The following is a 227,352-nucleotide window of genomic DNA, read 5'->3' as shown; positions in this document are numbered from 1 at the left end:
CCGACGCGGCCGACGCCGTGCAGGGCGCATGGCTCCGGCTCGTGGAGAACGCGGGCGCGATCCGCGACCCCGAACGGATCGGCGCGTGGCTCGTCACCACGACCCGCCACGAGGCGGCCCGGCTCAGCCGCAGGGCACGCGGGGAGGTGGTCTCCGACCTGGACGTGCCGGACACGGCGCTGCCCGACCCGACGGCCGCGGTGGTGGACGCCGAATTCGGCAGGCAGGTGTGGCGCAGGCTCGACCTGCTCGGTGAGCCGTGCCGGTCGCTCATCCGCCTCTACGTGCTCCACCCCGAGGCGCGGTACGCCCAGATAGCGGTCCGTCTCAACCTGCCGGTGGGCAGCATCGGCCCCACCCGGGCCCGCTGCATGGCCCGCCTGCGCGCTCTCGTGGAGGAGGAAGCCCGTTGAGGGAGGAATACCTGCTGGCGGCCCTGCGCATGGGAGCGGGCGCCGATCCGGTGCCGGAAGGCGTGTCGGCCGCCGCCCGGGCGGTCTTCGGCCTGCGGGTGCCCGGAGGCGTGCCCGCCGGGCCGGTCGACCTCCCCGTGCCGCCGGGAGCCCGCTCCTCCCCCGAGGCCGGGGCGGCGCAGGCCGGCGTCCGACGCTTCAGCGCGAACGACCTGGTCATCGACGTCGAGACGGCCGTCACCGGCGGGCGCATGGAGGTGGCGGGTCAGGTGACCCCCGTCCCCGGGCCGGACACCAGGATCGAGGTGCGGACACCGCACATCGCCAAGGTCCGCGTGCCCTCCGGCAGTGGCCACTTCGCGGTGGCCGGCCTGCCGCCCGGGTGGGTCAGCGTCGTCTGCCACCGGCCCGGCCATCCTCCCGTCTTCACCCGCTGGATCCACGTGCACCCATGACTTCTTCCGGAGACCAGCTGGACGTGGACCTGCTCGACAGGGCCGAGGCCGCCGTGCGGCTCTCCGCGACCGACCCTCGGCTCGCCCTCGGGGAGGCGAGAGCCGTACTGGACCTGGCCACCGGCGCGTACGGCGAGGCGGCGTCGGTGGCGCTGCGCGCGGCGGCGCTGGCGGCTCGCGAGCTGGGCGACCTCGAACTCGCCGGAGAGCGGCTGGAGGAGGCGATCGCGGCGGGGCGGGGGTTCCCGCGCCGGGTGGCGCAGGCCAGGATGTCGCTCGTCACGGTCAGGGCCCAGCTCGGCGACCCCGAGGGCGGGTTACGCCTCGCCGACCTCGCCGAGCGGGATCTCGCGGGAGCGGACCTCGCGAGGCTCGGCGTGCAGCGGTCGGTCGCCCTGATCCTGCTGGGACGGCACGAGGAGGCCATACGGCACTGCGACCGGGCGATCGGCCTGCTGGACGACGATCCCCGGTTCCGGGCGGGCGGGCTGCTGAACCGCGGCCTCGCCCACACCTACCTCGATCAGTACGGCGAGGCCGAGGCCGACCTGGCCGAGTGCGCCCGGGTCGCGAGGTCGGCCGGCCTGGATCACGTCGCGATGCTGGCGGAGGGCAACCTGCCGTTCGTGGCCGCCCGGCGCGGCGACATCGCCGCCGCCTTCGCGCGCTACCGCGCGGCCGAGGCCACGCTGTTCGGCTTCCCCGAACGGCTCGCCGTGATGCGCACGGACTTCGCCGAGGCGCTGGTGGCCGCGCGACTGCCCGGTGAGGCGCGCACGCTGCTCGAACAGGCCGTCCCCGAACTGGTGGCGGCCGGGGCGCAGGCGGCGCTCCCCGGCGCGCGGCTGCTGCTCGCCCAGGCCGCGCTCCTCGCCGGGGACGCCCCGCTGGCCGAGACGACGGCGCGCACGGCGCTAGCGGAGCTGGACGCGCAGGGCAGGACGGCCTGGCTGCCCCTCGCCAGGGAGGTGGTCCTGCGCGCCCGCCTCGCGGAGACCCCCGCCCCGCCGGCCGCGCACGCACGGGACGCGGCGGCGGAGGCCCAGGCCGGCGGCAGCCGGAACGCGGCGGGGGCCGAGAGTCTGGTCACCGACCTCGTCGCCTGCGCCGACGACCTCGCGGCGTGCGGCTGGCCCGGAGCCTCGGCGGCGCTGCGGCTCACCGCCGCGGCGGCGGCCGTACGGCTGGGCGCGATCACGACCGCCCGCCCGCAGCTCGATCGCGTCGCCGCCACCGCCACCCGCCCGCTCGTACGCTGGCACGCGGTGGCGATACGGCACCGGTTGGACGGAGACCTCGATCGGGCCCTGGCGGCCACGGCACGGGGCATCGAGGCCGTGCACGCCCCGGGCGGCGACGCCGGTCCACGCGACCGCGACGTGGCGTGGGACGCGGAACTTCGGGTGCACGCGGCGCGGCCGGCCGAGGATCTCGCCGCGTTCGGCCTGGAGATCGCCCTCGACCGGGCCCGGCGGACGGGGGACGCGCGGACGGTGCTCGAATGGGCCGAGCGATGGCGGGCGGTCGTGCGCGGCGCCGCGGCTCCCACGTCGGTGCTCCACTGTGTCCTGCCCGCCGGGGCCGGGCTCCTCGTGGAGCTCGTGCGGCGCGGCGACGACCTGTTCGCCGTCACAGCCGGGTCAGAGGGATGCGCGCTGCGGGCCCTCGGCTCCTATCAGGCGGCGGTGGAGGCGACCGTGCGGATCCGGTACGGCCTGCGCCGCCGCGCTCTGCTTGACACCCTGCTCGACACCCTGCGCGATGCCCCGAGTGACGCGGGCGATCTTCCCGGGGTGGTGGACGAGGGGACCGCCCGCGAGCTGTCCGCGCTCGACCGCGCTCTCCTGTCCGGTCCCGGCACCCTCACGTCAGCGGGGAGCCGGCCCGGCGGGCCGGTGACGGTCGTGCCCACCGGAGCGTTGTGCACGCTGCCCTGGCCGCTGCTTCCCTCGCTGCGCGGCCGGCCGGTGTCGGTGGCGGCCGACGCCGCCGCGTGGCTCGCCCCGCGCCCGGGCCCGGCCGGCGTCCCCCTGGTGCTGTCGCTCGCGGGACCGGGGCTCGACCATGCCGCGGCCGAGGCCGACATGGTCGCCACCGCGCACGCGCGGGCGCGGCGCGTCGGCGCCACCAGGGCGGAGGCGCTCCGCGCACTTGAGCGGGCCGACGTGCTCCACGTCGCGGCCCATGGGATGTTCAGTCCGCGCGGGCCCATGCTGTCGCAGATCACGCTCGACGACGGGCCGCTCATGGCCTACGACCTGCTGACCGCGCGGCGGATCCCCCGTCTCGTCGTGCTGTCGGCCTGCGACGCCGGGATGGCACACGCCCCGGTGGACGGCGCGGCGCTGGGCCTCGCCGGGGCCTTCCTCGACAGCGCCGCCCGCAACGGGGACGCCGCGTGCGTGGTGGCCGGTGTGGTGCCGGTGCGCGACGACGAGGCGCTGACGCTCATGACGCTCTTCCACACGCTGCTGGCAGAGGGCCGCTCCCCCGCCGAGGCGCTGGCCCAGGCGTCCGAGAAGACGGCCGTGCCGGGCTTCGTCTGCTTCGGCGCCGGCGACGAGCCCCTCGTCGCCCGCTGACGCGCCGCACCCTCACCGACGGCGATGCCTGACGCGCTCCGCGTCCCGGTCAGGAGGCGCCCACGGTCGCGCCACCACGCACCCCGTCAGCCGGTCGCGACCGGCCTGCCGGGATCGGCGACCCAGTTGGACCACGAGCCGACGTACAGGGCGGCCGGCAGCCCGGCGATCTCCAGTGCGAGCACCTCGTGGGCGGCCGTGACCCCCGACCCGCAGTACGCGCCGACGGGCACGCCCTCGACCGCCCCGAGGCTGTTGAAGCGCTCGCGGAGGAACTCCCTCTTATGGAATCGCCCGCCGGGCTCGACGTTCCCGGTGGTCGGGGCGCTGACCGCACCCGGGATGTGCCCGGCGACCGGGTCGATCGGCTCCACCTCACCCCGGTAGCGCTCAGCCGCCCTGGCGTCGAGCAGCACGCCGTCGGACGCCAGCGCGGCGGCCTGATCGGCGTCGAGCACCGGCATCCCGCCCGGCCGCGCGGTGAAGTCGCCCGGCGGGACGGGACTCTCGTCCTTGGTCACCGGGAGCCCGGCCCGGGTCCAGGCCCGCAGCCCGCCGTCGAGCACGCGCACGTCGCCGTGGCCGAAGTAGCGCAGCGCCCACCAGGCCCTGGCCGCCGCCGTCGAGTCGGCCTCGTCGTAGACGACCACCGGCCGGCCCTCGGACACCCCGAGGCGGCGCATCGCCTCCTGGAACACCTCCGGCGCGGGCAGCGGATGCCGTCCGGCGGGCCCGGCGGGGGCGGCGAGATCGGCGTTGAGGTCGCAGAAGACCGCGCCGGGGATGTGGCCCTCGCGGTACGCCTCGACGCCGGGCGGTCCGCCCAGCCGCCAGCGGACGTCGAGGATCGCGGCGTCGCCGATCGCGGCGAGCTCCTCAGGAGTGATCAGCGGGCTCATGCCATCCCCTCGCCTTTAAATCCCTGTGGACGGTGCCGCAGCCATTGTGTCAAGCCGGCGGGGCTCCACGCGCCTCAGGACGCGGTCGCGGCGAGCAGGTTGAGGATCTCGGCGGTGGTGCCGGTTTCGCCGAGGCGCGGGAAGATCTTCTCGACGCTGTGGTGGTGGGCCTCGGGGGCGAGGTCGGTCATGGCGTCGGTCGCCAGGGTGACGTGGTAGCCGTGCTCGTGGGCGGCGCGGGCGGTGGACTCGACGCCGATGCTCGTGGCCACCCCGGTCAGCACGATCTGGGTGACGCGCCGGCGGCGCAGGTGCAGGTCGAGGTCGGTGCCGTAGAACGCCGACCAGTTGCGCTTGGTGACGACGATGTCTCCCGGATGTCCGGCCAGGTCGTCGGCGATCTCGTCCCAGCCGTCCGGCCAGGCGCGCCCGGGGCGTGACAGGTCGGTGCGTCCCGGGACGGCGTCGGAGCCGTCGGCCGCGGCGGTGACGCGGACGAGGACGACCGGCAGGTCGCGCGCACGGAAGGCCTCGGCCAGCCGGACCGTCCGGGCGAGCACGTCCGCGGCGGAGTACGGGCTGCCGGGGACGGCCAGCACACCCTTCTGCAGGTCGACGACGACGAGCGCGGTCCTGGGGTCGAGCGTGGTCACGGGCATGGAAATCTCCCTTTTCGACGTGTGGACAGAGGGTGGTCAGGTGCGGCCGACGCGGCGGAGCGACCGGTCGGCGAGGATGCCGAGCAGCAACAGGACCGAGACGCCCAACAGGAGCAGGCTCAGGTGGTGCAGCCCGAGCGTGGTGGCGCCGTGCCGGTAGAACGCCGCGTCGGCGGCCGAGGCGCTCAGCGCGCCGAGATATCCGAATGTGCGCAGCAGCCCGGCCGAGGAGCCCATGCGGGCCGGATCGGCCTGCGCGTACAGCGCGTTCTGGTTGGCCAGCCCGTTGAGGCCCTGTGCGACGCCGACGAACGCGCCGATCAGCGCCAGCAGCCACATCGGGCTGCCGGAGCCGGCCGCCAGTAGCACGGCGCAACCGGCGATCTGCGCCGCGGCGCCCGCGACGAGCTTGCCGCGCACCTCGGCGCGGCGGCCGGTGAGGGCGGTCACGGCGATGGCCATCGCCGACATGGGCAGGAGCAGCAGCCCGGCGGCCGAGGGGGTGAGCGACCGGCCGTCCTGCAGCCATTGGGGGAACCCGTACATGAAGGCGTAGGAGGTCGTGTAGGCCAGCCACTGCCTGCCGTACGTGGCCAGCAACGGCAGGTTGCCGCCCAGCACCCGCAGGTCGAGGAACGGCTGCGCCACCCGCAGTTCCCTTACGGCGAAGCAGGTCCCGGTGATCGCGACGATCACCAGCAGCCACCAGAGCCCCCACGCCGGGTTCATCAGGAACGTCATGAACGCCGTGAGCGTGCCGGCGAACAGCGCCATGCCGATCACGTCCAGTGCCCCGCCAGGCCGGGCGGCCGCGGAGGAGGTCGTGGCGCGGCGGGGCAGTCGCCGCGCACCGAGGACGAGGCAGGCGGCCGAGAGCGGCACGTTGACGGCGAAGATGAGATGCCAGCCGCCCGCTCCGATGAGCAGACCGCCCAGGGTCGGCCCGACGACCACGATGACCTGGTTGGAGATCGACAGCGCCGCCAGGATTCCGCTGGGACTTCGCATGCCGGTGCGGTCGGCCTCGGCCCGCAGCAGGAACATCGAGGCGGGGTAGGCGGCGGAGGTGCCGATCCCGAGCAGGACCCGGGACACGATCAGGACGCCCAGGCTGGGCGCCAGCACGCCCAGCAGCCCGGCGACGCCGACCAGCGCCGTGCCGGTCAGGTACAGCGGCCGTGGGCCGAAGGTGTCCACCAGCCGTCCGATGACCGGCTGCCCGACCGCGGTGGCCAGGTAGAGCCCCGTCACCAGCCACGCGGTGTGCGCGGGCGAGGCGTGGAACCAGCGGCCGATCGGGACGAGCGCCACCGCCAGCATCGAGGAGTTGATCGGGTTCAGGATCGAGCCCAGGATCATCGGGGCGATCAGCCGGCGGTCGAAGCCGCCGGCGTCCGATCGGCGCCCGGCCCGGGAGGCGGCCGGAACCCGGGTCATGCCTGGACCTTGATCATGACTGGGCCACGGCGTCCAGCAGCGCCATCGCCTCGATGATCGTGCGCAGCTGTGCTTCGGTGCAGTGTTCCTGCAGCGCCCGTGCCAGCCAGGCCTCGCGCGCCCTCCGGTCGTCGAGGCGGCGCTCGCGCCCCAGCTCGGTCAGTGTGACGAGCTGACGCCGGCCGTCCTCGGGATCGCGGTGGCGTTCCACCAGCCCGGCCCGTTCCAGCGCCTGGACGATCGCCGCCATGGACTGCGGCCTGACCCGCTCGGCCGCGGCCAGCTCACTGGCCGACGCCGGGCCGTGCTTGGCCAGCCGCACCAGCACGGAGACCTGGCCGGAGCTGAGGTCTCCCTCCGCGTCCAGCTCTCTCAGCCTGCGGACGAGCCGGCTGACCGCCACCCAGGCGTCGCCGGCCGCCTGCGCCGCCGCCTCCGAGACCGCATCGCTCATGGCGCACCCCCAAAAAGACAGTTCAGACTGTACACCCAAAACTGAGCAGTCTAGGCTGTCGATCAGAAGGCAGGCGGATCAGCGGCGGATCTCCCAGAAGCGTCAACGGCAGATACGCAGAAGCGTCAGCGGCAGATCGGCAGGCGCGTCAGCGATGAATCCGTACGAGCGGGACGTTCTGCTCGGCGGGGGTCAGCGAGCCGTGATAGCCGATCATGGACGACTCCACCGGCTCCACGGCCGAGGCCACGATCACGCACTCGCCGTACGGCACGGCCACCACGTCGCCGACGCGGCCGAGCCACTCGCGGCGGACGCGGCGGCCGAACCAGCCCGAGGAGACGGCCTCCTCGCGGGTGACCACCCAGGCCCGCCCGCGCAGGGCCTCCCGCCAGGTCTCCAGCACCGCGGAAGCCGCGCCGGGAGAGGTGTAGACGTGGCGGGCGCGGGCCTCGCCGCCCAGCATGAGCACGCCCTCCCGCAGGTCGGGGCGGCGGTCCACGTCCACCTTGTCGGCCGCGTTGATCATGCCGTGGTCGGCCGTGACGTACAGGACCGCACCCGGCGGCAGCGCCCCGGCGATGCGCTCGGCCATGCGGTCCACGACGGCGAGCTGTTCGAGCCATTCACCGCTGCCCCACCCGCTGAAGTGCCCCGCGCGGTCGACCTCGCCGTAGTAGACGGTGACGAACCTGGTCTCGCGCAGCGCCTGCCGCACGGACTCGACGCGCTCGCCGGGGCTCTCGGCCGCCCGATAGCGCATGCCCCGGTAGACGGCGCGGGTCAGTCCTGTGCCGTCGAACGAGGCGGGCGCCACGTAGACGGGCTCGATCCCCGCCGCCGCCATGCGTTCGTAGACGGTCGGCGCGGGCTGCCACACGTCCGGGTCGATCGACAGGCCGGGGGCGGTCCAGCGCAGGCAGTTGAACAGCCGCCCCTCCCCCGGGACGGCCATCTGGATGCCGACCATGCCGTGCTCCCCGGGCGGGGCGCCGGTGCCCAGGGTGGCCAGGCTGGTCGGGGTCGAGGAGGGGAAGCCGGCCGTGAGCGTCCCCCGCAGATGGGCCGACAGGAACGGCGCGGCGCCGGGGTGTGCGGCTAGGAGCTCGGCCCCGAGGCCGTCCACGAGGAACAGGCACACCCGCGGGGCCGGTTCCAGCGCCAGCGTGTTGTCGGCCGCCAGCCCGAGGGAGGCGAGCAGTGAGCCCGGCAGATCGGCCAGCGAGGCCGTGCCGTACGCGGGCACGTACGGCACGGGCACGGGCGGCACGGGCACGGGCGGCACGGGCACGTACGGCACGGGCGCGGACGGCGACGCCACGGGCGGCTCCCCGGGCAGAGCTCCCGAGGGCTGGTGGTCGATCACGTCACCTCCCGGCGGCTCGAGGGGGGACGGTCAGGCCGTCGCCGCCTTGGCGGTGGCCTCCGACAGCGCCTTCGCGAACGCCAGCACGTGGGTGACGGCCTCGGGACCGTCGGCCGCCTCGCTGACCCGCAGGGACAGGTCGTCGGCCGTGATCGCGCCGGTGTAGCCGTGGTCGGCCTCGCAGTTCTCGTCGCCGCAGGTCGCCGGTTCGAGATCGACGTGGGAGATCGCGCCCCACCCGATCGTCAGCGTGACCTCCGTCGGGGGGACGCCCGGCGCGTACGACGCGGGGTCGGGCACGACCCTGGTCACGGCGACCGACTGGATGCGGCTGAGCCTCACCGCCTCGGTGGTGGTGGAGGCGTGAGAGGCGGGCATGCCCTCGGCGGGCGGGTGCTCGTCGGTGTGGCAGACCAGCAGCCGGGTCGGCGAAAGGACCAGGACCGTGACGTGCCTGCGCACCTCCATCGCCGGGTCGAACGTGGCCTCGTGATGCACGACGTACGCAGTGACCGGCTCGTTGCCGAGCGCGGAGTCGACGGCGTCGGCCACCAGATCCGGGTAGTAGCCGCTGCGATCTATGGCCTCGCGCAAGCCCGCGGCGGAGACTCGGGTTTCCCTCATGGGTCCATCCTGCCCTGTAAGGGACACCTGTTTCACACCCCGACGGGACGGGTTTTCCGCCCACGGCGTGACGCAGGCCCGATCAGCTCAGACGGCACCGATCAGCTCAGGCGGCGGGGCCCGACGTCGGGACGCAACGCGTTGACGGGCCGCAGGACGGCCCGCGCGCCGAGCACGGCCACTCCCGACGCGCCCGCCAGGACCTGGTCGAGGTCCATCCTGGCGACCTCGGGCAGGGCGTCGGCCAGCAGCCCCACCCGCACCAGCAGTTCCTCCAGCGCCTCCACGGCCACCGCCTGGTAGCCGTACTCGCCGAACAGCAGCGGCGCGGCGCGGACCGATCGCACCAGCCCCGCCGCGTCCTCGGCGGTGAGCGGCGCGAGGCGGTAGGCCTGGTCGCCCAGCAGCCGGGCGGTGACCTCGCCGAGGCCGAACGTGACGACCCCGCCGAAGTAGCGGTCCTGGGTCACGCCGACGACGGTGGGCACCGAGGGCTGCGGCGCCATGCGCTGCACCGCGAGCGGCGTGCCGGGCCCGAGGAGCGCGGCGAGGTCGGCGTACGCCTGCCGGACCCCGGCGGGCTCGCTGAGGCCGATGCGGACGGTGCCGGCGCGGCGCGCGTCCTCCGGGTCGGCCGACTTGACCACCACGGGCCAGCCGATCCGCTCGGCGGCGGCGACGGCCTCCTCGGCGTCGGCGGCGACGTGCGCCGGCCACACCTCGATGCCGTAGCAGGCCAGCAGCGCGGTCGCGTCGATCTCCCGCTCCTCGCCGTCCGCCCCCTCACCGGCCGCCCCCTCACCAACCAGGGCGGCGGCGACGATCTCACGCGCCGCGGCGGTGTCGATCCCCTCGACGGACGCGACCGTGCCCGGCGGCTGCCTGCGCCAGTGGGCGTACCGCACGACGTGGGCCAGCGCGCGGACCGCCTCCTCAGGGGCGGGGTACGACGGGATCGACCCGCGCTGAGGGGAGTCGTCGCCGGGGCCGCCCGCCACGCGCAGCTCGGCCGGCATGCCCAGCTCGCCCTGGAAGGTGGCCAGCACCGGCTTGCCCGACTCCCGCGCGACCTCCAGCAGCGCCTCGGCCACCTCACGGCAGTCGCCGGGGATCGGCGGCATGTAGATCGCGACGGCGGCGTCCACCTCGGGCAGGACGCTCCGCAGGGCCTCGGCGAACTCGGCCGCGCCGGCGCGGGCGCCGAGGTTCACCGGGAGGCTCGGCTGCAGGCCGGCGCCGGCGCACGCCTCCTCCGCGAGCAGCGTGAGCGCGTCGGAGTTGCCGACCACGCCCACCCGCGGCCCGGCCGGCAGCGGCTGGTGCGCCAGGAGCTGTGCGACGTCGAAGAGCTGGACCAGGTCGTCCACCCGGATGACCCCGGCCTGCGCGAACAGCGAGCTCAGCGCGGTGTCGGGCAGCGCGAGCACGGGCGCGCGGTGCCCGCCGGGGACGCCCCGCGACTTGACCACCACGATCGGCTTGGACCGCGAGATCCGCCGGGCCAGCCGGGTGAACTTGCGCGGGTTCCCGATGGACTCCAGGTAGAGCAGGATCACGTCGGTCGCCGGGTCCTCCTCCCAGTATTGGAGGAGGTCGTTGCCGGACACGTCGGCCCGGTTGCCGGCCGAGACGAACGTCGAGATGCCCATGCCGCGCTGCGCCACCCGCTGCAGCAGCGCGGTGCCGAGCGCGCCCGACTGGCTGAAGAACCCGACCCTCCCCCGCCCCGGCAGGGTCGCCGCGAGCGTCGCGTTGAGCCGTACGGCGGGGTCGGTGTTGGCGATGCCCAGGCAGTTGGGCCCCACCACCCGGATGCCGTACGCCCGGGCGATGCGGACCAGCTCCTCCTGGCGGGCGCGGCCCTCGGGCCCGGTCTCGCCGAATCCGGAGGAGACCACGACCAGGCCCTTCACGCCCTTCTCCGCGCACTCCTCGACCAGTTCGAGCACGCCCTCGGCGGGGACGGCCAGGACGGCGAGGTCCACCTCGCCGTCGATGGCCGACACGCTGCGGTAGGCCCGCACGCCGGCCACGGCCCGTACGTGCCGGTGGACGGGGTAGACGGGGCCGGTGAAGTCGGCGGCGAGCAGGTTGCGCAGGACCGTCTGGCCGATGCCGCCCGGTTCGCGGCTCGCCCCGATCACCGCGACCGACTCCGGCGTCAGCAGGCGGGCGATCGAGCGCGCCTCGGCGCGGTGCTCGCGGGCGAGCCGGACCTCCAGCGCGGTCTCGGTGCTGGACAGGTCGAGCGTCATGCGCACGACGCCGTCCTCGAACTGGCTCTGCGCCGTGTAGCCGGCCTGGCGGAACAGCCCCATCATCCGGTGGTTGCCCGGCAGCACGTCCGCGATGAACGTCTTGATCCCGCGCTCGCGCGCGGCGGCCCGCAGGTGCTCCATCAGCACCGAGGCCACGCCCCTGCCCTGGTGGGCGTCCTCCACCAGGAAGGCCACCTCGGCGTGGTCGCGCGGCTGCACCCGGTCGTACCGTACGACCGCGACCATCTCGGTGCCGATCGTGGCGATGAGTGCGACCCGGTTGTCGTAGTCGACGTTGGTGAACCAGACCACGTCCTTGTCGGTCAGCCGCGGCCGCGGCCCGAAGTACCGGAAGTAGATGGACTCCGCGGACAGGCGCGAATAGAACGAGCGCAGCATGTCGGCGTCGTCCGGCCTGATCGGGCGGACGTGGGCGGTGCCGCCGTCGGACAGCACGACGTCCGCCTCCCAGTGGGCGGGGTACTGAGGGTGCACGCAATCGAGGCTAGCGGTGTCCGGCTTGGCCTGTATTGAGACATTCCTTACGACTGGAGGGCCCGCTTTCTGGATCCGCTTATAGGGGATCTACCAGCCCTGACGTGGCAAGTTGGGCAACGCTTGTGCATCGACTGTGCCCGTCTGTCCGCTCTCCACCCCACGACGCCCCTGGAAGCTGTTAGGTTTCTGGACGTCAGCCTCACAGCACGGAGAGGACGCCGCCCCTCCTAGGGCATGGCTCACCTCCACAAGCAGTTGGCAAGGTGGTGACATCATGACGCGGGTCGTCGTGGTGGGCGATCTCATGACGGACGCGGTCGCCCGCGCGAAGTTCCCTCTTGCTAGGGCGAGCGACACCCCGGCCGTCGTGACCATGCACGGTGGCGGCTCCGGCGCCAACATCGCCTCCTGGCTGGCCGTGGAGGGCTCGGAGGTCGCCTTCATCGGCCGCCGCGGCGCCGACATCACCGGCCGCAACCGCGACATGGAGCTCATGGGGTACGGCGTGGACGCCCGGCTCGTCATGGACCCCGAGCGGCCGACCGGCACCTGCGTCGTGCTCGTCACCCACAAGGGCGAGCGGACCATGCTGTCCGACCCCGGCGCCAACGCCGCGCTGTCCCCCGAGGACCTGCCGCGCGACCTGTTCAGCACCGGCGGCCACCTGCACATGTCGGGCTACACGCTGATCAACGAGGGGTCGCGCGACGCCGGCATCGCCGCGCTCGACATGGCCCGGCGCGCCGGCATGTCGATCTCCGTGGACTGCGCCTCCTCCGCCCCGCTGGAGCGGACCGGCGCCGAGCCGTTCCTCGAGTGGACCGACGGCGCGAAGCTGCTGTTCGCCAACGCCGACCAGGCCAAGGTGCTCACCGGCAGGGACGACGCCGCCGCGGCCGCCAAGGTGCTGACCGCCTGGTTCCCGCAGGTCGTGATCAAGCTCAACGCCGAGGGCTCGCTCTGGTACTCCAACAGCCGTCCCGAACCGGTCCGGGCGCCCGCCGAGGTCGTCGACCGGGTGGTGGACGGCACCGGCGCCGGTGACGCCTTCGCCGCCGGTTTCCTGCCCGTCTGGCTGGACGGCAAGCCGGCCGCCGAGGCGCTGGCGGCGGGCAACGCCCTCGCCGCCAAGTGCATCTCCAACCTCGGCGCCCGCCCCCGCCTCTGACCCGGATTCCAGAACGGCCCGCTCAGAACGGGCCGGTTCAGAACGAGCTTCGCGCGAGCACGACCGGCTGCGCGGGCCGCAGGCGCAGCAGCGGCACGAAGGCCAGCAGGAGCAGCGCCGCTGCCAGCGGGATCAGGTCCTTGCTCGCGAGCGGAAGCACGGCCTGCACGAGCACCAGCGCCGGGCTCCACCAGGGCACCCGCCGCCCCGCGGCGAGCCGGGCCACCAGCGCGACCATGCCGGCGTAGAACAGCAACGGCACGACGGTGTACACGACCGGCTCGACCCCCGGGATCGCCTTGACCGCGTCGAAGCGGGGCCCCATCGCGTCGTGGTCGGCGGACAGGAGGCCGACCACGATGTCGATCGTGAACTGCGCGGCCAGCGCCAGCGCCCCGGCGAGGCCGGCGGCGTACCCCGCCGTGGCCGTCACGCCGCCGCCGGCCATCGTCCGGAGCCGCGCGAAAATCCGCACGAAGAGGATCAACGCGGCCAGGAAGAACAGGTGGCCCACGGTCCAGGCCAGGCCGGGCCCCCGGCTGCCGTCGAATCCGTCGACGATCCGGGCGACGCCGTACGCGCCGACCAGGGCCGGAGCCGCAACAAGTGATCTCATGGCGACAAGTTTGGCGACCACGCGCGGCCCCGGGATGGGGTGATCACCCTGACCTCACCCTGATCCGTCCCGGAGCCCGGCCTCGGCTCGCCGCCCCGGTGTGTCAGGGCCGGTGTGTCAGGGCCCGTGTGTCAGGGCCCGTGTGTCGGGGCCGTGTGTCGGGGCCGGTGTGTCAGGGGCGCGCCGGTTCGCCCCTGGGCCGGGCTCGGGAGGTGGTCAGCTGGTGACGGCCAGGGCCAAGGGCAGCACGGCGGGCGCCCCCGCGTGACGGACCTGGGCGGCGGCCAGCGCCATCGTCCACCCGCTGTCCACGCGGTCGTCCACCAGCAGCACCGGCCCGCCCGCCGCCGCGATCCTCGCGGCGACGTCACGCGGCATCGCGAGCGTTCCCCGGATGGCCGTGACCCGCTGGGCGCTGTTGTGCCTGGCGGCGGGCGGCCCGTCGCGATAACCGAGCGCCCCGAGATACTCCAGCCGGCCGACCTGGGCGAGCCGCTCGGCGAGCGACCCGACCAGCGCCGGCCGCGTGCCCGACGGCACCGCGACCACCGCGACCGGCCGCCGCTCCCACCCCCATGACTTCAGCACCTCGACCACGGCCGCGAACACGTCGTCGGGCACCGGCCCGTCCCCCGCCGCGAACAGTTCGCGCAGCCGGGTGCCCCAGCCGATGTCGGTCAGGCGGCCGAGCGCGCGGCCCGGCTCGGCGGACAGCTCCGGCTTGATCCGCCCCTTGAGGTCCGGCAGGCCGGTGGGCCACTGGCGGCGCGGCTCGATCTCGACACCGGGACGCGCGAGCCGCTGCTGGGCGGCCCGGACGGCCTCGTCCGGCACCTCGGCGGAACGGTGGGCGCCGGTGCAGTTGTCACACCTGCCACACGGCGTCGCCGAATCGTCGTCGAGGTGGCGGCGCAGGTACTGCTCCCGGCATTCGGTGGTCGCGATGTACCCGAGCATGGCCTCCTGCTCCGCCCGGCGCTCGGCGGCCACCCGGGCGTAGCGCTCGGTGTCGTAGCTCCACGGCTCGCCGGTGGCCTCCCAGCCGCCCTTGACCCGGCGTACGGCGCCGTCCACGTCGAGGACCTTGAGCATCATCTCCAGCCGGCTCCGGCTGAGGTCGACCCTCGTCTCCAGTGCGGCGGTGGACAGCACTCCCCCCTCGGACAGCGCCTCCAGCGTCGCCCTGACCACGCCCTCCGGCGGGAAGGCGAGTGAGGCGAAGTAGGCCCAGATCTCCCGGTCTTCGGGGCCGGGCAGCAGGATGACCTCGGCCCGCTCCACGCCGCGCCCGGCCCGGCCCACCTGCTGGTAGTACGCCACGGGCGAGGCGGGCGCGCCCACGTGGATGACGAAGCCCAGGTCGGGCTTGTCGAAGCCCATCCCCAGCGCCGAGGTCGCCACCAGCGCCTTGACCCGGTTGCCGAGCAGGTCCTCCTCGGCCGCCAGCCGGTCGGCCGGCTCGGTCTGCCCGGTGTACGCGGCGACGGTGTGGCCCTGCTCGCGCAGGTACGCGGCGATCTCCTGGGCCGCGGCCACGGTCAGCGTGTAGACGATGCCGGAGCCCGGCAGCTCGTGCAGCGTCCTGGCCAGCCAGGCGAACCGCTGGTCCGCGCCGCCCAGCCGTACGACGCTCAGGTGGAGGCTCTCCCGCTCCAGGGGGCCGCGCAGGACGAACACCTCGCCGCCGGGCAGTTCGTCCCACTCCTGCGTGACGGCGAGCTGCTCGGCGACGTCGCGGGTGACCCGGGCGTTCGCCGTGGCCGTCGTGGCCAGCACGGGGATGCCCGGCGGCAGCTCGGCCAGCAGGGTGCGGAGCCTGCGGTAGTCGGGCCGGAAGTCGTGGCCCCAGTCGGAGATGCAGTGGGCCTCGTCGATCACCAGGAGACCCGCGCTGCCGGCCAGCTCGGGCAGCACGTTGTCGCGGAAGTCGGGGTTGTTCAGCCGCTCGGGACTGACCAGCAGCACGTCGACCGCGCCCTCGGCGACCTGGCCGTAGACCTTCTCCCACTCCTCGGGGTTGGCCGAGTTGATCGTCTCGGCGTGGATGCCCGCCCGCTCGGCCGCGGCGATCTGGTTGCGCATCAGCGCCAGGAGCGGGGAGACGATGACCGTGGGCCCCTCGCCGAGCTCGCGCAGCAGCGCGGTCGCGATGAAGTAGACGGCCGACTTCCCCCAGCCGGTGCGCTGCACGACCAGCGCCCGCCTGCGGTCCATGACCAGGGCCTTGATGGCGGCCCACTGGTCGTCGCGCAGCCGCGCCTGATCGCCGGCGAGCGCCCGCAGCCGGGCCTCCGCCTCTTCCCGCAGCATCACCTCTTCTTCGCTCACCCGCCCATTGGTACCAGGTCCGGCCGACCGTTTCCGCCGCGACCGCGAAGCGGCCGGACCGACCCGGGCGGGCGTCGTGGTTGGATGAATCCCGCTATGGACGTGACCACCTGGTATCTCGAACAGACCAGCCCCGCCGACCTGCGGCCGGGACGGCCGCCCGCGCTCCCCGCGCAGGTCGTCCGCGCCGAGGTCCCCAGCCCGGAGTTCAGCCGCTTCCTCTACACGGCCGTGGGCGGCGACTGGCAGTGGACCAACCGGCTGCCGTGGACCTGGAAGCAGTGGAAGGACTGGCTCGACCGGCCGGGCGTCGAGACCTGGGTGGCCTGGGTGCGCGGCACCCCCGCCGGGTACGCCGAACTGGTTGCCCAGGACGGCGGCACGGTCGAGATCGTCAACTTCGGGCTGCTGCCGTACGCGATCGGGCAGGGCCTCGGCGGGTGGCTGCTGGGCGAGGCCGCGGCCCGCGCCTGGGACCTCGCCGAGCGCTGGCCGGGGCGGGAGGCCACCCGGCGGGTCTGGGTGCACACCTGCTCTCTCGACGGACCGGCCGCGCTCGCCAACTACAAGGCCCGGGGTTTCCGGATCTACGACGAGAAACTGAACATGCCGGGCGACGAGGACGAGGGCGAGACGCCCGGTCCCTGGCCCGGCGCCGGCCCCCGCGACTGACCGTTCCGGGGCCGCAAGTGCTGTCCTGCCGGGGAAGCCGGGACGGCGGGCGCGGGCCCGGCAGTATGGTGGTGAGTCGCGAACAGGGTGAACTCTCGGCAGAATGTTCGATGTCCACCACTGATGTCCACCATCAACGTTCGCCCTCCCCGGTCCCGACGGCCGGGGTCCGGCTCCTCGACACGCAGGAAACCACGACATGGCCCGACGCACGACGACACCCCCGCCGGACGAGGACTTCGAGGAGCGGATCGTCGACATCGACGTGTCCGCGGAGATGCGGACGAGCTTCCTTGAGTACGCCTACTCGGTGATCTACCAGCGCGCGCTGCCCGACGCGCGCGACGGACTCAAGCCCGTCCAGCGCCGCATCCTCTACTCCATGAGCGAGATGGGCCTGCGGCCCGACCGCGGGCACGTCAAGTCCTCCCGCGTCGTCGGCGAGGTGATGGGCAAGCTCCACCCGCACGGCGACTCGGCCATCTACGACGCGCTCGTACGGCTCGCGCAGCCGTTCTCGATGCGCCTGCCGCTGGTGGACGGGCACGGCAACTTCGGCTCTCCCGACGACCTGCCCGCCGCGATGCGGTACACCGAGGCCCGCCTCGCCCCGGCCGCCATGCTCATGGTGCAGTCGATCGACGAGGACACCGTCGACTTCAAGCCCAACTACGACGGCCAGGAGACCGAGCCGTCGGTCGTGCCGTCGGCGTTCCCCAACCTGCTGGTCAACGGCGCCTCCGGCATCGCGGTCGGCATGGCCACCAACATGGCCCCGCACAACCTCGGCGAGGTCATCGCGGCGGCCCGCTACCTGATCAGGAAGCCGGACGCGACGCTCGACGAGCTCATGCGCTTCGTCCCCGGCCCCGACCTGCCGACCGGCGGCACGATCATCGGCCTGAACGGCGTCAGGGACGCGTACGAGACCGGCCGCGGCACCTTCAAGATGCGGGCCAAGGCGACGATCGAGCAGGCCACGCCGCGCCGCAAGGGCATCGTCGTCACCGAGCTGCCGTTCAACGTGGGCCCCGAGCGGGTGGTCACCAAGATCAAAGAGCTGGTGAACGCGAAGAAGCTCACCGGCATCGCCGACCTCAAGGACCTGACCGACCGGCACAAGGGCCTGCGCCTGGTCATCGAGGTCAAGAACGGCTTCAACCCCGAGGCCGTGCTGGAGGAGCTCTACCGGCTGACGCCGATGGAGGAGACCTTCGGCATCAACAACGTCGCCCTCGTCGACGGTCAGCCGCGCACGCTCGGCCTGCGCGAGCTGCTGTCGGTCTACGTGGACCACCGGCTCGACGTCGTGCGCAGGCGCTCGGCGTACCGGCTGCGCAAGCGCGAGGAGCGGCTGCACCTCGTCGACGGCCTCATCATCGCGCTGCTCAACATCGACCGGGTCATCCAGGTCATCCGGAACTCGGACGACACGGCGCAGGCCCGCGCGCGGCTCATGGAGACCTTCGAGCTGAGCGAGACCCAGGCGAACTACATCCTCGACACCCCGCTGCGCCGTCTCACCCGCTACGACAAGCTGGAGCTCGACCGGGAGAAGGAGCAGCTCCAGGCCGACATCGCCGAGCTGAACGAGATCCTCGGCTCGGAGGACCGGCTGCGCAAGGTCGTGTCGTCCGAACTGGCCGAGGTGGCCAAGACGTACGGCACGCCGCGCCGCACGGTCCTGCTCGAGTCGTCGGAGGCCGCCAGGGCCGCCGTCGTGCCGCTGGAGGTGGCCGACGATCCCTGCCTGGTGATGCTGTCGTCCACCGGCCTGCTCGCCCGTACGACCGACGCCTCGCCGATCTCCGGCGAGGGCGACCGTGTGGCGCACGACGTGCTGGTCTCGGTGGTCCGCTCGACCGTGCGCGGCGAGGTGGGCGTGGTGACTTCCACAGGCCGGTTGATCCGCGTCTCGGTGCTCGACCTGCCCGCGCTGCCGCCCTCGGCCAACCCGCCCTCACTGGCGGGCGGGCATCCGGTGTCGGAGTACGTCGCCCTCGAACCGGACGAGAAGGTCGTCGGGCTGGGCTCGCTCGACCCCGACGGGCCGGGGCTCGCGATCGGCACCAGCCAGGGCGTGGTCAAGCGGGTCGTGCCCGAATATCCCGTCAACCGCGACGAGTTCGAGGTGATCGGACTGCGGGACGGCGACGTGGTGGTCGGCGCCGTCGAGCTGACCTCCGTCGACCACGACCTCGTGTTCATCACCAGCGACGCGCAACTCCTGCGCTTCCCCGCCTCCGTCGTACGGCCCCAGGGACGCCCGGCGGGCGGCATGGCCGGTGTGCGCCTCGACGGCGACGCGAAGGTGGTCTTCTTCGGCGTGGTCGATCCCACGCGGGAGGCGCGTGTGGTGACGATCGCCGGGTCCTCCACCGCCCTGCCCGGCACGCAGATGGGCGCGGGCAAGATCTCCGACTACGCCGACTTCCCGCCGAAGGGACGCGCGACCGGTGGCGTGCGCGCCCAGCGCTTCCTGAAGGGCGAGGACGTCCTGCTGCACGCCTACGCCGGCCCGGCGCCGGTCAAGGCGGTCTCCTCGACCGGCAAGCCGGTGCCGCTGCCCGAGGAGCTCGGCCGCCGCGACGGCTCGGGTGTGCGCCTCGTGCACGCCATCGCCGCGATCGGCGGCGCGCTCGGCGCGGACGGCGACGAGGAGGCCGCCACGACGGAGGGCGGCATGGCCACCACGGGCGACACCGGAGGCGAAGAGCCGCCCATGTGACACGCGGCGAAGAGCCACCCCGCCGAACCAGGCGGCGCGGAGCCGGTCTCGTAGCTCCGCGCCGCCGCCCCTGCGCCTGCTCGTGGCGTTCAGGTGGCGGCGGGGCCCCCGTGGAATGAGGAGTGGAACGAGGAGCGGTACGCCTGCGGTGTGGTCCCCACGACCCGCTTGAACCGCTCCCTGAACGCGGTCGGCGACCCGAAACCGGCCTGTGCGGCGATGCGCTCGATGCCGTGGTCGGTGTTCTCCAGCAGATACTGCGCCCGCCGGACCCGGGCGCGCAGCAGCCACTGCAGCGGCGTGGTGCCGGTCTGCTGCCGGAAGCGCCTGCTGAACGTCCGCTCGCTCATCCCGCCGCGGGCCGCCATCTCCCGCAGGGTGAGGTCGCGGCCGAGGTTGTCCTCGATCCACGCCAGCACCGGCTCCAGCAGCGAACCGCTTGGCACCGGCGGGTGCTCGTGGACGATGAACTGGGCCTGACCGCCCTCCCGCTCCAGCGGCATCACCGACAGGCGGGCGGCGTCGGCCGCGACGGCCGAGCCGTGGTCGCGCCGGATCATGTGCAGGCACAGGTCGAGGCCGGCGGCCGCGCCCGCTGAGGTGAGCACCTGCCCGTTGTCGACGTAGAGCACGTCCGGCCGCACGTCCACCAGCGGGAACCGCCGGGCCAGCGCGGGCGCCGCCGCCCAGTGCGTGGTCGCCCGCAGACCGTCCAGCAGCCCGGCCGCCGCGAGCGTGAACGCGCCCACGCAGATCGAGGCGAGGCGGGTGCCCCGCGCGGCCGCGTCGCGCAGTGCCTCCAGCGCCTCGGGCGGGGGCGGCCCCGCCCGCTCCGAGCAGCCGGGCACGACGACCGTGTCGGCCTCCGCCAGCGCGTCCACGCCGTACGGCACGCGCAGGGCGAACGCCTCGGTCTCCACTTCGGGGGCGGGCCCGCACACCCGCACGCGGTAGGGGCGCCGGCCGTCCGGCAGGCGGGTGCGCCCGAACACCTCGATGGGGGTCGCCAGATCGAACGGCACGACATGGTCCAGCGCCAGGATCGCCACGGTGTGCACGATCGCCACGATAGACGGAATCCCGCCAGCGACGAATCCAGCGCAGATCCACGAAGCCCCAGGTGACAGCTGCTGGCGAGAATCCGTTGGTCTTTGTCGTTCCCGCCTCTGGGATCAGCCTCGGCCGCACTCCTACGGTTGGTGACCGCACCGCCGACGACAAGGAGAGATGCCGATGCTGGCCCAGTTCGTGCTGTTCGACGGGTTCGATCCCCTGGACGTTCTCGCGCCGTACGAGGTCCTGACGGCGGCCGCGATGTTCACGCGGACCTCGCTCACAGCCACGCTCGTCACGGCGGAGGGACCCCGTGAGGTGGCCGGCGGCGTTCCGGGTGTGTCGCTGCGGGCCACGGCGCGGCTGGACCCGGCCCGCGCCGACCTGGTCGTCCTTCCCGGAGCGGCCGGGGACGTGCGCGAGGAGGAGGGCCTCACCGAGGAGGAGCGCCAGGGGACGGTCACCGCGCGGCTCGGCCGCGCTCTCGCGACCGGCCTGCCCGGGCTCATGGGCGAGGCGCTCGGGCGGGAGGGCGTCACCGTCGCCACCGTCTGCGGGGGTTCGCTGATCCTGGCGATGGCGGGGCTGATCCCGGGTCGTCACGTGACCGGTCACCACATGGGCCTGGACACGCTGAGCGCCTTCGGGGCGGTCGCGGTGGACGCGCGGGTCGTCGACGACGGCGACCTGGTGAGCGGCGCCGGGGTCACCTCGGGCCTCGACCTCGGTCTCTACCTGGTGGAGCGTGAGTTCGGGCCGCACGTCGCACGCGACGTGGAGCGGCTGTTCGCCCATGAACGGCGCGGCGTCGTCTGGCGCGAGCGCCGCCCGTCCGCGCCTGCCGCCCGCTGATCGGGGAGCGTGCACGATGACCAAGTTCTTCCTGGCCGTTCACGTCCTCGCCGCGATCCTCGCGGTCGGCCCTGTCGCCGTGGCGGCGAGCATGTTCCCGTCTGCCGCACGTCGCGTGCCGGATCGGGGCGCGGCGGATCGGGGCGCGGCGGGCCGGGGCACCGGGGCCGGCGGCGTGGCCACGCTCCGCGTGCTGCATCGCATCTGCCGCGTCTACGCCGTCGCGGGCCTGGCCGTACCGGTTTTCGGGTTCGCCACGGCGAGCGGCCTCGGCGTGCTGCGCGACGCGTGGGTGATCGCGTCCATCCTGCTCACCGCCGCGGCGGCCGCGATCCTCGCCCTGGCGGTCCTGCCGCGTCAGGACGCCGTCCTCGCCCGGCTCACCGCCGGGGACTCCACGCCCGCCGACGCCGGCGACGGAGTGGCGCGGCTCGCCATGCTGACCGGTGTCTTCAACCTGCTGTGGGCGGCCGTCACGGTGCTGATGATCGTCCGCCCCGGCTCGACCACGGGAGTCTGACCATGTCACGCCCTTATTCCGCCCTGCGCGTCGCCGCCGCCGTCGAACTGGGGTCCCTGGCCGTCCTCCTGGTCAACCTGGCCACGGTGCACCTACCGCCCGTCTCCTCGTTCGTCGGCCCCCTGCACGGCTGCGCGTACCTGGTCGTCGTCGTGGCCGCCGCCCGCGACGCCGGGTGCGACCCGAGCAGCAAGGCGCTGGCCTGGCTGCCGGGAATCGGCGGCCTTCTCGTCCTGCGGCGCCTCGCACGCACGCCGCGGGAGAAGGCCGCCGCCGGCTCTTGAGCCGAGGCGCCGGCTCACTCGGTGACCAGGCAGAACGGGTGCCCGGCCGGGTCGAGGAAGACCGTCCAGCCGCTTCCCTCACCGGGCTGGTGCTCGTGCCTGACGGCTCCCAGTGCGAGCACCTGGTTCTCCGCCTCGGCCATGTCGTCCACGGTCAGGTCGAGGTGGAACTGCTGCGGGTGCTCGGCGGACGGCCAGGCCGGGGGCACGTATTCGGGGACCCGCTGGAAGGCGATACGGGTCTGGTCGTCGGCGAGCGTGACCCAGTCCTCCTCCTCAGAGGCGACCTTCCAGCCGAGCAGCCCGGCGTAGAAGTCCGCCAGGGCCTTGGGTTCCGGACAGTCGAGCACGACCGAGTGCATGCGCGCGACACCGCTCATGGTGATCTCTCTCCCTCAGATTTCAACACCAGTGAAGACTTTATACCGGTGTCGCATGCGATGGCCATCCGCCAGGAGTGCGCAAAAGCCTGCCCCCCGCGATGACCGGCTGGAGGGCATCGGGCAACATCTGTGACATGACCGGAGCTTTCGACGATCTGCTGGACGCCAACGAGAAGTACGCGAGCACTTTCACCCACTCCGGCCTCAGTGGCCGCGCGGCGCGTGGGCTCGCGGTGGTGACGTGCATGGACTCCCGCATCGACCCGCTCGGGCTGCTCGGCCTGACCGCGGGCGACGCGAAGATCCTGCGCAACGCGGGCGCGCGGGTGACCGACGACGTCCTGCGGACCCTCGTCCTCGCCGTCTACCTGCTCGGCGTCGACCGCGTGCTGGTGATGCCGCACACCGACTGCCGAATGTCCAAGTCGACCGACGAGGACGTGCACAACCTCATCGCCGCCGACTTCGGCGTCGACACCCGCAGCCTCGAGTTCCAGACCGTCCCCGACCAGCGCGCCGCGCTGCGGCACGACATCACCCGCATCAAGTCCAGCCCCTACCTGCCCGACGACCTCGTCGTGGGCGGCGCGCTGTACGACGTGCACACGGGACGGCTCCAGCCCGTCGAGCTCTGACCCCACCCCCCGTACGGCAGGCCGCCCGGCCTGCCGTACGGGGCCGGCGGGGCGCCTTCTCCGGACCACGGGCCATCCCGGAACCGGGGCACCCGGCTGCTACGTTGTCGTGCCGACGACACGTGAGCTTTTCCCCGGTACCGCAACCGGTCCCGAGGCGCCCCCCAAGGAGCCCGTATGCCCAGCCGCACTCCCTCCGCCTCCGGCGGCACCTCGCGCCGGTCCTTCCGCCGCGTCGCCATCCTGGTGATCCTCGCGCTCATCGTCGTCGGGGCGCCGACCCTGCTCGGCGCGTTCAGCGGGTTCGAGCGCACCAGCGGCGGCGAGGCGGCGGTCGTCCGCGACGGCGGCCCGCTCGACGACAACAAGGTCCGCCAGGTCATCGACCCCGGCTCCGGGGTGACCTGGATCGGCTGGTGGTCCCAGATGCACCGCTACCCCGCCCAGCAGCGGTTCTACACGATCACCTCCGACGCCGGACACGGCGAGAGGTCCGGTGTCGACGTCGTCAACGTGCCGAGCGGCGACGGCGTCAACATGGGCATCGAGGGCACGCTCTACTTCGGCCTCAACCTCGACCACCAGACGCTGAAGTCGTTCGACGACAAGTTCGGCACCCGCAAGTTCCGCAGCACCAACGGCGGGACCTACTACCCCTGGGAGGGCGACGAGGGCTGGTCCGCCTTCCTCGACCAGATCATCCGGCCGGTGATCGACAACGACCTGCGCACCCAGATCAACAACTTCCGATGCGCGCAACTGGTCTCCTCCTGCGCGCTCGTGCAGAACAACAGCGGCGGCCAGCAGACCGGGGGCGTGCCGCAGCAGGGCAACAACGCGAACATCGCCAAGATCCAGGACGCGGTGAACACGAGCCTGGCCGAGGACCTCAAGTCGACCCTCGGCGCCGACTATCTCACCGGCATCCACTTCAACCTCTCGCGGGTGACCCTGCCCAACGAGGTCCAGGAGGCGGTCAACCAGGCGCAGGCCGCGTTCGCGAAGGTCACCGAGGCGCAGGCGAAGGTCGCCCAGGCGCGCGCGGAGGCGGATGCCAACAAGGCCCGGCAGGACGGCTACAACAAGTGCCCCACGTGCGCGGAGATCGAGAAGCTGAAGGCCCTGCCCCAGGGCATCACGGTGTACGCGCCGGGCAATACTGGAGGCGTCGCTCTGCCCACCAAGTAGGGAGCCGGGACCCCGATGCGCCTGCTCGCCCTTCCGGTGACGCTCATCGTCATCGCCGTGCTCGTGTATCTGCTCGTGACGCTCACACGCGGCGGGAAGCCCGCGTCCCGGCGAGAGGCGGCCGGCTCACCCCGCTGGGAGACCGACACCGTCATGGAGAACGGGTGGACCCTGATCGTCGTACGCAAGGTCGCTCCCGGCCCCAACGGGCCGGTGGAGCTGACCAGGCAGACGGTCAGGGCCATCCGCGACGACGACCCGGACTGGGACGAACGCTACCGGGAGGGCATGCTGGAGGCCCGCAACCGGGTCAGCACCCTGGAGATCGAGTCCGGCTGACCCCGACCAGATTCGAGGGCAGTTCGAATTCGATTTCGTGGCGAATCGGAATGCCGTCGAGGCCGATCTCGGGAATCGACGGCTTGAGCTCACGCGACCGAGCGACGGCGTCGCGGTGCACGGCGACGAGGTCGAAGCCGTACCGCTGATAGAAGCGCAGCGCCCGCAGGTTGTCGTTCGTCGTCACCAGCCATAGCCGAACGGCGCCTGCGGCGCGGGCCGCTCCGGCCACGGCGTCGACGAGGGCGGTGCCCGCTCCGGCGCCTTCGCGTACGGAGTCGAGCGTGACGAGTTCGCACTCCCGGCCGGCGATCCTGTAGGTGGCGACGCCGGCGCGTTCCCCGCCGAGCAGCGCGACGAATCCGGGCAGCGCCGTCGTGTCGTGGGCGACGCCTCGGCTGACCGATACGACCCCTCCCCACCTCTCGGTGAACAGCTCCCGCACCCAGGTGACGTCCTCGGCGGTGAGCTGCCGCACGGTCACACGGCTCTTCTGGTCGTGGCCAAGAGATGACATGGGTCCATGGTCACAGATGACGGCCTGACACCGTCAGGTCACGGACGGTCATAAGGGGCACCCTTCCCTGGGGAGGAGGTGCGGACGCGTGCCCCGATTCCTCCCAGGCCGGGCTCGCGACGATGAGCCGGTGCCCGGCGGGCACCGATCAGGCGTCGATGTGGTCGCGGTCCACCTCGGCGGCGCTGCCGATGATGAACTCGCGGCGCGGGCCCACGTCGCTGCCCATGAGGAGGTTGAAGATGTGCTCGGCATCCTCCACGTCCTCGATCCGCACGCGGCGCAGGACGCGGTGGCGGGGGTCCATGGTCGTCTCGGCGAGCTGGTCGGCGTCCATCTCACCAAGGCCCTTGTAACGCTGCACGGGGTCCTTCCAGCGCTTGCCGCGCCGCTCCAGGTCGCGAAGGACCTTGTGCAGCTCGGCGTCGCTGTAGGTGTAGATGTACTTGTCCTGGCCACGCCCGGGGTTGGTGACCTCGATGCGGTGCAGCGGCGGCACCGCGGCGAACACCCGCCCGGCCTCGACCATCGGCTTCATGTAGCGGTGGAAGAGCGTGAGCAGCAGGCAGCGGATGTGCGCGCCGTCCACGTCCGCGTCGGCCATCAAGATGATCTTGCCGTAGCGGGCCGACTCGATGTCGAACGAGCGGCCCGACCCGGCGCCGACCACCTGGATGATCGCGGCGCACTCGGTGTTCTTGAGCATGTCGGCGACCGACGCCTTCTGCACGTTCAGGATCTTGCCCCGGATCGGCAGCAGAGCCTGGAACTCCGAGTCGCGGGCGAGCTTGGCCGTGCCCAGCGCGGAGTCGCCCTCGACGATGAACAGCTCGCTGCGGTCGACGTCGTCGCTGCGGCAGTCGACCAGCTTGGCGGGCAGCGCCGAGTTCTCCAGGGCGGACTTGCGCCGCTGGTTGTCACGGTGCTCACGGGCGGCGATGCGGGCCTTGGCCGCGGCGACGACCTTCTCCAGCACCGCGCGCAGCTGCTGCTTCTGCCCTCGCTTGGGGGTGGCGAACAACGCCTTCAGCTCGCGGGCGACCACGTGGGCGACGATGCGGCTGGCCGCGGAGGTGCCGAGCACCTCCTTGGTCTGTCCCTCGAACTGCGGCTCGGGCACCCGCACGGTGACGACCGCGGTCAGCCCTTCGAGGATGTCCTCCTTGGTCACCGGCTCGTCGCCGTTCTTCAGCAGCCGGGTCTCCCTGAGCTGCTCGTTGACCGTGCGGACCAGCGCCCGCTCGAACCCCGCGACGTGGGTGCCGCCCTTCGGCGTGGCGATCACGTTCACGAACGAGCGTACGGTCGTCTCGTAGCCCTTCCCCCAGCGGATCGCGACGTCGACGGTGAGCTCCCGCTCCACTTCGGTCGGCGTCATGTGCCCCTGCTCGTCGAGCACGGGGACCGTCTCGTGGAAGTGGCCCTCGCCCTGCAGCCGCAGCACGTCGCAGACGGCCTCGTCCCGGGACAGGAACTCGGTGAACTCGCTGATGCCGCCGTCGAAGCGGAACGTCTCCTCGACCGGCTCCTCGCCGCGGACGTCGCGCACCACGAGCGTGAGCCCCGGCACCAGGAAGGCCGTCTGGCGCAGCCGCACGTGGATCTCGTCGAGCGAGACCTCCGCCTCGGGCAGGAAGATCTGCCGGTCGGCCCAGAAGCGCACGCGGGTGCCGGCGGTGTTGCGCGGGGCCGGGCCGCCGTCGCGCAGACCGGACTTCTTGCGGAACTTGGCCGTCGGGCCGTCGCCGTCGAACACGCCGGGCACGCCCCGGCGGAAGCTGATCTGGTGGACCTTGCCGTCGCGGTCGACCTCCACGTCGACACGGGAGGACAGCGCGTTGACCACCGAGGCGCCGACGCCGTGCAGGCCGCCGGAGGCGCCGTAGGAGCCGCCGCCGAACTTGCCGCCCGCGTGGAGCTTCGTGTAGACGAGCTCGACGCCGGCCAGGCCGCTCTTGGGCTCGATGTCGACGGGAATGCCGCGCCCGTTGTCACGCACCTCGATCGAGCCGTCCGCGTGCAGCTCGACCTCGATCCGCGTGCAGTAGCCTCCGAGCGCCTCGTCGACCGCGTTGTCCACGATCTCCCACAGGCAGTGCATGAGGCCGCGCGTGTCCGTGGAGCCGATGTACATCCCTGGGCGCTTGCGGACGGCCTCCAGGCCTTCCAGCACAGAGAGATGACGGGCGGTGTACCCCGTCTCCGCGCGAACCGCAGTCACACCCAACTCCTACTTATCAATCGAACACGCGTACGCAGCTTAACGCCACTCAATGTTTGTACGCGCACAAGCTTGCCAGGCGCAGCACAATGACCGGCACTTTCGCTGTGATCCCCGTCACTTTCCCGATCATTCTGCTCTGGGCGTAGTCGGAGCATGATTGGGAAGGCCCGTATCCGGTTAGATGTTGTCCCAAGTGACTGACGCCAACGTCCCCACAGCGTGGGGCGACCCGAAAGGCGATACGTGACTGGAGCTCTCGCCCCCATCAAGCCGCTGACGGCCCTGGACCGGTGCGACCGGTGCGGTGCTCAGGCCTACATCCGCGCGACCCTGCCCGTGGGTGGGGAGTTGCTGTTCTGCGCCCACCACGGGCGTCAGCACGTGACTGTGCTGCGCGACAAAGGTGCTGAGATCCAGGACGAGTCAGCCCGACTCAGTGAATCCCCCGCGATCGCCCCTGACGGCGAGCGCTGACCCCATAGACGGCGTGCCGGAGCGTCAGACGATGATGTCGGCTCCGCGCGCCGTCGCCATATAAGCCATCGACCCGGGCCGCCCGCCCGGCGCGACCGCCGTTCCCCGCTTCCCCCGGGGTCCGCGGCGGACGGCGCCGGCGGGTCAGGACCGCACCCGGTAGTGGTAGCGGCCGGCGACGGTGAATCCCTCACGCTCGTAGAGCGCGCGGGCGCCGGTGTTGGCCTCCGTCACCACCAGGTACGCGCCGTCGGCGCCACACCGCCGCCCCCAGGCGAGCAGGGTGCGCAGCACGGCCGCGCCCAGCCCGCGCCGCCTGGCGTGCGGCTCGACTGCCATGCAGTAGACGCCGAGCCATCGCCCCTGCGGCACGCCCCTTCCGACCGCGCCCTCCTCGAGGAGGACGTACCCGGCGGGCACCCCGCCGAGGATGCGCTCACCCCACGTCCGCGCCGGAACCTCCCCGGCGTCGCGGTGGCGCCCGCCGTCCACGCTCCACCAGGTGCGCAGCCACCGTTCTGACGGCCTGTCCTCCACCGCCGCGTCGGCGGCAGGCTCATCGCCGGTGAGCGGCCTGGTCATCACCAAAGTGGGATCCACGAGCCGGTAGCCCCGGCGGCCGAGTTCGTCGTCGAGCCCGGGCGAGGCGCCCATGCCGACCGAGAACACGCAGGGCTGCCCGATGCCCGCGTAGAAGCGCTCGGCCCGGTCGACCGCCTCCGGCAGGTTCGCGCACTGTCCCAGCGGCAGCACCGAGTTGGCCCGTTTCGTCACGCCGCCCGCGTGCCGGTAGACCCAGCCGCCGTCCTCGGCCCGTCCCGGCGCCGGCCATGCCGCATCGACCAGCAGGTCGAACTGTGCGTTTTCCTCGTTCACCCGCCGCAGCCTAGTTGACCTGCGCTGCTCGGGTTCAGATCATGCGTCCGGGGCAGTGGAGGGCTTTCGATTCCTCGGGCCCCCTCGAAGGAGCGGCGGTGCTAGGCCGGGGCGTAGCCGAGCACGTGCTCGCGGAGCAGGACGCCCACCTCGGGGTCGTCCCGCTCGAACGCCTCCACGAGAGGTTCGTGGTCGGCGGCGTTCTCGTGCGGACGCATCCGGAACAGGCGGATCGACAGGTGGGTCCACACCTCGATGCCGAGCGACTCCCACACCGACAGCAGCACCTCGTTGCCCGAGGCTTTCACGATCTCCCGGTGGAAGGCGACGCCGTGCCGCACCTGATCGTGCAGGGCACCGGCCGCCGCCGCCTCGCGCAGACGGCCGAGGTGCGTACGCAACGCCTCCACGGAGGGCCTGCCCAGCCGGACGGCCGTCTCCTCCAGCCCCGCCCGCACCTGGTACACCTCGCGGAGATCGCTCCGGGTGAGCCTGCGGATCCGCGCGCCCTTGTTGGGCGCGGACTCGATGAGCCTGAGCGCCTCCAGCTCGCGCAGCGCCTCACGCACCGGAGCCTGGCTGACGCCCAGCTCGGCCGCCATCCGCCGCTCGACGAGACGGTCGCCGGGCTTCCATCGGCCGTCCGTCAGGCCGTCGAGCACGGTTTGCCGGATCTGGTCGCGAAGCGGCGACCGCACGACGGGTTCCACGAGACCGATGATAAGGCCGGACGGCACACATCCGATGATCGATCATAGGGTGTTTAATGAATCCATGGACGTAGACCTGGACCCGCAGGAGACCGCCGAATGGCTCGAATCCCTCGAGGCGGTCCGCCGTGCAGCCGGCCCCGAACGGGCCGACTACCTGCTGAAGCGGCTGGCCACCACCACCCGCTACATCAACACCGTCCCGGCCTCCGAGGAGCCCGTCTACCCGGGTGACCTGGAGGTGGAGGAACGCATCGCCGCGTACGACCGGTGGAACGCCGCAGCGATGATCACGAGGGGAAGCCGGCTGGGCCTCGGCGGCCACCTGGCGACCTACGCCTCGGCCGCCTGGCTGTACGAGGTGGGCTTCAACCACTTCTTCCACGCCGGCCACGACCAGGTCTACTTCCAGGGCCACGCCTCCCCGGGCATCTACGCCCGGGCCTTCCTTGAGGGCAGGCTGAGCGAAGCCCAGCTCGACCTGTTCAGGCGCGAGCCCGAGGGCGGGCTGCCGTCATACCCGCATCCGCGGTCCATGCCGGGCTTCTGGCAGTTCCCCACCGTCTCCATGGGTCTCGGCCCGCTCAACGCGATCTACCAGGCCAGGTTCAACCGCTACCTGCACAATCGCGGCATCAAGGACACCTCGCACAGCCACGTATGGGCCTTCCTCGGCGACGGCGAGATGGACGAGCCGGAGTCCACGGCCGCCCTCACCCTCGCCGCCCGCGAGGGGCTCGACAACCTCACCTTTGTGATCAACTGCAACCTGCAGCGGCTCGACGGGCCGGTGCGGGGCAACACCCGTATCGTCCAGGAGCTCGAGAGCGTCTTCAGGGGCGCGGGCTGGCACGTCGTCAAGGCGCTGTGGGGCCGGGAGTGGGACGGGCTGCTCGGCTCGGACGAACTGGTGGCCCGGCTGGGCGAGGTGCCGGACGGGCAGTTCCAGACGTTCGCCGCCTCGACGGGCGCCTATATCAGGGAGCGGCTGTTCCAGGGACTGGACGTGCCCTGCTCGGACGACGACCTGCGGCGCATCGTCGGCGGGTCCCGGGCGGGCCACGAGCCGCGGAAGGTGTACGCGGCCTACCGCAGGGCCCTGGACAACCGTGGCGCGCCCACCGTGATCCTCGTGCAGACGGTGAAGGGCTGGACCCTCGGTGCGGGGATCGAGGCGCGCAACGCCAACCACCAGATGAAGAAGCTCACCCAGGACGAGTTCCGCGCGCTGCGCGACCGGCTCGGCCTGCCGGTGCCGGACGAGGCGCTCGACGGCGACCTGCCGCCATACCTGCATCCCGGGCCGGACTCGCCGGAGGCGCGGTACGCCGCCGAGCGGCGCCGCGAGCTGGGCGGGCCCGTTCCCCGCCGCACGGTCTCCCATGCCCCCCTGCCGGCCCCGGGCGAGGCGCCGTTCCGGGCCCTGGAGAAGGGCTCGAAGCAGCCCGTGGCCACGACGATGGCCTTCGTCCGCCTGGTCAAGGACCTGATGAAGGAGCCGGAGACGGGACGCCGCTGGGTGCCGATCGTGCCTGACGAGGCCAGGACGTTCGGCATGGAGTCGCTGTTCCCCACCGCCAAGATCTACTCGCCGCTGGGCCAGCGCTACGAGTCCGTCGACAGGGACCTGCTGTTGTCGTACAAGGAGGCGGCCGACGGGCAGATCCTGCTGGAAGGCATCACCGAGGCCGGGTCGATGGCGTCGTTCACGGCCGCGGCCTCCAGCTACGCCACCCACGGCGAAGCCATGATCCCCTTCTACATCTTCTACTCGATGTTCGGCTGGCAGCGCACCGGCGACCAGATGTGGGCACTGGCCGACCAGCTCGGCCGCGGGTTCCTCGTCGGCGCCACCGCCGGCCGGACCACGATGACCGGGGAGGGCCTGCAGCACGCGGACGGTCACTCGCAGCTCCTCGCCTCGGCCAACCCGGCGTGCCTGGCCTACGATCCCGCCTTCGCCTACGAGGTGGGGACGATCGTGCGTGACGGGCTCCGGCGCATGTACGGCCCCGGCGGCGAGGACGTGTTCTACTACCTGACCGTCTACAACGAGCCGCTGCCCCAGCCCCCGATGCCCGAGGGCGTCGAGGAGGGCATCCTCCGGGGGATCTACCGCTATGCCGCCGGTGGCGGCCAGGCCCACCTGCTGGCCAGCGGCACCGCGATCCACTGGGCGCTGGAGGCGCAGCGACTGCTCCGGGAGGAGTACGGCCTGGGCGTCGACGTGTGGTCGGTCACCTCCTGGAGCGAGCTGCGCCGCGACGCCATGACCACCACGGGCGTGCCGTACGTCCGGCAGGCCCTGGCCGGGACCGCGGGACCGGTGATCGCGGTCAGCGACTGGATGCGCGCGGTGCCGGACCAGATCAGCCCGTGGATCGACCGGCCGTGGACCTCGCTCGGCACCGACGGGTTCGGGCTGTCGGGCACCCGCGAGGCGGTCCGCAGGCACTTCGGCGTCGATCCCCGCTCGATCGCGGAGGCCGTGCTCAAGGCGGTGGAGACCGGCCGGGACTGAGCGACACGCCGCGTCGACGACCATCGCGCAGCGCCCCGATCGGGGGAAACTCTCCGGTCGGGGCGCAGTAGGCTGCGGAACCGTGCTCATCCTGCTTCCGCCCTCGGAGGGGAAGGCCGAGCGGGGCACCTCCGTCGTCCGCCGGCTCGGCTTCCCCGAACTCGCCTCCCCGCGCGAGAAGGTCCTCGACGCCCTCGTCTCGCTCTGCCACACGCCCGAGGCGCGCGACGTGCTCGGCCTGTCGGAGGGGCAGACCGGCGAGATCGAGCGCAACCTGGCGCTCCCCACGGCGCGCACGCTGCCCGTCGCCGCCCTCTACACGGGCGTGCTGTACGACAACCTGAGCCTCGCCACCCTCTCCCCCGAGGCCCGGCGGCGGGCCGACCGGAGGATCGTCGTGTTCTCGGCGCTGTGGGGCCTGCTGCGCCCGTCCGACCGCGTGCCGCCCTACCGGCTGTCCATGGGCGTACGGCTGCCGCCGATGGGCGGCCTGGCCGCGTTCTGGCGGCCGTCGATCAGCGCGGTGCTCGACGCGACGAAGGGGCTCGTGGTGGACATGCGGTCGGCGACGTACGCCGCCGCCTGGCAGCCCGGCGAACGCGGCGTGGCCGTACGGGTGCTGCGGGAGGCCGCCGGGAAGCGGACCGTCGTCAGCCACATGGCGAAGGCCACCCGGGGCGTGGTGGCCCGCGCGCTCGTCGAGACCCCCGACCGGCCCCGTACGGCCAGGGATCTGGCCGACCTGCTGACCGGCCTGGGACATCGGGTGGAACTGGCGGCCCCGGCCGGGCGGGGAAAGCCGCGGACCCTCGATGTGATCGTGGACGAGTGAGTCAGAGATTCAGCCGGGCGCAGGCCCGGCGGTACTGCTGCGCCGGATCGCCGAGATGCGACCAGGGCAGCCGGCTGAAGCGGCCGCCCGTCCTGGCGAGGTGCCCGCGCGCCGGACGCCGGAGGTCGGACAGGTAGAAGGCGGCGCCGAAGACGTTGTGCGCCTCGACCGAGCGCGGGTGCGCCCCGCCGATGCGCCGCTCCGCCCAGTGGGCGGCGGCCGAGACGATCTCGCGCTGCGCCTCGAAGGAGAACCAGCCGCCCCGGGACATGGGGGTGCGCCCCGCGGCGACGATCTCGAAGTGGGCCAGCGGCACGAGTGCCGGGAGCGGGCTGCCCTCCGGGGCGTGCGCGGCGGCCGAGCGGGCGAAGCCGAGCATCTCCTGGGCGGTGCCGCCCCAGCCGGGCGACAGGGTGATCAGGCGGGCCAGCGCCCCCGAATACAGCGTCGGCCACCGGCGGGAGCATTCGTACCAGACCGCGTCCTTGTCGGCGCGCGGCCGGTCCAGCCCGATGGCCAGCCACATCAGGCACTCCCACGGCACCGGGTCGACCGGCGCGAGCCCCGCCGCCGCCAGCAGCGGCTGCCTGGCCTGTTCCATCGCCGACCGGTAGGCGTGCAGCCGGTCCGCCTGCACCGCCCTGGCCCGCACGTCGGGCCTCAGCTCCCAGGCCTCCTCCAGGCGGGCCCGGCCGAGCCACAGCCACAGATCGGGATTGCCCTGGTCGTGAGCGAGCAGCGCCTCGATCGACCGGCTCGCCCCGATGACGGCCCGCGACAGCGCCTCCGCCCGCAGCGACCGCGCCTCCGGGTCGCCCCGGCTGTCCGCGAGGACGGCCGCCGCCGGTCTGAGGTCACCCCGGGAGGCGGCCTCGACCGCCTCGTCGAGCATGGTGTCCGCCCACGGGCGGTCCGGGATCACTCGTGGCCCCCGAGCACGCGCCCGATCCACTTCGATCACTCCCATGAGGCGCGAGCCTAGGAGCGTCAACGTGCCCGTGGCGCTACCACGAGGTTACGGGGGCGTAAACGTCATCGTCCCCCGGCCGTGATGCGTGGCCGAGGGACGATCGACTCGTGCGTCAGTCCAGGTAGTCGCGCAGCACCTGCGAACGGGAGGGGTGGCGCAGCTTCGACATGGTCTTGGACTCGATCTGGCGGATCCGCTCGCGGGTCACGCCGTAGACCTTCCCGATCTCGTCGAGGGTCTTCGGCTGCCCGTCGGTGAGGCCGAACCGCATCGACACCACGCCCGCCTCCCGCTCCGACAGCGTGTCGAGAACGGAGTGCAGCTGCTCCTGCAGCAGCGTGAAGCTGACGGCGTCGGCCGGGACGATGGCCTCGGAGTCCTCGATGAGGTCACCGAACTCGCTGTCGCCCTCCTCGCCCAGCGGGGTGTGCAGAGAGATCGGCTCGCGGCCGTACTTCTGCACCTCGATGACCTTCTCGGGGGTCATGTCGAGCTCGCGGGCCAGCTCCTCCGGCGTGGGCTCGCGGCCGAGGTCCTGCAGCATCTGCCGCTGGACGCGAGCCAGCTTGTTGATCACCTCGACCATGTGGACCGGGATGCGGATGGTCCGCGCCTGGTCGGCCATGGCCCGGGTGATCGCCTGCCGGATCCACCAGGTGGCGTACGTGGAGAACTTGTAGCCCTTGGTGTAGTCGAACTTCTCGACCGCACGGATCAGGCCCAGGTTGCCCTCCTGGATCAGGTCCAGGAACAGCATGCCGCGGCCGGTGTACCTCTTGGCCAGCGAGACCACGAGGCGGAGGTTGGCCTCCAGCAGGTGGTTCTTGGCGCGGTGGCCGTCCTCGGCGATCCACTCCAGCTCGGCGCGGACGTCGACGGGCAGGCCGTCGGCCTCCTGGGCGAGCTGCTCCTCGGCGAACAGGCCGGCCTCGATCCGCTTGGCGAGCTCGACCTCCTGCTCGGCGTTGAGGAGCGGCACCTTGCCGATCTGCTTGAGGTAGTCCTTCACCGGGTCGGCGGTGGCGCCGGCCGCCGCGACCTGGGCGACGGGCGCGTCGTCATCGTCGTCGGTGAGGATCAGCACCTCATCCTCGGACTGGACGAGCGCCTCGGCCTTGGGCTCTTCGCCGTCGGCCTCTCCCTCGGTCTCGGTTTCGGATTCTTCGGTCTCCACCTCGGCGTCGATCTCGACGTCCTCGACCTCGATGTCGAAGTCCTCGATGTCGACGTCACCTTCGAGGTCGATGTCCTCGTCGTCCTCGGCGATGTCGGCGGACTTCGGCTTGGAGTCGGCCTTGGCCGCCTTGCCCTCGGGACCCGTGGTGGGGGCCTCCGGCTTGGCGGGTGCGGCCTTCTTCGGCGGAGCGGGCTTGGCCGGAGCCTTGGCGGCGGCCGGCTTGGCGGCGGGCGGCGCGGGCTTGGCCGGAGCGGGCTTCTTCGGCGCCGGCTTGGCAGCCGGCGCGGAGTCGGTCACCACGGCGGTCACGGTCTCCGGCTGCGACTCCTTGGCCGCTGCGGATTTGGTGGTCTTCTTGACGGGCGCGGTGGTGCGGCGCTTGGCTTGACCTCGAGAACGCTTGGGAGCCGCGGAGTCGGCGGCCGTCACCACGACGGTCACACCCTCCTTGCTGAGGCTGCGCAGGAATCCAGCGGCTTGCGACATCGGGATGTCCGCTTCCTCGAAGGCCTTGCGGACATCCTCGGACTCGAGGAAACCCTGCGAGCGCCCACGCTCGAGGAGCTGCTGAATCACTGGCTCGTTCAGCTCCGACGGCTTCGAGCGAGTCGAACTTGCAGGCGACACGAACACCTCTCGAACGAACGCATGGCGAGAATGGACCCAGGTGCTTCTTCTTTTCCGGTGGTGAGGTCGCGCGGACCGCGACATGCCATTGTGGCACGCCACGGTACGTGATACGGCCGCGTCCCGCCGGTTGCCCCTCCACCCTAGGCCGACCGAGACACTAGTGCGTACGGAAGGAGGTCACTGATACCCGAAAGCAACCGTTATGACTGTTTCATTCAGTCACTCTTCGTGGCCGGTGGAACGTGGACCGCGAGTACCGTTACGTCATCGTCCTGTTCATACCCGGACAGCATGTGGTCCACCAGGAAATCGAGCAGCATATTCGGGCTGTTCAGGACCTCCGGGGGCGCTTCGGCCACGACGGACGAAAGCTCCCTGAGCCCGGCGTCCAGCCCGCGCTTGCGGTTCTCCACCAGACCGTCCGAGTACAGAACGGCGGTGTGACCCGGCGGCACGCAGAACCTGAACTGCTTGCGGCTCGTGGCCCAGCCGAGCGGTGTGCCCGGCTCGGTCTCGTGCAGCAGCCCGACGCCCTGCGGCGAGACCAGCAGCGGCGGCGGGTGACCGGCCAGGGCCAGCGTGCCCTCCCCGGTCCCGGGCTCGACGACCATGTACGCCAGGGTGGTGACCTGCTCCTCCTCCTCGGTCGCCTCGAAGACGCGGTCGAGCCCCGTCAGCACCGCGGCCGGGGGCGGATTGGTCAGCGCGAGGGCCCGCATGGCGTTGCGGATCCGGCCCATGCCGGCGGCGGCCTTGACGCCCTTGCCCATGACGTCGCCCACCACGGCCGCCACCCGGCCGTCCTGCAGGACGAACGCGTCGTACCAGTCGCCGCCCACCTGCACGTGACGTGAGCCGGAGCGGAAGCGGTAGGCGAGGGTCAGGCCCCGCACCACCGGCAGGCGTTCGGGCAGCAGGCTGCGCTGCAGCGTCTCGGCCGTCTTGTGCTCGCGCTCGAACAGCGTGGCCCGCCCGGCCGCCAGCAGCGGCAGGCCCACCCAGGCCCGCTCGTCCGTCTGCGCGAGGAAGCCGGAGATCTGCGCCTCGTCGGCGCCGGCGTCCACGAGCTGGGCCCGCAGGCTGTCGGGCGACTCGGCGAAGAGCGGGCGGCGGCTGTTGACCGCCATCGTCATCACGTTGGGTTGCGCGAGGTCGATCTCCTCGCCCCGGGTGTCCGGGGTGCCGCCGCTGCTGATCAGCTTGAGCGTCGCCCGGTCGAGGTCGAGCAGGGCCACGGACGAGTGGTCGGCGGCGAGGGCCGTACGGCCGACGTCGATGATGACCTGCACCACCTGCTCGACGGTGAGCGCCTCGGCGAGCTGGGCGGTCGCGCCCTGGAGACGGGCGGTGCGCAGCGCGGCGGCGCCGAGCTGGTCGGTGAGGCGGCCGCGCATCTCCTCGGCCTCGCGCTGCGGCGTGACGTCGGTGTTCGCCCCGACCCACTCCACCACGCGGCCGTGCCTGATGATCGGCACGGCCCGGACCTCGAAGTGCCGGTAGCCGCTGGCCCGGGTGCGCACCCGGTAGCTCCACTCGAACATCGTCCGGCCGCGCAGCGCCTCGCGCCACGCCTCCTCGGTGCCGGGACGGTCGTCGGGGTGCACCGCGTCCAGCCAGCCGTGCGCGAGGTACTCCTCCAGGCCCTGGCCGGTGATGGCCCGCCACTGGGGTGCGTCCTCGGCCACCGAGCCGCTGGGCGAGCTGATCCACACGAGCTGCTGCTGCGACTCCACCAGCGATCGGTAGCGTTCCTCGCTGCGCTCCAGCATCTCCTCGTTCAGCTGCCGCTCGGTCACGTCCACCCCGAACAGCGCGGTCCCGACGACGCCGTCGTCGTCGCGCATCGGGAAGAAGGACACCGTCCAGTGGCGGCTGTCGCCGTTCTCGGCGCGGGTCCTGATCCGCTGGTCGGTGACCGGCAGCGCCTCGTCGGCGATCCGGCGCAGCGCCGCCTCGATCAGGGTGGTCAGGTCGGCCGGCAGCAGCTCGGCCGGTTGGCGGTCAAGATGCAGCTCGACAGGATGGCCGGTCAGCTCGGTAAAGGTGGAGTTGACCCGGACGAAACGCCCATCCGGGTTGAAAAACGCGAAGGCAAACGGCGCCTCCGACATCAGGCCTCTGAAGAGGTCGGAGTCTGATATGTCCAAACCGGGCTCCCGGGGCCGGGGCACGGAGGTTTCGGCGCTCATGGTCGGCACCTCCGTCGCGTGCCAGCGTCTCCCACGAGGCACATCTCCATAACTGTGATTGGTAGCGCAGATCTGCCCTACATCATGGGCGATCGGCATGCGCGGACGGAAGCCCCGCCCGCCATGCGGTCAACGCATCCTGTCAAAAGACCGGCGTCTCGCGCAGGAGGATCCGGCCTACTTCTTGGCCGCCCGCTTCGCTTCCTGCTTGGTCGCGCGAACCAGTTGCAGGCTCTCGGCGTCCACGACGTCGGCCACCGACCGGTGCACCCCCTCCTCGCCGTACGGCCCGGCCGCCTCACGCCAGCCGTCCGGGCGCACACCGCACTGCTTGCCCAGCAGGGCCAGGAAGATCTGGGCCTTCTGCCGGCCGAATCCGGGGAGGGCCAGCAGCCGGCGCAGCAGCTCGGCGCCGTCGCGGACATCCTTCCACACCTTCTCGGCCGAGCCATCGTAATGCGCGACGAGATAGGTCGCGAGCGCCTGGACGCGGGCCGCCATCGCCTTGGGATAGCGGTGGACGGCGGGCGCCGCCGCGAGCAGGGCCGCGAACTGGTCAGGATCATAGGAGGCGATCTCACGCGCGTCCAGGTCGCGGCCGAGCCGGTCGGCGATCGTACGGGGCCCCGCGAAGGCCCGCTCGAGCGGCACCTGTTGGTCGAGCAGCATGCCGATGAGCAGTGCGAGGGGGCTGCGGCCGAGCAGCTCGTCGGCCTCGGAATCCTGGGCGAGCCGGATGCGCATGGGGTCAGCTTCCCACGCGGCAGCCCGCGAAGGGTTGACACCGCCGGGGAAAGAGGTGAAATAAGGGGCGGCAGGTCCCCATTCAGCGAGGAATGCAGTCCATGCCCATACTCGCAACACGAATCAGTGGCGGCCCATCACCGGAGCCGGGTCTTCGTGAACCGGTGGAAATCGTGACCCGCCGGCTGGCCGCGGAATTCCTGACCGTCCCCCTGTCCGCAGTCGCCCGCTGCGTCGCCGACGCCTGGGCCTGCGGCGAGCACCTGGGGCTCGACGTCACTCCGGAGATCGTCGAGCGGGTCGCCCGGGAGCGCCTCCTGGGTATGGTGAACTCGGCGCCGCCTTCCCGGAGGTGACGCGCCGTACGGCGGTCGCCCGGCGGTCGCCCCGGCCCGTACCCGTACGGCGGGGAAGGCTGGAGCGGCAGATAACGGGGAAGTCACCGGGCCGTGTTCCTGATGCCCTTCGCGGCGGGAATGCGAGAAGGTGGTCACCGTGAGCGAGCGGAGCGAGATCTCGTGAGTCGCCGGCGCCGACGTGACCCCCGGGAGACCCGGCCGCCGGACGACGTGTTCGCGGAGATGCTGCTGGCGGCCAGGGAGCTGCTCGCCGTGCGCAGCCCGCTCGACGCCGAGCTCATGGTCTCCGACATGCTCGGCGCGTGGTGGGGCAGGCGGCTGCGTGGCGGCGACGTCGAGCAGATCCTCGGCGAGGGCCTGGTGGACTACGCGGCCAAGGCCGGCACGCCGGCCGCGCTCACCCTGCTCATCTCCGTCGCCTACCTCGGCACCGCCCGCCAGGCGGCCAAGGCGGAGGGCGCGGCGCTCGCGCTGATGGAGTCGGACGTCGCCCGGCCCCGCTGGGCGGACCGCGTCGGCGCCGTCAAGCCGACCGGCTGCTACGTCTCCAGGGACGTGTACGGCGACCAGGACACCGTGGTGTGCACGTTCGCCTACAACGGCGAGGACAGGCACGCGCTGGTCGTGGTCGTCGACTACAACATGGGCGGCATGGCCCGCGACGCCTGGGTGTCGTCGCAGGTCGACAAGCTGCTGGAGCAGGCCAGGCTGGAGGCCGCGGGCAACGCGCTGCTGCGGTTCGAGGAGCTGGAGCCGCAGCAGGCGCGGGCGCTGCTCGAATTCGCGATGAAGGCGGCCCGGGCCGCCGCGCACGGCCGTACGGGCCCGAAGCTGGTGAGCGACAGCTACAGCGCCTACCACGCGTTCGCGCGGGCGCGCGTCAAGGCGCTGCCGCCCGGGCGGATGCGGCCCGCTCCCGCGCATACCGAGGCCCCCTACAGCCGCGACCGCCGCGCGATGCTGGCGGCCGAGTTCCTCGCCTCGGACGCGGCGGAGAACCTGTCGGACCCCTCGGCCGCGTCCCGGTGCGCCGACCACATCATCGACTACGGCTGCGACCAGGACTTCGGCCGGCCGATGCGGGTGAGCCCGACCAAGTGCGAGACTTTCCTGCTCGACTGGCTGCCGCGCAAGGTCCTGCTCACCCCGGCGGAGCAGGACGCGATGCCGCACGTGCTGTCGGCGTGGGTTCGTTTCGCCGGCCCCCGGATCGGGCTGCCCGACGAGGGCGTGCGGGCGACGCTCGACGCGGTCTGGGAGGCGACGGCCCGCTTCACCGAGGCGTATCGGGACCCGGCCACCTTCGGGCTGGACCGCTCTCTCGTGGAACGGCTGCTGCCCGACGGCGACCTGTCCGCGCTGGCCCGGCGCGCGTTCGCGTTCCCCCTGCTGCAGGGCATGCGCGGCTCGACCAACCTCGACCTGCTGAACCCGGCGGACGAGGCCGACCGGCGCATCCTGCTGGAGATCGACCACGCCGACGAGCTCGGCCGTACGGACCTGGAGGAGCACCTCGCCTGGCACGAGGAGATCGCGAGCCGGTTGTGGGTCGGCGACCCGCCGCAGCTGTGGGAGGCCGCCCAGCGCCTGATCGACCTGGGGCACGACCGCCACGACGTGCTGCACGTCCTCATCGAGATCGCCGAGCGGATCGGCGACCATCCGGACGAGCTGGCCGCCGCCCTGGACGACATCGCCGACATCCCGGACGAACCTCCCACCTGACGCCGGGAACTCCTCCCCCTGCGGCAGGATGGGCACGGCGGCGCCGCTGATCATCCGCTGCACCTGCGCGGCGCCGGTCCGGACCGGCTCGCCGGCGGCGGCCCGCCGGCGGCCGTTCAGGAGGCGTAGCCGATGTCCTCATACCTGAGGTCGAAGAACCCGTTGGCCCCGATGTTGGTCAGCGCGGACCGCACGGCCACGCCCTGCGGGCACTGGTAGAGCGGCAGCACGTTGACCTTCTTCCACACCAGCCGGTCGGCCTCGTTCAGCAGACCGGGCACCTTGTCGGGGTCGAGCGTGCTGCCGGCGCGGTACATGGCCTCGTCGATCTGCTTGCTCCCGCTGCGCCCGAGGTTGGAGTACCACTCGATGTCGTCGCCCCGGCCGCCGCTCTCGCCGTCCGCGTAGATGTCGAAGGCGCTCGACACCGGGAACGGCGTGCTCGGATAGGCGAAGGCGGTGATGTCGAAGTCGCCGGGGATGAGGTGCTTGCCGAAGAAGTCGTCGAAGGACACCTTTCGCACGTCGACCCGGATGCCCACGCGCTCGAGCATCTGCCGGGCGACGTCGGCCTCGACGCCGCTCATGACGATGCCGTCGGGGACGACGAAGCGCAGCGTGAGCGGTTTGCCGTTCTTCACGCGGGTCTTGCCCGACAGCTTCCACCCCGCCTGGTCGAGCAGCCGCCCGGCGCGCTTCGGGTCGTACCCGCCGAGCTCCCCGGCGTTGGCGTGGTAGCCGTACTGGCTGTTCATGAGGAAGTGGTTGTCCAGCGTCACGGTCGGCCAGCCGAGGCCCTTGAGGTCCACCTGCATGAGACCGCGGCGGTCGAGCGCCGCCGCGACGGCCTCGCGCACCCGCGCGTCGGCCAGGACCGGGCTCTCCCCGTTGAGAGTGAGCTGCCGATACTGGGTGCCCGCGGCCTGCCGGACCACGGCGTCCCAGGCCTCCCTGACCCTCGCGTAGTCGTCGGGGGACGGGCCCACCTCGAAGACGTCCACATCTCCCTTGGTGAACGCGTGGACCATCTGGTCGGGACGCACGGTCCGGAACTCGATGGTGTCCAGCTTGGCCCGGTTGCCCCACCAGGCGGGGTTGCGAGTGAGCGTGACCGTCCTGCCCTTGACGTCGAGGCGCTCCACGCGGAACGGTCCCGCGGTCACCGGGATGCGGTTGATCCAGTCGGCGTTGAACGCCGCCGCGGTCGCGTCGGTGGTGCTGGGATACAGCGGCGTGAACAGGGACTGCCACTCGTTGAACGGCTGGGCGAGGGTGACCACCACCTCGCGGTCGCTCGCCCCCCTGGCCACGCTCTGGATGTTCTCGTACGCGATGGTCGAGTCGACCCGGTAGTCCCGGTCGCGGCCGCTCATGGCCTTCCACTGCGTGGCGAAGTCCGTCCAGGTGATCGGCCTGCCGTCCGACCACTTCGCCTTGGGGTTGATGGAGTAGGTGATGACCTGCCGGGGGGAGGTCGCGGTGATCCTGGCGTTGGTCACGTAGTCGGTGTCGAGGGTCAGCCGCCCCCGCTCGTCGGACCGGAACGTGCGGGGCATCAGCGCGTCTGTGACCGCCTTGACGGCGGTGCTGTCGCCGTCGACGTGGTTGCGGTTCCACTGTGTCGGGAAGTCGGTGAGCCCCCACCGGAGCGTGCCGCCGTCCTTGACCTTGTCGCGGGCCAGCGGGTTGATGTCGTACGCCTTGACCGGGGAGGGGGCGAGCCCGCTGTCCGGTTCACCCGGCCCCCGCTGCACGCCGCAGGCACCGGCGGCCCACAGAGCGGCCAGTGTGGCCAGGGCAACCGGCCATCGTGCTCTCACGTGCTTCTCCGATCCTCCAGCTACCATCCGCAGTCGATTAGTAGCAGGAAGTGACGGCCTGCGGCCATCGGGACACGCGTCCGGGGGGTTTCCTACGACATCAGGACAACTCGTCTACCGCGCTGCGGACGTCCTCGCTGATGATCGTCGTCAGCTCGGCGGCGTTCGCCGACCCCTGCTCGGCGAGCCGGACGTCGCGCCGCAGCGCCGCCCGCTCGTACAGCGACCGCGCGAAGCGGCCGTTGCCCAGCCCGTCGATGAGCCTCTCGCGGCAGACCCAGTCGAAGACGTCGGCGAGATCGCGGGCGGCGGAGGCGTCGAACCTGTCGCCGCTCCCGGCGGCCAGCAGCTGCGCGATCTCGGTCAGCTCCGACGGCCTGTAGGAGGGGAACGACACGCGCTGATTGAACCGGGAGGCCAGGCCGGGGTTGGTCGCCAGGAACGCGTCCATCTCGCGCTCGTAGCCGGCCAGGATGATGACCACGCGGTCGCGGTCGTCCTCGGCGCGCTTCAGCAGGGTCTGCACCGCCTCGGCCCCGAAGGCGTCGCCCCCCGAGTAGCCGGTGTTGACCAGGCCGTAGGCCTCGTCGATGAACAGCACCCCGCCGAGCGCCCGGTCGACCAGCTCGTTCGTCTTGATCGCGGTGGCGCCGAGGTGCTGGCCGACCAGGTCGGCCCGCGACGCCTCGACCACGTCGGGCCGGGCCAGCAGGCCCAGCGCGGAGAAGATCCGGCCGAGGATGCGCGCGACGGTCGTCTTGCCGGTGCCCGGAGGGCCGACGAACACGAAGTGCCGCATCTGCGACTGGACCGGCAGGCCCTGCTCCTGGCGCATCCTGGCCACCTTGAGCTGGGCGGTGATCGCGTGGACCTGCCGCTTGACCGGCTCGAGTCCGGCCATCCTGTCGAGGTCCGCGAGCGCCTCGTCCAGGGTCGGGGTGACCTGGTAGCCGCGGTATCGCGCGGTGATCTCGTTGAACGCCTTGGTCACGTCGTCGGCGGTGATGGTGACCAGGTCCTCGCCGCGCGGCGCCCCGCCCGCGCTCACCACGCGGACGTCGCGGGCCTGCGCCGCGGCCTCGGCGAGGCTGCGGGCGAAGCGGGCGTTGCCGAGGTCGTCGACGAGCCCGCGGCGCTCCACGTCCTCGAACAGCCGGCGCAGCACGGGACGGGCCTCGGGGGCGAGCAGGTCTCCCCGGCGCTGCTGCAGCGCCTCGGTGATCTCCAGCAGTTCCGCGGGGCTGTAGCTGGGGAAGCGCACCCGGGTGGCGAAGCGGCTCGACAGCCCCGGGTTGGACGCCAGGAAGTCGTTCGTCTCCCGCTCGTAGCCGGCCAGGATGACGATGAGCCGGTCACGGTCGTCCTCGGCCCGCTTGAGCAGCGTCTGCACGGCCTCCGCGCCGAACCGGTCGGGCTGGCCGTCGCCCGAGTTGATGAGGCTGTAGGCCTCGTCCACGAACAGGACGCCGCCGAGCGCGCGGTCGATCAGCTCGTTGGTCTTGATCGCCGTGGCCCCCAGGTACTCCCCCACGAGGTCGGCCCGCTGCGCCTCGACCACGAACGGCGTCTCCAGCAGCCCGAACGCGTAGAAGATCTTGGCGAGTGACCTGGCGACGCTGGTCTTGCCGGTTCCGGGAGGGCCGACGAACACGAAGTGGCGCATCGGCCGCTCGTTGGCGTAGCCCGCCTCCCTGCGCAGCCGGGCCGCCTCGATCGACGCGGCGATGGCGCGCACCTGTTCCTTGACCGGTTCGAGGCCGATCATGGACTCCAACTCCGCGAGCGCCTGCTCGACCGTGATGGGCGGCGGAGCGCCGGTCTCGGCCGTGGCGGGCTGGTGGCTGCCCGCCCTGGCGCGCACCTGCACCTGGGTCTCCGCGCCCGCCGCCTCCCGCTCCGCCTCCGCACGCACCTTCCTGGCCAGCACCAGGCGGAAGAGGAGCAGCGCGGCGGCGACGCCGTACGCGCCCCACAGGGCGGCGGACGGCGACAGCGGCGACAGCGACAGCGCGACGACCCCGGCGGGCGCGAGGGACATCAGCGTCGTCAGCCACGGCGGGACCCACCGGATCAGGTGTGCCGCGCCGCCGGTCAGCGCGCCCAGCAGCATCAGCAGGCCGGGCACGATCGACTGCCCGCCGAACACGCCCATGAACAGCGGCAGCAGCAGACCCCACCCGGCGAGCACGAGCACGGTCGCGGCGGCGCGCGGATAGCTGAGCGCCAGCGCGAGGAAGCACAGTGCCAGGAACGTGTAGATGAACGTGGGCGCCAGCGACCAGTTGAGCGCCGCGGCCACTCCCATGGTGGCGACGAGCAGCACCACGAACAGCGCGCGTCGCGCGAATGGCGGAAGTTGGAAATAGCGGAAACGCACCTGTTCGAACAGATCACGTGCCGCAGTCCGGCTTAAGAGGCTCGCCGCCCGTGCCCTGTCGGAGTCCCGCATCGACGCCTCCCCGCTTCGACCCCGGTTATACCGCACGTGCGAACGGAATGGGTGGACCCATGCGGCGCGGTGGACGACGCACGTCGCCGGAACGGGTCGCCCGCCCGAGTTGCGCGGTTCGCGGCTACCGGGTGCGGGCCTGGTGGCGTCCGGGGTACTCGCGCATCAGAACCTGCCGCGGCGTGACCCGCAGCACGTCGTCGTCCGGCACGGCGACGCCCCGTACCTCTGCCCAGAATCGCGGATCTCCCACGAAGAGGACCACGCGCGGATCGCGCCGCACCGCGTCCCACGCCTCGTCGCCGGCGATGAGGCGGAACTCGCCCGCCGGGGTCACCGAGGTCACGGCGCTCACCGCGAGCGCGCGCGGGCCGTCCGCCCCGGTGCAGGCGAGGACCACGTTCCTGGAGTAGGCCGCGGCGTGCCGCACCTCCTCGCTGAGACCGGCCGAGGGGGTCAGGTCGCCGGGGATCCGCGTGCCGCGCGACTCGGACGGCACGAGTGAGGCGCGCCACGGGCCCGGCCCGCCGCGCCACCAGGCCCGTGTGGCGCGCACCGCGAAGGCCGCCGCCCCGAGCGCCAGCGCGCCCCAGGCACAGCGCCACAGGGCCACGACGGCGGGGTCCGGCCCCGCGAGGGCCCACGCCGCACCCGCGCCGGCGGCGCAGAGGGCCGCGACGGCCGGAGCGGCGAGCGCCGCGGCGAGCCACCGGTCGCGCGACCGTGGCGCGCCCGTCGTCCGCACCCGCAGCAGCCCCGCCGGGACCGCCAGGCACGCGACGGCGGCGAGGGGCGCGCCGGTCAGGAAGGGCACCAGCATGAGCGCCGCGGCCGCCTGCCACGCGCGGGCCGCGACGATCCAGAACGCGACGGCGATGTCGCGCGTCGCCGCCCGGTCGGCCGCCGCGATCCTGTCCCGATCGGCGGCGCCCGGACCGGACGGCACGGGCGGCACGGGCGGCACGGGCAGCGCGGCGGCGAACCGCCTCAGCGCGGCGACCGGGCGTCCCCTCCACGTCTCGGCCAGGAGCCTGAAGGCGAGCGCCGCGGCGGGGTTCAGGAGCACCAGCCCGGTCGCCCCCGCCCAGACCTCGCCCACCTCCTGCAGCGAACCCGGCCTCGGCTCCGGCAGCGTGGCCAGCCCCGCCACGTACGCCGCCGGGGTGAGCAGCCCGAGCGCGACCGACATGCCGAGCCGCAGGTCGCGCCGGAGCATGCCGGGAACGTAGGCCCAGGCGCCCACGCGCGCGGCCTGCCGGACGCAGACCACGAGGACGGCCGCGAGCGCCAGCGCGCCGCCGATCCGCGCCTCCTCGTGCATGCCGGGGAGCTGCCGGTGCGTGCCGGGGAGAAGGCCCAGGCCGGGCAGCACGACGGCCGCGCAGATCCCGGCCGTCGCGACCGCGAGGATCACGCGCACCTGCCGCGACCAGGTCTCAAGGGCGCGCCGCGCCCGGCCGGTGTCGCGCGGGTCGGCCTCCCATGCGGGGTCGTGGTGATCACGCGGCCGCTGCCAGCGCAGCAGCGTGAGGCCGAGGTTCACCCACGCCGCCGGGTGGTCCCGGCGCCTGCGCAGCGCCGCGCCGTACGCCCGGGCCGCCCCGTCGTGGTCGCCGCGCAGCAGCGCGAGGTCGCCGCACAGCACGTGCGGGTCGGGCTCGTCGGGGGCGAACCGGACGGCACGCCGGGCCTCCGCCCACGCCTCCCGCCACCGTCCGGGGATCCGCCGCAGCGCGCTCGCGAGCCGCAGCCGCGCCGCCCAGGAGCCGGGCGCGAGCCGTACGGCCTCCCGCGCCGCAGCGACCGCCTCGGTGTCGCGGCCGAGACGCTCCAGGGCCGCGCCGGCCAGGCGATGCCCCCATTCGTCCTGCGGATCGCAGCCGATCGCCTGGCGCGCCGCTTCCAGCGCCGCCTCCGGCTGGTCGTGCGACAGCCGGGCCACCGCGACGGCGCACCAGGCGCGGGGGTCGGCGCGGTCGAGCGGGGGCGGCACCGGGGACGCATCACATCCGTCGATATCGCTCCCCACGACCGCATGATCCGTTGGGTTCGGCCGCTTGCCTAGACGCGGGATATATACCTATGGCTCTCTAGAGAGGCGGATTGCTCCACTTGATCACCTGCGGTGATACGGATCCGGCGATTTGTTCCCGACATCACCGGAAGGGCTGAGAGATCCGCTTCTCATGGCCTAAGCTGCCACGCATGTTCCAGCGGGCCGGGATTTTGGGGCAGGAGCACTGAACGGACGATGATCATGGTTTCGGTCGAGTCCGTCACCGTCCGTGCCGCAGGTGCCCTGCGGGAGCACCGCGCGAGCCGGTGGTCGGTGCTCGTGCTCCTGTGTTTCAGCCTGCTCCTCATCGCGGTCGACGCGACCGTGCTGCACATCGCCGTCCCGGCGCTCACCGCGGCCCTGGAGCCGTCGTCCGTGCAGCTCCTGTGGATCATCGACAGCTACTCGCTGGTCGTCGCGCCGCTGCTGGTGACGTTCGGCACGCTGGGCGACAGGTATGGCAGGCGGCCCTTCGTGCTGGGCGGCTACGTGGTGTTCGGCCTGGCCTCGCTGTCGGCCGCGTTCGCCGCGACCCCGCTCGCGCTCATCGTCTCGCGGGCCTTCCTCGGCGTCGGCGGCGCGATGATCATGCCGGCGACGCTCTCGATCATCCGGCAGGTGTTCACCGACCGGCGCGAGCGGGCGATCGCGCTCGGCGTGTGGAGCGCCGTCGCCGCCGCGGGAGCGGCCGTCGGGCCGCTGATCGGCGGGGTTCTCGTCGAGCACCTGTGGTGGGGCGCGGTCTTCCTCATCAACGTGCCGCTGCTGCTGGTCGCGTTGCCGCTCGCCGTACGGATCCTGCCGGCGTCGCCTCGGCGGGCCGACCATCCGTGGGACGCGCTGAGCGCGGCGCTGTCCACCCTGGGCATTCTGGCCGTCGCGTTCGGGCTGAAGGAGGCGGGGTCGGGGCACACCTTGGGCCGCGGGCTCTCGCTGGCCGTGCTCCTGGCCGGCGTCGCGCTGCTCGTCTGGTTCGTGCGGCGGCAGCGGCGGCTGCCGTTCCCCCTGCTCGACATCGGGCTGTTCGCCCAGCGCGGCTTCGCGACCGGCGTCGGCTGCGTGTTGCTGGCCATCTTCGCGCTGGTCGGGCTGGAGCTCATGCTGGCGCAGTATCTCCAGCTCGTGCTGGGGCTGTCTCCCCTGGAGGCCGCCGTGCGGATGCTGCCGCTCATGGTCGCGGCCATCGCGGGCGGCCTGGCCGCCGCGCACGTGCTGGGGCGCGTCGGGCTGCGCGCGACGGTCGGCGGCGGCCTCGCCCTGACCGCGCTGTCCCTCACCCCGGTGCTGACCTGGGGCACCGAGCAGCATCCGGTGATGCTGGCGGTCTGCTTCGTGGGAATCGGCTTCGGCGTCGAGGTCGCCCTGCTGGCGGCGTCTGACACGATCATGGCCACCGTGCCGGAGTCGCGGGCCGGCGGCGCGGCCGCGATCGAGGAGACGGCCTACGAGCTGGGGGCGGGCCTCGGCATCGCCGTCCTCGGGACGATCACCACGATCGTGTACGCCCCCTCCCTCACGACCGTCCCGGGGATCCCGGCCGGGCTCATGGCGCAGGCGCGTGAGTCCCTGGCCGCGGCCGCGCACGTTGCCGACGAGACCGGCGCGACCGGAGCCGCGCTGCTGGACGCCGCCCGCGCGGCCTTCGTCACCGCCCTGCATTCCACCATCGTCGTGAGCGTGGCGCTGCTCGCGCTCACCGCGCTGGCCGTGGCCCTGCTGCTCCCCCGCCACGTTCCCACCCCCGCGAGCGCCGACGCCGAGGAGTCCGGCGGCGTACGGACCTGAGCCGGCCGCACGCATGACGGCGGCGCAGGCGGGGAAGTGTCCGGGCAAGTCACCCCCCACCCAGAGTGAGAAGCCGTGAAGAGAACCCTGCACGACTTAGCCTCGCTGGCCGCCCGCATGGGCGTCGGCGGGATCTTCTTCGCCAACGGCTGGCAGAAGCTCGAAGCCGGCCTCAACGCCACCGCCGACCAGTTCACCGCGCTCCAGGCTCCGCTGCCCCACGTGTGGGCGCCGGTGACCATGCTGACCGAGCTGGTGGGCGGCGCGCTGCTGATCGCGGGCCTCGCCGTGCCGGTCGTCGGGCTGCTGCTGTTCGCCGAGGCCCTCGCGGTGTTCGTGGTCACGGCCGGGGACAGCGGCCTGCCGCTCACCGGAGGCGACATCGAACTGATCGTGGCCCTCGGGGCCGCCTCCGTGCTGCTGGCCGTCACCGGCGCGGGCCGGATCTCGGTCGACCACATGGTGGTCATCAAACGGCGCGAGGCCGAGGCGGCCGGGGAGTTCGCGGCCGAGGCGGAGGCCGACGCGGTCATCGCGGCGCTGCGCCCGCCACGGCCAGGCGAACCGGGCGCGGGCGAATCCCCGGCCAGGCCCGCCCCGCCCGGGCCCGCTTCCGGCGAACGGCAGCCCACGCCCGCCCCCTCCACCGGGTCGTCCGGATCGCCGGAGCCGCCCCCGGCGGACGGCGCGAGTGCGGGCTCCACCGCCGCCGGGACGGCCGCGGAGCGGCCCGGCGACGAGGCTCCGGCGACGACCACGGTACGCAAGGCCGCGCCCCGGCAGCGGCGTACGCGGCGGGAGGACGACACGACCACGGAGAGCCGGGCCGAGGCGCCCCCGGCCCGCTGAGCGGGGAACCACGCCGTACGGGCCAGGCGTGCGAGCCAGGCCACGCGAGCCAGGCCACGCGGGTCGGGCTCAGGCCGCGGCGTCGGTCTCGGCGGGGACGGCGGGCGGTGGAGCGGTACGCCCCGCGCGGCGCCGGGGGACCATCCCCTGGATCACGGCGATGCCCAGCAGCACCACCAGCGCTCCGGCGGGCTGGTTCCAGGTCAGGTGCTCGCCGAGGAAGACCACGCCGGAGGCGGCGGCGAACACCGGGATCAGGTAGGTCACGGCCGATCCGGTCGTCACCCCGACCTGCCTCTGGATCCCGTACAGCAGCAGGTAGGCGATGCCGGTGCCGAACGCGCCGAGGGCGACGATGCTGCCCCAGACCGTGAGCGGGGCGTCGAGCTCGACCAGGCTCACCCCGGCGAGCGGCGTGATCACCGCGAGTTCGGCCGTACCGGCGACCAGTTGCGCGGCCGCCAGCACGATGGGCTCCTCCCCGCGCGGGATGATGAACCTGCCCATGTACGCCCCGCCGACGCCGTAGCAGGCGGCCGCGCCGAAGCAGGCCAGGCTGCCGACGGCCTCGCCGCCGGAGATCGGCTGCCACACGCCCAGCACCACCATGACCCCGGCGAAGCCGAGGCCGAGCCCGGTCGCCCTGGTGGCCGTCGCCTTCTCGCTGCGCAGCAGCAGCGCGAAGAGCAGCGTGCACAGCGGCGTCGTGGCGTTCCAGATCGCCGCGAGGACCGAGGAGACGTGCTGCTCGCCGTACCCGAAGAGGGTGAACGGCACCGTGGTCAGCACGATCGAGGCGACCGCGAAGTGGCCCCACAGGCGGGGGTCGCGGGGCAGCCGGCGGCCGGTCGCGAGCACGGCGACGAGCAGGGTCAGCGCGCCGACGGCCATCCGGCCGAAGGAGATCTGGAGTGGATGGAGGCTCCCGAGCGCCACCTTGATGAAGAAGAAGCTGTTTCCCCAGATGAGCGCCAACAGGATGAAAGACGGGAGCCACCGTCGCATACGCGTATTCCCTCCGATTTTGTGCCGGTAAGGAGCGTAGTGCGGCGTGGCACCTTAGCGGGAGCGGTTTTCCGACCTGGAGGTCAGGGCTCCCGGGAGAGCGGCAGGCGCAGGAGGAAGCGCGCGCCGCGCGGGCTGTCCATGATCGTCAGGGTGCCGCCGTGACTCTCGGCGATCTGCCGGGCGATGGGCAGGCCCAGGCCCGCGCCCCCGATGTTCCTGCTTCGGGCCGTGTCGAGCCGGGTGAACCGCTGGAAGACGTGCTCCCGCTGGTCACGCGCGATCCCCGCGCCGTCGTCGAGCACTTCGAGCACGGCCAGACCGGAACGGAACCGGGGGTCGCCGTCGGGCGGGTCCTCGCGCCGCACCTCCAGCCGTACGGTGGTGGCGGCGTGCCTCTCGGCGTTGTCGAGCAGGTTGGTGACCAGGCGGCCCAGCCGGATGCGGTCCCCTCGGACGACCACACCGGGAGTCAGCTGCGAGACGACCCTCCTGACCGGGCGGCGGGTGTCCAGCTCCGCGGCCACGAGCCGGCCGAGGTCCAGCGGCTCGCGCTCGCAGGGCGCGCCCGCGTCGAGACGAGCCAGCGTCAGCAGGTCGGCGGCGATCGCCTGGAGCCGTTCGAGGCTCTTCAGCACGGCGGGCCCGATCTCCCGCAGGTCGGACTCCTGCGGGGCGAGCAGCGCGTCCTCCACCTGCGCGCGGATCGCGGTGATAGGGCTGCGCAGCTCGTGGGACGCGTCGGAGGTGAAGCGCCGTTGCTGTTCGAGCGTCTCCTCCAGCCGGTCCAGTGTGTAGTTGACACTCTGCGCGAGGTCGTGGATCTCCCCCTTGGCCTCGGGGACCGGCACCCGCCGCCCGAGGTCCGAAACGTTGATCTCGTCGAGCTCGGCCGTGATGGCCCGCACCGGCACGAGCGCCCGCTTCACGCTGCGCCGGGTGCCGTACGCGACGGCGGCCGTGACGAGCGCCGATCCCACGGCCAGACCGGCCACCAGGGCCGGCGGCGGATCGAACGCCTGGACCGGCGCGGCGCTGTAGACGGTCCAGTCTCCGTCGTCGCGGTAGACCTGCTGCGCGACCACGATGTGACACCCGTCCGCGCCGAAGACGCCGCCGCAGACCTCCCGCGTGGCCTTGCGGGTCGGCGCCTGAGGACGGAAGGTCGCCATGGCCGGCTTTCCGGCCATGGCCGGCGTCGCCGCACGCACCCTGCCCTGCGGGTCCACCACCTGGACGGACCGGTCTCGCCCGCCGGGGGGCAGCACGCTCCCCGCCTGTCCGTGGTCCACGAGGTAGGCGACCCGGCCGCCGTCCGCCGTCGCCTCTCGCAGGAGGTTCTCCCGGGCCGCCGCGTGCAGCGACCACACCAGGACGACCGAGAACGCGGCACACAGCAGGGCGACCACCGTGCCGGTGAACAGCGCGATGCGACTCCTGACCGACCAACGATCCCCGAAACCCACGTGATCGCCCACCTACGACGTGGTCCTACTGACCGTGCGTAAGAAATCTACTCTTCAGGGCGTTATTAACCGGTAACGGGACAAGCTGGACGAGATGGTCCTGTCGGGCCGAAATACCGACACGCGCAACACGATCGGCAAGCAGGTAAAGGAGCCTTCCGGACGGCCCTCCCGGATGGTGGGATATGAGGTATGAACGCCGCCGGACCACTGCCGGTAATCGACGTCGCCGCCCTCACCGGCCCCGGGACCGGCCCCGGAGCAGGCCGGGAGCGCGCCGAGGTCGCGCGCCGGATCAAGGCCGCCTGCCTGGACAGCGGTTTCTTCTACATCAGCGGCCACGGGGTGCCCGAGGCTCTGATCGCGGAGCTGAAGGACGCCGCGGCGCGCTTCTTCCGGTTGCCCGAGGAGCACAAGTCGCGTATCTCCATGGACCGGAGCGGGCGGGCCTGGCGCGGATATTTCCCCGTGGGCGGCGAGCTCACCTCCGGCCGGCCCGACCTCAAGGAGGGCCTCTATTTCGGCGCCGAGCTCGGCCACGACGATCCCCGGCCGCTGCACGGGCGCAACCTCTTCCCCGAGGAGGTGCCCGAACTGCGCCGGGCCGTGCCGGCGTACATGGACGCCCTCACCCACGTGGGGCAGGCGGTCATGCGGGGCGTGGCGCTGAGCCTGGGGCTCGACGAGGACTACTTCGCCGCCGGCTACACGGCCACGCCCACGACCCTGTTCCGGATCTTCCACTATCCGCCCCCGCCGCACGCCGATCCGGACGAGTGGGGGGTCGGCGAGCACACCGACTACGGCCTGCTGACTCTGCTGCTCCAGGACGACAATCCCGGCCTCCAGGTGCACACCGCCCGCGGCTGGATCGAGGCGCCGCCCATCCCGGGCACGCTGGTCTGCAACATCGGCGACATGCTCGACAAGCTGACCGGCGGCCTGTATCGGTCGACCCCGCACCGCGTGCGCAACGCCACGGGCCGCGGCAGGCTGTCCTTCCCCTTCTTCTTCGACCCCGGCTGGGACTGCGAGGTGCCGCCGCTGCCCTCCCTGCCCGCCCGCGAGGGGGGCCGCGCCCGCTGGGACGGCCTGGACCTGCGGGCCTTCACCGGCACGTACGGCGACTATCTGACCGCGAAGGTCGCCAAGGTGTTCCCGGGACTCGGCGGCCGGGTGCTGCCGCCGACCTCCGGAGCACGTGAAAACGTGTAATCAAGAAAGCAGTGCAACCGGCACAATATTCGCCATGCATCTCCCCCGCTGGTTCGCCGAGCGCGTCGAACCGACCGCTCCGGACGCCGAGTTACGCGTCTCCACGATCGAGCTCTTCTTCGACCTCGTCTTCGTCTTCACGATCACGCAGCTCACGTCGCTGCTGGTGGGCGATTTCACCCGCCAGGACGAAGATGGGTTCGCCGGCCAGGGCACCGTGCAGGCGATCCTGATCTTCGGTCTGCTCTGGTGGATGTACTCCGGCTACGCCTGGCTCACCAACACCGTGCCGCCGGAGCGCGCGGCCCGGCGGGTGCTGATCCTGTGCGGCATGGCCGGATTCCTGATCATGGCCCTGGCCATCCCGCGCACCTTCTCGGGCAGCGGCGTGGCGTTCGCCGTCGGCTACCTCGTCATCGTGCTCGTCCACGGCGGGCTCTACCTGCAGGCGACGGCCGCGATCGCGCGGGTCGTGCCGTTCAACCTGGCCGCGACCGCGCTCGTCTTCGCCGCCGCCTTCGCCGACCCGCCGTGGAACTACGCGCTGTGGACGGCGGCCCTCGTGCTGATCTGGATGAGCCCGATCTTCATCGGGCAGAAGGGCTTCCCCCTGCACCCGGCGCACATCGTCGAGCGGCACGGCCTGCTGGTGATCATCGTGCTGGGCGAGTCGATCGTGGCGATCGGCATCGGGGCGACCGACGGTCACCCGGGGGCGGCGTTGATCGTCGCGGCCCTGCTGGGCCTCGCCCTCACTGCGTCGCTGTGGTGGGTGTACTTCGGACGCGGCGAGAGCGGGCCCGAGCACGCGCTGATGCGGGCCGAGGTCGTCCAGCGGACGCGGCTCATCCTGGGCGCGTACTTCTACGCCCACATCCCGATCCTGCTCGGGGTCGTCGCGACGGCGGCCGGGATCAAGAAGGCCGTCGGCCACGACCATCTCGGCCTCGGCCCCGCCGTCGCGCTGGCCGGGGGAACCGCGCTGTTCCTGCTCGGCGACCTGTGGTTCCGCCGGGTGCTCGGGCCGGGACGGACCGCCGTGCGGGTCGCCGCGGCGCTGCTGGCCGCGGCGACCGTCCCGATCGGCCTGTGGTCGTCGGCCGCCCACCTCGGCGCGCTGGTCGTCCTGCTGGTCGTGATGATCTGCGTGGAAACCGTCCTGTAGGGGCGGGGCTGCCCCAGTCCACTCAGTCCGCTCAGTCCGCCAGGCCGTTCCCGGCGATCACCTCGCGATACCAGCGGGCGCTGTCGCGCGGCGTGCGCTCCAGCGTGTCGTAGTCGACGCGGACGAGCCCGAACCGCTTGTGGTAGCCCCGGGCCCACTCGAAGTTGTCCATCAGCGACCACACGAAGTAGCCGCGCAGGTCGGCGCCCCGGTCCATGGCCGACCGGGCGGCGCGGAAGTGGGCGTCGAGATAGGAGATCCGGCCGGGGTCGGACACCCCGTCGGGAACGGCGGCCCCGTTCTCCGTGATCATCAAGGGCGTGCCGGGGTAGTCGCGCGCCAGCCGTACGAGCAGGTCCTCAAGCCCGGCCGGGTTGATCTCCCAGTCCATCTCGGTGACCTCGCCGTGCGGGTCCTCCCAGGCGATGCCCTCGCTGCCGGGATACTCCGGATGGCCCTCGGACGAGGGGTCGGCGACGACCCGGTTGACCGTGTAGTAGTTGACGCCGAGCACGTCGATCGGCTGCGCGATCGTCGGCAGGTCGTCCAGGTTGACCTTGGTGAAACGTTCCAGGTGGGCGAGGACGTCCGCGGGGTACTCGCCACGCAGCACGGGGTCGAGGAAGAGCCGGTTCGCCAGCCCGTCGATCAGGCGGGCCGGCTCGGGGTCGCCGAGGATCGGCGTCAGGTTCAGCGTCAGCGAGACGGACTCCGCGCCCCCCGCCCGCAGCGCCTGCACGGCCAGGCCGTGCCCGAGCATCAGGTGGTGGGCGGCGGTGAACGCGGCGGCCGGGTCGGTCACCCCGGGCGCGTGCCGGCCCGATCCGTGCCCGACGAACGCCGACACCCAGGGCTCGTTGAGCGTCGTCCAGACGCTGACGCGGTCGCCCAGGCGCCGGTGCACGGCGGCGGCGTAGTCGGCGAACCGGAAGGCCGTCTCACGGTTGGTCCAGCCGCCCGTGTCCTGCAGCGTCTGCGGGAGGTCCCAGTGGTAGAGCGTCGCGACGGGCGTGATGCCCTTGGCGAGCAGGGCGTCGACGAGCCGGTCGTAGAAGCTCAGGTCGGCGAGGCGCGGCCAGGCCACCGAGAACCGGTAGGCCTTCAGCCCCAGCCACGCCATGATCTCGACGTCCTCGAGATAGCGGTTGTAGTGGTCGCAGGCCACGTCGCCGGTGTGGCCGTCGGCGACCATGCCGGGGGTGTGGGAGAAGGTGTCCCAGATCGAGGGGACGCGGCCGTCGGTGTGGACCGCTCCCTCGATCTGGTACGACGCGGTCGCGGCCCCCCACAGGAAGCCGTCGGGAAATGAGATCATCGTGAACTTTCGCGAATCGTCAGCCGAGGTTCGAGGAGCGTCGACTCCGGGACGGCCTGGCCCTCCAGCTTGGCCATGAGCAGCCGGACCGCCTGCCTGCCGACGTCCTCGGCGGGAATGAGCACGGAGGTCAGCGCGGGGCTGGCCCGTTCGGCGATGTCGTCCGGGCAGATCGCCACCACCGAGACGTCCTCGGGCACCCGCCTGCCGAGGATCCGCAACGCCCCCAGCACGTGGCCGGCGGCCGCCTCGTTGTGCACGACGAGCCCGGACAGCTCCGGCCGCTCGTCGAGCAGCAGCTTCACGGCGGCGTGGACCTCGTCGAACGACTCCTCGCAGGGCCGCGCGTCGGCCTCGAGCCCGTGCCGCCGGGCCGCCTCGACGTAACCCGCCATCGTGCGCTCGGCGAACCCCGTGCCGCGCTCGTAGACCACGCGCGGCGCGCCCAGCAGCGCGATCTCGCGATGCCCGAGATCGGCCAGGTGGTCGGCGCACAGCGCCCCGGCGCGGGCGAAGTCGAGGTCGACGCAGGTCAGCCCTTCGGGGTCGGCCGGGAAACCGATCAGCACGCTCGGCTCGGCGAGCTTGCGCAGCAGCGGCACCCGGGGGTCGTGGATCTCCACGTCCATCAGCAGCAGCCCGTCGACCAGCGCGCTGGCCGCCACCCGGTGCAGCCCGTCCGCCCCCTCGTCGGCCGTCATGAGCAGCACGTCGTGGTCGTACTGGCGGGCCGTGGTGACGACCGAGGTCGCGAACTGCATGAGGACCGGCAGGTTCATGCCGGCCCGCAGCGGCAGCACCAGCGCGATGACCTTCGCACGCTTGCTCGCCAGGGCGCGGGCGCCGGCGTTGGGGTGGTAACCGAGGACCCGCACGCTGTCCAGGACCCGCTGCCGGGTGGTCGCCGATATCGCCCGCTTGCCGCTCAGCACGTACGAGACCGTGGAGACGGCGACCCCCGCGTGCTTGGCGACGTCGGCGATCGTCACGGTCCTCACGGGCAGAACCCCAACGCGCTCACCGTGACCCCCTCGCTCTCGTACACCACATAAAGATCGCGCACTCCGGCGGCTCCCGCCAGAGGAGTGCTCACCTCGACGAAATCGTGCCTGGTCGCCGTGGGCGGGACGCTGACCGCGCCCGCGACCTCGCCGGTCAGGGGGTCGTCGAGCCGCAGCGTGACCACCCCTCCCTCGTCGCTCGACACCGCCAGGACGCACGCCGACAGGCCCCCATCGGCGATATCCCCGCCGAAATCCCCTCCGCCGAAAGCACAGTCGCGGAAGGCGATCCACGCCCCCGGTCCCGTGGAGCGGACCGCGTCGCCGGAGTCGAGAGCGGCGTCGCACAGCACCACACCGTCGTACTCGTCGTGATCGGCCGCGTCCAGTGGCCCCGAGGTCAGATCGCGCGGCGGGATGCGCTCGCCCCGCACCCGGAACGGCACGCACAGCCGGATGTCCCCCGCCGAGGCGCCCACCTGCGCCTTGTGCGCGGCCTCCTCGACCACGAACCTGCCGCGCGTCACGTCCCAGAAGGCCAGGTCGCCGACCGGCACGTCCACCGACACCGTGCGGCTCTCGCCCGGCGCGAGCCGCACCTTGACGAAACCGCGCAACTGGCGCAGCGGCTGCTTGACCCGGGAGCGCCGCTGGTGGGTGTAGAACTGCACGACCTCCTCCCCCTCGCGCTCACCCGCGTTCGTCACGGTCACCCGGACGGTCAGCGTGTCGTCCTCGGCGAGGTCGGCCGACGACAGCTCCAGATCGGAGTAGGCGAAGCGGGTGTAGCTCAGGCCGTGCCCGAACGGATAGAGCGGCCGGCCGCGATAGTAGAGGTAGGTGGCGTCGGAGGCGATGATGTCGTAGTCGAGCAGGTCGGGCAGCTCGGCGGCCGAGCGGTACCACGTCTGGGTGAGGCGGCCGCCCGGGTCGTCGTCGCCGAGCAGCACGCCGGCGAGCGCGTGGCCGTACTCCTGGCCGCCGTGGGCCGACCAGACGATCGCGGGCAGGTGCTCCTGCGCCCAGGTCACCGCGAACGGGTAGCCGCTGGAGACCACGAGCACGGTGGCCGGGTTGGCCGCGTGGACAGCCTTCAGCAGGGCCTCCTGCCGCTCGGGCAGCGCCAGCGTCGTGCGGTCCTCGGTCTCGCGGCCGTTCACCAGCGGGTGGTCGCCGAGCACGACGATCGCGACGTCCGCGCGGGCCGCCGCCTCCGCGGCGCGGGCCGCGCCGCTCTCGACCGGCTCCACGGACAGCACGGACGCGGCGTCGGGGTCGTCGGTCGTGCGCACGACGCCGTCGGCCACGGTGACGTAGCGGCCGGAGGAGATGTTGCGCAGCACCACGCCCCTCGGCCGCTCCTCGATCCGGAAGGTCTGGCGCACCTCCCAGCCGTTCGGCCCGGGCTGGTCGTTGGCCAGCACGCCGTCCTCGCCCGCCGACACGTGCCGCCCGTTCGCGCAGGACCGGAACGCGAACGCGCCGCCGCCCCAGTCGAACACGTCGAAGCAGGAGCGTTCGCTCCCCACGTACAGCGGACCGCCGGCGGGGTCGGCGGACGCGCCGACGTACCCGCCCTCGGTGCGCAGCGCCACCCGGTCGGCGCCCTCGCAGTAGACGGTCTCGCACCGCTCGGCGAGCCCCGCCAGGGCCGTGACCTGGTAGGGCAGCGTGCCGCTGTACCAGTCCTCGAACAACGCGTCGGCCAGCGGGCCGATCACCGCGACCGTGCGCGGGGCGGCCAGCGGAAGCAGGCCGTCGTTCTTCAGCAGGGTGATCGACTGGCGGGCCGCCTCCCGCGCGAGCCGCTGGTGCTCGGGGCTGTTGACGACGTCGTGGGTGATGTCGTCGTACGGCGTGGCGGGGTCGAACTCGCCGAGCCGCACCCGGATCGACAGCGCGTGCCGGGCGGCGGCGTCGATGTCGGCCTCGGTCAGCAGGCCGCGGTCGAGCGCGGTCCTGACGTGGCCCAGGGTGGCGGCGGTGTCCGCGTCGTCCTGTGTGAAGCTGTCCAGTCCGGCCTTGATCGCGTGCGCGTACGCCTCGGGCAGGTCCTTGTGGTAGCCCTGCAGCCCGGCGAGGTTTCCCGGCGCGTACGCGTCGCTGACCACGAGGATGTCGTCGGGCGCCCACGTGCGCAGGTGGCTGCCGATCAGCGGCGACAGGTGGGCCGGACGGCCGTTGACGAGGTTGTACGACGGCATGACGGCCACCGCGGCCCCCGACTCGACAGCCGGCCGGAACGCCTTGAGCTCGTATTCGTGCAGCACCCGCGGCGGCAGCCCGCTGGAGGTCACGCACCGGTCGGTCTCGTTGTTGTAGCCGAGGAAATGCTTCAGCGTGGGCGCCGTCTTCAGCACGGCGTGGCCGCCGCGCAGGCCGCGGGCGTAGGCCGTGCCCATCACCCCGGTCAGCCAGGGGTCCTCGGAGTAGCCCTCCTCGTTGCGGCCCCAGCGCGGGTCGCGCAGCGGGTTGACCACCGGCGCCCAGACGTTGCGGCCCACGCTCTGCGGATCCTTGTGGTGGAAGGCCATGACCTCGTCGCCTGTCGCCTCCCCCACCTGGCGGACCAGGTCCGGGTTCCAGGTGCTGGCCAGGCCGACGGCCTGGGGGAACACGGTGGCGGGGCCATGCCAGGCCAGGCCGTGCAGGGCCTCGGTGCCGGTGCGGAAGACCCGCAGGCCGAGCCGTTCCACCGGCGCCTGGTACTGGTGCAGCAGGCCGATCTTCTCGTCGAGTGTGAGCCTGCCGAGCAGGTCGTCCACCCGTTCGGCGGGAGACAGCGCGGGGTTCCGGAATGCCGGGTCCTGGTCGTGTCTCGCCGGTTCGTTCATCTGGAGACTCACCCTTCGCGTCGAAGCGCTTCGATGACCTGCCGAAAAAGACGCCCATGAGGGCGTCGCGAGGATCCGCATGTTCGGTTGGAGAAGCGCCGCTGTCGAAGCGCTTCGAAAGCGTTACCGCAAGTTTCTGGCGTGTAAATCCGGGCTTATCCGGAAGAGTGCCCTCATCCTCGGCTCAGGTCAAGACCCTCGCCGGTTTCACCTCGATGTCACATCGAGGCCCACTCCGGCCGTACGCCGGCCGTACGCGAAGGCGGGCGCGGGGCCGGGAGTCCCGGCCGGTCCGCGCCCGCCCTTCCTGCCGATGCCGGGAGCCTCCGGTCAGCCGACGATCTGCAGCAGCGCCTGCTGCCTGGCCGCGCCGGGCTCGGTCAGGCGCTGCACCTGCCTGCCGTTCTTGTCGAGCACGACCAAGGTGTTGGCGGTGCGTCCGGCGACCCGGACGACCAGGCGGCCGTCCCGCAGGTAGAAGGCGCCGATGAGGGAGCCCTTCACCGGGATGGCGACCTTCTTGCCGGTGGCGACGTCGACCACGGCCGGGCGGAAGCCCCCCGGCCAGGAGCCGTCGCCCCCCGGCGCGTTCCTCGACAGCGGCGCCACGACGACCTTCGTGCCGTCGGGCGACAGGCTCTGCACGTGGTTGGCCAGGCCGACGCCCTTGACCTTGATCGCCTTGCCGGTGCTCACGTCGAGGCGGTAGACGCCCTCGGTCGTCCCGGCGTACCCGGCGAGGTAGCGGCCGTCGGCCGACCAGGCGAGGTGGCAGACCCCGAGGGTCGTGCCCGCCTTCCTGCGGCCCTTCCCGTCCGCGCCGACGACCGAGACGGACCCGGCGTCGGAGTCGCCCTTCGCCACGTACGCCACCTGCCCGGAGTCGGGCGACCAGACCGGGGTGAGGCACGGCGCTCCGGCCCCGGCGCCCTTGGCCGCGGTCGTGACCGTGCGGCCGTCCCCGACCCGCACGTACCCGGCGCCGGTGATCCAGGCGAGCTTCCTGCCGTCCGGGGACGCGGAGAACTGGCCCGTCATCGGCATGGCGCCCAGCTTCGTGAAGCCCTTGCCGGGCTCGTAACGGCTGACCGGGTAACCCTTGCCGTACGACAGGTAGACGGCGACCCCGGTGAGGGGCTTCGGCGCGGCGGAGGCCCCGGCCGGAGCGGCGGCGGCCGCGGGGGCGGCCAATGCGGCCGTAAGCGCGGCGGAGAGCGCGGCGGCGGACAGCAGGCGAGTGTTCATCATGTTCCAATTCGTCGACAGTGCGTTGTTCGACGCCTCGCACCCCGGCCGGGTTCGCAGCAATTCGATATCGGTACGCCTGACGCCGGGAACGGCGCGCCGGGCGCATGGGCCGGCCCCGCGCCACAGCCCGGCCGTTCCGGACGGCGGTTCCGGACGGCGACGGGATGAGGGGGTCAGCGCTGCGCGGGCAGGCGGCCGGAGTCGACCGAGTCGAGCACCCGCGCGGCGGCCCCGAGCGCGGCCGCGCCGTATCCGAGCGTGGACACCTCAAGCCGGCAGCCTCCCCCGCCGGGGGCGAGCACCCTGCCGTACATCTCCTCCTCCGCGCACGCGACGAGCCAGGGCGCCAGCGGCACGTAGTAGCCCCCGAGGATCACGACCTCCGGGTTGAGCATGTTGGCCACGGCGGCCATTCCCCTGCCGAGGTGGCGTCCCACGTCCTCCAGGAGCGTGAGGACGTCCCGCTCGCCGTTGCGGGCGCGCCGTACGACCTCGTCGATCTCGAGTTCGAGCTCGGACGGCGAGGCGTCGGGCGCCGTGTGGGCGAGGATCGCGCCGACCCCGGCCACGGCCTCCAGGCAGCCGCGCCGGCCGCACCGGCAGGTGGGCCCGGCGGGATCGAGCTCGATGTGGCCGATCTCGCCGCTGTAGCCCTGCCCGCCCCGCCTGAGCCGGCCGTCCATGACGATGCCCGCGCCCACGCCGACCTCGCCGGTTACGTAAACGAGGTTGGCGGCGTTGCGGTGGGGCCCGAACCGGTGCTCCGCCAGGGCGGCGAGGTTGGCGTCGTTGTCCACGAGCACGGGGAAACCGGGGTCGCGCAGCGCCTTGGTGAGGTCGCCCGCCAGGTCCGCGTCGCGCCAGCCCAGGTTGGGGGCGACCCGCACGGTCCCGTTGACGTCGACCAGACCGGGCACGGCCACGGTCAGGCCGAGCACCTGCCGGGCCTCCTTGGTCATCCGGCTCACGACCCGCCGGGCGAGCGCCGCCATGGCGACGACCGCCTGGCCCGCGCTCGAGGCCCCGCCGGGGAAGGACCGCCGCCAGTTCAGGAGCTCCTCGCCCTTGAGGTCCACCGCGACCGCCGTGATGTAGTCGACGTTGACCTCGATGCCGATCGCGGCGTACGGCGAGCCGTCCAGGACGAGCATGGTGGCGGGCCGGCCGACGCGGTGCTCGGTCAGGCCGGTCTCGCGCAGCAGGCTCCGGTCGATGAGGTCGGCGACCAGGCTGGACACCGTGGCCTTGTTGAGGCCCGTCGAGGCGGCGATGTCGGCACGTGAGCAGGGCGCGTTCTCCCGGACGAACCGCAGCACGACGGCGAGGTTGGTCGCCCGTACGTCGGTGAAGTCGGCCGGCTGTGGCCCGTTGTGCGATGTGATCAATGTCCGCCCCGTTCCCGCTCGGGCTCATCATGCCGCAATTGCGAGCAATTTGACACGACAACGGCGGCCGGAATCGTGGCACGCACGGACGCGCGGACAGCGCCGCGCCCGGCTTGGCACCGGCCACCGGTCCCAGCGCCTCCCGGGTAACCTGGTGGCACTCGCTCCTCCGACATTTGTTTGGCTAAGGAACTAACTAAAAGACTACCGTGCAGCGTCATGCGAATCCAGGGGCAAGCACCCGGGCGAGATGAGCGGGGCGCCGGCGGACCTTCGGCCGGCACGGGAAGTCCACACGCCGCACGTCCGGACGCCCGAACGCCCGGACGCCCGGACGCCCGGACGCCGCAAGCAAACCCCGGAGCAAGCGGAGTGCAAACGGGAATCAACCGCCACAGGCGAGTCTGGGCACTGTGAAGAGGGACATGTCGCATTACCTCGGCGAGTTGCTCGTGTGGGAGATCGAGGACTATCTCCGCGCCCGCTCGGCCCGGCCGCAGCGGGCGCGGGTGGCCCGCATCCGGGTGCCCGACCGGCCGGCGGCCGAGATGGTCGCCGCCGACCTGGAGGCGGGCGGCAGTTTCTACGCCGCTGCGAGGCGTGCCATGGCGCTGGGCATGACCCTGCCGGACGACCTGTTCGGCGTGGTGACCAGGGACGAGCACCCCGAGGTGTTCGAGGCCGTGCCGGGCACCACGCTGCCGCCGAAGCGCGAGGGCGAGGGATTCCTCATCATCCGCCTGGTCGCGTTCGAGTCCTGACGTGCAGCATGAGGGCCTCCCGCGGGTGTGGATCCCGCTCGGAGGCCCTCACGACCGTCAAGGTGACCCGCTCTAGCGGGCGACGGCGCCCGTGACCTCTCTGTCGACAATCCTTGTCGCACCGGATTCCCGGGCGCAGTGCGCGCAGCAGAACCAGCGGCCGTCGAACTCGGAGCCGTGGCCCACGATGCGGCACCCGCAGTGCTCGCACACAGGCGCCATCCGGCTGATAGCGCACTCGAAGCTGTCGAAGACGTGCACCGCCCCCTGGGTGTGCACCTCGAAGGCCATGTCGTAATCGTTGCCGCAGACCTCACAGGTAGCCATGGTTTCCCCCCGTCGACTCGCGGTCGAGGGGGGAAATACCCGCGCAAACCTGCACGAACACCGGCTCACAGGGCGCCGAGTAGGGACTTGGCCACGGACTTGGCCCCGGTGGCCGCCTCCTTGGGGTCCATGAGCACGGAGTCGGGCGCGTTGATCGGCGTGTTCTCCGGGCGGTCGCTGCCGGACAGCAGCACCCATATGACGTTCTTGCCGTCCAGCGCGTAGATCTCGTACCGGTTGCCCTGGGCCGTGTCGGTGCGCTGCCGGATCGCCTGGCCGAACGCCTCCTGCCCGAAGCCGGTCAGCTTCTCGACCTTGCCCCACCGGATGCCGCCGATCTCGCTGCTCGCCGTGAACTTGGTCTTCGAGCGCTGGTCGATGAGGTAGTAACGGGCGGATTCCGCGTCCCAGAAGGTGTGGACGGCGATGCGCAGGTTCCGCCACCGGACCTTGCCACCGCCGAGCGGCAGCTTGTCGTTCCACCACTGGCACTGGGTGACGTTCGAGTGGCCCTCCTTGCTCCGCACCGCCGCGCCCTCGGTCTCCGGCACCAGGGTGGCTGCCAGCGTCTTGAGGCTCACGCAGGCCCGGGGCAGGGGGATCCGGGTGGGCGAGGGCGAAGGCGACGGGCTCGGCTTGGGGCGCGCGTGATACGGCAGCGGCTGCCCGGCCCGCCAGGCGGTCACCGACTTCGCGAGCTGCCCGAGCAGGCCCTTCACCTCCCGCAGGGCGTTCTCCTCGGTGATCGACTGCGTGCTCTCCGTCGACAGGAGGTCGGCCTCCTTCTTCTTCTGGCTCGCCTCGAACTTCACCTGGAAGACCACGTCGCCCACCCGGCCCACTCCCTGGCCGAAGGAGTACCAGTACTGCTTCCCCTCCCGCGTCCATTGGTACTGCGCGGCCGCCGTGTCTCCGATGCCCTGGTACTCCTGGGCCGCCGAGTAGTAGTGCTCCTTGTCCGAGTGGGTCGCGCCGTACTTGTACTGGCTGAGCTCACCCTTGTACTGGATCTTCGCCGCCTCCACGGCCGTGGTCGTCCCGAGCGCCTCGTACTTGGACACGTTGACCGTGATCTCGCGGCTGCGGGTGACGTCCTTGTACGAGATGTTCCGGTTGGCCCAGCGGCACTGCCACCGGACGTAGCTCACGAGGGTGTCGCCGCGGTTGTCGTCGGTCGAGGAGTCGATCTCAGCCCGCGGCACGAGACGCTCGGCCTCGTCCGGGTCGAGCATCGAGCACACGTCGACGGTCGCCGCCACCGGCGCGGCCGACGCCGACTTCTTGGCCGCCGTCGCCGCCGTCGCCGTCGGACTCGCCTTGCTGGACGCTCCCGTCTGGCGCACCGTCATGAACGCGAACGTCCCCCCTGCCACCACCAGCACAGCGACGACCGCCACCACCGGCAGCACCCACCCCCGCCGCGCCGGGGCGGAGGGCTGGGTCGGCATCTGCCACAGCTCGGGCGGAGGCGGCGTGGCCGCCTGCCAGCCCTGTCCCTGCGGTCCGGACGGCGGGCCGCCCTGCCCTCCCTGGGATGGATAGGGATAGGGATTCGACTGAGGCGACTGCGGCGGCGGCCCGGCCGGAGGCCCCGGCTGCGGCCGGCCCTGGCCACCCGGCACGCCGGGATACCCCCCGGGCTGCGGGCCGCCGGCGTGCGCGGCACCCGGATACGCGCCGGGCTGCGGCTGCGGCCCGGGGTACGGGCCCGGCTGGGGGGCGGGATACGCACCCGGCTGCGCCTGCGGCTGTGACCCTGGCTGGGGACCGGGGTAGGCGCCCGGGGCGGAGTACGCGCCCGGCTGTGGACCGGGGTACGCGCCGGGCTGCGGCTGCGGCCCTGGCGGGGAACCGGGGTACGGACCCGGCTGGGAGGCCGGGTACGCGCCCGGCTGCGGCTGCGACCCGGGCTGGGGACCGGAGTACGGACCCGGCTGGGGACCGGCGGGATACACGCCCGGCTGCGGGCCGGGTTGGGAACCGGGCGGCGGGCCGTACGAGGGCGGGTAGGGCGGAGCTCCCGGGTGGGGGTGGCCCTGCGGCGGGTACGGCGGCATGCCCTGCCGGAGGCGGTCGTCCGGGGGAGGCGTCTCGCCGGGCTCGACGGGCTCGACGGGGGCGTCGTCACCGCTGGTCATTGGGTCTCCTACAGATGCAGAGCGGGAGGTCACCCGAGCCCGATGCCGACGAGTTCGGCGGCGCGCTCGGCCGTGCGCCGGTCGGCCGGGGTGACCGAGGGGTCACCGGCGCGCCGGTAGGCGACCTCGACGATGAGATTGCTGAGGCGGAACCAGACCGTGGCCCCGGTGGTCCCGGCGGGGTCGGAGGAGTCACAGGTGAAGGCCTCGTCGGCGATCCCGGGCCGGTCGCGCGCGGCGGCGCCCCGCGCGGCCCGCTCCGCCGCGAGGTCGTGGGAGGCCGCCGCCTCCCCCTCCCCCTCGGCCGGCAACCGGTAGGCGACCGTGATGGTCCCGTCGTGGCCGGTGGTGTGCTCCTTCCACTCGCATCGCCCCTCGGCTGCGGGTTCCCCGCGCGGCGTGGCACCGAGGAGGTCATGGATCTGCGCCTTGGTCAGGCTGCGGCAGGCGTCGGGGACGGCGGCGAACCGCCCCGAGCCGCCCTGTTTCCCGGACACGAGAAGCCAGGCGCCCAGGCCGGCCGCGAGGCCGACCACGACCACCAGGGCCGCCACGGCGACGAAGCGCCACATGCCGGCGGGCCGGTCCGCGGGGGCGGGGGCGGGGGGCGCGGCGGCGGCCCGCAGTGCCTGCCGTACGACGTCGGGCGGCGGACGCCGCGCCGGATCCTTGTCGAGCAGGGCGAGCACGATCCACGCGAGCACCCGCGAGGCCCGGGTCATCGGCCGGGGCTCGTGGAGAAGGACGGCGGCGACGAGCGCGGCGGCCATGCTCCGGTGGAAGGGCGGCTCCCCCTCGACGGCGGTGTAGAGCGTGGCCCCGAGGGACCACAGGTCGGAGGGCGGGCCGTCCGGCTCGTCGCGAAACCGTTCGGGAGCCATGTAGTTGGGCGAGCCCGCCGAGCTCTGCCAGGAGTGCCCGGCGCCGCCCAGCGGCGCGGCGATCCCGAAGTCGGTGAGCAGGGCGCGGCCGTCCGGCCCGATGAGGACGTTGGCCGGTTTGACGTCGCGGTGCAGGATGCCCCGGGCGTGGGCCGCCTCAAGCGCGTCGAGCACGGCCAGCCCGATCTCTGCCACGCGCTCGGAGGCGAGCGGCCCGTCCTCTCGGATGATCTTGTCGAGGGAGCGGCCCGGCACCAAGTCCATGACGATCCACGGCTGCCCGGCGTGCCCGACGACGTCGTGGACCGTCACGATGGACGGGTGGGTGAGCCGTCCGGCCGCCCGGGCCTCGTCGACGGCTCTGCCGAGGAAGTCGGCGCGCTGCCGGTCGTCCAGGTCGGGCGGGACGTGTAGCTGCTTGATCGCCACCTCCCGGCGCAGCAGCTCGTCGTGGGCGCGCCAGACCGTGCCGCCGCCGCCCTCGCCGAGCGGTTCGGCGAGGCGGTACCGTCCGGCGAGCAGGTCCACGGCTAGGCCAGCCCCCTCAGGCCCTCGGCCGCCGACGCCGCCGCCGCGATCGCCCGGTCCCGCAGGACGGCCGGCGAGCTCACGCCGAGATCGGCGTACTGGAGCCGGACGACGAGGTCGCCGAGCCTGAAGTACACATAGGCGGCCTGTGCCCTGCCCTCGGGCGTGGTGAGGTCGACGGCGAACGCCTCGTCGGCCACGTCCGGCGTCTCCCGTCCGGCCGTCTCGATGGCCTGGGTCCTCCGGTCGAGGCCGATCTCGTACCAGAGCCAGCTCGCGTCACTCGGCCCCGACCCGTACTGCCTGCGCAGTCCTTCCATGAGCGTGGTCGCCGAGGCCGTGTCGAGCCCCCACGGCTCGGGGGTGTCGGAGTCGGTCTCGGCGCTCAGCTCGACGCCGCTGCCCTTCACGGTCCACTGGCAGGTCGTCTTCCCCGGCCGGCCCTGCGCCGATGCGCCCACGATCCGCCGCACCTCCTCGGCCGGCAGCGCCCGGCACAGGTCCACGGCGCTGTCGAAGGTGGGCGAGACCCGGTGTACGGGGTCCTGGAGCGGCTCGCCCGCCCTGCCGGAGAACACGACCGCCGCCACGGCGACCGCGACGCCCACCACGGCGGCGGCCCCGGCCGCGTACCACCACCGGGGACGCCGCTTCGGCGACTCGATCCGCAGCCCGTGCCGGAGATCAAGGTCCGGAGTGCCGCCGTCGGCCACCTGCCGTAGCAGCGTGAGCGTGGTCGCCGCGTCGGGGCGGGCGGCCGGATCGCGCGCCATCATCCACGTCAGCACCGGGCCGAGCGGTCCCGCGAGCACCGGCGGACGGGGAGCCTGGGTGAGGGTCGCCCGGATCACCTCCGAACGCGAGCCCTGGTAGGGGGCGGCGCCCTCGACGGCCGTGTAGAGGGTGGCGGCCAGCGACCACAGGTCGGCGGCCGGGCCGCCGGGATCGCCCGCGAGCCGTTCCGGCGCGATGAAGCCCGGTGAGCCGACCATCAGGCCGGCCTCCGTGATCGACGCCTGGTCGGCGGGGCGGGCGATGCCGAAGTCGGTGAGAAGCACCCGGCCGTCCGCGGAGAGGAAGACGTTGCCCGGCTTCACGTCCCGGTGCTGCACACCCCCGGCGTGCGTGGCCGACAGCGCGTCGAGCAGGCGGGCGCCGAGGTCCGCCACCTGCCGGTACGGGAGCGGCCCGTACGCGACGATCTGCCGGGCGAGATCGTGGCCGTGCAACAGCTCCATGACGATCCACGGCCTGCCGTCCTGGAGGAGCACGTCGTGGAGGGCGACGATCCCGGGATGCCGGACGCGCGCGGTGACCTCCGCCTCGCGCATGACCCTGGCGATCAGTTCGGCCCGCTCGCGCTCGCCGAGGCCGTCCGGAAGGCGGAGTTCCTTGATCGCCACCTCGCGGTCGAGTACGGAGTCTCTGGCCAGCCACACCGTGCCCATGCCACCGGAGCCCAGCGGGCGCAGCAGGTGGTATCGCGAGGCCAGCGTCCCCCTCAACGATTCGGCCATATCGGGGAGAATAGCGAAAGCGTGATCGATACGCCCGCCGCAGGCGGAACCAGCCTCACCCCCCGGGCTCATCGTGGCGGCCGTGTTCGCGATCGCGCCGCCGGTGCTTCCCTGATCCACGGCGTCAGAGGTCACGGCGCGGATCTTCCACGGCTGGGGAGCGGGCATGGCGTGGTGAACGCGCGGCCGTCGGGCGATTACCTCACGCGTCATCGTCTCCGTGACCCGTCCGCGGCATGCTTGAGCCAAGAGGAGGACCCACCCAACACCCGCGCACCGCATTCGACCCGGGAGAGACCATGACCGCCTACGCCATCGCCCAGCTCCGCGACGTCAACGTGGGAGCGGACATCGTGGAATACCTGCGGCGCATCGACGCCACGCTGGAGCCGTTCGGCGGCCGTTTCATCATCCACGGCGGCGAGCCCGAGGTGCTGGAGGGCGCCTGGACGCACACCCTCATCGTCATCGAGTTCCCCGACCTCGACAGGGCCAGGGCCTGGTATCGGTCGCCCGCCTATCAGGAGATCCTGCCGCTGCGCACGCGCAACTCCTCCGGTGAGGCCGTGCTCATCCAGGGGGTGGACGAGGACCACAAGGCGACGGACGTGCTGGCGCCCGGCTGACCACCCGCGCGCGGACGCCCCGCGCAGATGCACGGGGCGTCCGTTGTTCCCGTAGGGGAGCCTCAGCTCAGGGCGAGGTCCTTGATCCGGACGTCGCCGGTGAAGACCAGGTAGACGTCCTTCACGCCGTTCGCGCCGGACACGGGAGCGGTCGCGGTGGCCCAGTTGTAGATCCCGCCGGTCGCGGCGACCGGGATCGCGGCCACCTTCGCGCCGGTCGGCGAGCCGAGACGCACCTCGATGGTCCCGCCGCCCGTGGAGGCCACCCCGGCCGTCACCGTGCGGGGCGTGCGGAGCTGGACGTCCTTGAACGCGATCCAGCCGCCGTTCGCGCCCGCCACCGCGTCGCCGCGCACCTTGGTCTCGTCGACCAGGTGGATGCCCGAGTAGTCGTCGAAGTCGACCGCCCGGGTGGTCGTCGACAGGTCGCGGTGCGGGATGTTCTCACCCTTGACGTTGATCGTCGCCCGCTGGCGGATGTTCGCCGAGGACGACCCCACGAGCACGTCGTGGGTCGCGTTCTCGACGGTCCACTTGTTCCGCGTGACGTCCCACAGCGCCAGGTCGCTCTTCTTGACGCTGAAGGCGACCGTCTTGGTCTGCCCCGGCGCCAGCGTCACCCGCTGGAACGCGCGAAGCTGCTTGACCGGCTGCTTCACCCGCGAGCGCTGCTGGTGGGTGTAGAGCTGTACGACCTCGTCGCCGGCCCGGGAGCCGGTGTTGGTCACCTTGACCGAGACCTCGTACGCGTCGCCCTTCGGCACCGCCTTCAGCCCCTGGTAGGAGAACGACGTGTACGACAGGCCATATCCGAACGGGTAGAGCGGCTTGCCCTGGTAGTACAGGTACGTCCGGTCCTTCTTGACGATGTCGTAGTCGAGGATGTCCGGCAGCTCGGCGGCCGACCGGTACCACGTCTGGGTGAGCCGCCCGGCCGGGTTGACGTCGCCGTACAGCACGTCGGCGAGGGCGTGCCCGGTCTCGGCGCCCGCGTGGGTGGTCCACAGGATGGCGGGGACGTTGTCCTGCTCCCAGTTGATCGTGGTCGGGTAGCTGTTCTCCAGCACCACCACCGTGTTCGGGTTGGCCGCCTTCACGGCCTTGACCAGCGCCTCCTGGCCCTCGGCGAGGTTCATGTCGGTGCGGTCGTGGGCCTCGCGGCCGTTGATGAACGGCATGCTGCCGACCACGACGACCGCCACGTCGGCGGCCTTGGCCTTGGCGACCGCGTCGTCGACGCCGCGGGAGACGACCTCCCTGGCGTAGTGCGTGGCCTGGTCGGCCGTGGTCAGGCTCAGCGTGCCGTCGGCCGCCGCCTTGACGTAGGCGTTCGGCCCGAACCAGCTCTCGGTCGTCTCGTAGCCGGCGTACCGCAGCAGGTAGGTGCCGTCGGACTGCTGCTCGAGCTTGAACTGCTCCTGGACGAACCAGCCGGACGGCTGGTCGGCGGTGTTGGCCAGGGTGGACCAGTTGGCCCGGCTGACGTACTTGCCGTTGGCCACGCTGCGCAGGGTCAGCACGCCCTGGCCCCAGTCGAACGCGTCGAATGTCGAGGTGGCGCCGGCCGAGGTGTCGCTCTCGGTGAGGTCGCCGCCGGCCGCGGGGGCGGTGATGTACTTCCCGGTCGCGACGTCCTTCAGCGCGATCCGGTCGGCGCCCTCGGAGGAGGCCACCGACGCGGCCCGCTCCTTGATCCCGTCGAGCGGGGTCACCTTGTAGGGCAGGCTGCCCGAATACCAGTCGGTGTAGAGCACGTTGGCCAGGGGGCCGACGACGGCGACCTTCTTGCCGGGCTTCAGCGGCAGCGCGCCGCCGGAGTTCTTCAGCAGCACCATCGCCTTGGCCGCGGTCTCGCGGTTCAGCTTCTGGTTCGCCGGGCTGTTGACCACGTCCTTGGTGATCTTCGCGTACGGCCCGCCGTCGGGGTCGAACTCGCCGAGCCGGAAGCGGATGCTGAGCTGGTGCCGGACGGCGTCGTCCACGTCCGCCTCGGTGAGCAGCCCCTTCGCCAGCGCCTCCTTGACCGCCGCGACCGTCGGGGCGCCGTTGGTGTCGTCGACGGTCATGCTGTCGAGGCCCGCCTTGATCAGCGCGGCGTCGGCCTCGGGCTGGGTGGCGTAGTACTTCTCCGTCTGCACGAGGTTGTTCGGCGCCCAGGCGTCGGAGACGTTGAACAGCGTCCGCTTCGTCCAGGAGCGGACCACGTCGTCCAGGTCGGGGCTGACGGTATTGGGCCGGCCGTTGACGAGGTTGTACGACGCCATCACGCCGGTGGCCGCGTCGGCCTCGATCGCCGGCTTGAAGGCCGCCTCGTCGTACTCGTGCTTGACCCGCGGCGGCAGCTCCGAGGAGGTGACGTCGCGGCCGGCCTCGTTGTTGTTGGCCAGGTAGTGCTTCAGCGTCGGCGCCGCCTTGAGGTGGTCGGGGTCGTCGCCCTCCAGGCCCGAGCCGTACGCCGTGGAGATGGCGCCGGTCAGCGTCGGGTCCTCCGAGTAGCCCTCCTCGTTGCGCCCCCAGCGGGGGTCGCGCAGCAGGTTGACCACGGGCGCCCAGAGATTGAGCCCCCACACGGTGGGGTTGTCTGCGTGGAAGCCGCGGGCCTCGTCGCCGACGGCGGAGCCGACCCGCTTGATCAGGCCCGTGTCCCAGGTGCTGGCCAGGCCGACCGCCTGGGGGAAGACGGTGCCCTTGGCGGTGACCACGGCGCCGTTGTTCGTGTAGTCGGTCGACCAGGCGACGCCGTGCAGCGCCTCGGTGCCGGTCTTGAACATCTTGATGCCGAGACGGTCGATCGCCGGGGAGTACTGGTGCAGCATCGCCACCTTCTCGTCCGGCGTGAGCCGGCCGAGCAGGTCGTCGACGCGCTGGGCGAGCGGCAGCGACGGGTCGCGGAACGGATAGTCGTCGGCCGCCCTCGCGGGGCCGGCGCCCAGGCTCAGTGCCAGAGCCAGAGCGGCCGACGCGGACAGCATCGCCGAACGGCGATGGGACATTGCGCCTCCAGGTCAGGTAGTGACGCGTTACTTGGGGGGTGTTGTTACTTGATGGCGCCGACCGTGATGCCACGGGTCAGCGTGCGCTGGAAGATCAGGAAGAAGGCCACGGCGGGGATGATGCCGAGCAGCGCGGACGCGCTGGACATGGTGGCGTCCATCATCTTCTCGCCCTGCAGGACGCCCAGGGCGACCGGCACGGTCTGGTTGTCGTTGGAGATGAGGAACACCATCGGCAGGAAGAACTCGTTCCACGTCCAGATGAAGAAGAAGATGAGCAGCACCGAGAGGGTCGGGCGGCTGATGGGCACGACGATGCCCCACAGCATCCGCCGCCTGCTCGCGCCGTCGATCTCGGCCGCCTCAAGGATCCCCCGGGGGAACTGCCCGAGCACCGACGAGAGCAGGTAGGTCCCGAAGGCCGCCTGGATCACCGTGAAGATCAGGATGACGGCGAGCTTCGAGTCGTACAGCCCCACCTCCTTCGACAGGTAGTAGAGCGGGTAGACGAGCGCCTCCTGCGGCAGCGTGTTGGCGACCAGGAACAGCACGAGGATCCACAGCCGGCCGCGCACCCTGCCGATGCCCAGCGCGTACGCGTTGAGCACCGACAGCACCACCGCGGCGACCGCGACGACGCCGCTGATCAGGAGGCTGTTCCAGAGCTTCAGGCCGAAGTCGACGCGATCCCAGAAGGCGACGATGCCGTCGAGGTAGAGCCCGTGAGGCAGGCTCAGCGGGCCGCCCGCGGAGTATTCGGCCGGGGACTTGAACGCGTTGAGCGTGACGATGACGAAGGGGAAGAGCATCACGACCCCGAGCACGACCAGTGCCGCGAGCACGGCCCACCGTCCCGGCTGGCGGAAGGTGCGATCGGCGTTCACGAGCCACTCTCCTGGTCACGCTCCTGCACCCGCAGGAAGAGGAAGGTCACCACGACGATGATCAGGGCGAGCACGGTCGCGATCGCCGAGCCGTACCCGACGTTGACCTTCTGGAAGAAGTTCAGATAGGAGAAGTACGACGGCACCATGGTCGCGGAGCCGGGTCCTCCCCTGGTGAGCACGAAGATCGGCCCGAACACCTTGAGCGCCGCGATCGTGCAGGTCAGCAGCACCACGAAGATCTCCGGCCGGATCTGCGGGATCGTGATGTGCCAGAACCTGCGCCACCACGAGGCGCCGTCGATCTCGGCCGCCTCGTACAGCGAGGGGTCGACCCGCTGAAGCCCGGCCATGAAGATGACGACCGGATATCCGAGCTGGAACCACACCATGATCGCCATGACCGTCGCCAGCGCGATGTCGGGGTCGCCCAGCCAGTTGACCTTGATCCCGAAGATCTGGTTCACCGCGCCGTACGACGGGTGGAGCATCCAGCCCCAGACCACGCCGGCCACCGCGACGGGCAGCACCTGCGGCAGGTAGAACGCCGCGCGCAGGGCCGAGGCCGTACGCCCGCCGAACCGCTTGGCGATGTAGTCGAACAGCGCGGCGGCGAGCACCAGGCCGATGATCGTGGGCACCACGGCCATCGCGATGATCAGTGCGACGTTGTGCTCGAAGGACGCCCAGAAGCGCTCGTCCTTGAACAGCTTGGTGTAGTTGTCGAGCCCGATCCAGGTGGGGGTGCCGACGCCGGACCAGCGGGTGAAGCTCGTCGCCACGTTCATCAGGAACGGGACGACGATGATCGCGAGGAACAGCACCAGGCTCGGAACCAGGTAGAGCCAGTAGCCGCCCCTCCCGCGCGGGCGGGCCGCGCCCGCGCCGGGTGGTGCCATGTGCAGACCTTTCCAGAAGGGGCCCGGCGGCGGGGACCGGTCAGGCAGCCCCGCCGCCGGGGTCGGAGGGAAAGGCGGGTCCCCTATGCCGGGAGACCCGCCCGCGGCCCTAGTTGCCGATGTCGGCCAGGTTGTCGTTGTACGGCTGGGCGATCTCGTCCAGGACCTCCTCGGGCTTCTTGCTGCCGTTGATGAGTTCCTGGACGCCCGCCACGAGCACGTCGTAGTAGCCGGGAGCCGGCCAGTCAGGGTAGAAGGCCAGGCCGTCCTGCGTCGAGAGCTTGTTGAAGTTCTCGATCAGCTCCTTGTTCTGCGGGTCGGTGATCGCCGTGGGGTCGGCCGCGACCGGGACGCCGCCCGAGTTGCCGAGCAGGTTCTGGATCTCCTTCTTCATCGTGATGTCGATGAAGTCGTAGGCGAGGTCCTTGTTCTTGGACTTCTCGGGCACGACCCAGATGTTGCCGCTGGAGCCCGGGGCGAACTGGCCGGGCCACAGGAACGAGCCCCACTTGAAGCCCTTGATCTCCTCCGCCATCCGGCCGAACCACCAGCTGCCCGACACCATGATCGGGAACTTGCCGCCGATGAACGCCACGCCCATGTCCTCGGCCTTCATGCCGGCCGAGTCCTTGCTGATGTAGCCCTTCTTCACCCAGTCGGAGAAGGTCTGGGCCGCGTAGGTGAACTCGGGGCCGTGGAAGTCGACCTTGCCCTTGTAGAGCTCGAAGGAGTCGATCCAGGCGCGGTTGGCCTTGTTCAGCGCGAGCAGGTAGAACAGCTGCTGGGCGGGGTACTCGGCGCCCGCCATCGCGATCGGGGTGGTGCCCTTCTTCGCGAACGCGTCGAGCGCGGCGGTGAACTCGTCGAAGGTGGTGGGCACCTTGACGCCCGCCTTATCGAACATGTCCTTGTTGTAGTAGACCATCACGTACTCGCCGTAGTTCGGCACGCCGAACCACTTGCCCGAGCCCATGATGCCCCGCTCGTCGTACTTCGCGGTGGTCTGCAGCGACGGGCTGAGCAGCTTGTCCCAGCCGCGCTTGGTCGCCTGCTCCGTGAGGTCGGTGAGCAGGCCCTGCTTGGACAGCTGACCGGCGGTCGCGTTGCCCTTGTTGTACTCCATGATGTCGGGCGCCTCGTCGGAGTTGAGGACCATCGACGCCGTCTTCTGGATCTGCTCGAAGCCCTTCTCCTCGAACTTCACCTTGACGCCGGGGTGGCTCGCCTCGAACTCCTTCATCGCCTGGGCCCAGGCGGTGCCCATGGCGCTGTTGCCGGTCTCGTAGTGCCAGAGGGTGAGGGTCTTGCCCTCCGCGGAGCCGCCGCTGCCGCTATTGGAATCGTCAGAGGATCCACCGCACGCGCTGAGCGCCAGTGCGGCCGCGGCCAGTGCCGCCACCGCCGCGCTCCTGCCTACTCTGAACATGGTCTTTCTCCAGGGGGTGTGTCTAGTTGATGACGACCGGGGCGCCGGGGCCGACGAACTCGACGCCGTCGATCTGCTTGGGGCCCTCGGCGGTGACGACCAGCCTGTCGCCGTCCCGCACCGCCGTGACCGTCGTGTCCCCGTCCAGGTCCCTGATCGTCGTACGGCTCTCGCGCTCCGGCAGGCCGAAGGCGAGCAGCGAGACCCGGGGGTCGTCGGCCACCGTGTCGCCCGGCTCGGTGACCGGGATCAGCGAGCCGTGCCGTACGAACAGGGGGATCTGGTCGAGCGGCGGCGACACCGTGACGTAACGCCCGCCGTCGACGGCCTCACCCGTCCAGTAGTCCACCCACACCCCCGAGGGCAGGTAGACCTTCCGGGTGCCGTCGGCGGAGGTCATCGGGGCGACGAGCAGGTCGGTGCCGAGAAGGTACTCCAGGTCCGCCTGCCATGCCACCGGGTCGTCCGGGTAGTCGACGCACAGGGCGCGCAGCATCGGCGCGCCCGTCTCGGCCGCGGTGACGGCCGCCGAATAGATGTACGGCATGAGCCGGTAGCGCAGCCGCAGGGCCTCGATGGCGGCCTGCTCGGCGTGCGGCGGAAACTCCCAGGGCTCCCGGGTGGTCGTGCCGTGGAACCGTACGAGCGGGGACAGCGCGGCGAACTGCGACCAGCGGATGTAGAGGTCCGGGCTGGGCGTGCCGGTGAACCCGCCCGCGTCGTGGCTCCAGAAGGGGATGCCGGACAGGCCGTGCGACAGCCCGCCCCTGATCGTGCTGCCCATCGCGGAGTAGGTGGTGTCGACGTCGCCGCTCCACTGGGCCGAGTGACGCTGGCCGCCGAGGTAGGACGAACGGGCCCAGACCAGGCCGTGCCCGTTCACCTCGCGGGTCACGTCCGCGACGATGTCGTTGAACAGCAGCGTGTAGACGTTGTGCAGCTCGGTGCCGGTCATGCCGTTGAAGGCCACGGCGTCGGCGGGGACGCCCTCGGCGAAGTCGGTCTTGAACGCCGCGACGCCCTCGCGCAGGCGGTCGCGCAGCAGTTCCTTGAACCACTCGACGGCCTCGGGGTTGGTGAAGTCCACGATGCCGCAGGCGGGGTAGGAGCCGTGCCAGGTGTCGGCGACGTACGTCTCGCCGTCGGGCCGCTTGAGGAAGTAGCCCTTCTCCGCCGCCTCGGCGAAGGCCGGGCTGAGATGCGAGATGTAGGAGTTCATCCAGAGGCAGACCTTGAAGCCCTGCTCCTTGAGGGTGGCGAGCATGCCCGCCGGGTCGGGGAACGTCTCGGGGTCCCACTGGAGATCCGACCAGTGCCCGTCCGCCTGCCAGTAGCAGTCGAGGTGGAGCACGTCGCAGGGGATGCCCCGCTCTCTGATCTTCCCGGCGCGCTCCAGCACGCGCTCCTGGCTGTCCCGGAAGAAGCCCGAGGAGATCCAGGTGCCGAACGCCCACTTCGGCGGCAGCTCCGGCCGGGAGGTCAGCCCGTCGAACCGGTCCAGGACCTCGGCGGGGGTCGGTCCCACGATCACGTAGTAGTCGATGAGGTCGTCGGGCACGATGATCTGCACGGCGCTGTGCGTGGACTGGCACATGTCGAACTCGACCGGCGTGCCGCTGTCGACGCAGATGCCGTACCCCCTGCTGGACAGGTAGAAGGGCACGTTCTTGTACGCGCGCTGCGACTCGGCCCCGAACGCGTCGAAGTTCCACATGAGCGGGCGCTGGCCGCGCTTGTCGAGCGGCGTGAACGACTCGCCGAAGCCGCCGAACGCCTCGTCCGCCGGGGCCACGAACGTGTCGTGGTAGGCGACGGGGGCGCCGTCCACCGCGGAGCGGCCGAACGGCAGCGTGCGCAGCCGGCCGCTGATGTCGGGGTGGCCAGGGTCCTGCTCCACCAGCGTCCGGCCGGCCCGGTCGGTGAAGCGCAGGTTCCACGGGTTCAGCCGCACCTCGGCCCGCAGCGACCCGGCGTCGACGACCACGCGGCTGTGGCTCGCCTCCACGACGGCCTCGCCGTACTCGCCGGGGGTGACCATCGAGATCGCGCGGGAGGATCGGGTGCGCGCGTCGGGGTCCTCCGACAGGCGCACCCGGATCACCCCCTCACCCGCGACCGTGATCTGCACGACGAGCGTCTCCTCCGCCGAGGTGGAGCCCTTGAGCGTCACGCCCTGCCCGTCGGAGGCCACCACCTCCGCGCTGGTCAGCGCGGACAGGCCCTCCTCGCCCGGCTCGCGCACCGGAAGCTCTGGAGGATCCGCCACGAAGAACTCGCGCGCGATCAATGGGGGACGGTACGGCATTGCGGCACTCCATCGGCTCATCCAGCGATTGTGGAGTTAGTTTGCCGTCCATCCCAACAAAGGTCAATGGGTCGGGGCGGCTCCGGATTTGTCCAAGTTATTCCGCTTTATGTCTCATTGGGGTAATGTGACCGCAATCCCCCGTCAAGGTAGGTGACATGGACAGGTTCGTACACGTGATGCCGCTCGACGACGCGATCGACCACGAGGGCAGCCCGGAGTGTGTCTGCGGCCCGGGTGGCCAGCCCGTCACCGCCGCCGACCTCGGCGAGCCGGTCCCGCACACGGAGCGCAACGCAGTCGCACTCGGCTGGTCCCGCCCCGCCGTGGGCGTCATCTACCAGCACCACGCACTCAGCCCCTGCCGCGAATGGGAAGCCATCCCCGAGCCCTGAGCCGATCCACGCCCCTTAATGGCCGCCAATCACCGTCACTTTCGCGAACTCACAGTAATTGACTGACAACATTCAGTAACGTCCCGGCCATGCCTGGTATTGATCACGAGATGCCGCTCAAGCTCATCCGCAACCGGCCGGAGACCGCACTGGAGCTGCTGCGCTGCGTGACGGGAGACGACATCCCGCCACACGCCGCCGCCCGCGTGGAGACGGTCGACTGCACCCAGGCGCCGATCGAGTTCCGCGCCGACTCGGTGGTGATCGCACGGGACGCAGCCGGAGCGGCACTGATGGCCGTCATCGTGGAGGTGCAGCTTCGCAGAGATTCCGGCAAGCGGTTCAGCTGGCCGGTCTACGTCACGACGTTGCGGTCTCGGCACAAGTGCGACACCGCGCTGCTGGTCATCTGCCCGGATCGGTCGACGGCCCGCTGGTGCGAGAGGACGATCCACCTGGGCCCGAGCGGCGCCATCACCCCGCTGGCGATCGACCCCGGCCGCATCCCCCTGATCACCGACCCCGACCAGGCCCGCGCCAGCCCGGAACTCGCCGTGCTCTCCACCGTGGCGCATCCGGAGGAGGCCGAGGACGGCCCCGCACTGGAGGCCATGCTGGCAGGGTTGAAAACCCTGGATCAGGAGCAGAGAACTCTATATTTGAACTACGTGTTCAGATCGCTACCGGCAGTAACGATCAAGCGTCTGGAGGAGATGGTGACCACTATTCGGGACTTCGAGGACCTCGGGAAGAAGTACTTCTCCCACTGGGTGGCGGAAGGTCAGATCAAGGCGATCTTCAACGTGCTGGATGCGCGCGGCCTGGAGATCTCCGACGACGCCCGCGAGCGAATCCGCCGATGCGAGAACCCGGACCAGTTGATCGACTGGGTCCGCAAGGCCGCCGTCGTCACCTCGGCCGACGACCTGTTCGATTAAAAGGCGGCCCGGCCTGTGTGCCGGGAAGGGCCGCCCGAGAGGGATCGCATCCCCCGTGAGACGGCCCGCTTGATCTCAGCCGGTCATGGAGTCCACCGGACGTTCGGGTTGAGGTGGCCGGTCCAGTTGAAAACGGCCATGTTGTCCCAGCCGTCGCCGGTGCCGTTGATGTTCGCCGGGTCCCAGCCGTTGCCGGGCACCGCATACCAGGTCGGCTCCCAGTAGAAGACTCCGATGGCACCCGCGTTGCGGGCCGTGTTCTGCACCGCCGCGAACTCGGCGCCCTGACCCTGCCAGGTGAGGCCGTAACCCGCGCATCCCGACGTGACCGAGTTGCCCTCCCAGTCGGCGTTGTCGGCCGTGAACGGGTAGGCCGTCTCGGCGATGACGACCGGCTTGCCGTAGCGGGACCGCACGTCTGAGATCACGTTGTAGAGGTTGGACAGCGTGCCGTGCCACATGCAGTAGTACGACAGGCCGGTGATGTCCCAGGACACGCCCTTGGCGCGGATGCCGTCGTAGAACCAGCGGGCGTGGGCGTCACTGTCCGCGTCCGCCGTATGGATGATCACCTGCGTGCCGGAGTTGCACGCCTTGGTCGCGTTGTAGCCGGCCTTGAGCAGCAGGCTCAGGTTCGTGAAGTCGTTGTTGACGACCTTGCCGTCGTTCCACAGCATGCCGACGTTGATCTCGTTGCCGATCTGCACACTGTCGGGGGTCGTGCCCTGCGCCTTCAGGCTGGAGCACACGTCGTACGTGTAGTTGTAGACGTCCGTCTGCAACTGGCTGATGCCGTGGCTCGCCCAGGCGGCGGGCTTGTACTGCTTGCCGGGGTCCGCCCAGGTGTCCGAGTAATGGAAGTCGACGAGCAGCTTCAGCCCCTTGGCCTTGACCGTCTTGGCGTACTGCAGGACCTTGGCCTTGTTGTTGTAGCCGCTGACGGGGTTGTTCCAGATCCGCAGGCGGACGTAGTTGACGCCGATGTCCTTCAGGATGTCCAGCGGATCCCTCTGGTTGCCGCTCGCGTCGTAGTACTTCGCGCCCAGGTCGAGGGAGCGCTGCACGGAGGAGACGTCTGCTCCGAGCATGGTCAGTGTGGTTGCGGCGTGCGCCGGTTGCCCGGCGGTGAGAGCCGCCGCGGCGCACAGGACAAGCGCCGCGAGGATCTTTCTCATGGTTCCTCCGCTCAGGAGAGGATCTGATGGACGCCCCCGAACCCCCGAACCCCCGGCCCCCGAGCCCTCCCCGCGACGTGGTCAGGTCGTCGCGGGGAGGGAGACCACGTCCGCGCTACCGGCGGGCGAACTCCCGCAGCGCGGGCAGCGCCCGGTCGTCGAAGCCGAACAGGGCCTGGTTCTCCCAGGCGTTGCCCGACGCCGGGTCGGCGGGATCCCAGCCGTTGCCCTTCACCCCGGTCCAGGTGGCCTCCCACCAGAAGGCCCCCAGCCCGCGCCCGCCGGGCACCGCCCGGACGATGTTCATCAGGTCGCGGGCGAACGCCGCCTGGCCCGCGGGGGTGGCCGGATATCCGGGGTACGGCTCGGCGGAGGTGACGATGTTCTCCCACCCGTCGTCGTCGCCCGTGGTGAACGGGTAGGCCGTCTCGGCCACCACGACCGGCTTGCCGTATCGGGCGGCGACGTCGTTCAGGTTGGCCTGGAACGCGGCGAGCGTGCCGTGCCAGTACGGGTAGTACGACAGGCCGATCACGTCGTAGCGGATGCCGTTGGCCGCGGCGTTGTCGAACCACCACCGGTAGAGGCCGTTGTCGCCGCCGTTCGCGAGGTGCAGCACGACCTTGGTGTCGCCGGAGACCGCCTTGACCGCGTCATATCCCGCGTTGAGCAGGGCGGCGAGCTGCGGCCAGTTGTCCCAGCGGCCGTCGGGCCACAGCAGGCCGCCGTTGAGCTCGTTGCCCACCTGCACCATGTCGGCCGTCGTGCCCTGCGCCTTCAGCGCGCTCAGCACGTCGTAGGTGTGGTCGTAGAGCGCCTGCTTCAGCTCGTCGAACGACAGCGACTCCCACGCGGAGGGCTTGTTCTGCTTGCCGGGGTCGGCCCAGGAGTCGGAGTAGTGGAAGTCCACGAGCAGGCCCATGCCGAGCGCCTTGGCCCGCTTCGCGACCGCCAGCACCTGGCTCCTGCCGTTGTAGCCGTCGGCGGGGTTCACCCACACCTTGAGCCGGATGTAGTTCAGCCCGCCGTGCCGCAGGATCGCCAGCGCGTCGCCCCGCCGCCCGTTCGCGTAGCGGTACGCCCCGCCGAGCGCCTCGGACTTGGCGAGGCTCGACACGTCGGCGCCCCTGATCGCGAGCGGGGGCCCGCCGCCCGGCCTCCGGCCGCCGGCGTCCGGAACCGCGGCGTGCGCGGGCGCCGCGGCGGTGAATGGTGTGGTGAGCGGAGCGAGGAGTGCGGTGGCCGCGCACAGCAGGGCCGCCAGGTGTCGAACCATCGGATCCTCCGGTCAGGAGAGGACGTCAGCGGAAATCCCCCGGATCCCCGGCACCGCGCCGCCGGTCAGGTGCGGCACGGCGCCGGGGCGCTCATGTGCGGACGACCACGACGCCCCCGGCGGGCACCGTCGCCGAACCGCCGTACACGGCGCCGTCGAGCACGCCGGTGCCCGTCACCCCGTCCACCGTCACCGGCGCGTCCGCGTGGTTGATGAGGAACAGGTGGTCGCCCCTCCGTACGAGTTCCAGCGTGTCGGGCAGGCCGCGCGGCCGGGACACGCCCGCGTGGTCGAGAACCCCCGCGACGAGAGTGCGCAGGCCGGACTCGGCGTCCAGCGCGGTGGACACATACCACGCGCTGCCCCCGCCCAGGTCGTGCCGGGTGACGGCGGGATGTCCGGCGTCGGGCCCGTCGGCGAACTCGTGCACGGCCCGCGCCCCCGCGAGCCGTACCCGCTCGGACCAGATCCGGCCGGTCGCGCCGTGTTTGGATGACTCGTGCTTGGATGACTCGGGCCCGGACGACTTCGGCGGCCGCAACGCGACCGTCTCGTGCCCGCGAAGCGGGTGGAACTCCTCGACTGCCACGCCAAGCACCTCTCGCAGCGCCCCGGGGTACGGCCCCGGGTGGATGGTGTCGTTCTCGTCCACAATGCCGGAGAAGTACGACACGAGCAGGTGTCCGCCCGCCTCCACGTAGCGGTGCAGGTTCTTCGCCGGCGCCTCGCCGATCAGGTAGGAGCTGGGCGCGACGACCAGCCGGTACGGCGACAGGTCGGCCGACGGGTGCACGAAGTCGACGGTGACGTGCTCGCGCCACAGCGCCTCGTAGTAGGCCTCGATCCGTTCCCGGAAGCGCAGGTCGGCCGAGGGCCGCCACTCGAATTCGAGCGCCCAGTAGGACTCCCAGTCCCACACCACCGCGACCTCGGCCGCCACCGGCGCGCCCCTGACCCCGGCGAGCCTGCCGAGGTCCGCGCCGAGCGCGACCACGTCGCGCCAGATCTGGGAGTCGGTGCCGGCGTGCGGCACCATCGCCGAGTGGAACTTCTCCGCGCCGTATCGGGAGGCGCGCCACTGGAAGAACATCGCCGAGTCCGAGCCGCGCGCCACGTGGGCGAGGGTGTTGCGGCGCATCTCCCCCGGCCGCTTGGCGAGGTTGCGCGGCTGCCAGTTGACCGCGCCCGTCGAGTGTTCCATCAGCATCCAGGGGCGTCCGCCGGCCACCGACCGGGTCAGGTCGGCGGCCATGGCGAGCTCGATGTGCGGATCGGGTCGGGCCGAGTCGAGGTAGTGGTCGTTGGCCACCACGTCGACCTCGGCCGCCCAGCGCCAGTAGTCCATGGGCTTGCAGTTGGGGATCATGAAGTTGGTCGTGACGGGCAGGTCGCTGAACCGCCGGATCGTCTCGCGCTCCCTGCGGAAGCAGGCGATGTGCGCGTCGACCGAGAACCGCATGAAGTCGAGCTGGAGCCCGGTGAGCAGGCCCACCGGCGCGGCGACGGGCGGCTCGACCTCCTCGAACGCGCCGTAGGTCAGCCCCCAGAAGGTGGTGCCCCAGGCGGCGTTGAGCGCGCCCACGTCCCCGTACCTGTCCCGCAGCCAGGCGCGGAACGCCTCGGCCGACGCCGGGCAGTAGCAGTGGGCGTTGGCCCAGCCGTACTCGTTGTGCACGTGCCACATCGCCATGGCGGGGTGGCCGGCGTACCGCGCGGCGAGGGCGGCGACGATCCGCTCGGACGCCGCGGCGTAGTCGGGCGAGCTCGGGCAGAAGCTGTGCCGCGAACCGCCGCCGAGCACGTGGCCCTCCCTGTCCACGAGGCGGCTGCCGGGGTAACGGCGGCGGAACCACGTGGGCGGCGAGGAGGTGGGGGTGGCGAGGTCGGCGTACACCCCGGCCGAGTGGAGCAGGTCGAGGATCCGGTCGAGCCGGGAGAAGTCGTACTCGCCCTCCCGCGGCTCGATCAGTCCCCAGTTGAAGACGCCGACGGTGACCAGGTTCACCTCGGCCTCGCGCATCAGGCGGACGTCCTCCCGCCACACCTCCTCCGGCCACTGCTCGGGGTTGTAGTCCCCGCCGTACGCGAGGCCCTCGGGCAGGACGGGATATCCGGGCACGTCTCTCCCCTCGATTTTGCTTCTGTGAACGTGCACAGTAGCGCAGAACCGTCTCTCCGAGAAGGTTTGACCGATTCGCGCTGATCAGTGAGGGTCGCTAACAACCGCGTAACGACCATTGACAGCACGGAATGGAGCTTTCAGTCTGTGAACGCTCCCAGACAGCCCAGCCTCTTACCCCCTCCCCCACCTGCCTGGAGGAACATATGCGCGTGAACCGGTTAGCAGTGGCGGCGGTCGCGATCCTCACCGCCGCGCTCTCGACGGCCTGCTCGGGCGGCTCGGACGAGCCGTCCGCCCAGACCGCGAGCCAGAGCGCGGCGCCGGCCGGCCCGGTGAAGCTGACCTACTGGACCTGGGTCCCGAACATGGACAAGATCGTCGCGGTGTGGAACCAGGCCCACCCCGACATCCAGGTCACGGTCAGCAAGCAGGCGGGGGGCGACGACGCGGCGGCCAAGTTCCTCACCGCCGCCAAGGCGGGCAACCCGCCCGACCTGGTCCAGGCCGAGTATCAGATGCTGCCCTCCTTCGTCGCCGCCGACGCGGTGGCCGATCTGAAGGCGGAGACCGCGCAGGCGAAGGCCGAGTTCGGCGAGGGCATCTGGGGGCTGGTGACCCTCGGCACCGACGCCGTCTACGCGGTCCCCCAGGACAGCGGGCCGATGATGCTCTACTACCGCAAGGACCTGTTCGAGAAGTACGGCATCGAGGTGCCGAAGACCTGGGACGAGTACGCCGAGGCCGCCCGCACCGTGCACAAGAAGGACCCCAAGGTCTTCCTCGGCACGTTCTCCAGCAAGGACCCGGGCTGGTTCGCCGGGCTCGCCCAGCAGGCGGGCGCGCAGTGGTGGTCGATCAGCGGCGACGCGTGGAAGGTCGCGGTGAGCGACGAGGCCACCAAGAAGGTCGCCTCCTACTGGGGCGGCCTGGTGAAGGAGGGCGTCATCGACGGCATGCCCTACTTCACTCCCGAGTGGAACAAGGCGCTCAACGACGGCAAGCTGCTCACCTGGCCGTCGGCCGTGTGGGGCCCGGGCGTGCTGTCGAGCAACGCGCCGAAGGCCAAGGGCAAGTGGGCCATCGCCCCGCTGCCACAGTGGAACGCGGGTGAGAACCACAGCGGCTTCTGGGGCGGCTCCTCCACCGCCGTCGCCGCCAAGTCGCCGAACAAGGCGGCCGCCGCGACGTTCGCCACCTGGCTGAACACCGACCCGCAGGCGCTCGGACTGCTGATCAAGGAGGGCGCGGTCTACCCGGCCTCCACCAAGGGCGCCGCGCTGATGACCGAGGCTCCCGACTACTTCTCCAACCAGCCCGACTTCTGGCAGCAGGCCGCCTCCATCGGCGCCACCGCCCGCGGCTTCACCTTCGGCCCCAACGTGGGCGTGACGTACAACGCGTACAAGGACGCCTTCGACAAGGCCGTCGCCGCCAAGTCCGACTTCGCCGCCGCCGTGCAGAGCATGCAGGACGCCACCGTCGCCGACATGCAGAAGTCCGGCTTCACCCTCGCGCAGTGACGATGGGATCTCCGAAGAAGGGCGCCCGCGCCGGCCGCGCGGGCGCCGTGCCCTACCTGTTCCTCGCCCCGGCGATGGCGCTGTTCGCGCTCTTCATGGCACTGCCCATCGGCTACACGATCTATCTGAGCCTGCGGCGCACCAAGGTCTCCGGCCTGGGCCTCGGCAAGGGGGCCCGCACGGAGGTCTTCGCCGGGCTCGCCAACTACGCCGCCGCCGTCGGCGACGGCGAGCTGTGGGCCGGATGGCTGCGCGTCCTCGCGTACGGAGCCCTCGTGCTCGTGCTGATGCTGGGGCTCGCCCTCGTGTTCGCGCTGATGCTCGACGCGGCGCACGTGCGGCTCGCCCGCCTCACCCGGATCTCGATCTTCCTGCCGTACGCCGTGCCGGGCGTGGCGGCGACGCTGATGTGGGGCTTCCTCTACCTGCCCAGCCTCAGCCCGTTCGGCGAGCACCCGTTCCTGAGCACCGACCTGGTGACGTTCTCGATGGCGAACGTGGCGGTCTGGGGCGGCACCGGCTTCAACATGCTGGTGCTCTACACGAACCTGCGGGCCGTGCCGCGGGAGTACTACGAGGCGGCCAGGATCGACGGCGCGAGCGAGCTGGGCATCGCGCTGCGCATCAAGATCCCGATCCTGGTGCCGTCGATCATCCTGACCACGGTGTTCTCCGTCATCGCGACCGTCCAGGTGTTCACGGAGCCGACCACCCTGCGGCCGCTGACGAACACGATCAGCTCGACCTGGAGCCCCTTGATGAAGGTGTACCGCGACGCGTTCGTCACCGGCGACCTGTACTCGGCCGCCGCGACGTCCATGGTGATCGCCGGGATCTCCCTCGTGCTGTCGTTCGGCTTCCTGCGGGTCGTGAAGAACCGCGCGTTCGGGGAGGGCTGATGACCGCCACCGCACTGCCGAGGAGCCGCGGGCACGCCCGCCCGTCGCCGCGCCGCCCGCTGGGGATCGTGCCGACCGGGGTGCTCGTGCTGGGCGCGATCTACACCCTGTTCCCGGTGAGCTGGGTGGTGGTCGCCGCCACCAAGTCCAAGGCCGAGCTGTTCTCCACCTCGACCTTCGCGCCCGGCACCGGGCTGCTGTCCAACCTGGGCGACCTGTTCGCCTACCGCGACGGCGTCTTCTGGCTCTGGCTGCTCAACACCGTCCTGTACGCCGGGGGCGGCGCGGTGCTGTCGACCGCGGTGTCCACGATCTCGGGGTACACGCTGGCGAAGTACTCCTTCCCCGGTCGCGGCCTGATCTTCAACCTGCTCATCGGCGGCATCCTGGTGCCGTCGGTCGTGCTGGCGATCCCGCAGTATCTGCTGTTCTCCAAGGCCGGCCTGGCCGACACGTACTGGTCGGTGCTGCTGCCCCAGATCCTGCATCCGTACAGCATCTATCTGGCCAGGATCTACTCGCAGGCGGCGATCCCCGGCTCGCTGCTGGAGGCGGGCCGGCTGGACGGCGCGGGCGAGTGGCGGCTGTTCCGCCAGGTGGCGCTGCCGCTGCTGACGCCGGGCATGGTGACCATCTTCCTGTTCCAGTTCGTCGCGATCTGGAACAACTTCCTGCTGCCGTTCATCATGCTGGGCGACGACCACAAGTTCCCGCTGACGGTCGGCCTCTACACGCTGCTCGCCGCGGGCGCCAACCAGCCGTCGCTGTACAACCTGATCATCACGGGGACGATGCTGTCGCTCATCCCGCTGATCGCGCTGTTCCTCACGATGCAGCGCTATTGGCGTACGGACCTGTCCGGCGGGGCCGTGAAAAGCTGACGAGCACGGGGAAACACGCTGATCGGCGGGGGGACAATACGACCATGGCGAAGCGTCCGACCATTCACGACGTGGCCGCGGCGGCGGGCGTCTCCCGGGGCACCGTGTCCCGGGTGCTCAACGACGACCGCTATGTGAGCCCCGCCGCCCACGCCGCCGTCCGCCGCGCCATCGCCGAGACCGGCTACATCGTCAACCGCAACGCCCGCAGCCTGGTCACCCAGCGGACCGGGTCGGTGGTGATGGTGCTGTCGGAGCCGCACGAGAAGGTCTTCGAGGACCCGAACTACAGCACCACCATCCGCACGGCGATCCGGCGGCTCGGCGAGCGGGACGTCTCCCTGGTCATCATGCTGGCGGGGGACGACGGCGACCGCGAGCGCGTCGTGCGCTATGTGCGCGGCGGCCACGCCGACGGCGTGCTGCTGATGTCCACGCACGCGGGCGACCCGCTGGTGGACGAGCTGGAGTCGCTGCGCATCCCGGCCGTGGCCTGCGGCGCGGTGATCGGCAAGGAGAACGTCATCCCCTACGCGGCGGCCGACGACCGCGAGGGCGCCCGGCAGATGACCCGCTACATGGTCGAGCAGGGCCGCAGGAAGATCGCCACGATCACCGGCCCGATGGACACCCCCGGCGGCATCCAGCGCCTGGAGGGCTTCGCCGACGTGCTCGGCAGGAAGGCCTCCAGAAAGCTGATCGAGCACGGCGACTGGACCCAGCTCAGCGGCGAGAGCGCGATGGCGCGGCTGCTCGAGCGCACACCCGACCTCGACGCGGTCTTCGTGGCCTCCGACCTCATGGCGGCCGGCGCGCTGTCCACGCTGCGCGCGGCCGGACGCCGGGTGCCCGACGACGTGGCCGTGGGCGGCTTCGACGACTCGTCCGTCGCCGCCACCACGCACCCGCCGCTCACCACGATCCGCCAGCCCCTCGCCGACGTCGCGGAGGAGACCGTACGGCTGCTGCTCGCGCTCGTCGACGGAGGCGGCCCGGTGGACCCGGTGATCCTGCCCACCCGTCTCATCGTGAGGGAGTCGGCCTGAGACCACGTCGCGTCCCCGGCCGGCCCATGCTCGCCCTGGTTCGGGCACCTTCGCCGGCGGTCAGCCCCTGATCGGCAGGGCCGCGCGGGCGACGGCCCGGCGTTCGGCCTCTTCGCGCTCGGCGGCCTCCTGCTCGGCGGCCACGCGCCGGTCGTACGCGGCGCGGGCCAGTGCGATGGCGTTCTGGTGCTCCTCGGTCCAGACGACCAGGGCACGGATGGTGGCGTGCAGAGTCGCGCCCATCGGCGTCAGCGCGTAGTCCACGCGCGGCGGGACGGTCGGGTGCACCGTGCGGCTCACCAGCCCGTCGCGTTCGAGATGCCGCAGCGTGCGGGCCAGCATTCGCTGGCTGACCCCGTCGATCGCGCGGCGCAGCTCGGTGAAGCGCAGGCTCCGCTTGTCGAGCAGCGCGATCACCAGGAGCGACCACTTGTCGGCGATGCGGTCGAGGATCTGCCGCACCTCGCAGTCCGCGCGCTGGTCCCATTGGAGGACGTCGTCGTCGACGCCGGTATTCGCGCAGTAACCGAGGGACTCGAAAGTGCCGTCTTCCATGGTCACCGATGGTGCCTGACGATGCAGTCGGTTACAAGAGGGAACCGGCAGGCACTCGGGGAACCGCTCCGGGACCGGTTCCCCCACGAGATGGAGCCGGACTCCGATGTCCAATTCCACGGGCGGAATCGCCGCCCGGCACCCCGCCCGCATGGCGGGACGCGCGTGGGGCGTGCTGCTGGTGTTGTGCGGCGCGATCTTCCTGGAGGGGATCGACGTGGCGATGCTGAACGTGGCGCTGCCGTCGATCCGGGCCGACCTGGGCCTGTCCACCGGGACGCTCAGCGGCGTGGTCAGCGCCTACGTGCTCGGCTACGGCGGGTTCATGCTGCTCGGCGGGCGAGCCGCCGACCTGCTGGGCCACCGGCGGATGTTCCTGCTGTGGCTGGCCGTCTTCCTGGTCTTCTCCGGGCTCGGCGGGTTCACCACGCACGGCTGGATGCTGCTGGCCGCACGGTTCGTCACCGGGGTCGCGGCCGCGTTCATGGCACCCGCCGGGTTGGCGCTGGTCACGTCCAACTTCCCGGAGGGACCGATGCGCACCAAGGCGCTCGGCGTGTACGCGGGCACGGCGGCGGGCGGGTTCTCCCTCGGCCTGGTCGCCGGCGGCGTGCTCACCGCGTTCGGCTGGCGATGGGTGTTCTTCGCGCCGGTCATCCTGTCGGCGCTGATCCTGGGGGCGGCGCTGGTCCTCGTCCGCGACACGGGTGGCGAGCGCCTCTCGGGCGGCTTCGACCTGGCGGGGGCGTTCGCCGTCACGGGGGCAATGTTGCTGCTGGTTTACGGGATGGTCCGGTTGGAACACCCCGGCGACGGCCCCGGCCTGACCGCCGGCGCCATCGCGGCGGGACTGGCGCTGCTGGGGCTGTTCGTCGCGATCGAGCGCCGGTCGTCGTCGCCCCTGGTGCGGCTGGGCATCCTGCGCACCACGCCGCTGGTGCGGGTGAACGCGGCGGCGCTGCTGTTCCTGTTCGCGTTCGCGGGGTTCCAGTTCCTGATCACCCTGTATCTCCAGGAGTGGCGCGGCTGGAACACGATGCAGACCGGCCTGGCCATGCTGGTGATCGGGATCGACACGGTGCTCGCGCCGACGCTGACGCCGCGGCTGGTGAACCGCTTCGGCAACGCCCGGGTGCTGTTCGGCGGCATCGTCCTCGCGGCGGTCGCGTACGCGCTCTTCCTGCCCGTGGGAATGGACTGGACCTACACCGCCATGCTTCCGGCGCTGCTCCTGCTCGGCCTGTCCTTCTCCCTGGCGTACGGCCCGCTGACCATGGCCGCGACTGAGGGCGTCGACGAGGACGAGCACGGCCTGGCGGGCGGCCTGCTGTACACGGCGATGCAGTTCGGCACGGCGCTCGGGCTGTCGGCCGTCACCGCCGTCGGCGTCGCGGCCGGGTCGGGGCCAGACGCGCTGCGGACCGCGCTGGTCGTCCCGGTGGCGGCGGCGGTGCTCGGCGCGGTCGTCGTCGCGTTCGGCCTCCGCACCCCCACCGGCGGGTCCTCGGCACCCGCACAGGAGGCGCCGCGAGCGCAGCCGCTGCAGAGGGATGTCACACACTGAGGGGGTGTCTCGTCCTCAGTGTGTGAACGACCATGACGGCGGAGTGGTCACCGGCCTGGACGCCGAGTTCCAGGCGATGCGGCCCCGGCTGCTCGGGGTCGCGTACGGGCTGCTCGGCAGCCTCGACGAGGCCGAGGACGTCGTGCAGGACGCCTGGATGCGGCTGCGGACAACCACGGCCGCCGACGGAGGCGAGGAGATCAGGGACGTGACCGGCTGGCTGGTGGTCACGGTCTCCCGGCTCGCTCTCGACGTGCTGCGCTCGGCGCGGCACCGCAGGGAGGAGTACGTGGGGCAGTGGCTGCCCGAGCCTGTTCTCACCGGGCCCGTTCTCACCGGCCCCGTTCTCACCGGGGCGGCGCCGGACCCCGCGGAACGGGTGACCCTGGACGAGTCGCTGAGCATGGCGATGCTCGTCGTGCTGGAGTCGCTCAGCCCGGCCGAGCGGACGGCGTTCGTGCTGCACGACGTGTTCGGCCTGACGTTCGCCGAGGTGGGCGAGGCGGTCGGGCGCAGTCCTGCGGCCTGCCGGCAGCTCGCCGCCCGGGCGCGGGCGCACGTCGCGTCGCGCGCGCCCCGGTTCGACGTGGACCCCTCCGAGCACCGGCGGGTGGTGCACGCCTTCGCCCGGGCATGCCTCGGCGACGACATGGACGCGCTGGTCGCGCTGCTCGACCCGGACGTCGTGTTCCGCAGCGACGGCGGCGGCCGGGTGCGCGCCGGGAGGCGGCCCGTCTTCGGCGCGGCCAAGGTGGCCAGGCTGCTGTTCGGCATCCAGAGGTTCGGCCGGTTCGAGCTGGTCCCCGCCGTGGTGAACGGCTGGCCGGGCCTGCTGCGCTACCACGGCGACCGGCTGGTCGCCGTGCTCGGCCTCACCGTCGCGGAGGGCCGGGTCACCGCCGTCGACATGGTCCTGAACCCCGAGAAACTCGCCCGCGTGACGCGGGCCGACGAGACGAGGAGATGACGATGACCGAGCGGATCAACGTCCGCGAGCTGGCTCCCGAGGCGTACCGGGCCATGTTGGGGGTGGAGCGTTTCCTGCACGAGTGCGACGTGCCCCCCGCCACCCTGGAACTCGCCAAGATCCGGGCCAGCCAGATCAACGGCTGCGCCTTCTGCCTGGACATGCACTTCCGGGATGCCAAGAAGGCCGGGGAGAGCGACGAGCGCCTGTGGTCGGTGGCCGCCTGGCGGGAGGCGCCCTACTACACGGACGCCGAGCGGGCCGCGCTCGCGCTGACCGAGGCCGCGACCCGGCTCGCCGACCGGTCCGACCCCGTCCCGGACGAGATCTGGGCGGATGCGGCCAAGCACTACTCCGAGGAGCAGCTGGCCGCGCTGGTCGTCGCCATCGCGCAGATCAACGCCTGGAACCGGATCTGTGTCGTGAGCCGCAAGGTGCCCGGCTCCCTCTGAGTGAAAACGGGAGGACGGCGGCACGCGGGGCGAATAGTCTGCCTAACGTCATGGAAGGAGAAAGGGCCATGAGACGTAGCACGATCCGCAGGCCCCGCCGCGTCCGTCGTCCCGTCGCCGATCTCGACCTGCGCACCCCCTCCGACCGGCCGCTTCCGTACTGAGCTGCGCTTTCAGAGGCCCTCATGCAGAGGCCCTCGTGCTTCCAGAGGCTTGTGTGACACCGGAAGCTTTACGCCCCTTTTACCAGGCCTCCGGTATCTATACCGGAAAGGTCACGGAACCATCACGGTCGGGGGGAAACGAACATGGTCACGGTGGTGCCGTCGCTCGCCAAGGTCAGGGACATCAGGACCGCGCTGCGCCGCAGGCCCGCGCGGGACAGGAGAGACCGGAAGATCGTCGATCTCAAGGCCTACACGGGCGGGAACGTCATCCGGTTCCCGAGGACGTCCGGGCCGACGTCCGCCGCCTGAGCCGGCTCTTCCGCAGCGATCCACGACACGGCCCGCCCGGCATCCCTGCCAGGCGGGCCGAGGCTTTTACTGGTTGAATGTCGCCTTATGAGTGATCTGTCCGCAACCGAGCGGACCCGGCACCGCAGGTTGCGGGAGCAGGGCCGCACCGACCGGGAGGCGCTGTTCGAAGTGCTCCGGGCCGGGTTCGTCTGTCACCTCGGCGTCGTCGTGGACGGCGACCCCATGGTGATGCCGACTGTGTACGGCTTCGACGACGACCATCTGTACGTGCACGGCTCGGTGGCCAGCCGCAGCCTCACCCGCGGCACGACGGTCTGCGTGACGATCACCCACGTCGACGGCCTCGTGCTGGCCCGGTCGGTCTTCGAGCACGGCGTGAACTACCGCAGTGCGATGATCTACGGCGTGCCGCGCGTGCTGGAGGGCGACGAGAAGCTCACCGCCCTGCGGTGCCTGACCGAGCACGCCACCCCCGGCCAGTGGGACTACGCCCGGCAGCCGAACCGCAAGGAACTGGCCGCGACGACGATCCTCGCGGTCCCGCTCGCCGAGGCGTCGGTCAAAGTGCGCGAGGGCCACCCCGAGGACGCCGGCGACCCGCATGACGTGTGGGCCGGGGTCCTGCCGCTCACCCGGTCGTGGCAGGCTCCCGTGACCGACCCGCAGGCCGCCGCACATCCCGTCCCGCCGCACATCCTCGCCCGCACCAGACCCCACTGACCGCGACGCTCCACGACCCGGCGGCGCGGGCCGGGGCTCGACTCACCGCACCGGCAGCCACACCGTGCCCGAGCCCTGGTCTCGGGTCAGCGTGATCTCCCAGCAGCCCGGCTTGGGGAAGACGAACCCCGTGCCCCACTCCTCACCGGGCCGGTGCCAGGTCGATCCGCCGTGCGCCTCGGGCCCCCAGGTCAGCCTGGCGGCGGTGCCGTCGGGGAGCGCGGCGGTCACGCGCAACGGCCCCTCACCCGTCATCCGCCACACGATCTTGACCTCCCGCCCGGCGGCGAGCGGCACCGGCGCGAACATCAGCCCCCACACCTCGGCTCCCCGCCCGGAGCCCCGCACCTCGGGCAGAGCGTTCGCCGTGCTGCCGGCCGTCCGTTCGCAGGACCCCTGAGCGGGGACCGACGCAGAGACGGAGGCGGGGACGGAGGCGGGCGGGAGCCTCGTTCCGGCGCCCGCGCCGGCGCCGGGGTTTCCGGTGCCGGCGCAGCCCGCCACGAGCACCAAGCCGCATAAGCCAACCGCAGTGTGCCTCATGCCCCTCACTACCGCCGCGGCTACCCGGAGGTTCCCGCCGACGCCGCAGCGCGGCCGTTCAGCGCCTCGTTCAGCGCCTCGTTCAGAGGGCCTCGCGGACGAGGCGGTCGCTCAGCTCGCGGAGGCGGGCCCGGGCCTCGCGATCGTACGCCTGGGGGTCGGCCCGGCCCTCGGTCGTCCCGACGTGGTAGGTGCCGCTGGATACCTTTCCGTCGATCAGGCGGAGGGTGGCGTCGCCGCCCTCCCGCACGGAGCTGAGGACGGGCGCGCCGGCCTCCCGGACCATCGTGGTGTCCATGTACGTCGCCGGATGCAGCGCGGTCACCGACACCCCCTGTCCTGCGAGCTCCTCCGCGAGGTCGAACGTGAACATGATCTGCGCGAGCTTGCTCTGGGAGTAGGCGCGCCGGCGGTCGTACCCCCGGGTGAGCATCGGGTCGGCGAAGTCGATCGCCCGCTGTCCCACCGACGCCACGTTGACCACGCGCGACGGCGCGGACCGTACGAGCAGGGGGACGAGGCGCCGGGTCAGGTGATAGCCGGCCAGATAGTTGACCGCGAAGCGCAACTCGACGCCGTCGGCGCTCTCCTGCCTGCCGGAGCCCGGGGCTCCCCCGCCGACTCCCGCGTTGTTCACGAGCACGTCCAGGCGGTCGAACCGCTCCTCGATCTCCGCCGCCATGCGGTCGACCTGCCGCAGGTCGGCGAGGTCCGCGAGCAGGCCCTCGGCCGCCCCGCCGATCTCTGCGCGGACCCGGCGCACCCGCTCGGGATCGCGCCCGTGCACGATCACCCGGTCGCCCGACGCGGCGAGCCGGACCGCCAGGTGGCGGCCCAGCCCGTCCGTGGCCCCCGTGACGAGGATCGTCCTCATGCCGCGCTCGGCTTGAGGCGGACGCCGCCGTCGACGGTCAGCACGGTGCCCGTCGTGTAACCCGTCTCGATCAGGTACGCGATCGCGTTCGCCACGTCGGCGGGGGTGCCGATCCTGCCGACCGTTGTGGCGGCGGCGAACCCGTCGAGCGCGCCCTGCCGGCTGTCCCCCAGCCAGTCCCACCACTCGGTGTCGACCACGCCGGGCGACACCGCGTTGACCCGGACCGGGGCGAGCTCCACCGCGAGCCCCGGGATCATCGACTCGACGGCGCCGTTCACCGCCGCGAGCCCGGCCACTTCGGCCAGCGCGTTGTTCGCGCTGGCCGCCGCGACGAACGTCAGCGACCCGTCCCGCCGCAGCGCCAGGAGCGCCGCCTGAGCGGCGACCACCTGGGCGATCAGCTTGTCGTCCAGGGCCTCGCGCAGGTCATCCGGCGAGAGCGACCGGAACGGGCCGGCCCCCTTCCGGCCGGACACGTTGACCACCACGTGGTCCACCGGGCCCACCTCGGCGAACAGGTTCCGCATCGCCTCCGGATCGCGGGCGTCGGCCACCACTCCTGAGCCCCGCTCCCCGATCTCCTTGACCGCCTGCTCCAGGCGTTCGGGCGTACGGCCGGTGACGACGACCTCGCGGCCCGACGCGGCCAGCCGTACGGCGGTGGCCAGGCCGATCCCGCTCGTGCCGCCGACGATCACCACTCGTTCACTCACTGGAACTCTCCTCAATACGAGACATTCTGCCTCGAAATCCTAAATCGAGACACGGTGTCCTGTAAAGTGGCGGCATGGTTGGAAGGCCACGCAGCGAGCAGGCGCGCCGGGCGATACTCGAGGCCGCGCTGCGGCTGTGCGAGCGCGACGGCTATCCGAACGTGACGCTGAAGGGCATCGCCGAGGAGGCGGGCACCGGCAGGCAGACGCTCTACCGCTGGTGGGACACCAAGGCCGACCTGCTGCTTGAGGCGATGACCGACCTCGTCGGGAGCTCCCATGCGCCGTCGCAGGCCGGCCTGGAGACGTTCCTGAGGGAGACCTTCGCGCTGGCGGACGGCGCGGTCGGCAGGGTCGTGGCCGGCCTCATGGCGGAGGCCCAGAGCGACCCCGCCCTGGGCGAGCGCCTGCGGGAGCGGCTGATCGGTCCACGGCGGGACGCCCTGCGGGCGGTGCTGGAGCGGATGCCGCCGCCCCCCGGCACCGACCTGGACCTCCTGGTCGACATGATCTTCGGGGCCATGTGGTATCGGCTGCTCAACCGGCATGCCCCGCTCGATGCCGCCCTGGCGGGGGACATCACGGCGCTCGTGGCCAGGATCGCCGCAAGCCCGGGACCCCACGGGGACCTCCCGGGCTGACGCGCCTCTACAGGACGGCGAGCCCGACGACCACGCCCAGGGCCAGGGTGACGGCCTGGCCGGCCGCGTCCAGGGCGGTGAAGCCGTGGAGATGGCCGAGGTGGAACACCAGATGCGGCAGTGCGTACAACAGGTATCCGATCACGACGGTGCGGCGCAGCACCGGCTCCAGCCGGACGGCGGCGACGGCCAGCATGACGCCCATCCCGAGGTTGAGCCCGCCGAGGTCGCGCAGCAGGTGCTCGTTGTACTCCGGCAGCATCGACACCCAGGGATGCCCCGGCAGCGGGAAGTCGTCGTAGAACGAGCGGGGCGCGAGCAGCTGCCACAGCCCGACGACGGCCTCGGTGAGCGCGAGGTACCACAGCCCGATTCGCCGCCAGAGGCGGACCCGCGCGCTCACGCGGCGCCCCACCCGGAGACGGGTCGCTCCGGGGTGACCCGGCCGGCGAGGAACTCGGCGAACGTGCGGACGCCGGTCGCCTGGCCGGGCGCGAGGTGGACGCCCTGCCGGAAGGCCGCCGCCGTCTTCCCCGGCACCCGTACGCTCATCAGGGGCCGGCGGCGTCCGGTGGCCGAGAGGTAGGCCCGCACGAGGTCACGCGCCGGCAGGATCTCCGGGCCGCCCATGTCGGGAGCACGTCCGGCGGGGGCCGCCGACGCCAGAGCGGCCAGCCGCTCGGCGACCTCGGACGTGTCGACCGGCTGGAAGCGCCACCCGGCGGGCACGGGCACGACGGGCAGCCGGACCAGCGACCGGGCCAGGAGCAGCACGAAGTCGTGGAACTGCGTGGTGCGCAGGATCGTGTGCGGCAGTCCGGACGCCTCAACGATCCGCTCGGCTTCGTACTTGGCCCGGTAGTAGGAGTACGGATGCCGGTCCACGCCGACGATGGAGATGAAGACGAGGTGGCCGGCCCCCGCCGCGCGGGCGGCTTCCGTCAGCCGGCGCGTGCCCTCGACGTCGCCGCGTGGACGCCGCGGGTCGCTGGCGAGATGGACGACCGTGGAGACGCCGCCCACGGCACGCTCCAGGCCGGCGCCGGTGGTCAGGTCGCCCTTCACCGACGCGTACGGCACGCCGGGGCGGGGCGAGCGGGACAGGACGCGCACGTCGGCTCCGGCCTCCAGGAGCCTGCCGACGACGTGGCGGCCGAGGGTGCCGGTGCCGCCGGTGACAAGGATGGAATCGCTCATACCGCTAAGAACCGGCGACGCCCTCCCGTTGTGACAACTGCCCCGCGAGATAGGCGAGCTTGTCCGGGTTGACGACGACGCGCAGACCCTGGACGAGCTCCCCGTCGCTCTCCACGACGAACACGCTGAACAGCCCGCCGTCGAGGAAGGCCAGCACGGCGGGCTCCCCGTTGACCTCGGCGAGACCGAGGCGGACCCCCATCCCCGCGGCTCGGACGGCCAGGCCCGCCAGGTAGCGGCACACCTTGGCGGCCCCCATCACCGGCCGCAGGGCCGAGCTCACCCTGCCGCCGCCGTCGGACCAGGCCACGACGTCGGCCGCGAGCACGCTCTCCAGCCCGGCGAGGTCGCCGTTCTCGGCGGCCAGCAGGAAGCGCTCCACGATCCGGTGGCGGGCCTGCGCCGAGGCGTCGAACCGGCGCCGCTCCCCCACCCGCTGCCCCGCCCGGCGGTGCAGTTGCCGGCAGTTCGCCTCGGACAGCTCGAGCACGTCGGCGATCTCGCGGTAGCCGTACGAGAAGGCCTCGCGCAGGACGAAGACGGCACGCTCGGCCGGGGTGAGCCGTTCGAGCAGGACGAGGAAGGCCATCGAGATCGAGTCGCGCTGCTCGGCCGTCTCCAGCGGCTCGTCGGTCAGGACCGGCTCGGGCAGCCAGGGCCCGACGTACTCCTCCCGCAGGGCCCGGGCGGACGTCAGCCGGTTGAGGCAGATGTTGGTGAGGACCTTCGCCAGCCAGGCGCCGGGCGTGGCGATCGCGGCCCGGTCGGCGGCGTTCCACCGCAGGTAGGAGTCCTGCACCGCGTCCTCGGCCTCGGCGGCGGAGCCGAGCAGCCGGTAGGCGAGCCCGAAAAGCCGGGCGCGGTGGCCACTGAACTCCGCTGCCGGATCGTCTGTCACATCCGCCACTTTATTGACGGCCCGATGCGGCAGGATGGAGCGGTGACGCCTTCCCCAGCGGTCGTCCGGCCGGACCGGAACCTCCTCGAGGAGATCCTTGACGAGCTGGACATCGAGCACACGATAGACACAGAGGGCGACCTGGCGATCTCCACCGCCCATCTCACGATCTTCTTCCTGTTCGGCAAGGAAGGAGACCTGTTCACCGTACGGTCCTTCTACGACAGGCAGTACTCGGTGGACGACAAGCCGATGCTGCTCACGGCGATCAACGAGTGGAACGCGGACACGATGTGGCCGAAGGTGTACGCGTTCACCCAGGACAACGGCACGATCCGGGTCGTGGGCGACTCCCAGGTCTACATCGGGGCCGGCGTGACCAGGGAACACCTGACCACGATGGTGGCCCACTGGGTCAGGTTCTCGATCAAGTTCTACCGCTGGCTCACCGACCGGCTCGCCTTCGAGACCGACTGATCAGGCCGGCGGGGTCCCCGGCAGCCCCTGCGTCCGCGGCGCACGCAGCCCGTCGAGCACGATCCGCAGGTTCCGGCCCCACTGCTCGTCCCCGGCCCGGAGTCTGAGCGTGCGCGGACCGGTCGCCACGGCCGCCAGCAGGAACGGCACGTCCTGCCAGGCCACGTCGGCCCGCATCACCCCTGCCTCCTGCGCGCGCTCCACCAGGAGCCGCAGGCCCTCCTGGATCTGGCCGAGCACCGGGTCGAGGTTCGGCCCGCAGGCGCCGCCCACCGCCTCGCGGATGCCGCAGCTCTCCGCGCGCAGCCGCACGTACGCGGCGGCGAAGGTCTCGAATCCGCGCCAGGGGTCGGGGTCGGCGCCGGCGTTCGCGGCCAGGTCTGCCATTTCGGCGAGCACCTCGTCGAGGACCGCCTCCAGCAGCGCCTCGCGGGAGGACACGCGCCGATAGAAGGTCCCGATGCCCACACCGGCCCTGCGGGCGATCTCGTGCGCCGTGACCTCGACTCCGATCTCGGCCACCGCCGCCCGCGCGGCCTCCACCAGCCGCTCCATGTTGCGCCGCGCGTCGGCCCGGGGCGTCCGCCCCGGCTCCGCCGACAGCAGAACGCCGACCGCTCCGTCCCGACCGCTCATGAACGCAGCCTACCAACCGGACTCAGCGCGTCCGGTTATGCTAGCGTCGCAACCGGACGCACCAAGTCCGCTTATTGCGTGGAGGCGGAAATGAGCAGAATCCGTGTGGGCATCGTCGGCGCCAACCCCGAGCGCGGCTGGGCGGTGCGCGCGCACGTGCCGGCGCTGCGGGCGCTGCCGGACTACGAGATCACGGCCGTGGCGACCAGCCGGGAGGACAGCGCCCGGGAGGCCGCGCGCAGGTTCGGCGCCGCGCACGCGTTCACCGATCCCCGGGCCCTCGCCGCGCACCCCGAGGTGGACCTCGTCGCCGTCACGGTCAAGGTCCCCCACCATGCCGAGCTCGTCGGCGCCGCCCTGGAGGCCGGCACCCACGTGCTGTGCGAATGGCCGCTGGCGCGGACGACCGCCGAGGCGCAGGACCTGCTCGACCAGGCGCGTACGGCCGGCGTGCGGCACGCGCTCGGGCTGCAGGGCCGGTTCGCCCCCGCCGTGGCCTACGCCCGCGACCTGCTCCGGGACGGCGCGGTGGGCCGGGTCACCTCGGCGAACGTCCACTCGGCGGTCGGCAAGGGCGCGAGCGGAAGGCTGCCGGCCTGGTCGGCGTACACGGTCACCCGTGCCGGGGCGGCCGGGCTGCTCGAGGTCGTGGGCGGGCACACGCTCGACGTCGTGGAGCATCTCCTGGGCGGCGTCGGTTCGCTGTCCGCCACCCTCTCCGTCCAGCGGGGGAAGTACGTCATCGAGGAGAGCGGCGAGACGATCGAGGCCGACGCCCCCGACCAGCTCCTGCTCTCCGCCACCATGACGAGCGGCGCGGTGGTCTCCCTGCACCTCCACAGCGGCAAGGTCACCGAGCCGGGCACGCGGATCGAGATCTCCGGCACGGAGGGAGACCTCTCCCTCGTGTCCACCGGCCCCGGCAGTCCGTACGGCGTGCAGATCAGTGAGCTAAGCCTCTACGGGACGGCGGGCGGCGCGTGGAAGGAGCTGCCGGTTCCCGAGGAGTACGTCCGAGTGCCCGGGGTGGCGGGCGACGCGCGCAACGTCGCCGAGCTCTACGCCGCGCTCGCCGCCGACCTCCGGACGGGCGGAGGGCGGGTGCCGGACTTCGCGCACGGCCTGCGCCTGCACGGTCTGCTCGACGCGGTCCGCCGCTCCGCCGAGACCGGCACCCGCCAGACGGTCGTCCCCATCGGCGCCCCCGCCTGACCGGTCAGCCCCGCGCGAGGGCGTCGCGCAACTCGCCGGTCGTCAGGCGGACGTTGTAGGCGGGCTTGTCCCGCTGGAAGCGCCGCCCCTCCGCGAGCGGGCCCGCGTCGACCACGTCGAAGCCGAAGGAGTCGATCAGTTCGGCGACCGTCTTCTTGGCCTCGGCGTCGTCACCGGCGATGGGCAGCGCCCGCCGGTCGGCCGTACCCGCGGGCAGGCCCTGCTCGGCGAGGTGGACGTAATAGATGGAGTTGAACGCCTTGACGACGCGGGCTCCCGGCACGTGCGCGGCCAGCACCTGGCTGTCGGTGGTCTCGCCCGCGTCGATCTCGGGGAAGTGACCGTCCCGCTCGAAGTAGTAGTTGTTCGTGTCGATGACGATCTTCCCGTCGAGCGGGCGAACGGGGACCTCCCGGTACCGCGCGAAGGGGATCGTCACGACCACGATGTCGCCCGCTTCCGCGGCCTCGGCCGCGGTGGCGGCGCGTGCGTCCGGGCCCAGCCGGGCCACGAGCTCGGAGAGCGTGTCCGGCCCGCGGGAGTTGCTCAGCACCACCGAGTGCCCGGCGTCGACCGCCAGCTTCGCCAGGGTGCCGCCGATCTTCCCGCTGCCGATGAATCCGATGACCATGGTTGCGGCAACACAGCCGTCCCCGGCCTCATTCCCCTGCCGGCGTGTCCTGCAGGACGACGACGGCCCGTTCGAGGAGGTCCCGTAGCCGGTCGGCCTCTTCGGGCGTGAACTCCTCCACCAGCCTGCGCTCCACGGCCACGGCCGCCGCGTCGGCCTTGCGCAGCAGCGCCTGCCCGGCGCGGGTGAGCCGGGTGACGAGCACCTGGGCGTGATCGCTGGAGGGACGCCGCTCCACCAGCCCACGCGACTCCAGCGTCTTGAGCACGGTCGTCATGCTCTGCGGGGTGACCGAGCAGAACCGTGCCAGCTTCGCCCCCGAGATGCCGGGCGCGAGCGACAGCGCGTACATCGCCGCGTACTGCGGGACGGTCAGCCCGAACGGCCGCAGCACGCGGCTCTTCTCCGCGATCAGCGCCTGTTCTGCGCGCTTGATGGCGTTGCCGGGCCGCCACGCCACCGCCTCGGCGATCCTCGCCTCCTCGGCTCCCATCATCACGCTCCCCGCGCCGTCAGGGCTCTGACATGCGGACCCTACCACCGGTTTGACAGGCCTTCCGCTATTAATCCATCCTCTGATGTCAATCAGAGTTCTTATGGTTATCAGGAATTGGATAGTCTCGATGCCCGCGGATTGTCCTGGCCCACGACGGCGGGCGCCGTCCCTCTCCGTGGTCTGCGCCGCGGTGCTGCTCGTCCCGGTGACCGCCACGGGCACCGCCGAGGCGCTCGGCGACATCGGCGCGGACCTGCGCGCCGGGCTGGACGCCACCCAGTGGGTGGTCAACGCCTTCTTCCTCACCTTCGCCGCGTTCATGGCGAGCACCGGGGCGCTGGCCGACCGGATCGGGCGGCGCAGGATGTTCGCCCTCGGCGCCGGCGTGTTCACGGCGTCGATGCTCCTGGCCGCCGCCGCCCCGGACATCGGCGTACTGATCGCGGCCAGGGCGCTCGCGGGCGCAGGCGCCGCCGCGGCCACCACCGGCGGCACCGCGCTGCTCGCGCACGCCTACTCCGCGGGCCCCGGCAGGACCAGGGCGTTCGCCTGGTTCGGCACCACGCTCGGCCTGGGGCTTGCCTTCGGCCCGGTGATCGCCGGAACACTGGTAGGCGCCGTCGGATGGCGCAGCCTGTTCGCGGCGGCCGGGATCGCGCTGCTGCCGGTGCTGCCACTGAGCGCGTTACTGGACGAGTCGCGCGCCGCCCTGGACGGCCCCATGGACTGGGGCGGCGCGGCCGCCTTCACCCTCGCGCTCACCGCCTTCACCTTCGGCGTGATCGAGGGGCCGGCTCTCGGGTGGACGCACCCGGCGGTGCCGCCGGATCGGGCCCGGCGCGGCTCGCCGTGCCGTTGCTGCTGATCGGGACGGGTTTCGGCGTGTCGCTGGCCGTGGTCGACGGGGCGGCGGTCTCCTCCGTCGAGCCCGCGCGGGCCGGCATGGCGGCAGGGCTGTTCAACACGGCCCGCATCACCGGCGAGGTCGTCGCCATCGCCGTGCTCGGCGCCGTGCTGTCCGCGCTGACCCGGGCGAGTCTGACCGGCCGGTACGGCGAGGCGCGGGCGGCCCGGGTGACCTCCCGCCTGCTGCAGGGCGACATCGCGGGCGCCGCGCCGGCGGGGGCCGGGCGGCTGGAGTTCGCCCGCCTGGCGAGCGCCGGCTACGCGGACGCCCTGCACACCGCCCTGTGGCTGCTGACCCTCCTGTCCCTGGCCGGCGCGCTCGCCGTCGGTCTCCTGATGTCCGTCCGCGAACCCGCGCGGGTCACCACGTGAAAGGAACGATCATGCCTGTCGTCACCGTCGGCTCCGGCACCGTCAACTATCTCGTCGCCGGAGCCGGGCCCGGCCTCGTGCTCGTCCACGGCACCGGCGCCACCGGCGAGACCAACTGGGCCCCGCTCATCGATGCCGTCGCCGATCGCTTCACCGTGGTCGCCCCCGACCTGTCCGGCTCGGGCGCCACCGTCGACGGAGGCGGCCCGATCCACGTGGAGGATCTGGTCGCCCAGGTGCTCGGCGCGGCCGGGCACGCCGATCTGGAGCAATTCCACCTGGTCGGCCACTCGCTCGGCGCCGTCGTGGCGCTGGCTGCGGCCGGCACCCGGCCGGAGAAGGTGCTGTCGCTGACCGCGCACGCCGGATGGGCCAGGACCGACCCGTGGATGGCCTTCCAGATGGACCTGTGGATCCGCCTGGTGCGCACCGACAGGGAACTGCTCGCCCGGCTGCTCCAGGTGACCGCGATGGGCGACGCCACGCTGCGCGCCCGCTCGCCGGAGGACTTCGAGCAGGCCACCGCCGCGTTCACGGCCTCTCTCGACGGGACGGAGGAGGGGTTCGCCAGGCAGGCTCTGGCCGACATCTCCGTCGACATCACGGAACTGCTGCCACGCGTGTCCGCGCCGACGCTGATCGTCTCCAGCGCCGACGACCGGATCGTGCCGCCGCACCACCAGCGCGGGCTCCGCCGGCTGATCCCGCACGCGGACCTCGTGACGGTCCCCGGCGGGCACGGCCTGCCGTTCGAGGACCCCGCCGCGTTCACCGCGGTCATCACCGACCATCTGGACCGCGTGACCGCTACGGTCTGAGGTTCCCGAGAACGATCGCGCGGAGGCACGACAGTCTGGATCGACGGATGCCTCCCACCCGAACCCGGGTGGGAGGCATCCGTCATGGAGAGATCACGCGCGATCGCCTGGCTCAGCTGCAGCCGCTGGTGCTGCCGCAGCCCTCGCAGACGTAGCAGCTGCCGGCCGGGCGCATCTTGGTGCCGCAGGTCATGCACAGCGGCGCGTCCGCCGTACGGCCCTGGTGGCTCTCCAGCGATGCGCCGACCCGGCGCGGCTCCGGCACCGCCACCGGCACGACCTGCCCGGCGGACGGCCCCTCGGCGGGCTTGGCCTCGACGGGCGCGGGCTGCGCCTTCTCGATCGGCGCGGACTTCCCGCTCTCGATGGGCGCCGACTGCGCCAGGGCGGCGGTGTCCACGTCCTGGAGCGCGGCCGGGTCCTCGCCGCGCTGCTGCGCGGCCCGCTCGGAGGCGGAGAAGATGCCCAGGGCCGCCCGGTCCTCGTACGGCAGGTAATCGAGCGCGAGCCGCCGGAAGATGTAGTCCATCACGGACTGCGCCATCCGGACGTCGGGGTCGTCGGTCATGCCCGCCGGCTCGAAGCGCATGTTGACGAACTTCTGCACGTACGTGTCGAGCGGCACGCCGTACTGGAGGCCGATCGAGATCGCCACGGAGAAGGCGTCCATCACGCCCGCGAGCGTGCTGCCCTGCTTGGACATCTTGAGGAAGACCTCGCCCAGGCCGTCGTCGGGGTAGGACGAGGCGGTCATGTAGCCCTTGGCGCCGCCCACGGTGAAGCGGGTGGTGGTGCTCGGCCGCTGGTTCGGCATCCGCCGCCTGGTCGGCCGCGCGACCTCCACGACCTGGACGACCGGCTCCTTCTCGGCGATCTCCGCGGCGGGCGCCTCCTCGGAGGTCTTCTTGGCGATCGACAGCGGCTGGCCGACCTTGCAGTTGTCGCGGTAGACGGCCAGGGCCTTGAGGCCGAGCTTCCAGCCCTCCAGGTAGACCTGCTCGATGTCGTCCACCGTGGCCGACTCGGGCAGGTTCACGGTCTTGGAGATCGCGCCGGACAGGAACGGCTGGACGGCCGCCATCATCCGGACGTGGCCCATCGGGGCGATGGCCCGCTCGCCCATCGCGCAGTCGAACACCTCGTAGTGCTCCGGCCGCAGGCCGGGGGCGTCCACGACGTGGCCGTGCTCGGCGATGTACTCGACGATGGCCTCGACCTGCTCCTCGAGGTAGCCGAGCCGGCGCAGCGCCCGCGGGATCGTCTGGTTGACGATCTGCATCGAGCCGCCGCCGACGAGCTTCTTGAACTTCACCAGCGCCAGGTCGGGCTCGATGCCGGTGGTGTCGCAGTCCATCATCAGGCCGATGGTGCCGGTCGGGGCGAGCAGCGACGCCTGGGCGTTGCGGTAGCCGTTCTTCTCGCCGAGCCTGAGGCACTCCTGCCACTGCCGGGTGGCCTCTGTGTGCAGGCCCTTGTCCATGTCGTCGAGGGTGCGCAGGTCGTCGTTGGCCGCGGCGTGCTTGCGCATGACCCGCTTGTGCGGCTCGGCGTTGCGCTGGTAGCCGTCGTATGGGCCGACGATCCCGGCGAGCTCTGCCGAGCGGCGGTAGGACACGGCGGTCATCAGCGAGGTGATCCCGGCCGCGATGGCCCGGCCGCCGTCGGAGTCGTACGCGTGCCCGGTCGCCATGAGCAGCGCGCCCAGGTTGGCGTAGCCGATGCCGAGCTGGCGGTACGCCCGGGTGGTCTCGGCGATCTTCTGCGTCGGGAAGTCGGCGAAGGTGATCGAGATGTCCATCGCGGTGATGATCAGCTCGGTGATCTTCACGAAGGTCGCGACGTCGAAGGAGTCGTCGTCACGCAGGAACTTCAGCAGGTTGATCGACGCGAGGTTGCACGAGGAGTTGTCCAGGTGGACGTACTCCGAGCAGGGGTTGCTGGCCGTGATCCGCCCGGTCTCGGGGCAGGTGTGCCAGTCGTTGATCGTGTCGTCGTACTGCAGGCCGGGGTCGGCGCACTCCCAGGCGGCCTTGGCCATCTTGCGGAACAGCGACCGCGCCTCGACCTCCTCGATGACCTCGCCGGTCAGCCGGCCCCGCAGGCCGAACTGCCCGCCGTCCTCGACGGCCCGCATGAACTCGTCCGAGACCCGCACCGAGTTGTTGGCGTTCTGGTACTGGACGGACACGATGTCCTTGCCGCCGAGGTCCATGTCGAACCCGGCGTCGCGCAGCGCGCGGATCTTGTCCTCCTCGCGCGCCTTGGTCTCGATGAACTCCTCGATGTCGGGGTGGTCCACGTCGAGGACGACCATCTTGGCCGCCCTGCGGGTGGCGCCGCCCGACTTGATGGTGCCGGCGGAGGCGTCGGCGCCGCGCATGAAGGAGACCGGGCCGCTGGCCGTGCCACCGCTGGACAGCAGCTCCTTGGACGATCGGATGCGGGAGAGGTTGACCCCCGAGCCCGAGCCGCCCTTGAAGATCACGCCCTCTTCCTTGTACCAGTCGAGGATCGACTCCATCGTGTCGTCCACGGCCAGGATGAAGCAGGCGCTCACCTGCTGGGGCGAGCGGGTGCCGACGTTGAACCACACCGGGGAGTTGAAGCTGAAGGTCTGGTGGATCAGCGCGTGCTTGAGCTCGTGGTCGAAGATCTCCGCGTCCTCCTCGGAGGCGAAGTAGCCGTTCTCGACGCCGGTCCTGGTGTAGACGCCCACGACCCGGTCGACGAGCTGCTTGAGGCTCGACTCGCGCTGCGGGGTGCCCACCGCCCCCCGGAAGTACTTGGTGGTGACGATGTTGGCCGCGTTGACCGACCAGAAGTCGGGGAACTCCACGCCGTGCTGCTCGAAGTTGACCGAGCCGTCCCGCCAGTTCGTCATCACGACGTCGCGCCGCTCCCAGCGGACCTCGTCGTACGGGTGGACACCGGGGGTGGTGAAGATGCGCTTCATCTTCAGGCCCTTGCGCGGGCGCTTGCCCGGCCGGCCCCCCGCACCCGACACGGTGCCGCTCACGGTCTCCGTCATGACTTCCCCCTCCCAGGGCCCGATGGAGCCCCTTCTCCGACCACGCTCGTTATAACCACATCGTCGCGCCGCGCCGTCGCGCGCCGCCGCCCGCCTCGTCCCGGTCCCCCGGAAGGCGCCTACTCCTCGCCCACCGTGCTGTGGGCCGCGCGGAGCCGCTCGATCTCCGCCTCGAAGTCCGCCAGCGTCTCGAAGCTGCGGTAGACCGACGCGAAGCGCAGGTAGGCCACCTCGTCGAGGTCGCGGAGCGGGCCCAGGATGGCCAGGCCCACCTCGTGCGAGGCGATCTCGGCCGCGCCGGTGCCCCGGATGCTCTCCTCGACGCGCTGCCCGAGCTGGGCGAGGGAGTCCTCGCCGACCGGGCGTCCCTGGCAGGCCCGCCGCACGCCGGCGATGACCTTCTCCCGGGAGAACGGCTCGGTGACCCCGCTGCGCTTGCTCACCATCAGCAGTACGGTCTCCTGCGTGGTGAACCTGCGCCCGCACTCGGGGCAGGTGCGCCGGCGGCGGATCGCCGCCCCGTCCTCGGCCGCACGGCTGTCCACGACCCGGGTGTCCGGGTGGCGACAGAACGGACAGTGCACTTCATCGCCTCCCAGAACGCACATCCCGGAACACAAGGTGTGGTGAACTTACACCGATGTGACTACTAGATGTTGTGGTCCAACCGTAGGAGCGCCCGACCTTGAACGCAAGTCGAACCGGCCCCGAGTGAGGAAGTGCCTGCTCGGCGCGCGTGTCGCGCCTCCAGTCACGGCCGCATCGACAGCCCCGCCCGTCGCGGAATAGGCCCTTTACGCGCCTTTCCCTGCTGATTTCCGTACGGCTTCTGACCTGGGCGTACTACAGCCAGAGAAGATCGGGTAAATCGAACACGGGATCGATCGAACTCCCGTACGATGAGACGGACGGCGAGATCGGCGATTTCGCTGGATATCGAACAATTGTTTGACGGTGATCTTGAATCGCGGTACGGTCGCTCTGTGCGACATGAGGAACACGGATTGAGAGGTGGCATCGTGAGTGACCGAAGTGAGCAAGCGGATGGCGTCAGCGACCTCGCGGTTCGCAGGCGCGACTCGCTTGGCCTCACCCCCAGGCAGCGGAAGATCCTCGAGGTGATCCGCGACTCGGTCCAGCAGCGCGGCTATCCGCCCTCCATGCGGGAGATCGGGGAAGCGGTCCAGCTGACCAGCACCTCCAGCGTGTCGCACCAGCTCACGGCGCTCCAGCGTAAGGGCTACCTCCGGCGTGATCCGCATCGGCCCCGGGCCCTGGAGGTCCGGCTGCCGGGCGAGCCGGTGCTGTGGGTGGACCCGGACGCCACCTCCGAGGAGGAGGCCGGATTCAACCGGCCCACCGCAGCCTACGTGCCGCTGGTCGGCCGCATCGCGGCCGGTGGTCCCATCCTCGCCGAGCAGAGCATCGAGGACGTGTTCGCGCTGCCCAAGCAGCTCGTGGGCGAGGGCACGCTGTTCCTGCTCCAGGTCTCCGGCGACTCGATGATCGAGGCCGCCATCGCCGACGGCGACTGGGTCGTGGTGCGGCAGCAGCCGGTCGCCGACAACGGCGACATCGTGGCCGCCATGATCGACGGCGAGGCCACCGTGAAGACGTTCAAGCGCAAGGACGGGCACGTGTGGCTGGTGCCGCACAACCCCAACTACGAGCCGATCCCCGGTGACGAGGCCACCGTGCTCGGCAAGGTCACGGCCGTCCTGCGCAAGCTGTAGCAGCAGCGGCTCGCCGGTTCCGGACGCCGCACAGGGACAAGCCCGGCGCTCACGAGAGCGCCGGGCTTGTGCTGTGCCGTGTTCGGTCCGCCGTCAGGAGGCGGTGCAGCTCACCGGCGAAGGAACGCCGTTGGTGCCCGACCAGCTGCCGTTGAAGCCGAAGGTGGTCGAGGCCCCGGCACCCAGCGCGCCGTTGTAGGACAGGTTCGTCACCGTGACGTTCGACCCGCTCGCGCTGAGCGTGCCGTTCCAGAGCTGGCTGATGCTCTGGCCGTTCGGGAAGGCCCACTTCACGGTCCAGGCCGAGATGGCCGAGGAACCCGCCTTGACCGTGACCTCACCCTGGAAGCCGCCGGAGTACTGGTTGACGACCTTGTACGTGGCCGTGCAGGTCTTCCCGCCCGGCGACGAGGGAGACGCGGACGGAGACACCGACGGGGACGCCGACGGCGAGGCCGACGGAGAAGCCGACGGAGAAGCCGACGGAGAGGCCGACGGAGAGGCCGACGGCGACACGCTCGGCGAGGCCGAGGGCGACACCGGCGGCGTCGGGTTGCCGCCACCGGTCGGCGGGATCAGGTAGGGCGAGATGATGCTCTGCTTGGCCTGGTCGACCGTCGCCCAGTCGTCCTTCAGGATGCCGCCCGTGTCACCCGAGTTGGGGTTCCACGACCAGTAGGTGAACGACATGCCGTTCACCCCGCTGCCCATGTACTTCATGAGCTCCTGGAGCCAGATCTTGTCGATGTTGCTGGCGAGCGTGGTGCCGAACTCGCCCACCATGATCGGCGCGATGTTCTGCTTGTACAGGTAGCCGAAGTACTTGTCCCAGATGGCCGGCATGTTCGCCGGGTACGACGGGTCGTCGAACCACGCCTGGTGGTAGACCGACGTGGCGTACTCGTGGGGCGAGTAGACGAGCCGGTTGGCCACGTTCAGCCGCACCGGGTACTGGCCCGCCTTGGTGAGGTTGCCGCCCCACCAGCCGCAGTCCTCGTCGTTGCTGGTGTCGTTGTCCCAGACGTTGGACAGGCCGCCGCTCGGGCAGCTCACGCCCTCCACGAAGATCAGCCAGTTGGGCTGCACGGACAGGATGGCGTTGCCCGCGCGCTCGGCCGCCAGGCGCCAGTCGCGCGACTCGTCGCCGCAGCCCCAGCAGGAGCCGGTCGCGTTCGGGTTGGTGCCGTCGGCGTGCGGCTCGTTGTGCAGGTCGGCCCCGATGACGGTGGTGTTGCCGGCGTAGTGCTGGGCCAGCGACTTCCAGTCGCTGATCCAGGTGGACTCGGGGACGCCCGAGGTGTACCACAGCGCAGTCTGGCCCGCGCTGGTCGGCCGGTGCCGGTCGAGGATGATCCGCATGCCCTTCTGGCCCGCGTAGTCCACGACCTTGTCGAGGATCTGCAGCGGGGACAGGCCGATCAGGTCGGGGTTGGAGTAGGTGTTGACGCTCGTCGCCTGCGCGCCCGGCTTCAGGGCGTCGTCCGAGAACGGCACCCGGATGGTGTTGTAGCCGAGGCTCGCCATGAGGTCGAGCTGGCTCTTCCACGGGTTGTTCGCCCACAACCCGTGGAAGGTCTTGTTGTCGGTCTCCATGCCGAACCAGTTGATGCCGGTCAGCCGGACCGTGGCGCCGGTGCTGTCGACGATCTTGTTCCCGCTGGTGTGCAGGTAGCCGGTGCCCGTGCCGGCGGCGTTCGCCGGCGACCCGGTGACGACGAGAACGGTCGCCGCCATCGCGGCGGCCGTCGCCAGCCCGCCGAGAATTCGTCTGTACAAGACGTGCCTCCCACGCGGGGCGCACGCCGACGCCGAGCCATACGGTCAGGCGCGCACCCCAGACCACCGCCGGAGCGGTGGTGGTCGCGGCATGCCCTGACCGCACGCCTACATCGATATGACTAGTTTGTGGCTCGGGCGTAATTTTGTCCGGAAGGCCAGCCGATCGTCAACGTCCCGTCACGGCACGATGCCGACGAGCTTCGGCACCGGGATCACCGCAGCGGCGGCAACTCCGGCGGGGTGGCCGGATGCCTCTCCTGCAGCGCCGCCAGGGCCAGCTCCACCGCCCGCGCCAGCTGCGGATCCCGCCCGGCGACCAGGTCCTGCGGCGTCACGACGACCTCGACGTCCGGGTCGACGCCGTGGTTCTCGACGCCCCACCCCTCGCCTTCGAGCCAGAACGAGTACCGCGGCTGCGTGACGACGGTCCCGTCCACGAGCGAGTAGCGCGAGTCGATGCCGATCACGCCACCCCAGGTCCTCGTGCCCACGAGCGGTCCGATGCCGCGGTTCTTGATCCCGGCACTGACGATGTCCCCGTCCGACCCGGCGAACTCGTCGGTGACCGCCACGATCGGCCCGCGGGGGGAGTCCTCCGGGTATCGCGCCGGCTCGTACCCCCGGGCCAGCGACCACCCGGTCACCCGCCGCTGCAGCTTCTCCAGCACCAGCTCGGAGACATGCCCGCCGCCGTTGTCCCGGATGTCCACGATGAGCCCGTCGAAGTCCATCTCGGCACGCAGATCCCGGTGGAACTGCGCCCACCCGCTGGACATCATGTCGGGCACGTGCAGGTAGCCGAGCCGCCCGTCCGACGCCTCCCGCACGAACGCCCGCCGTCCCACCACCCAGTCGTGGTACCGCAGCCGCGTCTCGTCCGCGACGGGCGTGACGACGACCCGGCGGGTCTCGCCGCCGGAACCGGGCTGGACGGTCAGCTCCACAGGCCGCCCCGCCGTACCGGACAGCAGTGCCAGCGGCCCGCGGACCGGATCGACCGGGCGCCCGCTCACGGCGACGATCGCATCGCCCTCCCGGACGGCGACGCCGGGCGCGAGCAGCGGCGAGCGGGCCTCGTGGTCGGAGGACTCCCCGGGCAGGATGCGGCCGATCCGCCACACCCCGTTCCCGTCCCGGGCGAGGTCGGCGCCGAGCAGGCCCTGGCGGCGCCGGGGATCGCGGCCGGCACCGCTCGGCCGCGCGTACGCGTGGGAGGTGGCCAGCTCGCCCTGGACCTCCCAGAGCAGGTCGATCAGCTCGGAGTAGGCGCCGATCCGCTCCACGAGGAGTGCGTAGCGGTCGAGCGTGGCCGGCCAGTCCACGCCGTTCATGTCCGCTCGCCAGAAGTGGTCCCGCATGAGCCGCCCGGCCTCGTTGTAGGCCTGCCGCCACTCGGCGACCGGGTCGACGGTCACGGCCACGCGGTCCAGGTCGATCGTGACGACCTCGTCGTCCTCTCCGGTCGCGCGGGTCTGCAGGCCGTTGCCGCCGCTGGTCACCAGGCGCGTGCCGTCGCCGCTGACCTCGAAGGCCGCGAACTCCCTGCCCAGCTCGCTGACCTTGCGCTTGACCAGGTCATAGCGTTCGAGGACCGGCTCGCCGGGCTCGGTGCCGTCGCCGATCTCACCGGTGAGCGGATGGCGCAGCCACAGCAGGCCGCCCTTGGCGGCACGCAGGTTGGAGTAGGTGCCCGCGGGCACCGGTACGGGCACGATCCGCGCCGCCAGCCCGTCGGCATCCACCTCGGTCGCACGCGGAGGGTCGGGCTTGCCGTCGTCCGTGGCGTCCTCATCGGTGTCGTCCTCCCCGCCGAAGCCGCGGCCCGCCAGTGAGGGATCGAACGGCGAGGGCGTCGTGGCCTTGAGCGGCACCAGGTAGGGCCGGCAACTGGTCGGGAAGGACAGGTCGAAGACGTGACTGTCGTAGACCGGGTTGAACGTGCGGTCCGACAGGAAGGCCAGGTACTTACCGTCCATGGTGAACGACGGGCTGTAGTCGTTGAAGCGCGGCGGGGTGACCTCGATCGCGGTGCTGCCGTCCACGCGGGCCAGCTTGAGGTGGCAGCGCCAGGGCTGATAGGCATGCGCCCACGCGAGCCAGGCCGAGTCCGGCGAGAACGTCAGGTGATGCACGTCGCCGTGGGTGGTGCGGTCCACCTCGCGGATGTTCCCGGAGTCGAGATCGACCACCAGCAACCGCCCGTCGTGGGTGGCGACCGCGGCGTGTTTGCCGTCCGGCGCGGCGGCCAGGTCGAGCACCCGGCCGAGCCGGCCGGCGGCCAGCGTGCTGATCTCACCCCCGGGCGTGCCGATCTCCAGCCCGTCCTCGCCGGAGGCGTCCGACACCCAGACGGCCCGGCCGGCGTCGTCAAGAGGCCGCGGCAGCCGTACCCGGACGCCGGGCTCGCTGCGCAGCGCGCCGGCGGGGCCGTCGCGGTGGGGCAGCCAGTGGGCGGTGCCGCGGATCTCGACCACACTGGCCCGCCCGATGCGGTCCGGCGCGAAGCCGCCGACGTCGTTCGGCGCCGGGTGCTTGGCCCTGGCCGGGCGCGGCCCGCTCAGGGTGACGTCCAGCTTGTACGGCTCGGCGTCCAGGCTCTCCAGCAGCCACAGGTCGCCGCCGAGGCTGTAGACGACGCGGGAGCCGTCCGATGCGGCATGCCGCGCGTAGAAGCCGCGGTGCGTGGTGTGCTGCCGCAGGTCAGAGCCGTCGGGCAGGCAGGAGTAGAGGTTGCCGTCGCCGTCGGTGTCGGCGAGGAAGGCCAGGCGCTCCCCCACCCACATGACCGACCAGTGCTGCGCGGGGTTGTCGGCGAACAGGCGGGTGAACTCGCCGTCGCCCGTGGCGTCCACCCAGATCTTGGCCGCGGTGCCGCCCCGGTAACGCTTCCACTGCGACGGCTCGCGCCACACCGCCGAGACGGTCGCCACCCTGCGGCCGCTGACCGCGGCCTCGCCGACCCTGCCGTACGGCAGAGCCGTCGCCGGGCCGCCGTCCAGCGGAACCGCGTAGGCCCACTGCAGGGACCGTGAGCCGTGGCCCGCGGCGGTGACGGCCAGCACGTTCCCGTCCTCGGTCCAGCCGCGCACGCCCGTCATGCCGTTGCCCCAGTGCGTGAGCCGCTCGCCCTCGGCGCCGTCCAGATCGGCGGCGAACACCTCGGGATCACCCTCGCGGGTGCTCGTCCACGCGACGCGCGTGCCGTCGGAGGAGAACCGGGGGTGGGAGACCGGCACCCGGTCGGCCGTGAACCGCCACGCCCTGCCGCCGCTCGTGGGCGCCAGCCAGACGTCGTCATCCGCCACGAAGGCGAGGAGGTCACCGTTCAGGTGGGGGAATCTCAGGTACGCACCATTCGCCACACCCGCACCCTATGCCGGGTGGCGGCGGCTCCGCCGTACCGGACAGGTTCGTTCACGGTACGGCGGAGCCGGGGTCACCCGCTACGGGACGATGTTGACGAGCTTCGGCGCCCGCACGATCACCTTGCGCGGCTCGCCGTCCAGGTAGGGCCGGACCTTGTCCGACGCCAGGGCCAGGGCCTGCAGGTCCGCCTCGGAGATGTCCGGGGAGACCTCCAGCCGGTCGCGGACCTTGCCCGCCACCTGCACCACGGCCGTGACCGACTCCTGGACCAGCAGCGCCGGGTCCGCCTCGGGCCAGCCGGCCTTGGCGACCGACGGCGCGTGCCCGAGCCGCTCCCAGCCCTCCTCCGCGACGTACGGCGCGACCAGCGACAGCATGATCGCCAGGGTCTCCGCGGCCTCGCGGACGGCCGGGTCGGCCGCGCCGGGCCCGGTGTCGATCGCCCGGCGGGCGGCCGTGGTCAGCTCCATCATGCGGGCCACCGCGACGTTGAACCGGTAGCTCTCGACGAGCTTGGTCACCTCGTCGATGGTCCGGTGGGTGACCTTGCGCAGCTCGACGTCGCCACCGGAGAAGCCGATCCCCGGGGCGGACGCCGCACCGGCCTCGGTCATCACGCGGAACGCGCGGGCGAGGAACTTCTGCGACGCGGCCGGCGAGACGTCGGCCCAGTCGATGTCGTCCTCCGGCGGCCCGGCGAAGATCATCGTCAGCCGCACGGCGTCCACGCCGAACGCGTCGATCTGCTCGCCCAGGTCGACACCGTTGCCCAGCGACTTCGACATCGCCTTGCCCCGGTTGATCACCTGGCCCTGGTTGAGCAGGCGCAGGAACGGCTCGGTGAAGCCGACCAGGCCCATGTCGTGCAGGACCTTGGTGAAGAACCGCGAGTACAGCAGGTGGAGCACGGCGTGCTCGACGCCGCCGACGTACTGGTCGATCGGGCCCCACTTGCGGACCTTCTCGACGTCGAACGGCCCATCCTCGAAGTGCGGGTCGCAGTAACGCAGGAAGTACCACGACGAGTCGACGAACGTGTCCATCGTGTCGGTGTCCCGCTGGGCGGGTCCGCCACACTTGGGACACTCGACGTTGACCCATTCGGTGGCCGCGGCCAGCGGCGAGACGCCCTTCGGCTGCAGGGCCGCGCCGCGCAGGTCGGGCAGCGTGACCGGGAGCTGGTCGTCCGGCACCGGGACCTCGCCGCAGTCCACGCAGTGGATGATCGGGATCGGCGTGCCCCAGAACCGCTGCCGCGACAGCAGCCAGTCGCGCAGCCGGTAGTTCACCGCGGCCTTGCCGGTGCCGCGCTCCTCCAGGACCTCGACGATCTTCTGGATTCCCTCGGCCTTCGTCAGCCCGTCCAGCGGGCCGGAGTTGACCAGCGTGCCCTCGCCGGGGGTGGCGACGCCGGTCTCGCCCGGGTCGGCCAGGCCGGTGTGCACGACGACCTTGACCGGCAGGCCGAACTTGCGCGCGAAGTCGAGGTCGCGCTGGTCGTGCGCGGGCACCGCCATGATCGCGCCGTGGCCGTAGTCGGACAGCACGTAGTCGGCCGCCCACACCGGGATGCGCTCCCCGTTGACCGGGTTGATCGCGTACGTGCCCAGGAAGACGCCGGTCTTCTCCTTCTCCGTAGACAGCCGCTCGATGTCGGAGAGCTTGGCGACCTCGGCGCGGTAGGCGGCCAGCGCCTCCGCCTGCTCGGGGGCGACGATCTCCTCCGCCAGCGGGGCGTCGGCGGCCACGACGAAGAACGTCGCGCCGTAGAGCGTGTCGGGGCGCGTGGTGTAGACGGTGACCGGCTCGTCTCGGCCCTCGATGCGGAACTCGACGTCGGCTCCGGTGGAGCGGCCGATCCAGTTGCGCTGCATGGTGAGGATGCGGTCGGGCCAGCCGCCCTCGATCTGCGCCATGTCGTCGAGCAGCCGGTCGGCGTACTCAGTGATCTTGAAGTACCACTGCGTCAGCTCGCGGCGGATGACGTCGGCACCGCAGCGCTCGCACTTGCCCGCCACGACCTGCTCGTTGGCGAGCACGGTCTGGTCCTGCGGGCACCAGTTGACCAGGCCGCCCTTGCGGTAGGCCAGGCCCCGCTCGTAGAAGCGGGTGAACAGCCACTGGTTCCAGTGGAAGTACTCCGGGTCGCTGGTGTGCAGGCGCCGCGACCAGTCGAAGGAGATGGCGTACCGCTTGAACGAGTTCGCCTGGGTGTCGATGTTGGTGTACGTCCACTCGGCGGGGTGGGCGTTGCGCTTGATGGCCGCGTTCTCCGCGGGCAGGCCGAAGGAGTCCCACCCGATCGGGTGCAGGACGTTGTAGCCCTTCTGGAACCAGTAACGCGCGACGACGTCGCCGATCGCGAAGACCTCGCCATGGCCCATGTGGAGGTCGCCGGAGGGGTAGGGGAACATGTCGAGCATGTACTTGCGCGGCCTGGTGTCCGCGAGGTCCTCGACCGCCGCGAAGGGGTTCAGCTCCTCCCACCGCGGCAGCCACTTGGCCTGCAGCGCCTGCGGGTCGTACACCGGCTCGTCCACTTCCACTCCTCGCCAGGCGGCTGGAATCACTCAGATGAAGGCGCTCGCCGGGGGCAGGTCCCTGCGTCACGGTCCGAGGCAGCCACGGTCTCCGCGCTCTCACGCTCCGAGACGGCTGCCCGCACAACAGGGCGGCGGCACGCGTGTCAAGCGTAGCGCAGACCGCAACCGGGACGCGGATCGATCTTGCGGGCTGACCTCGCGTGTCAAAGTGCGATACACGATGGTGATAGTTCCGTTGTGGGCTCTTATGTCCATTCCCCTACTGTGCTGCCGTGGCCAACTCATTCCCGCCCGCGGATTTGCCGATGCAGGACCCGCCCACCGACCCCACGGGTGAGCAGTTCCGCGAGGCATTCCGCGGTTTCGCTGCGGCAGCCCCCGGCGCGCATGAGATCATGCCAGGCACCCCCAATTCGGGCATGATCTCGGGAGGTACCGTGCCCACGGACCGCAGCGAACACCAGCGGGAGCCGGCGTGGCCGGAGATCCCGCCGGCCTGGCCCGAGATGCCTCCGCCCTCGTCCTTCACCCCCACCGTCCGCTCCTTCGTGGAGGGGCCACCACAGCAGTCCGCGGACGCGACCGCGACCATGGCGGGCCCGCCTCCCGGCACGGCTCCGAGCCGGCCCGCCCCCGCCTTCGGCGGCTCCGGAAGCGCGGAGGGCTTCGGCGGCCCCGCGCCGGCGTACGGCACGCCGGGCCATGCGGGCCCCGGCCAGGACCAGCGTCGATACCAGGGGCAGAGCCAGGGGCAGGGGCAGGCCGGCCCGCACGGGGGCCCGTTCCCTGGCGGCCCGGACCGCTCCCGGCCCTCTTCTTCGCCGTTCACCCCTTCGGTCCGCTCGTACGCCGAGTCCGCCCCGCCCGCCTCCTCCGCGCCGCCCCCGCCCCCTCCCCAGCCGGAGGACCCGTACCGGCCGTTCGTGACGGCGGGACAGATCAGCGGGCCGAAGACGCCTCCCGCGCACCGGCAGCAGGAGCTGTGGAACACGGTGTTCGGGGAGAACTACCAGGCCATCGACGAGTACGAGGAGGACGAGTCCGGCCGGCCGGTCTGGCTGTACGCGCTGGTGGCCTCGGTCGTCGCCGCGCTCGTCGGGGTGCTCGTGTGGGCGTTCGCCGCCGGGCCGCTCAGCTCCGGCGACACGGCCGAGGCGGCGACGTCCGCGAAGCCCTCCTCCGTCAAGTCCGGCGCCACGGCCAAGCCCCAGGCGCAGACTTCGTCACGGCTGCCTGTCTACAAGGGCACTGCCTCCCCCGTGAGCGGCGTGCTCACCGACACCGCGGGCCGGATCACGCTGCCCAAGCTCGGCGGCCCCTGGCAGGCTGACGCCGACCCGGCTCAGATCAAGGCGACGTACGGCTTCACCAGCAGGCAGTACGTGCCGGCCGGCATGACCACGAAGGGCAAGCGCGAGTTCGCCCTGGTGATGTCGGGCCCGCTGGCGCAGTCGCTGGCCGTGAAGTACACCACGCCGGACAACCTGGGCCCGGTCGTCAGCGCCGTGATGTTCCGGGCGCGGCAGACCCAGTTCCCCAAGGACAACAAGGTCACCAAGGTCGCCCAGCAGCGCCTGGCGCGCAACAACCTCACCGGCCTGGCCGCCGTCTACAAGGTGACCGCGGACGGCGCGACCACCACGGTCGTGGTCGCGGCCGTGAACACCGGCGCCGACCTTCCCACGATCGTATACATGGCCGTGCCCCAGCTCAAGGACGAGCTGCTTCCCGACATCAACACGGTCTTCCGGTCGATCAAGCCCCTCCGCTGACCCTGGAACCGGCGATGCGACGCCGGTGCGCGGTGCGCGCACCGGCGCGGCGAATCCTTTCGAAGCCCTACAGGGCTGTCGCTTCCATGTACCCCCACCGCTGCGCGTTGGGCACGAACACGTAGACCCAGTGGCCCTGCGACCGGCGCTTGTCGCTGACGTGGACGTGCCACCCCGGCAGGACGTTGCCGATGACGAAGTTGGCCTCGTCGCGCAGGGTGGCGTTCCGAGTCACAAGTCTGCGCTGCTCGACGATTCGCGCCGGGGGCAGGGTGAAGCCGACGGGGCGCCATCCCGAGGGCGAGACGTTGCTCCGGCCCTCCTGGATCCTGTCCGGCACCGGCTGGCCCGCCGGATAGTCCTGCTGGGGAACCGATCGGCCGATGCAGTCGCGCCGGGTGAAGCCCCACCAGGGGAAGGCGTCGTGTGCACGTCCGGGGTCCGAGACGAGAGCCCATTCGCCATCGACGTTGTACCGCCAGATGAGGTGGCGCCCGGCGGGGATGGTGAAGGTCGTGTTCGCGACGACCCCGGGCTTGGGGTAGTTGAGATAGACCGTGCAGGTGCTGCCGGCGGCGTAGCGGACGAACAGCTTCGTTTGCGCCGCCGTCGCCGTGCGGGCGACAGCCTGCGCGTCGCTCCTGGTGCCCGCGGCGGCGTTTGCCGCGGGCAGGCAGAGCACCGCCGCCAGCGCGAGCGTCACCGGAGTCTGGACTGCGAGAGCAGGTCTCACGTGGAAGCCTTTCGTATGGCGTAACGGAATGCGGTTCATTAGCCGGTATCAACCGGACTGATGGGATTATGTACGTCACGATCAGCTGCGACAGGTATTTTTCACTGCTGAAATCGATGAAATCCAGAAAACGCACCCATCAGCGGAAACGTGGGGCGTGAAACCGGAAACAGCAGGGGTGAAAACACGTGACGGAGACGGCGGCCGACGAGGTCCGGCGGGCACGGGAGGCGGCGGGGATGACGCAGCGGGAGCTCGCGAAGGAGATCAGCCGACACGGGGTGCGAATGTCGACACCGACGCTGTCACGATGCGAAATGGGTCGGCGCGCGTTCAAAAAGGAGGAATTAGCCGTCATCCGTCGAGTCCTCGCACCGACCTCCGGCACGGCGCCAGCAGACGATCTCGCATTCGGGTCCGGCGCGGCGGAGCTCGGCGGGAATTCGGCGCCGCCGGAGCCCGGCACACCGCCCACACGGCTGGCCGGGATCGGGCGGCGCCCCGGCGGCGCGCAGCCGATGGGCGGTGAGGCCGCCTCCGCACCGGGCGTCACGGCGGAAACCGCAGGAGCCCTGGCGCCCGGTGGCGAGACAGGGCATCGGCACCCCACCGGCCTGCGAGTGCCGTGGACCGCCGTCGCCATCGGTGTCGGTGCGTCGGCGATCGCACTCGCGCTCGCGCTCCAGCTCCGCACCGTGGTGACGGGCGGGGACGCCGCGGCCTCCCCCTCCGTCTCCGACGGGGGCGCCGGCTGCGGCCGCTACGAGGTGGCCGCGCGGGACTTGTGGCTGCGCGACCGCTACGGGGAGCCGCTCGTGCAGCTCCCGCACGGTCTCGTCGTGACCGACGCGGGCGGGGGCGACGCCGCCGGCCGCTACCGCCACGTGTCCACGACGGACGGGAGGGGCGGCTGGGTCGACCCCGCCTACCTCAAGCCTCGTTGCGGATGATCCGACCGGTTCAGAACTCGCAGGTCATGTGCTTGATGCCGTTGATGAAGCTGGACAGCAGGCGCTCCGGCTCGCCCGCCTCGATCTGGGGGACCCGCCGCAGCAGCTCGCGGAACATCGCGGTGATCTCGCGGCGGGCCAGGTGGGCGCCGAGGCAGAAGTGGGGACCCGGGCCGCCGAAGCCGACGTGTGGGTTGGGGTCGCGCAGGATGTCGAAGCGCAGCGGGTCGTCGAACACCCGCTCGTCGCGGTTGGCCGCCCAGTAATACAGCAGGACCTTCTCGCCCTTGCGGTAGAGGTTGTCGTTCATCTCGTGGTCGCGGGTGAGCTTGCGGCGCATGAAGTTGACCGGCGCGGCCAGCCGGACGATCTCCTCGATCGCACGGGGCGCCCGGCCCTCGAAGTCCTCCAGCCACAGCCGCCGCTGCTCCGGGTTGACCGTGAGCAGGCGCATGCCGTGCGAGATGGCGTTGCGGGTGGTCTCGTTGCCGGCCACGACGAGCAGGATGAAGAACGAGCCGAGCTCCTGGGCCGTCAGCCGCTCCCCGTCGATGTTGGCGTTGACCAGGGACGAGGTCAGGTCGTCGGTGGGCGTCTCCATTCGCAGCGCGGCCAGGTCCTGGACGAGTTGCTGCAGCTCCATCCCCGCGGTGAGCAGCGCGTGGGCGATGTCCTCGCGCTCGCTCACGTACTCGGGGTCGGTGGCGCCGAGGACGATGTTCGAGCGGTCGAAGACGAACTGGTAGTCCTTCTCCGGGATGCCCATCATGTCGCAGATGATCTTCAAGGGCAGCCTGGCGGCCACCTCGGTGACGAAGTCGCAGCCGGGGCCGGTCTCCAGCAGCTCGTCCACGATGCGCGAGGCCGCGGCGTCCACGTCGGACTCGAACTGCTTGATCATCCTCGGCGTGAAGGCGCGCGACACGATCCGCCGCAGGCGCGCGTGCCGCGGGTCGTCCATGTTGATCATCGAGCCGAAGTATTCGGCGAACTCCGCCGGCAGGTCCGGGATGTTGGTGGCCCCGCCGTCGCCCGAGCAGAAGACCTCGGGATTGCGGCTCGCCTCGAGGATGTCGGCGTGCCGGACGAGCGCGTGGTAGCCCGGCCCGGTGACGCCGCCCAGGCTGAACTCGGGTTCCGGGAAGAAGGCCGGCTTGTCCAGGTCGCGCAGCAGCCGGAACGCGTGCTCCCGCTCCTCGTCCGGACGGCCCCAGAAGTCCCAGTCGTTCAGGTCGATGTCCGCCGCCGAGGTGATGGGCGCGCGCTCCGCGGGCTCCATGGTCATGGGCCGGCCCCTCCGAGGTGACTAGAACCACATTCGGTTGTCAGTCTGCCACATCCGCCGGTTCAGCCACAGTGGGTCAAGCGGGCATGCTCGCGCCGGTCGTCACTTGTCGTTGACGAACGAGGACGGCAACGCGGTCGCCTGCGTCGAGCGGTAGCGCGAGGGCGGGATGCCGTACAGGTCGACGAACGCCTGACGGAGGGCCTCGGCCGTCCCGAACCCGCAGCGGGCCGCGACGGCGGCCATCGGCAGCGACGTGGAGGCGAGCAGGTGGGCTGCGGCCTCGGCGCGGGCCCGGCGCACGAACCGGCCCGGCGTCTGGCCCGTGTGCTTGAGGAACAGCCGGGTCAGGTGGCGCTCGCTCACGCCCGCGCCGGCCGCCAGGGCGGCGGTGGACAGGTCGGCGTCCGGATGGCCGGTGACATGGTCGACGATGCGCTTGACCAGGCCGTCCCCGGGCGGCGGGCCCTCGGTGAACATACTCATCTGCGCCTGGTTGCCCGGTCGTTGCAGGTAGGTCACCAGGTTGCGGGCCACCTGCCTAGCGAGGGCCGGGCCGTGGTCCTCCTCGACGAAGGCGAGGGTGACGTCCAGTGCGCTGGTGACGCCGGCTGCGGTGGTGACGTTGCCGTCGCGGATGAAGATCGGGCGGGCGTCGACGGCGATCTCCGGGTGGCGGGCGGCGAGCGTGTGCGCGAACTGCCAGTGCGTGGTGGCGCGCCGCCCGTCGAGCAGGCCGGCGGCGGCCAGCACCGCGGCGCCCGTGCACACCGACGCGACGCGGCGGCTCTCCCGCGCCAGCCGCCGGACGTGCCCGACGATGACCCGGTTGGCCGCCGCCTCCTCGTGCCCGATTCCCCCAGAGACGAGAAGCGTGTCCAGCGGCCCCGTGACGCGTTCGAGCGCCTGCTGCCCCTGCAGCGTCAACCCGCTGCCGCAGGTGACCGGCAGGCCCGACGGGGTGGCCAGGCACACGTCGTAGCACGGGGACGCGCCGTAAGCGTTCGCCATGATCAGGCTCGACGTCACACACGCGATGTCCACGAGCTCGGCCGCGTGATATCCGACCACGACCATGCGCCGTTGGGTCATGAGACGACTGTAGGCCGGACGGACGGAGAGCCCAAGATTTCGGACCCGTCCCCGTCTCCCTCCTTGGCGCGTCTGCGGGCCGCCCGGACAGTTGGGCCATGACTCACACCACGCCTGAAAGGCACACCGGTCAGCGCCCCGCCACGCGGCGATGGGGCCGTTTCGCCCTGCACTACCTCGAGATGGTGGTCGCGATGTTCGCGGGGATGTTCGCGCTCGGCCTGCTGTGGTCCGCGCTGGGAATCGAGCCCTCGTACGCCCGCGACCCCGAGCTCGCCTATCTGCTGATGGCGTTCGACATGTCGGCCGGCATGGCCGTCTGGATGCGCGTGCGCGGCCACGCCTGGGCTCCGATCCTGGAGATGTGCGGCGCGATGTTCGCCCCGGTCGTGCCGTTGTTCCCGCTCCTGTGGCTGGGCCTGATCGACGGCATGGGCCTGATGGTCGCGGCCCACGTCGCGATGTTCCCGCTGATGCTGGCGGCAATGCTGCGGCGCCGCGACGAGTACGCCCACTGAGGCCGACGCTCAGAAGCGGTAGCTCATGTGCTTGACGCCGTTGATGAAGTTGGACAGCAGGTAGGACGGCTCGCCCACGGAGCGGATGGCGGGCATGCGGTCGAACAGTTCCCGGAACATCACGGTGATCTCCCGGCGGGCGAGGTGGGCGCCCAGGCAGTAGTGGGGGCCGTGGCCGCCGAAGCCGACATGGGGGTTGGGACTGCGGGTGATGTCGAAGACGTCGGGATCGCGGAAGACCGCCTCGTCCCGGTTCGCCGAGTTGTAGAACAGCAGGACCTTGTCGCCCGCGTGGTAGTCGTGGCCGTTCATGGTGTGGTCACGTGTCACGGTGCGCCGGAACTGGATGACGGGGCTGGAGTAGCGGACGATCTCCTCCACGGCGCCCGCGATGCGCCCGTCGAAGTCCTCCAGCAGCAGCGCGCGCTGGCCGGGATGGTCGGTGAGCAGTTTGAGCCCGTGGGCGATGGCGTTGCGGGTCGTCTCGCTGCCCGCGACGACCAGCAGGATGAAGAACGAGCCGAGTTCCTGGGCGGTCAGGCGTTCCTCGCCGTTCACGAGCTTGCTCGTGAGGTCGTCGGTGGGCCGCCGGCGGCGCTCCCCGGCCAGGCGACGGGCCAGCGCGTTCAGGTCGTGCCCGGCCCGCAGCAGCGCCGCCAGGCCGCGGGCCGTGGTCCAGCGGCCGAAGGAGGCGTCCGGCCGGGACGGGTCGACGGTGACGCCCGAATACTCGGAGTCGGCGTTGGCCAGGATCGTGTTCGTACGGCGCAGCACCCGGTCGTGATGTCCGGCCGGGATGCCCATCATGTCGCAGATCACCCGTACGGGTAATCGGGCGGCGATCTGGGTGACGAAGTCGCCCGGCCCCTCCCGCACGGCCCCGTCGACGATCTCCCGGGCGGCCCGGCCCAGATCCTCCTCCATCTTGGCCAGGATGCGCGGAGTGAACGCCCGCGAGACGATTCGCCGCAGCCGGGCGTGCCGGGGGTCATCCATGTTGATCATGGAGCCGAAGTAGACGGCCAGCCAGCGCGGCATGTCGGGGATGCTGTTGGCCGTCGGCTCGCTGCTGAAGACGGCGGGGTCGCGGCTCGCCTCGGTCACGTCGGCGTGCCGTACGAGCGCGTAGTAGCCCGGGCCGTGACCGATGAAGGGGATCTTGTTCTCGCGGAAGAAGACGGGCCGGCCGAGCGCGCGCAGGCGGCGGAACGCCTCGTGCCGCTCGGCCTGGGGCAGTCCCCAGAACGGGATGTGGGACAGGTCGACAGCCGTGTCCTCCATGCCGCCCACTCTTGTGCGGGGGCACGGCATCGTCAAGGGTCGAGAACACCCTTGTAACCGGACCCTCAAAATCCACTCCCCGAGCCGTTACGCTGAGGTACCTACCGGTTGGTATGGACCGAGGGTCCGATAGAAGAGGGAGCGGCAGATGCTCAACCTGGCCGTCGTGCTGGAAGACAGCGCACGGGAGAAGCCCGACGCCACCGCGGTCGTCTTCGGCGACATGCGCCTGCCGTACTCGCTCGTGAACACCATCGCCAACCAGGTCGCCAACCTGCTGGTCTCACGCGGCGTCGGCAGGGGCGACAAGGTGGCGCTGGCCTGCCCCAACCTGCCGTACTTCCCGTTCGTCTACTACGGGATCCTCAAGGCGGGCGCGACCGTCGTCCCGCTGAACGTGCTGCTGCAGGCCAGGGAGATCGCCTACCACCTGGACGACTCCGACGCCAAGGCCTTCTTCTGCTTCGAGGGCTCGCCGGAGCTGCCGCTGGGCCAGCGGGGCCGGGCCGGCTTCGCCGACGCCGAGCGCGCCGAGCACTTCTTCGTGCTGCCGGCCACGCCGTTCGCCACCGAGTCCGAGCTCGGCGAGACGCTGTGGGCGGCCCTCGACGGGGTGTCCGGCGAGTTCGAGACCGTGCAGACCTCCGCCGACGACACGGCGGTGATCCTCTACACCAGCGGCACCACCGGCCAGCCTAAGGGCGCCGAGCTCACCCACCAGAACATGGTCATGAACGCCATCGCCAGCGACGAGATGTTCCCCCGGCAGACGGAGAACACCTACCTCGTCGCGCTGCCGCTGTTCCACTCCTTCGGGCAGACGGTGCTGATGAACGCCGGGTTCCGGCGCAGCGGCGCGCTCGTGCTGCTGCCGCGCTTCGAGCCGGCCGAGGCCCTCACGCTGATGAAGCGCGAGCAGGTCACGCTGTTCGCGGGAGTGCCGACCATGTACTGGGCCATGCTCACCGCCGTGCACGCCGGGACGGCCGAGGTGCCGTCCTCACTGGTCACGGCGGTCTCCGGCGGCTCGGCGCTGCCGGTCGAGGTGCTCAAGGACTTCAGCGCGACGTTCGGCGTGGACATCCTGGAGGGCTACGGCCTGTCCGAGACCTCGCCCGTGGCCTCGTTCAACCAGCCGGGCAGGCCCGCGAAGGCCGGCTCGATCGGCACCCCGATCTGGGGCGTGGAGATGAAGCTGGTCGACGCCGACTGGAACACGGCCGACGACATCGGCGAGATCGCCGTCCGCGGCCACAACATCATGAAGGGCTACTACAACCGGCCCGAGGCGACGGCGCAGGTCATGAAGGACGGCTGGTTCCGCACCGGCGACGTGGCCCGGCGCGACGAGGACGGCTACTACTTCATCGTCGACCGGGCCAAGGACATGATCATCCGGGGCGGCTTCAACGTGTACCCCCGGGAGATCGAGGAGGTCCTCATGACCCACCCCGCGGTCTCGCTCGCCGCGGTCGTCGGGGTGCCCCACGACTCCCACGGCGAGGAGGTCAAGGCGTACGTCATCCGCAAGCCCGGCGCCACGACCACCGAGGAGGAACTGGTGGCGTGGTGCCGGGAGACGATGGCGGCCTACAAGTACCCGCGGATCGTGGAGTTCCGCGAGTCCCTGCCGATGACCGCCACCGGCAAGATCCTCAAGCGCGAGCTGCGGTAGAAAGCTTTACGGCCAGTCGAGGGACGGGCGCAGCGCGACGTGCGACTGTCCCTCGTCGAGCCTGACGCCGAGCACCTGGTGCAGCTGCACCTTGTTGCGCTCGAACCCCACGACGCAGCCGGCCATGTAGAGCCGCCAGACCCGGGCGGTGCCCTGGCCGACCTCCTCGACCGCGTCGTCCCAGTTGGCGTCGAGGTTCTTGCACCACTCGCGCAGCGTCAGCGCGTAGTGCTCGCGCAGGTTCTCCTCGTGGCGGACCTCGAAGCCGGTGTCCTCCATCTGGCGGACCAGGTAGCCCACCGACTCCAGCTCGCCGTCCGGGAAGACGTAGCGGTTGATGAAGCCGCCCTTGTTGAGGGTCTTCTCGGTGCTGGTCGGGCGGGTGATGCAGTGGTTGAGCAGGCGCCCGCCCGGCTTGAGCTTGCCGTACAGGAAGGAGAAGTACGACGGCAGGTTGTCCTTGCCGATGTGCTCGGTGAGGCCGATCGAGCTCACCCGGTCGAAACCGGTCTCCGCGACGTCGCGGTAGTCCATGTAGCGGACCTCGGCGAGCTCCGACAGCCCGGCCTCCGCGATGGCCTTCTGCGCCCACTCGGCCTGCTGGCGCGACAGCGTGACGCCGAGGCCCTTCACGCCGTACTCCTTGGCCGCGTGCATGACCATGCCGCCCCAGCCGCAGCCGACGTCGAGCAGCCGCATGCCGGGCCTGAGGTCGAGCTTCTTGGCGACCAGGTCGAACTTCGTGTACTGCGCCTCCTCCAGCGTCGCGTCCGGCCGCGGGAAGACCGCGCAGGTGTACGCCATGGAGGGGCCGAGCACCCACTCGTAGAAGCGGTTGGAGACGTCGTAGTGGTGGTGGATCACTTCGGCGTCGCGCTGCTTGGCGTGCCGGCTGCCCAGCTTCGCCAGCGTGCTCTGCCGCGCCTCCTGCGGCGGCGGCGGCACGCGCATCAGCAGCGGCTTGATCCCGAGCGAGCGGACCGCGGCGACCTTCTCGCTGAGCGGCAGGTCGTTGAGCGTCAGCGACCACATCCGGTCGAGCAGGGTGTACATGTCCCCGTGCACGTCGATGTGCCCGGAGATGTACGCGCGGGCGAGCCCGAGCTCTCCCGGCGCCTGCGCGAGGTAGGCCACCGCCACCGGCGACTTCACCTCGATGCGGACGTCCGCTCCCGAGGACCCGGCCTTGCTGCCGTCGTAGGCGACGAACTCGACGCCCGCGTCAGGACCGACGATCTTTTCGAAGATCTCCGCAAGAGTCATTGCACCTCTCCCGACGTAACGACGCCTACCGGCCTCTGACGCACTTGTCATAGAGGTCCAGCAGCCGGCCGCCCGGGTCGTAGGCGCGCTTGACCGGCCAGTAGGCGTCTCCGTTGTAAAGCCGCCAGAACTCCTCACGCTCATAGAAAGAGGTGGAGTACAGCGACTTGTGGCCGTCGAGCGAGTGCACCGCCTGCTCGATCAGCCGGTTGTAGTACCCGTCGTACTGTCCGCGCGGCAGCGGAACCATGCCCCAGAAGCCGAAGTTCACGTACAGGCGGCCGGGCTCCAGCGGGTAGAGCGCCCACTGGCCGGTCGCCTTGAGCGGGCACATCCACACCGGGGTCATGCCGACCTTGTCGTGGAAGACCTCCAGGAACTCGGCGCCGCGCTCGATCGGCACCTCGACGTCCTGGATGACCGACTCGTGCACGGGGTTGTTCCGCCAGCGGTCGATCCGGGCGGTCACGCCGTACCTCTGGTCGAGGCCGACGAGCTTGCGATAGACGTCCGACCGCAGGTAGCGGCGCGGGAGGAGCGAGCGGACCAGCGGCTGCTGAACGCCGAACGCGCGCGAGCACCAGAACCAGTCGGTGTCCCAGCGCCACAGGTAGTCGCGCACGGTCAGCCAGTCGCGGACGCGGCTGCGGATCGACTGGTAGTAGATCCGCATGCCCGTGTAGTCGGACGTGTAGGGCGCCCGCTCGGAGAACGAGCCGACGGTGATGTACAGCTCGTCGGGACCGAAGAACGTGCCGTCGACGAAGTCCACCTGCTCGCCGTCGTGCTCGCGGCTCTCGCAGATCTCCTGCATGGCGAGCATGCACTTGTCGGCGTCGCTGAAGCGGATGTGCGTCAGCTTGACGTACGGCTTCACCCGGGCCAGCTTGATGCGGATCCGCAGCGCGTAACCGAGCGTGCCGTAGGAGTTGGGGAACGCGTGGAACAGGTCCGCGTGCTCGTTGTCGGCCCGGGCCACCACGATCCGCCCCTCGCCGGTGAGGATCTCCAGTTCCTCGACCGACTCGTGCGGCAGGCCGTCCTTGAAGCTCGTCGACTCGATGCCGAGACCCGTGACCGCGCCGCCCAGCGTGATCGTCTTGAGCTGCGGCACGACGTACGGCATGAGCCCGTACGGCAGCGTGGCGTCCACCAGGTTCTCGTACGTCGTCATGCCCTGGACCTCGGCCGTCATGGTCACCGGGTCCACGTGGATGACCTGGTCCAGATCGCGGGCGGACAGCGTGGCCGTCTTGGCCGGCGCGCGGAAGCGGAACAGGTTCGTCGTCGCCTTCGCCAGCCGGGGAGCGGAGTCCTCGGGAATGGCCGCGTAGGAGTCCCTGATCTGCTCGACGGCCTTCTGATGGGCGGTCATACTGGCCGTGCGCTCTGGCATGACACCACCCCCATGGATCGTTGAGATCGCCTCTTGGCACGCTATCCCCGGAGGGGAACGCAGACCAGAGTAGACACGTTACGCGCGCGAAAACTATCTGGAATTCCCGCGGCGCCCCGTCGGCGTAGATCGTATCCTGCCCTTTTTCATCGCCTCCGCCGCCCCTGCCGTAACTGAGGAAACCGTCATCACCTGGGCTGACGCCGGCGGACGAGCGGATCGGCGCCGTTGACCACGTTGACGACGGGACGGCCCTCTGTCGCGGCGGTGAGGTTGTCCAGCACGCACCGGATCAGCCGGGTCGTCGCCTCGGGCGTGACCCCGGCCGCGTGCGGCGACAGCAGGACCCCCGGGCAGGAGCGCAGCGGGTCGTCCGGCGCCGGGGGCTCGCTGTCGTACACGTCCAGCGCCGCGCCGGCGAGGTGGCCGGACTCCAATGCGGCCTGCAGCGCCGCCTGGTCGACCACCCCGCCCCGGGCCGCGTTGACCAGCACCGACCCCTTGGGCATGCGGGCGATCCTCTCCGCGCCGATCAGCCCGCGGGTCTCCGGCGCGAGCGGCACGGCCAGGACGAGCACGTCGCTTCCCGCCACCAGCGCGTCGAGGTCCAGGTAGGCCGCGCCGTACGACTCGGGCTTGGGCGTGCGCGACCAGTAGGAGACCCGGCAGCCGAGCGCGCCGAACAGGCGGGCGCAGGCCGCGCCGATCGGCCCGAAGCCGATCACTCCCACGCGGCATCCGGCGAGCTCGCGGCGCTGGTAGGCGAACTGCGGCCACTCCCCCGCCCGCATGTCCCTGTCGCCGTCCGCGAGGTGGCGCAGCAGCGCCAGCGCGGCGGCCAGGCACCATTCGGCCACCGCGTCGGCGTTCACCCCCGCGGTGTTGGCGAGGGGCACCCCGGCGCGGGCCAGCGCCTCCAGGTCGTGCCCGTCCACGCCGACCGACGGCTGCTGCACGAACGCCAGGCGCGGCGCCAGCCGTACGGCCTCCGTGTCGAGGGCCAGGGCCCCGCTCCAGTCGCCGACGACGATCTCGGCCTCGGGCAGCGCGTCCAACATCGCCGCGCGGTCGCGGCGGGCGGGGACGCGCACCTCGACGCGGCCGTCGAGGTCGGCGAAAAGGCCGCGCACCGCGTCCTCAGGAAGCGGCGGCAGCGCGAGAACATTCCACGTCACGGGCGCAGTCTCGCACGCCTACAGAAACATGTTCTACTTAGCGCCTGAAGTGATGCCGCTCTGAGGAGGGTTCGGATGGAGGAGTCGCGGGGACCGCTCGGGGGGATCCGGGTGCTGGAGCTGGCCGGTCTCGCGCCCGGGCCGTTCGCCGGGATGATGCTCGCCGACCACGGCGCCGAGGTGCTGCGGATCGACCGGGTGAAGGCCGTGAGCGACACCCCGCGCCGCGACGTGATGGACCGCGGCAAGCGCACGATCGGCCTCGACCTGAAGTCGCCCGAGGGCGTCGCCGCCTTCAAGCGGCTCGCCGAGCGGGCCGACGTGGTGATCGAGGTGTTCCGGCCCGGGGTCGCGGAACGGCTCGGCATCGGGCCCGCCGACCTCCACGCGGTGAACGAGCGGCTGGTCTACGGCCGCATGACCGGCTGGGGCCAGGACGGCCCGCTCGCCTCCGCGGCCGGGCACGACATCGACTACATCGCGATCGCCGGGGTGCTGTCGATGCTGGGCCGCGAGGGCGGCAAGCCCACCCCGCCGATCAACATCCTCGGCGACTTCGCCGGCGGCGGGCTCATGCTGGCGTACGGCGTGCTGCTGGCCCTGCTGGAGCGCGAGCGCACCGGACGCGGCCGGGTGGTGGACGCCGCGATGGTGGACGGCGCGGCGCTGCTGTTCTCGATGTTCTACGGCGGGGTGCACTCCGGCCACTGGGGCCCGCGCGGCACCAACCTCCTCGACACCGGCGCCCCCATGTACGACACGTACGAGACGGCCGACGGCGGCTATCTCGCCGTGGGCGCGCTCGAGCCGCAGTTCTGGGCGGAGATGCTCGCCCGGATGGGCATCGGCGACATGCCCGACCGCGACGACCGGGCGAACTGGCCGGCCGTCAGGGAGCGGCTGACCGAGGCGTTCCGGTCGCGCACCCGGGCCGAGTGGGAGGCGGTCTTCGAGGGCTCCGACGCCTGCGTCTCCCCCGTGCTCGACCCGCGCGAGGCCGTCCGGCATCCGCACAACCAGGCGCGTGGCACGTTCGTGGAGGTCGGCGGGCTGCCGCAGGCCGCGCCCGCGCCCCGGCTGGCCGGGGCGCCGCGCGGCGACCTGTCCCCGGCCACCCGGCTGCACGACCTGAGCGCCTGGGGCCTGCCCGGAGACGAGGCGAAGGCCCTGCGCGCCGCCGGCGTGCTGGCCTGACCCTGCCGGCCCTGACCGCGTCGCCCTGACCGCGTCGCCCTGACCACGTCGCTCTGACCACGTCGCTCTGACCGTGCCGGCCTGGCCTCCGCTCCCCTGACCCCCGCTTGCCCTTCCCCCGTGACGATCGAGGAGTCCCCCGCACATGGACCTTTTCGAGGCCCTCTACACGACCCGCGCCATGCGGCGGGTCAAGCCCGACCCGATCCCGGCGGAGGTCCAGGAACGCATCCTGGACGCCGCCGTCCGCGCCCCCAGTGCCGGCAACATCCAGGGCTGGCGGTTCCTGCTCGTGGACGACCCCGAGGTGAAGTCCCAGCTGGGGCCGCTGTACCGGGACGCGCTCGGCAGGCTGTTCGAGGGGCACTACAAGCCGATGCGCGAGCAGGCCGAGGCGACCGGCGACACCCGCACGCTCAGTGTGCTGCGGTCGGCCCAGCACCTGGCCGACCACTTCGAGACCTATCCCCTGCTGATGTTCGCGTTCACCCGCAACGACCCGAGCGGCGGTTCCATCTACCCCTCGGTGTGGAGCGCCCAGCTGGCCGCCCGCGCCTTCGGCGTGGGCAGCGCGCTGACGTCCGTGCTGGGGCTGTTCCACGGCGCGGAGACGATGCGGATCCTCGGCGTGCCCGAGGACAAGGGCTGGCAGGTGGCGTGCATGGTCACCTTCGGCTACCCGACCGGCCGGTGGGGGGTGGCCCCGCGCCTCCCCGCCCACGAGGTCGCCTACCGCAACCAGTGGGGCGAACCGGTCGGCTTCGAGATTCCCGAACCCCTCTGGGCGCCCTGAGTCGATCACGCTGACCGCCCTCCGATGAAGCAGCTCTTGAATCGAATGTAGTACACCTACTACATTCGAGAGCACAGCTACTTCATTGGAGGGCGCATGCATGACGTCGTCATCCGCGTACGCGGGCTCCGCATGGCGTACGGGCCCGTTCAGGTCCTGAACGGCGTCGACCTCGACCTGCGCAGGGGCGAGGTGTTCACGCTGCTGGGCCCCAACGGCGCCGGCAAGACCACGCTGGTGGAGATCCTCGAGGGGTTCCGCACGGGCTGGTCGGGCGAGGTCGAGGTGCTCGGCGAGAACCCGGCGCGCGCCGGGGACGCCTGGCGGGCGCGGCTCGGCGTGGTCATGCAGTCGTGGCGCGACCACCCCCGCTGGCGGGTGCGCGACCTGCTCGCGCACGTCGCGGCGCACTACGAGAAGCCGCGCGACGTCGACGAGCTGCTCGCCACGCTCGGCCTGGCCGAGGCGGCGCACAACCGGGCGGGGGTGCTGTCCGGGGGCCAGCGCCGCCGGCTGGACGTCGCGCTCGGCATCGTCGGCCGTCCCGAAGTGCTGTTCCTCGACGAGCCCACGACCGGGTTCGACCCCGAGGCCCGGCGGGAGTTCCACCTGCTGATCGAGCGGCTGGCCGGAGAGGAGGGGCTGACCGTGCTGCTCACCACGCACGACCTGGCCGAGGCGGAGCGGCTGTCCGAGCGGATCGCCGTGCTCGCGGCCGGGCGGGTGGTCACCTGCGGCAGCCCGGCCGAGCTGGCGCGCGCCGTGCAGGTCCCGTCGCTGGTGCGCTGGGAGGACGGCGAGCTGGAGACCGCCGACCCCTCCGGCGTGGCCTGGGACCTGCACCAGCGGTACGGCGGCCCGGTCCCCGGGCTGGAGATCAGGCGGCCGACCCTGGAGGAGAGCTACCTGGATCTCATCGAGGAGGCGCGCGGAACCCGCGAGACGGCGACCGTGGGAGGGACACGATGAACGCGACGACTCTGGGACTGCGGCGGGGCTGGACCGAGCAGCTCAACCTCTGGAGCGACCGCAAGGAGCTGCTGAACGCCCTCATCGGGACCGTCGGCACCTACCTGGTGCTCGTCCTGTTCATCGGGGGGAACAACGTGCCCGGCACGTCCGTGTCCATGGCGGCGTTCATGACGCCGGGGTTCCTGGCGTTCGCGGTGTTCTCGACCGGGCTCACGGTGCTGCCCATGTTGATCGCCGCGGACCGCGAGGAGGGCACGCTCATGCGAGCCCGCACACTGCCGAGGGGCATCCGCGTCTACCTGACCGGGCGGGCCGTCACGACGCTGCTGACGATCACGCTGAACGCCGCGCTCGTCCTGCTGGTCGCCGTGCCGCTCGCCGGGGTGGCCGCGCCGGCGACGCCCGCGCGGTGGTTCACGCTCGTCTGGGTCCTGGTGCTCGGCGCACTGGCCGTCGTGCCCATCGGCGCGATGATCGGCAGCCTGGTGTCCGGCCCGAAGACGGCCGCGGCGATGCTCGCCCTGCCGGCGATGCTCCTGATGCTCATCTCCGGGGTGATGTTCCCGCTGGAGTCGCTGCCCGGGGTGGTGCGCGGCATCGCCCAGGTCTTCCCGCTCTACTGGCAGGGCCTCGGACTGCGCGCGGTGTTCCTGCCCGATTCCGTTCTCGCGGCCGAGCTCGGGCACAGCCGGCCGCTCGGCCGGGCGGCGGCCGTTCTGGGAGCGTGGGCGGTCGGCGGTATGGTTCTAGCCCCCTGGTTGCTGCGCCGGGTCCGCGGAAGATGAGCGGACTCATGGGCCCGACGGAGGTGAGACGTGGCCGAGGAGCCGGTGTTCAACCGCATCGCGGTGCTGAGGGCCGACCGCGGCGTCTCGCGCCGGGATCTGGCCGCCGCGCTCGGGGTGCACTACCAGACGGTGGGCTACCTGGAGCGCGGCGAGTACAGTCCCAGCCTCCACCTGGCCCTGCGGATCGCCGAGTTCTTCGAGGTTCCGGTGGAGGTCGTCTTCTCCCTCAAGCCGTTTCCCAGACTGGGGAGCGCGTCGTGAACCTGCGCGAACGCTGGAACCTCCACGTGGCCCGCGCGATGGAGCAGGACCGCCTCGTGGCGCTGCACCGCACCCGGCGGCGGCGCCGCCTGCTCGTCGTGGCGGGCGCGGCGAGCGTGCTGCTGCTGTGGGCGGACGCCGCGGTGTCGTGGGCGATCGCCCCGAGCGACACCGCCGTCCGGGTCAACCTCGTGCTGCTGGTGGTCATGCTGGCGATCTACATCCCGGTCGTCACCGCGCTGAACAGCGCCACCCGCGGGCTCGCCTCGCTGCCGGAGAGCCATCTCGACGAGCGGCAGGTCGCCGAACGGCTCCGGGCGCACACGTACGCGAACAGGGTGATGCGGCTCATCCTGGCCGGCCTCGCGGTGTTCGTCGTGGTCGCGACCTGGAGCGAGGCAGAGAAGTCCCATATCCCCGCCGCGGCCGTGTTCCTCGGCGTCTTCGCCCTGTGGTGGACGCACTTCCTGCTGCCGCTGCTGGTCGCGGGGTGGCGACTGCCCGACCCGCCGCCCGGCGACGACCAGGACGACGAGCAGAGCGACGATCAGGCCGGCGTCGCCTGAACCTGCGCCGGGGGCCCGGAAGGCTCGCCGAACGACGGCAGCGTGGCCACGAAGAGGTCGACGCCCCCGGGGTGGTGGATCTCCAGGTCGGTGGTGAAGGCGCGGGCCGGGGTGGCGCCCGACTCGGTGTGCTTCCACACCTGCTGCCAGGTGTCGAGAAGCGCCCCGGGCATCGGTCCCCGCGCCTCGAACAGCAGCGCGGGCACGCCGGGCACCCGTACGGCGACCATGCCCTCGGGCAGTCGCGCCGCCGTGCGGACGGCCACGCCGACGATCTGCGTGTAGGCGCCGTTGTGGTCGCTCTCGTAGTCGGTCAGCACGGCGTACAGGTTCTCGTCGATCCGGCCGGGCACGTGCGCGAAGGCTCCGGTCGCTCCGGCGCGGCCCCACAGGCCCGGCAACTGGGCGCGGGCCGGGTCCGCCTCCGCCGCGTTGGTCGTCCGTACGGCATAGCCGACGACGAGCGTCTCCGGGCGGTCAACGATGATCACATGCTCTCCCTTCAGGCGAGGTCAATGTATCCCGTGTCCGGGTCTGCTCCGGCGTCGGCCGGGAATGCCGGGTATGACCCGCTCACAACGTAGGCTGGACAAACGTGCGATTCCTCAATGATGTGACGCCGCCCTACGATCTCACGTACAGCGATGTCTTCATGGTGCCGTCTCGTTCCTCCGTCGGGTCGCGCCTCGCCGTGGACCTGTCCGCGGGCGACGGAACCGGCACCACGATCCCCGTCGTCGTCGCCAACATGACGGCCGTCGCGGGCCGCCGCATGGCCGAGACCGTCGCCCGGCGCGGCGGCATCGCCGTCATCCCCCAGGACATCCCGATCGACGTGGTGGCCGACGTCATCGAATGGGTGAAGAGCCGTGACCTCGTCCACGACACGGCCATCACGCTCACCTCCCACGACACCGTGGGCGAGGCGCTCACCCTGCTGCCCAAGCGGGCGCACGGCGCGGTCATCGTCGTCGACTGGGACAACCGCCCGGTCGGCGTGGTGACCGAGGCCGACTGCCACGGCGCCGACATGTTCACCCAGCTCTCCCAGGTCATGACCGAATCACCGCAGACGCTGCCGCGCGGTGTCGATCCGCAGGCCGCGTTCGAGGCGCTACACGAGGGCCGCCACCGGCTGGCGCCGGTGGTGGACGAGGACGGCCGCCTGGTCGGCATCCTCACCCGCACCGGGGCGCTGCGCTCCACCCTCTACCAGCCCGCCGTGGACGCGCGCGGCCGGCTGCGCGTCGCGGCGGCGGTCGGGGTCAACGGCGACGTGGCCGCCAAGTCCAAGGAACTGCTCGACGCCGGCGTCGACGTGCTCGTTGTCGACACGGCGCACGGCCACCAGGAGAAGATGATCTCGGCGCTGCGGGCCGTGCGGGCGCTGGAGCCCTCCGTGCCGGTCGCGGCGGGCAACGTCGTCACCGCGGAGGGCGTACGCGACCTCGTCGAGGCCGGCGCCGACATCGTGAAGGTCGGCGTGGGCCCGGGCGCCATGTGCACGACCCGGATGATGACCGGCGTGGGACGGCCGCAGTTCTCCGCCGTGCTGGAGTGCGCGGCCGAGGCCCGCCGTCTGGGCCGGCACGTATGGGCCGACGGCGGCGTGCGCCACCCCCGCGACGTCGCGCTGGCGCTCGCCGCGGGAGCCTCCAACGTCATGATCGGCTCGTGGTTCGCCGGCACGTACGAGTCGCCCGGCGACACCCGCACCGCCCCCGACGGGCGCAAGTACAAGGAGAACTTCGGCATGGCCTCGGCCCGCGCCGTACGGCTGCGCACGGCCGAGGACTCGCCGTTCGAGCGCGCACGTAAGGCACTGTTCGAGGAGGGCATCTCGACCTCGCGGATGTACCTCGACCCGGCGCGGCCCAGCGTGGAGGACCAGATCGACGCCATCGTGGCCGGGCTGCGTTCCTCCTGCACGTACGCGGGCGCCACCACACTGGAGGAGTTCCACGAGCGGGCGGTGGTCGGCGTGCAGAGCGCCTCCGGCTACAGCGAGGGCATGCCACTGCACCAAAGCTGGTGACTCCTCCTATTCCGTAGAGGAATATCGGGCTCTCCGGGGGTAGTGCGTTCGTGTACCGACCGCACTACCCCGCGGAGGCGATCATGCAGTACTCCCCGGCCGGAGGGCCGGTCAGTCCGGCGGCCGACAGACGGCTGCTGGTCAGTTACGACAACTACACGGCGGCGCAGCGCGCCGTCGACACCCTGTCGGACGCCGGGTTCCCGGTGGAGAACACCGCGATCGTCGGCAGCGACCTGCGTCTGGAGGAGACCGTCACCGGGCGGCTCACCAACGGCAAGGCGGCGCTGTCGGGCCTGATCACCGGCGCGGTGTTCGGACTCATCGTCGGCCTGTTCCTCGGGCTGTTCACCTCGGCCACGACCTCGTTCTTCGGACTGGTGCTGTGGTCGATCCTCTGGGGCGCCATCGCCGGCGCCGCCTTCGGCTTCACCAGCCACGCCTTCACCGGCGGGACGCGCGACTTCTCGTCGAGGAGCTCGATCGTCGCCGGGCGCTACGACGTGCTGGTGGCCCCTCCCATGCTCGACCAGGCCCAGGCGCTGCTGCAGGGCGGCGTGCAGCCGGCCGACACCGTCGTGGTTCAGCGTCCGCCGTCGGCGGGGCCGGTCACGACGTCACCTGCCGCGGCGGGTGACACCGCTCCGCAGGCCACCGGCTACCCGCTGACCGAGGACCGGGCGGAGGCCCGTGCGGAGGAGGCTCGTGCGGAGGAGGCTCGTGCGGAGGAGGCTCGTGCGGAGGAGGCTCGTGCGGAGGAGGTGCGCGACGACGACCGGGCGGGTCTGTCGAGGGGCCGTCGCCCGTAACCCTCGTCGGCTCTGGAGTTGCGACGCCTTCCCCACCCCGCGTGGGGAAGGCGTTCTCGTGTCGGCCGTCCCCGGTAGAGTCGTCAGCCTGCCGGAACTCCCGGCACAGGAAGCGCTTCGGGAACACAGAGAACAGGAGACCCACGTGGCACTGGAGAAGCCGGAGATCGACTTTCCCGAGGGCGCGCCGCCCGCGGACCTGGAGATCGTCGATCTCGTCGAGGGTGACGGGCCGGAGGCCAAGCCCGGGCAGAACGTGACCGTCCACTACGTCGGGGTGGCGTTCTCCACGGGTGAGGAGTTCGACGCCTCCTGGAACCGCGGCCAGCCGTTCCAGTTCCCGCTCGGCGGCGGCCGGGTCATCGCCGGCTGGGACCGCGGAGTGGCCGGCATGAAGGTCGGCGGACGGCGCCGTCTGACGATCCCCCCGCACCTCGGGTACGGCAACCGCGGCGCGGGCGCCCTCATCAAGCCCGGTGAGACGCTCATCTTCGTCGTCGACCTGCTCGGCGTCGGCTGACCGGGACACCGGTGCGGCGACGGCGGCGTTTCGGTTACAGGGGTAGGAGGGCCGGAGCGGTTCGAGGATGATGGCCGCGTGGACGATGCCCTCCCGAACCGCCTCCTCATGAACCCCCTCGGTCGGGGTCCCTCTCCTCACGGCCGCCCGCAGGACGGCCCCCTGCGAACGCCGGCTTCCGGGAGGCCGGCGTGACCACGGACGACGAGGTGACCGGCGGCACGCCGGCGGCGCACGACGACACCGGCGGGGCGTCCCCCAGCGGGGACGTCCGCGCGGGCGCTCCGCTCACCGGGCAGCCCCGGGCCGTGGTCGCGATCGCCGCCGCGACCGTGGCCGTGCTGCTCGCGGTGAGCCCGTGGTACGGCTACCACCGCGACGAGCTGTATTTCCGCATGCTGGGCGAGCGGCCGCGGCTCGGATACTTCGACACTCCGCCGCTGACGCCGATGATCGCCCGGGTGTCCACGGCGATCTTCGGGGACACGGTCGTCGCGTTGCGGATCGTGCCCGCCCTGTGCGCCGGGGCTCTGGTCGTGCTCGTCGCGCTGGCCGCCCGCGAACTGGGTGGCGGCCGTGCGGCCCAGATCCTCGCCGCGGCCGGGACGGCCACCTCCGTGCTGCCTCTGCTGGCCGGTCACTCGCTGCTGACCCTCACTCCCGACCTCGTGCTGTGGAGCGCGGTCACGCTGTGCCTGCTCCGGGTGCTGCTCAGGGGGGACGGGCGTTACTGGCTCTGGACGGGAGCGCTGTGCGGGATCGCGGCGTACAACCGCGATCTGATCGTGGTGTTGCTGGGCTGCGTCGGGCTGGGCGTCCTCGTGGCCGGGCCGCGCGAGGTGCTGCGGGACAGGCGACTGTGGGCCGGTGTTCTCCTGGCTCTGGCGATCGCCTCACCCAACCTGCTCTACCAGGCGACGCACGACTGGCCGCAGTTCCAGATGGCCGACGCGCTGAAGATCGACGAGGGCGCGGACAACCGCGCGTCCTTCTTCCCCCTTCAGCTCGTGCTGCTCGGGCCCGCGCAGGCGGTGGTCTGCGTGGCCGGCTGGCTGCGGCTGTGGCGGAACCGCCGGGTTCGCTCCCTCGCCATCGCCTACCCCGTGGCGTGCGCGCTGGTCCTCTATTCGGGAGGCCGACCCGACTACACCGGCGGGTTCCTGCTCTACCTGTTCGCGGCCGGCTGCGTCACCGCGGCCGGGTGGCGGTGGAGAGGAGCGTTGGTCGCGGCGCTGGCGGTCGACGCCGTGGTCGCGGTGGTCGTGGCGCTGCCGGTCATCCCGGCGGCGTCGCTCGCCGGTACGCCGGTCGCCGCCATCAACGAGGTGGCACGTGAGTCGGTGGGCATGCGCGATGTGGCGGCGCAGACGGCCCGGGTGGTGAACGGGCTGCCCGCCGGCGAGCGCGCCGGCGCGGTGCTGCTCGCGGCGAACTACGGCGAGGCCGGCGCGCTGCGTCGCTGGGCCGGCGAGTTCGGGCTGCCCGCGGTCTTCAGCGGCCACAACGAGCTGTGGTGGTGGGGACCGCCGCCGGAGGGGACACGGGTGGTCGTCTCCGTCGGCTACCCGCCCGCCGACCTCGCCACCGTCTTCGCCCATTGCGTCCCGGCGGGCAGGCTGAGCGGGATGCCGGGCGAGGAGCAGGGTGTGCCGATCACGGTCTGCCGCGACCCCGTCCGGCCCTGGCGCGAGCTGTGGCCGCGCGCGCGCCACTACAGCTAGTGTCCGACCCCCGGCCTGGGCATCTGCCGCTGCGGTGAGGCAGGATTACGGTGTGTTGCTGATCGACCTTGCCAGGACGTCCGCGGCCGTCGCCGCGGACTCGGCGCGGCTCGCCAAGATCAGGCACCTCGCCGAGCTGCTCGGCAGGGTGGGACCGGACGAGGCCGAGATCGCCGTCGCCTATCTGTCGGGCGAGCTGCCCCAGCGCCAGATCGGGGTGGGCTGGCGGAGCCTGTCCGACCTTCCCGAGCCGCGTCAGATCGCCACGGCGACCCTGACGCAGGTCGACGCGCTGCTCGAACGCGTCAAGTCACGGTCCGGCGCCGGTTCGCAGGCGGCGCGCCGTGAGCTGCTCGGCGAGCTGTTCGGCGCCCTCACCCGGCAGGAGCAGTCGTTCCTGCACCGGCTGCTGACGGGCGAGCTGCGTCAGGGGGCGCTCAACGGGGTGATGATCGAGGCGGTCGCCATGGCCGCGAACGTGCCCGCGGCCGAGGTGCGCCGGGCCCTGACCCTGCGCGGCTCGCTGCCCGCCGTCGGCGCGGCCGCGCTGCGTGGCGGCGTCGCGGAGCTGAAGGCGTTCCACCTGGAGATCGGGCGGGCGGTGGCGCCGATGCTCGCGCAGAGCGCGCCCAGCGTGACCGCCGCCCTGGAGAAGGCCGGCGCCCCTGCCGCCGTGGAGTGGAAGCTCGACGGCGTGCGGGTCCAGGCCCACCGGTCGGGCGACCGCGTCGCCGTCTTCACCCGCACGCTCGACGACATCACCGCACAGGTCCCCGAGCTGGTCGAGGCCGTGCTCGGCCTGCCCGGGACCGATCTCGTGCTCGACGGCGAGGTCATCGCGCTACGCCCGGACGGCCGCCCCGAGCCGTTCCAGGTCACCTCGGGCCGGGTGGCCAGCAGGACCGACGTCGCGTCGCTGCGCGCGACCGTGCCGCTGACCGTCTTCTTCTTCGACGCCCTGCGCGTGGGCGGCGCCGACCTGCTCGACCTGCCGGACGAGGAGCGGCACGCCGCGCTGGAGGCCGCGGTCCCGGCCGAGCTGATCACCCCTCGGCTCGTCACGGCGGACGCCGAGGAGGCCGCGGTGTTCTTCGGCGACGCCCTACGCCGGGGCCACGAGGGCGTCGTGGTGAAGTCGCTGCGCACGCCGTACGCCGCCGGGCGGCGGGGGGCGGGCTGGGTCAAGGTGAAGCCGCGGCACACGCTCGACCTGGTCGTGCTGGCCGCCGAGTGGGGCAGCGGACGGCGCCGGGGCTGGCTGTCCAACCTGCACCTCGGCGCCTACGACCCGGAGACGGGCGGTTTCGTGATGCTCGGCAAGACGTTCAAGGGCCTCACCGACGAACTGCTGACCTGGCAGACCGAGCAGTTCCTGCCGCTGGCGGAGGGGCCGACGGACGACTACGTCGTCACGCTCAAGCCCGCGCTGGTCGTGGAGATCGCCTTCGACGGCGTGCAGCGGTCGAGCCGGTATCCCGGCGGCATGGCGCTGCGGTTCGCCCGGGTGCTGCGCTACCGGCCCGACAAGCGGCCGGAGGAAGCCGACACCGTGGCCGCGGTCCGCGCGCTCATGCCCTGACCGGGAGCCGCTTCAGGAGTTACTTGATCAGGCGGATGGTCAGCGGGTAGCGGAACTCGGTGCCGGCGAGCGCCGACACCCCGCCGACGACGCACAGGACCAGTCCGACGACCCAGATGACCGGCAGCAGGACGACGCCGACGACGGTGAACGGCAGCAGCACCGTCGCTCCCAGCACGGTGAGGTGGAAGTTGAGCGACTCCACCGCGTGCTTCCTGATGTAGGGGGACGTCCGTCCCGCGGTCACCATCATCAGCAGCGGGCCGATGATGAACAACCCCAGCAGCGCGAACAGGTGCGAGGCCGCCGCCCCGACCCGGTCTCCCCCGTCCGGGACCGCGGCCCGGTACGAGGGCGGCCGGGGGACGTACGCCGGGCGCGTGCCGTACAGGTCGTTCATGATGGGCACGAGATCGGCGTGCGTGCGCGCGGTCATCGCCAGGTGCAGCCGCTCGTCCATCTCGTGCTTGTCGAGCCTGCCCTCGGCGTAGGCCGCTTTGACGTGCTCGACCACCTGCTCGCGGTCCTGGTTGGTAACGCGCAACTGAGGGTGTGGCATCGGGGCATGGCCCGGCCACGATGGTGTCGCTGCCGCGGGCATCACAGCATCGCCTTCCGTCGATCGACTGCTCGGCTCTCTTCGAGTCTGCCTCCATCTTGTTCCGCGTATGCGCCCGCCGGCATCAGGGACATCCCCGACATCGCCCCGAGACCGTCTCCTTAACGCCATCGTGATCCACGGCGATGTATACAAGCACTATGAGATGGCGAGATCGCTACGGGCTCCGGCGGCGCCGGGGTGCCCGCGTGGCCAAATTCGACCGCGAGGCGACCGACGCCGACATCGAGGCCCTCATCGAGTTCGCCAAGACCCGGCGTGGGGTCGAGTTCTACGTCGAACCAGAGACCTTCGCGACCGACACCACCGCGGTGGCCGTGGCCCACGACGGGGAGTGGACCCGTCGCCGTGTCGGAGCTCCCGCGGTGATCGCCAAGGTCGCCAGAGATCTCGCCCTTCCGGTGTACGACGTGCAGCTCACCGGCTATCCCGGCCGGATGCGGGCCTACAACGAGCGCCGCCGGCAGGCTCAGGGCGGCGACCCGGTCTGACGGCCGCCCGGGGAGGATGCGGAGGCCGGGCCGGGCAGGTCCCGGGCCAGCAGTGCGCGCAGCGGCGCGAGCCAGATCGCCCGGGGAGGGCCCATCTCGTCGTCGAGTTCCTCCGGTGTCGGCATGCGGTCGCGGAGCATGGCGGGGGACATCATGTGCGTCAGTGCCTGCCGGAGAAGGTGCGCCATCGAATAGCCGGGGTCGGCGGCGAGCGCCCGCTCCAGCGCCATCCCGGCCAGCGCGCACTCTCCCCGATGCCAGGCGGCGGCCGCCAGCAGTGAGGCCGCGGGCGCGACGTGGCCCGGCTCCAGCCGGCGGGTGAGGTCGCGCCACAGCGCGACGTGCGCGTCACGGTCGTCGATCAGCGCCCACGCCTCGTCGCGCACTCTGACCACGGCGAGGTCGAGCCCGAGCCGGGCGGCGCCCTCGTCGTCCAGCCCGCCTCCCGAGTCGTACAGGCCGATGGCCCTGCGCACCCGCGCCAGCCCCTCGGCCACGAACCGCGCGGCCAGTTCGTCCGCGACCGGCCCCCCGGACTCGGGCATCGCCCGCAGATCGGCCATGACGCGGGAGGTGGCCTGCCGCATCGCCGCTCCGCCGCACCGCTGGACCGAGCGCCGCAGACTGCCCCGATCGGGCAGGGCGACCAGCCCGTGCATCACGGCCTCGGCGGCGACGTGGCTGCGCTCGGTGTCGTACGGCGTGCCCTCCGCGGGACAGCAGCTCGCGCTGCCGCAGGAGTAGGACCAGTAGCGCCCGCCTTCGGCCCGGAGGCTCTCGGCCACCCGGATGCCTCCGGCGTGCAGCAGCCGGGTCACCGTGTCGACGGCGGGGGTCACCAGGGCGCCGGGGCCGTACCCGACGACGAAGACGGCGGTCACCGCCTCGCGGCGTAGCAGCGCGACCAGCCGGTCGAGGTCCCCGGAGGCGACCGGCAGGTCCCAGCGGGTCGTCAGCCGCACCTCCGGGCCGGCGACGCCGGCCACGACGAGGCTGTCGGTGGGGTGGAACCCGACGAGGTAGGGCACGGCGGCGAGGATGTCCGCCGGCGAGGAGAGCACGAGCTTCGGGATCGTCATGGCCGCAAGCCTCGCCGGACGGCCGCGCCCCCAAGACGGCCGAAGCGCGTTCTGGGGACAGCCGTCCCCCTGTGGACAACCCGGCGGCCGGAAAACCGTTGGCACCCGGCCGGGCGCTCTGCCTACACTCGGCGCCATGTCTCTGCCCCGGATCTCTTAGCTCGGACACCCGCTTCCACGCCACCCGTGTGTCCTTGAGCTTCTCCGGAGCGTCATCAAATGATCACCCTTCGCGGTGTCGACGTGCGCGTCGGCGCCCGTCTCCTGCTGTCGGACGTCACCGCCCACGTCGCCCCCGGCGACCGCGTCGGCCTGGTCGGCCGCAACGGCGCGGGCAAGACCACCCTGCTGAAGACCCTGGCCGGCGAACTGCAGCCGGCCGCGGGCACCATCACCCGGACCGGCGAGGTCGGCTATCTCCCGCAGGATCCCGCGGCGGCCGATCCGTCCCTCTCCGTCGCCGCCCGCATCCTGTCGGCCCGCGGCCTCGACGAGGCCGAGCGCGTGCTGCGCGCCGCCGAGGCGGCCATGGCCGACCCCGCCGAGCTGGAGCGGGCGATGCGGCGGTACGTCCGGGCCGAGGCGGAGTTCGAGGCCCGCGGCGGGTACGCCGCTCAGGCCGAGGCCGCCCGCATCGCCGCCGGGCTCGGCCTGCCCGACCGCGTCATGACCCAGCCGGTCGGCACCCTGTCCGGCGGGCAGCGCCGCCGCGTCGAACTCGCCCGCATCCTGTTCGCCGGGCAGGGCACGCTGCTGCTCGACGAGCCCACCAACCACCTGGACGCCGACTCCGTGGCCTGGCTCCGGTCGTTCCTCGCGAGCCGCACCGGCGGGCTGGTCCTGATCAGCCACGACACCGGGCTGCTCGACGACACCGTGAACAGGATCTGGCGCCTCGACGCCGACCGGGCCGCGCTGGAGGTGCACAACACCGGCTGGCGCACCTATCTGGCCGACCGCGACGCCGCCGAGCGCGGACGCGCCCGGCAGCGGGCGGTCGCAGAACGCAAGGCCGCCGCGCTGCACGCCCAGGCCGACAGGATGCGCGCCGGCAAGTCGACGGGCGTGCGGGCCAAGGAGATGGCGCGCCGGGCCGACCGCATGCTGGCCGCGGTGGAGCCGGTCCGCCGCGCCGAGAAGGTCGCGCGCATCCGGCTGCCCGAGCCCGCCCCCTGCGGACGCACTCCGCTCGGCGCGATCAGCCTGACCAAGGCGTACGGCGACCTGCGGGTGCTGACCGGCGTGGACCTGGCCGTGGACCGGGGCAGCCGGCTCGTCGTGCTCGGTCTCAACGGCGCGGGCAAGACCACGCTGCTGCGGATCCTGGCCGGGCGGGAACGCCCCGACTCGGGCCGCGTGGTGCACGGTCCCGGTCTGCGGCTGGGCTACTTCGCCCAGGAGCACGACACCCTCGACCCGGCGCGCACCGTCGCCCAGAACCTCGCCGCCGCCGCGCCCCACCTGGGCGACGGCGAGGTGCGCCGGATCCTCGGCTCGTTCCTGTTCGCGGGGGACGACGCGGGCAAGCCCGCGGGCGTGCTGTCCGGCGGCGAGAAGACCCGTCTGGCGCTCGCCACCCTGGTCAGCTCGCAGGCCAACGTGCTGCTGCTCGACGAGCCCACCAACAACCTCGACCCGGCGTCACGGGACGAGGTGCTGGCGGCGGTCGCCTCCTACCAGGGCGCCGTCGTGATGGTCACCCACGACGAGAAGGCCGTGGAGGCGCTGCGTCCCGACCGCGTCCTGCTGCTGCCCGACGGGGTCGAGGACATGTGGAACGCCGATTACGCCGGTCTCGTGTCCCTGGCCTGACCTCCCGGCGCCTGACCTCCCGGCGCCTGATCTTTCGGTGCGGGCGCCGGCGCCAGCCGCATGCGGACGAGCATGGCGGCGCCGGCGACCGCGCCGGGCATCGCGACGACGCTGACGAGCGGCACCAGGAACGCGAGGAAGAGCGGCACGCCGAACCCGAGCGAGACGGACAGGTTCGACCGGAGCAGGGCGAAGCGCTCCTTGCGCCGCAGACCCCGGCGTTCCATCGCCAGGGCGGTCAGTTCGACCGTGAGGAAGAACCCGGAGACGAACGCCCCCACCACGGGCACCACGGTCTGCCCGACGACCGGCACGAAGCCGAGCACGAACAACGGCACGGAGAACAGCAGGACCCACCAGAGCGTGACGAGGCTGTCGCGGATCGACCGGAACAGGGACGCCCAGAAGGGCAGGTCACCGCCGTCGGGAAGCCCGCCGAGGTCCTCCTCGACGCGCTCCGACAGCTTCTCGTAGAACGGGTCGCCGATCACGAGCGTGACGGCGGTGAACGTCAGCACGGCGAGCGCGAGACCCGCCACGAAGATCATCACGCCGACCAGCGTGCGGAACCCGTCGCGCCAGCCCCAGTCGTCCGCGAACGGCGTCGCCCAGGCCGCCACGTCGGTCGCGTGCGTGCCCAGCCAGACCAGCGCCAGGGCGTAGAGCACCAGGGCGATCAGGGCCGGGATCAGCCCGAACAGCCACCAGCGGGGATGCCGGGAGACCCACCCGAGACCCTGGAAGCAGAAACCGATTCCCTCGGCGAGACCGCCGACGCCGCGCCGTCCGGCGGGCCGCCCGATGCCACTCATGGCGGGCAGGCTAGCGCCACAAGGTCGTCACAGGCACGCCCAGATCGGCGAAAAGGCGGCGAAGCAGGGGCAGCGAGATGCCGAGCACATTGCCGTGGTCGCCCTCGATGCCCTCCACGAACCAGCCGCCCAGGCCGTCGAGCGTGAACGCCCCCGCCACACGCAGCGGCTCCCCGCTGGCGACGTACGCCTCGATCTCCCTGTCGGACGGCGTGCCGAACCGCACCACGGTCGCCGCCACCTCCGACACCCTGCGGCCCGCGGACACGTCGACCACGCAGTGCCCGGTCAGCAGCCGGCCGGTCCTGCCCCGCATCATGTGCCAGCGGTCCTTCGCGTTCTCCGGCGTTCCCGGCTTGCCGTACGCGACGCCGTCGAGTTCGAGCACCGAGTCGCAGCCGATCACGATGCCGTCGCCGAGCGTCCGGGAGACGGCGTCCGCCTTGGCCACGGCCAGCTTCAGGCACAGCTCCCCGGGAGTGCCGGCCGTGATCGCGTCCTCGTCGACGCCGCTGACGATCACCTTGGGATCGAGCCCGGCCGCCCTCAGCACACCGAGGCGGGCGGGCGAGGCCGAGGCGAGCACCAGTTCCGTCACACGGTCAAGCCTAGTCGCTTCTACTATGTCTGACGTTTACCGATCACGTGCGGGGGATGCCGGTGTCAAAAGCCACGGTCAAAGAGCGTGCGCGCTACTGGTTCGACAACACCATGTCCAGGGGCACGGCCGCCCTCATCGGCTGGCTGGCCCTGGTGTCGCTGGTGCTCATCGTGGTGGTCAGCGTGCTGACGATGTGGCTCACCCCCGACGAGGCGCTCCGGCACGACGGCTGGCCCGGGGTGCTGTGGCTGTCGCTCATGCACGCGCTCAGCCCGGGCAAGATCGCCGGAGACGCCGGCACCGCGCCCTTTCTCGCGATCATGCTGGGCGCGTCCCTCGGCGGCATCTTCATCGTCAGCATCCTCGTGGGCGTGCTCTCCGCCGGTCTGCGCGGCAAGATCGAGGAGTTGCGCAAGGGCCGCTCCCGCGTCATCGAGAGCGGCCACACCGTCATCCTCGGCTGGTCCGAGCAGCTCTACACGATCGTCTCCGAACTCACGAAGGCGCACGCCAGCCAGCACGGCTCGGTCATCGCGATCCTGGCCGACAGGGACAAGCCGGCCATGGAGGACGCCATCCGGGCCCGGGTGGGCGACACGGGCAGGACGCGCCTGGTGTGCCGCACCGGCCGGCCCACCGAGCCGACCGACCTCGACCTGTTGAGCCTGAGCACCGCGCGAACGATCGTGGTGCTGTCCCCCGAGAAGGAAGACCCGGACGCGCACGTCATCAAGACCCTGCTGGCGCTGGCCAAGCGGGCGGGGGAGCATCCTCCGGTGGTCGCCGCCATCGCCTCCTCGCGCAACATGGCCGCCGCCCGGCTGGCCGGAGGGCCCGGCGTCCACCTGGTCGACAGCGACGACATCGCCGCGCGGCTGATCGTGCAGTCGTCCCGGCAGTCCGGCGTGTCCGTCGTCTGCATGGATCTGCTGAACTTCGACGGCGGTGAGATCTACCTGCGCCGCGATCCCTCCCTCGCCGGCAGGTCGTACGGCCAGGCCCTCGACGCGTACGCGACCGCGACCGTCCTCGGCCTGCGCACACCCGGCGGTGTGGTGCTCAACCCGCCGCCGGACACGGTGATCGGGACGTCCGACGAGATCGTCGTGCTCGCCCAGGACGACTCGCTCATCCGCCTGGCGAACGGAACGGCTCCCGCGGACGAACGGCATATCGTCCCCGCGACGGCCCCTGCGGCGGCCCCCGAGCGGACCCTGATGCTCGGCTGGAACGGCCGCGCCGCGCGGATCATCCGCTACCTGGACGGCTACGTGACCCCCGGATCGGTGCTCGACGTCGCAGGCGACCACCCCGGCTCCGGCGCCGGCCTGGCGGACCTGCGCAACCTGACGGTGAACGTCAAGGAGTGCGACGGCACCGACAGGTACGCCCTGGAGTCCCTCGGCGTCGGCGTCTACCAGCACGTCATCGTGCTCTCCGACGACCGGTACGATCCCCGCCACGCCGACAACCGGACGCTGATGACGCTGCTGCAACTGCGCGACATGCAGGCGACCCTCGGGGAGAAGTACTCGATCGTGAGCGAGATGCACGACGAGAACAACCGGGCGCTCGCCGAGGTCACCGAGGCCGACGACATCGTGATCAGCGACACCGTCATCGGCCTGCTGCTCGCGCAGCTCGCCGAGAACCCGCACCTCGCCGAGGTCTTCGGCTACCTCTTCGACTCCGCGGGCTCGGAGGTCTATCCCCGGCCCGTGGAGGACTACGTGACGACCGGCGGGCCCGTCGCCTTCCGCACGATCGTGGAGTCGGCCCTGCGGCGTGGCGAGACCGCGATCGGTTACCGCGTGGCGGCGAAGTCCGGGAACCCGCCCCACTACGGCATCATGCTCAACCCGGACCGGTCACGGACCATGACGTTCGCTCCCGGTGACTCCGTGATCGTCCTCGCCGAGCGCTGAGGCCGGTCGTCCCCACGGCTCACTCGCCGAGGCCGGCGCGGCGGGCGCGCACCACGGCCTGCGCCCGGTCGGCCGTGTCCGGGGCCAGGTCCTCCAGGGCCCCGGCCAGCCCGAGCTCGTCCAGCGCCGGCGGCCTCAGGTCGTGCTCCGTGGCGAGCCGCACGGCGGCGAGGGCGACCGCGAGCCGGCGGGCGAGGTCGTCGAGTACGGCCAGGCCGGCCGGCAGACGGCCGACGGCGCGCTGCGCGACGTCACGTGCGGGCGCGAACGCCACCGCGACGACGGCGGTGTCCATCGGGTGCCCTGACGCACATCGGCCGCCGCGTGGGCCGTGCCCGTCCTCGGCACCGGCCTCGCGTACGGCACGGCCTGGCTGGCCGCCGCCGCCCGCTTCGACCCGGGCAACCTCGCCGGTCCTGGTGCTCCACGCCACGGTGAACGCGTCGCTGTACTTCGTGGCCGAGGCGATGACGGCGGCGCACGACAGGTCGGCCTGGATGGTCGGCGAGGGCGGCGCCCTCACCACCGCCGGGCTGGCGGTGGCCGTGCTCCTGATCAACCGCCTGTGGCGGCGCCCGCGCTCCTGCTAGAGCGCCTTGACGGAGGACATCACCTTGTTGATGTCGTGCCAGCGCTTCTTCTGGCTGTCGGGGATCGTGACGAACACGACGGCGGGCTTCTTCTCCGGCACGTCCACGAGGGCCAGCGCCGCGGCGGAGACCCGCTTCCTGCCCTTGAGCGTGTAGTGCACCGTGTAGCCGAGCAGCCAGCCCTTCCGCTTGCCCGCCTTGATGGGCTGCGAGGCGGTCCAGGTGATCGTCGCGCCCGACGGGTGGTGGTTGAGCGTCCATCGGGCGGCCAGGAAGGCGGTGTCGCGCAGCGTCTTCTGCTCGGGGATCGGCACGGGGCAGGAGACCAGCATCCCGCGGTACGACGCGCCCTTGGCCTTGGGCAGCAGCTGGCGGGAGGCGAACGGCGCGGGCGTGGCCAACGCCCACGTCTTGGTGAAGCGGGGCAGGGCGACGCCGGAGCGCCGGTCCTTGATCAGACCGTGGGTGGCGGCCGCCCGGCCGGGCAGGCCGCGGAGCCGGCGGCCGTCCTTCGGCAGCGCGGGCACGCGGGGGTCCTTGAGGGCCGCCGCCAGCGCAGGATCGACCGCGTCCGCGCTGGCCCCGGGGCTGGCGGCGGCGCTCGCGGCCGCGCTGGGCGTCGCGCTCGTCCAGGTGCTGGACAGCGGACTCGACAGCGGACTGAGACCGGGCGTGGCCACCGCGCCCGCGGCCGGTGCGGCGGCGCCCGACGCGAACGAGGCCGATGCGGCCGAGGGGACGGCGGCGGCCGCGGAGTGCCGCGACGCGGCGGTCGCGGTGGCGGGGTCGCCCCGGTTCAGCAGCACGACGGTCGCGCCCGCCCCCAGGACGACGACTCCCGCGGCGACCGCGATCGCCCGATAGACCACCCGCATCGGCAGGTCCCCGAAGCCCTTGGACGAGCTCGCCGGTGGCGCCGCCACAGGGACCGTGATCTTCGGTAGCGGAGTGGTCTCGGCCTCGGCCGCTATATAAGAGGGAACGGCCTTCGTCCCATAGTCCCCAGGTGACACGATCGGGAGCGTACGGCATATCCCGATTTTTCGGGTGCCTTCCCCATCACACTTCGGGAACGCCGACCCGCAGCCACGGCGCGTCGGCCGCGACCGTCGCGGAGCCCGGCTCGATCTCCGTGAATCCGGCGTCCCTGACCACCGGCAGCCCGCTCGCCGCCAGCGCATCCCACTGGGCCGGGCCGGCCGTCCTGACCCGTACGGCGAACCCGCGCTCGCGCCAGGCCGCCCTGTCCGCCTCGCCCGCGCCCCACCAGGCGAACTGGGCGCCGTGGCCCGCCTGGGCCATCGCCTTGCCCGCCGCCATCTCCAGGTGGGGGTTGATCCAGAGCACCACGTCGTCGGGGCCCGCCTCCGGCGGGGCGGCGTCGTCGGAGAGATCCGTACCCGACACCTGGAGCCGGGCGAGGTCGCGCGGCCAGTCGTCGAGCGGCACGGGAGGATGCACCCGCACCTCGGCCGTGCGCACGGTGACGGTGATGCCGGGCAGGGCGAGCGCCCGCCGCCATTCGGCGCCGCGTGCCCGCCTGACCACCTTCCTGATCCGGCCGTCCTGCCACTCGGCGACCTCGGCGAGCCACTCGCCTTCGTCCTCGGCACGGTCCTGGGCACGGTCGAGCAGGCGCACCACGGCCGTCGCCGCCGCCTCCAGCGCGTCGGTGCGCTGCGGCGGCGCGGCCCGCTCGATGCGTACGACCAGGGGAAGAACGCGTTCGGTCACCCGACAAGGATCGCAGCTTCGCGGCGATCCCGGACACGCGTGACGATACGGGACGACATAAGCGCGGCGAACAGGCACAGCACGCCCGCGCCGTACCACGCCAGGTCGTAGTTCCCCAGGTGGTCGCGGGTGACCCCGGCCACGGTGGCGACGACGGCCGCGCCCACCTGGTGGGAGGCGAAGACCCAGCCGAACACCACCGCGCTGTCCGCGCCGAAGATCCTGCGGCACAGCGCCACGGTCGGCGGCACGGTGGCCACCCAGTCGAGGCCGTAGAAGACGATGAAGACCAGCATGCTCGGCTCGGTCGTGGCGGCGAACAACTGCGGCAGGACCAGCAGCGACAGCCCGCGCAGCCCGTAGTAGACGACGAGCAGGAGCCGCGGGTCCACCCGGTCGCTCAGCCAGCCGGAGAAGACGGTGCCGGCGATGTCGAAGACCCCGATCACGGCGAGCAGCGAGGCGGCGACGGTCTCGGGCATGCCGTGGTCGTGGGCGGCCGGGATGAAGTGGGTGCCGACCAGGCCGTTCGTGCTCGCCCCGCAGATGGCGAAGCCGACGGCGAGATACCAGAAGTGCCGGGTGCGGGCGGCGTCCCGCAGCACGCGGACGGCCCGCGCGGCGGCGCCCTCGGCCGGCGTGCGCACGACCGGCTCGGTCGCGCCCAGCGCGGTCAGGCCGATCTCCTCGGGGGTGTCCCTGAGCAGGAACCACACGAGGGGTACGACGGCGAGCGCGGCTCCCGCCACCGTGACCGAGGCCCACCGCCAGCCCTGCATCTCGGCCAGGTGCGCGAGCACCGGCAGGAAGATCAGCTGCCCGGTCGCGCCGCCGGCCGTCAGGACGCCGGTGACCAGGCCGCGGTGCCGTACGAACCAGCGGTCGGTCAGCGTGGCGGCGAAGACGAGCGCCATCGAGCCGGTGCCGAGCCCGACCAGGACGCCCCACAGCGCGACGAGCTGCCAGCTCGCGGTCATGAACACGGTCAGGCCGCTGCCGACCGCCACCAGCAGCAGCGCGCAGGCGACGACGCGGCGCATGCCGAAGCGGTCCATGAGCGCCGCCGCGAACGGCGCGCACAGCCCGTAGAGCATGAGGTTCACCGAGACCGCGAGCGAGATCGTGCCCCTCGTCCAGCCGAACTCGTCCTCCAGCGGCGTGATCAGCACGCCCGGCGTGGCGCGGAACCCGGCCGCCCCGATGATCGCGACGAAGGCGACGGCGGCGACGATCCACGCACGATGCAGCGACTTCATGGCGAGCATCCTCTGTTGTGTCCGCCTTCGGGGACAGTGGCCGGGAGGCCAACATGTGAAAGAATCGGGCCATGCACCGCGTCGCCGTACTGGCCCTGGACGACTTCTCCACACTCGATCTGGGCATCCCCGGGCAGGTGTTCTGGGCCGCCCGCGACCCCGGCCCGCTGTACGAGGTCGTCACCTGCACCCCGGGAGGCCGCCCGATGCGCGGCCCGGCCGGCTACAGCGTCGTCCCCGACCACGACCTGAGCGTGCTCGCGACGGCCGACACGGTGGTCGTGCCGGGCATCCACAGCGGGACGCCGCTGGAGAACGGCACGCTCGGCGAAGAGGTGCGCGCGGCGCTGTGGGGCGTCGCGGGGCGCGCCCGGCTCATCTCGATCTGCACCGGGGCCTTCGTGCTGGCCGCCGCGGGACTGCTCGACGGGCGTCCGGCGACCACTCACTGGCGCAACGCCGCTGACTTCCGTGCGCTGTTCCCCCGCGTACGGCTCGATCCCGACGTGCTGTTCATCGACGACGGCGACGTGCTGACCTCGGCCGGCGTGGCGGCGGGCATCGATCTGTGCCTGCACGTCATCCGGCGCGACCACGGCAGCGAGGTGGCCAACCGCACCGCCCGCCGCTGCGTCACCCCGCCGTTCCGCGAGGGCGGGCAGGCCCAGTACATCGAGAGGCCGCTGCCCGATCCCGCCGGGACCACCACCGCGCCCACCCGATCGTGGATGCTCGAACACCTGGAGGAGCCGGTCAACCTGGCCGCCCTGGCAGCGCACGCCCGCATGAGCGTGCGGACGTTCACCCGCAGGTTCCGCGAGGAGACCGGCCTCAGCCCGGCCAGATGGCTCGCCGGGCAGCGGATCGCGCACGCCCGGCACCTGCTGGAGACCACCGACCTGCCGGTCGACGCGATCGCCAGGAAGGCCGGGTTCGGCAGCGCGGTCTCGCTGCGTCAGCACCTCCACGCCGCCGTCGGGGTGTCCCCCCTGGTCTACCGGCAGACGTTCCGCACTCCCGCCGTCCTCGGCTGACGGGCGTCAACGGCTGATCGGCGTCAGCGGCGGTTGCCCGCGGCGGGGCCGCGCCAGGCGTACGGGGTGCCCGACCGGCCTCCGGGCCGGCGGAGCGCCGGGGAGTTCGCGGGCTGCTGCTGCTTGCGGGTCCGCCGCTTGCGCATGAACAGCCAGCCGAGGCCGAGCAGGACCATCCCGATCGGCGTGCGCGCCAGCCAGCGGGTGACGACGAGCTGCAGGATCCTCTTCATGACATCCGCCCCTACCCGGCACGGATGTGATCATGTGCCCGCCGTTCAGGATGCCAGCTGCGGATACAGGCCGGCCACGTCGCCGGACAGCATGGCCCGCACCTGGCGGCTCGTGTCGTCGGCGACCACCTCGAACCTCCCCTGCTCGATCCCCTGCAGGGCCTGGGCGGCGGCCTCCGCCGGGTCGATCTTCGGGCCGTCGACGTGGGCGGCCATGTCGGTGTCCATGTATCCGACGTGCAGCGCAGTGACGAGCGTGCCCTGCTCCTTCAGTTCGAGGCGGAGACTGTTGGTGAGCTGCAGCGCGGCCGCCTTGGCCGCGGAGTAGCCGGCCACCTGTGGAGCGGTGAACCACGACAGCACCGAAAGCACATTGAGGATCGCGCCGCCCCCGTTGCGACCCAGGACCGGGGCGAACTCACGAGCCATGGCGAGCGTGCCGAAGTAGTGCGTCTCCATCTCCAGGCGGATGTCGTCGAGCGCACCGGCGAGGAACGACGAGCCCGTGGAGATCCCGGCGTTGTTGATCAGGAGGTCCACGTCGCGGGCACGCTCGGCGGCGGCCCGGACGGACGCGGGGTCGGTGATGTCCAGGGCGAGCGGCACCACGCCCGGCAGGTCGACCGTCTCCGGCCTGCGCGCCGCCGCGTACACCTTGGCGGCGCCACGGTCCAGCAGCGCGGCTGCGAAACACCGTCCCAGCCCGCGGTTCGCGCCCGTGACCAGCGCGACCGATCCATCGATCCTCATTGTGGCCTCCATCCCTCGACGGCTTCGCGTCCACGGTAGAGACCTGACTTTAAAATTGCAAGTTAGCTTCCTCGGGCTAGCCTGGATGCCACCGGCGACGAGCGAGCGAGGCGTGCGATGACGACCACCGAACTCCCCGACTCGATGACGTGCTCCATCGAGCGGGCGGTGACCCTCCTCGGAGAGCGGTGGACGCCGCTGATACTGCGGGAGCTGCACACGGGAGTCGTCCGCTTCGCCGACATCCAGCAGCGCCTGGGGATCGCCACGAATCTGCTGACCAACCGGCTGGCAACGCTCGCCAGTGCGGGCGTCGTCGAGAAGCGGCCCTACCGCGACACGGGGGCCCGCACCCGGTACGAGTACCACCTGACCGATTCGGGCCGCGACGCGCTCGTGATCCTCGGAGCGCTGCAGCAGTGGGGGGACCGCCACGTGCCCCGGCTCGCGGGACCGACGGTCGAACGCCGCGATCGGCGGACCGGGGCGCGGCTGGACGTGTCCTTCACCGACCCCGAGGGGCACGCCGTCCCGCTGGACGCGGTCGCCTTCGTACGCACCGGCCACTGACGGCCGGGACGCCGGCGGCGTAGCGGTGGAGTTGCCGCGTGGTCACCCCGGACCTCTCGGGAAAGGACGTCGCGACTATCGCCGATGAGTAGGCGGGACCTCGAAGCCGAACGCCTCACTCAGCGCCTGGACGTCCTTGAGGTCCTTTTCCTTGGGCGCGTAGGCCGTCTTGAACGCGAACATCCACTCCGGGGCGACGCAGTCCACGGCATGGCCGTTGATCCTGCCCTGTCCGGTGAGCGAGCCGTAGGGGTACGCGATTCCGTATGCGTTCTTTCCGGACTCGTCGTATTCGAATACGTGCACGTCGACGCTGCGGCCCCGGCCGTCGGCCAGGACGTAGTGCCACGCGGTGTCCTCGCCGTCGTGCCTCTTCGCGTACCCCAGGCCCTTCATCTGTTCGACGAACTCTTCTTCGTCCCTGTGGTCGATCGCCAGATCGAGGTCCGGGTGATCTCTCGTCTGCCTCCCCAGGAGGGCGTCGACGCACCAGCCGCCGTCGATCCAGATCTTCACTCCGCGTTCGGCGAGATGTCGGTAGATGCCGAAGACCGTTTCCGCGTCCATCAGAACGCCGAGAGCCGCCCTCCGGATGGAGGACGGCTCTCGGGATGGTTCAGTCATGGTGGAGCTATGGGGATTCGAACCCCAGACCCCTTCCATGCCATGGAAGTGCGCTACCAGCTGCGCTATAGCCCCTTGCCACGCCGCGTCGGCGGTGCCTCGCCAGTGTATAGGACTTCCGCGGCGTGGGTGTAACCGATAAGACCTCAGCAGGCGCAGGCGGCTCCCGCGGGCGCGGTGAGCGGGTCGGCCGGCCGGGTGCGCACTCCGGAGGGCTCCACGACCGGGAAGCCCTCACGCACCCAGTATTCGAACCCGCCGATCATCTCCTTGACCCGGTAGCCCAGCCGGGCGAACTCCAGCGCCGCGCGGGTCGCGCCGTTGCAGCCCGGCCCCCAGCAGTACGTGACCACGGTCACGTCATGGGGGATCAGCGCGGCCGCCCGGGCGGCGATCTCCGCCGTGGGCAGGTGGACGGCCCCCTCGATGTGGCCCTGCCGCCAGCTCTCCGCGCTGCGGGAGTCGACCACCACGATTGCCGGCTCCCCCGAGAGCAGGTCGGCGCGTACGTCGGACACGTCGGTCTCGAAGGCCAGGCGGGCGGAGAAGTGGGCGACGGCGGCGGCCGGCTCTGCGGCGGGCGTGTGCGTGACGGCGGACATGCCGACCAGGGTGCCCGGCCACCTTGCCGCGCCAGAAGAGGCATGAACGCCCGATATCGCTAATATCCCGCCATGCTTGCTCTCCCCGACCGGAGCCGGACCGTGTCGGTGCTGGCCTTCGACGGCATGAGCCCCTTCGAACTGGGCTGCGTCGTCGAGGTATTCGGGCTGCCCCGCCCGGAGCTGGACGTCCCGTGGTACGAACTGGCCGTGTGCGCAGAAAGGCCCGGCCCGCTGCGGGCGGTCGGCGGATTCACGATCGAGGCGGCGCACGGGCTGGACGTCTTCGCCGGGGCGCGCACCGTGATCGTGCCCGGCGTCCCGGACGTGAGAGCGGAGATCTCCCCCGCGCTCACGGCCGCCCTGCGCCGGGCGCATGACGGCGGAGCCCGAATCGTGTCGATCTGCTCGGGCGCCTTCGCCCTCGCCGCCGCCGGGCTGCTCGACGGGCGGGCCGCGACGACCCACTGGAGGTACGCCGCGCTGCTGCAGCGGCGCTTTCCCGAGGTCCGGGTGGATCCCGGGGTGCTGTACATGGACGAGGGCGACGTGCTGACCAGCGCGGGCAGCGCGGCGGGCCTCGACCTGCTCGTCCATCTGGTGCGGCGCGACCACGGGCCGAGCGTGGCCAACGCGGTGGCCCGCAGGCTGGTGGTGCCGCCGCACCGCGAGGGCGGGCAGGCGCAGTTCGTCGAGGCGCCGGTCGCGGAGGTGGAGGACGACGACCCGGTGGGCCGGGCGATGGACTGGGTGCTCGCCGATCTCACCCGGCCGGTCACGGTGGCCGCGCTGGCCCGGGTCGCCGGGATGTCGGAGCGCGGCTTCATCCGGCACTTCGGGCGCCGCACCGGGACGAGTCCCCTGCGGTGGGTGATCGCGCAGCGGATCGCGGCCAGCCTGCCGCTCCTGGAGACGACGGCGGCTCCGATAGAGGAGATCGCAGCCGCCGTCGGGTTCGAGAGCCCGGTGACGTTCCGCCACCATTTCGGCCGCTCGATGCGTACGTCGCCTTCGGCGTACCGCAAGGCGTTCCGGCGTTAGGGGATCGCCAGTGAGAACCAGACGGTCTTGCCTCCGGCGACCCGGCTGGTCCCCCAGTGCTCGGCGAGCTGGCTGACCAGGTAGAGCCCCCTGCCGTCCTCGTCGAGCAGGCCGGGCTCGCGCACCACCGGCAGCCGGTGGTCGTCGTCGCTGACCTCGCACAGCAGGTGGTCGGTGCGCAGCAGCCTGATGGTGATGGGCCGCTGGGTGTGGCGCACGGCGTTGGTGACGAGCTCTCCTGCGAGCAGCTCGGCCACCGGGGATATCGCCGTGAGGCCCCACGAGCCGAGCGTGCGGCGGACCAGGCCGCGTACGCGTGACGGCGTCGTCGGCTGGGGCTCCAGCAACCACTGGGCGACGTGCTCACTGGGGATGCCGCGGAACCGGATGGCCAGCACGGTGACGTCGTCGGTCCTCCCGGCGGACAGCACGTCGTCGCTCAGCGCCTCGATCGAGATGCCGTTCGCGAGCCTGCGGCGCAGCGACTCCACGCTCAGCCCGATGTCCTGCCCGCGCTCCTCCACGAGCCCGTCGGTGTAGAGCACGAGCATGCTGCCGTCCTCCGCCGCGATCTCCATCGTCTCGAACGGCGTGCGGCCCAGCCCGATCGGCGGGCACCGGGGCGGCGACAGCACCTCCGCCTTGCCGTCCGGTCCCAGCAGGATCGGCGGCAGGTGCCCGGCGCTCGCGATCGTGCACCTGCGCAGCACCGGGTCGTACACGCAGTAGACGCAGGTGGTGAGCGTCTGCGCGGCCAGCCGCTGGGCCATCTCGTCGAGCGAGTGGAGCACCTGCTCGGCCGGCAGGTCGAGCGAGGCCAGGGTCTGCACGGCCGTGCGGAGCTGGCCCATCACGGCCGCGGCGGCCAGCCCGTGTCCCATCACGTCGCCGACGACCAGGGCCACCCTGCTGCCCGGCAGCGGGATGACGTCGTACCAGTCGCCGCCCACCCGCTCCGCGGCGGGCTTGTAGCGGTAGGCGATCTCCAGCCCGGGCAGGGCGGGTGGGTCGCCCGGCCGCATCCCGCGCTGGAGGGTCTCCAAGGTCTCGTCCTGCTGGCGGTCCCGCCGCCCGTGGTAGATCGTGAGCGCGACGGGCACGGCGAGCTGTCCCGCGGCGAGCACGTGGGCCTCCCCGAAGGGCGGCCGCCGGGCGTCGCGCGCCAGCAGCGCGCAGCCGACGTGCGTGCCGTACGCCCTGAGGGGCACGGCGAGCAGGTGCCCGTCGAGCAGGGCCGCCTCACGGATCCCGTCGCCGGCCCAGCGCGGCGGCAGCCGTCCGTCGGGATCGACCCGGTGCCAGACGGCGCCGTCCACGTAGACCGCGGCGGCGTCGGCCAGCTTCGGCACCACCGCCTCGCAGAGGACCCTCGTCGCCTCGTCCGGGCCCGGGCTCTCGCCCATGGCCCGGACGACCCCGCTGACGTGACTCAGCACAGAGAACGGTTCCCCGTCTCCCGACACGGGTGTGGCCGCTCAGAATTGGTCACGCCGGCAGTTGACGAAGAGCTGGATTTCCGGCGGCGCCTGCGTGGTCGCCGGAGCGTACGAAAGGTGATTCTCCGACAGCACGCTGAACCCGGCGGCTTCGATGACCTCGCGCAACTCGTCGCGCAGATATCCGGTCACCCGCACCGGAGCGCCGAGAAACTGGAAAGGCACGTCGTCGAGGTCGATTTCCACCATGCTCAGCGAGAACAGGGCGCCGGGGGCGAGCACGGCGTGGATCGTGCGGAGCGCCTGCTCGATATCGGCCCGCGGCAGCATGAGCAGGCTGAAGAAGGCCGTCGCGGCGTCGAACACGCCGAGCGAGTCGTCGAGGTCGAGCACGTCGCGTTCGAGGAACGTCCCGGTCGGCACGTTCTTACGCGCCAGGTCCAGCATGACCGGGGAGATGTCGATGCCGGTCACCTCGCAGCCGGCCTCGGCGAACTGCTGTGCCGTGGGCGAGCCCGTGCCGCAGCCGACGTCGAGGACGCGCGACCCCGGCTTGAGCTGCTTGATCATCCATTCACCGGCGGCCACCTGGCCTTCCTTGTGCGGAAACGCCTCGTCGTACCGGCCGCCGATGCGGTTGAACGCCTCGGCCTGGATGGCCCGGTACTCCTGACGCGGATTGTCCGGTCCTGATTCGATTGTCATGGTCGCCGCCGTTAATGATCAGCCGTCTTTTGCCTTCTTCTAGATAGGGGACCACACCCGAACAAGTCAAGACATTGCGCGGTTAAATGGGCATTTCGGCCATCAATTGTGTCAAAGATCGTTGTCAACTTCGCGAGGTTGGCATACTGATATACCAGATACCAAGCTGGGAGGTTCACATGATCGACGAGGTCCGCGAGGCGCTGCGCGGCGTGGTCGCCGTCACGGTCACCCCATTCGACGACGGCGGCCGGATCGACGAGCCGGCGCTCGCGGCCGTCGTCGAGCGACTGACGAGAAGCGGAGTGCGCGCCCTCACCCCCAACGGCAACACCGGGGAGTTCTACTCGCTGGACGACGACGAGCTGTCCCGGGTCGTCGCCGTCACCCGGAGGGCCGCGCCGGACGCCGTCGTGATCGCGGGCGTGGGCCACGAGGCGCGCCGGGCCGTACGGCTGGCCAGGGACGCCGCCCGGCAGGGCTGCCAGGCCGTCATGGTCCACCAGCCGGTGCACCCCTACCAGTCGGAGGCCGGCTGGACGGCCTACCACCGGGAGATCGCCCAGGCGGTGCCCGACCTCGGCGTGGTCTGCTACGTGCGCTCCCCCGCCGTGACCCAACGCGCCCTGCGGGACCTGCTGCGCGAGTGCCCCAACGTGGTGGGGATCAAGTACGCGGTGCCCGACCCGGTGGCCATGGCCGCCCTCGCCGCCGCCGTCGAGGGGCCGGTCTGGCTGTGCGGGCTCGCCGAGACCTGGGCGCCGTTCTTCTGGCCGGGCGGCGCGGAGGGCTTCACCTCCGGGCTGGCGGCCATCGCCCCCGAGCTGTCGCTCGAGCTGCACGCCCTGCTCCGGGCGGGCGACCGGACGGGCGCCGCGAAGGTGTGGCGGCTGCTCAAGCCCATCGAGGATCTGCGCGCCGCGAACGGCAGCGAGCACAACGTCTCGGTGGTCAAGGAGGCGCTCGCGCAACTCGGCGTGTGCGGCAGGGCCGTACGCCCGCCGATGACCGAACTGACCGGCCCCGACCGGCAGAGGGTTTCGGACATTCTGCGTACGCTCGCCTGAGCCCGTTTCTAGGCGAGGCGGGCGACCGAGCGCTCGATGTGGCGGCGGGTCAGCCGCTCGGCGAGCGCGGCGTCGCCCGCCTCGACGGCGGCGAGGACCGTCTCGTGCTCCTCGTGCTCCTCGGGCCACGTGGGCCGGTCCCGCCAGAGCACGGTGACGCTGCCGAGCGCGGCGAGGTCCTGCAGAGTGTCGAGCTGGGCGACCACCAGTTCGTTGCCGCACCGGGCGTAGAGCTCACGATGGAAACGCCGGTTGGCCAGGCTGAGGGCCGCCGTGTCGGTGCCCGCGAGCAGCGCCCGCGCCTCGGCGAGGGCCGCCCGCGCGCCGTCCGCCGCGGGTCCGGAGGCCGCCGTCCGGCCGATCGCCCACGGTTCGAGCAGCAGCCTGACCTCGTACGCCTTCCGGAGGTCGGCGCGCTCCACCACGCGCACCGTCACCCCCCGGTTGGGGCCGATCACGACCAGCCCGGTGGCGGCCAGTCCGATGAGAGCCTCCCTGACGGGCGTCTTGGAGACGCCGAGCCGCTCGGCCAGGCGGCGCTCCACCAGCGTCTCCCCCTGCGCGAGGCGCCCGGACAGGATCGCGGTGCGGATCGCGTCGGCGACCAGGTCGGTGCGGGTGGTCGATCTGGCCACCGGACTCAGCACGTGCTCAGCGGTCATGCGTACCGGTATACCAATCCCGATCAGTCGACGTCCGGCTCGGGCGCCCCGCCGGATCCCCGCATGAAGTCGAGGTCGCATCCCTCGTCGGCCTGGAGGATGTGCGCCTCGTGCAGCGCGCCGTACCCTCGGGTGTAGCGCGGGGGCGGCGGCGTCCAGGAGCGCCGCCTGCGGTCGAGTTCCTCGTCCGGAACCTCCAGTGTGAGGCGCCGCGCCTCGACGTCCAGCGTGATCGGGTCGCCGTCCCGCACGAGTGCCAGCGGCCCGCCGACGTGCGACTCCGGGGCGACGTGCAGCACGCAGGCGCCGTAGCTGGTGCCGCTCATCCGCGCGTCGGAGATCCGCACCATGTCGCGCACGCCCTGCTTCAGCAGCCGCTCGGGGATCGGCAGCATGCCGTGCTCGGGCATGCCGGGGCCGCCCTTCGGTCCGGCGCCGCGCAGCACCAGCACGCTGTCGGCCGTGACGTCCACCTCGTCGATGCGGCGCAGCAGGTCCTGGTGTCCCTCGAACACCACGGCAGGCCCGGTGTGCCGCAGCAGCCGCGGCTCCGCGGCCACATGCTTGATCACGGCACCGCCCGGCGCGAGGTTGCCGCGCAGCACGGCCAGCCCGCCCTCCGGCGACACGGGGTCGTCCCTGCGCCTGATGACCGTGTCGTCGTACGGCTCCCGCGTCATGACGCCGGAGCCGCCGACCGTGGGCCGGTCGAGGTGGAGCAGGTTCGCGATCCTGTGCAGCAGCGCGGGGACGCCGCCCGCCCGGTGGAAGTCCTCCATCAGGAACGCTCCGCCCGGCCGCACGTCCGCGAGGACGGGCACCCGGCGGGAGGCGGCGTCGAAGTCGTCGAGCGTGAGGTGCACCCCGCTGCGGCGGGCCATCGCGATCAGATGGATCACCGCGTTGGTCGAGCCGCCCAGGGCCAGCACGGCGGTCACCGCGTCGTGGTAGGCCCTCTCGTCCAGCACCTGCGACGGCCGGGGACCGTGCCAGGCCAGGTCCACCGCGAGGCGACCGCTCGCGGCGGCCATCCGGGTGTGCGCCGACAGCACGGCCGGGATCGAGGCGGCGCCCGGCAGCGTGAGCCCGAGCACCTCGGCCACCGAGGTCATCGTGGACGCCGTGCCCATCGTCATACAGTGGCCGGGCGAGCGGGCGATGCCCTCCTCGATCTCCGCCCACTGCTCGTCGCCGAGCCGCCCCGCCCGTCGTTCGGCCCAGTATCTCCACATGTCGCTGCCGCTGCCGAGTCGCTGCCCGCGCCAGTCACCGGGCAGCATCGGCCCGCACGGCACGAAGACGACCGGCAGGTCCACGCTGATCGCGCCCATGACGAGCGCCGGGGTGGTCTTGTCGCACCCGCCCATGAGCACGGCGGCGTCGACGGGATAGGAGCGGAGCACCTCCTCGGTCTCCATCGCGAGCAGATTCCGGTAGAGCATGGCCGTCGGCTTCTGGAAGGTCTCCCCCACCGCCATGACCGGCAGCTCCACGGGGTAGCCCCCGGCCTGCCAGACGCCGCGCCGGACGTCCTCGGCCCGCTCACGCAGATGCGCGTGACAGGGGTTGAGCTGGCTCCAGGTGTTGAGGATGCCGACGACGGGCTTGCCGAGGTGCTCCTCCGCCGCGATGCCGAGCTGCCGGGTGCGCGCCCGGTGGCTGAACGACCTGAGGCTGTCGGTGCCGTACCAGCGATGGCTGCGCAGCTCTTCCGCTCTCATCCGCTCGAACGTACGCCAGCGGATCCTGGTATATCAAGATATCTTCTTCCCTTTCGGCGGAAAGATCCCTAGCGTGGGCCGCCGTGACGATGCACACGGGCACGCTCCGCCCGCGCGGCGGGGAGCAGCGGGTCACGTTCACCGAGCTGTTCTTCGACCTCGTGTACGTGTTCGCGGTCACTCAGCTCTCCCATCTGCTGCTCGGCCACCTGTCGTGGCGCGGCACGGCGCAGACCCTGTTGCTGTTGCTCGCCGTCTGGTGGGCGTGGATCTACACCGCCTGGCACACGAACTGGTTCGACCCCGACCGCCCCTCGGTGCGGATCGTGCTGGTCGCCGTCATGCTGGCGAGCCTGGTCATGTCGGCGGCCCTCCCCCGGGCCTTCGGCGAGCACGGCCTGATGTTCGCCGCGGCGTACGTGGCCGTCCAGGTCGTCCGTACGGCGTGCTCGGTGGCCGCCGCGCCGCGGGGCCCGCTGCGGCGCAACCTGGCGCGCGTGCTCGCCTGGGCGGTGCTGTCGGGGGCGTTCTGGATCGCGGGCGGCCTGTCGCAGGGCCTGTCCAGGGAACTGCTCTGGGCGGCGGCGGTGGGGGCCGACCTGCTGGCGCCCTGGGTCGGATTCGTCACGCCCGGCCTCGGCAGGTCGGCGACCACGGACTGGTCGATCGACGGCGCCCACCTGGCCGAGCGCTGCCAGCTCTTCCTGATCATCGCGTTCGGCGAGTCGATCCTGGTCACCGGGGCGACCTTCGCCGCGCACCCGTCGCCCGCGGCCGGCGCGGCCCTTCTCACCGCGTTCGGCGCGAGCGTCGGCCTGTGGTGGACCTACTTCGGCAGCAGCGCCGAGGCGGGCAGCCGGGTGATCGCCGCGGCGGAGGACCCGGGGCGGCTCGCCCGCTCGGCCTACACCTTCCTCCACCTGCCGATGGTCGCCGGCGTCGTCGTGTCGGCCGTGGCCGACGAACTCGTGATCCACCACCCGGGCGGCCACACCGCGCCCGGGACGGCGATCGCCGTGCTGGGCGGCCCCGCGCTCTTCCTCACCGGGCACGCGCTGTTCAAGCGGGCGGTCTGGGGACGCGTCCCGAGGGCGCATCTCGCGGGGGTGCTCGTCCTCGCCGCCCTCGGGGCCCTCACGCCGCTGGTGCCGCCCCTCGCGCTCGCGGCCTGCGCCACCGCGACCGTGGCGGGCGTCGCCGCCCGTACGGCCGTCGCCCGCCGCGGGAAGCCGCAGGAGGGCTAGATGTGCTCCATGACGATGACCGCGGTCGTGTCGGGCTCGAGGGCCTCGAAGACGTGGGGGGCGTCGCCGGGGTAGGCGATGTAGTCGCCCGGCCCGAGCTCGACCGGCTCCTCCGCGGGCCCGGCCAGCGCGCGTCCGGTGCCGATCAGGAGGTGCTCGACGGTGCCGGCCATGTGCGGGTCGGAGGTGCGCGGCCGGCCCGGCTGGGCCGAGATCCGGTACAGGTCGCGCCGCGCGTTCGGCGGGCACGAGGCCAGCAGGGTGGCCGAGTAGCTGGCCTGCTCGGAGTACGTCGCGGGCCCCTCCCCGGCCCGGATCACCCGTACGGCCGGCCGGGGTGGGTCCACCAGGCGGCTGAACGGCACGCCGAGCGCGACCCCGAGCGCCCACAGCGTCTCCACGCTCGGGTTGCCGACGCCCGACTCCAGCTGGGAGAGCGTGGACTTGGCGATGCCCGCGCGCCTGGCCAGCTCGGTCAGCGACAGACCGGTACGCTCGCGCTCCCTGCGGATCGACGCCGCGATGAGCGTGATCAGGTCGAAGGACGGCCTCTCAGCCACGTGTTCGCTCCACACTTCCGTTTGTTCGACTTGACGAACCCCATCATCGTTGTTCACTCTACTGGACATGCATTCGGTCTGGCGAACACTCGATCGCGGCACACTCCGCGACATCGCCCTGGTATGCCTCGCCGACGCCATGGTGGGCGCCGCGTTCGGCGCGATCTCCGTGTCCGGCGGCCTGCCTCCGTGGGTGCCGGTCGTCATGTCCCTGGTGGTGTTCGCCGGAGGAGCGCAGTTCGCCGCGGTCGGCGTGGTGCTGTCCGGCGGCGCCCCGATCGCCGCCGTCGCGGCCGGTCTGGTGCTGAACGCGCGCCTGCTGCCGTTCGGCTTCGCGATCGGCGACGTCCTCGGCGGCCGGTGGTGGACACGCCTCACCGGCGCGCACCTCATGACGGACGAGGCGGTGGCCTTCGTGCTGCGCGACGGCGATCCCCGCCGGCGTCACGCCGCGTTCTGGGCCTGCGGGCTCGGTCTGTTCGTCAGCTGGAACGCGGCCGTCGTGCTCGGCGCGCTGGCCGGGCGCGGCATCGGCGACACCGCCGCCCTGGGGCTGGACGCGGCCTTCCCCGCGGTGCTGCTCGCCCTCGTGCTGCCCTCGCTCACCGAACGGAACGTGCGGACCGCCGCCCTGCGCCGGGCCTGCGTCGTGGGTGCGGTGGTCGCGGTGGCGGCCACGCCGTTCCTGCCCGCAGGCCTGCCGGTGCTGCTCGCCCTGACCGGCCTGGTGCTCGCCACGCGCGCGCCGGCCCCACTGCCCGACCGGGAGGTCCGCTGATGCCCCTGCTCGCCGTCGTCGCCCTGGCCGCCGGCACCTACGCGTTCCGCCTGGCCGGGCCTGTGCTGCGACACCGGCTCCGGCTGCCCGGCCGCCTGCGCCACCTGCTGTCCGTCGCCGCGACCGTGCTGCTGATCGGCCTGGTCGCCACCTCGGCCCTCACCGAGGGGCACGGCTTCGCCGGATGGGCCAGGCCCGCCGGGGTGCTGGTCGCCGGGATCCTCACGCTGCGGAAAGCGCCGTTCCCCCTGATCGTCGTCCTCGCCGCCGCCACCACGGCGGTCCTCCGCCTCCTCGGCGTGCCCTGAGGGGACCTGAGAACGGGCCGCCTTCTGACATGAAGAAGGGCGGTCGATCGACCGCCCTTGAGGTGTTGTGGAGCTATGGGGACTCGAACCCCAGACCCCTTCCATGCCATGGAAGTGCGCTACCAGCTGCGCTATAGCCCCTTGCGACGCAGTCAGTGTATAGGAGTCCGCGCGGGGACGGTAACCGGACGAGCCGATGTCACACAACGGCGGGCATGATACGTCTGGCATGACATGACCATCGAAGTCTTCACCGCGCACCGGAGCCTGCTCGTCGGTGTGGCCTACCGCATCCTCGGCAGCGCAGCGGACGCGGAGGACGTGGTCCAGGAGGCGTGGCTGCGCTGGGCGGAGGTGGACGCCGCGTCGGTGGCCGACCCGAAGGCCTACCTCGTGCGCGTCACCACCAACCTCGCCATCGACCGGCTGCGCCGGGTGCGGGCCAGGCGGGAGGCGTACGTCGGGCCCTGGCTGCCCGAGCCGGTCGTCACCGCGCCGGACTCCGGGGAGCCCGCGGAACGCGCCGACAGCGTCGAGCTGGCCCTCCTCGTCGTGCTGGAGACGCTGTCCCCGCTGGAACGGGCCGTGTTCGTCCTGCGGGAGGCGTTCGGTTTCTCCCACGCCGAGATCGCCGAAGTCCTCGGCCGGGGCGAGCCTGCCGTACGACAACTCGCCAGGCGCGCCCGCGACCACGTGCGCGAGCGCAGGCCGCGCTTCGACGTGGACCGGCGTGAGCGGCGCACGATCACCGAGCGCTTCGTCGCGGCCTGCGCGGAAGGGGACATCGAGGGCCTGACGGCGCTGCTCACCGCGGACGTCCGCATGGTCGGCGACGGCGGCGGCAAGGTCCGGGCGCCGCTGCGGGAGCTGGCCGGCGCCGTGCCGGTCGCCCGCTTCCTCGTCGCGATCGCGAGCCCGGAGGGCCGCCGGCGCTTCCTGGCCTCCTTGGGCGCTCCCCCCGGCTCGGAGCTGGACATGGAGATCGCCGAAGTCAACGGCGGGCCCGCGATCGTCGCCCGACTGGAGGGCCGTCCCGTCACGGTCATCTCGCTGATGATCGGCGGCGGTCTGATCCATACCGTCTACCTCATTGCCAACCCGGACAAGATGTCACGAATGGCGACCCCGAACGCGTCCGGGAGTGCATGAGAGAAACCATCACGATCGTGGGCGGCGGGCTTGCCGGGCTGACCGCCGCCATCGCCTGCGCCGAGGGCGGTGCGGCCGTCGTCCTGCACGAGGCGCACCACACCCTCGGCGGGCGCGCCCGCTCCACCGCTACGCCGTACGTCGCCAACGACGGCACCCACGTCTTCTACTCCGACGGCCTGCCCTGGCGGTGGCTGGACGAGCGGGGACTGGTCCGGCCGTACGCTCTGCCGCGGCCGGGGCACCTGGCCCGGGCGCGGTTCCGCCGGGACGGGAGGCTGACCGGGCGGCCCCCGGCCGGGCTGCTGCGGATGATCGCCCGGCGCGGCCTGCGGGCGCCGGTGGACGAGGACTTCGGCTCCTGGGCCACCCGCCGCTTCGGCGCCGAGGCCGCACAGGCCGCCGCCGGACTGCTGGGAGTCGTCACCTACGACGCCGACCCCGGCCGGCTGTCGGCGGCCTTCGCCTGGGAGCGGCTCCTGCGCGTCACCGCTCCGCGCTACCCGTCCGTCCGCTATGTGGCCGGCGGCTGGGGGCGGGTGATCGACCGGATGGCCGCGCGGGCGCGCGACCTCGGCGTACGCATCGAGACCGGGTCGAGGGCAGACCGGCTGCCGGAGGGACCGGTGATCGTCGCCACCTCCCTCGACGCCGCCCGCGGCCTGCTGGGCGACGACTCGCTGCGCGGCGAGAGCGGCCGGGCGGTCCTGCTCGATCTCGCGGTACGCGCCGACCCGCGGGACCTGTTCCTCGTCAGCGACCTGGACGAGGGCGGCTTCCTGGAGCATTACTCGCTGCCCGACCCGTCCCTGGCCCCGCCCGGGGAAAGCCTCGTCCAGTTGGAGATGCCGATGCGTCCCGGCGAGCCGAAGGCCGCCGCGCTCGGGCGGCTGGAGCGGATCGCCGACCTCGCCCTCCCAGGCTGGCGCGGGCGGACGACCTGGCGCCGCGACGCCGTGGCCGCCGGGCGCAGCGGCGCGCTCGACCTGCCCGGCACGTCGTGGCGCGACCGGCCGGCGGTCCAGCGCGGCGACGGCGTCTGGCTGACCGGCGACCAGGTGGCGGCGCCCGGCCTGCTCGGCGAGGTGTCGATCAACAGCGCGCTCGCGGCGGCCCGGTCCGCCCTCGCCTCCCGGTCGCTGACCCGGCGGGCGGCCTGACGCACGGCGTCCGACACACGAACGGGCCCTTCCCCTGGAGGGGAAGGGCCCGCGATCGGTCAGCGAGACCGGATCAGCCGAGAGCCCGGATCAGCCGAGAGCGGAGAGCAGCCGGTCGTACTCGGCCTGCGTGACGCCCAGCACCGTGCCGTGACGCGGACGGCTCGGGAGCTGGTAGTCGGCCGGGACGGTCCAGTCGCCCTTCTCGAGGTCGGTCGACTCGAAGGGCACGTAGCCGCGGCCGCCGTACTCGTCGATGAACAGGTACCACTTGTCCTCGGTGTTGGACTTGAAGATCGTCGGCCCCTCACCGCGCGACAGCGCGCCGGAGCCGATGCACTCCTTCACGAAGCCCCAGTTCGTGTCGGTCAGCGAGGTGGACTTCTCCTCGATGATGTACTTGCTGCACGGGCTGGAGGAGGTGTTGTTCCTCTCGTCCTTCGTGAAGCGGTAGTAGGTCCCGTTGTGCTCGATCACCGTCGAGTCGATGACCGAGTAGCCCGGGTCCTTCCAGATCTTCGGCTCGGAGAAGGTGTAGAAGTCGCGGGTCGTCGCGTACACCATCTTGTTGTACGTGTCCCCCGTGTGCTGCGGGTTGTCGTACAGCTTGGACGCCCAGAACACCACGTACGCGCCGAGGGTCTTGTCGTAGTACGCCTCCGGCGCCCAGGTGTTGCCGGCCTCAGGCGGGGAGACCTGGACGAGCCGCTGGTTCGTCCAGTGCACCAGGTCGGTCGACTCGGCCACCATGATCGAGCGGCTGCCGCCGCGCTGCGCGCGGTCCCAGTCGCCGTTGCCGTAGATCTTGAGGTCCGTGGCGATCATGTAGAACCTGTCGCCCTCGGGCGAGCGGATGACGAACGGGTCGCGCAGGCCCTTCTCGCCGACCTCGGAGGTGACGACCGGCCGGCCGCCGTTGAGCTCCTGCCAGTGCAGCGGGTCGTTGCCCTTGCTCAGCGCGTTGTAGATCTGCTCGCCGTTCGAGTAGCCCTCGCCGGTGAAGTAGGCGAACAGGTAGCCCTTGTACGGCTCCTTGGCGGGCAGCGCCGGCACCTCGGGCTTGAAGATGCGCACGGCCTGGTGGCCGCCGCGCGAGATCGTGGCCTTGAGGTTCACCTTCACGGCTTCGGCGCCCGGCGTGGGACGGTTGACCTCGCCGGTCTCGCCGAGCGTGTCCGGCTTGCTGGACCGCCAGGTGATGGTGGTGCCGTTCTCGCCCTTCGTCGGCAGCGTCAGGTTGCCGCGGACGTCGTCGATGTTGTGCACGACGAGCTTGCCTGCGTCGGTCTCGACGGCCCGCTTGTCGGTGTAGATCGCCTCGACGGTGACGTCGAACGTCTTCGTCTCGGTCGCCGTGCCCTTGGTGAGCGTGGCGGTGAGGGTGACATGGGCGTCCGCCGCGCCCGCCGGCGGCCGGGTGACCGCGCCGGTCGTGCTGACGACCGAAGGGTCGCTGGACGCCCAGGTGATCGTGGACCCGGACGCGCCCTTGGCCGGCAGCGTCAGGTCGGACCGGACCGCGCCGGTGTCGCCGAGGTCGAGCGCCGTGGCGTCCTGCTTGACGATCTCGGCGTTGACCGGCCCCGCGAGCTGGGCGATCTCGGACGCGCCGAGGGCCCGGCCGTAGACGCGGAAGTCCTTGACCCTGCCCTTGAGGTACTTGTCGCCCGAGTAGAGCGAACGGCCGATGTAGTCGGCCGTGGTCGTGCCGCCGCCGATCGAGCCCGGGGTGAGCGTGACGGCGGTGTTGCGGGCGACCTCGTCGCCGTTCTGGTACAGCACCCCGACGCCGCCGCCGAGCGTGTACGCGATGTGCTGCCAGCCGCCGCGCGGCAGGTTGACGCCGGCGTTGGCGTTCTGCTCGGTCGACCAGTTGCCCGAGGCGATCGACGTGCGGAAGGTGTTGCCGGTGGTGAACAGATAGCCGTTGCCGCTCGACCCGCTCGAGTTGCCGAAGCCGTAGACGAAGTACGGCGTGGCCTGCATGGGGTCGATCCAGACGTCGAGCGCGACCGTGATCGAGGTCATGCCGCGCATGAGGTTGTCGGGCACCTTCACGTACCCGTTCGTGCCGCCGAGCTGGAGGCCGTCGCCCCAGCTCGCGTCACCGTCGAGCGTGCCGTTCCTGCCGTTGCCGGAGGAGTCGGCGGCCACGGTGCCGGAGGTCTCGTCGAGCTTGTACCAGAGAGCGAGGCCCTCGTCCGCCGCCGAGGCGGCGGACGGGACGAGTGCCCCCGCTCCGAGTGTGAGGGCGGCCAGGCCGCCCACCACCCCCCGGAGCAGATGAACACGTTTTCCCATCAAAATCCTTGCGCGAGCCGATAGTAGGCCTGGTTCCACCGCAGTTCCTTGACGAACTGGCGGGAGGTGGTCGCCTCGTCGATGACGAGCAACTCGACGCCGAGCATGTCGGCGAAGTCGGTCAGCTCCTCGGACCCGATGGCCGAGGAGAGCACCGTGTGGTGCGGGGCGCCGGCCGTGATCCACGACTCGGCGGAGGTGCGCATGTCGGGCCGGGGCCGCCACACCGCGCGGGCGACCGGCAGGGCGGGCAGCGGCTCGGGCGGGGCGACCACGTCGATCTCGTTGGCCACCAGCCGGAACCGCTCGCCCATGTCGGACAGGCCCACCACCACGGCGGGGCCGGGGGCGGCGTCGAACACGAGCCGCACCGGGTCCTCCCGGCCGCCGATGCTGAGCGGGTGGATCTCGCACGCGGGGGTGTCCGCCGCGATCGTCGGGCAGACCTCCAGCATGTGCGCGCCGAGGATGAGCTCCTCGCCCGGGGTGAGGTGGTAGGTGTAGTCCTCCATGAACGAGGTGCCGCCGGGCAGGCCCGCCGACATGACCTTGAGCGTGCGCAGCAGCACCGAGGTCTTCCAGTCGCCCTCGCCGCCGAAGCCGTAGCCCTCGGCCATGAGCCGCTGCACGGCCAGGCCGGGAAGCTGGCGCAGCCCGCCCAGGTCCTCGAAGTTCGTGGTGAACGCCTTGAAGCCGCCGCCCTCCAGGAAGTGCCGCAGGCCCAGCTCGATGCGGGCCGAGTAACGCAGCGACTCGTGCCGCTCCCCGCCCGCGCGCAGCTCGGGGGCCATCCGGTAGAGGTCCTCGTATTCCTTGACGAGGGCGGACACGTCGGCGTCCGCGGCGGCGTCCACGGCCTCGACCAGCTCGTTGACGCCGTAGGTGTTCACCGACACCCCGAACCGCAGCTGCGCCTCGACCTTGTCGCCCTCGGTCACGGCGACGTCGCGCATGTTGTCGCCGAAGCGGGCCAGGCGCAGCGAGCCGACCTCGGCCCGGCCGGCCGCGGCGCGGGCCCAGGTGGCGATCCGCGCCGCCACCGCCGGGTCGCTCACGTGGCCCGCGACGGTCTTGCGCGGCACGCCGAGGCGCGTCTGGATGTAGCCGAACTCACGGTCGCCGTGGGCGGCCTGGTTGAGGTTCATGAAGTCCATGTCGATGGAGCTCCACGGCAGTTCCACGTTGGCCTGCGTGTGCAGGTGCAGCAGCGGCTTGCGCAACGCGTCCAGGCCGGCGATCCACATCTTGGCCGGGGAGAACGTGTGCATCCACGCGATCAGGCCGATGCAGTCGTCGTCACCGTTGGCCTCAAGGCACACGCGGCGGATGGCCGCCGCGTCGGTGAGCACGGGCCGCCACTCGAGCTCGAACGGCAGCGCCTCGCCCAGCTGCTCGGCGATGCGCTGGGACTGCTCGGCCACCTGCCGCAGCGTGTCCTCGCCGTACAGGCCCTGGCTACCGGTCAGGAACCATAGCTTCACAGGTGACTCCTCTGTCCATAGACGTTCTGATACCGGTCGTACAAGCGGTCGATGTCGCCCTGCGCGATCGGCAGGGGCTCGCCGAGCTGCCGGGAGACGTGCACGGTGCGGGCGACGTCCTCGCACATCACGGCGGCCTTGACGGCCGCCTTCGGCGACTCGCCGATGGTGAAAACGCCGTGGTTCTGCATCAGCACGGCGCGGGAGCGGTGACCGGTCAGGGTCGCGACGATCCCCTTGCCGATGTCGTCGTTGCCGATGAGCGCGAACGGCCCGAGGGGGATCTCCCCGCCGAACTCGTCGGCCATCGCGGTGAGCACGCACGGGATCGCCTCACCGCGGGCCGCCCACGCCGAGGCGTACGTGGAGTGGGTGTGCACCACGCCGTTGACCTCCGGCATGTGTCGGTAGACGTAGGCGTGCGCCGCCGTGTCGCTGGACGGAGAGAGGTCGCCCTCGACCAGGTTGCCGTCGAGGTCGCAGACCACGATCGACTCCGGGGTCAGGTCGTCGTACGACACGCCGCTGGGCTTGATGACGAACAGGTCCTCGCCCGGCACCCTGCCCGACACATTGCCGGCCGTCCAGGCGACGAGGTTGTATCGCACCAGTTCGGCGTGGAGCCGGCAGACTTCCCTGCGAAGTTCATCGATCATGCACTGGCCTCGTTCCTGATAGCGCGGAGCCGGTGGAGCATCCCGCCGTCCGCGAAGTGGTCGTGCAACCCGCGGTACTCGGCGTACAGCCGGTCGTAGGCGTCGGCCCGCTCGGCGTCGGGCGCGTACGCGGCGGCCTGGCGCTTGCCCATGGCCGCCGCGGCGGCGGTGATGTCGGAATAGGCGCCCGCGGCGACGGCCGCGTGGATCGCCGAGCCGAGGGCCGGCCCCTGGTCGGAGCCGATCACCGACAGCGGGCGGCGCAGCACGTCGGCGTACGTCTGCATGAGGAAGCCGTTCTTGAGCAGGCCGCCGGCGACGACGAACTCCTCCACCGGGACCCCGGCCGCCTCGAACGTCTCCACGATCGTCCTGGCGCCGAACGCGGTGGCCTCGATGAGCGCCCGGTAGACGTCCTCAGGCCGGGTGGCGAGCGTCTGGCCGACGACGACGCCGGAGAGGGTGTGGTCGACCAGGACCGAGCGGTTGCCGCCGTGCCAGTCGAGGGCGACCAGCCCGTGCTGCCCGACCTTCTGCTCGGCGGCGAGGGAGGTGAGGTACTCGTGCAGCCCGAGCCCCGCCTCGGCGGCCCGTTCCGCGTACGACGCGGGCACGCAGTTGTCCACGAACCAGCCGAAGATGTCGCCGACGGCGGACTGGCCCGCCTCGTAGCCCCACAGTCCGGGGACGATGCCGTCGCGCACCACGCCGCACATGCCGGGAACCTCGGCGAGCTGGTCGGAGCACATGACGTGGCAGGTGGAGGTGCCCATGATGGCGACCATCTGGCCCGGCCGCACGGCGTCGGCCGCCGCGGCGGTGACGTGGGCGTCGACGTTGCCGACCGCCACCGCGATCCCCTCGGGCAGGCCCGTCCACTCGGCGGCCCGCGCGGTCAGGTGGCCGGCGAGGCCGCCGAGCGGAGCGAGCTCCTGGCCGAGCTTCCGGGTGAAGCCGGAGAAGGCGGGATCGAGCGCGGCCAGGAAGTCCTCGGAGGGATAGGCGCCGTCCTGGTGGACGGCCTTGTACCCGGCGGTGCAGACGTTGCGGGTCTCCACCCCGGTGAGCTGCCAGATGATCCAGTCGGCGGCCTCGATCCAGCGGTCGGCCCGGTCGTACATCTCCGGGTCCTCCTCCAGCAGCTGCAAGCCCTTGGCGAAGGCCCACTCGGAGGAGATCTTGCCGCCGTACCGCGGCAGCCACGCCTCGCCGCGCTCGGCGGCCAGCGCGTTGATGCGGTCGGCGTGCGGCTGGGCCGCGTGGTGCTTCCAGAGCTTCGGCCAGGCGTGCGGCCGCTCGGGGAACTCCTCGCACAGCGGGTGGCCGTCGGCGGTGGCGGGCAGGATCGTGCAGGCGGTGAAGTCCGTGCCGATGCCGATCACCTGCTCGGCCGGGACCTGCGCGGCGGCCAGCGCCTTGGGCACCGCGTGCCGCAGCACGTCGATCCAGTCCGCGGGCGACTGCAGGGCCCAGTCCGGTCCGAGGCGGACGCCGGAGCCCGGTAACGCGTCCTCGATCACCCTGTGGGCGTACTCGTGCACGGCGCTGCCCAGCTCCGCGCCATCGCTCACCCGGACCACCACGGCGCGGCCGGACAACGTGCCGTAATCCACACCGACCACATAACGATCACTGTTAACGTTCACACTCAACCTCCAGAGGCTCTTGCGCCGCCCATGCCCGGAGCGGGGGGCCGCCGGCCGGCGATGCGGCCGGCGGCCCGAAACCGGTTTCTGTCGATGTCCGCGGGCGTCAGCGCGCGGTGCCGGCCCTGCGCTTGGTCCACACGTCGAACGCCACCGCGGCGAGCAGCACGGCACCCTTGACGAGCATGACCCGCTCACTGGGCGAGCCGATCAGCGACATGCCGTTGTTGATCACCGCCATGATCAGACCACCGGTGATCGCGCCGACCACCTTGCCCACGCCGCCCTGCACGGCCGCGCCGCCGATGAAGGCCGCGGCGATCGCGTCCAGCTCGAAGCTGTTGCCCGCGGTGGGGCCCGCCTGGTTGAGCCGGCCGGCGAAGATGACACCGGCGATCGCCGACAGCACCCCCATGTTGACGAAGATCCAGAAGACCACCGACTTGACCTTCACGCCGGACATCACGGCCGCCTGCAGGTTGCCGCCGATGGCGTAGATCTGCCGCCCGAAGACCGTGCGGTTCGCCATCAGCGAGTACGCCAGCACGAGCACCGCCAGCAGCACGAGCACCCACGGCAGGTTCTTGAAGCGGGCGAGCTGCACGACGAGGAAGAGGATCAGCGCGGCTCCTGCCGCCATCTTCAACGCGAACAGCACCAGGGAGTCGACCGCCTGGCCGTAGCCCTTGCGGGCGCTCCGGGTGCGCCACTGCGCGAGGATCATGCCGGCGATCGCGACGATGCCGACCAGCAGGCTGAACAGGTCGGCGCCGCCGAGCGGGCCGAGGCCGATGTTGCCCAGCCAGCCGTCGGTGAAGCCGTTGGCCAGCGTGCGGACCTGGTCGGGGAACGGGCCGATGCCCTGGTTGCCCAGGACGGTGAGGGTCAGCGCCCGGAACAGCAGCATGCCGGCCAGCGTGACGATGAAAGCGGGGATGCCGAAGTACGCGATCCAGTACCCCTGCCAGGCCCCGATCACGGCTCCGGCCACGATCGTGATCAGCAGGGCCGCCGGCCAGGGCACGCCCATGTTCACCATGAGCACCGCGGCCAGCGCGCCGGTGACCGCGACCACCGAGCCGACCGACAGGTCGATGTGCCCCGCGATGATGACCAGGATCATCCCGATCGCGAGGATCAGGATGTAGGAATTCTGGACGATGATGTTGGAGATGTTCTGCGGCTGCAGCAGTGCGCCGTCGGTCAGCACCGAGAACAACACGATGATCAGTGCGAAGGCGATGTAGATGCCGCTGGAGCGCAGGTTGAGCGACAGCCCGCCGAGCGACACCCGACCCGGCCGCCCCGGCGCTCCCCCGCCGCCCTTGGCGCCGACCTCCACGTCGGCGGGCGTGATGCTGCTCATGCGAGCTACTCCTGTCCCTTGGTCATGAGATACATGAGGCGTTCCTGCGTGGCCTCCTCGCGCGGCACCTCGCCGGTGACGCGCCCCTCCGAGAGCGTGTAGATACGGTCGCAGAGGCCGAGCAATTCGGGCAGCTCAGACGAGATCACCAGCACGGCCTTGCCCTGCTCCGCCAGACGGTTGATGATCATGTATATCTCGTACTTGGCGCCGACGTCGATGCCCCGGGTCGGCTCGTCGAGGATCAGCACGTCCGGCTCGGTCAGGATCCACTTGGAGAGCACGACCTTTTGCTGGTTGCCGCCGCTCAGCTTGCCGACGACGCTGTCCACGCCGGGCGCCTTGATGTTCATGCTCCCGCGGAACTGCTGGGCGACGCGGTATTCCTCGTACTCGTTCACCCAGCCGCGCCTGGACAGGCCCTTGAGCCAGGCCGCGCTGATATTGCGCTTGATGTCCTCGATCAGGTTGAGGCCGTACCTCTTGCGGTCCTCGGTGGCGTAGGCGACGCCGTGCCTGATCGCGTCCTGCACGGTGCGGATCTCGATCTGCCGGCCGCCCTTGAAGATCCTGCCGGAGATGTGCACGCCGTACGTCCGCCCGAACACGCTCATCGCCAGTTCGGTGCGCCCGGCGCCCATCAGCCCGGCCAGGCCCACGATCTCACCACGCCGCAGCATGAGCGAGGCCCCGTCGACCACCTTCCTGCCGGGCTGGCTGGGGCTGTAGACCGTCCAGTCCTCGATGCGGAACGCCTCATCGCCGATCGCCGGCGTGCGCGGCGGGAAGCGGTTGTCGAGGGCGCGGCCGACCATCCCGGAGATGATGCGGTCCTCGGTCACGCGGTCGGCGGCCATGTCCAGCGTCTCGATCGTGTGCCCGTCACGGAGGATCGTGACGGAGTCGGCGATCGCGGTCACTTCGTTGAGCTTGTGCGAGATGATCACGCACGTGATGCCCTCGTCCCTGAGCCCGCGCAGCAGGTCGAGCAGGTGGGCCGAGTCCTCGTCGTTGAGCGCCGCGGTCGGCTCGTCGAGGATGAGGAGCTTGACCTCCTTCGACAGCGCCTTGGCGATCTCCACGAGCTGCTGCTTGCCCACGCCGATGTCGGAGACCGTCGTCGTGGGGTTCTCGCGCAGGCCGACCCGCTTCAGCAGCTCGCCGGCCTCGTAGTTGGTGCGGTTCCAGTCGATGACGCCACGCGTGGCCCGCTCGTTGCCGAGGTAGATGTTCTCCGCGATCGACAGCTGCGGGCACAGCGCCAGCTCCTGGTGGATGATGACGATGCCGGCGTGCTCGCTGTCGCGGATGCCGCCGAACTCGCAGCGTCTGCCCTCGAAGGTGATCTCGCCGTCGTACTGGCCGTGGGGATAGACCCCGGACAGCACCTTCATCAGCGTCGACTTGCCGGCGCCGTTCTCGCCGCAGATCGCGTGGATCTCACCCCGCCGTACCGCCAGGTTGACGTCCTGCAGGGCCGTCACTCCGGGGAATGTCTTGGTGATCCCGCTCATTCGCAAGATGTGCTCGGTCATGTGCCCCCCGCTCAGGGAGGGCCCGGGGACTGCTCCCCGGGCCCGGATCCCTACTTGAGCTGGTCCTCGGTGTAGTAGCCGCTGCCGACGATGACGTCCTTGTAGTTGTCCTTGTCGACGACCACCGGGTCGAGCAGGTACGACGGGACGACCTTGTTGCCGTTGTCGTAGTCCTTCTCGTTGTTCACCTCGGGCTTCTGACCCTTCAGCACCGCGTCCGCCATCTTCACGGTCTGCTCCGCGAGCTTGCGGGTGTCCTTGAAGATGGTCGAGTACTGCTCACCCGCGACGATCGACTTGACCGACGCCAGCTCGGCGTCCTGGCCGGTCACGACCGGGTACGGCTGGCCGCTGGTGCCGTAGCCGGAGCTCTTGAGCGCCGACAGGATGCCGATGGACAGCCCGTCGTACGGCGAGAGCACGCCGTCGACCTTGGCGTCACCGGTGTAGGTCTTGGTGAGGATGTCCTCCATGCGCTTCTGCGCCGTGGCGGGGTCCCACCGCAGGATGGCGGCCTGCTTGAAGTCGGTCTGGCCGCTCTTGACCTTCAGCGTGCCGTCGTCGATCTTCGGCTTGAGCACCGACATCGCGCCGTTCCAGAAGAAGGTGGCGTTGTTGTCGTCGGGCGAGCCGCCGAACAGCTCGACGTTGAACGGGCCCTTCTTGCCGCTGTCGACGCCGAGGCCCTTCAGCAGCGAGGTCGCCTGCTGCACGCCGACCTTGAAGTTGTCGAAGGTGGCGTAGTAGTCGACGTTCGGGCTGTTGCGGATGAGCCGGTCGTAGGCGATGACCGGGATCTTGTTGTCCGCGGCCTCCTGGAGCTGCGAGGTGAGCGCGGTGCCGTCGATCGAGGCGATGATCAGGAGCTTGGCGCCCTTGGTGATCTGGTTCTCGATCTGGTTGACCTGGGTGGGGATGTCGTTCTCGGCGTACTGGAGGTCCACCTTGTAGCCGAGGCTCTCGAGCTGCTGCTTCACGTTGTCGCCGTCGTGGATCCAGCGCTCCGACGACTTCGTGGGCATGGTGACGCCGATCAGGGCTCCGGCGCTGCCTGCCCCGGAGGACGCGGACGCCTCGGTGTCCACCGTCTTCTCGCTGGAGCCGCAGGCCGTCATTGTCGCGGCGAGCGCGATGGCGGACACCACGCCCCCGATTCGTAGCAACCTCATATGCATCTCCTTGGTTGGGGGTCGCCGCACAGCTCGATGCGGCCGATAGAAGGGACTGGGAGACGTTTCTTCACGTCAAGGAGTTCGGCGGCGCGATCCACCGGAGAACACGCGCTGCAGGAGGATGAAGACGAAGAGCAGCAGACCAATGAAGATCCTGGTCCACCAGGAGCTGAGCGTGCCCTCGAAGCTGATGATCGTCTGGATCAGCCCCAGCACGAGCACGCCGAGCACGGTGCCCAGTAGGAAGCCGCTCCCGCCGGTCAGCAGCGTACCGCCGATGACGACCGCGGCAATCGCGTCCAGTTCCATGCCCACGGCGCTCAGTCCGTAGCCCGACAGCGAGTAGAAGGCGAACAGCAGGCCGCCGAGGGCCGAGCAGAACCCGCTGATGGTGTAGACCGCGATCTTCGTACGGGCCACCGGGAGACCCATGAGCAGGGCCGACTGCTCGCTGCCGCCGGTCGCGTAGACGTTGCGGCCGAGCCGGGTGTAGTGCAGCACGTACGCCGCGATCAGCACGACCACCACCGCGATCACCGCGCTCGGGGAGACCGACAGGTCGCCGCCGAGGTTGATCCGCGTCTGGGCGATGTCGGTGAACGTCGGGTTCTCGATCGGGATCGACTCGGTGCTGATCGTGTAGCACAGGCCGCGGGCCAGGAACATCCCGGCCAGCGTGACGATGAACGGCTGGATCTCGAAGTAGTGGATGATGGCGCCCATGGCCAGGCCCAGCACCGCGCCGATCACCAGCACCAGAGCCATGACCGCGTACGCCGGCCAGCCGTCCTTCAGCAGGCTGGCGCTCAACATCGTGGCGAGCGCGACCACCGAACCGACCGACAGGTCGATGCCGCCGGTGAGGATCACGAACGTCATGCCGACCGCGACGACCAGCAGAAACGCGTTGTCGATGAAGACGTTGAGGATGATCTGCCCGGTGGCGAAGTTCTCGTAGCGGATGCCGCCCGCCAGGAACATGGCCACGAACAGGCCCGCGGTCACCAGGACCGGGATGTACTTCGGCGGGACCGTACGGTGCAGGCCCACCACGTCGGTGATGCTCGTCATGCCGAGACCCTCACCTTCTCTTCGGCCGCCGGACGCGCCGCCATCGGGCGTCTGCGGCGGTGGAACACCTTCGTGCGGAAGGCCGGGGACTGGATCAGGCAGACGATCGTCACCACGAGCGCCTTGAACAGCAGCGTCGTCTCCGGCGGAACGCCGATCGAGTAGATCGTGGTGGTCAGCGTCTGGATGATGAGGGCGCCCAGCACGGTGCCGCTCAGCGAGAACCGGCCGCCGGACAGCGGGGTGCCACCGATGACGACGGCGAGGATCGCGTCCAGCTCGATCCACAGACCGGCGTTGTTGCCGTCGGCGCTGGAGACGTTCGAGCTGATCATCAGGCCCGCGATGCCGGCGCACAGCCCGCAGAACGCGTACACCGTCATGAGCACGCCGCGGGCGCTGATGCCGGCCAGGCGGCTCGCCTCGGCGTTGCCGCCGACCGACTCGATGAGCAGGCCGAGCGCCAGGCGCCGGGTGAGGAACGCGGTGAGCGCGAGCACGACCGCCACGATGATGATCCCGAACGGCAGCGTCAGCCAGTAGCCGCCGCCGATCAGCTTGTACGGCGAGCTGTTGATTGTGGTGATCTGGCCGTCGGTGATGAGCTGGGCCAGGCCGCGCCCGGCGACCATCAGGATCAGCGTCGCGATGATCGGCTGGATGCCGATGCCCGCGACGAGGAAGCCGTTCCACGCGCCGAGGACCACCGACAGCACCAGCGCGAGGCCCACGGCCCCGAGCACGCCGCCCACCGAGTTCTGGTCGGACAGGCCGCTGATGCGCAGGCAGGCCAGCGCGCCGGCGATCGCCACGACCGAGCCGACCGACAGGTCGATGCCGCTGGTGGCGATGACCAGCGTCATGCCGAGCGACACCAGGATCAGCGGCGCGCCGAACCGGACGATGTCGATCAGGCTGCCGTAGAGGTGCCCCTCCTTCATCTGGATCTTGAAGAAGTTGTCCGTGAAGATGAGGTTCAGTGCCAGCAACGCGACCAGGATGACCAGGGGCCAGAACAGGCGATGCTTCAGGATCCGGCTCATGATCGGGCTCCGCTCGCGATCGTCTCCGTCAGGGTGTCGGTCGTCAGCCCCTCGTTGTCCATCTGGGCGACCAGCTTGCGGTCGCGGAGCACGCCGACCTTGTGGCTGAGCCGCAGCACCTCCTCCAGTTCGGCGGAGATGAACAGCACGGCCATCCCGCCGTCCGACAGCTCGGCGACGAGGCGCTGGATCTCGGTCTTGGCGCCGACGTCGATGCCGCGGGTCGGCTCGTCGAGGATGAGCAGACGGGGCTCCAGGATGAGCCAGCGGGCCAGCAGCACCTTCTGCTGGTTGCCGCCGCTGAGGTTCCTGATGAGCTGGTCGGGATTGGCCGGGCGGATGTTCAGCGCGGCGATGTACTTGTCGACCAGCTCGTCCTGCTTGCGCCGGGGGATCGGCCTGGTCCAGCCGCGGGAGGCCTGCAGGGCGAGGATGAGATTCTCCCGGACCGTCAGGTCGGGGATGAGGCCCTCGGCGCGCCGGTTCTCGGAACAGAAGGCGAGCTTGCGGGCGACGGCCGAGCGCGGCGTGCGCAGGCTGACCTGCTCGCCGTCGATCTTCAGCGAGCCGGTGCCCGCGTGGTCGGCGCCGAACAGCAGCCGGGCGATCTCCGTACGGCCCGAGCCGAGCAGCCCGGCCAGGCCGACGACCTCGCCCTCGTGGATGGTGAGCGTGAACGGCTCGATGGCGCCGGCGCGGCCCAGCTCCTCGGCCTGCACCAGCGGCGCACCCTCGCCGGCCGGCGGGCGTTCCTCCAGCTTCTCGAGGTCGGCCAGCTCGCGGCCGATCATCTTGCCGATCAGATCGACCTGGCTCAGCTCGCTGGTGAGGTACTCCCCCACGAGCGTGCCGTTGCGCAGGATCGTCATCCGGTCGGAGATCTCGTAGATCTGGTCGAGGAAGTGCGAGACGAACAGGATCGCGATGCCCTGCTCCTTGAGCCTGCGCATCACCGTGAAGAGCTGGGCGACCTCCCCGGCGTCCAGGCTGGAGGTGGGCTCGTCGAGGATGAGAACCTTCGCGTCGATGTCGACCGCCCGCGCGATCGCGACCATCTGCTGGAGCGCCAGCGAGTACGACGACAGGGGCGCCGACACGTCGATGTCGAGGTCGAGCCGGGCGAGGAGCTCCTCGGCCCGGCGGCGCATCGCCTTCCATTGGATACGGCCGAGCCGACGGGGCTCACGTCCGATGAAGATGTTCTCCGCCACCGACAGGTTCGTGCAGAGGTTGACCTCCTGGTAGACGGTGCTGATGCCCGCCTGCTGCGCGGCGAGGGGGCTCGAGAAGGCGACCGGTCGGCCCTCCAGCTCGATCTCGCCGGCGTCGATGTCGTAGACGCCGGTAAGCACCTTGATCAAGGTGGACTTACCGGCGCCGTTCTCCCCCATCAGCGCGTGAACCTCGCCCGGCAGCAGCCGGAAGTCGACGCCGTCCAGTGCCTTCACGCCGGGGAACTGCTTGCCGATCCCGCTCATCCGCAGGATCGGCGCGGGTGCGGCCATGCGGCGCCCCTCTCATCCTCGTAACTCGTCGTCGCGGGTGAGGCCGCCCCCGTGACGGGGGCGGCCAGGAACCGATCAGTACTTGCGGTTGGGCAGGGCCTCCTTGGCCTGCTCCTGGGTGAAGGTGGTCTCCTCGGTGACCACACGCTGGGGCACCTGCTCGCCCTTGACGACCTTCTTGGCGAGGTCCATGAGCTGGGTGCCGAGCAGCGGGGAGCACTCGACGATGTAGTTGATCTTGCCGTCGGCGAGGGCCTGCATGCCGTCGTGGACCGCGTCAACCGTGATGATCTTGATGTCCTTGCCCGGAACCTTGCCCGCGCCCTCGATCGCCTCGATGGCGCCGAGGCCCATGTCGTCGTTGTGCGCGTACAGCACGTCGATCTTGGGGTTGGACTTCAGGAAGGCCTCCATGACCTCCTTGCCCTTGGCCCGGGTGAAGTCGCCGCTCTGCGAAGCGATGACCTTGAACTTCGGGTCGGCCGAGATGACCTGCTGGAAGCCGGCCTTGCGGTCGTTGGCGGGCGCGGAGCCGGTGGTGCCCTCCAGCTGGACGATGTTCACGTCGTCCTTGCTGTCCTTGTACTGGTCGACCAGCCACTGACCGGCCTTCTTGCCCTCTTCGACGAAGTCGGAGCCGAGGAAGGTCTTGTACAGGCTGGTGTCCTTGGAGTCCACGGCCCGGTCGGTGAGGATGACCGGGATCTTCGCGTTCTGCGCCTCCTTGAGGACGGTGTCCCAGCCCGACTCCACGACCGGCGAGAAGGCGATCACGTCGACCTTCTGCTGGATGTAGGAGCGGATGGCCTTGATCTGGTTCTCCTGCTTCTGCTGCGCGTCGGAGAACTTCAGCTCGACGCCCGCCGCCTTGGCGGACTCCTGGATGTCCTTGGTGTTGGCGGTGCGCCAGCCACTTTCCGCGCCGACCTGGGCGAAGCCCATGACGAGCTTTCCGTCGTCGGCGCCACCGCCGGACGAACCACCGCTGCCGCCGCTGTCACTGCTGCTGCAACCGGCCATCGTCAGGGCCGTGGCACCGGCCAGGATCAGTGCCGAGATCCTCTTCAACACTGGGGGGATCCTTTCTACCTGTTAGCGCTAACACCTAGGGCACAGCGCTGATCATCCAATGTGATTCCGTGCGGCTAGCGCGCGGCTGTGCTTCCCCTGAGCACGAACTGGGGAGGCACGACGAGACGCTCATGAGGCAGCCCCTCGCCCGACTCGATCTGCCGGAGCAGCACGTCGATGCTGCGCCTGCCTACGGCCCCGAAGTCCTGTCTGATGGTGGTGAGCGGCGGGGAGAAGAACTCCGACTCAGGGATGTCGTCGAAGCCCACGATGCTGATCTGCTCGGGGACCTTCACCCCCTCCTCCGTGAACGCACGCAGGAGGCCGAGCGCCATCTGGTCGTTGGCGACGAACACCGCGGTGACGTCGCCGGCCATGGCGGCGAGCTCCTTGCCGGCCCGGTAGCCCGATCGGGGGCTCCAGTCACCGGTCAGCGTGCCGGGGACGGGCCGCCCCGCGGCGGTCAGAACCGCGCGCCAGCCCTCGATCCGGCCCTCGGCCTCCAGCCAGTCCGCCGGGCCGCTGATGTGCCAGACGGTCTCGTGCCCCAGCTCGAGCAGGTGCGAGGTCGCCAGCCTGGCGCCCTCGACCTGGTCGACGCTGACCACGGAGACGTCGCCCTGGTGCCAGCCCTCGACGGCCACGGCGGGCATGCCCGCCGGCAGGTCGTCGAGCGCCCGGGCCGCCGACCGCTGCGGGGCGACGACGACGATGCCGTCCACGCCCTGCTCGGCGAGGTAGCCGATCGCGTCGTTCACGCCGGCCCTGTCGATGGTCCGCAGGCTCACGATGCTCACGAAGTAGCCCGCGTCCCTCGCCGCCTGCTCGATTCCGTATACCGTGCTTGCCGGGCCGTACAGCGTCGTGTCGAAGCTGACCACGCCCAGCGTGCGCGAGTGCTTGGTGACCAGAGCCCGGGCGACGAGGTTGCGGCGGTAACCGAGCTGGTCGATGGCCCGCATGACCCGGGTGCGGGTCTCGGCGCGGACGTTCGGATGGTCGTTGAGCACCCGCGAGACCGTCTGGTGCGACACTCCGGCCAGCCTGGCCACGTCGGCCATGACGGGCGGGCGGCGGTCGACGTTGGGTCCCACTGGCGCTCCTCTCAACTGCTTGGGAAGACTGTGAGCGTTAACACGACCCCCCGTCAAGGTGGTGGCCGATTACGGTCCGGTCACACCGAAACATCGCGTTAACGCCCTATTGACGGACATGCCGCATAGCCCTTAACTGGTGGCCGAATCCAGCTTGTTAGCGCTCACTTCGCGACCATCCCGTGATGTTAACGCTAACAGAAACCGGAGGAGCCCCCCGAATGAGCAGAAAGGCCTGGTCACTGGCCTTATCGGCGGCCATGGTGAGCGGTGTGGTGGGCGGCATGCTCTCCACCACGCCGGCTCAGGCCGAAACCGCCGACCCGATCCCCGCCGGTGCGTCCGTCGACCAGTTCGACACCGCCGCGCTCGGTCCCGACTGGCAGGTTCTCAACCCCGACAACACCCAGTGGTCCCTCGGCGAGCAGGCCGGCAGCCTGCGAATCCACTCGTTGAAGGGCGACACCTACCAGACCGACAACTCGGCCAAGAACATCTTCCTCATGGACGTCCCCGCCGGGGACTTCGAGGTCGTCACGAAGTTCAGCGCCCCGGTCGCGCTCGACTACCAGAGCGCCGGCATCTTCGCCTGGCAGGACTGGGACAACTACGTCCGCGCCGGTCTCGCGCACGTCGGCTCGTCCGGGGGCAACGTCATCGAGACCGACACCGAAGTGAAGGCGGCCTTCACCGCGGCCTTCGCGAGCCGCTCCGGATCCACGGGCGAGATCCTCAAGCTGACGAGGTCGGGCAACGAGTTCACCTCGTCCTACTGGGACGGCTCCGCCTGGGTGCAGGCGTCCAAGGTCACCGCCGCGCTGGACGTCAAGCAGGTCGGCCTGTTCGCGCTTTCCGCGCAGAACGGCACGCCGATCGCGGCCGACTTCGACTACTTCGCGGTCAAGGCGGCCGAGGGCAGGACGATCGTCCCGTCCGGCCCGTTCACGCTGCGCGCGGCCGGCTCCGCGCCGTACCTGTCGGCGGCCGAGGACGGGCAGGTGGTCGCCTCCGACGCCCCGGGCATGACGAGCCTCGCGGTCACCGCCGAGGACAGGGGCGACGGCACGGTCGCGCTCAAGGACCTGAACGGCAAGGGCTACCTGGGGGTCGCCGACGACTCCACGCTGCGCCTCGGCTCGACGGCTGGAGCGTTCCAGCTCCGCGACGCCGGCGGAGGCAAGGTGTACCTGTCGGCCGGGGACAGGCGAGTCGCGGTCAGCGACGGCAGACTCGTCGCCACGGGCCAGGACACAACGGCCCAGACCACACCAACACAGGGGACGAAGTTCCAGGTCGAGGGGTACGCCAAGGACGTCGGCGAGCTCAAGGTGGACACCACCGCCGCCGGCACCAAGGTCAGCCCCAACCTGTACGGCATCTTCTACGAGGACATCAACCACGCGGCCGACGGCGGCCTGTACGCCGAGCTGGTGCAGAACCGGTCCTTCGAGTTCAACTCGGTGGACAACCGGAACTACAACGGCCTCACCGCCTGGACCAAGGTCGGGCGCGGCGGCGCGGCCGGCACGGCCGCGGTGTCCGGCGATCAGCCGCTGAACAGTAACAACCGCAACTTCCTGCGGCTGGACATCACCAGCCCGGGCACCGGTTTCGGCGTGAGCAACGCCGGCTTCAACAAGGGCATCGCGGTCCAGGCCGGCAAGACCTACGACCTGTCGCTGTTCGCCCGGCGCACCGGCGGCGGCCCGATCACCGCGTCCATCGAGAGCGCCGACGGCTCCAAGGTGTACGGCACGGCCACGATCGACGCCCAGTCGGCCGACTGGAAGAAGTACACCGCGACGATCACCGCGAGCGAGACCACCGACGCGGCGCGCCTGGTCGTGCTGGCCGGCGGCGGCGGCCGGGCCGACCTCGACATGATCTCGCTGTTCCCGGAGGACACCTTCAAGGGCCGTCAGAACGGCATGCGCAAGGACATCGCCGAGACGATCGCCGCGCTCAAGCCGCGCTTCCTGCGCTTCCCCGGCGGCTGCGTGACCAACGTCGGCACCTACGACCCGTACTCGCTCAACCAGGACCGGCGCCGCATCTACCAGTGGAAGGAGACGCTCGGCCAGGTCGAGGAGCGGCCGACCAACTTCAACTTCTGGGGCTACAACCAGACGTACGGCATCGGCTACTACGAGTACTTCCAGTTCGCCGAGGACATCGGCGCCGAGCCGCTGCCGGTGCTGTCGGTGGGCGTCAACGGCTGCAACGAGAACCGGCCGCTGACCGACGAGGCCAAGCTCCAGCGGTGGGTCCAGGACACGCTCGACCTCATCGAGTTCGCCAACGGCCCGGCCGACTCCACCTGGGGTGCCAAGCGGGCCGCCATGGGCCACCCCAAGCCGTTCGACCTGAAGTACATCGGCCTCGGCAACGAGGAGATCTACACCGAGTTCTTCACGAACTTCCCCAAGTTCGCGAGCGCGATCCGGGCCGAGTATCCGAACATCAAGATCCTCTCGAACGCCGGCCAGACGTCCCAGGGCAGCTGGTTCGATCGCATGTGGCAGTTCGCGCGTGACCAGAAGGCCGACCTGGTCGACGAGCACTACTACAACGACCCGAGCTGGTTCCTGGCCAACAACCACCGCTACGACACCTACGACCGCAACGGCCCGCACGTGTTCGTCGGCGAGTACGCCTCGAAGGGCAACACGTACTGGAACGCGCTGACCGAGGCGTCGTACCTGACCGGCATCGAGCGCAACTCCGACGTCGTCGAGCTGGCGTCGTACGCGCCGCTGCTGTCCAACGTCGACTACGTCAACTGGACGCCGGACCTCATCTGGTTCGACAACGACCAGGTGTACGGCTCCCCCAGCTACTACGTGCAGCGCCTGTTCTCCCGCAACGTGGGCGACAGCGTGCTGCCGAGCACGTACAAGGCGAGCCCGCTCCCGGTCGACGACATCAAGGGCGCCATCGGCCTCGGCTCCTGGAGCACCCAGGTCAGCTACGACGACGTCAAGGTGACCGGGGCCGACGGCACGGTCCTGTTCGGCGACGACTTCTCGAACGGCACGGGCAAGTGGACTCCCGGCCAGGGAACGTGGGCGGTGCAGGACGGCGCGTACGTCCAGACGGCCAACGTGACCGACGCCCGCTCCACGGCCGGCTCGACGGACTGGTCCGACTACACGCTGGAGGTCACGGCACGCAAGACCGGCGGCGCCGAGGGCTTCCTGGTGATGTTCGGCGCGAAGGACACCGGCAACTTCTACTGGTGGAACATCGGCGGCTGGAACAACACCCAGTCGGCCGTCGAGAAGGCGACGAACGGCTCCAAGTCCTCGATCGCGACGTCGAGCACCACGGTCCAGACCGGTCGCGACTACAAGATCAAGATCCAGGTCTCCGGTCGCCACATCACCACGTGGCTGGACGGCCAGAAGATCAACGACTTCACCGACAACGCAGCCGTCGAGCCGCTCTACCAGGTGGTCTCGAAGGACAGCGACACCGGCGACGTGGTGATCAAGGCCGTCAACGTCCAGGACACCGCCGTGCGCAGCACGGTCGACCTCGGCACCGCCGCGATCGCGCCGAAGGCCCTCGTCACCTCGCTGACCGGTGACCCGGCCGCCGTGAACTCGCTCGCCGAGCCCACGAAGATCTCTCCGGTCGAGCGGGAGGTGAGCGGATTCTCCTCCGCCTTCACCTACGACTTCCCGGCCCGCTCGGTGACGTTCATCCGCCTCGGCAAGGACACCCGGGCCGGCACCACCGTCACCGCCCACGCGTCGCCCGAGCAGGTGAAGCAGGGCAAGAAGGTCCAGGTCCACTACAGCGTGGAGCCGGAGGGCGCGACCGGTGAGGTGACCGTGTCCGAGGGCGCGACGATCCTCGGCGACGGGACGCTCAACCCCGGCGGCCAGGGCAAGACCGAGCTCGGTCTCGACCTGCCGGCCGGCACGCACGAGCTCACCGTCTCCTACTCCGGCGACGCCCGCTTCCGGCCGTCGGCCACCACGGTGACGCTGGAGGTGAAGCCGTAACAAACGGCCGTCTGGGGTGCGCCATCGCCCCGGGCGGCTCCTCGCGAGCGGCGGCAGGCGTGGACACGCCTGCCGCCGTTCTCACCCGTGTCCGATCACCGAAGCGGGCAGGGCCACTCATGGGACGATCCGCACGGGGACGGTTGTTCCACGCGTCCCGCCGGGGGCCTAGACCGGCGGGACGCGGTCTTCCGCCCGGCTCGCTCGCGAGCGGGGCGGAAGCTTTTCAGGGGCTGACGCCGGTGCTCTCCCTCACCACGAGTTCGGGCTCCACCATGCGCCTGGCCTCGCCTTCCACCCCGGCGATGCGGTCGAGCAGGAGCTGGAACGCCTGCCGGCCGACCTCGCCGAAGTTCTGCCGTACGGTGGTCAGGGGAGGCCAGAAGTAGGCCGCCTCGGGGACGTCGTCGAACCCGACGACGCTCACGTCCTCGGGGACCCGCCGGCCCGCCTCCCGCAGGGCTCGCAGCACGCCCATCGCCATGTGGTCGTTGGCCACGAAGATCGCCGTCACGTCGGGCTCACGGGCGAGCCGCTTGCCGATCTCGTAGCCGGAGTGGGCGGTCCAGTCGCCGACCAGCGGCTCGGGAACCTCCCTGCCCTCCGCCTCCAGCACCGACCGCCAGCCGGCCACCCGGCCGCTCGCGTCGATCCAGTTGGGCGGGCCCGACAGGTGCCAGACGGTGCGGTGACCGAGACTGAGCAGGTGGCGGGTGGCGCGGGCGGCGCCGGCGTACTGGTCCACCGCCGCCACCGGCACCGGCAGATCGGTTCCTCCGCCGACGTCGACCGCCGGGAGGCCCGGGGGAAGGTGCCGGAGCCCCTCGGCGGCCGACTCGTGCGGCGCGACGACGATGACGCCGTCCACCGACTGGGACCGCAGGCGGTCGATTCCCCTGGTGATCCAGGTGCGGTTGAGCGCGGGCAGGCTGGCGATGCTGACCAGGTAGTCGCTGTCCCTGGCCGCCTGCTCGATGCCGAACAACGTGGAGGCCGGACCGTACAGGGTGGTGTCGAAGCAGACGACCCCCAGCACCCCCGAGCGGCCGGTCACCAGGACCCGCGCCGCCGAATTGGGCCGGTAGTCGAGCTCGCGGACCGCCGCGAGAACGCGCGCCCGGGTCTCCGGGCGCACCTTCTCCGGAGCGTTCAGCACTCTCGACACCGTCATCGCCGACACTCCTGCCAGCTCCGCGACGTCCTCCATGACCGCCGCCTTCGGGCGTTCGGTCGGGCTCTCTCCAGGCCGGACCTTCGTCATCCGCCGCGCCCCGCTCATTCTGATCAGGTTTCCCGAGTGTTTGCGATAACAGCAAGCCGTGTCAATACCGCGGTGACCATCGTCGCGTCACGAGCCATGCGAGGAACGTTCCGCCTGGTGACCGCGTACGCGCACTGCCCCCAGCTCATGGTATCGCTAACAGATCCTCCGGCTCCTGAGTTAGCGCGGGGCGCCGCGAAGTTCCCCCCTGGCGAGCCAGGCGAGGGCGCACAGAAGCACGATCGCCCCGCCCACCTGTACGGCGGACAGGCGCTCCCCCAGCAGCACGACGCCGATGACGGCGGCGACCAGCGGTTCGAGCAGGGAGAGGACCGCCGCCGTGGTGCCGCCGACGACGCGCAGCCCCGCGAAGAACAGCCCGTACGCGAGCGCCGTCGGCACGGCCGCCAGGTAGCCGAGCAGCAGCACGTTGGTCACGGTGTGCCCGGCGGGCAGCAGCCCTCCGGCGGCGGCGAGCGGGAGCAGGCAGGCCGCGCCCCCGGCGAACCCCCATACGGCCACGCCGGCGGCGGGCATCCGGCGGGTCGTGAGGGTGACGAGGGAGTAGGCCGCCGCCGACAGCAGCGAGTAGCCGGCGCCCGCCGGGGTGACCGTCTGCGCGCCTCCCGTGAGCATGGCCAGACCGGCGACGGCGAGCGCCGCGCATCCGAGGCCGGTACGGCCCAGCGGCTCGCCCAGGAAGACCCGGCCACCGGCCGCCACCAGGAGCGGAGTGGCGCCCATCGTGATCATCGTGGCGACCGCGACCCCGGCCTCGGCGATGGCCGCGAAGTAGGCCGCCTGGCACACCGCCATCGCCGGGCCGACGAGCAGCACCGCCCGCCAGGAGGGGCGGCTGCGGGCGACGGCGAGCAGGAGCGCCGCGCCGCAGGCGAAGCGCCAGAACGACACGGCGACGGGACTCAACTGTCCCGCGCCGTGCAGCAACGCCCCCGCCGCTCCCCCGGTTCCCCAGGCGACCGCGGCGGTGGACACGTAGACGAGACCCTGCCGTACGGACAGGGCTGGAGCATGGTTCATCGACGTCTCTCCAGTGAAAGGTGGGCCCGATTGCCGCAGGCGGGCAGGGGCCACCGGCCGGGCCGCCCGGGCCCGGCTCACCGGATGGCGCCGCCCGCTAGCGAGCGGGCGGCGGAGAGACGATCAATGCCACGCGGGCACCGTAACGTGTCCGCGCGTTCGGCCGCATCACCATTTAGGCACTTTCGGGGGTGCCGGTGCGCGCGGCGGGAGCCGGAAGGCTTAGTCTTGCATCGTGGCAGCCCGAGGCGAGGTCAGGTCGCCTCGGGCTGTCCGCTTCAAAAAGCCGAGGATGCGCGACCAGGCGTCGGCGCAGGCCTCGGCCAGCTCCGGGCGGCCCAGCTCGAAGAAGCTGTGCGGCGCTCCCGGATAGGTGACGAACTCGTGCGCCACCCCCGCGCCTTCCAGCGCCTCGCCGAACGCGCTCACCACCTCGGGGGAGATGCCCTCGTCCGCGCCGCCGAACAGTCCCAGGATCGGTCCGCGCAGCTCGCCCGCCATCTGGGTGGGGCCGGGGTTGCCGAACAGCACATCCGGATAGCCGTACAGGCCGATGGTGCCGGCGAGCCCGAAGGCCGGCCGGGCCGTCATGAACGCGAGCCTGCCGCCGAAGCAGAAGCCGAGGGAGACGATTTCCTCGTCGCTTTCGGCCCGCAGGTGTGCGGCGCCGGCGGCGATGTCGGCGAACAGCCCGTCCTTGTGCGCCTTGCCCAGGTGCTCCATGAAGGGGAAATCGTCGGTCCGCGGGTCGGTCCCGGCGGTACGCCCGAAATAGTCGATGGCGAGCGCGATGTGCCCCTGCTCGGCGAGCCGTTCTGTGAGGCGTTCATAGAATCCCGACAAGCCCCGGTTGTCCGGCAGGACGAGCACCGCAGGACCGGACGCGCGGCCGGGGCGGGCCAGATGAGCCGCGAAGTTCGCGCCGTCGGCCGAGGTCAGCACGAGGCGTTCGGACGTGACGGTCGTGATCGGAGAACCGTGGACGGGCGGCACGGCATCGGGCTCGTAGCACACGGGCGACATCCCTTTCGGTTGATTCGATGAGATACGCCCGAGAGGCTATAACATGGTTTTTCCATCGTATCAGGGCTAAATAAATTTCCGATTACTCGCATATAACGAATAGGCCCGTCTCTCGATTCACGAGAGACGGGCCTATTCGCGTGGTGCCTGATCAGATCACCGGACCGGGCGTGTCGCGCGGCGGCACCGGGCCGGCGCCGGGGGCGGGACCCGTGCCGGGAGCGGGCGGGATCGGGCCGGTGCCGGGCGGCGGCAGCGGCGTCTCGCGCGGATACTCGGGGTTCACGGTCCGGGGCGGCATCGGCTCGCCGATGTCGTAACCCGTGCCGAAGCCGCCGGTGCCCGTGCCGCCCTGCTGGTGCGGGCCGGGGACCTCACCGCGCCAGCCGCCGGTCTCGCCGCCGCGCGACTCGATGAACGTCTTGAAACGCTCCAGGTCGCCCTTGACGCGCATGCGGACGATCTGCAGGGCGTCCGCCGCCTTCTCCAGGAAGCCCTCGGGGTCGTACTCCATCTGCAGCGTGACCCGGGTCGTGTTGTCGTCGATCCGGTGGAAGGTGACGACGCCGGCCTGCCGCGGCGTGTCCACCGAGCGCCAGGCCACCCGCTCATCGGGGTGCTGCTCGGTGATCTCCGCCTCGAACTCACGGCGGACGCCCGCGATCTCGACGACCCAGTCGGTGCGCGTGTCGCCGATCTGCTTGACCGACTCCACGCCCTCCATGAACTCCGGGAAGCTCTCGAACTGCGTCCACTGGTTGTACGCGGTGCGGATCGGGACATTCACATCGACGGACTGTTCGATCGAGCTCATGCCTTCTCCTTCTCTCGTGGGTTTCTGCACTACGCCTGCCCCGAGAGATGGGCGTAAACCCAGGTGCGCGGCCTCAGCGGGTGGCCGACCTGCGGCGCTCGTCTCCCCGGCCCGCACCGTGCCGTCCTGCCGGGCGGGTCAGGCGCGGCCGGGCCGCCTTGCCCCCGTCGCCCGACCGCGCATGCCGCGCCTTCTCGGCCGACCGGCGCGTCCGTCCCGCGACGAGGTCGCGCACGCCCCGCGAGACGTGGTCGTCCCGCCGCCCAGTGGGCACGGACGACGTCTCGTCTTCCAGGGTGCGGTCGGCCGCCGCGTACCAGCCGGTCACCACCTGTACGGCGAGCGCGGCGAACAGCAGCCCGAACGGCAGCACCCACCCGCCGCTGACCTGGTGGAGCAGGCCGAACGTGATCGGTCCGGCGCCCGCGATGAGATATCCGGCGCTCTGCCCGAAGGCCGACAGCGCGGCGGTGCCCGCCGCCGTGCGGGTCCGCATGGCCAGCAGCGCCAGCGCGAGCGGGAACGTGCCCCCGCCGACGGCCACGAGGATCGACCATGCCCACAGCGCCTGCCCGGTGAGCAGGCCCGCGAAGCCGGCCGCGTAGAGGGCGGCGAAGGCGATCACCAGCGGGCGCTGTCCGGACAGCCGGGCCGCCAGGGCGGGCACCGCCATGGAGACGGGGATCCCGAGCCCGGTGAACACGGCGAGGACCAGGCCGGCCTGGCCGGCGGTGTAGCCGTTGTCCCGCAGCAGCAGCGGCAGCCAGCCGAACATCACGTACGCGATGAGCGACTGCGAGCCGAAGTATCCGGCCACGGCCCAGGCGAGCCTGCTGCGCAGGAGGCCGTCGGCTCCGGCCCTCGCGGATGTGTCGCGCCGCTCCGGCTCACCGCGCCTGAGCGCGAGCCACGGAATCGCGGCGACGGCGGCCAGGGCCGCCCACACCCCGAGTGCCATATGCCAGTTGCCTCCCGCGGCCTGCTGCACGGGAACGGTCGCGGCGGCGGCGACCATCGTCCCGGCCGCGAGCGCCGTCGAGTAGACGGTGGTCATCGCACCCGCCCGCCGGGGGAAGTGCCTCTTGATCAGCGCGGGGATGACGACGTTGCCGACCGCTCCGCCCGCCAGGGCGACCGCGCTCGCGGCCATGAACGGCACGGCCGAGTCGACGAGGGAGCGCGCGGCCTGCCCCGCCGCGAGCAGGACGATCGCGCCCAGCAGCAGCCGGTGCTCCCCCATCCTGCGGGACATGGCCGGCGTCAGGGCGCCGAACAGGGCGAAGCTCATCACCGGCAGCGTGGTGAGGAGCCCCGTCATCGCCCCTGACAGGCCCAATCCCGCGCTGACCTGGTCGAGGACGGTCCCCACGCTGGTCACCGCGGTGCGCAGGTTCAGCGCGGCGAGGGCGATGCCCCCGGCGATCAACCACGCCATCGATCCGCCTTGTGCTCTCCAAGGTGCTCGGAGCACGCCCCTCCGCGTCACGACGGCACTCATCGCCGCAACATCTCCCCTCATCGGGTCATCCTACGATTGACACCATACCAAAGCCCTCATCGCTCTCATTTGTTCCAGCTTCGGAGAACTCGTTACGAACGCCGGGCGCCGCGAAGCAGCCACAGGAGGCCGATCACGGGCAGCGCGAGCGGCACGTACCCATACCCGCTGCCGTACCCCGACCATACGGTGGCCTGCGGAAACGCGGCGGGGTCCGCCAGGCTCAGCGTGCCGACGACCAGCACCCCGGCCAGCTCGACCAGGCAGGCGGCGACCGCGACGCGCCGTGCGCCCCGGGCCAGCGCCACCGTGAGCACGATGTAGACCACTCCGGCGAACGCCGACAGCACGTACGCCAGCGGCGCCTCGGCGAACCTCGTGGCGATCTGCACGGCGGCGCGGGAGGTCGCGGCCAGCGCGAAGATCCCGTAGACGGCCACGAGCACGCGTCCCGGCCCTGTGCCGGAAGGGGCGCTCATGCGCCGGCGTTCCAGATCTGCAGCAGCCGCCCGGTCATGACGGCCACGGTGAAGGCGGCCACGGCGATGACCCCCGGGCCCCAGCGCGTACGCTCCGCCCGGCCCCACCACATGGCGGCGGGCGGGATCACCACGGTGCCCGCCAGGTAGCCGATGAAGGTCGCCTTGTCCGCCACGTGGCCGAGCCCGGCCAGCGCGAAGCCCGCCTGCGCGAGCACGGCGAGCTCCAGCAGTCCCAGCCCGGCCAGCAGCACCGGCCCCATCGGCCGATCCCGTACGGCGGTGACGACGCCGACAAGCGCCAGCAGCAGGGCGGCGCCGATCAGCCAGCCCGAATAGGCGCCGTTCATGCCGCGCTCAGGGCGGGGATCGCAGACATGGCCAGTAGGGTATCGGCCCGCACGCCCGCCCTGCCGCACGGCCTCCTAGCGCTGCCGGGTCTCCGCGAGCAGCAGGTCGACCGCGTCCTCCGGCTTCCCGTTGACCGCGTACGCCCCCCGCTGGCGCGAGGCGGAGCTGCCCCGGCGCAGCGCCGCGTCGGCGAGCTCCGAGACGATCTCCCAGTCGCCCAGCTCCTCCAGGGTCGGCCGCAGTTCCTCCAGCATCCCGGTGATGAGCCGCGGGGCCGGCTCGGGCCTGCTCGTCACCGGCGACAGCAGGTCGCCCTCCAGCCCGTCGCGGGCCGCCCGCCAGTTGGCGGCCCGCAGCAGCGCCAGGCGCTGCTCGCCGGCCGGCGGCTCACCCCGCTCCACGGCCTCCGTCTCCCTCGTCATGAGGGCGCGGAAGAGACCGGCGAGCAGCACCACGTCGTCCGCGAGCGGGCAGGAGTCGCAGATGCGCATCTCCACCGTCGGCACGTGGGCGCTCAGCCGCAGGTCGAAGTAGACCATGCCCCGGTCCTCGATGACGCCGGAGGCCACCAGGTCCTCGGCCGTCCTGTCATACTCGGCCGCGTCGGCGAACGGGCCGAGCGGACCCGCCGTCGGCCAGCGCTGCCAGGTCAGCGCCCGGCTGCTGGCATACCCGCTGTCCTCGTCCATCCAGTAGGGCGAGCTGGCGCTGAGCGCGAGAAGCGGGGGGAGCCACGCCTCCACACGCTGGGCGGCGAGCACCGCCACGTCCCTGTCGTCGATCTCCACGTGCACCTGCGCCCCGCAGATGAGCTGCTCCTGGGCGAGGAACCGGTAGGACTCCGACAGGTACTCGTAGCGCTCCCCCGGGGTGAACGTGTAGCCCTCGATGCCGGTGATCGGAGTCGTGCCGGAGGCGATCACGCCCACCCCCAGCGGCTCACCGGCCGACACGAGCGCCTGGCGCAGCCGCACGATCTCGGCCCGCACGTCGCCCAGGTCCTCCATCGGGGTGCTGTTGGTCTCCACCACCGAGCGCTGCAGTTCGGCCGCGAACCCCTCGTCCGGCAGCCGCTCCAGCATCGACTCCGCCAGCGGTGTCAGCCGCCGGGTCTCGAGATCGACGACAAGGAACTCCTCTTCAACGCCGACAGGCCGTCTCTTCGTCATGACCGGTCACTACCCCGGTGGTGCGGAATAGGCCTGACCTGGCCCGTTCTCGTCCAGGCAAAGTCGGAGCGCCCCGAACCTTTTCCATGGATGATGGCTCTTATCGGTGGGGGTCCGACATTTCCACTACGGGGAAGGATTCGACATGCCAGTCGACCTGTCCAACGGCAAACCGCTCGCATGGGATTCGGCGAAACTCGACGCCGACACCAAGGCGATGCTCGACAACCTGCAGCCGAACATCCTGCAGGCGCACGTACGGGAAAACATGTCCCTGCTGCTCGTGCACTTCGGCGACGGCCCGGACGGCAGGCGCTTCCTGCGCTCCCTCGTGCCGCTCATGAAATCGGCCAGGAAGCACCTGGAGGAGGTCCGCGACTTCAACCGCGCCAAGAAACCAGGCACGCCGTACGTGGGCGTCGGAATCAGCAAAATCGGCTATCTGAAACTGGGTGACTCCACCAGCAAATTCACCGACAACGCGTTCAAGTCGGGGATGAAACGGCGCAAGGACACGTTGAGCGACCCGGCGGTCGGCGCCTGGGAGAAGCACTACCAGGAGGAGATCCACGCGATCGTGCTGATCGGCGACGCCACGCCCGAGCCGGTCGCCGCCACCCGCGAGCGCGTCCTCGCGCTGCTGCCGAAGACCGCGAAGATCGTCGGCGAGGAGAAGGGCGAGGGCCTGCGCGACGCCCAGGGCCGGGGCATCGAGCACTTCGGCTACGTGGACGGCCGCAGCCAGCCGCTGTTCCTCGCCGACCAGGTGGCCGCCGAGTCCGGCACCAACTGGAACCCGTTCTTCCCGCTGAGCCACGTGCTCGTCCCCGACCCCCTCGCTCCCCACCCGAGCCGGCACTTCGGCAGCTATCTCGTCCTGCGCAAGCTGGAGCAGAACGTCCGCGCGTTCCGCGAGGCCGAGGAGGCTCTCGCCGACGCGCTCGGCCTGAAGGGGGACGACCGGCCGCTCGCGGGCGCGATGCTGGTGGGCCGGTTCCGCAACGGCACCCCGCTGCGGCTGCACGGCAAGCCGAGCTCCGAGGGCCACCCGGTGCAGAACGACTTCAGCTACCGCGACGACCCCGGGGGGAAGTGCCCGGTCGGCGCGCACATCCGCAAGGCCAACCCCCGCGACTCTCGGGACGGCGGCCTGGAGCGCGCACTCGGCGTGATGATGGCCCGGCGCGGCCAGACGTACGGCAGGCGCACCGACAAGCCGTGGGACGACGCGCCCGCGACGACCCGGCCGACCGGCGGGGTGGGCCTGCTGTTCATGGCGTTCAACTCCAGCCTGCAGGGCCAGTTCGAGTTCACCCAGCAGACCTGGGCCGACAACGCCGATTTCCCGGCCGGGGACACCGGCCACGACCCCGTGATCGGCCAGGGCAAGCGGGACGTCAAGGTGCGCTACCCGACGGCGTGGGGCAGCGCGAAGCTCAGCGCCCCCCAGCGCCAGGTCCCCCAGACCGTGACGATGAAGGGCGGCGAGTACTTCTTCATGCCGTCGCTCGCCTACCTCAAGAGCCTGTGATACTCCGACGCCCGCGTCAGGCGCGGGAGCGGCCGACGTAGACGTTCCGGGCCCGGTAGGAGGTGCTCGCGCTCGGGCCCGGGGAGCCGGACGAGCCCTCCATCTGAAGGTTGATGATCAGCAACATCGGCTTGCCGACGAAGCCACGGGCGTGGTGAACGGCCTTCCACTGGCCGTCGACGTAGTAGTGGATGTCCACGTCCGTGGCGCTCACCTTGGTGATCCACGCGCGGTAGGTGTGCCAGGAGCCGGGCGACGACACGCCCACGACCGTGCTGTCCACGTCGGATCGCGGGCGTGGACGGCGCCCGAGTGGTAGTGGACCGCCGGGTGCGGGTTCGCGGTGCCGGCGCCCTCGTCCCAGGTGATCCTGTGGCGGTCAAGCGGGACCGCAGGTCATGCGAGAGGCACGCGTGAAAGTTCCAGCCGTGTGGGTGGAGCTATGGGGACTCGAACCCCAGACCCCCTCCATGCCATGGAGGTGCGCTACCAGCTGCGCTATAGCCCCTTGCCACCGCCCCGGGTGTTCCCGGCGCGGCGCTCGGAGAGCATATAGGTATGCCCATCCGTTTACCTAATCGTCACCGGCCTCACGTGCCTCAACCGTCGGCGGTGGCGGCGGGGCTGTCGTCGCTGCTGATCGGCTCGGGGAGCGTCCCCGCGTTGTGCTCCAGCAGGCGCCAGCCGCGGCGGCCCTCCTCCAGCACCGACCACGAGCAGTTGCCCAGGCTGCCGAGCGCCGACCACAGCTCCTGCGGCAGCCCGAGCAGACGGCAGATGCCGAGCCGCAGCGCGGCTCCGTGCGAGGCGACGACCAGCAGGCCGTCCTCGGCGAGGCGGGACGCCCAGCGCCCGACGGCGTCGGCCACGCGGTCGGCGACGTGCGCCACGTCCTCGCCGCCCGGGGCCTCCCACGCCTCGTACTCGACCGGCCAGCCCGCCCTGATCTCGTCGCGGGTCAGGCCCTCCCACTCGCCGCCGCCGCGCTCGCGCAGGTCCTTGTCCACGGCCACGTCGAGACCGGTGAGCCGGCCGAGGGCCGAGGCCGTGTCGTAGGCGCGCCGCAGGTCCGAGGCGACGAGCATGGTCGGCCGCAGGGCCGCGAGCAGGGAGGCCGCCCGGGCCGCCTGCGCCATGCCGGTCTCGTCCAATGCGATGTCGGTGTGCCCCTGGAAGCGCTTCTCGACGTTCCAGAGCGTCTGCCCGTGCCGCAGGCAGACGACGCGACGGCTCATCGCGCCGCCCCGATGATGGCGTTCGTCACCGGGCCGCTCCGTGCCCGCGCTGCTCGGCGACCCGCTTGACGCTCTCCGGCAGCTCGATGGACGGGCAGTCCTTCCACAGGCGCTCCAGCGCGTAGAAGTTGCGGTCCTCCTCGTGCTGCACGTGCACCACGATGTCGAGGTAGTCGAGCAGGACCCAGCGGCCCTCCCGCTCGCCCTCACGGCGTACGGGCTTGGCGTCGGCCTCCACGCGCATGCGCTCCTCGATCTCGTCGACGACCGCACGGACCTGCCGGTCGTTGGACGCGGAGCAGAGAAGGAAGGCGTCGGTGATGACGAGCTGGTCGCTCACGTCATAGGCGATGATGTCGTCGGCCAGCTTCTCGGCGGCGGCCTCGGCCGCCACCCGCACGAGCTGGATCGATCTCTCGGATGCTGTCACGATTCGGTTCTGTCCTCCGTTGACGGGTTCTTCCAGGGTGCACAGTCCGCGTGTCCCGTACAACCGGCTTTCCCGGGGAGACCCTACCGGCACACCCTGTCGATTCCGGTGTTATGCCCGGGATCAGGAGTTCAACGTCCTTCAGAGCCCGCGGATTCCGTCAGGGGGAAGGCGGCGACAGTGGCTCCGACCCGGATCGTCCCCGGCGTACGGGGGGTCGCGGCGCCCTCGTGCAGGTCGACGATCGCGGCGAGGATCCTGCTGCGGACGTCGTTCCACAGCTCGGGATCGACCCACAGCTCGGCGTCGGCCGTCACCCCCTCCTCGCCCGCGCGCCGCCGCCCGGCCCGCTCGCGCAGCGACCGCGCCAGCGCCTCGGCGAGCAGCGGGAAGCCGTCCCGCTGCTCGGTCAGCGGCGTGCCCCCCGCCGCCCGGTAGCGGCGCTCCCGGCCGCCGCGCCGGACCCGTACGTCGGCCAGCTCGGCCAGCCCGGCGTCGTCCAGGCAGCGCAGGTGATGGCTGGCGAGGGCGTGTGAGATGCCCAGTTCGCGGGACAACTCGGCCGCCGACATGGGCGCGCCCCACATCAGCGAGAGCATGCGCAGCCGCACCGGATGCGCGAGTGCCCTGAGCCTGGGATCCGCCTCCGCCATGGCGGAAAGTTAACACCATCACAACCCCCAAGCATTGACTTGGGGGTTGGCTGCCGCGATGATCCCCGGCATGAGAGCCGCTCTCGCCGACCGCAACGCCCGCCGTTACCTGAGCGCCGTCGCGGTCTCCGGTTTCGGCACCACGGCCATGTCCCTGGTCGCGGGCATCTGGGTGAAGTCGCTGACCGGCTCCGACAGCCTCGCCGGCCTCACCGCGTTCTGCTTCTGGGCGCCGACGGCGGCCGGGCCCGCGCTCGGCGCGGCGGTCGACGTCCTCGGCGCCCGGCCCGTGCTCGTATGGACCAACGTCGTGATGGGGGCGGCGCTCTGCCTGCTCTTCCTGGTCAGCTCCCCCGCGCAGGCCTGGCTGCTGTTCGCGGTGCTCCTGCTGTACGGCGTGAGCTTCGTCGTGCTCGACGCGGCGGAGGCGGCCGTCCTGCCCGCCGCCGTGCCGGAGGCGATGCTGGCCGAGGTCAACGGGCTGCGCATGAGCGCGTCGGAGGGCACCCGCCTCGCCGCGCCCCTGCTGGGCGCCGGGCTGTTCGCCGCCGCGGGCGGCGACGCGGTGGTCGCGCTCGACGCGGCCACCTTCGCGGCCGGCGCCTGGCTGCTCGGCACGCTGCGCCTCCCGGCCGGCTCCGCACGGCGCGCCCGCGTGACGCGCGGCTGGGCGGCCCGGACGGCGGAGGGGGCGCGCTTCCTGTTCCGCGACCCGCTCCTGCGCCGCCTCACGCTGTCCGGGGCGGCGCTGATGCTGGTCTCCGGCGTCAACGGCGCGGTCGTCTTCGCCGTGGTCGACCACGGTCTGCACCGGCAGCCGGGCTTCACCGGCGTGCTGTCCGCGGTCCAGGGCGGCGGCACGGTCCTCGGCGGCCTGATCGCGGGGCCGCTGCTGCGCCGGGCCGGCGAGGCGCGGCTGTCCACCGCCGGAGGGCTCCTGTTCGCCGCCTCGGTGGCACTGCGCGCCGTCCCCTGGGAGCCCGTCGTGACGGCGGCGAGCCTGCTGTCGGGGCTGGGGCTGCCCTGGGTGCTGGTCGCCGCCTTCACCGCCGTACAGCGGATCGCGCCGCACGACCTGCTGGCCACCGTGTCCGCGACCGCCAACACCGTGCTGTTCGTCCCGACCGCTGTGGGGATGGCGCTCGGCGCCGGGCTCCTCGCCCTGACCTCCTACCGCCCCGTGCTGTACGCGGCGGCGTTCGCCGGCGTGCTCGCCGCGGGCGTGGGGGTCAGCTTTCCGGGTCGCGGTAGAGGCCGCGCTTGTTGATGTACTGCACGATCCCGTCGGGGACCAGATACCAGATGGGCTCCCCGGCGGCCACCCGGTCGCGGCACTCGGAGGAGGAGATCGCCAGGGCCGGGATCTCGATCAGGCTGACCTTGCCCGCGGGCAGGCCGGGGTCCTGAAGCGTGTGGCCGGGCCGGGTGCAGCCGACGAAGTGCGCGATGGTGAAAAGCTCGTCGACGTCGCGCCAGCTCAGGATCTGCGCGAGCGCGTCGGCGCCGGTGATGAAGTACAGCTCCACGTCCGGGCCGTACGCGGCGGCGATGTCACGAAGCGTGTCGATCGTGTACGTGGGGCCGGGCCGGTCGATGTCCACCCGACTGACCGAGAAGCGGGGGTTCGACGCGGTGGCGATCACCGTCATCAGGTAGCGGTCCTCGGACGAGGACACGTTCTGCTCGGCCTTCTGCCATGGCCGGCCGGTCGGGACGAACACCACCTCGTCCAGGTTGAAGTGGTGGGCCACCTCGCTGGCCGCCACCAGGTGGCCGTGGTGGATGGGGTCGAAGGTCCCGCCCATCACGCCCAGTCGCCGGATCGCCGTCCCGTTACGCATGAAACGGACGATAACGCGCCTAGCGGACCACACCGGAAACCGGCCCTCCCGTGACGGCCAGGGCTCCCCCGGACGTCCGCGCGCGTCCGGCCCGTGAGACATAGCATGCGGAACATGACCACTCCCGATCGCAATCGCGTGCAGCTGCCCGGCATCAGCTCGCGAGCCTACGAACACCCCGCCGACCGTTCCGCGCTCGTCGCGATGCGTTCGCTCTCCGGATTCGACGCGGTGCTCAAGCGCACGTCCGGCCTGTTCAGCGAGCGCCGGCTCCGGCTGATGTTCCTGGCCTCCGCGGTGCGGACGACCGACACCCAGTTTCGCGCCCTGCACGACATGGGCCGCGACAGCGCCTACATCCTCGACCTGCACCGCATCCCCGAGATCTACGTGCAGCAGGACCCGAAGGCGTACGCGATGGCGATCGGCTTCGACGAGCCGTTCATCATCGTCTCGACGGGGCTGCTCGACCTCATGGACGACGAGGAGCTGCGCTTCGTCATCGGCCACGAGACCTCGCACATCCTGTCGGGCCACGCCGTCTACGGCACGATGCTCGCGATCCTGACCCGCCTGGCCACCCGGGTGGCCTGGATCCCGCTCGGCTACATCGGTCTGCGGGTCATCGTCGCCGCCCTGGAGGAATGGCAGCGCAAGGCGGAGATGTCCGCCGACCGCGGCGGCCTGCTCGCCGGGCAGGACCCCGACGCCGCGCTGCGGGCGCTCATGAAGCTCGCCGGCGGCTCCCGCCTGCACGAGATGAACATCGAGGCGTTCCTCGACCAGGCCAGGGAGTACGACACCGCGGGCGACGTGCGCGACGGCCTGCTCAAGGTCCTCAACATGCTCGGCACGACCCACCCGTTCGCGGTGACCCGCGTCGCCGAACTCGACCGCTGGCGTCGCAGCGGAGAGTACGACCGGATCGTCGGCGGCACCTACCCGCGCCGCGAGGACGACGCGAACGCCAGCATCACCGAAGAGATCAAGGCGGCGGCCAACTCCTACCGCGAGTCGTGGGCGCAGTCGCAGGACCCCTTCATCGGCGTGCTGCGCGACGTCGCCGAGGGCGCGGTCAACGCCGGCGAGCGCATCTTCAACCGCTTCGCCCGGCGCGAGAACTGAGCCGCCAGAACTGAGCCGGCAGAACTGAGCTGCCAGAACTGAGCTGCCAGAACTGAGCCGGCAGGATTGAGCACCGGGTCAGCCCGGCAGCGCTAGAAGAAGAAGGCCACGGCGCGGACGGCTGCGGCGCAGAGCGCGACGAAGCCGCCCAGGACGGCGAGCGCGCGCAGGCCCTCCCGCCGCAGGCCGGGGATGGCCGCGCCCGCGCGCTCGATCTCCCGCCCGTTGATCGCGCCACTGACGACGCCGAACGCCACGCCGGCGATCGTGACGGGCACCGGCTGAGACCACCACTCGGGCTCCAGGCGTCCCCCGGAGCCCACCCACAGCGCCGCGAACGCCGCCGCGGCGGCGGGCAGCCCCGGCCACGCCACGGCAGACAGCAGCGAACCGGCCAGCGTGAGCGGGAACGCCAGCGCGCGCAGGCAGGCGCGGGCACGGCCGGGTTTGCGGCTCCGCACGAGCCAGTGACTGGTCCACACGGCTCTGATCACCACCGCGAGGGCCGCCGTGATCGCGAAGGTGGCGAGCGGGTAGACCACCGACGCCACCACGCACGGAACGGCGAGCAGCGCGACCAGGACCAGGGCCGCGTTCCCGGTCGGGATGCCGAGCGCCCCTTCCGCCCCCTCCGGTGCGGTGGCGAGGGCCGTGGCCGCCCTCACCCGCCGGGGGCGAGCGGCGGAGCCGGGGCCGCCGCGCCGGGCGGCCCGCTCGGCCGCCGTCGCCGGTTCCCGCGTCGTGGTCTCGGCGCCCTTCCTGACCGGCTTGTCCTCCGTCTTGGCGGCCTTCCTGGTCACCGGTTTCGCCACCGGCTTCGCGTCGGCCGCGGCACGCGCCCGGGCCGCCTCCGCGGGCGTACGCGTGGCGGTCTCGGCGACGGACGCCTCCCCGGCGGCCCGCGCGAGCCGGGACAGGCGATCGGCCAGCAACGCGGCGGTCGGGCGGCGGGCGGGGTCGCGATGCAGGGCGGCGCGGACGAGCGGCAGCAGGGCGGCCGGCACCCCCACCAGGTCGGCCTTGCCGTTCAGCACCGCGTACATCTGGGACTCGGCGGTGCCCCGGCCGAAGGTCGGCCGTCCGGTGGCGGCGAACGCCACCGTGGCGGCCCAGCCGTGGATGTCGGCGGGCTCTCCCACGGTCTCGTCCGCGAAGACCTCTGGAGCGCAGTAGCCGGGCGTGCCGAGGAACGTGCCGGTCACCGTGACCCGCGTCGCGTCGAGCACCTGGGCGATGCCGAAGTCGATCAGCACCGGCCCGTCCTCGCCCAGCAGGACGTTGGCCGGCTTGACGTCGCGATGCACGACCCCGCCCGCGTGGATGATCGCCAAAGCCGCCGCGAGGCCCTGCGCCAACGTGATGAGCCGGGACTCCGGCAGCGGCCCGCCACGCCGTACGCCGTCGAGGAGGTTCTCCCCCTCGATGTACTCCATGACGAGGTACGGCCGGTCACCGGACAGGTCGGCGTCGAGCACCTGGGCGACGTACGGGCTCTCGACCCGGCGCAGCGCCCGCACCTCGCGTTCGAGCCGTAATCGGGCGTCGGGATCGTTCTCGATGGGGTCGCGGAGCATCTTCACCGCGACGCGGTCGCCCCGGCGGCCGACGGCGAGGTACACCTCACCCATGCCACCCCGGCCCAGCCGCTCCAGCAGCGCGTAGGGGCCGACCCGCCCGAGACGTCCAGCCATAGGAGCGCCAACCATAGCGGCCCGGCAGCCAGAATAGGCGGAGGCGCGCCGTTCCAATCGCGCATAAGCCGATGCCAACCGGCCCACAAGCGCACCCGGGCAGTCTGTTCATCGACAAGGCGGCCGGACCGCCGGCCCGCAATGACACCGGCGAGACGAAGACAGATGACGATGACTGACTCCTCCGGCGCGATCACCGTCGTGGTCGCCGACGATCACCCACTGTTCGTCGAAGGGATCCGGTCCGCCCTGAAGCAGGAAGCCGCGCAGGCGGCCGGCATCTCCGTCGCCGGCACCGCCTGCGACGACCTCGACGCCCTGCGCCTGTGCGTACGGCTGTCGCCGCAGGTGCTGCTGGCCGACCTGGCGATGCTGGGCGCGCTCGGCTCCCTGCGCCGCCGCTGCCCCGCCGTACGGATGCTCGCGCTGGGCGCCGACGACGGCGAGACGGGCTTCACGAGCGCGCTGCGCGCCGGCGCGCACGGCTACCTGCTGAAGGGATCGGGGCCCGCGGAGATCGCGGCGGCGGTCCGGTCCGTGGCGCTCGGGCAGGTGGTCTTCGGCGGCGGGCTGGCGCCCCGGCTCCTCGACCGTCTCACCACGCCGCAGGCCCGCAGCCCGTTCCCCGGTCTCACCCAGCGGGAGCACGAGATCCTGGAGCGGCTGGCCGACGGCAGGTCCAACGCCGAGATCGCCCGCGAGCTGTGCCTGGCCACCAAGACCGTGCGCAACCACGTGAGCAACGTGCTGACGAAGCTGGCCGCGCCCAGCCGGGTGGACGCGGCCCTGCGGGCCAGGGACGCGGGCCTCGGCTCGCGTCCCGTGCTCACCCGCGTCTGACGGTCACCCTCGTACGTGGCCCTCGCCGGTGTAGATCCACTTGGTGGAGGTGAGCTCCGGAAGCCCCATGGGGCCCCGGGCGTGCAGCTTCTGGGTGGAGATGCCGATCTCCGCCCCGAAGCCGAACTCCCCGCCGTCGGTGAACCGGGTCGAGGCGTTCACCGCGACCGCCGCCGAGTCCACGGTCGCCACGAACCTGCGGGCGGCCGGCTGGGAGCGGGTCACGATGGCGTCGGTGTGGGCCGAGCCATACCTGCGGATGTGCGCGACCGCGTCGTCCAGCGAGTCGACGACGGCGGCGGCGATGTCGAGCGAGAGGTACTCCGTGGTGAAGTCCTCCTCGGTGGCGGCCACGACGTCGGCGCCGTAGGCCCGCACGCGCTCGTCCCCGTGGACGGTCACCCCGGCGTCCTTCAGCGCCGTCAGCGCCCTGGGGACGAACTCGTCGGCGATGGCGGCGTGCACGAGGAGCGTCTCGGCCGCGTTGCACACCGAGGGCCGCTGCGCCTTGGCGTTCACCAGGATCTTCAGGGCGGTGTCGATGTCGGCGTCGGCGTCCACGTACACGTGGCAGTTGCCCACCCCTGTCTCGATCACCGGCACGGTCGACTCCTCGACCACGCTGTTGATCAGCGAGGCGCCGCCGCGCGGGATCAGCACGTCCACCAGCCCGCGGGCGCGCATCAGGTGCTTGACCGACTCGCGGGTCTGGCCCGGCACGAGCTGCACGGCGTCCGCCGGCACCTCGGTCGCCGCCAGCGCCTCCTGCATGACCCGCACCAGCGCGGCGTTGGAGGAGTACGCGCTGGACGACCCCCGCAGCAGCACGCCGTTGCCGCTCTTGAGGCAGAGCGCGGCCGCGTCCACGGTCACGTTGGGCCGGCCCTCGTAGATGATGCCGATGACGCCGAGGGGCACCCGCACCTGACGCAGCTCCAGGCCGTTGGGCAGCGTGCTGCCGCGCACGACCTCGCCGACCGGGTCGGGCAGGTCGGCCACCTGGCGGACGGCCGCCGCGATCGTGGCGATCCGGCCCGCGTCGAGCCGCAGCCGGTCGATCATCGCTTCGGAGGTGCCGTTCTCCCTGGCCCGGTCCACGTCCACGGCGTTGGCCGCGACGATCTCGTCCGTGGCCGCCTCCAGGGCGTCGGCCACGGCGCGCAGCGCCGCGTCCTTCGGCGCGCGCGGCATCGGCGCGAGCACCGTCGCGGCGTCCCTCGCCGCCCGCGCGACCTTCAGAAATTCCTCTGCCTCAGACATTGCCTCGCGCTCCGTCACTTGTGGTGGTGAACAGGCTCCAATATCACGATGTCGTCCCGGTGGATCAGCTCGCGCTCGTACTCCGGGCCGAGTGTGCTGGCCAGCTCCCGGGTGGAGCGGCCGAGCAGGTCGGGGACCTCCCCCACGTCATAGTTGACCAGACCGCGGGCGACGACGGCGCCCGACGGCGCGCACAGGTCGACCGGGTCGCCCGCGGCGAAGTCGCCCTCGACCTTCACGACGCCCGCGGGCAGCAGCGACTTGCGCCGATCGACCACGGCCTCGACCGCGCCCGCGTCCAGGTGCAGGCGGCCCCTGCCGGTCGTCGCGTGGGCCAGCCACAGCAGCCGGGTGCCGGGGTGACGGCCTCCCGGGTGGAAGCAGGTGCCGATGTCGGCACCGGCGAGCGCCTGCGCCGCGTGCGCCGCCGCCGTGAGCACGACCGGGACGCCCGCCCCGGTGGCGATGCGGGCCGCCTCCACCTTGGTGATCATGCCGCCGGTGCCGACCCGGCCGGAGGTGCCCAGCTCGACGCCCTCCAGGTCCTCAGGCCCCCGGACCTCGGCGATCCGCTGGGCGCCGTCCTTGCGCGGGTCGCCGTCGTACAAGGCGTCGACGTCCGACAGCAGCACCATGCCGTCGGCGTGCGTGAGGTGGGCCACCAGCGCCGCGAGCCGGTCGTTGTCGCCGAACCGGATCTCGTCGGTGGCCACCGTGTCGTTCTCGTTGACCACGGGGACGATGCCGAGCTCGAGCAGCCGGGCCAGCGTCCGCTGGGCGTTGCGGTGGTGCGAGCGGCGCATCATGTCGTCGGCCGTCAGCAGCACCTGCCCCACGCGCAGGCCATACCTGGCGAAGGACGAGGTGTAGCGGGCGACCAGCACGCCCTGCCCGACCGAGGCGGCCGCCTGCTGGGTGGCCAGGTCCTTGGGCCGGTCGCGCAGCCCTAACGGCCCGAGCCCGGCGGCGATCGCGCCGGACGACACGAGCACGATCTGCGTGCCGGCCGTGCGCCGGGCCGCCAGCACGTCGACCAGCGCGTCCACCCGGTCGACGTCGATCGTGCCCCGGGACGTCGTCAGCGACGACGACCCCACCTTGACCACCAGCCGCGCGGCCTCGCGGATCCGCTCCCTGCCTGTCACGCCATCTCCCACTCCGGCCCCCCGATCAGCCGAGCCTCGCGTCGGTGCCACGCGGGCCCATCGTCGCCTCCGTGGCCTGCGACGGCTGCCAGTCGAAGACGTAGCCGCCCTCCATCGGGCCGATGATCACCTCGGCGCCGGCCGTCGCGCCGGCCTTGATCAGCGCCTCCTCGACGCCGAGCCGTTCAAGCCGGTCGGCCAGATAGCCGACGGCCTCGTCGTTGGAGAAGTCGGTCTGGCGGATCCACCGCTCGGGCTTCTCGCCGCTCACCTGGAAGCGGTTCTCGTCGATCCGGCGTACGGCGAACCCGGTCTCGCCGAGCTGCCTGGGCCGGATGACCAGCCGCGTGGGCTCCTCCACCGGGGCCTGCGCCCGCGCCGCCGCCACCATCTCCCCCACCGCGTACGCCAGGGGCCGCAGGCCCTCGTGACTGGCGGCGGAGATCTCGAAGACGCGCAGTCCGCGCTCCTCCAGCATGGGCGTGACGATGTCGGCCAGCTCCCGGCCGTCGGGGACGTCCACCTTGTTCAGCGCGACCAGTCGCGGCCGGTCCTGCAGCGAGCCGTACGCCGCCAGCTCGGCCTCGATCACCTCGAAGTCGGTGACCGGGTCGCGCCCCGGCTCGATCGTCGCGCAGTCGAGCACGTGCACGATCGTCGAGCAGCGCTCGACGTGCCGCAGGAACTCGTGACCGAGCCCCCGGCCCTCGGACGCCCCCGGGATGAGCCCCGGCACGTCGGCGACCGTGAAGACCGTCTCGCCCGCCGTCACCACGCCGAGGTTGGGGATGAGCGTCGTGAACGGATAGTCGGCGATCTTGGGGCGGGCCGCGGAGAGCGCCGCGATCAGGGACGACTTGCCCGCGTTGGGGAACCCGACCAGCGCCACGTCGGCGACGGTCTTGAGTTCGAGCACGATCTCGGCCTCGTCACCCGGCTCGCCGAGCAGCGCGAACCCGGGGGCCTTGCGCTTGGCGTTGGCCAGCGCGGCGTTGCCGAGGCCGCCGAAGCCGCCCTGCGCGGCGACGTAGCGGGTCCCGGCGCCGACCAGGTCGACCAGCACCTCGCCGGTCCTGGCGTCCTTCACGACCGTGCCGTTGGGCACCGGCAGGACGATGTCCTCGCCGTTGGCGCCGTCCCGGTTGGAGCCCATGCCCTGCTTGCCGTTGCCCCCGCGACGGTGCGGCCGGTGGTGGTACTCCAGCAGGGTGGCGGTGTTGGGATCCACCTCCAGGATGACGTCGCCGCCGCGTCCGCCGTTGCCGCCGTCGGGCCCGCCGAGCGGCTTGAACTTCTCCCGGTGGATGGAGGCGCAGCCGTTGCCCCCGTCACCCGCCTTGATGTGCAGGACGACGTGGTCCACGAAGTCGGCCATCAGCCGCTCCCCCTCACTGCTGTACGGAAAAACGAATGAGGCGGACCGAATGCTCGATCCGCCTCATCGCGCTGCTTGTTGGTGTCCGGGGCGGATCTACTCCGCGGCCGGGACGATGCTCACCGCGCGGCGACCGCGCTTGGTGCCGAACTGCACCCGGCCCGTGGCCAGGGCGAACAGCGTGTCGTCGCCACCACGGCCGACGTTGTCGCCGGGGTGGAAGTGCGTGCCGCGCTGACGGACGATGATCTCGCCCGCGTTCACCAGCTGACCGCCGAAACGCTTCACACCGAGGCGCTGAGCGTTCGAGTCACGGCCGTTCCGGGTGGACGAGGCGCCCTTCTTGTGTGCCATGGTTCACTCCCTTTCGGGGGTAAGCGGGGGTCGTCCCCCGGGAAACTACTGTCCGGGGTTGATGCCGGTGACCTTGACCTGGGTGTACCGCTGGCGGTGACCCTGGCGCTTCTTGTATCCGGTCTTGTTCTTGTACTTCAGAATCCGGATCTTCGGTCCCTTGGTCTCGCCGAGGATCTCGGCGGTCACCTGGAACCGGGAAAGCGTGGCAGCGTCGGTGGTGACATCGCCGTCGTTGACGACGAGCACCGCCGGCAGCGACACCGAGGAGCCAACCTCGCCGGCGACCTTGTCCACCTCGAGGACGTCCCCGACGGAGACCTTCTGCTGCCTGCCGCCGCAACGAACGATCGCGTACACCGCGGAACCCTTCTACTGGCTAAATGCTGAGATGCCGCGCCCCGCATCCAGCTGCTGTCGATACACGACCGGCGATCCGGGCAGGCGCGCGAAGCCAGGCACGCCGACACCAGGCGCACCGGATGACCAGGGTACCGGATATCCGGCACCCAGGTCGAACCGAGCGGACCGCCGGGTGACGAAGTCGTTACTCCGCCGTCTTCCTGCGGGAACGTCGACGTCCCCGGGAAGACGACGCGGAGCCTTCGCCCTCGTCTGAGTCGGTGGGATCGGCGTCGATGGCGTCGGTGACGCTCTCGCGCACCGAGCCCGCCGCCGCGGCGACGGAGCCCTCGCCCGCCGCCACCTTCTCGGCCACCGCCTTCTCGATGGCCATCTTGCCCTGCGTGCCGCGCGGCTCGGGCTTCGCCTCGACCGGTTCGGTCGACACGATGATCCCGCGCCCGTGGCAGCAGTCGCACGGCGTGGAGAACGCCTCCAGCAGGCCCTGACCGACCCGCTTGCGCGTCATCTGCACCAGACCCAGCGAGGTGACCTCGGCCACCTGGTGCTTGGTCCGGTCGCGCGCCAGGCACTCCAGCAGCCGCCGGAGCACCAGGTCGCGGTTGCTCTCCAAGACCATGTCGATGAAGTCGATCACGATGATGCCGCCGATGTCCCGCAGCCTGAGCTGGCGGACGATCTCCTCGGCCGCCTCCAGGTTGTTGCGGGTGACGGTCTCCTCGAGGTTGCCGCCCTGCCCGGTGAACTTGCCGGTGTTGACGTCGACGACGGTCATCGCCTCGGTCCTGTCGATCACCAGCGAGCCGCCGGACGGCAGCCACACCTTGCGCTCCATCGCCTTGGCGATCTGCTCGTCGATGCGATAGGCGGAGAACGCGTCGGTCTCCTCCTCCCACTTCGACAGCCGCTCGGTCAGGTGCGGGGCGACGTAGCGGACGTACTCGTCCACCGTCGTCCACGCCTCGTCGCCCTCGACGACCAGGGAGCTGAAGTCCTCGTTGAAGACGTCGCGGACCACCCGGATGGTCAGGTCGGGCTCGCCGGACAGCAGCTCCGGCGGGCTGGCCGACTTGGCCTTGCGCTGGATGTTCTCCCACTGGGCCGACAGCCGGGCGACGTCGCGGCTGAGCTCCTCCTCCGAGGCGCCCTCCGCGGCGGTGCGCACGATGACGCCCGCGTTCTCCGGCATGACCTTGCGCAGGATCTGCTTGAGCCGGGTCCGCTCCTTGTCGGGCAGCTTGCGGCTGATCCCGGTCATCGAGCCGTCCGGCACGTAGACCAGGTAGCGGCCGGGGAGGCTGATCTGGGAGGTCAGCCGGGCGCCCTTGTGGCCGATCGGGTCCTTGGTGACCTGGACGAGCACCGACTGCCCGGACTTCAGCGCCGCCTCGATCCGCTTGGGCTGGCCCTCCAGCCCCGCGGTGTCGAAGTTCACCTCGCCGGCGTACAGCACGGCGTTGCGGCCCTTGCCGATGTCCACGAACGCCGCCTCCATCGAGGGCAGCACGTTCTGGACCTTGCCGAGGTAGACGTTGCCGACGTACGACTGGCTGGACTCCCGGTCGACGTAGTGCTCGACGAGGATGCCGTCCTCGAGCACCGCGATCTGGGTGCGGCCGCCCTGGCGGCGCACGACCATGATCCGCTCGACCGACTCGCGCCGGGCCAGGAACTCCGACTCGGTGATGATCGGGGGACGGCGGCGGCCCAGCTCGCGGCCCTCACGGCGGCGCTGCTTCTTGGCCTCCAGCCGGGTCGATCCCCGTACGCCCTGGACCTCGTCCACCGAGGTGGACCTGGTGGCGCGGGGCGCCCGGATGCGGACGACGGTGTTCGGCGGGTCGTCGGGGGCCAGCTCGGCCTCCTCGGTGCCCCGGCGGCGGCGCCGGCGACGGCGCCGGGTGCCGGCCTGGCCCTCGGAGTCGTCGTCGGCCTGCTCGCGGTCGTCCTCCTCGGCCGACGCGGCCTGCGGCTCCTCGCCCTCGCCGTCTTGCTCCTCGCCGTCCTCGGCGTCCCTGGCGCGGGCACCGCGCCCGCGTCCGCCCCGGCGGCGGCGCCGCCTGCGGGCGCCGCCCTCGCCCTCGGACTCGTCCTCGCCGGATTCGGCCGTCTCCTCCGGCTCCTCCGCCTCCTCGTCCTCCGCCGGTGCCGGCTCGGCCGCGGGCGACGCGGGCCTCTGCACGGGCACCGCGAACGGGTCGGGGGCCTGGAAGAGCGGCTGGAACAGCGCCGACGGCGCCTGGAAGGTCACCGAGGGCACGGACGGCTGCCGTGCGGACAGACCGAAGGGGTCGGCGACCACGTCCGGCCGCCCGCCGTCCTCCTCGACGTCGACGTCTTCAATGTCGACGTCCTCGATTTCGAGCGGCTCGTCGTCCAGCGGCTCCTCGTCGGGGAGGTTGAGCCGCAGCGCGGCGGCGACCTCCGCCTCGGCGGCGCTCATCGCCCTGGATCGTTCCGGCTCCGGCTCTGCAGCGCGGGCGCGGCGGCGGCGCTTCGGGGCGACGGGCTCCTCGGCCTGCGCCGTCTCCTCGGCCTGCTCCGGCTGCGGGGACGGCTCGGTCTCGTCGGTCCTCTTGCGGGTACGGCGACGCCGCGTGGGCGCGGCCGACTCGTCGTCCGCGGCCGGCACCGGCTCCGCTGTGGCCGTCACCGTCTCCGCCGCAACCGGCACCGTCTCCCCGGCGGCCGGCGCCGACGGCTCCTCGGCGACCGGCTCCTCGGCGGTCTTCGTGCGGCGGCGGGTGACGCGCTTGGGCCGCTCCTTCGCGACAGGCTCCTCCTGCGCGGGGGTCACCGCGGTCGGCTCGGCCGCTTCCGGCGCAGTGCTCTCCGCCGCCTTCGGCTCAGTGCTTTCCGCCGCCTTCGGCTTGTTGGCCGCGGCCACCGTGGTCACCGGCGGCGGCAGGTCGTCCGGCTCGGGCGGGGGCCCGGCCGGGCGGCTCGCCGACCGGCGGCGCGGGGTCGTGGACACGCCGGACGGACCGGAGGAAACCATGTCTTCCCCGGCCTGGCCGCGTTCTTCTGTTGTCGTGTCACCGTCAAGGCTCACAGCCCCGTCAGTGGGCTCGTTGTCGAGCATGCGGGCGTTCTCCCGTCAGCCTCCGGGCACGTTGCCGCGCCGCGCGGAGGCTCTCGTCTCTCTCGGTCCGCCGGGCTTCCTGTCGGCGCCTCGGCGGCAAGTCTTATCGGTCTCCGCCTGCCCGGTCGAAGGCGAACGGGTCGGCGGGCTCACCGGTCATCGCGTCGAGCGGCCCCTGCGCCAGCCTGGTCACCGCTGCGGGTGACGGCGGCGCGAAGCCTGCCACGAGACGCAGACCCATGAGCGCGTCATCGGGCCGGACGGCAGGTGTTTCGTGCCGAACAACCATACGAAGTATGACACACGGTTGAACGGTCTCCTGACCTGCCGTAATTCCCGGCCCCTCCACGACGGCCAGCGAACGCACCGCCTGGCGGGCGTCGAACCGCCGCATTCCCTTCTTGGTCAGACGTTCGACCTCCACCAGGTCGGCCGCGAGGAACTCCTTCACCGCCCGCTCGGCCTCGGCCGGATCGGCCCCGGGGAGCCGCAGCTCCCACATCGAGCCCTCCAGCCGGTCGGCGAGATTCCCGTCCCGCGCCTCCACCACATCGAGCACGTCCAACCCCGGCGGCAGCGAGGCGTCGAGGTCGTCGCGAACCCGCCGCGGGTCGCACGGCCGGTTCACCCCGATCTCGAGGTACTCGGCCTCGCTCGCCACTCCGGTGGGGGCGGCGCCGGCGTAGGAGATCTTCGGGTGGGGGCTGAAGCCGGCGCTGTAGGCCACCGGAATACCGGCTCGCCGCACCGCCCTTTCGACGGCGCGGGAGATGTCGCGGTGGCTGGTGAAGCGCAGGCGGCCCCGCTTGGCATAGCGCACGCGAAGGCGCTGCACGGTGGGTTCGGGCGCGGGCCCGTCGGGAACGGGTTTCAGAGTTCCGTCGTCCTTCCGCTTTCGGTCGATCGTCTTTCAGAATAGGCCGTGAGCGTCAGATCACGGTGAGTGGCAGCAGTTTCCTGCCCGTCGGGCCGATCTGGATCTCCGTCCCCATCGTGGGGCAGACACCGCAGTCGTAGCAGGGCGTCCAGCGGCAGTCCTCGACCTCGACCGTGTTGAGCGCGTCCTGCCAGTCCTGCCACAGCCACTCGCGGTCGAGGCCGGCGTCGAGGTGGTCCCAGGGAAGCACCTCGTGCTCGTCCCGATCGCGCGTCGTGTACCAGTCCACGTCGACCGGCTCGTCGGCGAAGGCACGCTCGGCCGCGGCCATCCACCGTTCGAACGAGAAGTGCTCGCTCCAGCCGTCGAAACGGCCGCCGTCCTCCCAGACGGCCCGGATGACCCTGCCCACCCGGCGGTCGCCCCGCGACAGCAGCCCCTCCACGATCGACGGCTTGCCGTCGTGGTAGCGGTAGCCGATGGCCCTGCCGTACTCCTTGTCGGAGCGCAGGGCGTCGCGCAGCGTGCGCAGCCGGCGGTCCACCGTCTCGTGGTCGCACTGGGCGGCCCACTGGAACGGGGTGTGCGGCTTGGGCACGAACCCGCCGATGGAAACGGTGCAGCGGATGTCGCGCGAGCCCGTCGCCTCGCGGCCCGCCTTGATGACCTTCTTGGCCAGGTCGGCGATGCCGAGGACGTCCTCGTCCTCCTCGGTCGGGAGCCCGCACATGAAGTAGAGCTTCACCTGCCGCCAGCCGTTGGAGTAGGCGGTGGTGACCGTGCGGATGAGGTCCTCCTCGGTGACCATCTTGTTGATCACCTTGCGCATCCGCTCGGATCCGCCCTCCGGCGCGAACGTGAGACCGGAACGGCGGCCGTTCCGGGACAGCTCGTTCGCCAGGTCGATGTTGAACGCGTCGACCCTGGTGGACGGCAGGGACAGACCGACCTGGCTGCCCTCGTAGCGGTCCGCGAGACCCCTGGTGACATCGGCGATCTCGGAGTGGTCCGCGCTGGACAGCGACAGCAGCCCGACCTCGCTGAAGCCGGACTCCCTGATCCCCGCCTCGACCATGTCGCCGATCGTGGTGATCGACCGCTCCCGGACCGGACGGGTGATCATCCCCGCCTGGCAGAAGCGGCAGCCCCGGGTGCAACCCCGGAAGATCTCGACGCTGAACCGCTCGTGCACGGTCTCGGCGAGCGGGACCAGCGGTTTCTTCGGGTACGGCCATTCGTCGAGGTCCATGACCGTGTGCTTGAACACGCGCGTCGGCACGCCGTCGCGGTTGGGGACGACGCGCATGATGCGCCCGTCCGGGTGGTACTCGACGTCATAGAACTTCGGGACGTACACCCCGCCCGTGGAGGCGAGGCGCATCAGCAGCTCGTCGCGGCCGCCGGGCGAGCCCTCGGCCTTCCACTCGCGCAGCACCTCGGAGATCGCGATGGCGATCTGCTCGCCGTCGCCGAGCACGGCGGCGTCGAGGAAGTCGGCGATCGGCTCCGGGTTGAACGCGGCGTGGCCGCCCGCCAGCACGATCGGATCCTCGTCGGTGCGGTCCGCCGCCTCCAGCGGGATCCCCGCCAGATCGAGCGCGGTGAGGAGGTTCGTGTAGCCGAGTTCGGTGGCGAACGACACCCCGAGGACGTCGAACGCGCGAACCGGCCGGTGCCCGTCCACGGTGAACTGCGGGACGCCCTCGGATCGCATGAGCGCCTCGAGGTCGGGCCACACCGCGTAGGTGCGCTCCGCCAGTGTCTCGGGCAGCTCGTTGAGGATCTCGTAGAGGATCTGCACCCCCTGGTTGGGCAGGCCGACCTCGTAGGCGTCCGGGTACATCAGAGCCCACCGGACGGTCGCCTCGTCCCAGTCCTTGACCGTCGAGTTCAGCTCGCCCCCGACGTACTGGATCGGCTTCTGCACCTTGGGCAGCAGCGGCTCCAGGCGGGGAAACAACGACTCGACAGACATGCATCCAGGGTATCGGCTCCGGGGAGTGGCCCCTGCGGATCTTCCGTCCTCAGAAGGGGTGCCAGATCCGGTCGTCGCCCGCGCGCAGCGAGGCCAGGCGGTGGCGCAGTTCGGCGTGCGCCGCGGCGTCCCGGTGCCCGATACGCAGCACGGCCGTCAGCGTCTGCAGCTCCCTGATGTCGCGGAGCACCGGATAGCCCGGCCAGTCCCTGATGTCGCCCCCGTACGCGTGGGCGAAGCCGTCGCGCTGCGCGTCCGACAGCCCGAACCTGGCGCCCTGCAGGGTGGGCACCAGGTCGATCTCGCGCGGCCCCGCGCTGGCCGAGTCCCAGTCGCACAGCAGGATCCGGTCCGCGGTGCGGATCAGGTTGCCCCGGTGCGCGTCCCCGTGGACCAGCCCGTACGGCAGGACGAACTCGACCCGCTCGTAGTACGCCTCCTCCAGCGCCGCGCACCGGCCCAGCAGCCACTCCCGCTCCTCGCCGTCCAGCACGAGACTGGCCCGTACGGCCCGCCGCACGCGGCCGAAGGGGTCGTAGGTCGGCAGCGCGAACGGGACCGGCGGCAGGGAGTGCAGCCACCGAAGCAGCAGGCCGAGCGGAACCGGGTCGCCGTCGTCCGCGCCGTCCTCGTAGTGCCAGAAGGTCGCCAGGCAGCCCTCGACGGCCAGCGGCTGGCGCACGTCGAGCGGCAGCGTGACGGGGAAGCCCTGCTCGTCCAGCCAGCGAGTGACCTTGAGCGAGGTGACCAGGCGGTCGTACTTGCCGGGAGTGCCGGTCTCCGCGAGGCGGACGACGACCCCCTCCCCCGGCAGGTGGTACACCGTGTTGGCGAAACTGCGCAGCAGCCGGGCGCCGTCGGCGCTGAGCCCCGCCTGGCGGCACGCCTCAGCGAGCGCGGGCGGGGTGCCGGCGACGGTGGAAATGCTCATCGCATGTCCCCCTCACCGCGCGGCGCCTCGGGCACTGCTTCGGACAGTGCCTCGGGCAGCGCCCGGGCGGCCGACTGGGGCAGGCCGGTCGCGCAGAACGACTCCAGTCGCTCGGCGAGAGCGCCGCGCACCATCGTCCGGGTGGATTGCAGGGTCTCGGCGAGACTGTCGATCCTGCGCTCGGGCGGCAGGGCCAGCAGCGGGGTCAGGGCCTGCTCGGCCCCGCCTGGGTCGTCCTCCATCAGGTGCGCGACCGCGAGGTGGGCCCCGGCCATCGCCTCACAGCCGTACGACCTGTTCTGCCGGTCCTCCCGCTCGTACAGGTCGAGCGCGGTGCGGGCCTGCTCGATCGCCCGGGCGGGCTGGCCGAGGTGCAGGTGTGTGACCGCCGTGTAGTAGGCGTGCTTGGCGGGCCGGAAGGAGAATTCCCCGGCGAACCCGTCGTGCAGTTCGTCCCCGGCGCCCGACTCGCGGGCGTCCGCCGCCTTGAGCAGGTCGTCTTCGGCCTCGCGGGTCCAGCCGAGCATCGCCCCCGCCCGCGCGCGCAGCATGTGGAGCCGCGCGCCGCCCTGACCCCGCGGCAGCTGGGTGAGGCCGTCCTCGGCGTAGCCCGCCGCGTCCTCATACCGCCGGTCCCACAGCGCGACCGACGCCTGCATGCCGCGGGCCCAGCCCATGAGCGACCGGTGGCCGGCGATCCTGCCGTACGTCCACGCCGCGCGGGCGAGGGTGTCGGCGGGCACGCGCCGGCCCATGTCCATGCTCGCGTTGGCCATCAGCCCGCACAGCGTTCCCGCCAGGAAGTACAGCTCACCGGCCTGGCCCGGGTGGACGTGCCGCTCCAGGGCCCGGCGGGTCTGCTCCTGCAGCGCCCGCATCTCCACGAACAGCGGCAGCGGCGCCTCCCAGACGTACCGCCGGGACAGCCAGATCACCTGCGTGCGCAGCCGTTCCAGCGTGCTGTCGCCGATCTCGCTCGTCTCGACCCGCTCGGCGTGCTCGCTCGCCTCCTGCGCGGCGGCGCTGATCAGGTCGGGCGCGGCGGGGCGCCGCCACGCCGCGGGGCGGCGCATCTCCGGGGGCGTGTAGTCCCGGGCGAACCCGAGCTGCACCGGGCCCGTCTCGAACAGGCGGCACAGCAGGTCGGTGTAGTCGCGGTCGGGCCGGGCCCCGGCCTCCCACTCCCGCCAGGACCGCTCGCTCAGCCCCCTGCGCTTGATCTGCTCGCGGTCGCACATCGCGTGGAAGCGCTCGATCGCCTCCTCGACCGTCCACCCGTACGCCAGGCGCAGGCACTTGAAACGGGTCAGCTGCGGGCAGCAGAGGTGGATCTCGTCGGCGATCTGGTGGAAGACCGCGGTCGTCGGCGGCTCTCCGAGAGCGGCGAGGGTGCGCTCGCGGATGCCGCCGGCGATCTGGATGGCGGACCGGTCCCCGCCGCGTGTGGGTGTCGTCATCGGCTCTCCCAGTGGTGACACCCGCACGCTAACGCCCTACATGTCACGAACCGGTCACCTCGCGCACTGCGAGTCGCTCTCCTCCAGCCGGAGAGGAACGACCGTCCCGCCGCGGCGCAACTGGGCTGTGAACAGCTGACCGCACAGGCTGGCCGGCGTCTGGGCGAACCACACCGTCGGCGGGTCGCCCGCGGCCGCGGCGGCCCACCGTCCGCCGCCGTACACGATCCGGTAGTCGGGGAAGGCCCTGCGTAGCAGGTCAAGGGCGCGCTCGCGCTCCCGCACCTCGTCGTCCGGAGTCACGGTTCCTCCGTAATGGTTCGTTCAACCCCCGAACCTGTTCTGTTCCCATGATGTTCGCCGCGTGGAGCGGACACCAGTGAGAGCCGGGGTCCGCCACCCTGCGGACGGCTCTCATGCGGGCGGCACAGGTCACACGGGCCGCGACCTGAGGTGGATCGCCTGCAGGATGGCCACCGCCGTCATGTTCGCGAACGTCGCCGTGCCGCCGTAGGAGACGAACGGCAGCGGCACTCCGGTGATCGGCATGATGCCGATGGTCATGCCGACGTTGACGAGCGTCTGGAAGGCCAGCCACGCGATGATGCCGCCGGAGACGAGCGCGCTGAACCGGTCGCCGCACATCCGGGCGATCCGCACGCCGCGCAGCAGCACCACGCCGAGCAGTGCGACCACGGTGACCGACCCGACGAAGCCGAGCTCCTCGCCCGCGACGGTGAAGATGAAGTCGGTGTGCTGCTCGGGCACGAAGCGTCCCGTGGTCTGTCCGCCGTGGAACAGGCCCTTGCCGAACACCTCTCCCGACCCGATCGCCACCAGCGCCTGCGTGCTGTTGTAGCCCACGCCGCGCGGGTCGCTCGACGGGTCGATGAGCGCGGTGAACCGCGCCACCTGATAAGGCTTGAGCAGCCCCAGCGACCACACCGCCATCGCCGCGAGGGCCGCGAGCAGCACCCCGGCCCCCACCCAGCGCTTGCGTATCCCGGCGAAGACGATCATCGCGCCGGTCGTCGCCATCAGCACCATCGTGGTGCCCAGGTCGGGCTGCAGCATGACCAGCGCCGCCGCCGCGCCCGCCGCCGCGACGGACAGCGCGAGACCGGAGGCCCTCGGCCGGTCCTTTTTCTTCCCCTTCTCGGACGTCGGGGCCAGCAGCCGCGCCAGCATCACCACCAGCGCCGGCTTCATCAGCTCGGCCGGCTGCAGGGCGAAGCCCCCGCCCAGCAGGATCCACGAGTGGTGGCCGTTGATCGTCGATCCCATCGGGCTGATGACCAGGATCAGCCCGACGACGGCGATGCCGTACAGGACCGGCGCGTACGTGCGCAGCCAGCGGTAGTCGGTCACCGCGACCGCGCTGTAGAGGGCCAGGCCGATGAGCAGGTTGAGCACGTGCTTCTTGGCCATGCCCGTCGGCTCGATCGACGACCACGTCCGGGTGGCCGACCACACCAGCAGCGTGCCGACCGCGCTGAGCGCGACCACCGCGCCGAACAGCAGCCAGTCCATCCGCCAGACGACCGATCCCCGGCCGACGACACGGCTCGCGAACGACCTCCGCCGTACCCCGATGGCTTCAGTCATGGCAGGTCCGCCTCACTGCGTTTCGCGGCTGATGGCCGGCAGCCGCGTCACCGGTTTGCCGTCCGGAAGCGCCGGCTTGAGCGGCTTGCCGTCGTCCCCCTTGCCGAGGCCGAAGATCCCCTCCCAGATGCGCCGCACGGCGGGCGCGGCGGTCGAGGCGCCGAAGCCGCCCTGCGCCACCATGACCACGGTGACCAGCCGCGGATTGTCCGCGGGCGCGAAGGACGCGAACCACGACGTGTCCTCCTTGCCGTAGACCTCCGCCGTACCGGTCTTGCCGCCGACCTTGACGATGTTCATCGGGAACCCGCGGAACGCGCCCGCGGCCGTGCCGTCCGAGGGCACCTCGCTGAGCGCCTTGCGGATGTAGGTGCGGGTCTCGTCGTTGACCGGCAGGTGCCCCACGATCGGGACCGGGATCTCCTGCTTAAGGGTGCCGTCCGGGCGCATCAGCGCCCAGCCGACACGCGGGCTGCGCACGTTGCCGTCGCCCAGCAGCGCCGCGTACGCCCGAGCGAGCTGGAGGGGGGTGACCAGGACGTCGCCCTGGCCGATCGAGAGGTTGACCGCCTCGTAGGCGTGGAAGATCATGCCCTCCAGGCAGTTCTCGTTGGCCAGGCGCTTGGCGAACGCGGCCCGGCTCTGGTCCTTCATATCCGGGTAGCCGATCTTGGCCCGCTTGCACATCTCCGACTTGGTGGAGTTGTACAGGTCGAGCTTCCACGCCCGGGTCGGAATCCGGCCCGCGGACTCGCCGGGCAGGTCGATGCCGGTGCGCTTGCCGAAGCCGTAGGCCTTGGCCATGGTCGGCATCGGCTCCTTGACCTTGGCCTTGGGCGTCTTGCCGCCGTCGCGCAGCCACTCCTCGTACCCGGCCTTGTAGAACACGGTGTCGCACGACTTGACCAGCGCCTCGTGCAACGAGATCGCGCCCAGGCTCATGCCGCCCGCGTTCGGGTACGACCGGCCCTCGACGTTGTAGGAACTCGGGCACTGGTAGGTGCCGTGCAGGGGCTCTCCGTCGGCGACCATCGCCGACGCCGAGCTGATCTTGAAGGTCGAACCCGGGGCGTACTCGCCGGCGATCGCCCGCGACACCAGCGGCTTGCCCGACTTGTCCGACAGCAGCCGCCGATAGTCCTTCTCCGCGATGCCTCCCGTCCAGACCCTGGGGTCGTACGTCGGCCGGCTGGCCATCGCGATCACGCGGCCGGTCTTCACGTCGAGCACCACACCGGCGGCGCCGTCCGAGTTCGGCACCTCCCGCATGGCCTGGTCGAGCGACTTCTCGACGACGCGCTGCACGTTGGCGTCGATGCTGGTCACCAGGATGTCGCCGGGGACCGCGTCGGACTGCTGGTTGACCGTGATGACCTTGCCCATCCGGTCGACCTGGACGTTGCGCAGGCCGGGCGCGCCGCGCAGGGCGGAGTCGTAGGTGCGCTCCAGTCCGTCGCGGCCGGTGAGGTCGACGCCCGAGTAGTTGGCCTTGAGACCCTCGCGCTTTTCCAGCTCGCTCTGCGTCACCGGCTGCAGGTAGCCGAGGAGCTGGGCGGCGTCCTTGCCGTTGGGATAGTCGCGGATCGCCTGGATGTCGGCCGTGACGCCGGGGAAGTCCTCCTGGCGTTCCAGGATCTGCAGAGCCGCCCGCGGGTTGACGTTGTTGGCGACCGGGATCGGCGTGTACGGCGAGCCGGGCCAGCACGGGCGGCTGATGCCGGGGCCGCACGCCCGGATCTCCTGCTTCAGCTTCGACAGCGGCACCTTCAGCACGGTGGACAGCCGGCGCAGGACGGCGTCGCCGCCGTCCGGCATCCGCTCCAGCCGGCCGCGGTCCACGGAGACCACCAGCGTCGTGCGGTTGCGCACGAGCGGGCGCCCGGAGGAGTCGAGGATCGCCCCCCGCAGGGCGGGGACCCGCACCTCGCGGGTGCGCGTCTCGGTCGCGACCGTGACGAACCGCGACCCCTGCACCACCTGGACCTGCCACAGCCGGACGACAAGCACCACGATCATGGCGATGACCAGCACCTGCAGGACGAGCAGGCGTCCGCGCAAACGTGTCATGCCGTCCCCCGTCTCCAGCTCGGCACGAGCTCGCCACCACCGGCGCGCCTGCGGTGGCCGCCGTGCGTGACCTTGACCGCCCAGAGCACCAGCGGAGCGGCCACGAGATTGCAGATCGCGGCCCGGGGCCATGCCGTGGCCAGCACCGGCCAGGTGACCCCCGGGGCGCCGATCAGCGCGCCCAGACCCGCCAGCATGCCGGGCGCGACCACGGCGCACGCCGCCACCGCGGGCAGCGGCACCCGCTCTCCCACTCGCCCGGCCGCGTAGCCGAGGGCGCACAGCACCAGCGCGTACTGGCCCAGCGTGTGGTTGGAGGGAGGCAGCAGGTCGTAGGCGAGCCCTCCACAGAAGCCGATCACCGCACCCGGCACGGGCCCGCGCCTGGTGGCGAGCGCGGCGACCGTCAACAGCACCAGGTCGGGCGCCCAGGAGAACAACAGCCGGTTGACCACGCTGACCTGGAGCACCAGAGCGACGAAGAGCAGCAACGCGGCGAGGAGGTTGCGGGCCATCGGTCAGTTCCTCCCACCGCGGCCGTCGTCCGCCGCGGCGCCATCGTGCTGCCGAGGCGCGTTGCGCGGCTCTCCGGCGGCGGGCCGTTCACGGGCGGCGGGCGGCTCCTGGGCGTGCTGCTCCTGGGTGTACTGCTCTTGGGCGTACTGGTCTTGGGCGTACTGGTCTTGGGCGTACTGCTCCCCGTCCACGGCCTGCGTGCCGTGCCGGCCGCGCCGCTCCCGCGCGGCCTCGGGCCGGGCCTCGCGCGTCTGCCGGTCGGTCGTGGCCCGCGACTCGTCGCCCGCGCCGCGGCCCCGGTCGCCGAGCCCCCACTCGGCCTCCAGCGAGGCGCGCCCCTGTCCGCGGCCGTCGCCGCCGCGCCGCTGGTCCTCGCGCGGCGGCTTCGGCGGTGGCGGCTTCGGCGGCAGCACCGCGTCGCGCGGATCACGCTTCGGCGCCGCGACCACCACGCCGACGACGTCCAGCGAGGAGAAGTCGGTGAAGGGCCGCCCGTAGGCCGTCCTGGTCACCTCACCCGGCGTGTTGTCCACCCGCTCGACCACGCCGATCGGCACTCCCGGCACGTACGGCTTGCTCTGCTGAGAACCGAACGAGACGATCCGGCGGCCCACGCCGATCGGCACGGTGGAGTCGAGCAGGCGGAACCTGATGAGGTTGCCACCGCCGCCCGCCTCGCCGAGGCCGCTCACGACGCCGAGCTCGTTGCCACCCTCCAGCCTGGCCCCGGCCGACAGGGCCGGGTCGGTCAGCAGGGCTACCGTCGAGCCGGCCGGGCCTGTCTGGACGACGCGGCCGACCAGCCCGGCATCGCTGAGCACCGTCATGTCGGGCCGGATCCCGTCGCCGGTGCCGGCGTCGATCTCGACCGTGTCCTCGAAACCTGCCACCGTACGCCGCGCGACGACCTGGGCCGGCACGATGCGGTAGCGGCCGAGCCCCGCCAGCCCGAGCATGCGGTCCAGCTTCTCGGCCCGCCCCTTGTCGAGCCGCTGCGCCGACATCTCGTCCCGTAGCCGCGCGTTCTCCTTGCGCAGGTCGGCGATGGCGCGCTGCGCGGAGGGCGCGTCGCGCAGCATGCCGACGAATCCGGTGATCGGCCGCGTGACGGCGGCGCCGACGCGCTCGACCTTCCCGAACACGGCGCCCGCGAAGTCGCGCACCGGGCCGAGGACGTGGTTGTTCCCGGCCCGGTGATCCACCGTGATGAGGATCAGCGCCACGGCGAGGAGGAGTCCGAGCATGAGACGGGCGCGGCGGGTGTCTCTCATGACGCTCCTTAGTTGCGGGGCTCCGGCACGAGCACCTGCTGGAGGGCTTCAAAGTCCTCCACGCACCGCCCGGAGCCGAGCGCGACCGAGTCGAGCGCGTTCTCGGCCAGGTGGACCGGCATGCCGGTCTCCTCGCGCAACCGGTCGACCATGCCGCGCAACAGGGCGCCGCCACCGGTCACGGCGATCCCCCGGTCCATGAGGTCACCGGAGAGCTCCGGCGGGCACTTGTCCAGCGTCGACTTCACCGCGTCGACGATCGCGTTGACCGGCTCGGCGATCGACCTGCGGATCTCCTCGGCGCTGATGACGACCGTCTTCGGCAGGCCGCTGACCAGGTCGCGCCCGCGCACCTCGGCGTGGAAGTCCTCGCCCGTGACGCAGGCGGACCCGACGGCGATCTTGACCTCCTCCGCCGTGCGCTCGCCCAGCATCAGCGAGTACTCCTTCTTGGTGAAGGCGATGACCGCCTGGTCGAGTTCGTCGCCCCCGACGCGGATCGACTGGCTGGTCACGATGCCGCCCATCGAGATGATGGCCACCTCGGTGGTGCCGCCGCCGATGTCGACGACCATGTTCCCGGTCGGCTCGTGGACCGGCAGGCCGGCTCCGATCGCGGCCGCCATCGGTTCCTCGATGATGTACACGCGGCGGGCCCCGGCCTGGTAGCCCGCTTCCTTCACAGCGCGTTGCTCCACAGCGGTGATGCCACTCGGCACGGCCACGATGATGCGCGGGCGCACGAAGTGCCGCCGTTTGTGGATCTTCTGGATGAAGTACCGCAGCATTCGCTCGGTCACATCGAAATCCGCGATGACACCGTCCCTCAGGGGACGGATCGCGACGATGTTTCCGGGCGTCCGCCCGATCATCCGCTTCGCTTCTATCCCAACTGCCACGATCTTTCCTGTCGTGACGTTGATGGCGACGACGGACGGCTCGTTCAGGACGATGCCGCGCCCTCGGACGTAGACGAGAGTGTTCGCCGTGCCAAGGTCGACAGCCATGTCACGGCCCAGGAATGTCAGCTTGCTGCCCATGCGGAAGGAAGCCTTCCTTCAGGTGGTTAGCGGTTACCGGGTTCAGCGGGAGTGCGGGATGACGCATCGCATTCGAATCGTAACGGCACGTGCTCATGACTGGGCACATCGAGCTCTCAAGCCCCCGGAAAAACCGCTGTCCCCCGACCTAAGCTCGGTCACCACCTGGAAAAACACGAGAGGCCCCGGTTTAAACCGGGGCCTCTCGTGTGGCAAGGACTAGAAACGGTCCGGAAAGAAAATCTTGATTTCCCGGGCGGCCGACTCCGGCGAATCGGAGCCGTGGACGACGTTCTCGCCGATCTCCAGGGCGTGGTCGCCGCGGATGGTGCCGGGCGCGGACTTCACCGGGTCGGTCAGGCCGGCCAGGGCGCGGAACGCCTCGACGGCCCGGGGGCCCTCGAGCACCATCGCGACCAGCGGGCCGCCGGTGATGAACTCCACCAGCTCGCCGAAGAACGGACGCTCGGAGTGCTCGGCGTAGTGGGCCTTGGCCGTCTCGGCGTCGAGCGTGCGCAGGTCCATCGCCACGATCTTGAGGCCCTTGCGCTCGATGCGGCCGATGACGTCCCCGATGAGGCCGCGACGGACCCCGTCGGGCTTGATCAGGACAAGCGTACGCTCGGACACGGTCTTTTCTCCTAAAGTCGTTTGACTCGCCGTACACGGTGGCCCGGCGGATCGCGGGCCCACTCGTCAGCGCCTGGGGAGCTTCAGCTGGGAAGCTCCGGCGCAACGGCAGCTTACCGGTCCGGGAACGCCGCTCCGATCGGACAAGTCCGGTGTCGGCGGGTCTGTGGCGGCGGATCTGTGGCTGCCGGAGCGGAGCGTCCGGGACGGCGTCCCCGTGCGTGGCTGTGTGCGCGGCGGTATGTGCGGCGGTGTCAGTGTGCGGCGCGGTGTCAGTGTGCGGGGCCGGCGTCCCTGGGGATGTTGTCGTCCTCCTCCGGCGAGGGGGTCGGCGCGGGGATCACCACCTCACCGTCCGCCGACGCGGCGGCTGCCCGCCGGGTCAGGACGGAGGAAAGCACGATCACTCCGACCACGACGAACCCACCGACGAGCGCCCATATGTGCAGCGCGTCGATGAACCCGTCGACCAGGGCGTTCCCGTCGCCCTGCGCGGTCTCCGCGGCGTCGCGCAGCCGGTTCACCTGGATGCCGGTGCCGAGCAGGAAGCCCGCGAGCACGGCCGGGAAGCACAGCGACAGCCCCAGCATCGCCGATCCGAGACCCGCCGTGCGGAACGCGCCGACCAGCGCCACCGCCGACCCGGCGGCCAGCAGGACGAACGGCACCACCAGCGGCGTGCCCGACGGCGCCGGGACCAGCAGCCTGATCGCGGCCAGCCCCGCGACGACGGCCGCGAGACCGAGGACCGTCATCCGGGCCGCGAGCGCCTCGGGCGCCCTCCCCGTGAGGACGGCGCCCACGAGCGCGGTCACCGCGGCCACCAGGAACGGCACCCACAGGCCCTTGAGGCCGGGACCGCCCAGAGGGCCGCCGAGCTCGATGTAGGTCATCTGCGCGGCGGTCGGCAGCACCACCAGCCCCACCGCGACGTTGACGAAGGCGAGCGTACGGCCGCCGGGCCCCTCGAACGTGCCGAGCGCCGCGAGGGCCAGCATCGCCACCACCACGACCGCCGCGGCGACGACGACCAGGCGCGGCGGCCAGTCGAAGGTGATCCCGACGCCCAGCACCGCGATGGCCGCGGCGGGCACGATGGCCAGCGCGAGCCGCCCGCGCTCCGCCGACGTCGGCCGGCCCGCGGGCAGGATCTCCCCCTCGGCCCGCGTCCCGCCGTCGCCGGAGATCATCCAAAGCACCAGGTATGCCGCGGCGAGGGCCAGCGCCACCCCGGTGAGCAGCGGGTACGGCTGGAGAGTGACCTGCCAGGAGGACACGTCGCGGATCGCCCACAGGGCGAGGGCCTGGGCCGACAGCAGCGAGGCGGCGAGCGTGCCCGCCCAGATCGGCAGCAGCACCCGGTGCCGGGGACGCTCGGCGACCGCGACCAGAGTGGCCGGCACGAGCATGCCCGCGCCGATCCCGTGAAGCACCCGCAGCACGCCGACGAGCGCGACGGTGTCGGTGTACCCCCCGGCGACGTCGGCGAGGGCGAGCAGCGTGAGCCCCGCCACGAGGATCGGCGCCGCGCGGAACCTGCGCACCGCGACCGCGGCGAGCGGCACGGTCACCAGCATCGCGGGCAGCGCCAGGCCGTGCGCGCGGATCATGTCGACCTGCGACACGCCCGGCGGCAGCAGCGCCGCCACGACGGAGATCGTGTTCGGGATGGCGACGAGCGCGAGAGGAAGGGCCACCAGGGTGAGCAGCCCGATAACGACGTCGACCAGCAGAGGGACGCGCACGGCACGGACCGGCACGGCGGTCCGTGCCTGCGGTACGGGAGGGACGGCCATGGTTGCCGACTTTAGCGCTTCGTCGTCCCTTCGACACGGCGAGCGACGAAGATGGCCGTTATCCACAGGGCGGCGAAGATCACCCCGAGGAAGAACATGACCGGGACCAGGAATCCTGTGGCGATTGTCAGAATTTCAAGCACAGTGCCCGCAATGTACGCGTGCGGGCGCTTCAGCATGCCGGCGACGATCACGCACAGGACGGCCAGCCCGAGTCCGACGGTCAGCGCGAGCGGCGTGGACACGTGGTTGATGGTGATCGCGACCGGGCTGATGAGCGCGACGACGATCGCCTGCATCCCGAGGACGGTCGCGCAGAGCCGGCGCATGCCGGGAGTCACCTCGAACACGGCGCTGCTCATTTGGCGGCCTTGAGGAGGACGCGCGCGTCCCCCGCGGTCACGACCGAACCGGTGATGAGGACGCCGGAGCCGAACTCGTCGCCCTGGTCGGCCAGCGCGATGCCCCTGTCGATGGCGTCGTCGAGCCGGTCCTCGATGTGGACGCGATCCTGGCCGAACACGGCCTCCGCCCGGGCCGCGAGGTCGTCCGGGCTCAGCGAGCGGGGAGAGGAGTTGCGGGTGACCACGATCTCCTCGGCCACCGGTTCCAGCAGGTCCAAAATCGTGTCCACGTCCTTGTCCGCCATCACGGCCATCACGGCGACGAGCCGGGTGAACCCGAACGCCTCGGTCAGGGCCTCGACCGTGGCCTCCATGCCCGCGGGGTTGTGCGCCGCGTCGATCAGGACGGTCGGGCCCCGCCGTACGATCTCCAGCCGCCCGGGGCTGCTCACCTGGGCGAAGGCCTGCCGTACGACCTCCTCGCCCAGCGGGTCGTCGCCGGCCGTCAGCGCCTCCACTGCGGCCAGGGCGCCCGCGGCGTTGCCCGCCTGGTGCGCGCCGTACAACGGCAGGAACACGTCCTCGTACACGCCTTTCAAGCCCCTGAGCTGCAGCATCTGACCGCCCATGGCGAGCTCGCGATTCAGCACCCCGAACTCCAGCCCTTCGCGGGCGACCACCGCACCGACCTCGGCCGCGCGCCGCATCAGCACCTCGGCGGCCGGCAGCGCCTGCTGTGCCAGCATGGCCGTCGCCTTCGGCTTGATGATGCCGGCCTTCTCACCGGCGATCGTCGCGATGTCCGGACCGAGGTAGTCCGTGTGATCGAGCGAAATGGGCGTGATGACGGCAACCGTTCCGTCGGCGACGTTCGTCGCGTCCCAGGTGCCCCCCATGCCGGTCTCGACCACGGCGACGTCCACGGGAGCGTCCGCGAACGCGGCGAACGCCATCGCCGTCAGCACCTCGAAGAAACTCAGCTTGCCCACCCTCGCGTCGATCATCTCGAGGTAGGGGGCGATGTCCTGGTACACCTCGACGAACCGCTCCTCCGACAGGGGCTCGCCGTCGATCGAGATGCGCTCGCGCATCGACTGCAGATGAGGGCTCGTGTAGCGGCCCACCCGCAGGTTACGCTCGCGCAGCAGAGCCTCGACCATGCGCGCGGTGCTCGTCTTCCCGTTGGTGCCCGCGATATGAACGACCTTGTACGAGTGCTGGGGGTCGCCGAGGATCTCCATCAGCGCGGTGATCCGGTCAAGAGTGGGGCTGAAATCCCACTCCACTCCCCGTGCCATGATCGCTTGCTCGACGGCTCGATATTCCACGACCCTCAGCGTACGGGAACTCGTGGCCACCCCTTCACGAGGTGGTACGCGGTGCGGGTGATACGAGCACGGGGTGGTCCACGCACGGGCAGCGGGTGGGATGTCGCCGCATCAGTTGACGACGTGTCGCGGTGGGCGCGATTGTGCGCGGCGTCGTTGTGGTGGGACGAGAAGTCTTGGGGCGTGGGGGCCTTGACCGGGCGGGTTGGGACATCCCGCGCTCGGGGCGGGAGGACTTGTGGTGGGGGTGGCCGGGTTTGTTGGCGGTCGGGTGGGTTGGGGTCGGGTGGGTCGGGGTCGGTGGGGTTGGGACGTCACTGCGCCGGTCGGAAGGTCCGGTCCTCGCGAAGCCCGCTCCGCTGGGCCTTCGCTGCGGTCCTCCCTCCCGCCCGCTCCGCTCCTCCCGGGCCGCTGCTCACGCCCACCCCGGGGCGGCCCATCGCCCCTGCTCGCCCCCACCCCTGCTTGCCCCGCACTCCTCCTCGGTCTTCGGGCCGGCTGGCTACCCGTATCAGGCCCAGCCTGCTGGCAGCGTGCGGTCGCACCCCCGGGGAACAGCATCAACCGCACCCCACTCAGGCCGGCAGGCATCGCAGGCCAGGGCGCCAGGCACGTCACGCCACGCCACGCCACGACCGAGACCCCCCGCGCCCCCGCCGTGATGACCCCCCGCGGTCGGCCCCTGGACATGCGAAAGCCCCGGCCAACCACAGCCGGGGCACCCCACACCACCAACACACCACACACACCCGCACACGCCGTCCGGGACACCCGCCGACGAGCCGGCACACAGAAGGGGAAAATCCCCCGGAAATGCGGAAGGGCCACCCCATAGGGGTGGCCCTCCACAAAGATTGTCCGGCGGTGTCCTACTCTCCCACACCGTCCCCGGTGCAGTACCATCGGCGCTGACAGGCTTAACTTCCGGGTTCGGAATGTAACCGGGTGTTTCCCTGCCGCTATGACCGCCGTA

At 71.5% G+C, this 227,352-nt stretch carries 201 protein-coding genes, 3 tRNA genes, 1 rRNA gene and 1 pseudogene (1 of these 206 only partly in view); 75 read left to right on the top strand and 131 right to left on the bottom strand.

The window, feature by feature from the left end; all coding sequences use genetic code 11:
• The 3 genes in view from QSK36_RS01025 to QSK36_RS01015 are tightly spaced (each overlapping or abutting the next) and all read left to right on the top strand, a layout consistent with a single transcriptional unit that may run on beyond the window.
• Positions 1–413, top strand: partial view of an RNA polymerase sigma factor gene (locus QSK36_RS01025; protein ID WP_285781000.1) — the 3' portion only. Its footprint begins 112 nt before the window's first position; 413 of the gene's 525 nt are visible here — the last part of the coding sequence; its start codon lies beyond the left edge, outside the window; it ends in the stop codon at positions 411–413.
• On the top strand, positions 410–868 hold the full coding sequence (locus tag QSK36_RS01020) for a hypothetical protein (protein WP_183543954.1): 459 nt from the start codon (positions 410–412) through the stop codon (positions 866–868). Before QSK36_RS01025 ends, QSK36_RS01020 begins: the two co-directional genes overlap by 4 nt.
• Positions 865–3,450, top strand: coding sequence for a CHAT domain-containing protein (locus tag QSK36_RS01015; protein WP_285780999.1), 2,586 nt, complete (start codon positions 865–867; stop codon positions 3,448–3,450). The genes QSK36_RS01020 and QSK36_RS01015 overlap by 4 nt, the downstream gene beginning before the upstream one ends.
• An 86-nt stretch (positions 3,451–3,536) precedes the next feature.
• Here QSK36_RS01015 and QSK36_RS01010 read toward each other — a convergent pair whose 3' ends face one another.
• The 7 genes from QSK36_RS01010 to QSK36_RS00980 all read right to left on the bottom strand — a co-directional run bounded on the left by QSK36_RS01010 (position 3,537) and on the right by QSK36_RS00980 (position 11,642).
• Positions 3,537–4,349: a sulfurtransferase gene (locus tag QSK36_RS01010; RefSeq protein ID WP_285780998.1), complete on the bottom strand. Its 813-nt coding sequence runs from the start codon at positions 4,347–4,349 to the stop codon at positions 3,537–3,539.
• A gap of 74 nt (positions 4,350–4,423) precedes the next feature.
• Positions 4,424–5,008, bottom strand: coding sequence for a hydrolase (locus QSK36_RS01005; protein WP_285780997.1), 585 nt, complete (start codon positions 5,006–5,008; stop codon positions 4,424–4,426).
• A 36-nt stretch (positions 5,009–5,044) separates the two neighbouring features.
• Positions 5,045–6,445, bottom strand: coding sequence for an MFS transporter (locus QSK36_RS01000; RefSeq protein WP_285780996.1), 1,401 nt, complete (start codon positions 6,443–6,445; stop codon positions 5,045–5,047).
• 13 nt (positions 6,446–6,458) lie between these two features.
• Complete coding sequence (locus QSK36_RS00995; protein ID WP_182901577.1) at positions 6,459–6,899, bottom strand: MarR family winged helix-turn-helix transcriptional regulator; 441 nt, start codon at positions 6,897–6,899, stop codon at positions 6,459–6,461.
• Between the two features lie 148 nt (positions 6,900–7,047).
• Positions 7,048–8,265, bottom strand: coding sequence for an alkaline phosphatase family protein (locus QSK36_RS00990; RefSeq protein ID WP_352239452.1), 1,218 nt, complete (start codon positions 8,263–8,265; stop codon positions 7,048–7,050).
• A gap of 30 nt (positions 8,266–8,295) precedes the next feature.
• Positions 8,296–8,889: a DUF5998 family protein gene (locus tag QSK36_RS00985; protein ID WP_139576394.1), complete on the bottom strand. Its 594-nt coding sequence runs from the start codon at positions 8,887–8,889 to the stop codon at positions 8,296–8,298.
• Positions 8,890–8,990: 101 nt separating this feature from the next.
• Positions 8,991–11,642 carry a bifunctional acetate--CoA ligase family protein/GNAT family N-acetyltransferase gene (locus QSK36_RS00980; protein WP_285780995.1) on the bottom strand — a complete coding sequence of 884 codons (2,652 nt, stop codon included), beginning with the start codon at positions 11,640–11,642 and terminating at the stop codon, positions 8,991–8,993.
• Positions 11,643–11,919: 277 nt separating this feature from the next.
• On the opposite strand from QSK36_RS00980, the gene QSK36_RS00975 reads away from it, so the two are divergent.
• Positions 11,920–12,813 carry a carbohydrate kinase family protein gene (locus QSK36_RS00975; RefSeq protein ID WP_139576392.1) on the top strand — a complete coding sequence of 298 codons (894 nt, stop codon included), beginning with the start codon at positions 11,920–11,922 and terminating at the stop codon, positions 12,811–12,813.
• A gap of 37 nt (positions 12,814–12,850) precedes the next feature.
• On the opposite strand, the gene QSK36_RS00970 is transcribed toward QSK36_RS00975, so the two are convergent.
• On the bottom strand, positions 12,851–13,429 hold the full coding sequence (locus QSK36_RS00970; RefSeq protein ID WP_183543965.1) for a hypothetical protein: 579 nt from the start codon (positions 13,427–13,429) through the stop codon (positions 12,851–12,853).
• 216 nt (positions 13,430–13,645) lie between these two features.
• Positions 13,646–15,739: a RecQ family ATP-dependent DNA helicase gene (locus QSK36_RS00965; protein ID WP_285781433.1), complete on the bottom strand. Its 2,094-nt coding sequence runs from the start codon at positions 15,737–15,739 to the stop codon at positions 13,646–13,648.
• Positions 15,740–15,853: 114 nt separating this feature from the next.
• Between QSK36_RS00965 and QSK36_RS00960 the strand changes: the two genes are divergently transcribed.
• The gene (locus QSK36_RS00960; RefSeq protein ID WP_285780994.1) at positions 15,854–16,429 is read left to right on the top strand and encodes a GNAT family N-acetyltransferase; all 576 of its coding nucleotides are present in this window, start codon (positions 15,854–15,856) and stop codon (positions 16,427–16,429) included.
• A 199-nt stretch (positions 16,430–16,628) separates the two neighbouring features.
• Positions 16,629–19,157, top strand: a complete 2,529-nt coding sequence (locus QSK36_RS00955) for a DNA gyrase/topoisomerase IV subunit A (protein WP_285780993.1) — start codon at positions 16,629–16,631, stop codon at positions 19,155–19,157.
• A gap of 89 nt (positions 19,158–19,246) precedes the next feature.
• On the opposite strand, the gene QSK36_RS00950 is transcribed toward QSK36_RS00955, so the two are convergent.
• On the bottom strand, positions 19,247–20,215 hold the full coding sequence (locus tag QSK36_RS00950; protein ID WP_285780992.1) for a GlxA family transcriptional regulator: 969 nt from the start codon (positions 20,213–20,215) through the stop codon (positions 19,247–19,249).
• Between the two features lie 175 nt (positions 20,216–20,390).
• Here QSK36_RS00950 and QSK36_RS00945 point away from each other — a divergent pair, with 175 nt between their 5' ends.
• The 3 genes from QSK36_RS00945 to QSK36_RS00935 are packed head-to-tail and all read left to right on the top strand — an operon-like array spanning position 20,391 to position 21,866.
• Positions 20,391–21,062, top strand: a complete 672-nt coding sequence (locus QSK36_RS00945) for a DJ-1/PfpI family protein (RefSeq protein ID WP_285780991.1) — start codon at positions 20,391–20,393, stop codon at positions 21,060–21,062.
• A gap of 16 nt (positions 21,063–21,078) precedes the next feature.
• Positions 21,079–21,582, top strand: a complete 504-nt coding sequence (locus QSK36_RS00940; protein WP_183543975.1) for a hypothetical protein — start codon at positions 21,079–21,081, stop codon at positions 21,580–21,582.
• Positions 21,583–21,584: 2 nt separating this feature from the next.
• Positions 21,585–21,866 (top strand): DUF3817 domain-containing protein, encoded by a 282-nt coding sequence (locus tag QSK36_RS00935; RefSeq protein WP_183543977.1) that lies wholly within the window; start codon positions 21,585–21,587, stop codon positions 21,864–21,866.
• Between the two features lie 14 nt (positions 21,867–21,880).
• Here QSK36_RS00935 and QSK36_RS00930 read toward each other — a convergent pair whose 3' ends face one another.
• The gene (locus QSK36_RS00930; RefSeq protein WP_183543979.1) at positions 21,881–22,246 is read right to left on the bottom strand and encodes a VOC family protein; all 366 of its coding nucleotides are present in this window, start codon (positions 22,244–22,246) and stop codon (positions 21,881–21,883) included.
• A gap of 137 nt (positions 22,247–22,383) precedes the next feature.
• Here QSK36_RS00930 and QSK36_RS00925 point away from each other — a divergent pair, with 137 nt between their 5' ends.
• The 3 genes from QSK36_RS00925 to QSK36_RS00915 all read left to right on the top strand — a co-directional run bounded on the left by QSK36_RS00925 (position 22,384) and on the right by QSK36_RS00915 (position 24,411).
• On the top strand, positions 22,384–22,884 hold the full coding sequence (locus tag QSK36_RS00925) for a beta-class carbonic anhydrase (protein ID WP_183543981.1): 501 nt from the start codon (positions 22,384–22,386) through the stop codon (positions 22,882–22,884).
• 177 nt (positions 22,885–23,061) lie between these two features.
• Positions 23,062–24,072, top strand: coding sequence for an SPFH domain-containing protein (locus QSK36_RS00920; protein WP_183543983.1), 1,011 nt, complete (start codon positions 23,062–23,064; stop codon positions 24,070–24,072).
• A gap of 15 nt (positions 24,073–24,087) precedes the next feature.
• A complete protein-coding gene (locus QSK36_RS00915; RefSeq protein ID WP_182901590.1) occupies positions 24,088–24,411 on the top strand; it encodes a hypothetical protein in 324 nt (107 codons plus the stop codon).
• Here the strand turns inward: QSK36_RS00915 and QSK36_RS00910 are convergent.
• On the bottom strand, positions 24,383–24,928 hold the full coding sequence (locus QSK36_RS00910) for a GNAT family N-acetyltransferase (protein ID WP_183543985.1): 546 nt from the start codon (positions 24,926–24,928) through the stop codon (positions 24,383–24,385). The genes QSK36_RS00915 and QSK36_RS00910 overlap by 29 nt on opposite strands.
• Before the next feature lie 148 nt (positions 24,929–25,076).
• A complete protein-coding gene (locus QSK36_RS00905) occupies positions 25,077–27,149 on the bottom strand; it encodes a DNA gyrase/topoisomerase IV subunit B (RefSeq protein WP_182901591.1) in 2,073 nt (690 codons plus the stop codon).
• 246 nt (positions 27,150–27,395) lie between these two features.
• Here QSK36_RS00905 and QSK36_RS00900 point away from each other — a divergent pair, with 246 nt between their 5' ends.
• Complete coding sequence (locus QSK36_RS00900; RefSeq protein WP_030505707.1) at positions 27,396–27,626, top strand: DUF7455 domain-containing protein; 231 nt, start codon at positions 27,396–27,398, stop codon at positions 27,624–27,626.
• A gap of 144 nt (positions 27,627–27,770) precedes the next feature.
• On the opposite strand, the gene QSK36_RS00895 is transcribed toward QSK36_RS00900, so the two are convergent.
• Both QSK36_RS00895 and QSK36_RS00890 read right to left on the bottom strand, forming a co-directional pair.
• Complete coding sequence (locus tag QSK36_RS00895; RefSeq protein WP_285780990.1) at positions 27,771–28,502, bottom strand: GNAT family N-acetyltransferase; 732 nt, start codon at positions 28,500–28,502, stop codon at positions 27,771–27,773.
• 101 nt (positions 28,503–28,603) lie between these two features.
• Entirely contained in the window at positions 28,604–29,212 is a 609-nt protein-coding gene (locus QSK36_RS00890; protein WP_285780989.1) for a GntR family transcriptional regulator, read from the bottom strand.
• 64 nt (positions 29,213–29,276) lie between these two features.
• Between QSK36_RS00890 and aceE the strand changes: the two genes are divergently transcribed.
• On the top strand, positions 29,277–31,733 hold the full coding sequence (gene aceE, locus QSK36_RS00885; RefSeq protein WP_285780988.1) for a pyruvate dehydrogenase (acetyl-transferring), homodimeric type: 2,457 nt from the start codon (positions 29,277–29,279) through the stop codon (positions 31,731–31,733).
• An 82-nt stretch (positions 31,734–31,815) separates the two neighbouring features.
• Complete coding sequence (locus QSK36_RS00880) at positions 31,816–32,565, top strand: YaaA family protein (RefSeq protein WP_285780987.1); 750 nt, start codon at positions 31,816–31,818, stop codon at positions 32,563–32,565.
• Between the two features lies 1 nt (position 32,566).
• Here QSK36_RS00880 and QSK36_RS00875 read toward each other — a convergent pair whose 3' ends face one another.
• The 4 genes from QSK36_RS00875 to QSK36_RS00860 all read right to left on the bottom strand — a co-directional run bounded on the left by QSK36_RS00875 (position 32,567) and on the right by QSK36_RS00860 (position 38,275).
• Positions 32,567–33,532: a hypothetical protein gene (locus QSK36_RS00875; RefSeq protein WP_285780986.1), complete on the bottom strand. Its 966-nt coding sequence runs from the start codon at positions 33,530–33,532 to the stop codon at positions 32,567–32,569.
• A gap of 115 nt (positions 33,533–33,647) precedes the next feature.
• Positions 33,648–35,339: an RNA polymerase sigma factor gene (locus QSK36_RS00870; RefSeq protein WP_285780985.1), complete on the bottom strand. Its 1,692-nt coding sequence runs from the start codon at positions 35,337–35,339 to the stop codon at positions 33,648–33,650.
• 218 nt (positions 35,340–35,557) lie between these two features.
• On the bottom strand, positions 35,558–37,531 hold the full coding sequence (locus QSK36_RS00865) for a SpoIIE family protein phosphatase (protein ID WP_285780984.1): 1,974 nt from the start codon (positions 37,529–37,531) through the stop codon (positions 35,558–35,560).
• Between the two features lie 177 nt (positions 37,532–37,708).
• The gene (locus QSK36_RS00860; protein ID WP_285780983.1) at positions 37,709–38,275 is read right to left on the bottom strand and encodes an HhH-GPD-type base excision DNA repair protein; all 567 of its coding nucleotides are present in this window, start codon (positions 38,273–38,275) and stop codon (positions 37,709–37,711) included.
• 164 nt (positions 38,276–38,439) lie between these two features.
• Here QSK36_RS00860 and QSK36_RS00855 point away from each other — a divergent pair, with 164 nt between their 5' ends.
• Both QSK36_RS00855 and QSK36_RS00850 read left to right on the top strand, forming a co-directional pair.
• Positions 38,440–38,631, top strand: a complete 192-nt coding sequence (locus QSK36_RS00855; protein WP_182902567.1) for a hypothetical protein — start codon at positions 38,440–38,442, stop codon at positions 38,629–38,631.
• A 225-nt stretch (positions 38,632–38,856) separates the two neighbouring features.
• Positions 38,857–40,359 carry a hypothetical protein gene (locus QSK36_RS00850; RefSeq protein WP_183544579.1) on the top strand — a complete coding sequence of 501 codons (1,503 nt, stop codon included), beginning with the start codon at positions 38,857–38,859 and terminating at the stop codon, positions 40,357–40,359.
• A gap of 116 nt (positions 40,360–40,475) precedes the next feature.
• Here QSK36_RS00850 and QSK36_RS00845 read toward each other — a convergent pair whose 3' ends face one another.
• The 3 genes from QSK36_RS00845 to QSK36_RS00835 form a co-directional block, all read right to left on the bottom strand.
• Complete coding sequence (locus tag QSK36_RS00845) at positions 40,476–42,179, bottom strand: ABC transporter family substrate-binding protein (protein ID WP_285780982.1); 1,704 nt, start codon at positions 42,177–42,179, stop codon at positions 40,476–40,478.
• A 100-nt stretch (positions 42,180–42,279) separates the two neighbouring features.
• Positions 42,280–44,556 carry an AAA family ATPase gene (locus QSK36_RS00840; protein WP_502883272.1) on the bottom strand — a complete coding sequence of 759 codons (2,277 nt, stop codon included), beginning with the start codon at positions 44,554–44,556 and terminating at the stop codon, positions 42,280–42,282.
• Positions 44,557–44,752: 196 nt separating this feature from the next.
• Entirely contained in the window at positions 44,753–46,657 is a 1,905-nt protein-coding gene (locus QSK36_RS00835; protein WP_285780980.1) for a CHAT domain-containing protein, read from the bottom strand.
• A gap of 222 nt (positions 46,658–46,879) precedes the next feature.
• Here QSK36_RS00835 and QSK36_RS00830 point away from each other — a divergent pair, with 222 nt between their 5' ends.
• Both QSK36_RS00830 and QSK36_RS00825 read left to right on the top strand, forming a co-directional pair.
• The gene (locus QSK36_RS00830) at positions 46,880–48,469 is read left to right on the top strand and encodes an MFS transporter (RefSeq protein WP_183544003.1); all 1,590 of its coding nucleotides are present in this window, start codon (positions 46,880–46,882) and stop codon (positions 48,467–48,469) included.
• A gap of 75 nt (positions 48,470–48,544) precedes the next feature.
• Positions 48,545–49,318 carry a DoxX family protein gene (locus QSK36_RS00825; protein ID WP_285780979.1) on the top strand — a complete coding sequence of 258 codons (774 nt, stop codon included), beginning with the start codon at positions 48,545–48,547 and terminating at the stop codon, positions 49,316–49,318.
• A gap of 69 nt (positions 49,319–49,387) precedes the next feature.
• On the opposite strand, the gene QSK36_RS00820 is transcribed toward QSK36_RS00825, so the two are convergent.
• Together QSK36_RS00820 and QSK36_RS00815 are read right to left on the bottom strand one after the other, a co-directional pair.
• Positions 49,388–50,323 (bottom strand): DMT family transporter, encoded by a 936-nt coding sequence (locus QSK36_RS00820; protein WP_183544007.1) that lies wholly within the window; start codon positions 50,321–50,323, stop codon positions 49,388–49,390.
• An 83-nt stretch (positions 50,324–50,406) separates the two neighbouring features.
• Entirely contained in the window at positions 50,407–51,789 is a 1,383-nt protein-coding gene (locus QSK36_RS00815) for a sensor histidine kinase (protein WP_285780978.1), read from the bottom strand.
• 192 nt (positions 51,790–51,981) lie between these two features.
• On the opposite strand from QSK36_RS00815, the gene QSK36_RS00810 reads away from it, so the two are divergent.
• Together QSK36_RS00810 and QSK36_RS00805 are read left to right on the top strand one after the other, a co-directional pair.
• Entirely contained in the window at positions 51,982–53,004 is a 1,023-nt protein-coding gene (locus tag QSK36_RS00810; RefSeq protein ID WP_183544009.1) for an isopenicillin N synthase family dioxygenase, read from the top strand.
• Positions 53,005–53,038: 34 nt separating this feature from the next.
• A complete protein-coding gene (locus QSK36_RS00805) occupies positions 53,039–54,169 on the top strand; it encodes a low temperature requirement protein A (protein WP_285780977.1) in 1,131 nt (376 codons plus the stop codon).
• A gap of 31 nt (positions 54,170–54,200) precedes the next feature.
• Here QSK36_RS00805 and QSK36_RS00800 read toward each other — a convergent pair whose 3' ends face one another.
• The 5 genes from QSK36_RS00800 to QSK36_RS00780 form a co-directional block, all read right to left on the bottom strand.
• Positions 54,201–55,484 carry a GH1 family beta-glucosidase gene (locus QSK36_RS00800; RefSeq protein WP_183544013.1) on the bottom strand — a complete coding sequence of 428 codons (1,284 nt, stop codon included), beginning with the start codon at positions 55,482–55,484 and terminating at the stop codon, positions 54,201–54,203.
• Positions 55,481–56,488 (bottom strand): LacI family DNA-binding transcriptional regulator, encoded by a 1,008-nt coding sequence (locus tag QSK36_RS00795; RefSeq protein WP_183544585.1) that lies wholly within the window; start codon positions 56,486–56,488, stop codon positions 55,481–55,483. Before QSK36_RS00795 ends, QSK36_RS00800 begins: the two co-directional genes overlap by 4 nt.
• Entirely contained in the window at positions 56,479–59,319 is a 2,841-nt protein-coding gene (locus QSK36_RS00790) for a glycoside hydrolase family 3 protein (protein WP_285780976.1), read from the bottom strand. Before QSK36_RS00790 ends, QSK36_RS00795 begins: the two co-directional genes overlap by 10 nt.
• A 330-nt stretch (positions 59,320–59,649) precedes the next feature.
• Complete coding sequence (locus tag QSK36_RS00785; RefSeq protein ID WP_285780975.1) at positions 59,650–60,567, bottom strand: TolB family protein; 918 nt, start codon at positions 60,565–60,567, stop codon at positions 59,650–59,652.
• A gap of 173 nt (positions 60,568–60,740) precedes the next feature.
• Entirely contained in the window at positions 60,741–61,952 is a 1,212-nt protein-coding gene (locus QSK36_RS00780; RefSeq protein ID WP_285780974.1) for an ROK family transcriptional regulator, read from the bottom strand.
• Between the two features lie 425 nt (positions 61,953–62,377).
• Between QSK36_RS00780 and QSK36_RS00775 the strand changes: the two genes are divergently transcribed.
• Positions 62,378–62,713 carry a hypothetical protein gene (locus QSK36_RS00775; RefSeq protein WP_139576358.1) on the top strand — a complete coding sequence of 112 codons (336 nt, stop codon included), beginning with the start codon at positions 62,378–62,380 and terminating at the stop codon, positions 62,711–62,713.
• Positions 62,714–62,785: 72 nt separating this feature from the next.
• Here QSK36_RS00775 and QSK36_RS00770 read toward each other — a convergent pair whose 3' ends face one another.
• The 4 genes from QSK36_RS00770 to QSK36_RS00755 all read right to left on the bottom strand — a co-directional run bounded on the left by QSK36_RS00770 (position 62,786) and on the right by QSK36_RS00755 (position 68,104).
• Positions 62,786–63,040 carry a metallothionein gene (locus QSK36_RS00770; RefSeq protein ID WP_139576357.1) on the bottom strand — a complete coding sequence of 85 codons (255 nt, stop codon included), beginning with the start codon at positions 63,038–63,040 and terminating at the stop codon, positions 62,786–62,788.
• 65 nt (positions 63,041–63,105) lie between these two features.
• On the bottom strand, positions 63,106–65,178 hold the full coding sequence (locus QSK36_RS00765; RefSeq protein WP_285780973.1) for a hypothetical protein: 2,073 nt from the start codon (positions 65,176–65,178) through the stop codon (positions 63,106–63,108).
• 29 nt (positions 65,179–65,207) lie between these two features.
• Positions 65,208–66,587 (bottom strand): serine/threonine-protein kinase, encoded by a 1,380-nt coding sequence (locus tag QSK36_RS00760; RefSeq protein WP_285780972.1) that lies wholly within the window; start codon positions 66,585–66,587, stop codon positions 65,208–65,210.
• Between the two features lie 2 nt (positions 66,588–66,589).
• Positions 66,590–68,104, bottom strand: a complete 1,515-nt coding sequence (locus tag QSK36_RS00755) for a serine/threonine-protein kinase (RefSeq protein ID WP_285780971.1) — start codon at positions 68,102–68,104, stop codon at positions 66,590–66,592.
• A gap of 299 nt (positions 68,105–68,403) precedes the next feature.
• Here QSK36_RS00755 and QSK36_RS00750 point away from each other — a divergent pair, with 299 nt between their 5' ends.
• Positions 68,404–68,730, top strand: a complete 327-nt coding sequence (locus QSK36_RS00750; RefSeq protein WP_183544021.1) for a DUF1330 domain-containing protein — start codon at positions 68,404–68,406, stop codon at positions 68,728–68,730.
• Between the two features lie 62 nt (positions 68,731–68,792).
• On the opposite strand, the gene QSK36_RS00745 is transcribed toward QSK36_RS00750, so the two are convergent.
• The 5 genes from QSK36_RS00745 to QSK36_RS00725 all read right to left on the bottom strand — a co-directional run bounded on the left by QSK36_RS00745 (position 68,793) and on the right by QSK36_RS00725 (position 77,219).
• Positions 68,793–71,723 (bottom strand): glycoside hydrolase family 3 protein, encoded by a 2,931-nt coding sequence (locus tag QSK36_RS00745; protein WP_285780970.1) that lies wholly within the window; start codon positions 71,721–71,723, stop codon positions 68,793–68,795.
• Positions 71,724–71,767: 44 nt separating this feature from the next.
• Positions 71,768–72,607: a carbohydrate ABC transporter permease gene (locus QSK36_RS00740; protein ID WP_285780969.1), complete on the bottom strand. Its 840-nt coding sequence runs from the start codon at positions 72,605–72,607 to the stop codon at positions 71,768–71,770.
• Positions 72,604–73,506 carry a carbohydrate ABC transporter permease gene (locus tag QSK36_RS00735; RefSeq protein ID WP_139576352.1) on the bottom strand — a complete coding sequence of 301 codons (903 nt, stop codon included), beginning with the start codon at positions 73,504–73,506 and terminating at the stop codon, positions 72,604–72,606. Before QSK36_RS00735 ends, QSK36_RS00740 begins: the two co-directional genes overlap by 4 nt.
• A 109-nt stretch (positions 73,507–73,615) precedes the next feature.
• Positions 73,616–74,932, bottom strand: coding sequence for an ABC transporter substrate-binding protein (locus QSK36_RS00730; protein ID WP_183544027.1), 1,317 nt, complete (start codon positions 74,930–74,932; stop codon positions 73,616–73,618).
• Between the two features lie 22 nt (positions 74,933–74,954).
• Complete coding sequence (locus QSK36_RS00725) at positions 74,955–77,219, bottom strand: TIM-barrel domain-containing protein (RefSeq protein ID WP_285780968.1); 2,265 nt, start codon at positions 77,217–77,219, stop codon at positions 74,955–74,957.
• 176 nt (positions 77,220–77,395) lie between these two features.
• Here QSK36_RS00725 and QSK36_RS00720 point away from each other — a divergent pair, with 176 nt between their 5' ends.
• Positions 77,396–77,632, top strand: coding sequence for a hypothetical protein (locus tag QSK36_RS00720; protein ID WP_285780967.1), 237 nt, complete (start codon positions 77,396–77,398; stop codon positions 77,630–77,632).
• Positions 77,633–77,721: 89 nt separating this feature from the next.
• The gene (locus tag QSK36_RS00715; RefSeq protein WP_285780966.1) at positions 77,722–78,570 is read left to right on the top strand and encodes a hypothetical protein; all 849 of its coding nucleotides are present in this window, start codon (positions 77,722–77,724) and stop codon (positions 78,568–78,570) included.
• Positions 78,571–78,653: 83 nt separating this feature from the next.
• On the opposite strand, the gene QSK36_RS00710 is transcribed toward QSK36_RS00715, so the two are convergent.
• The 3 genes from QSK36_RS00710 to QSK36_RS00700 all read right to left on the bottom strand — a co-directional run bounded on the left by QSK36_RS00710 (position 78,654) and on the right by QSK36_RS00700 (position 83,140).
• Positions 78,654–79,745 (bottom strand): glycoside hydrolase family 53 protein, encoded by a 1,092-nt coding sequence (locus QSK36_RS00710; RefSeq protein WP_183544041.1) that lies wholly within the window; start codon positions 79,743–79,745, stop codon positions 78,654–78,656.
• A gap of 115 nt (positions 79,746–79,860) precedes the next feature.
• The gene (locus QSK36_RS00705; protein WP_285780965.1) at positions 79,861–81,021 is read right to left on the bottom strand and encodes a glycoside hydrolase family 53 protein; all 1,161 of its coding nucleotides are present in this window, start codon (positions 81,019–81,021) and stop codon (positions 79,861–79,863) included.
• A 91-nt stretch (positions 81,022–81,112) separates the two neighbouring features.
• On the bottom strand, positions 81,113–83,140 hold the full coding sequence (locus QSK36_RS00700; protein WP_285780964.1) for a beta-galactosidase: 2,028 nt from the start codon (positions 83,138–83,140) through the stop codon (positions 81,113–81,115).
• Positions 83,141–83,346: 206 nt separating this feature from the next.
• Between QSK36_RS00700 and QSK36_RS00695 the strand changes: the two genes are divergently transcribed.
• Genes QSK36_RS00695 through QSK36_RS00680 form a run of 4 tightly spaced genes read left to right on the top strand, consistent with a single transcriptional unit; the run spans position 83,347 to position 87,489 of the window.
• Complete coding sequence (locus QSK36_RS00695) at positions 83,347–84,663, top strand: ABC transporter substrate-binding protein (RefSeq protein ID WP_285780963.1); 1,317 nt, start codon at positions 83,347–83,349, stop codon at positions 84,661–84,663.
• A 2-nt stretch (positions 84,664–84,665) separates the two neighbouring features.
• On the top strand, positions 84,666–85,562 hold the full coding sequence (locus QSK36_RS00690; RefSeq protein WP_285781432.1) for a carbohydrate ABC transporter permease: 897 nt from the start codon (positions 84,666–84,668) through the stop codon (positions 85,560–85,562).
• The gene (locus QSK36_RS00685; protein WP_285780962.1) at positions 85,562–86,443 is read left to right on the top strand and encodes a carbohydrate ABC transporter permease; all 882 of its coding nucleotides are present in this window, start codon (positions 85,562–85,564) and stop codon (positions 86,441–86,443) included. The genes QSK36_RS00690 and QSK36_RS00685 overlap by 1 nt, the downstream gene beginning before the upstream one ends.
• 44 nt (positions 86,444–86,487) lie before the next feature.
• Positions 86,488–87,489, top strand: coding sequence for a LacI family DNA-binding transcriptional regulator (locus tag QSK36_RS00680; RefSeq protein WP_182902593.1), 1,002 nt, complete (start codon positions 86,488–86,490; stop codon positions 87,487–87,489).
• 60 nt (positions 87,490–87,549) lie between these two features.
• Here the strand turns inward: QSK36_RS00680 and QSK36_RS00675 are convergent, their stop codons facing one another.
• On the bottom strand, positions 87,550–88,044 hold the full coding sequence (locus QSK36_RS00675; RefSeq protein WP_285780961.1) for a winged helix-turn-helix transcriptional regulator: 495 nt from the start codon (positions 88,042–88,044) through the stop codon (positions 87,550–87,552).
• A 106-nt stretch (positions 88,045–88,150) separates the two neighbouring features.
• On the opposite strand from QSK36_RS00675, the gene QSK36_RS00670 reads away from it, so the two are divergent.
• The 5 genes from QSK36_RS00670 (at position 88,151) to QSK36_RS00650 (ending at position 92,226) form a co-directional block, all read left to right on the top strand.
• Positions 88,151–89,608 carry an MFS transporter gene (locus QSK36_RS00670; RefSeq protein WP_285780960.1) on the top strand — a complete coding sequence of 486 codons (1,458 nt, stop codon included), beginning with the start codon at positions 88,151–88,153 and terminating at the stop codon, positions 89,606–89,608.
• Positions 89,609–89,630: 22 nt separating this feature from the next.
• Positions 89,631–90,575, top strand: a complete 945-nt coding sequence (gene sigJ / locus QSK36_RS00665; RefSeq protein ID WP_285780959.1) for an RNA polymerase sigma factor SigJ — start codon at positions 89,631–89,633, stop codon at positions 90,573–90,575.
• A gap of 2 nt (positions 90,576–90,577) precedes the next feature.
• Positions 90,578–91,027 (top strand): carboxymuconolactone decarboxylase family protein, encoded by a 450-nt coding sequence (locus tag QSK36_RS00660; RefSeq protein WP_182902595.1) that lies wholly within the window; start codon positions 90,578–90,580, stop codon positions 91,025–91,027.
• Positions 91,028–91,335: 308 nt separating this feature from the next.
• Positions 91,336–91,503 carry a hypothetical protein gene (locus QSK36_RS00655; protein ID WP_167538755.1) on the top strand — a complete coding sequence of 56 codons (168 nt, stop codon included), beginning with the start codon at positions 91,336–91,338 and terminating at the stop codon, positions 91,501–91,503.
• Positions 91,504–91,590: 87 nt separating this feature from the next.
• Positions 91,591–92,226 carry a pyridoxamine 5'-phosphate oxidase family protein gene (locus QSK36_RS00650; RefSeq protein ID WP_285780958.1) on the top strand — a complete coding sequence of 212 codons (636 nt, stop codon included), beginning with the start codon at positions 91,591–91,593 and terminating at the stop codon, positions 92,224–92,226.
• A gap of 42 nt (positions 92,227–92,268) precedes the next feature.
• Here QSK36_RS00650 and QSK36_RS00645 read toward each other — a convergent pair whose 3' ends face one another.
• The 3 genes from QSK36_RS00645 to QSK36_RS00635 form a co-directional block, all read right to left on the bottom strand.
• A complete protein-coding gene (locus tag QSK36_RS00645) occupies positions 92,269–92,739 on the bottom strand; it encodes a hypothetical protein (protein ID WP_285780957.1) in 471 nt (156 codons plus the stop codon).
• Between the two features lie 112 nt (positions 92,740–92,851).
• Positions 92,852–93,643 (bottom strand): SDR family NAD(P)-dependent oxidoreductase, encoded by a 792-nt coding sequence (locus QSK36_RS00640; RefSeq protein ID WP_285780956.1) that lies wholly within the window; start codon positions 93,641–93,643, stop codon positions 92,852–92,854.
• Positions 93,640–94,359, bottom strand: coding sequence for an SDR family oxidoreductase (locus QSK36_RS00635; protein WP_285780955.1), 720 nt, complete (start codon positions 94,357–94,359; stop codon positions 93,640–93,642). Before QSK36_RS00635 ends, QSK36_RS00640 begins: the two co-directional genes overlap by 4 nt.
• A 74-nt stretch (positions 94,360–94,433) precedes the next feature.
• Here QSK36_RS00635 and QSK36_RS00630 point away from each other — a divergent pair, with 74 nt between their 5' ends.
• Entirely contained in the window at positions 94,434–95,000 is a 567-nt protein-coding gene (locus QSK36_RS00630; protein WP_285780954.1) for a TetR/AcrR family transcriptional regulator, read from the top strand.
• Between the two features lie 7 nt (positions 95,001–95,007).
• Here the strand turns inward: QSK36_RS00630 and QSK36_RS00625 are convergent, their stop codons facing one another.
• From QSK36_RS00625 to QSK36_RS00615, 3 genes are read right to left on the bottom strand one after another with little or no spacing between them, the layout of a single operon-like run.
• On the bottom strand, positions 95,008–95,403 hold the full coding sequence (locus QSK36_RS00625; protein ID WP_183544070.1) for a hypothetical protein: 396 nt from the start codon (positions 95,401–95,403) through the stop codon (positions 95,008–95,010).
• Complete coding sequence (locus tag QSK36_RS00620; protein WP_183544072.1) at positions 95,400–96,197, bottom strand: SDR family oxidoreductase; 798 nt, start codon at positions 96,195–96,197, stop codon at positions 95,400–95,402. Before QSK36_RS00620 ends, QSK36_RS00625 begins: the two co-directional genes overlap by 4 nt.
• 4 nt (positions 96,198–96,201) lie before the next feature.
• Positions 96,202–97,095: an RNA polymerase sigma-70 factor gene (locus tag QSK36_RS00615; protein ID WP_285780953.1), complete on the bottom strand. Its 894-nt coding sequence runs from the start codon at positions 97,093–97,095 to the stop codon at positions 96,202–96,204.
• 42 nt (positions 97,096–97,137) lie between these two features.
• Between QSK36_RS00615 and QSK36_RS00610 the strand changes: the two genes are divergently transcribed.
• Positions 97,138–97,572: a type III secretion system chaperone family protein gene (locus tag QSK36_RS00610; RefSeq protein ID WP_285780952.1), complete on the top strand. Its 435-nt coding sequence runs from the start codon at positions 97,138–97,140 to the stop codon at positions 97,570–97,572.
• Here QSK36_RS00610 and QSK36_RS00605 read toward each other — a convergent pair whose 3' ends face one another.
• Positions 97,573–98,208, bottom strand: coding sequence for a TetR/AcrR family transcriptional regulator (locus QSK36_RS00605; protein ID WP_183544076.1), 636 nt, complete (start codon positions 98,206–98,208; stop codon positions 97,573–97,575). It lies immediately after the preceding gene.
• 90 nt (positions 98,209–98,298) lie between these two features.
• Here QSK36_RS00605 and QSK36_RS00600 point away from each other — a divergent pair, with 90 nt between their 5' ends.
• A complete protein-coding gene (locus tag QSK36_RS00600) occupies positions 98,299–99,420 on the top strand; it encodes a Gfo/Idh/MocA family protein (RefSeq protein ID WP_285780951.1) in 1,122 nt (373 codons plus the stop codon).
• Between the two features lie 4 nt (positions 99,421–99,424).
• On the opposite strand, the gene QSK36_RS00595 is transcribed toward QSK36_RS00600, so the two are convergent.
• Positions 99,425–100,051, bottom strand: a complete 627-nt coding sequence (locus QSK36_RS00595) for an NADPH-dependent F420 reductase (protein ID WP_285780950.1) — start codon at positions 100,049–100,051, stop codon at positions 99,425–99,427.
• 28 nt (positions 100,052–100,079) lie between these two features.
• Entirely contained in the window at positions 100,080–100,547 is a 468-nt protein-coding gene (locus QSK36_RS00590; RefSeq protein ID WP_285780949.1) for a MarR family winged helix-turn-helix transcriptional regulator, read from the bottom strand.
• A gap of 175 nt (positions 100,548–100,722) precedes the next feature.
• Between QSK36_RS00590 and QSK36_RS00585 the strand changes: the two genes are divergently transcribed.
• From QSK36_RS00585 to QSK36_RS00575, 3 genes are read left to right on the top strand one after another with little or no spacing between them, the layout of a single operon-like run.
• A complete protein-coding gene (locus QSK36_RS00585) occupies positions 100,723–101,412 on the top strand; it encodes an MFS transporter (RefSeq protein WP_285780948.1) in 690 nt (229 codons plus the stop codon).
• The gene (locus tag QSK36_RS00580) at positions 101,349–101,825 is read left to right on the top strand and encodes an MFS transporter (protein WP_285780947.1); all 477 of its coding nucleotides are present in this window, start codon (positions 101,349–101,351) and stop codon (positions 101,823–101,825) included. The genes QSK36_RS00585 and QSK36_RS00580 overlap by 64 nt, the downstream gene beginning before the upstream one ends.
• Positions 101,826–101,836: 11 nt before the next feature.
• Complete coding sequence (locus tag QSK36_RS00575; RefSeq protein ID WP_285780946.1) at positions 101,837–102,643, top strand: alpha/beta fold hydrolase; 807 nt, start codon at positions 101,837–101,839, stop codon at positions 102,641–102,643.
• Between the two features lie 112 nt (positions 102,644–102,755).
• On the opposite strand, the gene QSK36_RS00570 is transcribed toward QSK36_RS00575, so the two are convergent.
• Positions 102,756–105,671, bottom strand: a complete 2,916-nt coding sequence (locus QSK36_RS00570; RefSeq protein ID WP_285780945.1) for a vitamin B12-dependent ribonucleotide reductase — start codon at positions 105,669–105,671, stop codon at positions 102,756–102,758.
• Positions 105,672–105,790: 119 nt separating this feature from the next.
• Positions 105,791–106,255, bottom strand: coding sequence for a transcriptional regulator NrdR (gene nrdR, locus QSK36_RS00565; protein WP_139576324.1), 465 nt, complete (start codon positions 106,253–106,255; stop codon positions 105,791–105,793).
• Positions 106,256–106,687: 432 nt separating this feature from the next.
• Between nrdR and lexA the strand changes: the two genes are divergently transcribed.
• The gene (gene lexA / locus QSK36_RS00560) at positions 106,688–107,404 is read left to right on the top strand and encodes a transcriptional repressor LexA (RefSeq protein WP_167538760.1); all 717 of its coding nucleotides are present in this window, start codon (positions 106,688–106,690) and stop codon (positions 107,402–107,404) included.
• Between the two features lie 93 nt (positions 107,405–107,497).
• Here the strand turns inward: lexA and QSK36_RS00555 are convergent, their stop codons facing one another.
• The 3 genes from QSK36_RS00555 to leuS form a co-directional block, all read right to left on the bottom strand.
• Positions 107,498–109,180: a cellulase family glycosylhydrolase gene (locus QSK36_RS00555; protein WP_225898882.1), complete on the bottom strand. Its 1,683-nt coding sequence runs from the start codon at positions 109,178–109,180 to the stop codon at positions 107,498–107,500.
• Between the two features lie 215 nt (positions 109,181–109,395).
• Entirely contained in the window at positions 109,396–112,545 is a 3,150-nt protein-coding gene (locus QSK36_RS00550) for a S41 family peptidase (protein ID WP_285780944.1), read from the bottom strand.
• Between the two features lie 81 nt (positions 112,546–112,626).
• Positions 112,627–115,089, bottom strand: coding sequence for a leucine--tRNA ligase (gene leuS, locus QSK36_RS00545; protein ID WP_285780943.1), 2,463 nt, complete (start codon positions 115,087–115,089; stop codon positions 112,627–112,629).
• 440 nt (positions 115,090–115,529) lie between these two features.
• Between leuS and QSK36_RS00540 the strand changes: the two genes are divergently transcribed.
• Positions 115,530–116,864: a hypothetical protein gene (locus QSK36_RS00540; protein WP_285780942.1), complete on the top strand. Its 1,335-nt coding sequence runs from the start codon at positions 115,530–115,532 to the stop codon at positions 116,862–116,864.
• Between the two features lie 67 nt (positions 116,865–116,931).
• On the opposite strand, the gene QSK36_RS00535 is transcribed toward QSK36_RS00540, so the two are convergent.
• Positions 116,932–117,597 carry a hypothetical protein gene (locus tag QSK36_RS00535; protein ID WP_183544092.1) on the bottom strand — a complete coding sequence of 222 codons (666 nt, stop codon included), beginning with the start codon at positions 117,595–117,597 and terminating at the stop codon, positions 116,932–116,934.
• A gap of 188 nt (positions 117,598–117,785) precedes the next feature.
• Between QSK36_RS00535 and QSK36_RS43405 the strand changes: the two are divergent.
• Together QSK36_RS43405 and QSK36_RS00530 are read left to right on the top strand one after the other, a co-directional pair.
• Positions 117,786–117,956, top strand: a pseudogene (locus QSK36_RS43405) (helix-turn-helix domain-containing protein); the annotation flags it as partial.
• A 159-nt stretch (positions 117,957–118,115) separates the two neighbouring features.
• Positions 118,116–118,547, top strand: a complete 432-nt coding sequence (locus tag QSK36_RS00530) for a hypothetical protein (RefSeq protein ID WP_225898955.1) — start codon at positions 118,116–118,118, stop codon at positions 118,545–118,547.
• Positions 118,548–118,557: 10 nt separating this feature from the next.
• Here the strand turns inward: QSK36_RS00530 and QSK36_RS00525 are convergent, their stop codons facing one another.
• Both QSK36_RS00525 and QSK36_RS00520 read right to left on the bottom strand, forming a co-directional pair.
• Positions 118,558–119,832 carry a cytochrome P450 gene (locus QSK36_RS00525; protein ID WP_285780941.1) on the bottom strand — a complete coding sequence of 425 codons (1,275 nt, stop codon included), beginning with the start codon at positions 119,830–119,832 and terminating at the stop codon, positions 118,558–118,560.
• Positions 119,833–119,934: 102 nt separating this feature from the next.
• Complete coding sequence (locus QSK36_RS00520; RefSeq protein ID WP_285780940.1) at positions 119,935–120,924, bottom strand: GlxA family transcriptional regulator; 990 nt, start codon at positions 120,922–120,924, stop codon at positions 119,935–119,937.
• A 98-nt stretch (positions 120,925–121,022) separates the two neighbouring features.
• Between QSK36_RS00520 and QSK36_RS00515 the strand changes: the two genes are divergently transcribed.
• A complete protein-coding gene (locus tag QSK36_RS00515; RefSeq protein ID WP_285780939.1) occupies positions 121,023–121,442 on the top strand; it encodes a hypothetical protein in 420 nt (139 codons plus the stop codon).
• Between the two features lie 9 nt (positions 121,443–121,451).
• Here the strand turns inward: QSK36_RS00515 and QSK36_RS00510 are convergent, their stop codons facing one another.
• Positions 121,452–122,723: a cytochrome P450 gene (locus QSK36_RS00510; RefSeq protein WP_183544100.1), complete on the bottom strand. Its 1,272-nt coding sequence runs from the start codon at positions 122,721–122,723 to the stop codon at positions 121,452–121,454.
• A gap of 148 nt (positions 122,724–122,871) precedes the next feature.
• On the opposite strand from QSK36_RS00510, the gene QSK36_RS00505 reads away from it, so the two are divergent.
• Entirely contained in the window at positions 122,872–124,398 is a 1,527-nt protein-coding gene (locus tag QSK36_RS00505; RefSeq protein WP_285780938.1) for a long-chain-fatty-acid--CoA ligase, read from the top strand.
• 6 nt (positions 124,399–124,404) lie between these two features.
• Here the strand turns inward: QSK36_RS00505 and QSK36_RS00500 are convergent, their stop codons facing one another.
• From QSK36_RS00500 to QSK36_RS00490, 3 genes are all read right to left on the bottom strand, one after another.
• Positions 124,405–125,661, bottom strand: coding sequence for a class I SAM-dependent methyltransferase (locus tag QSK36_RS00500; RefSeq protein ID WP_285780937.1), 1,257 nt, complete (start codon positions 125,659–125,661; stop codon positions 124,405–124,407).
• A gap of 25 nt (positions 125,662–125,686) precedes the next feature.
• Positions 125,687–127,057, bottom strand: coding sequence for an FAD-binding oxidoreductase (locus tag QSK36_RS00495; RefSeq protein WP_183544104.1), 1,371 nt, complete (start codon positions 127,055–127,057; stop codon positions 125,687–125,689).
• Positions 127,058–127,245: 188 nt separating this feature from the next.
• Positions 127,246–128,232: a 2-hydroxyacid dehydrogenase gene (locus tag QSK36_RS00490; protein ID WP_285780936.1), complete on the bottom strand. Its 987-nt coding sequence runs from the start codon at positions 128,230–128,232 to the stop codon at positions 127,246–127,248.
• A gap of 75 nt (positions 128,233–128,307) precedes the next feature.
• Here QSK36_RS00490 and QSK36_RS00485 point away from each other — a divergent pair, with 75 nt between their 5' ends.
• From QSK36_RS00485 to QSK36_RS00460, 6 genes are all read left to right on the top strand, one after another.
• Positions 128,308–129,426: a CaiB/BaiF CoA transferase family protein gene (locus tag QSK36_RS00485; protein WP_285780935.1), complete on the top strand. Its 1,119-nt coding sequence runs from the start codon at positions 128,308–128,310 to the stop codon at positions 129,424–129,426.
• Between the two features lie 145 nt (positions 129,427–129,571).
• Positions 129,572–130,219: a nitroreductase family protein gene (locus QSK36_RS00480; RefSeq protein ID WP_285780934.1), complete on the top strand. Its 648-nt coding sequence runs from the start codon at positions 129,572–129,574 to the stop codon at positions 130,217–130,219.
• Between the two features lie 96 nt (positions 130,220–130,315).
• Complete coding sequence (locus tag QSK36_RS00475; RefSeq protein WP_285780933.1) at positions 130,316–131,188, top strand: ABC transporter ATP-binding protein; 873 nt, start codon at positions 130,316–130,318, stop codon at positions 131,186–131,188.
• Entirely contained in the window at positions 131,185–131,976 is a 792-nt protein-coding gene (locus QSK36_RS00470) for an ABC transporter permease (RefSeq protein ID WP_285780932.1), read from the top strand. The genes QSK36_RS00475 and QSK36_RS00470 overlap by 4 nt, the downstream gene beginning before the upstream one ends.
• A gap of 30 nt (positions 131,977–132,006) precedes the next feature.
• Positions 132,007–132,240, top strand: coding sequence for a helix-turn-helix transcriptional regulator (locus QSK36_RS00465; RefSeq protein WP_183544114.1), 234 nt, complete (start codon positions 132,007–132,009; stop codon positions 132,238–132,240).
• Complete coding sequence (locus tag QSK36_RS00460) at positions 132,237–132,806, top strand: hypothetical protein (RefSeq protein ID WP_285780931.1); 570 nt, start codon at positions 132,237–132,239, stop codon at positions 132,804–132,806. Before QSK36_RS00465 ends, QSK36_RS00460 begins: the two co-directional genes overlap by 4 nt.
• On the opposite strand, the gene QSK36_RS00455 is transcribed toward QSK36_RS00460, so the two are convergent.
• Positions 132,788–133,297 (bottom strand): GyrI-like domain-containing protein, encoded by a 510-nt coding sequence (locus tag QSK36_RS00455; RefSeq protein ID WP_183544118.1) that lies wholly within the window; start codon positions 133,295–133,297, stop codon positions 132,788–132,790. The two genes, QSK36_RS00460 and QSK36_RS00455, sit on opposite strands and share 19 nt — an antisense overlap.
• Positions 133,298–133,401: 104 nt before the next feature.
• Here QSK36_RS00455 and QSK36_RS00450 point away from each other — a divergent pair, with 104 nt between their 5' ends.
• The 5 genes from QSK36_RS00450 to QSK36_RS00430 all read left to right on the top strand — a co-directional run bounded on the left by QSK36_RS00450 (position 133,402) and on the right by QSK36_RS00430 (position 139,470).
• Entirely contained in the window at positions 133,402–134,841 is a 1,440-nt protein-coding gene (locus tag QSK36_RS00450; protein WP_183544120.1) for a GuaB1 family IMP dehydrogenase-related protein, read from the top strand.
• Positions 134,842–134,924: 83 nt separating this feature from the next.
• The gene (locus QSK36_RS00445; protein WP_285780930.1) at positions 134,925–135,650 is read left to right on the top strand and encodes a YflT domain-containing protein; all 726 of its coding nucleotides are present in this window, start codon (positions 134,925–134,927) and stop codon (positions 135,648–135,650) included.
• Positions 135,651–135,795: 145 nt separating this feature from the next.
• Positions 135,796–136,170, top strand: coding sequence for an FKBP-type peptidyl-prolyl cis-trans isomerase (locus QSK36_RS00440; RefSeq protein ID WP_079316111.1), 375 nt, complete (start codon positions 135,796–135,798; stop codon positions 136,168–136,170).
• A gap of 191 nt (positions 136,171–136,361) precedes the next feature.
• Positions 136,362–137,891, top strand: coding sequence for a glycosyltransferase family 39 protein (locus tag QSK36_RS00435; protein WP_285780929.1), 1,530 nt, complete (start codon positions 136,362–136,364; stop codon positions 137,889–137,891).
• 52 nt (positions 137,892–137,943) lie between these two features.
• Positions 137,944–139,470 carry an ATP-dependent DNA ligase gene (locus tag QSK36_RS00430; protein ID WP_285780928.1) on the top strand — a complete coding sequence of 509 codons (1,527 nt, stop codon included), beginning with the start codon at positions 137,944–137,946 and terminating at the stop codon, positions 139,468–139,470.
• Positions 139,471–139,489: 19 nt separating this feature from the next.
• Here QSK36_RS00430 and QSK36_RS00425 read toward each other — a convergent pair whose 3' ends face one another.
• On the bottom strand, positions 139,490–140,029 hold the full coding sequence (locus QSK36_RS00425) for a DUF1707 and DUF4870 domain-containing protein (protein WP_139576301.1): 540 nt from the start codon (positions 140,027–140,029) through the stop codon (positions 139,490–139,492).
• Between the two features lie 200 nt (positions 140,030–140,229).
• Between QSK36_RS00425 and QSK36_RS00420 the strand changes: the two genes are divergently transcribed.
• Positions 140,230–140,580, top strand: coding sequence for a hypothetical protein (locus QSK36_RS00420; RefSeq protein ID WP_139576300.1), 351 nt, complete (start codon positions 140,230–140,232; stop codon positions 140,578–140,580).
• Here QSK36_RS00420 and QSK36_RS00415 read toward each other — a convergent pair.
• The gene (locus QSK36_RS00415; protein ID WP_285780927.1) at positions 140,559–141,659 is read right to left on the bottom strand and encodes a DUF4192 domain-containing protein; all 1,101 of its coding nucleotides are present in this window, start codon (positions 141,657–141,659) and stop codon (positions 140,559–140,561) included. The genes QSK36_RS00420 and QSK36_RS00415 overlap by 22 nt on opposite strands.
• 219 nt (positions 141,660–141,878) lie before the next feature.
• On the opposite strand from QSK36_RS00415, the gene QSK36_RS00410 reads away from it, so the two are divergent.
• Positions 141,879–143,471, top strand: coding sequence for an ABC-F family ATP-binding cassette domain-containing protein (locus tag QSK36_RS00410; protein WP_285780926.1), 1,593 nt, complete (start codon positions 141,879–141,881; stop codon positions 143,469–143,471).
• Here the strand turns inward: QSK36_RS00410 and QSK36_RS00405 are convergent.
• Together QSK36_RS00405 and QSK36_RS00400 are read right to left on the bottom strand one after the other, a co-directional pair.
• Entirely contained in the window at positions 143,444–144,283 is an 840-nt protein-coding gene (locus QSK36_RS00405) for an EI24 domain-containing protein (protein WP_285780925.1), read from the bottom strand. The two genes, QSK36_RS00410 and QSK36_RS00405, sit on opposite strands and share 28 nt — an antisense overlap.
• Before the next feature lie 10 nt (positions 144,284–144,293).
• Complete coding sequence (locus tag QSK36_RS00400) at positions 144,294–144,881, bottom strand: Maf family protein (protein ID WP_139576296.1); 588 nt, start codon at positions 144,879–144,881, stop codon at positions 144,294–144,296.
• A 62-nt stretch (positions 144,882–144,943) separates the two neighbouring features.
• Here QSK36_RS00400 and QSK36_RS00395 point away from each other — a divergent pair, with 62 nt between their 5' ends.
• Positions 144,944–146,809, top strand: a complete 1,866-nt coding sequence (locus QSK36_RS00395) for a CASTOR/POLLUX-related putative ion channel (RefSeq protein ID WP_285780924.1) — start codon at positions 144,944–144,946, stop codon at positions 146,807–146,809.
• 19 nt (positions 146,810–146,828) lie between these two features.
• On the opposite strand, the gene QSK36_RS00390 is transcribed toward QSK36_RS00395, so the two are convergent.
• Positions 146,829–147,104: a hypothetical protein gene (locus QSK36_RS00390; RefSeq protein ID WP_285780923.1), complete on the bottom strand. Its 276-nt coding sequence runs from the start codon at positions 147,102–147,104 to the stop codon at positions 146,829–146,831.
• A 124-nt stretch (positions 147,105–147,228) separates the two neighbouring features.
• On the opposite strand from QSK36_RS00390, the gene QSK36_RS00385 reads away from it, so the two are divergent.
• Complete coding sequence (locus QSK36_RS00385) at positions 147,229–147,399, top strand: hypothetical protein (protein ID WP_285780922.1); 171 nt, start codon at positions 147,229–147,231, stop codon at positions 147,397–147,399.
• Here the strand turns inward: QSK36_RS00385 and QSK36_RS00380 are convergent.
• Genes QSK36_RS00380 through QSK36_RS00370 form a run of 3 tightly spaced genes read right to left on the bottom strand, consistent with a single transcriptional unit; the run spans position 147,396 to position 150,389 of the window.
• Positions 147,396–148,412: a hypothetical protein gene (locus QSK36_RS00380; RefSeq protein ID WP_285780921.1), complete on the bottom strand. Its 1,017-nt coding sequence runs from the start codon at positions 148,410–148,412 to the stop codon at positions 147,396–147,398. The two genes, QSK36_RS00385 and QSK36_RS00380, sit on opposite strands and share 4 nt — an antisense overlap.
• 46 nt (positions 148,413–148,458) lie before the next feature.
• On the bottom strand, positions 148,459–149,133 hold the full coding sequence (locus tag QSK36_RS00375) for a peptidyl-tRNA hydrolase (RefSeq protein ID WP_285780920.1): 675 nt from the start codon (positions 149,131–149,133) through the stop codon (positions 148,459–148,461).
• Positions 149,130–150,389: an MFS transporter gene (locus QSK36_RS00370; protein ID WP_285780919.1), complete on the bottom strand. Its 1,260-nt coding sequence runs from the start codon at positions 150,387–150,389 to the stop codon at positions 149,130–149,132. The genes QSK36_RS00375 and QSK36_RS00370 overlap by 4 nt, the downstream gene beginning before the upstream one ends.
• Positions 150,390–150,460: 71 nt before the next feature.
• Between QSK36_RS00370 and QSK36_RS00365 the strand changes: the two genes are divergently transcribed.
• Positions 150,461–151,423 (top strand): GlxA family transcriptional regulator, encoded by a 963-nt coding sequence (locus tag QSK36_RS00365; RefSeq protein ID WP_183544131.1) that lies wholly within the window; start codon positions 150,461–150,463, stop codon positions 151,421–151,423.
• Between the two features lie 23 nt (positions 151,424–151,446).
• Here the strand turns inward: QSK36_RS00365 and QSK36_RS00360 are convergent, their stop codons facing one another.
• Both QSK36_RS00360 and QSK36_RS00355 read right to left on the bottom strand, forming a co-directional pair.
• Positions 151,447–151,656 carry a DUF6203 family protein gene (locus QSK36_RS00360; protein WP_285780918.1) on the bottom strand — a complete coding sequence of 70 codons (210 nt, stop codon included), beginning with the start codon at positions 151,654–151,656 and terminating at the stop codon, positions 151,447–151,449.
• 45 nt (positions 151,657–151,701) lie between these two features.
• Positions 151,702–152,406: an SDR family oxidoreductase gene (locus QSK36_RS00355; RefSeq protein ID WP_285780917.1), complete on the bottom strand. Its 705-nt coding sequence runs from the start codon at positions 152,404–152,406 to the stop codon at positions 151,702–151,704.
• A gap of 117 nt (positions 152,407–152,523) precedes the next feature.
• On the opposite strand from QSK36_RS00355, the gene QSK36_RS00350 reads away from it, so the two are divergent.
• Complete coding sequence (locus QSK36_RS00350) at positions 152,524–152,976, top strand: winged helix-turn-helix transcriptional regulator (RefSeq protein WP_183544134.1); 453 nt, start codon at positions 152,524–152,526, stop codon at positions 152,974–152,976.
• A gap of 75 nt (positions 152,977–153,051) precedes the next feature.
• Here QSK36_RS00350 and QSK36_RS00345 read toward each other — a convergent pair whose 3' ends face one another.
• From QSK36_RS00345 to QSK36_RS00335, 3 genes are all read right to left on the bottom strand, one after another.
• Positions 153,052–153,543 (bottom strand): nucleotidyltransferase domain-containing protein, encoded by a 492-nt coding sequence (locus QSK36_RS00345; RefSeq protein ID WP_183544599.1) that lies wholly within the window; start codon positions 153,541–153,543, stop codon positions 153,052–153,054.
• 56 nt (positions 153,544–153,599) lie between these two features.
• Positions 153,600–153,675 (bottom strand) — tRNA-Ala (locus QSK36_RS00340).
• A 71-nt stretch (positions 153,676–153,746) separates the two neighbouring features.
• Entirely contained in the window at positions 153,747–154,202 is a 456-nt protein-coding gene (locus QSK36_RS00335) for a rhodanese-like domain-containing protein (protein WP_285780916.1), read from the bottom strand.
• 72 nt (positions 154,203–154,274) lie between these two features.
• Here QSK36_RS00335 and ftrA point away from each other — a divergent pair, with 72 nt between their 5' ends.
• The gene (ftrA, locus tag QSK36_RS00330; protein ID WP_285780915.1) at positions 154,275–155,243 is read left to right on the top strand and encodes a transcriptional regulator FtrA; all 969 of its coding nucleotides are present in this window, start codon (positions 154,275–154,277) and stop codon (positions 155,241–155,243) included.
• Here ftrA and QSK36_RS00325 read toward each other — a convergent pair.
• Both QSK36_RS00325 and QSK36_RS00320 read right to left on the bottom strand, forming a co-directional pair.
• The gene (locus tag QSK36_RS00325; RefSeq protein ID WP_183544137.1) at positions 155,240–156,679 is read right to left on the bottom strand and encodes an ATP-binding SpoIIE family protein phosphatase; all 1,440 of its coding nucleotides are present in this window, start codon (positions 156,677–156,679) and stop codon (positions 155,240–155,242) included. The two genes, ftrA and QSK36_RS00325, sit on opposite strands and share 4 nt — an antisense overlap.
• Before the next feature lie 39 nt (positions 156,680–156,718).
• Positions 156,719–157,384 carry a class I SAM-dependent DNA methyltransferase gene (locus QSK36_RS00320; protein ID WP_183544138.1) on the bottom strand — a complete coding sequence of 222 codons (666 nt, stop codon included), beginning with the start codon at positions 157,382–157,384 and terminating at the stop codon, positions 156,719–156,721.
• 179 nt (positions 157,385–157,563) lie between these two features.
• On the opposite strand from QSK36_RS00320, the gene QSK36_RS00315 reads away from it, so the two are divergent.
• The gene (locus QSK36_RS00315) at positions 157,564–158,451 is read left to right on the top strand and encodes a dihydrodipicolinate synthase family protein (protein ID WP_183544139.1); all 888 of its coding nucleotides are present in this window, start codon (positions 157,564–157,566) and stop codon (positions 158,449–158,451) included.
• Between the two features lie 8 nt (positions 158,452–158,459).
• Here the strand turns inward: QSK36_RS00315 and QSK36_RS00310 are convergent, their stop codons facing one another.
• Positions 158,460–159,113 carry a GntR family transcriptional regulator gene (locus QSK36_RS00310; protein ID WP_285780914.1) on the bottom strand — a complete coding sequence of 218 codons (654 nt, stop codon included), beginning with the start codon at positions 159,111–159,113 and terminating at the stop codon, positions 158,460–158,462.
• A gap of 23 nt (positions 159,114–159,136) precedes the next feature.
• Complete coding sequence (locus QSK36_RS00305) at positions 159,137–160,834, bottom strand: IlvD/Edd family dehydratase (RefSeq protein ID WP_183544142.1); 1,698 nt, start codon at positions 160,832–160,834, stop codon at positions 159,137–159,139.
• Positions 160,835–160,923: 89 nt separating this feature from the next.
• On the opposite strand from QSK36_RS00305, the gene QSK36_RS00300 reads away from it, so the two are divergent.
• A complete protein-coding gene (locus QSK36_RS00300; protein WP_183544601.1) occupies positions 160,924–162,078 on the top strand; it encodes a low temperature requirement protein A in 1,155 nt (384 codons plus the stop codon).
• On the opposite strand, the gene QSK36_RS00295 is transcribed toward QSK36_RS00300, so the two are convergent.
• Positions 162,075–162,638, bottom strand: coding sequence for a helix-turn-helix domain-containing protein (locus QSK36_RS00295; protein WP_285780913.1), 564 nt, complete (start codon positions 162,636–162,638; stop codon positions 162,075–162,077). The two genes, QSK36_RS00300 and QSK36_RS00295, sit on opposite strands and share 4 nt — an antisense overlap.
• A 67-nt stretch (positions 162,639–162,705) precedes the next feature.
• Between QSK36_RS00295 and QSK36_RS00290 the strand changes: the two genes are divergently transcribed.
• Positions 162,706–163,416 carry an AzlC family ABC transporter permease gene (locus QSK36_RS00290; protein ID WP_285780912.1) on the top strand — a complete coding sequence of 237 codons (711 nt, stop codon included), beginning with the start codon at positions 162,706–162,708 and terminating at the stop codon, positions 163,414–163,416.
• Positions 163,416–163,724: an AzlD domain-containing protein gene (locus tag QSK36_RS00285; protein ID WP_183544148.1), complete on the top strand. Its 309-nt coding sequence runs from the start codon at positions 163,416–163,418 to the stop codon at positions 163,722–163,724. Before QSK36_RS00290 ends, QSK36_RS00285 begins: the two co-directional genes overlap by 1 nt.
• A 68-nt stretch (positions 163,725–163,792) precedes the next feature.
• Here the strand turns inward: QSK36_RS00285 and QSK36_RS00280 are convergent.
• A tRNA-Ala gene (locus tag QSK36_RS00280) sits at positions 163,793–163,865 on the bottom strand.
• A gap of 93 nt (positions 163,866–163,958) precedes the next feature.
• On the opposite strand from QSK36_RS00280, the gene QSK36_RS00275 reads away from it, so the two are divergent.
• Together QSK36_RS00275 and QSK36_RS00270 are read left to right on the top strand one after the other, a co-directional pair.
• Positions 163,959–164,873 carry an RNA polymerase sigma-70 factor gene (locus tag QSK36_RS00275; RefSeq protein ID WP_285780911.1) on the top strand — a complete coding sequence of 305 codons (915 nt, stop codon included), beginning with the start codon at positions 163,959–163,961 and terminating at the stop codon, positions 164,871–164,873.
• Positions 164,870–166,033 carry an NAD(P)-binding protein gene (locus tag QSK36_RS00270; RefSeq protein ID WP_285780910.1) on the top strand — a complete coding sequence of 388 codons (1,164 nt, stop codon included), beginning with the start codon at positions 164,870–164,872 and terminating at the stop codon, positions 166,031–166,033. Before QSK36_RS00275 ends, QSK36_RS00270 begins: the two co-directional genes overlap by 4 nt.
• A gap of 90 nt (positions 166,034–166,123) precedes the next feature.
• Here QSK36_RS00270 and QSK36_RS00265 read toward each other — a convergent pair whose 3' ends face one another.
• The 12 genes from QSK36_RS00265 to QSK36_RS00210 all read right to left on the bottom strand — a co-directional run bounded on the left by QSK36_RS00265 (position 166,124) and on the right by QSK36_RS00210 (position 181,941).
• Complete coding sequence (locus QSK36_RS00265; RefSeq protein WP_285780909.1) at positions 166,124–168,334, bottom strand: immunoglobulin-like domain-containing protein; 2,211 nt, start codon at positions 168,332–168,334, stop codon at positions 166,124–166,126.
• Entirely contained in the window at positions 168,334–169,815 is a 1,482-nt protein-coding gene (gene araA, locus QSK36_RS00260) for an L-arabinose isomerase (RefSeq protein ID WP_183544156.1), read from the bottom strand. Before araA ends, QSK36_RS00265 begins: the two co-directional genes overlap by 1 nt.
• Entirely contained in the window at positions 169,812–170,471 is a 660-nt protein-coding gene (locus QSK36_RS00255) for an L-ribulose-5-phosphate 4-epimerase (RefSeq protein WP_079316089.1), read from the bottom strand. Before QSK36_RS00255 ends, araA begins: the two co-directional genes overlap by 4 nt.
• Positions 170,468–172,117, bottom strand: coding sequence for a ribulokinase (gene araB, locus QSK36_RS00250; RefSeq protein ID WP_285780908.1), 1,650 nt, complete (start codon positions 172,115–172,117; stop codon positions 170,468–170,470). The genes QSK36_RS00255 and araB overlap by 4 nt, the downstream gene beginning before the upstream one ends.
• 106 nt (positions 172,118–172,223) lie before the next feature.
• Entirely contained in the window at positions 172,224–173,483 is a 1,260-nt protein-coding gene (mmsB, locus tag QSK36_RS00245; protein WP_183544159.1) for a multiple monosaccharide ABC transporter permease, read from the bottom strand.
• 5 nt (positions 173,484–173,488) lie between these two features.
• Entirely contained in the window at positions 173,489–175,018 is a 1,530-nt protein-coding gene (gene mmsA / locus QSK36_RS00240; protein ID WP_285780907.1) for a multiple monosaccharide ABC transporter ATP-binding protein, read from the bottom strand.
• A 50-nt stretch (positions 175,019–175,068) separates the two neighbouring features.
• A complete protein-coding gene (gene chvE / locus QSK36_RS00235; protein ID WP_183544163.1) occupies positions 175,069–176,187 on the bottom strand; it encodes a multiple monosaccharide ABC transporter substrate-binding protein in 1,119 nt (372 codons plus the stop codon).
• Between the two features lie 75 nt (positions 176,188–176,262).
• The gene (gene yjfF / locus QSK36_RS00230; protein WP_285780906.1) at positions 176,263–177,261 is read right to left on the bottom strand and encodes a galactofuranose ABC transporter, permease protein YjfF; all 999 of its coding nucleotides are present in this window, start codon (positions 177,259–177,261) and stop codon (positions 176,263–176,265) included.
• Positions 177,258–178,304, bottom strand: coding sequence for an ABC transporter permease (locus tag QSK36_RS00225; protein WP_183544167.1), 1,047 nt, complete (start codon positions 178,302–178,304; stop codon positions 177,258–177,260). Before QSK36_RS00225 ends, yjfF begins: the two co-directional genes overlap by 4 nt.
• The gene (locus QSK36_RS00220) at positions 178,301–179,809 is read right to left on the bottom strand and encodes a sugar ABC transporter ATP-binding protein (RefSeq protein WP_285780905.1); all 1,509 of its coding nucleotides are present in this window, start codon (positions 179,807–179,809) and stop codon (positions 178,301–178,303) included. Before QSK36_RS00220 ends, QSK36_RS00225 begins: the two co-directional genes overlap by 4 nt.
• Positions 179,810–179,884: 75 nt before the next feature.
• Positions 179,885–180,880 carry an ABC transporter substrate-binding protein gene (locus tag QSK36_RS00215; RefSeq protein WP_285780904.1) on the bottom strand — a complete coding sequence of 332 codons (996 nt, stop codon included), beginning with the start codon at positions 180,878–180,880 and terminating at the stop codon, positions 179,885–179,887.
• Between the two features lie 74 nt (positions 180,881–180,954).
• Positions 180,955–181,941, bottom strand: a complete 987-nt coding sequence (locus QSK36_RS00210) for a LacI family DNA-binding transcriptional regulator (RefSeq protein WP_285781431.1) — start codon at positions 181,939–181,941, stop codon at positions 180,955–180,957.
• Between the two features lie 254 nt (positions 181,942–182,195).
• Between QSK36_RS00210 and QSK36_RS00205 the strand changes: the two genes are divergently transcribed.
• Entirely contained in the window at positions 182,196–185,981 is a 3,786-nt protein-coding gene (locus QSK36_RS00205; protein WP_285780903.1) for an alpha-L-arabinofuranosidase family protein, read from the top strand.
• 226 nt (positions 185,982–186,207) lie between these two features.
• Here QSK36_RS00205 and QSK36_RS00200 read toward each other — a convergent pair whose 3' ends face one another.
• The 8 genes from QSK36_RS00200 to QSK36_RS00165 form a co-directional block, all read right to left on the bottom strand.
• Positions 186,208–187,188 carry a LacI family DNA-binding transcriptional regulator gene (locus QSK36_RS00200; protein WP_285780902.1) on the bottom strand — a complete coding sequence of 327 codons (981 nt, stop codon included), beginning with the start codon at positions 187,186–187,188 and terminating at the stop codon, positions 186,208–186,210.
• 234 nt (positions 187,189–187,422) lie between these two features.
• Positions 187,423–188,283: a DMT family transporter gene (locus tag QSK36_RS00195; protein WP_285780901.1), complete on the bottom strand. Its 861-nt coding sequence runs from the start codon at positions 188,281–188,283 to the stop codon at positions 187,423–187,425.
• A gap of 222 nt (positions 188,284–188,505) precedes the next feature.
• Complete coding sequence (locus tag QSK36_RS00190; RefSeq protein WP_285780900.1) at positions 188,506–189,297, bottom strand: dienelactone hydrolase family protein; 792 nt, start codon at positions 189,295–189,297, stop codon at positions 188,506–188,508.
• A gap of 160 nt (positions 189,298–189,457) precedes the next feature.
• A complete protein-coding gene (locus QSK36_RS00185; protein ID WP_183544174.1) occupies positions 189,458–190,120 on the bottom strand; it encodes an SRPBCC family protein in 663 nt (220 codons plus the stop codon).
• A 73-nt stretch (positions 190,121–190,193) separates the two neighbouring features.
• Positions 190,194–191,555, bottom strand: coding sequence for a CynX/NimT family MFS transporter (locus QSK36_RS00180; RefSeq protein ID WP_285780899.1), 1,362 nt, complete (start codon positions 191,553–191,555; stop codon positions 190,194–190,196).
• A gap of 155 nt (positions 191,556–191,710) precedes the next feature.
• Positions 191,711–192,097, bottom strand: a complete 387-nt coding sequence (locus QSK36_RS00175) for a hypothetical protein (protein WP_182902674.1) — start codon at positions 192,095–192,097, stop codon at positions 191,711–191,713.
• Positions 192,094–192,447, bottom strand: a complete 354-nt coding sequence (locus QSK36_RS00170; RefSeq protein ID WP_285780898.1) for a hypothetical protein — start codon at positions 192,445–192,447, stop codon at positions 192,094–192,096. Before QSK36_RS00170 ends, QSK36_RS00175 begins: the two co-directional genes overlap by 4 nt.
• Positions 192,448–192,522: 75 nt before the next feature.
• Positions 192,523–193,617 carry a carboxylate-amine ligase gene (locus tag QSK36_RS00165; protein ID WP_285780897.1) on the bottom strand — a complete coding sequence of 365 codons (1,095 nt, stop codon included), beginning with the start codon at positions 193,615–193,617 and terminating at the stop codon, positions 192,523–192,525.
• Positions 193,618–193,762: 145 nt separating this feature from the next.
• Here QSK36_RS00165 and QSK36_RS00160 point away from each other — a divergent pair, with 145 nt between their 5' ends.
• On the top strand, positions 193,763–195,148 hold the full coding sequence (locus tag QSK36_RS00160) for a Dyp-type peroxidase (protein ID WP_285780896.1): 1,386 nt from the start codon (positions 193,763–193,765) through the stop codon (positions 195,146–195,148).
• A 16-nt stretch (positions 195,149–195,164) separates the two neighbouring features.
• Here the strand turns inward: QSK36_RS00160 and QSK36_RS00155 are convergent, their stop codons facing one another.
• The 5 genes from QSK36_RS00155 to QSK36_RS00135 form a co-directional block, all read right to left on the bottom strand.
• The gene (locus QSK36_RS00155) at positions 195,165–195,431 is read right to left on the bottom strand and encodes a hypothetical protein (RefSeq protein ID WP_221264546.1); all 267 of its coding nucleotides are present in this window, start codon (positions 195,429–195,431) and stop codon (positions 195,165–195,167) included.
• A 152-nt stretch (positions 195,432–195,583) separates the two neighbouring features.
• A tRNA-Ala gene (locus QSK36_RS00150) sits at positions 195,584–195,656 on the bottom strand.
• A gap of 91 nt (positions 195,657–195,747) precedes the next feature.
• Positions 195,748–196,383 (bottom strand): histidine phosphatase family protein, encoded by a 636-nt coding sequence (locus QSK36_RS00145; protein WP_183544177.1) that lies wholly within the window; start codon positions 196,381–196,383, stop codon positions 195,748–195,750.
• A 25-nt stretch (positions 196,384–196,408) separates the two neighbouring features.
• The gene (gene rsfS, locus QSK36_RS00140) at positions 196,409–196,813 is read right to left on the bottom strand and encodes a ribosome silencing factor (RefSeq protein WP_139576244.1); all 405 of its coding nucleotides are present in this window, start codon (positions 196,811–196,813) and stop codon (positions 196,409–196,411) included.
• A 131-nt stretch (positions 196,814–196,944) separates the two neighbouring features.
• Positions 196,945–197,466 carry a winged helix-turn-helix domain-containing protein gene (locus tag QSK36_RS00135; protein ID WP_183544179.1) on the bottom strand — a complete coding sequence of 174 codons (522 nt, stop codon included), beginning with the start codon at positions 197,464–197,466 and terminating at the stop codon, positions 196,945–196,947.
• 70 nt (positions 197,467–197,536) lie between these two features.
• On the opposite strand from QSK36_RS00135, the gene QSK36_RS00130 reads away from it, so the two are divergent.
• Positions 197,537–198,733 (top strand): MFS transporter, encoded by a 1,197-nt coding sequence (locus tag QSK36_RS00130; RefSeq protein ID WP_285780895.1) that lies wholly within the window; start codon positions 197,537–197,539, stop codon positions 198,731–198,733.
• Here QSK36_RS00130 and nadD read toward each other — a convergent pair.
• Positions 198,696–199,307 (bottom strand): nicotinate-nucleotide adenylyltransferase, encoded by a 612-nt coding sequence (nadD, locus tag QSK36_RS00125; protein WP_285780894.1) that lies wholly within the window; start codon positions 199,305–199,307, stop codon positions 198,696–198,698. The two genes, QSK36_RS00130 and nadD, sit on opposite strands and share 38 nt — an antisense overlap.
• Before the next feature lie 114 nt (positions 199,308–199,421).
• On the opposite strand from nadD, the gene QSK36_RS00120 reads away from it, so the two are divergent.
• Positions 199,422–200,432 carry a M48 family metallopeptidase gene (locus tag QSK36_RS00120; RefSeq protein ID WP_406540702.1) on the top strand — a complete coding sequence of 337 codons (1,011 nt, stop codon included), beginning with the start codon at positions 199,422–199,424 and terminating at the stop codon, positions 200,430–200,432.
• Between the two features lie 92 nt (positions 200,433–200,524).
• On the opposite strand, the gene QSK36_RS00115 is transcribed toward QSK36_RS00120, so the two are convergent.
• Positions 200,525–202,123 carry a serine/threonine-protein kinase gene (locus QSK36_RS00115; protein WP_183544187.1) on the bottom strand — a complete coding sequence of 533 codons (1,599 nt, stop codon included), beginning with the start codon at positions 202,121–202,123 and terminating at the stop codon, positions 200,525–200,527.
• 165 nt (positions 202,124–202,288) lie between these two features.
• Here QSK36_RS00115 and QSK36_RS00110 point away from each other — a divergent pair, with 165 nt between their 5' ends.
• Complete coding sequence (locus QSK36_RS00110) at positions 202,289–202,963, top strand: LuxR C-terminal-related transcriptional regulator (protein ID WP_183544189.1); 675 nt, start codon at positions 202,289–202,291, stop codon at positions 202,961–202,963.
• A 3-nt stretch (positions 202,964–202,966) separates the two neighbouring features.
• On the opposite strand, the gene QSK36_RS00105 is transcribed toward QSK36_RS00110, so the two are convergent.
• The 21 genes from QSK36_RS00105 to rrf all read right to left on the bottom strand — a co-directional run bounded on the left by QSK36_RS00105 (position 202,967) and on the right by rrf (position 227,352).
• The gene (locus QSK36_RS00105; RefSeq protein ID WP_285780893.1) at positions 202,967–204,223 is read right to left on the bottom strand and encodes a glutamate-5-semialdehyde dehydrogenase; all 1,257 of its coding nucleotides are present in this window, start codon (positions 204,221–204,223) and stop codon (positions 202,967–202,969) included.
• Positions 204,224–204,237: 14 nt separating this feature from the next.
• On the bottom strand, positions 204,238–205,368 hold the full coding sequence (gene proB / locus QSK36_RS00100) for a glutamate 5-kinase (protein WP_285780892.1): 1,131 nt from the start codon (positions 205,366–205,368) through the stop codon (positions 204,238–204,240).
• Between the two features lie 25 nt (positions 205,369–205,393).
• Positions 205,394–206,743 carry a GTPase ObgE gene (gene obgE, locus QSK36_RS00095; RefSeq protein ID WP_183544193.1) on the bottom strand — a complete coding sequence of 450 codons (1,350 nt, stop codon included), beginning with the start codon at positions 206,741–206,743 and terminating at the stop codon, positions 205,394–205,396.
• A gap of 96 nt (positions 206,744–206,839) precedes the next feature.
• Positions 206,840–207,097 (bottom strand): 50S ribosomal protein L27, encoded by a 258-nt coding sequence (gene rpmA, locus QSK36_RS00090; RefSeq protein ID WP_030505847.1) that lies wholly within the window; start codon positions 207,095–207,097, stop codon positions 206,840–206,842.
• A gap of 45 nt (positions 207,098–207,142) precedes the next feature.
• Positions 207,143–207,457, bottom strand: a complete 315-nt coding sequence (gene rplU, locus QSK36_RS00085) for a 50S ribosomal protein L21 (protein WP_030505848.1) — start codon at positions 207,455–207,457, stop codon at positions 207,143–207,145.
• A 187-nt stretch (positions 207,458–207,644) separates the two neighbouring features.
• Entirely contained in the window at positions 207,645–210,458 is a 2,814-nt protein-coding gene (locus tag QSK36_RS00080; RefSeq protein ID WP_285780891.1) for an Rne/Rng family ribonuclease, read from the bottom strand.
• Between the two features lie 187 nt (positions 210,459–210,645).
• Positions 210,646–211,362 carry a TIGR03936 family radical SAM-associated protein gene (locus QSK36_RS00075; RefSeq protein WP_205825934.1) on the bottom strand — a complete coding sequence of 239 codons (717 nt, stop codon included), beginning with the start codon at positions 211,360–211,362 and terminating at the stop codon, positions 210,646–210,648.
• A 109-nt stretch (positions 211,363–211,471) separates the two neighbouring features.
• Positions 211,472–213,394 carry a TIGR03960 family B12-binding radical SAM protein gene (locus tag QSK36_RS00070; RefSeq protein WP_183544199.1) on the bottom strand — a complete coding sequence of 641 codons (1,923 nt, stop codon included), beginning with the start codon at positions 213,392–213,394 and terminating at the stop codon, positions 211,472–211,474.
• A 49-nt stretch (positions 213,395–213,443) separates the two neighbouring features.
• Complete coding sequence (locus QSK36_RS00065) at positions 213,444–214,325, bottom strand: phosphotransferase family protein (RefSeq protein ID WP_285780890.1); 882 nt, start codon at positions 214,323–214,325, stop codon at positions 213,444–213,446.
• Positions 214,322–215,782: an NsdA family TPR-like regulatory protein gene (locus QSK36_RS00060; protein ID WP_183544203.1), complete on the bottom strand. Its 1,461-nt coding sequence runs from the start codon at positions 215,780–215,782 to the stop codon at positions 214,322–214,324. Before QSK36_RS00060 ends, QSK36_RS00065 begins: the two co-directional genes overlap by 4 nt.
• Before the next feature lie 54 nt (positions 215,783–215,836).
• Complete coding sequence (locus QSK36_RS00055) at positions 215,837–216,085, bottom strand: hypothetical protein (RefSeq protein ID WP_139576230.1); 249 nt, start codon at positions 216,083–216,085, stop codon at positions 215,837–215,839.
• Between the two features lie 129 nt (positions 216,086–216,214).
• Entirely contained in the window at positions 216,215–217,387 is a 1,173-nt protein-coding gene (gene rodA / locus QSK36_RS00050) for a rod shape-determining protein RodA (RefSeq protein ID WP_183544204.1), read from the bottom strand.
• Positions 217,388–217,399: 12 nt separating this feature from the next.
• The gene (gene mrdA, locus QSK36_RS00045) at positions 217,400–219,454 is read right to left on the bottom strand and encodes a penicillin-binding protein 2 (RefSeq protein WP_285780889.1); all 2,055 of its coding nucleotides are present in this window, start codon (positions 219,452–219,454) and stop codon (positions 217,400–217,402) included.
• On the bottom strand, positions 219,451–219,969 hold the full coding sequence (gene mreD / locus QSK36_RS00040) for a rod shape-determining protein MreD (RefSeq protein ID WP_139576227.1): 519 nt from the start codon (positions 219,967–219,969) through the stop codon (positions 219,451–219,453). Before mreD ends, mrdA begins: the two co-directional genes overlap by 4 nt.
• Positions 219,970–219,972: 3 nt before the next feature.
• A complete protein-coding gene (mreC, locus tag QSK36_RS00035) occupies positions 219,973–221,241 on the bottom strand; it encodes a rod shape-determining protein MreC (RefSeq protein WP_285780888.1) in 1,269 nt (422 codons plus the stop codon).
• 8 nt (positions 221,242–221,249) lie between these two features.
• Positions 221,250–222,281, bottom strand: coding sequence for a rod shape-determining protein (locus tag QSK36_RS00030; protein WP_139576225.1), 1,032 nt, complete (start codon positions 222,279–222,281; stop codon positions 221,250–221,252).
• A gap of 219 nt (positions 222,282–222,500) precedes the next feature.
• Entirely contained in the window at positions 222,501–222,911 is a 411-nt protein-coding gene (gene ndk, locus QSK36_RS00025) for a nucleoside-diphosphate kinase (RefSeq protein WP_030505860.1), read from the bottom strand.
• 272 nt (positions 222,912–223,183) lie between these two features.
• Entirely contained in the window at positions 223,184–224,707 is a 1,524-nt protein-coding gene (locus QSK36_RS00020) for a hypothetical protein (protein ID WP_285780887.1), read from the bottom strand.
• A gap of 11 nt (positions 224,708–224,718) precedes the next feature.
• Positions 224,719–225,069, bottom strand: coding sequence for a DUF4233 domain-containing protein (locus QSK36_RS00015; protein ID WP_285780886.1), 351 nt, complete (start codon positions 225,067–225,069; stop codon positions 224,719–224,721).
• On the bottom strand, positions 225,066–226,349 hold the full coding sequence (locus tag QSK36_RS00010; RefSeq protein ID WP_183544609.1) for a bifunctional folylpolyglutamate synthase/dihydrofolate synthase: 1,284 nt from the start codon (positions 226,347–226,349) through the stop codon (positions 225,066–225,068). The genes QSK36_RS00015 and QSK36_RS00010 overlap by 4 nt, the downstream gene beginning before the upstream one ends.
• Positions 226,350–227,235: 886 nt before the next feature.
• Positions 227,236–227,352, bottom strand: a 5S ribosomal RNA gene (gene rrf / locus QSK36_RS00005).

Source organism: Microbispora sp. NBRC 16548 (assembly GCF_030268985.1).
Classification (GTDB): Bacteria; Actinomycetota; Actinomycetes; order Streptosporangiales; family Streptosporangiaceae; genus Microbispora; species Microbispora catharanthi.
The sequence above is the reverse complement of the archived record's forward strand: the minus strand, read 5'-3'. Positions and strand labels throughout refer to the sequence as shown.

Coding starts and splice junctions, on each gene's coding strand:
- QSK36_RS00110 (WP_183544189.1), top strand. CDS start 202,289: ATGACGATGACTGACTCCTCCGGCGCGATCACCGTCGTGGTCGCCGAC.
- QSK36_RS00970 (WP_183543965.1), bottom strand. CDS start 13,429: ATGAGATCACTTGTTGCGGCTCCGGCCCTGGTCGGCGCGTACGGCGTC.
- QSK36_RS00475 (WP_285780933.1), top strand. CDS start 130,316: ATGCATGACGTCGTCATCCGCGTACGCGGGCTCCGCATGGCGTACGGG.
- QSK36_RS00520 (WP_285780940.1), bottom strand. CDS start 120,924: ATGACCCAACGGCGCATGGTCGTGGTCGGATATCACGCGGCCGAGCTC.
- QSK36_RS00060 (WP_183544203.1), bottom strand. CDS start 215,782: ATGACGACACCCACACGCGGCGGGGACCGGTCCGCCATCCAGATCGCC.
- QSK36_RS00620 (WP_183544072.1), bottom strand. CDS start 96,197: ATGAGCGATTCCATCCTTGTCACCGGCGGCACCGGCACCCTCGGCCGC.
- QSK36_RS00695 (WP_285780963.1), top strand. CDS start 83,347: ATGCGCGTGAACCGGTTAGCAGTGGCGGCGGTCGCGATCCTCACCGCC.
- QSK36_RS00500 (WP_285780937.1), bottom strand. CDS start 125,661: ATGACTCTTGCGGAGATCTTCGAAAAGATCGTCGGTCCTGACGCGGGC.
- QSK36_RS00275 (WP_285780911.1), top strand. CDS start 163,959: ATGACCATCGAAGTCTTCACCGCGCACCGGAGCCTGCTCGTCGGTGTG.
- QSK36_RS00785 (WP_285780975.1), bottom strand. CDS start 60,567: ATGATGAACACTCGCCTGCTGTCCGCCGCCGCGCTCTCCGCCGCGCTT.
- rpmA (WP_030505847.1), bottom strand. CDS start 207,097: ATGGCACACAAGAAGGGCGCCTCGTCCACCCGGAACGGCCGTGACTCG.
- nadD (WP_285780894.1), bottom strand. CDS start 199,307: ATGCGTAACGGGACGGCGATCCGGCGACTGGGCGTGATGGGCGGGACC.
- obgE (WP_183544193.1), bottom strand. CDS start 206,743: ATGGCCGACTTCGTGGACCACGTCGTCCTGCACATCAAGGCGGGTGAC.
- QSK36_RS00195 (WP_285780901.1), bottom strand. CDS start 188,283: ATGAACCATGCTCCAGCCCTGTCCGTACGGCAGGGTCTCGTCTACGTG.
- QSK36_RS00135 (WP_183544179.1), bottom strand. CDS start 197,466: ATGGCGGAGGCGGATCCCAGGCTCAGGGCACTCGCGCATCCGGTGCGG.
- QSK36_RS00975 (WP_139576392.1), top strand. CDS start 11,920: ATGACGCGGGTCGTCGTGGTGGGCGATCTCATGACGGACGCGGTCGCC.
- QSK36_RS00575 (WP_285780946.1), top strand. CDS start 101,837: ATGCCTGTCGTCACCGTCGGCTCCGGCACCGTCAACTATCTCGTCGCC.
- QSK36_RS00595 (WP_285780950.1), bottom strand. CDS start 100,051: ATGGTCATCGGATTCATCGGCAGCGGGAAGATCGGCGGCACCCTGGCG.
- QSK36_RS00940 (WP_183543975.1), top strand. CDS start 21,079: ATGACCAAGTTCTTCCTGGCCGTTCACGTCCTCGCCGCGATCCTCGCG.
- QSK36_RS00685 (WP_285780962.1), top strand. CDS start 85,562: ATGACCGCCACCGCACTGCCGAGGAGCCGCGGGCACGCCCGCCCGTCG.
- QSK36_RS00470 (WP_285780932.1), top strand. CDS start 131,185: ATGAACGCGACGACTCTGGGACTGCGGCGGGGCTGGACCGAGCAGCTC.
- QSK36_RS00265 (WP_285780909.1), bottom strand. CDS start 168,334: ATGGGAAAACGTGTTCATCTGCTCCGGGGGGTGGTGGGCGGCCTGGCC.
- QSK36_RS00285 (WP_183544148.1), top strand. CDS start 163,416: ATGCCCCTGCTCGCCGTCGTCGCCCTGGCCGCCGGCACCTACGCGTTC.
- QSK36_RS00675 (WP_285780961.1), bottom strand. CDS start 88,044: ATGGAAGACGGCACTTTCGAGTCCCTCGGTTACTGCGCGAATACCGGC.
- QSK36_RS00755 (WP_285780971.1), bottom strand. CDS start 68,104: ATGGCCGAATCGTTGAGGGGGACGCTGGCCTCGCGATACCACCTGCTG.
- QSK36_RS00415 (WP_285780927.1), bottom strand. CDS start 141,659: ATGACGATCCCGAAGCTCGTGCTCTCCTCGCCGGCGGACATCCTCGCC.
- QSK36_RS00850 (WP_183544579.1), top strand. CDS start 38,857: ATGCTGCTGGCGGCCAGGGAGCTGCTCGCCGTGCGCAGCCCGCTCGAC.
- QSK36_RS00750 (WP_183544021.1), top strand. CDS start 68,404: ATGACCGCCTACGCCATCGCCCAGCTCCGCGACGTCAACGTGGGAGCG.
- QSK36_RS00710 (WP_183544041.1), bottom strand. CDS start 79,745: ATGAGAAAGATCCTCGCGGCGCTTGTCCTGTGCGCCGCGGCGGCTCTC.
- mmsA (WP_285780907.1), bottom strand. CDS start 175,018: ATGACCGAGCACATCTTGCGAATGAGCGGGATCACCAAGACATTCCCC.
- QSK36_RS00130 (WP_285780895.1), top strand. CDS start 197,537: ATGAGAGCCGCTCTCGCCGACCGCAACGCCCGCCGTTACCTGAGCGCC.
- QSK36_RS00305 (WP_183544142.1), bottom strand. CDS start 160,834: ATGAGAGCGGAAGAGCTGCGCAGCCATCGCTGGTACGGCACCGACAGC.
- QSK36_RS00915 (WP_182901590.1), top strand. CDS start 24,088: ATGCGCCTGCTCGCCCTTCCGGTGACGCTCATCGTCATCGCCGTGCTC.
- QSK36_RS00360 (WP_285780918.1), bottom strand. CDS start 151,656: ATGAAGAGGATCCTGCAGCTCGTCGTCACCCGCTGGCTGGCGCGCACG.
- QSK36_RS00370 (WP_285780919.1), bottom strand. CDS start 150,389: ATGAAGTCGCTGCATCGTGCGTGGATCGTCGCCGCCGTCGCCTTCGTC.
- QSK36_RS00070 (WP_183544199.1), bottom strand. CDS start 213,394: ATGTCTGTCGAGTCGTTGTTTCCCCGCCTGGAGCCGCTGCTGCCCAAG.
- QSK36_RS00985 (WP_139576394.1), bottom strand. CDS start 8,889: ATGAGGGAAACCCGAGTCTCCGCCGCGGGCTTGCGCGAGGCCATAGAT.
- QSK36_RS00200 (WP_285780902.1), bottom strand. CDS start 187,188: ATGGAGGACGTCGCGGAGCTGGCAGGAGTGTCGGCGATGACGGTGTCG.
- QSK36_RS00790 (WP_285780976.1), bottom strand. CDS start 59,319: ATGAACGAACCGGCGAGACACGACCAGGACCCGGCATTCCGGAACCCC.
- QSK36_RS00515 (WP_285780939.1), top strand. CDS start 121,023: ATGACTCACACCACGCCTGAAAGGCACACCGGTCAGCGCCCCGCCACG.
- QSK36_RS00640 (WP_285780956.1), bottom strand. CDS start 93,643: ATGAGGACGATCCTCGTCACGGGGGCCACGGACGGGCTGGGCCGCCAC.
- QSK36_RS00525 (WP_285780941.1), bottom strand. CDS start 119,832: ATGACCATGGAGCCCGCGGAGCGCGCGCCCATCACCTCGGCGGCGGAC.
- QSK36_RS00865 (WP_285780984.1), bottom strand. CDS start 37,531: ATGAGCGCCGAAACCTCCGTGCCCCGGCCCCGGGAGCCCGGTTTGGAC.
- QSK36_RS00105 (WP_285780893.1), bottom strand. CDS start 204,223: ATGTCTGAGGCAGAGGAATTTCTGAAGGTCGCGCGGGCGGCGAGGGAC.
- QSK36_RS00505 (WP_285780938.1), top strand. CDS start 122,872: ATGCTCAACCTGGCCGTCGTGCTGGAAGACAGCGCACGGGAGAAGCCC.
- QSK36_RS00290 (WP_285780912.1), top strand. CDS start 162,706: ATGCATTCGGTCTGGCGAACACTCGATCGCGGCACACTCCGCGACATC.
- QSK36_RS00590 (WP_285780949.1), bottom strand. CDS start 100,547: ATGATGGGAGCCGAGGAGGCGAGGATCGCCGAGGCGGTGGCGTGGCGG.
- QSK36_RS00935 (WP_183543977.1), top strand. CDS start 21,585: ATGTCACGCCCTTATTCCGCCCTGCGCGTCGCCGCCGCCGTCGAACTG.
- QSK36_RS00425 (WP_139576301.1), bottom strand. CDS start 140,029: ATGCCACACCCTCAGTTGCGCGTTACCAACCAGGACCGCGAGCAGGTG.
- QSK36_RS00145 (WP_183544177.1), bottom strand. CDS start 196,383: ATGAGCCGTCGCGTCGTCTGCCTGCGGCACGGGCAGACGCTCTGGAAC.
- rodA (WP_183544204.1), bottom strand. CDS start 217,387: ATGACTGAAGCCATCGGGGTACGGCGGAGGTCGTTCGCGAGCCGTGTC.
- QSK36_RS00185 (WP_183544174.1), bottom strand. CDS start 190,120: ATGAGCTCGATCGAACAGTCCGTCGATGTGAATGTCCCGATCCGCACC.
- QSK36_RS00115 (WP_183544187.1), bottom strand. CDS start 202,123: ATGGCTGGACGTCTCGGGCGGGTCGGCCCCTACGCGCTGCTGGAGCGG.
- QSK36_RS00910 (WP_183543985.1), bottom strand. CDS start 24,928: ATGTCATCTCTTGGCCACGACCAGAAGAGCCGTGTGACCGTGCGGCAG.
- QSK36_RS00255 (WP_079316089.1), bottom strand. CDS start 170,471: ATGATCGATGAACTTCGCAGGGAAGTCTGCCGGCTCCACGCCGAACTG.
- QSK36_RS01015 (WP_285780999.1), top strand. CDS start 865: ATGACTTCTTCCGGAGACCAGCTGGACGTGGACCTGCTCGACAGGGCC.
- QSK36_RS00510 (WP_183544100.1), bottom strand. CDS start 122,723: ATGGAGGACACGGCTGTCGACCTGTCCCACATCCCGTTCTGGGGACTG.
- QSK36_RS00310 (WP_285780914.1), bottom strand. CDS start 159,113: ATGACCGCTGAGCACGTGCTGAGTCCGGTGGCCAGATCGACCACCCGC.
- mmsB (WP_183544159.1), bottom strand. CDS start 173,483: ATGAGCAGCATCACGCCCGCCGACGTGGAGGTCGGCGCCAAGGGCGGC.
- QSK36_RS00810 (WP_183544009.1), top strand. CDS start 51,982: ATGAACGCCGCCGGACCACTGCCGGTAATCGACGTCGCCGCCCTCACC.
- QSK36_RS00805 (WP_285780977.1), top strand. CDS start 53,039: ATGCATCTCCCCCGCTGGTTCGCCGAGCGCGTCGAACCGACCGCTCCG.
- QSK36_RS00300 (WP_183544601.1), top strand. CDS start 160,924: ATGCACACGGGCACGCTCCGCCCGCGCGGCGGGGAGCAGCGGGTCACG.
- QSK36_RS00930 (WP_183543979.1), bottom strand. CDS start 22,246: ATGAGCGGTGTCGCGCGCATGCACTCGGTCGTGCTCGACTGTCCGGAA.
- QSK36_RS00680 (WP_182902593.1), top strand. CDS start 86,488: ATGGCGAAGCGTCCGACCATTCACGACGTGGCCGCGGCGGCGGGCGTC.
- QSK36_RS00955 (WP_285780993.1), top strand. CDS start 16,629: ATGGCCCGACGCACGACGACACCCCCGCCGGACGAGGACTTCGAGGAG.
- QSK36_RS00960 (WP_285780994.1), top strand. CDS start 15,854: ATGGACGTGACCACCTGGTATCTCGAACAGACCAGCCCCGCCGACCTG.
- QSK36_RS00705 (WP_285780965.1), bottom strand. CDS start 81,021: ATGGTTCGACACCTGGCGGCCCTGCTGTGCGCGGCCACCGCACTCCTC.
- QSK36_RS00170 (WP_285780898.1), bottom strand. CDS start 192,447: ATGAACGGCGCCTATTCGGGCTGGCTGATCGGCGCCGCCCTGCTGCTG.
- QSK36_RS00175 (WP_182902674.1), bottom strand. CDS start 192,097: ATGAGCGCCCCTTCCGGCACAGGGCCGGGACGCGTGCTCGTGGCCGTC.
- QSK36_RS00730 (WP_183544027.1), bottom strand. CDS start 74,932: ATGTTCAGAGTAGGCAGGAGCGCGGCGGTGGCGGCACTGGCCGCGGCC.
- QSK36_RS00480 (WP_285780934.1), top strand. CDS start 129,572: ATGGACCTTTTCGAGGCCCTCTACACGACCCGCGCCATGCGGCGGGTC.
- QSK36_RS01000 (WP_285780996.1), bottom strand. CDS start 6,445: ATGACCCGGGTTCCGGCCGCCTCCCGGGCCGGGCGCCGATCGGACGCC.
- QSK36_RS00390 (WP_285780923.1), bottom strand. CDS start 147,104: ATGGACACCGCCGTCGTCGCGGTGGCGTTCGCGCCCGCACGTGACGTC.
- QSK36_RS00495 (WP_183544104.1), bottom strand. CDS start 127,057: ATGCCAGAGCGCACGGCCAGTATGACCGCCCATCAGAAGGCCGTCGAG.
- QSK36_RS00065 (WP_285780890.1), bottom strand. CDS start 214,325: ATGAGCATTTCCACCGTCGCCGGCACCCCGCCCGCGCTCGCTGAGGCG.
- QSK36_RS00860 (WP_285780983.1), bottom strand. CDS start 38,275: ATGCGCATCCGGCTCGCCCAGGATTCCGAGGCCGACGAGCTGCTCGGC.
- QSK36_RS00205 (WP_285780903.1), top strand. CDS start 182,196: ATGAGCAGAAAGGCCTGGTCACTGGCCTTATCGGCGGCCATGGTGAGC.
- QSK36_RS00800 (WP_183544013.1), bottom strand. CDS start 55,484: ATGATCTCATTTCCCGACGGCTTCCTGTGGGGGGCCGCGACCGCGTCG.
- QSK36_RS00445 (WP_285780930.1), top strand. CDS start 134,925: ATGCAGTACTCCCCGGCCGGAGGGCCGGTCAGTCCGGCGGCCGACAGA.
- ftrA (WP_285780915.1), top strand. CDS start 154,275: ATGCTTGCTCTCCCCGACCGGAGCCGGACCGTGTCGGTGCTGGCCTTC.
- QSK36_RS00660 (WP_182902595.1), top strand. CDS start 90,578: ATGACCGAGCGGATCAACGTCCGCGAGCTGGCTCCCGAGGCGTACCGG.
- QSK36_RS00010 (WP_183544609.1), bottom strand. CDS start 226,349: ATGGCACGGGGAGTGGAGTGGGATTTCAGCCCCACTCTTGACCGGATC.
- QSK36_RS00015 (WP_285780886.1), bottom strand. CDS start 225,069: ATGAGCAGCGCCGTGTTCGAGGTGACTCCCGGCATGCGCCGGCTCTGC.
- QSK36_RS00925 (WP_183543981.1), top strand. CDS start 22,384: ATGACCGGAGCTTTCGACGATCTGCTGGACGCCAACGAGAAGTACGCG.
- aceE (WP_285780988.1), top strand. CDS start 29,277: ATGGACGTAGACCTGGACCCGCAGGAGACCGCCGAATGGCTCGAATCC.
- QSK36_RS00920 (WP_183543983.1), top strand. CDS start 23,062: ATGCCCAGCCGCACTCCCTCCGCCTCCGGCGGCACCTCGCGCCGGTCC.
- QSK36_RS00670 (WP_285780960.1), top strand. CDS start 88,151: ATGTCCAATTCCACGGGCGGAATCGCCGCCCGGCACCCCGCCCGCATG.
- QSK36_RS00820 (WP_183544007.1), bottom strand. CDS start 50,323: ATGCGACGGTGGCTCCCGTCTTTCATCCTGTTGGCGCTCATCTGGGGA.
- QSK36_RS00965 (WP_285781433.1), bottom strand. CDS start 15,739: ATGCTGCGGGAAGAGGCGGAGGCCCGGCTGCGGGCGCTCGCCGGCGAT.
- QSK36_RS00120 (WP_406540702.1), top strand. CDS start 199,422: ATGACCACTCCCGATCGCAATCGCGTGCAGCTGCCCGGCATCAGCTCG.
- QSK36_RS00270 (WP_285780910.1), top strand. CDS start 164,870: ATGAGAGAAACCATCACGATCGTGGGCGGCGGGCTTGCCGGGCTGACC.
- QSK36_RS00030 (WP_139576225.1), bottom strand. CDS start 222,281: ATGGGCAGCAAGCTGACATTCCTGGGCCGTGACATGGCTGTCGACCTT.
- QSK36_RS00485 (WP_285780935.1), top strand. CDS start 128,308: ATGGAGGAGTCGCGGGGACCGCTCGGGGGGATCCGGGTGCTGGAGCTG.
- QSK36_RS00080 (WP_285780891.1), bottom strand. CDS start 210,458: ATGGTTTCCTCCGGTCCGTCCGGCGTGTCCACGACCCCGCGCCGCCGG.
- QSK36_RS00210 (WP_285781431.1), bottom strand. CDS start 181,941: ATGGCCGACGTGGCCAGGCTGGCCGGAGTGTCGCACCAGACGGTCTCG.
- QSK36_RS00630 (WP_285780954.1), top strand. CDS start 94,434: ATGGTTGGAAGGCCACGCAGCGAGCAGGCGCGCCGGGCGATACTCGAG.
- QSK36_RS00345 (WP_183544599.1), bottom strand. CDS start 153,543: ATGGACGCGGAAACGGTCTTCGGCATCTACCGACATCTCGCCGAACGC.
- QSK36_RS00735 (WP_139576352.1), bottom strand. CDS start 73,506: ATGGCACCACCCGGCGCGGGCGCGGCCCGCCCGCGCGGGAGGGGCGGC.
- QSK36_RS00570 (WP_285780945.1), bottom strand. CDS start 105,671: ATGACGGAGACCGTGAGCGGCACCGTGTCGGGTGCGGGGGGCCGGCCG.
- QSK36_RS00995 (WP_182901577.1), bottom strand. CDS start 6,899: ATGAGCGATGCGGTCTCGGAGGCGGCGGCGCAGGCGGCCGGCGACGCC.
- QSK36_RS00405 (WP_285780925.1), bottom strand. CDS start 144,283: ATGAGTGGCATCGGGCGGCCCGCCGGACGGCGCGGCGTCGGCGGTCTC.
- QSK36_RS00335 (WP_285780916.1), bottom strand. CDS start 154,202: ATGTCCGCCGTCACGCACACGCCCGCCGCAGAGCCGGCCGCCGCCGTC.
- QSK36_RS00350 (WP_183544134.1), top strand. CDS start 152,524: ATGACGACCACCGAACTCCCCGACTCGATGACGTGCTCCATCGAGCGG.
- yjfF (WP_285780906.1), bottom strand. CDS start 177,261: ATGACGAGCATCACCGACGTGGTGGGCCTGCACCGTACGGTCCCGCCG.
- mrdA (WP_285780889.1), bottom strand. CDS start 219,454: ATGACACGTTTGCGCGGACGCCTGCTCGTCCTGCAGGTGCTGGTCATC.
- QSK36_RS00420 (WP_139576300.1), top strand. CDS start 140,230: ATGAGATGGCGAGATCGCTACGGGCTCCGGCGGCGCCGGGGTGCCCGC.
- chvE (WP_183544163.1), bottom strand. CDS start 176,187: ATGAGGTTGCTACGAATCGGGGGCGTGGTGTCCGCCATCGCGCTCGCC.
- QSK36_RS00315 (WP_183544139.1), top strand. CDS start 157,564: ATGATCGACGAGGTCCGCGAGGCGCTGCGCGGCGTGGTCGCCGTCACG.
- mreC (WP_285780888.1), bottom strand. CDS start 221,241: ATGAGAGACACCCGCCGCGCCCGTCTCATGCTCGGACTCCTCCTCGCC.
- QSK36_RS00715 (WP_285780966.1), top strand. CDS start 77,722: ATGCCTGGTATTGATCACGAGATGCCGCTCAAGCTCATCCGCAACCGG.
- QSK36_RS00655 (WP_167538755.1), top strand. CDS start 91,336: ATGGTCACGGTGGTGCCGTCGCTCGCCAAGGTCAGGGACATCAGGACC.
- QSK36_RS00410 (WP_285780926.1), top strand. CDS start 141,879: ATGATCACCCTTCGCGGTGTCGACGTGCGCGTCGGCGCCCGTCTCCTG.
- QSK36_RS00180 (WP_285780899.1), bottom strand. CDS start 191,555: ATGGCGTGGTTGATCGCCGGGGGCATCGCCCTCGCCGCGCTGAACCTG.
- QSK36_RS00355 (WP_285780917.1), bottom strand. CDS start 152,406: ATGAGGATCGATGGATCGGTCGCGCTGGTCACGGGCGCGAACCGCGGG.
- QSK36_RS00875 (WP_285780986.1), bottom strand. CDS start 33,532: ATGGGAGTGATCGAAGTGGATCGGGCGCGTGCTCGGGGGCCACGAGTG.
- QSK36_RS00775 (WP_139576358.1), top strand. CDS start 62,378: ATGTCGCATTACCTCGGCGAGTTGCTCGTGTGGGAGATCGAGGACTAT.
- QSK36_RS01005 (WP_285780997.1), bottom strand. CDS start 5,008: ATGCCCGTGACCACGCTCGACCCCAGGACCGCGCTCGTCGTCGTCGAC.
- QSK36_RS00530 (WP_225898955.1), top strand. CDS start 118,116: ATGGGCGGTGAGGCCGCCTCCGCACCGGGCGTCACGGCGGAAACCGCA.
- QSK36_RS00165 (WP_285780897.1), bottom strand. CDS start 193,617: ATGACGAAGAGACGGCCTGTCGGCGTTGAAGAGGAGTTCCTTGTCGTC.
- QSK36_RS00830 (WP_183544003.1), top strand. CDS start 46,880: ATGATCATGGTTTCGGTCGAGTCCGTCACCGTCCGTGCCGCAGGTGCC.
- QSK36_RS00220 (WP_285780905.1), bottom strand. CDS start 179,809: ATGGCCGCACCCGCGCCGATCCTGCGGATGAGCGGGATCGGCAAGCAG.
- QSK36_RS00945 (WP_285780991.1), top strand. CDS start 20,391: ATGCTGGCCCAGTTCGTGCTGTTCGACGGGTTCGATCCCCTGGACGTT.
- QSK36_RS00600 (WP_285780951.1), top strand. CDS start 98,299: ATGAGCAGAATCCGTGTGGGCATCGTCGGCGCCAACCCCGAGCGCGGC.
- QSK36_RS00320 (WP_183544138.1), bottom strand. CDS start 157,384: ATGACAATCGAATCAGGACCGGACAATCCGCGTCAGGAGTACCGGGCC.
- QSK36_RS00605 (WP_183544076.1), bottom strand. CDS start 98,208: ATGAGCGGTCGGGACGGAGCGGTCGGCGTTCTGCTGTCGGCGGAGCCG.
- QSK36_RS00745 (WP_285780970.1), bottom strand. CDS start 71,723: ATGTCCCATCGCCGTTCGGCGATGCTGTCCGCGTCGGCCGCTCTGGCT.
- QSK36_RS00225 (WP_183544167.1), bottom strand. CDS start 178,304: ATGAGCCGGATCCTGAAGCATCGCCTGTTCTGGCCCCTGGTCATCCTG.
- QSK36_RS00365 (WP_183544131.1), top strand. CDS start 150,461: ATGCACCGCGTCGCCGTACTGGCCCTGGACGACTTCTCCACACTCGAT.
- QSK36_RS00690 (WP_285781432.1), top strand. CDS start 84,666: ATGGGATCTCCGAAGAAGGGCGCCCGCGCCGGCCGCGCGGGCGCCGTG.
- QSK36_RS01010 (WP_285780998.1), bottom strand. CDS start 4,349: ATGAGCCCGCTGATCACTCCTGAGGAGCTCGCCGCGATCGGCGACGCC.
- QSK36_RS00765 (WP_285780973.1), bottom strand. CDS start 65,178: ATGACCAGCGGTGACGACGCCCCCGTCGAGCCCGTCGAGCCCGGCGAG.
- QSK36_RS00020 (WP_285780887.1), bottom strand. CDS start 224,707: ATGGCCGTCCCTCCCGTACCGCAGGCACGGACCGCCGTGCCGGTCCGT.
- QSK36_RS00650 (WP_285780958.1), top strand. CDS start 91,591: ATGAGTGATCTGTCCGCAACCGAGCGGACCCGGCACCGCAGGTTGCGG.
- QSK36_RS00770 (WP_139576357.1), bottom strand. CDS start 63,040: ATGGCTACCTGTGAGGTCTGCGGCAACGATTACGACATGGCCTTCGAG.
- QSK36_RS00720 (WP_285780967.1), top strand. CDS start 77,396: ATGGACAGGTTCGTACACGTGATGCCGCTCGACGACGCGATCGACCAC.
- QSK36_RS00160 (WP_285780896.1), top strand. CDS start 193,763: ATGCCAGTCGACCTGTCCAACGGCAAACCGCTCGCATGGGATTCGGCG.
- mreD (WP_139576227.1), bottom strand. CDS start 219,969: ATGGCCCGCAACCTCCTCGCCGCGTTGCTGCTCTTCGTCGCTCTGGTG.